Origin of the sequence: Enterococcus sp. DIV0183, from assembly GCF_050541505.1 — a bacterium.
Taxonomy (GTDB): Bacteria; Bacillota; Bacilli; order Lactobacillales; family Enterococcaceae; genus Enterococcus; species Enterococcus faecalis.
The window spans coordinates 1,632,230-1,862,915 of sequence record NZ_CP172932.1; the positions used below are offsets into that span (position 1 = coordinate 1,632,230).

Below are 230,686 nucleotides of genomic sequence, written 5' to 3' on the forward strand. Positions count from 1 at the left end.
TCTCTGCTAATAAGCCTTCTTTAGCAGAAACACCACCTCCGAGTACAATCATTTCAGGATCATAAGAAAACTGTAAGCCGAATAATCCTTGTGTTAAATAATCATAAAAATTATTGACTTCTTCGCGAGCAATCTCATCCCCTCGTTGTGCCAGTTCAAAAACTTCTTCTCCTGTCACCGCCTGTTTTTCGACTCCAATTCGTTCACAATAGCGCTGAGCCATTTTGACAGCTGTGCCAATTTCACTGAATGTTTGGCCATTACTTAAAAAGTTCAGTCCAAACTCGCCTCCATATAAATGAGCGCCTTTGTACAATTCACCATTGCGAAAAATCGCTCCGCCAATTCCTGTCCCAATAACGACAAAAAGCACTTCTTTTTTTCCTTTCGCCGCGCCTTCATATATCTCAGCTAAACCAGCACAATTCGCATCATTTTCGATAGTCACTGGTAAGCCAAACAACGCTTCTAATTCTTCATAAATGTTAAAATGATGAATATATGGAATGGCGGAAATCCCTAAAATCTGTTGACTTTTTTCGTCAACTACTCCAGGTGAACTAAAAGCAACACCACTAATCGACTCATTTCTTTTGTCTGCATAAACCGAATATAAATGCGCTTTCATTTCTTCCCAAGAGCCAGGTGTTGGAAAGCTCCCTTGATTTGTTAATTCTTTGCCTGTCCAAACGCCGTATTTCACGGAAGAACCGCCAAGATCAAATGCTAAAATTGCCATATTTATCCATCCTTTTCTACTTCTGTTTTCTTATTTCTTCGATACGTATACGGTCCATGATAGGTCTCATCAGGATTTTTCGTCAAGCGAAATTTCAACGGAACATAGTCAATGCCGCCTTTAACAAAAGGATGACATCGTAAAATCCGTGCTACCCCCATCGTTGTTCCTTTGACACTTCCATGTGTATGAATTGCATCAATCATATATTGTGAACAGGTTGGGTAATAGCGACAACGTGCAGGCAATCCTGGAGAAATAAATCGTTGATAAAAACGAACACCGCCGATTAACGGATTTTTCATAAAGTGCCTTCTTTCTAACTAATTCTTACTAAAGAATAGCTTGTTTTTTCATGTTTGGCAAGTCTTAGTTACGAGAAATTACACCAGGTGCACCTATGACGAATTCTTACATTTCTGTTGCTATCCAAATGAAAAAAAACGTGCTACACTATAAAAAAAGGAATGGAGGCTTAGTAAATGGGATTAAAATTTGAACGTTCCAATGACTTAGATAAACTCTTCGATTCTTTCGCCGTTGATCCATTAAAGAAAGAAGTACCTCTTGAAGAACTGGCAAAACAACGACAAGAAGCAAAAAAAGAAGAAGCAAAAAAACAAGCAAAAGAGTAATTTTGCTTGTTTTTTTCTATAGAAACTTTTCAATTGCTGTCCAAGCTGCTTCTTTTCCTTCTTTTGTTTCAGAAGAGAAAATAATAAAGTCATCTTGTTTATCAAAATTCAAGGCTTTTTTGATGACACTCTCGTGTTTGTTCCATTTGCCCCGCGGAATTTTGTCTGCCTTAGTTGCCACAATAATAACTGGCAAATCATAGTATTTCAAAAATTCATACATTTGGATATCATCTTGGGTCGGCGGATGACGTAAATCAATTAAAGAAACGACTGCACGTAACTGCTCACGTTGCGTGATATACGTTTCAATCATTTTTCCCCACTTCGCACGTTCTGTTTTAGAAACTTTGGCATAACCATAGCCAGGAACATCCACAAAGTGTAAGGCATCCTCAATTAAATAAAAGTTTAGCGTTTGCGTTTTACCAGGTTTACCTGAAGTTCTTGCTAAATTTTTACGATTAATCAAGGTATTAATAAAAGATGATTTCCCAACGTTCGAACGTCCAGCTAAAGCAATCTCCGGTAATTGAGATTCAGGATATTGTTTAGGGGATACCGCACTAATCACGATTTCTGCATTATGTACGTTCATTGTTTTCCTCCGTTCTTCTATTCAGTCTTTCATTCAAAAGCTTAACAAAAACAGCTCTTTCGGAGATCCGCCGAAAGAGCTGTTTTCAGCTTCAATCTTATACAGCTTCTTTATCTTTTTTGTTATAAATAATTGTTGGTTTACCGGTACCTTCAGCGGCCATTTTAGTAATGATAACTTTTTCAATGCTTTCATCTGAAGGAACATCAAACATTACGTCCATCATAATTTCTTCAATGATTGAACGAAGTCCGCGTGCGCCAGTATTACGTTCAATGGCTTTGGCTGCGATGGCTTTTAATGCTTCTGGTTCAAATTCTAATTTAGTGTCATCAAGAGACAATAATTTTTGATATTGTTTCACCAAGGCATTCTTCGGTTCTGTTAAAATTCGAACCAAATCATCATTCGTTAATTTATCAAGCGCAGCCATTACAGGTAAGCGTCCAATAAATTCTGGAATTAAACCAAATTTCAATAAATCTTCTGGAATAATATGTTGCATGATGCTTTCTTCTTCATTTAAAGCAGAATTGGTTTTACCAAAACCAATAGTTTTTTCGCCTAAGCGGTTTTTAACAATGGTTTCAATTCCATCAAATGCTCCACCAACGATGAAGAGAACATTCGTTGTGTCAATTTGGATAAATTCTTGATGTGGATGTTTGCGGCCCCCTTGTGGTGGTACACTTGCAACTGTTCCTTCAAGAATTTTTAGTAAGGCTTGTTGAACACCCTCACCTGAAACATCTCGAGTAATCGAAACATTTTCACTCTTACGGGCAATTTTATCAATCTCATCAATATAGATAATGCCCTTTTCCGCACGTTCAACATTATAGTCAGCAGATTGTAGTAATTTTAAAAGGATATTTTCAACATCTTCCCCTACATAACCTGCTTCTGTTAAACTGGTCGCATCAGCGATTGCAAAAGGTACATTTAATGTTTTTGCTAACGTTTGAGCCAAGAAAGTTTTACCTGAACCTGTTGGTCCAATTAAACAAATGTTACTTTTTTGCAATTCAACGTCATCTTGAGTTGCAGCTGTTTCTGATTGATTCACACGTTTATAGTGATTGTAAACAGCAACAGAAAGTGTGCGTTTTGCACGTTCTTGTCCAATAACATATTCATTTAAAACATTTAAAATTTCTTGGGGTTTTGGCACATCCGTTAATTCTCGGACTGCTTCATCATAAAATTCTTCATCAATAATCTCTTTACATAGATCAATACATTCATTACAAATATAGACACCCGGACCAGCAACAATTTTTTTTACTTCTTCTTGTGTTTTCCCACAAAATGAACAACGAACGGTCCCGTTATTATCCGTATTGTCGTACATGTTCGTCACCCCTCTAAAAATCAAAAAATGACTGTCATCACAGTCTCTCATCATAATAGCACAAACCACTTTAAAATGCGAACATCTCAGATAGAAAGTTTTATTGTTCTTAGACTTCTTATGGTATACTACATTATATAAAAGCACTTTCATAAAAAGTGATTGTGTTGAAACAAATTGGAGGAATTGTGATGTTAGAACAAATTTTACTAGGTACCTATACTCGAAGAGCCAGCCAAGGCATTTATAAAATTGCATTAGATACGACACAAGGTCGTTTAACAGAAGCGACACTTTTGTTAGAAGAAACGAGTCCTACCTATCTTGCTCTGAGTCAAAAGGGCGAACTTTTTAGCGTCACTAGTGTTGACGGTGAAGGTGGCACTGCCGCTTATCAACCAGAAATGGACCATTTTAACTTATTGAATAAAGTAACTGAGGAAGGTGCGCCGCCATGTTATGTAGCTGTTGACGAAAACCGACAACTTGTCTATGCAGCAAATTATCACCAAGGTATCGTTCACGTGTATCGTATCTTAGAAGATGGTTCTTTGGAAGATGCTGACAAAGTGATTCATACAGAGCCAACTGGTCCTCATGAAAACCAAAACAATGCCCATGTTCATTACACAGATTTGACGCCTGATCAACGCTTAGTCGTCTGTGATCTAGGAACCGATCGTGTGTATACGTATAATGTTAGCTTAGATGGAAAGCTTTCTGAAATCGCTCAATTCGTGACTGAGCCAGGGACTGGTCCACGTCATTTAGTGTTCCATCCAACAAAATCATTGGCTTATTTATTTGGTGAATTAGATAGCACTGTTTCAGTTCTTTCATATGATGAAACAGATGGTTCTTTCACTGAATTACAAAAGGTTTCTACTTTACCTGCTGATTATGATGCGTTTAATGGTGGTGCTGCAATTCGTATTTCTTCTGATGGCCGTTTCCTTTATGCTTCAAACCGTGGCCATAACTCGATTGCTGTCTATGCTGTTTCAGAAAACGGCGAAGCGATTGAACGAATTCAATTAATTTCAACAGAAGGCGATATTCCAAGAGATTTCGATTTAGATCCTTCTGAAGATTTCATCGTTGTCGCTAATCAAGACTCTGATAACTTAACACTTTATCGTCGGAACCAAGAAACTGGCTTATTAGAAATGATTCAAAAAGATGTTGCCGTTCCCGAATGTGTTTGTGTTTTATTTGTATAATTAAGTTGACTATTTCCTTGGAAAATAACAGGAGTCAGATGCTAATTAATGTTTGCATCTGACTCCTGTTTTCTTATTTTAAACGATGGATTAGTTCTCCAATTCTTTAACGTATAAATAAAAAGAGCCAAAGTCTAAGCGATTCATTTGTAAAGATTCATGAATTTTTGTGAACCCTTTACTTTCGAAAAATCGAATCATTCTATGGTTTGTATGATTAGTTTGAGCATACATTTTACGTCTTCCTTCCCAGACTGCTCGTTTCTCCAATTCATGGAACAACAAACTGCCATAACCCTTGGCAATATAATTAGGCGAAGTTGCAAAGCGCTTTAACCAAACAAAGTCTTGTTCCTGCTCCATACAGAACGTTGCCATTGAAAAAATCATTTCTTCGTGCACTAGCAAATACAACCGTTTTTTTGTAATGTCTTCTTGGATATCTTCTTGAGAAGGGTAGTCCTTTGTCCACTGTGTAATGCCCACAACATCCATGTATGCCTTTACTTCTGTTAAAAATTGAAGAATAATCGGTAACTCTTTCTCATCAGCCACTCTAATTTTCATTGTTTATTCTCTTAATAAGGTAACAATAGAATCGACAAGACAATCACACTAATAATGCCAATGATGGTCGGTACACTCGTCCGTTTTAAAATTCTGATGGGACTAACTCCTACTGTTGATGCGACAATCATGACAACTGCTGCTACAGGAGAAATCGTTCTAGTTAAATTCGCAATCATCTGCATTGGCAAGGAAATTAAGATGCCATCAATCCCAGCTTTTTCAGCAATCCCAGGGATTAGTTCGATAACCGCATAAAACATTGCCAGACCACCACCGCTTAAAATTCCAAAAAGGGTCGTTGCACCGCTGAAAATTAAGGTCGTAACGATTCCTGCTGAACTTGACGCTTCGACAGATGCCATAATACTATCAATAATTCCTAACGTTTGAATCGCAGACGTGAACAATGAACCGCCTACGACAAGCATCACAACTTGACTAAACCCTTGCCCCATTCCTTTAAACATCTCGACAGCTGTATCTTGAACTTTTTTAAAAGATTTCAAGCGAAGCGTCTCAACCAATACAGCAATGAAGAAAGAAATAAATGTAAGAACAAAAATATCCATCGTTATTCCTTTAATAAACATTCCTGCGATTCCCACTCCAACAATTAATAATAGCGGTAATATTGGCAATATTGCATAAAATTTAGGAACATCAAATTCTTTTTGTTTGCTTAAGCCCTCTTCATTTAATGAAACATAGGCAGCCTCACCTTCTTTTTTATCGCAGTATTTTTGCCAGAAGTACTGTGCAACCGCAATGATTAATAACGATGGCAGCGAAATTTTGGCATTCCATACAACATAATTTAACACATCATAACCAAGAGTATTTGCGGCGATTACGTTATCCGCGCCTAAAGGTGTTGGCATGATAGTTGCCGTCATTGCAATCACACCTGCAGCAGTTAAGGATGAAATCCCCATGCTGGCTAGCATCGGATATAATATAGACATTAAAATAATCGCTAAGCTTGATGCACTAGGAACTACTAGTGACATTAAATTTCCAATTAAAAAGACCACAGGGACAAATAACGATTTACGTTTAATCTTCATTAATGGTTTCACCAAAAAGTTGACAGCCATCTGATTGGCCCCGATTGCATTCATATAGCCTGAATAACCAAAAAGAATCATAATTACAATTCCTGCTGAACTCACTTGTGCAATAATTGTATCTTTAAACTTCAAGAAAATATCAAATAATCCAAAACCGGTTCCTTCTCCTGCAGGATAAATGGGATGTCCTAACATCCATGCACATGCAAGTAGAACAAGCGCACCAATAATTAAGCTGAGTGCGGGATGATAATTTTTTACAATCAAATAGGCTACAACAATTAAAACGACCAACACCAATAAACTTTCAATCATACTTATCCTCCTTCAGTTAATTAACCGCTTTCATTTTTTCGACAACCCATTTTTGAAAAGCTTCAACATTTACATCTATACAGGCAACGGCATTCGTGTTTTTATGATACTTCATTTTTAAATCCGCAACAGTAGCTCCCGCAGCTGGACCTTCCAAAGCAACTTCAATGAACGTTTCAGTTGTCTCAAATAATTCTGGTGAAGTTAAATAGGCAATCGCACAGACATCATGCATTTTCAAACCTGTAGTTAGACTGCCGCCTCTATAATGACGGAAAAGACCATAAAACATTTCCCCAACTCTACCAAGCGCTCTGATGGCTGTTACTTCATGATTCGTTAACACAGCTTGACTTGTAACATCTAATCCTACCATTGTTAGCGGGACACCTGATTGGAAAACAATTTGTGCAGCGTGTGGATCGACATACGTATTAAATTCGGCACTTGTATTTGTATTTCCCCTTGCTAATGAGCCACCCATCATGACGATTTCTGCAATATTTTCTTTGACTTCTGGATAGAGGGTCAGTAACAAAGCAATATTCGTTAATGCAGCAATTGGAACAATGGTCAAAGGAACATCACTAGACAGAATTTCTTTTCGCATAGCTTCCACTGCATGAATATCTAAACACGTAGAGATAGGTTGCGGAAACTCAAAGCCATCCATGCCAGTCTCCCCATGAATCTCAGCAGAATCTTCCAATTGAATAAGTAACGGACAATTACACCCCTTGGCTACAGGAACCTTTTTCCCAAAAAAATCGACAAGTTTCAAGGCATTATTTGTTGTTTTTTCTACATCTACATTCCCTGCAACCGTCGTTATTAAGCGAACTTCTAGGTTAGGATGATTCAGTGCAATCGCTAAAGCTACAGCATCATCAATTCCTGGGTCCGTATCAATAATGATCGGTCTTTTCTTTGTATCCATTTTTCTTCCTCCATTTACATTTAGGAAAAACATTTCCGGAAACGTTTTCTTAATTTGAGATTAACAGCGCTTTCATTAAAAGTCAAGCAGAATTTCTAAATAATAAATAATTAGGCTTTTTCTTGACTTTCTGCTTTTAGAATGCTTACTATAAAAAAGAGTTAAGTGAAAGGACGAAAATGATGAATATTAAAGATATTGCAAAATTAGCTGGCGTTTCCGCTTCAACTGTATCCAAAATTATAAATAATAAAGATCAAACTATTAGTAAAGAAACCCGTGAGCGTGTCTTAAAAATCGTTCGAGATTACAACTACACACCTTACTCAGCAAATCTCGTCACAAATAGTACTACAAAAACCTTCGTGTTATTATTAAATAGCCATGAAACTTTTGAGGCTTGGGTTACGAGCTTTATTGATAAAGTTCAAGAAAATGGCTATAACTGCTTGATTTTAAATAGTCACGGTAGTTTAGAACAAGAACTGAAAAATATTACCTCGCCAACGTTAAAACAAGCCAGTGGCATTATTTGGGACCCAATCAATGAAAACAGTAAACAATACGCGAAATTTATAGAAGAATTAACGATTCCTTACTATTTCGTCAATCACTCAACTAACGAATTACCTTCTCTAGCGGGGCTTTATGAAGAAGCTAGTTATGTTTTAACCCAAGAATTATTACAGAATAACCATAAAAAAATTAGTTATTTCGTCACTAACCCAAAATATAAAGAAGCAATTATTGCAGGCTATAAAAAAGCCTTGTTTGATGTCAATTTACCCTTTAGTAAAGAAAATATTTTAACCACTATCCCTGCTGATTTCAGTAATCAGCTTATCACAGATGGGATTACGGGTATCCTTACCGATGACTATACCCAGGCTGTTTTTTTGGAACAGCTTTTAAAGCAGAGCGGTTTGCGAACCCCCGATAATTACTCTTTACTCGCAATTAAGCGAAAAATTGATCGTTCATTTTTACCTGATCATATTTCTTCCGTCTTATTAGATACAGAGACGTTTGGTAGCAAGTTAGCCTTATTATTGCTTAACAAACGCAAAGAAAAAACAGCCTTGATTAATGAGGCTGAAAAATTGGTGCTAGATCACAAAAATACATTAGGCATGTCTAGTGTTAATCCACATAGCAAAATGATTGTAGTGGGTAGTTTAAACGTTGATAATTATCTGTATTCAACAAATTTACCACATAACGGCAAAACAAATTTTTTGTCTAGCTATGCTAAATTCCCCGGCGGAAAAGGATTAAATCAAGCTGTTGGCTTAACCAAACTGGGCCATCAGGCCACCTTAATTGGTTGTTTAGGCTCAGACACAGATGCGAATTACTTATATAAAGAATTAGAAAAATACCACGTTACGACAGATGGTATCACACGTATTCAAGATACTGAGACTGGTCAAGCTTATATTTATGTTGAGACAAGCGGCGACTCCATGATTTCAATCTTACCTGGTGCAAACACAGCGCTTACGCCTAAAAAAATCGCACAGCAAAAACACCTATTTATGGATGCCAGTTTTTGTCTCATTCAAACAGAAATTCCTTTGTCTGCTGTAGAGAAAGCTTGTGAAATCGCCCAACATTCAGGGGTACCGATTATTTTAAAACCAGCTGCTATTCATCATATTCCAGTGAATATACTAGAAAAGGTTGATTTTTTCATTCCCAATGAAGATGAATTATTGGAACTTCAACCAGATACTGGTACATTAGAAGAGAAAGCGGCGTACTTCTTAGAAATGGGCGTAAAAAATGTCATTGTTACTTTAGGAAAAAAAGGCGTGTTATTAAAAACACCCCAAGTGTGCCACTATTTCCCTGCAACAGAAAATATAGCTGTGGATAGCACTGGTGCCAGTGACAGCTTTATCAGCGCGCTCGCCTCCTATCTTTCGAAAGGTTATCCGACTGAAGCAGCCATTCAAATAGCAATTCAGGCTGCAGGATTTTCAGTTTCTAAAGAAGGGGTGATTGATTCTTTAGTTGATCACGCCACTTTGGAAAATTATTTGATAAAAAAAGAACCCGCTCTTTTTGCTCATCGTAACACCTGTATCGACTGACACAGGTGTTTTCCTGCTGAATATCTTGTTATTTTCTCATAAACCAATGAGAATTGTTCTTTTTTATTACAATTTATTAGGCGAACTATTATAATAAAAGAGAAGTTATAACTAAGGAGTGAGTCTCATCAAAACACAAGATGCCATAAAAACATTTTTACTTTCAAAGAAAACACAAAAAAAATTGGCTGTCTTTTTATACTTAGCAAAACAAACAAACCTTGATTTATCTAGTGTTGCCCGAAAATTCGATCTTTCTACTAAAAATTTATCAATTTATCTTCGTGAAATTCAAGAAGACTTAGCAACCCTTCCTGAAAATACCTTAGAGATTCAGATCCATCACGGAAAAATTTCATTACATACGACTTCCAATGATTTTCTTTCCCACTATTTTTTATTATTTAATTATTACTGTGTCCATTCTACTGACTTCATTCTTTTTCAAGCAATTATCAAAAAAGAAAACAATTCTGTCTGGAAAGTGAGTCAAGAAACTAATTTTAGCTCATCTTACATTTACAAACGGTTAAATAACATTAATAAACTATTTGGTTTGTATGGAATTTCCGTCCATTTTTCCCCCTCCGCGAGTAAAGTGATTACAGGTTCTGAATTTCAAGTCCTATATGCTTTTCTTGATGTCTACTGGACCATCTTTTTAAATACCTTAGCCTTACCACGTTATACCTCTACTTATTTTGAAGATATACTGACGCAGCATATTAAACCAGAAATTCTTGAACGCTTGGAACACGCTTCTCTACTAAAATTAAATTTACTTTTACACATCGCAAAATATCGCTTTCCATATACTTGTGAAGATGATCTCCAAAAAGAATTTGAAGAACATCCTTATTTAAGGCTTTTCTCAGACTCAAAACAAACTATTTTTTGTTCCCAATCAAATTTTTCAGAAGATCAACAGCGGGTTGTAGATATCATTGCACCCATTGCCATTGATAATTTTGATTCAGCAAAACGAGCCAAAGATTTACTGGCTGCTCTAAATGAAATTTCTTGCCCAGAATATTTCTACGTTGATTCTTTATTAACCAATTTTTGCGAAGTTTTTCAAATTCCAAAAATGCGTGAATTTGATCGTCATTACTTCTTACTTATTTTATTTAAAAATATTATCTATAACCAATTATTTATTTCACAGCAACCAAATACCGCAATTCTAGATTTTTTAGTCAATAAAAATAGTACTTATCAAAAAGATTTACAGAAAAAAATCTATGCTTTTTATCAAAACTTTTCAGCGCATTCCCCTTATCAGTTAAGATTTAAGGATCAGGAGAACCCAATTTGGACATGTGAATTGTTGTTACGAATTTATAAGCACTATAGTCCCCGCAAAAAAATTAAAATTGGTGTTGCATATTCTCGCGATTTTTACATTGCTAGCTTTATTATGATGAAAATCAAGCAAGCATTTAGTGAGGATATTATTTTTGAACGAACCGATTTTTCTGGTTGTGATATTGTGATTACTGACTATCCCTTATTTGATTTACCAAAAGAAATAGACCGAATTTACATTTTAGAAGAAGAATTAACCCGAGAAGATTGGGAACTAATTTTCAGTAAAATAAGTATCGCCATTTTTGATTTGCAATATTAAAACAAACATCAAGCGCCAACCTGTCTCACCAGCCATAATGAAAACAAGCGACCTACAAACCACTTCTGCCAGTTTTAGTCTGACAGAAAATAGTTTGTAGGTCGCTTGTATATTACTGTTCTTTTCTATGTTACCTTCAAAGACAATCTAGTAACGTACTTCAGTCCTTAAAGTGCTACTGTTCCACCGCTGATCAGTTTTTAAGCCTGAGACGAAGATCCAAAGTGTTTTTTGTCTCAGGCTCTTACATTTTTTCAACAAAGGTATTGCTAGGCGCTACTTGAAGCTGAAAACTAGTTTCTCTATCGAGATTCCTCATCAGTAGACTCAAATTTAAAACTTTTTTCTATAAAAGCGACTTCTTTTGCGTATGTTTTTACAAAAGAAGAATAGTCTTTGGGATCTTTGACCTTTTCCAATTGGTCAACAGAGACTTCTAATTCAAATCCTGTCCCATCTTTAAAGAGATAATATTTTGAGATGTCTGTATATCCTTGATTCCGTTTTAAAATATAGCCGGTTTGTACATCAGCAATTTTATCAATTGGGTATGCTTTGATAAACTCTTTACTTGTATCCAAATAATCAGAAAGACTGTTGACAAGATTGCCAGAAAGGTACATACCTGCCGATGTATAATAGTCTCTTTTTTCATAAAAACTGATATTGCCTAGATATTTTGTATCTGGATACTCCTCTGTAGAAGGTAAAATTAAAAAGTTCTTTCCGCCACTGGTTTCAATATCGGCATCGCCGATAATTTCTATTTGGTAGCCTTGATTAAATAAAAGTTTATTTTCTTCTATTGTGACTTTTAGTGGTTTTTCTAAATCAACAGGTCCAGTTGTGGTAAGTCCAGCTTCTTTTAAAGGATAAACATCTTCTGATGAAGCGGAGTAATCCCAATAATCATCTTTCTCCGCAAGATCAATATATACTATAAAGCCAATTGCTACAGCAATGCCTATCCAAATAATTTTTTTGTTCTTTTTTTGTTTTTTCTTTTTTTTCGTCTGTGGTTTTACCACTTTTTTATTGGGGTTAGGAAGTTGCTTTGCTGTATCTGTTCTTGTGACAGGAAAAAACGACCATTTTGGCTTTTGAAAAAGCGCATCATATGTATCATAAAAATTCTTTTGTTTAGCCATTTTTTCTCTCCACTAATTTTTTTGATAAGGCAATTTCCTCAGATGCTTCGGAGACTAATCTTTCATAATCATCTGTGATACTTTCCGACAACACTCGTATGGTACTTAAGATACCATTGGTTGCAAGTGTTATTTCTTCTGTTGACAATTTATCTTCTTTAATGCTTAAAAACCGTTCTGATGCTCGTAAAATCTCTGGTACCTTATGATATAAAAAATCACTAAAATGAGTAATTGCTTCAGGATACTTCACTAAGTGTTTAAAGATGCCTTTAGCGGAAGCAACACCCAGTTTTACTTGTTCAATTTTTTTTAAATTTCGTGACTTATTCGTTAGTTCGTTTAAATAAATAATTTGTTTTTTTAATTCGTCCATAATTCTTTGGTACATCTCTAGGTCACTGTCCGTTAGATGGTGCGTCGTTTGATATTTTTTTAGATTTTTTTTATAACGGAAATACGTACGACCATTTCTATAAGTAACCCAACCAATGTACCCAGTCCCCACTAACAAAACCATTATCCCATTCAAATCATGTACTCCTTTTTAAATTAGTATATATTACTGAATAACACACTGTCCAGCTTAAAATTGACAAATAAGTATGAAATGTTACTCCCCCAATTACTTGTGCACTTTTATTGTATCATATAGGAAAATTGTTCTGTTCCGCATTTGGACAAATTGTCTAAATGTCTAAGGGAATCTTTTTTTGTTTAATATGTAGCAAAAAACACTTGCAAGAATTGATTACTTCTCACAAGCGTTTTTTATTGTCTAAAACAACTATTTACATTTCATTTTATTAAATAGTGAATAAATAAATTACTGCAGCTAATGAAGCACCTAAGATAGGTCCCACAATTGGCACCCAAGAATAAGCCCAATCGGAATCACCTTTTGTTTTCACAGGAATAATTTGGTGCGCTAAACGAGGTCCTAAATCACGTGCAGGGTTAATTGCATAACCTGTAGGTCCGCCTAATGATAGACCTAGTCCTAAGACCAAAATCCCAACAAGCATTGGGTTAATGCCAGCCGCTAAGTCGTTTTGAGAAAAGGCTAGTAAACCAAAAACCAAGACAAATGTGCCGATAATTTCTGTTAAAACATTGGCTGGATAGTTACGGACAGCTGGACCAGTGGCGAAGGTTCCTAAAATAGCACCTTTGTCTTCTGTAATGTTCCAATGGGGTAAATAAGCTAACCAGACAACTAAACCACCAATAAAACCGCCTAGGACTTGAGCTACGATATAAGGTAAAACCATGCCCCATTCAAAGTTTCCAGTAATTGCCATCGCAACTGTTACAGCAGGATTTAAATGCGCTGGACTCATATACCCAGACATGTAAACAGCTAATGTAACAGCAGCGCCCCAACCTAAAGCAATAACGACCCAACCAGAAGCAAAGGCTTTGCTTTTCTTCAAGTTAACTGCGGCACAGACGCCATCCCCTAGTAAAACTAAAATCATCGTTCCGAAAAATTCACCGAATAATTGTGTCATCATCGAAGTTCCCATTTTTTCTTCACCCTACTTTCAAATTTTTTAAATCTGATTCTTCAATTACTTTTTCTAATGTTTCAATGTGTCGTGCTCTTTCTTCCGCTGTCCACTGATAATGCTGTGCCATTTCTTCAATGACTCCCGCTTTCACTTGGTCCAAACGATCACGCATAAATAATAAGTGGTTGGTCCGTCGCAATAAAAAGTCGACGGGTGTTAAAGCCATTTCTTCTTCCATCGCATAGTTTAAAGAGACAGTTTCTGTTAAGGTTAAACCAGGAATTACTTTGGCATCATCAATCATTTCAAAAACAGTTGGTACGTTGGAGCCATATAAATGAGCTAAGTATAGTGCATCCTTTTCACTTAACCCTTTAGACACGCCATGTTTTGCCAACGCTTCTAATTCTTCGTCTACCGTTGCAGGGTTCAATTTTCCGCCTGAAACTGGATAGTTTTTAGAATCAATTAAGGTGAATTCTTTCTGGTATTCTTCTGCTAAGATGGTTTGAATCATTTTCATCGCACCTTCTGCCATTTTACGATAATCTGTTAATTTCCCACCAGCCAAAGTGAGCAAGCCATCCGCTGATCTTTCCAATGAGCTGCCTCGAGAGACAGCTGAAGGATTGACTTTATTTTCCACCAAACTGTCTTCCAGATGGTTTAGGACTTCTTCAATTTCTCGTTTATCTGTTTGATTTTTTTGGTATCTGTCAACGACATCAATGACTTCATCAATACTTTTATCTGAAAGTTTGCCATTGTTTCCCCCATTATAATCTGAGCCACCGTTAACAGAAATTAAAGGTCGTAAGCCAGCCCAGCTGGCTTCAATATCATCAATTGTCAATTGTACCTCTGGATAACGATTATTGACTACTTCCAATAGGTAATCCACATCACTTTGTTCTACTGTTGGATGTTGAAAGTCTCCATGGTAATCTGTATCCGTCGTCCCAAAATATGTTTTTTCTTCTCTTGGAACAACGAAGACCATGCGGCCATCTTGTTTACCTGTATCAAAATACGTTGGTTGAGGAACATTTAAACGGCTTTTGTCGACAACTAAATGAACCCCTTTGGTTGGACGCATTTGTGGTGTAAATGAATCGTTTTTGTCTAAGCCTCTTAATTTATCTGACCAAGGACCAGTAGTATTAATCACAACATCTGCGTGAATCTCAAACTGTTCGTCAGTTAGTAGGTCCTTTGCTTGAATGCCAGTAATTTTCCCTTCATCATTGTATAAAAAGCCCACCGCTTGAACCCGACTCACAGCATGCGCCCCGTCAGCTACTGCTTGTTTAATATTTTCAATAACTAAACGAGCATCATTATTTCGGTAATCTAAATAAACACCGCCACCTTGTAAACCTTCACTTTTTAGTTGTGGCTCACGTGCCAAAACCTCGTCTTTTGTTAACAGATAGTTGGCGTACTTGGTACCTGTTACATCAGCTAACTGATCATATAAATCCATTGCTATTTTGACAGAAAATAGATTAAATGTTGCATTTGGCTCATCATAAATCGGCAATAACATGGGATCCGCTTTAGGGATGTGTGGCGCAATGGATTGAACGACGGCTCGTTCTTTCACTGTATCTGCTACCACCTCCACGTCAAACGTTTTCAAATAGCGGATACCACCATGAACTAATTTGGTTGATCGTGAAGAGGTGCCCTCTGCGAAATCCTGCATTTCAATTAACCCTGTCTTCATTTTAGCGGCACTGGCTTGCAGGGCAACCCCTGCGCCAGTAATGCCACCACCAATAATTAAGACATCTAAGTGTTGTGTTTTTAAAGCGTCGATTGATTGTCGGCGTGTTTCTATTGAGAAAGTCATAGAAAATTCCCCTTTTCCATTTACTTATTTTTACGTTTGAATTGTTGGGTAGCTGCTACTGCTTGTTGCCAACCTTCATATAAATCTTCTCGTTCTTCTTCCGCCATAATTGGTTCAAATTGTTGTCCTTCTTCTTGGAATGCTTTGATTTCTTCTAAGTCTTTCCAGAAGCCAACCGCTAAGCCCGCCAAGAAAGCTGCGCCTAAGGCCGTTGTTTCTAAGTTATGGGCTCTTTGAACAGCAGTGTTTAAAATATCTGCTTGGAATTGCATCAAGAAATCATTGTTTGCTGCTCCACCGTCTACTTTTAAGACGGGAATATCTATGCCTGTATCTTCTTTCATCGTGTCAATAATGTCACGAACTTGATACGCAACTGCTTGAAGTGTCGCTTTGACAAAATCTTCTCTCGTGGTACCGCGTGTTAATCCAAAGACAGCCCCACGCGCTTGTGAATCCCAATATGGTGCGCCCAAACCAGTGAATGCCGGAACCACATAAACTTCATTGTGCCCTGTTGACGCTTTGGCTACTGCTTCAGATTCAGCAGCCGTTTGCAACATTTTTAAGCCATCTCGTAACCATTGAATCGCTGAACCAGCCACGAAGATACTTCCTTCCAAGGCATAATATACTTTGCCGTTAATGCCATAGCCAATAGTGGTAAGCAGATTATTTTTAGAAAGTTGAGGTTCTTCGCCAGTGTTCATGACAATAAATGAGCCTGTTCCATAGGTATTTTTAACCATCCCAGGTTCAAAGGCCATTTGACCAAATAAGGCGGCTTGTTGGTCACCAGCCATCCCAGCGATAGGAACTTCACTTCCGTAAAAATGGTAATTTTTTGTTAATCCATACACTTCAGAGTTCGAAACGACTTTCGGTAACATCACTCGTGGGATATTTAAAAGATCCAAAATTTCTTGATCCCAATCTAAATCATGGATATTAAACAACATCGTCCGGCTTGCATTTGAATAATCAGTGACATGAGTATCTCCCGTTAATTTCCAAACGAGCCAAGTGTCAATTGTTCCAAACATCAATTCTCCATTTTCTGCACGTTCTTGCGCACCTTCTACGTGATCTAAGATCCAACGAACCTTCGTTGCTGAGAAATAAGCATCAATGATTAACCCAGTTTTTTCATGAATCATTTCGCTGTAGCCATCTTCTTTTAGTTGATCAGCAATAGGTGTCGTTTGGCGTGATTGCCAAACAATTGCGTTATAAATGGGTAACCCAGTTGCTTTGTCCCAAACAACGGTTGTTTCCCGTTGGTTTGTAATCCCAATTCCGGCAATATCCGTTGGTTTCACTCCTGACTCAATTAGAGAACCTGCAATAACGGATTGAACAGAATTCCAAATTTCATTGGCATTATGTTCCACCCAGCCTGCATTAGGAAAATATTGAGTAAATTCCTTTTGTGAACTACCAATTTTGTTTCCTTTTTTATCAAAAATAATTGCACGAGAACTAGTCGTTCCTTGATCAATCGCCATAATGTATTTTTCTTCTGCCATGATAATTCCTCCTAAACGTTTTTGAAATCGTTTTCTTTATGTTCCTATCTTACAAACAAAAGAATAACTAAACATGTCAAAAACTTTTTTTATTTTAAAAAAATTGAAAGGATTTCTACTAAAACCAACAAAGACAACGCTTTCAATAATACTTTTATTATCTCTAATTTTTCAATAAAAAGAAACATTTTTGTTTAAAAAAGCCTAATTTTCGACTTTTAGTTGTAAAAAGGCTGGTGCGAGGATCAAACAATTTCCGTCACACCAACCTTTTGTTTATTTCTCCCGCAAGGTGCGTATTTTCTTTTTTAATTGTTGCACATCATAGGTCGAACTTAATTCTGACAAAACATAGACTTCCGGTGTTCCTTGATAGCTCGTTTGCTGATAATTGGTCACAATTAAATCATATGTTTGTTCAGGCTGATACCTCTCCACCAGTGTGCCATTCATATTTTTAAGACTAAGCATTAATACTTGTGTTAACGCCGCTTGATAAAGAGCATCCATTGCTAAATGAATTCCAATTTTTATTTCACCAATCATTTTAAATTCAATTAATGCCAACACGCTTAAATATTTGACCAGAGAAAGTTCATGCAAACTATCTCCTGGTTGATACGTTTCATCAAAACAAGCTAAAGCTTTTTCTAATAACGTTGTTGAAAAAGAAGCTAATTCCCGACTAGATAATTGCTGTTCTTTTTCCCAGATATGGGCCCGATTAAAAACTTCCAATTCTCCTTTAAAAAAATACAGTTTTCCATGAATTTGTGAAAAATAGTAAGCCATGGTTTTCTCAAGAGTAGGTTCAAATTTATGGGGCCGATAATACAAGACCACATTTTCCAAGATAAACGTATCAGCTAAAGAAACAGCGGAACGACGTCCCCGAATTAAGGAATATTCATCAAAAGCTGATTCTGGTAAGACCGACATTGTGATTAGAAAAACAAAATGAATCATGCTTTCTCCTTCGTCTAATTCTAATGAATAGCGACTAGAAAAACGGAAAAACAATTGTCGAACTTGCTTAAATAACGGATCTTCTTTAAAATCAATCATTTTCTTTCTCAATTGTTGATATTTTTTTGAAGTGACCGCTAGGCGCTTTTTCGTAATACTCAACCAAAGGCTAACTTTTAACGCATTATGTTCATTAAAAGTAAAACCTAAGCCAGTCTCAATCCCTTCAATTATCCGTTTATTTAACGGCGACATCGTTTTTTTCTGGTGTATTTCATAGGGAGTAATATACCAATACAACTGAAAGTAAAAGTAACGAATCTGCAATTCTTCTCCCTGTAGTTGTCCATTTTTTATTTGCAAATCAAAGGCGGCTAACAATTGATTGAGTTCCTTAATCTTTCGAAATAAAGAAGACTCACTAATCATAAATTTAGTCGTTAATTGAACAATAGAAAACTCTTTATTACGATATAAATAATCTAAAAGTTGAAATTTAAGAGACTCTTTTACAAATGCTTCAATTAAATGATTCAACGAAAAAAAATCCGATAAGGTGATTGATAGCTGTTGGCCATCATAAGTAAGCTGACAATCCTGTCCAAAAGGTTTCAAAAAATAATGTAAATCCTCTAAGTCTTTTTCAAAGGAGGCTTTTGTGACCGCTAAAAATGCTGTTAAATCAGAGACTGAGCAGGTGCCGCCTGCTAAGATGGTTTGTTGCACCGTTAATAATTGTCGCATCGCTTTCTTTTCCAATAACGTCTCAACTTTCATCGTTCTCTCTCCAATAAGCCGAAGCACCCATCAAATTTGTAATATCATAAATATTGGTTAAGGAAGGTTGATAAAAATAATCTTTTTGTAATAGGTCTGTCAGTGTCTGACCTGTTTGGATACTTAATGCTAACGTATTTATTTTTTCTAAACAATTGTTTTTTGAACAAAGCTGTGCCCCAAGGACCCGTTGCGTCAATTTATCATAGATTAATTTGCCTAAAATTTCTGTCCCATGTTGTAGAGGCGGCGCTGGCTGTCTAACAATTACGGAAGCAAGTGTTTGCGGAAAAAATAAACCTTCCGTTTCGGTTAGACCTGTACTAGCAAGATAATAGTCCCCCACTTTTGTTCCCATTGTTCGTAAAGAACCAATGAATCGGTGTGTTTTTTCTTCTAAATTGTTGGCGACTACTAAGCCAGTTCGTACCGCATTGTTCACTAACGGAGCATAAAAAGTTTCCGCGACTGGTTCATTCATAACTGAAATGCAATCTCCGATGGCAAAAACATTCGGCACTGAAGTTTGTAAATAAGAATCCACCGCGATTGTCTGATCCAGATTCCGTTGAATTTTTTTATCCAAATAGGCTAATTGAGGATGTAAGTTTAAAGCAAAAATCCCACTGTCACAAGAAATTTCCTGCTCGCTTGTTTCAAGAACAATACCATTTGCTGTTTCTTCAATTCCTAGGACCGTTTCTTCAAAATGGAAAATTACTGCTTGTTTTTCCAAAGATTTTTGAACTTCTGCGACCATTTCTTTATCAAAATATTTAGGCAATAGATTTTCCAAGCTTTCAAAGACATGGACCGTTTTCTTCATTTTCACAAGAAAATCAATAGCTTCCATTCCAATGGGTCCTGCACCAATGACAGCTACTGTCTGGCTTTTTTCCAGTAATGGAACAGCCGCTAAAGCACCTGATAAAAATTTATATTTGAGTAGTTTTTCTGTTTGACTACCACGAATTTGCGTGGAAAACTGGCTCGCGCCTGTCGCTAAAATCAATTTATCATAAGAATACCACTGTTGCTCTTCCTTTCGTGTCCAAGCAATCAATTGGTTCTCAACATCCATTGCCACAACTTCTCTATTTAAAAGCAACTGAATCTTTTGACGACGTAATTCCTCTTCCGTTATGTAACGTGCTTCGTGTAATTCATTGATGGTATGATTAAAATACGCACTTAAGCCACCAGATAAATACCCCACTGTTGCTTGTTTATCAATTAAAGAAATTTCTGCTTGGGGATATTTTTTCCTTGAAGCAATTGCTGCGGAAATACCTGCGAATGATGCACCAATAATCACAATTTTCATTTGTTTCCTCCTCTGTCAGGACCTACTATACTTCTCTCAGTTTATCATGATTAAAAAGAATGCTAAAGCAACAACTATAGTTTTCCCTTAAAATAATTATTTTTGCTGAGCGCATTGCTTTTCAAGCACTTTCATTTTCATTTATAATAAATGTTACTACTGTTTGAGGAGGAGTTTTCATGTCTGCAACGAAAGAGCAATTGGAACTATTTTTATTTTATTTATCTGAAACCCATACAAAAAGTTTATCTTTACATGACTTAGTTACAAGTCGACCACGCCCAGAAGAAGCGCGTATTTTATTAAATATTAACGAGGTTTTCACTTACTACCATAGCGCTCGTGTTCTCTACACAAGTGTTCCTGCTCTTGAAAACAACAAGTCTGAGCCTTTTTTCCAAGCCTTCGAAAATTTTTATTTTGAATTAAAACAACATTTTTTCAATGAAGAAGATGAAACCCATCAATTGAATGAACGTCTAGAGGAAATGAAAATTGCCTTTGAACAATTGACGGATGACTACAATGTTCTATAATAGAAGAGAACAATTCGTTGAGAAGGGGTCCTTATGAAGCAAGAAGAAGTGATTGAACGTTTAAAAGAAGAACTAAATTTGCCATTTTTTAATGGTACGCTAGAAGAAAAGAACTATTCTGAAGCAGATTATCAACAAATCAAGAAAGAGTTAATTCAATACTTTGATGATTATGTGCGAAATGTTGAAAATTAACAAGCTAAAACAACCTTTGATTTTAATAAAATCAAAGGTTGTTTTATTATTAAATAAAAAAAATAACAAAAAAAAACCACCGGCAGTTTTGCCGATGGAAAAGGAGTATTTACTCAATAAGAGTAAAATGAAAAATAAAAAGGTTGTTGTTGGTATGAATTAATAATACAATACACTTTCTCTTTTGTCCATAAAAAAGACATGAAAAAAATATTAAATTCGTTAGTTATTTTTATTAGTTTTTTATTTTTTCAAAAGAATGTTGCTCATCCGCGTAATGGCAAAGGTTAATTCATCCGTTGCTTGGTCTTGCTTTTCTTCTGAAGCGTTAAATAATTCTGCATCAATGCCTGTTTCTGGATCTGTTGCTAAAATCATTTCATTGCATCCTGCTACATATTCTGTATAAGCATGTTGAAATTTTTTGTGAATGCCAAGTACTTGTGGCGTCGGTTTTAATGTTCCGACTTTTTTGAGCATTAATTCATATTTTTCAGTACCTTCTTTAAATTTTGCTTGAATTTCTGCAATTCGTTCGGCTGTTAAATCATTCACTTTATTCTTATCGATCGCTTGACGAACTTCTTCGTAATATGGATTCATGACTTCGCCAATGTCTTCTGTTGTTTTAACGATATCATTAATTGTTTGAACGTAAAATCCTAAATTTGGTCTCATAACCATCCCTCTTTTCCCTTTTCTCTTTCACTCCATTTTACACTTTTTCTATTCCATCTGACAAGTGGCACTTTTTCAGTCTTTATTCTTTTGATTTTTAACAGAGAAAACATAGTGAGGCATCGTTTTGCCACGATATGTTTTAATGTATCGATCCCTAACAAGCATCTGGTTTCGAATAGCGACATTCATAGAGGCTAAGTTCGTATCACGAATCGTTGAAATAACTTCTGGAAAATTTAATACATCGAATGCGTACTGTTTTGTCGCTGCGGCAGCTTCAATCGCATACCCTTTGTGCCATTCTTTCCCACATAAATGATAACCAATTTCTGGATAGCTCTTACCTTTTACTAATTGATTGGTGAGACCACACTCGCCGATAACTTCGCCTGTTCGTTTCTTCTCTAACGCCCATAAGCCGTAGCCGTATTCTTGATAGGACTGTAAGTTCCACTTTAGCCAGTTTGCAACCTCTTCATCAGAAAAAGCGTGTTCATAGGCATACATCACATTTTCATCTTGCAAAAATTTTTTCAATTCCACTTCATCTTCCGACTGCCATTCTCTGACAATAAGTCGTTGTGTTTCGAAAATAATTTTCCGTTTCAAGCCCTTTCACTCCTTACATAAAGAAAAATTGACTGGTTTAAGTACCAGCCAATTTTCTTTTCTTATTTATTAAGCACCTTTACCTGCTTTACGTTGGAAGAACTTCACAATTTCCACAATTGGGATGATAGCAAAAGAAGTACCTGCTACAATTGCCCATTGATATGCATCTAAATGTGTGACGCTGAATAAATCATTAAATCCTGGAATAACAATCGTTGCAGCTAATAGCAAGAACGAAACAAGAATCCCATAGTTAAATGATTTGTTGCGGAATAAGCCAACTTTGAAAATTGATTGATAAATCGACTTCACATTAAAGGCATGGAACAATTGAATTAATCCCAAAGTAGCGAAGGCCATGGTTAAAGCATCGCCGTGTTGTAAATCATACAACGCTTGCGCCGATAAGTTTGTGTTAGCTGCGGTATGTGCTGGGAACATAATTGACATTTTGTACACAATCAAAGTCAATGCCCCTTGCGTAATCCCTTGATAAACAACACTGCTTAAAACGCCGCCAGAGAAGAAGTTCGATTTTTTACCACGAGGTTCATGGCTCATCACATCACGTTCTGCGGGTTCCACACCTAACGCAATCGCTGGGAAAGTATCCGTTACTAAGTTAATCCACAATAAGTGAACAGGTAACAAGGTATCCCAATTGAGCATTGTTGCAATAAACAAGGTTAATACTTCCCCTAAGTTAGCTGAAAGTAAATATTGAATCGTTTTTTGGATATTTGAGAAGACTTTACGTCCTTCTTCTACTGCTACAATAATTGTTGAAAAGTTATCATCGGCAAGGACCATATCTGAAGCACCTTTTGATACTTCTGTTCCGGTAATTCCCATACCAATCCCGATGTCAGCAGCTTTTAAGGCTGGGGCATCATTTACGCCATCACCAGTCATCGCAACCACTTTTCCTTCTTGTTGCCACGCTTTAACAATCCGAACCTTGTGTTCTGGTGAAACACGAGCATAGACAGAGTAGTGTCCCACGACTTGTGCGAATTTTTCATCTGACAATTCATTTAATTCAGCGCCTGTGATGACTGCATCGTCGTCGCCTTCTTTGATGATGCCTAAACGTGCCGCAATTGCTTCTGCTGTATCACGGTGGTCACCCGTAATCATAATTGGACGAATACCCGCTTCTTTCGCGACTTTTACAGCATCTGCAGCTTCTTTTCTTTCTGGGTCAATCATACCGACTAAACCAGCAAATGTTAAATCTTTTTCCACAAGTTCAGAACTCATTTCGGCTGGAATCGTCTCAACATATTTATAAGCCATTCCTAAAACACGTAAGGCTTGTTTCGCTAATGAGGTGTTTGTTTTCAAAATTTCTTGACGTTTTGTTTCATCTAATGGACTTGTTTCTCCATTTGATAAGATTTCCGTACAACGTTTCAATAATTCATCTGGTGCACCTTTGACAGAAACTAGGAAGCCACCTGTTTTTAATTCATGAACTGTAGTCATTAATTTACGATCAGAGTCAAAAGGAATCTCTGCCACACGAGGTTCAGCTGCTACTTTTTCGGTTACGTTAAACGCATGATCTAAACCAAATTGTACTAAGGCAGTTTCTGTTGGGTCACCAATTAATGAACCATCTTGAGCGATTTTTGTATCATTCGTAAAGTTCATGATTTTTAAAGCCATATTATCAGCAGGGATTTCTGTGGAAGCAGATAAAACTTGACCATCTGTATACAACGCTTCAACGGTCATTTGATTTAAGGTTAACGTACCTGTTTTATCTGAACAGATAATGTCTGTACTTCCTAATGTTTCAACGGCTGGTAACTTACGGACAATCGCATTTTTCTTGGCCATTTTTTGGGTACCTAAAGCCAAAATAATTGTGACAATCGCTGGTAATCCTTCTGGAATTGCCGCTACAGCTAACGAAATTGACGTTAATAACATGTCAATCCATGAACGACCATTCATCATTCCTACCACAAACATCACCGCTGCAATGACTAAAATGGCAATTGTTAACATTTTACCCAATTGGTTTAAGTTTTGTTTTAAAGGCGTTTCCGTTTCTTGTTCGCTTGCTAGCATGCCAGCAATTTTACCGACTTCTGTATTCATTCCTGTGCCAACCACAACGCCAAGACCACGTCCATACGTCACATTACTATTGGAATAAGCCATATTGATTCGGTCACCGATACCAATATCGGTTCCCTCTAAGATGGTTACTTCTTTTTCAACTGGAACAGATTCACCGGTTAACGCTGCTTCTTCAATTTTTAAGCTATTCGCTTCCAATAAACGTAAATCGGCTGGAACGACATCCCCTGCTTCTAATAAAACAATGTCACCTGGCACTAATTCATCGCTTTTAACAGTAATGACGTGTCCATCACGGCGAACATTAGCATTTGGTGAAGACATTTCTTTTAATGCTTCAATGGCTTGTTCCGCTTTGGCTTCTTGGATGACCCCAAAGATGGCATTCAAGATAACAACCACTAAGATGATAATCGAGTCTACCACATCATGGGAAAAGACGGCTGAAATGACCGCTGCCGCTAATAAAACAATAATCATAAAATCTTTGAATTGCTCAAAGAATTTCACGGCAAGTGATTTTTTCTTCCCTTCATCTAGCACATTTTCCCCGTACGTTTCTAAACGCTTTTGAGCCTCCTGTGCACTTAATCCATCAGTTGTTGTGTTCATTTTCTCCAAAACAACTGTGTCGTCTTGTGCGTAAAACGCTTCAGACAATTGTGTTTTCTTTTCTTCTGACATGTTCTTCCTCCTCTATTTTTTGCAGCATCCTTCAAGTACTATTTTACATTTCATCAAAAATAAATGAAAAAAAATAGACTTGTGTATGCTACTTCGTCGAACATACATAAGTCTCACCGTTTAAGACAACACCAGAAATTGCTTTCGGAGTTGGTGATGTTGTCACAGCATAAATACTGTCAGTTACTCCCTCATGAAAAAACTATTTAACATTGATTGGAGAACCAATGTTATGAATAATTACTTAATTAGTATACCGTTTTCCACTCTTTTTTTCAAATAAAAGTTCTGCTCATTTGAAAAAAACTGAAATCCTTTCATTCGGATTCCAGTTTCTTGATTTGTATTCGTAAAATACGTTGTTGCCCCCGCTTTCGCGACCAACTAATAACCCAAGAAAGTAAGAAAAGACTAATCACGGTTCCCTCACGAACAAAAATCGGCAAATGATAACTAATGGACAATCCTAGTGCTAAACTGACACAAAAAATATCAACTAAATAACGATAAACCTGAAAACTATAGCGCGTTCTTTCAGAAATAAGTGTACAAAATTTTTCAATGGGAAATTGCAAAACACCTAGCGCAACTACCTGTCCTGTCCCCATTCCTGCTATGATTGTCCCTAAAATAAATAGAACAATTTTAACCAAATAATTTTGAAAAACAAGCGAACCAAATAATTGATATAAGAAAAAATTAATGACAAAACCAAAGCCAATTAACGCCACCAAAATAATCAAATAGTCCTGAATTTTACGCTGCTGATCTAACAACCAACACGTGCCTAAAAAAGCGAAATTGATAGCTGTGGTAACAGTTCCGACTTTTAAATGAGTAAGTGTTGCAAAGGTCACATTAAATGCATTAAAACTACTAACTCCAATGCCTGCTTGAATTGTCAAACTGATGCCCAATGCACTAATTAAATAAAAAAGAAACGATAGCACAATTTTTTTCTTCCACATTATAAAAACTCCTCTACTCTTGATACGTCTATTATGTGCTACAATAGAAGAAACAAATAGGAGATATCTCCTATTATAAGGAGAAAAAATGCTTAAAACAACCTACCAACGATCACCGAAACAAGAATTAGCTAAAAATACGCCTTTTTTTAATGAAACTGATTTAAAACACAGTTTTATTATCGATTTTGAAAATCAAGAATTCATTCATCACCAAGCAGAGCCATTAAATTATCTTTTTTATTTAATCAAAGGAAAAGCGAAAATTTTAAAAACAGAACGCAATGGCCGCCAATCCATTGTTCAGTTTTTAACGACAGGTGATTTAATTGGCGATTTAACATTAGTTCAAGCGGAAACGATAACCAAGAACGTTATCGCCTTAGGTGAAACCTGTTGTTTGGCTGTACCTTTAGCTTACGCAGAAACTGTTTTAAAAAACAAGGTACTTTTTATGCAGCAACTCAGCCATTATCTAGGGAAAAAAATGCTCCAACGGGTGGACCACTTTACAACGAATCAGACCTATGAACTAAGTTATCGGCTAGCGGAATTGCTATTGGTTGCCGCTAATCACGAAGATGTTTATAAAGAAAAACATACTGAGATTGCCGAATACTTAGGGGTTAGTTATCGCCATCTTATTTATACCTTCAAACAATTTCGAGAGCGCGGCTTTATTCAAAAACAAGGAACTGCTTATCACATCAACCGCTTAGCGTTACATTCTTTTGTGCAAAAAATGAAGAGTTAAAGTGGTGGATTGTTGACAAATAGTGCGCTTCCCGCTACCCTATTCTTATTAATAAGAAAGAAGGGACAGCAATGGAGCAAGCATCATTTACTGTATCTAGTTGGCAAGAACAACCGATTGACAATCTTAATGAAAATTTCCCAGTGAATCAAGCGAGCGCTACTTATCAATTGTCAGGCGCCTTATCTGGGACAGCTTCTGTGGAATACTTAATGACTTATCAAGGCTCTTCAATGGCAGATGGGCTTGAAGCTGTGGCTCAAGTGGTCGGTTTCCTACATTTCGAAGGAACTTATTTAGGAAAAAAAGGCACCTTTACTGCTTGCGAAAAAGGGACGTTTACACAGGGTCTTTTAGACTGCCCAGGTGAACTATTTCAAGCATCAGGTGAGCTTGCCGGTTTATCCGGTCGCTACACTTATGAATTTAGTCAAGAAGAAGCGCTTCTTCATTTAGACTTTGTATAATAAAAAATTTCAAGGAAAGTTGGTGACATTATTTTACTTATTTTAAATTTGGCGGTTGTAAAAGACAATGGGTGTTTTTGATTAGATTAAACTTTTAAGGAGAAAAATCATGAAAAACACCCGAAACACCGTCCCATCATTACTAATTATTATTTTGCTTGTGGGATTTCCACAAATCAGCGAGTCGATTTTCACACCCATTTTACCAGCGCTTAGTTCTGCTTTTAACATTCACGATAGCGTGGCACAATTAACCATGAGTATTTATTTTGTTGCCTTTGCCGTTGGCGTTTTATTCTGGGGAATTCTATCCGATACGATTGGACGTCGCCCAGCTATGTTATTAGGAATTTTATGCTATTTAATTGGAAATATTGGCCTTTTTTTGAGTCCGACATTTCCTTGGCTGTTATTCTTCCGTTTAATTCAAGCATTTGGTGCAAGCGTTGGTTCTGTTATTACCCAATCGATGATGCGGGAAAGCTTTAACGATCTTCAAAGAGGGAAAATTTTTGCTCAAACAAGCGCTGCCCTATCGCTATCTCCTGCCATCGGACCCTTAGTCGGCGGACTTGTTCAAACCTATTTTGGCTATCAGCATGTCTTTAGCACCTTAATTGTCATGGCTGTTCTATTACTTTTCTATAGTTTTTATCGTTTACCAGAAACCTTTCACTTAGGAAATACCTTAACGAAAGCGCCTTTTTGGTCCGTGGCGAAACGCCTTTCCTTCGACTCGAAAGTTTGGTGCTACGGCTTATTGATTGGGGGCATTAATGGTTTATTGTTTAGCTACTATGCAGAAGCTCCGTTTATTTTCATCAATCACTTTGGCTTTAGCAGTGTCCAATATGGCTTTCTTGGTTTAGTTTTAGCTGTGTCTAGTATTCTTGCTGCGGTTCTTATCAATTGGTTGCTAGGATATTGGTCAGCGGAAAAAATTGCCTTTGCTGGTTTGCTGCTAAGTATCTTTGCGGCTTGCTGTTTATTAATAATGACACAATTTGAAACAATCATTGGTCTTATTTTGTTTATTTTTCTCTTTTTCTTAGGGATTAATATTACTTTGCCCAATGCCTTAAGTATGGCCTTAAAAGGCTATGAATCTGTAATTGGTACTGCCAGTGGAATTTTTAGTTTTGTCTATTACTTGTTTGTTAGTTTCTTTACCTATTTGATTAGTTACTTTCACAATGGTACCATTTGGGTCTTGCCGCTTTACTTTTTAAGTTTTGCCTGCCTGTTAGCTTTCAGCTATTATGTCATTGTTTATCGTAAAACTTTAAAATAAAAATCAAAAAACACACGAATATTTCGTGTGTTTTTTTTAGCTAAAAAATTGATTTTCTAAACTATATTGCTTCCCTGAAACAATGTCATATTGAATCAGTCGGTATTCCTCATATAGTTGTTCTTGCTTTTTATTCATTTCTACTGTTTTTTTCCATTCCCCACCGAGATAGTAATTCCCCTTTTCAAAAGCAGGCAATTGTTCTTGTACCTCATTTAGCATAGCGTAAAATCCCGATTGCGGTAAGCCGCTTTGTTGGAACAGTGAGGGAGCAAAATAAAATGGACTAATAGTTGCTTGATGCTGATTTTTTTCTGTTAACTGGTTCGCCGTATCATACATTAGAAATTCTGTCTGGTGAAGGGCTGCCCCTTCATTCAACGCTTGAATGTTTTCATCATAAATACTTGGTAAGTGATCTCCCCAAAAAACGACTAATGTGCGTTTGGGCATTTTTTCGATTTCTTGTAGGAAATTTTTCAAAGCTTCGCTACTGTAGGCAATATCTTGCAAGTAATTATTGAGCGCGACTTGATTGCCGTTTCCTTGAGAAAAATAATTGGACGTTGTGTATTTATTTTCATAAGGCATATGTGTTTGCATAGTAACTAAATGAATGAATTGCGGTTGCTCTTTTTCTTTAAGCAGTGTCGTCACTTCCTGATACGCTGCTTGATCTGAAATGTAAGGATTATTTTCTAGTTTATCTGTATAGTTCATTGTTTTTTCATTGATAAATTGATCAAAACCTAAAATTTTATATACATCTTTTCGTTTATACATAGATGTATTGTACGGATGAATAGCCGTTGTTTGGTACTTTTGTTCCTTAAGTAATGAAACAATGGAAGGCAATTCCGTCATCTTAGGAATCATCATTGTATAAGGTGTAGTCATTTGGGCATTCATTAATTCCATCGAAAAACTTGTTAAGGCTTCAAATTCAATATTCGCAGTTCCGCCCCCGTAGTTTTGTGAAAGCATCTGGCCACTGTAAGTTTTATCAGCGATTTGCTGATAATCAGCTAAAGGATTACCAATAATGGACAAGCCTTTCAGATGATCTGGATTTGAAAAACTTTCACTCATGACAAACACAATATTTGGTTGCTCATTGCTCGGCACTGGTTTTGCCTCGGCCAACTTTTGATATTTCTGAGTAATTTCTGAAATAGCTTCTTTTGAATAACCCTTTGGTTGGTCCATAGCCTCTACTTTTAAATTATATAGAAAACCACCAATAAATCCTGTATTGTAGTAATTCATTTTTTGGCTGTAAGGAATCCATAACGCGGTTTTATTATAGGCTTTACGTAACAAATTTTGCGGATTGTTAAAATCACCAATATATGAAAATAGACCAATCGAAAGAACAAGACTTAACACACGAATCGTTTGTTTTTTCTTCGATAAAAAGAAACTTTTATAAAAGGCTTTTCCTAAGAAAAAAAGTGCTACACAACCTAACGCAACCACAAAAATAAACGGCCATAAACCAACCATTTCTTTTAATAAACTAACTTCTGTGATCATTTTTAAGTCGTCTGGGTAAATAGGTTCGACACGATAAAACATCTTTTGATAGTCCGCAAATCCTAAAACACCTATTATGACACTATATAAAAGAGCGCCAACTCCTAATGAGCCTGCCAAACTACATAAAAAAAGTAAAAAAACGCTTAGCACAAAACAACCTAAGAAAAACTTTTCCGTATGCCACGAAAAAGCAAACTTGAAGGCTAAATCAACAGACAAGTTATTCTGACACCATTGCAAATATAAATTACTAAAAATAATTAATAAGATGAACCCGATTCCATACAAAAGGTAGCGGTAAGGCCATCGTCTAAATTTCTCAACTCTCTTTTTCACATCGATCTCCTATTCAAAAACTAGTAATGTATTTATTTTATGCTTCTTGAAAAAGAATGTAAAGAAGTAGCTAGCAAAGAAGTCTAAGGAATGGTAAAGAAAAAATGTTATTTGTTGCAAAAATAATTTTCCAGTGGTATAGTAACAATGGAATTTCGTTATCAGTTATCGTCGCCTTTTTAGAGTACTTTATGAAAGGAGAATAACTATGACTTACAAAGTAAAAAACATTCAATACCGTATTCAATTAGACACAGACAAAAATATTTTCATTGTTTTTGATGCAAAAAATGAAAGTAAAACAGCAACTGGTCACACAATTGAAGAAGCAATTGCACACTTAAAACAATTAAACTAAGGAGTGACAAACATTTCCATGCAAGACCCTTTAGGTAGTTATTTAAGCTAAAAGCCGTTTAGTAAAGAAAAAATACTAGACGGTTTTTTTGTATCTTCTTCGCCTTTTATTTTTTACATAGTATACTGAAACAAACGGAGGTGTTTTTATATGACCATCATTGCAAACTATATTCGCCAGCAACCCCAACATCAAACACAGTTAACAGAAATCTACCAAGCAATTTTAGCGGTTGTTCCTCAGGAGACTACTGAAAAAATCGCTTATGGAATGCCGACCTTTTACTTAAATGGCAATTTAGTGCATTTTGCGGCGGCCAAGCAACATTTAGGTTTCTATCCTACGCCATCAGCCATCCAACGTTTCAGCAAAGAATTACGCCCTTTTAAAACCTCGAAAGGTGCCATTCAATTTCCCTACACGCAAGAGTTACCTCTTTCATTAATACAGGAAATAGTTAAATTCCGTGTACAAGAGAACATGAAAACAGGGTCTCATTGAGACCCTGTTTTCATGTTCTTAAAATTTTTTCCATCGCTTTTCCCTTGGCCAACTCGTCGATTAACTTATCTAGGTAACGGATTTTTTGCATTAAAGGATCTTCAATTTCTTCCACGCGATAGCCACAAATTACGCCTTTGATCAATTGGGCATTTTCATTAAAATTGGGTGCTTCTTCAAAAAATGTTTCCATCGTTACTTTTTGAGCCAATTGTTGTTGCAAGCCTTTTTCATCATAACCAGTTAACCAGTAAATAATTTCGTCAACCTCCGCTTGCGTTCGATTTTTACGTTCTGCTTTTTGGATGTATAGCGGGTAAACACTGGCAAAGGTCATTGTATAGATTTTCGGTTTTGTCATTGGTTTTCCTACTTTCTGAAGTATTCTCTCTTCAGTCTACCACAGGCTTGCTGGAAAAAGAGGCTATTTTGTCTTAGTAATCAAATTGACGATAATAACGACGAATCTCTAATGGGTGACAATTTAATTTTTCTACATGCGCATCAATGCGTTGCGTTACCGCATGCATTAGGAGAAATGAAACAACTCGGCCACGATATTTTTCACTAATTCCTGGAAGTTCATACGCTTTCGAATCAATAATTGTATAATTGGCACAGATTTTCGGCAATAATTTTGCTACTCGTTCTGCCAACGGTCGCTGCTCGTCTTCTCCAATAAACAACGTTACTGGCGTAGTTTCATCTACAATTTCTAGCGTTCCATGTAAGAACTCTGCTGCATGAATTGATTTTGAGCGAAGCCAACTTTGCTCTTCCCAATAGCACATTGCATAAGAATAGACCGCTCCCCATTGGTTCCCTGCGCCAATAAAATAGTGAATGCTATCATGACGATGTTTTTCCGCAAAAGCTAAGCCAAACGCATCGGCACTTTTTTCGGCTTCAGCTAAACCTGTAGGCAAATATTCTTCCAATTCTTGGTAATAATTTTCGTAATCTGTAAATTCGTTGTTTTTTTGCATTAAACGATCAGCTACCATAAAGAACTTGATTTGCTCAGTTCCTGGAGCTGGATAAGTCACCACATAATCACATAAATCTGCTAAAAGACTGTCTTTTGCATCGATAAAACCAAATAACGTTGCGCCGACCTTTTTGATTTCTTGAACGGCTTGCACCACTTCTTGTGTTGTCCCAGTAACGGAAGACAAGATGACGAATGATTTTTCTGTTAAACGTTTATTGCCTGTTGTGTAATACTCAGCAGCATGTTGAACATAGATTGGTAAATTACTTTTTCCATTCGCATAAGTAACTGCTTGCATGGCTGAAGCATAAGTACCGCCGATTCCTAAATAATAGACCGCATCAAATCCTTTCGTCCAAACTTGATCAACAACTTTTTCAACATCTGAACGCAAGGCTAAGGCACCTCGTATGTCTTTGATTTGTTGTTCTTCATTAAATTTTAACATGGCTGATTTCCCTCTTTCTTTGCTATTTTACTTTTTAGGACACGATCAAAATCATCAAAAATCCGTTGAGATAAATCAATTCCTTTACTTGTAGCTACTTGATACGCCAAATATTGAAATGGAATAACTAACAATAAAGGACTAATTTTTTCTTCGACATCACTTGCTAAACCTAACGTATTTGATGCTCTCGTTGAACCCGTTGTAATTGTGTAACATTGGCCAACATAACTGGCTAGATAGTTTCTCAAGGCTTGGCTACGTGCTTGAATAGGACTTTGATTCTCAATAAAAAACAAAAGATGTGTAGTATCCGCTTCAAGATAAGGCCCATGCATATAGGCTTCTACTTCAAATCCTTGGGAAGGTAAGCGAACTGTTTCTGTAAACTTCGTCTCAAACTCTTTCGCCGTACCAATATTGGGCCCATAACCAATTGCGATAAATCGTGTCCCCTCTGTTAATTCTTTTTTCGTTTTTTGCCAAAATTGTTCGGTTTTATAAATCACCGAATCGATTTCCTGAATTGCTTTGGCAAGTTTTGCTAATTCTTCTTCAACCTCTACTTTTGTTAATTGATGCTTTTGATAGCCCAGTTTCAAACCAAATAGAAATAAATTTAAAAGTGTTGCCGTATAGCCTTTTGTGACAAAACCAACTGTTTCAAGCCCCATTTTTAAATCCAAGACTTCATCCACAACCTCCGTAATCGGGCTGGTGACATCACTTGTCAAGGCCACTGTTTTTACAGACGTTTGGTTTTTAATTTTTGCAATGGCATCAATTGTTGAAGCACTTTTACCACTTTGTGAAACCGCTACGACCAGATCAAACCGATCATCCACTTTGCCATAATGAGCAAAATTGAACGGCTCTTGGATTTCCACATAAATAGGCGCCACTTCTTCAAGGTAAACTTTAGCCGCCTGACAAGCGTTATGTGACGAGCCAGTTGCTAAAATTAGACAGTGCGTGACCTTTGAAACGTCTGTATCAGTTAATTGAAATTGGTTAAGAATCTGAGTTAGAGCTGCTTGCTCCTCATTTATATAATCCAGCATCGTTTTCATATTTTGCCTCCTAAAATAGACCAATTAATGAGCCAAGAATTCCGACAATTGCCATGCCACCTAAAATCGCTAAAGGTTTTACTTCTTTTTTCAATAAATAAAAAACAAAACCAAAAGATGCAAGCGGTAATAATTTAGGCATGATATCGTCAAAGATACTTTGAACCGTGACTGCATTTTTGCCACTTCCGCTGATTGTAATCGGGATAGTTAAATCAATCATGGAGGCGGTCATAGCACCTACCACCATCAAGCCAATTATTGAAGCGCCTAATGTGAGACTTTCCATCATGCCATTTGCTTGAATCTTTTTGAGAAAACCAGTTCCTAATTTATAGCCCCAACGATTCAGTAAATAACGAACAATCACATGGGGGACGTTAAAAATGAGTAAAAATAGAATTGGCCCTAACACATTCCCTTGTAAAGCTAACGAAGTTCCAACACCTGTTGCAATCAAGCGTAAGGTTCCCCAGAAAAAGGAATCACCTAAACCAGCTAAAGGTCCCATTAACGAGGTTTTAATACTATCGATTGTTCCAACTTCAAAATTTTCGTCCAGAACATTTTCTTCTTCCATTGCAGCATTAATTCCTAAAATAAACGTCACGATATGCGGCGTGGTATTAAAGAAAGCAAGATGCCGTTTTAAAGCTGCCGCCATCTCTTCTTTTTGAGGATATAATTTCTTTAAAATAGGGATCATGGCATAGACATAAGCCATATTCATCTGACGTTCATAATTCCATGAAAATTCCATTTGAAATGAACGCCAAAAGACTTGATTAAGTTCTTTTTTTGTAATTAAGTTTTCTGTCTTAGTTTTAGAAGTCTTCGTCATCATCAATTACCTCCCCACTTGTTGTTTGTATTGTTTCATTCTTTCCTTTGGCATAATTCATGATATTCACAACAATTACTGCTGTAATGGCACCCAAAATTGCTACTCCTGTTACAGGTAACTTAAAGTAGGCCATTAAGACAAAGCCTAAAAAGAAATATGGCGCCACTTGTTTGTTAATCAGTAAGCGTGCAAGCATCGCAAATCCTAGCGCTGGAATAATTCCCGTTGCAACAGACAACCCATGTTGAATAAATTCAGGGATCAGATCAAGTAAGCCTTTAATGGTGTTGCTACCCACGGCAAATGAAATAGTTACAATGAGCGCTAGCATGAACGATAAGCCAAAGCCTGCAAGTAAATGCATGCGCTCCACCCCTTTATATGCTCCTTCTTCAGCATACTGATCAGCTTTTTGACTCATGATTGGGATGAGCAAACCCAAATAAATATTTTTAAGAATCAACGTTAACGTTGCGATTGGCAAGCCTAAGACTAAGGCTGTTTCTGTTCCTGCGCCAGCAGTAATAGCAAACGCTGTACCAAGAATCCCACCAGTCACTACATCAGGTGGGATTGATGCGCCCACTGAAAAAGAACCGATGAAAGCTAACTCTAAGGTCGCGCCCATGATTACGCCCGTTTTAACATCACCTAATACAATTCCGACAAATAAACCGGTTACAATTGGTCTTGAAAGCAACGAGGTTCCTAAAGCATATTCCGACTGCGCAATAAAAGCGATGCAACCTAAAAGAATCGCTTGTCCTATCATTTGTATTTCTCCTTTCTACAAGACATTTAATGCTGCTACTTTTTTGTCATTTGGGACTTGTCGTATTTCAACTTCACAACCATTTGCGACCAATTCTTTAACCATTTTTTCTTCATCCGGCGTAATATTAATTGCTTTAGAAATGTTTCGAGTATTTTCCCTTACTTTCATCCCTCCTAAGTTAATTTCTTTTATTTCTGGATAAGCAGTAGCCAATCGATAAGCATCTTCCACACTCTCAACTACAATAAAAAGTTTGTATTTTTCTGTAACACCACTTTTTAGTGCGGCAATCGCATCTTCAATCGTTTTAATGACCAGTTTTACTCCTGCTGGCTTAGCTAGCTTAATGGTTGTTTTTCGAATATCATTTTTAGGTACGTCATCATTTGCGATTAAAATACAATCGGCGCCTAAGCCTTGGGTCCATGAAAAAGCCACTTGACCATGTAACAAGCGATGATCGACTCTTAACAATTTAATCATTTCATTTCCTCCTAAAATTCTTCTTCTAAAATTTCTTTACTAGATAACTCGTTACAATAACAAAGACTTTCTTGTCCGTTTTCAACGGCGCGTTTTACTAAATCAACTAATGAATCAACAGTATTTATTTGGGTATATATTTCAATTAACGTTGCTAAATTTAATCCTGAAATTAAATGCATTGCTTGTTTCCCCACATAATTAAAGAATTCGTTATTCACGCTTCCGCCAAATAGGTCTGTAATCACAATTAATTCATTTTGTTGATTGTTCTTTAAAATGTCTTTGACCGTCTTGGCTAAATCATAAGGTTGTTCCATATAAGCGCAAAGACATTCCACATTCTTTGTTTCACCACAAATTAAAGCTAATGATGTCTGAATCCCTGCAGCGAAATTACCATGTGTTGCCAGAATAATTTTACGTTCCATTTTCTTCACCTCACTTACTTCTTTATATAGCAAAAAGAGTGCCAAAAAAGTGGCACTCCCTCCTTTTTATTTTAAAAATCGCTTTCTGCGTTGTTAAACTCCGTTTTTCCAAACAACACATCATAGACATAAAAAAGCTCCGATTCAGGTATATTGACACTATAAACTTTTTCAATGACACTAAACGCCTCTTTTAACTCTTGCAAGACCGTTCTTTGACACTGCTTTAATTGTTCGGCGCCATTATAATTTTCAATAGGTTCATTCCGGATTAATCGTTCAATTAAACAACTGACATGGACATATACCGCCAATTTACGATCATTTTGAATCGTTTGTTGCCACCGCTCTTCTAATTGAATTAAAAAGACTTCTACTTGTCGAATAATTTTTTCTGTATCTAAAATCGTCACTGATTGAATGACCCGATCTAATGAAAAGTTACGAATCAACTCATGATTTACATAGGACAGCATATCTTTAGTTAATTCTCTCTTTGTCCATTCTAAAAGGGTCGTAATTCCTTTTCCTGCAATCAACTCTTCTAAAGAGATATACGGGAGGTCATTTGAAGACGGGTTGTTTGTACCGATGATGCCGACAATCTCATATTCTGGGAAACTTTCTTTGATCGACTCTGCATTACGTAATTGATTATATTCACAAGGAATAATCTTTAATTGTGCTTCCGCAGGTAAACTTTTTTCAAGTAAATCTCTAATTTTAACGGCTGTACCAATTCCGGTACTACACGTTGTTAAAATGACACGTTCCGTTTTATTTTCAGGTAATATGATTTCCCATTCATTTGGATGAACCGTTAACGCTTTTTGGGGCAATTCTTCAAAAGAAACTTCGTCTTTAATGGCTTCTCCTATAGACAGAGCCAAGCTTGTTGTCACATTATTCATTAATAAAAAAGGACCTTCTTCTTCTGCCGGAAAATACTGATAAATTTCTTTCAATGAACCCATATCAAAAAGAATTACTAAACCATTCCTCGTTTCTTGACGTTCCATATAGTGAATTAAGTGTTCGGAAATTTTTTTGGGAGTAACATCTAACGGCATGTCAAACGATTGAAAAATTGGCACATTTAACAGCCGATTTGCAACATTCGCAATACTACTTGCTGTGGCATATCCGTGGGCAACAATCACCGCTTTCGGATAGTGACTTTCCTTTACTGAACCCGAATAGTGAAGATAAATGGTGACAATAATTCGATCCATCTGGGATAGTTCAATATCTAATGAACGTTTCACTAAAGTTAACAGTTGTTCAGCGTAGCCATAACTAGTTGCTAATTTAGTTTGAACTTCTGTTAAAAGTTCGTCAATGACTGTTGTAGGTTCTTTTTCTGGAAACCAATCAATACATCTTCGTTGAAACAGATAGGTGCTTAATGCATAGACTAAACTGCCATTAAACCGAATTTGATAAGACGATTCAATCGTTTCCAATAATTGACGGATATTTTGCGTAATAAACAATAGCATTTCGTGATTTTTCTCTCGCTTCTTTTCAAATAATAAATCATCGAATAAGCGTTCAATTTCTTTCGAGATGTCGTTATTGGCAGTGGAAAGATGATGATGGTGAGAGACATAAAGACGAAGGATTCGTTCATAACTCTGGATAATTCTTCTTTGCGCAAGCTCTGTTTCCTCTAACAAACTAACCAGATTTGTTTGCCCATCTAAACGAATAGGCAATTCATTTTCATCAGGAGCTAGTCTGATCGATTGATCCAGAAATTCTTTCGGTAGATCGTGCAAAGTGATTGGAATAACATGTTTGTCAAGATTGACGGCAAAGCTGCGTGCAGTAATAATTTTTATATTATTTCTTAATTCACCTACATTGCCTACATAATGGTGATTTTCTAAAAGTTGGATAACTTGTGGCGTGATAGTAACTGCTTTTTGAATAGCTTGCTGTTCCTCATAAAATGCTCGCATAATTAATTGTTTTCTTTCCGCTTGAGTGCGTTCAGCAAGACTTGGGATTTTAATTTGAATAGGAATTCGTCTTAAAAATGTCGTTAAAAAGGTGCTAGAAATTTCTTCAGTTGTGGCAAAGCACAACCGACACGTAACAGGAATGGGCCGATTGGTTTCACCCATCCGATAAATGATACCCTGATCTAAAAATGTAAACAACTTTTCCTGCCCTTCAGGACTCAAACGATGAACTTCATCTAAAAATAAAACGCCCCCTTCTGCACTTTGAAAGGCTCCAATTTTATCGGAATCTGCTCCCGTAAAAGCGCCTTTAAGATGCCCAAATAATTGACTAGTTAAAAGCTCTGGATTGTTGGCATATTGCGCACAATTAACTGTCACAAAAGGTGCTGAATCGTCAAGTAGTTCTTTTGAAAGACAAAACTGATAATATAAGGATGCTAAAAAACTTTTACCCGTACCACTTTCACCTGTAATTAAGACAGGCAATCCACCGTCAGGATAAAGCGCTGCCATTTTTAATTGTTCGATGGTCTGAGCTAAACTACCGCGATAACCAATGACCGACTGAAAAAAATCACTTTTGCGATCAAAAGCAGGCTGTTCATCGATCATTTCTTGGAAACTTTGATAAACAGTTCTTTTTAAAAGATAGTTTTGTTGTTGAAACGCTTCTTTATGAAAAAAGTAAACTGGTCGTGTATTGATCTTAACTAGAATCCCTTCTTCGTTTAACTGATTTAAATAGTGACTAGCTGTATTTCGTTTGATAGAAAATGTCGTTGCAATATTGCTTGCTGTGAAAATTTCACTGACTAAAGATGGTTCAAAAAAAGCTGTTTGATTGCGTAAATAATCAACAATTTGCATTTTTAACATAAAATCACCTCTCATTTATCATAACGTACCTAAAAAAAACGTCAATATTCAAAATTTCTTTTGTTATTTTTCTTTATATAAGGAGCCCATTTTTTATGTTATTTAATCACAGGAACCTGATTCTATCATTGCAGAATAGGCTTTCATTCAGTATACTGTAAATAGAGGAACAAGAAACGAATTGGATAATTAGGCACTGAAAGAACGCACCACCGTTCTGAATGTTTCGAAACACACAACAGGTTATCGAAATGGCCATTGGAGAAAAATTCCTTTTTCTCCGAGGTTAGCGATTGTGACATGTTGCAATCGTTTTTTGTCCTTAAAATGTTGAGAAAAAGAAAAAAGGCACTTTGCATGTCAGCACCACCTGACAAACAAAGCCCTTCATAGACAGCACAACCTATCTATTCCAGTTGCCTTTTTTGCTAGTTACACTAGCTAATTTTAGTGTACCCGATTTTCAGTGAAATTACTAGCATCTTTAAAATTTTTACTGAAACGATCAGCCTGTGCAATGAACTAGTTTTCTTCAGCGGCGGCAACCGCTGAGAAGCTTTTTCTCAAATTTTAAGTGAATAATGTATCATAAACTTTTTTGGCATATCCATCCGTCATATTACATACAAAGTCCACCGCCATTTTCAAACGATAATAGTCTTTTTCTGCTTCTGTAGCGTTCTTTGCTTCTCTTCTATACAACGCTTTCGCGCTTTCCGAAATATTATTAAAGATTCGCTCCTCATACTTATTCATGGAAACTTTTTCATATTTCAGTACGACTGGAACAAATTCATCTAGTAAACGATTGATGATATTGAAGCCCAATACCTCTTGATCCAAAATTGTTTTTGTTTGAAAAACATAGACTCTAGAAAAGTTTTTTAATGCCTGAAAGCATTTCACTTCATCACAATCTTCAATGATAATTTCATTTTGATAGATACCACTCATAATTAAGTCATAATGATTAGCAAAATTTTTCGCTACGCTTTGACAAACAGCCCTTTGTGTCTTTCTCAAAAATTCTTGTAAGGTAGCTTCTTCTGTTTTATCTTTTTCTAACATTAAAAATTTTTTTGTTCCTGTTTGCGCATCAACAAACTGCTTTAAATCTTGATAGCTGTATAAACCATAATTATAGGCATCTTCGATATCTGAAAAAGTATAGGCGATATCATCTGAAGCTTCTAACAAAAAGACTAATGGGTGTCGCTTATTTTGTGTTCCTGTCGCAAATTTAATGGCGTTAAACACTTGTTTTTCCGAGTAAAAATAGCCAACTTTTTTAGACAAAAGCTGTTGCTTATTTAATTGATCTGAAGATGCCGTATATTTGATAACTGTGTCTAATGTCGTGGCGGTTAGTTTCATTCCTGCTTTAGAAGTCCCATTATCATGATGCAGTTTTGTTAAAAGTCGGATGGTTTGAGCGTTGCCTTCAAAGTTAAGAAAATCATTTTGTTGTTGCTCCGAAAAATCAGACCAACAAGCATACAAAGGACCATTTTTTTCAAACCAAATACGAATGGCTTCTTCTCCAAAATGTCCAAAAGGGGGATTGCCGATATCATGGATTAATGCAGCTGTTTCTAACAACCGATAGCATTCTGATAATTCCATAACCTCAATGTTTCGTTCGTTCAACTGTGAAATAACTAATCTAAGTATATCCCTGCTATGCATTGCCACTTCTAAGCTATGTGTTAAACGTGTTCTTACAAAATCATTACGTTCTAAAGGAAAAACTTGTGTTTTATCTTGTAAGCGTCTAAATGCATCACTTTTAATTACTCTACGATAGTCACTATCAAAAGATTTACGAAGTTCTGTGGCTAAATCAACTTGCTTATTTAACCAGTCATTTTGATATTGTTTACCATTATCAGAAATACGATATGTACCAACCAACTGACGCCAATTCATTTTCATTTATTACCTCCTCCAATTACTCTACCTTCTCTAAATAAGAGACGTAAATATTTTTACATTTACCAATATCACTAAATTCCCGATTGTTATACGCCTTATCCTTTTTCAATTTAAACCGCACTTTTTCGCCTTCTTGAAAAGTTCCCCACGTAAGAAAAAAGAATAGCCAATGGCTTTCATCCTCTGATAGCGTGTCTAAACCTAAACTTTTAGGCTCAATTAAGCTAGGTAATTTAAAACAGTCATAGACCCCTTTTGCTGTGCCATACACAGGACGATGAGTGCTAAGAATCGTTTCAAAATATCCCTTTTCATCAGGTTTTAAATAACTTGCTTGCCGAATCAGTTGTGTCAGTTTATTTTGGAATGGCTGAATATTTTTCTCAACGTTTAGTTCAAAATCTGGCTCAGCTTGTACATCTGTGTCATGAGATAACTTTTTTAATAAGCAGTTGATTTCATTAGTACTTGTCTTGTCATTAAACGCAATCGCCAAACGCTCACTACTGATAACACCTTTCATATCTTTCATAGAAAAATTATTTAATGCAATTGGATAGTGTTTATCTGATAGCATCCAAGAAGCACCCATTTCGTTTAAACATGGAATACTCTTATAATAATGATCAGATAAAAAATACAGCATGACAGGTTGATTGGTTAGCTCCCTTTTAATCGTGTCAAAAATTAATTCTCCTGGCTGTACACCTGTTTCAATAGTGGAACTATAAAAAATATCCTGTGTTCGAAACCCAAACTTTTTCAATAATTGGATAAACGCATCCACATATTCTTGATCCTTTGAACTATGACTAATAAAAATCTTTTTCCCGTTGCTCAATACTCAACATCCTCCAAGTTAAATTTGTGTTTTCATTTTTTTGTGAAATTCTATACTATTTCTTTAAGCGTACAGCGTTATCTGAAACCAGTCAATACTAAAATTATAAAATAACAATTATTTTGTTTTATTAAATTTTTATATAATGTTGTTTTGTTAATGTTTTGTTATTTTTAAACAAGTGATTATAGAGCGATGTACGGTTGAAGTTATTTCTAATCTATTTTTTTCAATATTTTTATAAATATAAAAAAACACGCCTTTCTTTGCAGAAAGGCGTGTTTTTACGTCCGAGTATAAGGAGAATTGGTTCATTAACCAATTGTCCCTTTAAGCGTTATTCATTAAATGAATTATTTGTTTTTTAAGTTGTAGAAAGATTTTAAGCCTTTGTATTCAGCTACATCGCCTAATTGATCTTCAATACGTAATAATTGGTTGTATTTAGCAATACGGTCAGTACGGCTTAATGAACCAGTTTTGATTTGGCCAGCGTTTGTTGCAACAGCGATATCAGAGATTGTTGAATCTTCTGTTTCACCAGAACGGTGAGATACAACTGCAGTGTAGCCAGCTTCTTTAGCCATTTCGATTGCTTCAAATGTTTCAGTTAAAGTACCGATTTGGTTAACTTTGATTAGGATTGAGTTAGCGATACCTTTTTCGATACCTTCAGCTAATTTAGTTGTGTTTGTTACGAATAAATCGTCACCAACTAATTGAACTTTATCGCCTAATACTTCAGTTAATTTTTTGAATCCGTCCCAGTCGTTTTCGTCTAAGCCGTCTTCGATTGAAATGATTGGGTATTTAGAAACTAATTCTTCGTAGAACGCGATCATTTCTTCAGTTGTTTTTTCGCCTTCGCCTGAGTCAGCTAAAACGTAAACGCCTTTTTCTTTATCGTAGAATTCTGAAGAAGCAGCATCCATAGCAAGAACAACGTCTTTACCAGGAACATAGCCAGCTTTTTCGATAGCTTCGATGATTACTTCGAAACCTTCTTCGTTTGAACCTAAGTTAGGAGCGAAACCACCTTCGTCACCTACTGAAGTAGCTAAGCCGCGACCTTTTAAGATTGAAGCTAATGCGTGGAATACTTCTGCACCCATACGTAAAGCTTCTTTGAATGTAGGCGCACCTACAGGCATGATCATGAATTCTTGGAAGTCAATACTGTTGTCAGCATGTGATCCACCATTGATGATGTTCATCATTGGAGTTGGTAATACTTTTGTATTGAATCCGCCTAAGTAATGATATAAAGGCACTTCTAGGTAATCAGCAGCAGCACGAGCTACGGCGATAGACACACCAAGAATAGCGTTAGCACCTAATTTACCTTTGTTAGGAGTTCCATCTAAATCGATCATTGCTTTATCGATAGCCATTTGATCGCGTACATCGTAACCGATGATTGCTTCAGCAATGATGTTGTTTACGTTATCTACAGCTTTAGTAACACCTTTACCTAAGTAACGAGCTTTGTCGCCATCACGTAATTCAACTGCTTCGTATTCACCAGTTGAAGCTCCTGAAGGAACCATTCCACGGCCGAAAGCTCCGCTTTCAGTGTAAACTTCTACTTCGATTGTTGGGTTACCGCGTGAGTCTAAGACTTCGCGTGCGTAAATATCAGTAATAATTGACATGTTTTGTCTCTCCTTTGAGTTTGTATTTATACTAAGGGGATTCCCTCATGTATGATTGTAGTTAATTCTCGCAAACTATGCAAACATTTTTTTGCAAAAGTCATTGAGAAAACGTTACCGTTAGTGATTTCTTATTTTACAGCATCTAATAAAGCTAGGAATGAGTCTGCTTCTAAGCTTGCGCCGCCGACTAAAGCACCGTCAACGTTTTCTTTTGCCATATATTCAGCGATGTTTTCTGGTTTAACAGAACCACCGTATTGAATACGAACAGCTTCAGAAACTTCTTTGCCGTATAATTTTTCAACTGTTGAACGAACAACACCACAGATTTCATCTGCAATATTAGCATCTGCAGATTTACCAGTTCCGATTGCCCAGATTGGTTCGTAAGCGATAACCATTGAAGCAACTTGTTCGTTTGATAAACCAACTAAGCCGTTAGTGATTTGACCTTCGATCCATTCCGCTGTTTTACCAGCTTCATACGTTTCTAAAGTTTCACCACAACAGAAGATTGGTGTCATACCATTTGCAAAGATTGCTTTGGCTTTTTTATTGATATCTTCATCTGTTTCGTGGAAATATTCGCGACGTTCAGAGTGTCCGATAATCACATAGTTTACACCTAAATCTGCAATTGCAGCTGGTGAGTTTTCACCAGTGAAGGCACCAGCGTTTTCCCAGTAGCAGTTTTGTGCAGCTAATTTCACTTCAGAATCTTTTAGGTTCCAAGCTAAAGGAGCTAAGAATAATGCTGGAGATCCAATCACAGCGTCAACAACGTCGTTTGATGGAACAGCATTTTTTACTGCTTCTGCAAAGCTTTGTGCTTCGCTTAAAGTTTTGTTCATTTTCCAGTTACCAGCGATAATTGGTTTGCGCATGAAAAGCACATCCTTTTCTTTTTTTAAAAATATTGTCTTTTAAACTGATTATTTATCGTTAATAGAAGCTAAACCTGGTAAAGTTTTGCCTTCTAATAATTCTAAACTTGCTCCGCCACCTGTTGAGATGTGAGAGAATTTGTTTTCGTATCCTAATTGAATTGCTGCAGCAGCAGAGTCCCCGCCACCGATGATTGTTGTTGCGTCTTCTAAATTAGCAATCGCTTCACAAACACCAATTGTTCCTTTGGCAAAGTTACTCATTTCAAATACGCCCATTGGTCCATTCCAAACAACTGTTTTCGCACCTTGTAATTCGTTAGCGAATAATTCAATTGTTTTTTCACCAATATCCAAGCCTTCTTCATCATCTGGGATTTCAGTTGAAGGAACCGTGTGGAAAGGAGCGTCATTGCTGAACTCTTTAGAGACAACTGTATCAACCGGTAAAACTAATTTGTCGCCAGCTTTTTCCATTAAGCTTTTCGCTAAGTCCACTTTATCTTCTTCAAGTAAAGATAAACCAACACTATAGCCTTGTGCTTTCATGAATGTGTAAGCCATACCGCCACCGATTAAAATTTTGTCGGCTTTTTCAATTAGGTTTTCAATGACAGCGATTTTGTCAGAAACTTTTGCGCCACCCAAGATTGCTACGAATGGACGTTTTGGATTTTCAACAGCTTCGCCGATGAATTTAATTTCTTTTTCCATTAAGAAACCAGCAACTGTTGGGATACCAGTTGAAGCAATTCCAACGTTTGAGGCATGTGCACGGTGTGCAGTACCAAAAGCATCATTGACAAATACATCGCCTAAAGAAGCCCAGTATTTACCCAATTCAGCGTCATTGCCGCTTTCTTTTTTGCCGTCAACATCTTCAAAACGAGTGTTTTCAAATACTAAAACGTCGCCGTCTTTCATATTGTTAACAGCGTCTTCTAATTCTTTACCACGTGTTTCTGGAACAAAAGTAACTGGTTGACCTAGTAATTCGCTTAAACGTTCAGCCACTGGTTTTAATGATTTGCCAGCTTTGTCTTCTTCTGTTTTTACACGACCTAAATGAGAGAAAAGAATTGCTTTTCCGCCATTTTCAATCACGTATTTGATTGTTGGTAAAGCCGCTACGATACGATTATCGTTTGTGATCACGCCATCTTTTAACGGAACGTTAAAGTCAACACGGACAAGGACTTTTTTGTCTTTTAAATCTACATCTTTAATTGTCTTTTTAGCCATGAGTAGACCTCCTGTATTGTCAATTTTAGGATTTTTCTTTTTTAAAAAAAGAAAGCGGAGAAGCGCGTTGCTTCCCCGCTTATTATTTCACAATTGTTCAAATTTCACTAATGATAAGGATGAATCTTATAAGTTAGCGAAGTATTCTAAAGTACGAACTAATTGAGCAGTGTATGACATTTCGTTGTCATACCAAGCAACAGTTTTAACTAATTGTTTGTCGCCAACTGTCATCACTTTTGTTTGAGTTGCATCGAATAATGAACCGTAAGTCATACCTACGATATCAGAAGAAACGATTTCGTCTGTGTTATAACCATAAGATTCGTTAGCAGCTTTTTCCATTACTGCATTTACTTCATCAACAGTAACTTCTTTGTCTAATACAGTAACTAATTCAGTTAATGAACCAGTTGCTACAGGAACACGTTGAGCAGCGCCATCTAATTTACCGTTCAATTCTGGGATTACTAAGCCGATTGCTTTAGCAGCACCAGTTGAGTTAGGTACGATGTTTGCAGCAGCAGCGCGCGCACGACGGAAGTCGCCTTTAGGATGTGGTCCGTCTAATGTCATTTGGTCACCTGTGTAAGCGTGGATAGTTGTCATTAAACCTTCAACAACACCAAAGTTGTCATGTAAAGCTTTAGCCATTGGAGCTAAGCAGTTTGTAGTACAAGAAGCGCCTGAAATTACAGTTTCTTCTCCAGTTAATGTTTCATGGTTTGTGTTGTAAACGATTGTTGGTACATCGTTACCACCAGGAGCTGAAATAACTACACGTTTTGCACCAGCAGTTAAATGTTTTTCAGCAGCTTCTTTAGAAGTAAAGAAACCAGTACATTCTAAAACGATGTCTACGCCTAATTCGCCCCATGGTAATTCTTCAGGGTTACGGTTAGCTAAAACTTTGATTTCTTTGCCGTTAACGTTGAATGAACCTTCGTGAACTTCAACTGTACCGTTGAAACGGCCTTGAGTTGTGTCATATTTTAACAAGTGTGCTAACATTTTAGCATCTGTTAAGTCGTTGATTGCAACTACTTCGATTCCTTCTACATCTTGGATACGACGGAAAGCTAAGCGTCCGATACGTCCAAATCCATTAATACCTACTTTAACTGTCATTAAAGATTTCCTCCTTATGAAAATCAAAAATTTTTTATTTTAAAGGGTTACCCCTTTTAAAATCTCGTTTGCAGCAGCTTCATCTGTGATGAGCCACGTTTGTTTTGGTGCATTTTTCATATATGCGCGAATGGCTTTGGCTTTCGTTTTGCCGCCCGCAATTGCGACGACATAGGAAATTTCTTGTAAGTTTTTTAATTGAAGGCCAATTCGTGGGATTTTATAGACCACTTTTCCTTCTTCATCAAAGAAATAACCAAACGATTCTGCCACGGCATTTTTTTGTTTGAGCATAACCATTTCGTCATCAGACATTTTTCGGCGTGCCGCCATGTGCAACGCTCGACCAATACTGTGCACCACACAGTTGGCATGACTAATTAACGTAAGAACTTCTTGAATCGAGGGTTCTTGTAATAAACTATTATACGTTTCACGACTCAATTGTTCTGGGACATATAACGCCCGGTAGTTACCACCCGTTTTGTTGGCCATTACAGCACTAATTGAATTGGCTTGGACAGAAACTGCTTCACCAATCCCTCCTCTGGCTGGAACAAACAAATTATGACGTTTTTCAGTTTCTAGTGATCCCATATTTTCGGCCACCATGGCCATTGTTGTCCCACCCATAACCGCAATTGTATTCTCACCATTTGGTAAGAGTAAATTCAGCGTATTGGTTAAGACATCTCCAAAGTCCGAAAGAACTTTCTTTTGGATATCACTATCTCCTGCAACAACGATACAACGTTGAATGCCAAAGTACTGTGTCATTTCTTTTTCGATTTGGTGCATGCCAAGCAATTGATTCATGACTAATTCTAAGCCTTGATAGACTTCCAAACCGCGTTCTGTTAATGTCATTCCGCTTTTTGAAGGTTCAATCAGGTTGAGTTGCTTTAAAACATCTGTTTCTGTACGCAAGACTCGCTCTGTAATTCCCATCGTTTCTGATAAACTTCTACGTCCAATAGGTTGCATCCAATAAATATTGCGAAGAATTTGGAATCTTTCTTGTAATACATCGAGCATATCTGGAGCAACTGCTTCAATCATTTTAAATTCTTTTAACATGATGCGCTCCTTTTGTGGGTCGAAATATGTCCAAGTAAGACTGAAAACGACCTATGAACTTTAAAAAAATAGAATTGATGTTCGTTTTTCCTACTATTTATTCATAACAGTATTAAAAGTACTTATCAATTACACACTTAGTGTACCAGTTTTTTTAGGTCTTTTCAATAAAAATGATTCTTTTTTCATCGTTTTCTTTCAAATCCAAACAAAGCATTCGTTTGCGAGAAACAATAGCTACTTATTTCCGAATAATTAGATTTAATTAAACCAAAAGCAAAGGAATTCACGAACGTCTTTCAATTAACTTCTTGTTTAAATGGGAATTTCAGGTCCTCTCACAAAGCATTTTTTACTTATTTTTCAAAAAAAGCAACGAAAGAATAGACACAGCCCTTCTCTCGTTGCTTCATACCCTTTTATTTGTAATCTTCTTCGTAAAAACGTCCTAAAATTTTAACATTATCTGAGATGCTGACAAAGGCATTCGGATCACTTTCTTTCATGGCTGCTTCTAAACTTGGCAACTCAAAGCGTGTCACAATAGTTAGCAAAACAGTTTGGCGGTCGTGGCGATATGCCCCTTCCGCTTCATGAATAATTGTAATACCACGGCGCATTTTCTTTTGAATCTCATCCACGACTCGATCTGGGTTTTTAGTGACAATCATAACTTGCATTTTCTTTTGCTTAGTATAAACGGCATCTGTGACCTTCCCACTTACAAAAATTGATAACGCACTGTAGAACATGTACTGCCAGCCAAATAAATAACCTGCAACGAAGACAATTAGTGCGTTAAAATAAATTGAAATCGAGCCAACGGAACGCCCCGTTTTTTTCCGAATGGTAATGCTTAGAATATCTAAGCCCCCAGAAGAAACCCCGTTTTTTAAGACAAAACCAATTCCTGATCCAGAAATCGCCCCACCAAAAATAGCACAGATAATTGGATCTTGGGTCATCACCGTTTGCGGAACAATATGCATAAATAATGAAGTTAAAGTCACGGTAATGAAAGTAAAAATTGTAAACTTCTTACCTATTTTTTTCCACGCAATAAAGAATAACGGCACATTTAACAGATACAATGTAATGGAGACAGGCACATTAAAACCCACAATTTTTGTTGAGAGGGTTGTTAAAATTTGTGCCAAGCCTGTTAAGCCACTGGAATAAATATTTCCTGGTTGATAGAAAAAGTTCATGGCAATTGATGCAAGAATAGCATAGACAATCGACACGGAAAATTTTGTTGTATAGTCATGAACTGGCAGTCCGTCATAAATTTTTTTCATAAATAATAGCCTCGTTTCAGGTTTTCAATAAATTACATTTCTTTTCATATTATACGTGGTTTACCGAGAGAAAAAAAGAGATTCCTATAATAATTACGGAAGATTCATCAAATGTTTATAGAAATGAAAAAAGAACGAAATCTTAACGATTTCGTTCTTGGGTTGTTTCATAATGGGCTCTTGGTCCACCAATATATTTAGGACGAGAATATAATGCTGTAACATGGGCCGCACCTAACGTTCGAATGCTCAAGCGAAGAGGAACTTGCACATGTTTTACATGCATACCGATAGATGTATCGCCAATGTCAATCCCTGCTTGAGCAACAATATGTTCAACTTCCACAGGTTCATCAAATTTTTCAAAGGCAGCCACTGAACAAGAACCGCCAGCATGTAATTGTGGTACTACCGAGACAATTTCAAAGCCTTTTTCTTCAGCCACACGACGTTCCATCGCTAAAGCGCGATTAATATGTTCGCATCCTTGGACAGCCAAAGAGATGCCTTTTTTATCTAATTGTTCAATTAAGGTTGAGACAATCCATTGTCCTACTTCGGCACTGGAATTTTTACCAATGACGCCACCTACTACCTCGCTGGTGGTACAACCTAAAACAAATAGGTCCCCTTTTTGTAAATTTCCTGCTGTAATGACTTCTTCTGCAATTGTCACTAACTGTTCTTTTAACATTTTTTCATCGATAGTCATTTGTTCATCCTTCTTTCTTCTAAACGACCATTTTTTGGTAACACACGTTTTAATGTTTGACTAAGAGGCAATGCTACAATCACCCCAAATAAGGATTGAATGATATTCCCTGGTAATGAGGCAATCCCCGCACCCACGCCGTAAAGCCAGCTAGTCGCTAAAGCATACCCGCTAATCATGAGGAGACTGGCTAAAAGTAATCCTAGCGTTTGCATCTTTTTATTTTTATTAAAGAAGTGCCCTGCTAACCAACCTTGTCCGCCATGAATCAATAACGAAAAAACGAACCATTGTGGATAGCCTGACAATAAATCAATTAAGCCACCGCTTAAAGCTCCGACTGTCAAGCCACCGATCGGACCAAAAAGTAAACTAGCAATGTAAATCCCTGCATCCGCCAATGTAACAAAGCCATTTGTTGCTGGGACGGGGATAATAAAGACCATTGACACAGCCACTGTTAAAGCGGTAATTACTGCATATAGACTAATTTTTCTTGTCATTATCCGCCACACCTCCTGCTAGTAATCCTTCATGCCACACACTTCCAAAAGCTGCATTTAGCTGGACCCCAGAAACAATGGCTTCATGAACGTATGTTTTTGCTAAATCAACTGCTTCAATTAACGGATATCCTTTAACTAAATTCGCACCAATTGCAGAGGCAAAGGAACAACCAGCGCCATCAATGGTGTGGGCCATTACTTTTTCTTTGACCAATTGAATATGTTGTTGTCCATCATAAAAAAAGTCACGTGCTTCTTGGCCAAGCCAACGATTACCGCCTTTAATCACCACCGTTGCCGCTCCTAAAGAGTTTAACTCTTCCGCCGCTTGTTGAACTTCTTCGACGGTTGTTAATTTTCTGCCAATGAGTAATTCTGCTTCTTTTAAATTAGGCGTTATAATTGTTGCGAATGGAAAAAGTTTTTCAATCAATAACTGCATGTATCTTTTTTCATAAACTGAAGTCGTTTCTTTAAAAGCCAAGACAGGATCCAACACCACCGGCAGACCTGCGTGCTTTTTCAAAAAGGTTGCAATTTGTAACATACTTTCTTCACTGTGAATCAAGCCAATCTTGATGCCGTCTAAACTCCCGGCAGGTATGGAAGCGAGCTGCTCTTTCACCAAAGAAGTCTCCAGGTCATGAATCTGAAAATGATTCTTGGGGGCTGTAGCAAGGCAAGTTAAAGTTGATAAGCCAAAGACTTGATGATTTTCAAACGTTTTTAAATCTGTTTGAATCCCGCCACCTGAAAAAGGATCGGAACCGCCAATTGTTAAAATTATTTTTGTCATTTGTTTCGCTCCTTTATACACTCAGTTATCATACAAAGTTTTCTAAAAAGAAAAAACAGCCAATTGGCAGATTTTTAGCTCAGCCACTTTTTATTTTGTTATCCTTTTCCTTCCCAAAGAAAGAGTGACCTCATCCGTCAATGAAGTCACTCTTTCTTTGGATTTAACATTTATTCGTCAATGGCTGTTACATCAATGTTTAATTCAAACAATTGTAATGGAGAAACTAAACTTGGTGCGTTGTTCATTGGGTCAATTGCTTTCCCGTTTTTAGGGAAGGCAATCACTTCACGAATATTTTCTTCCCCAGCCAATAGCATTGCTAAGCGGTCTAGCCCTAAAGCAATCCCTCCATGTGGCGGGAAGCCGTAATCTAATGCGTCTAGCAAGAAACCAAATTGGTCTTGTGCTTCTTCTTTTGTAAAACCTAACGTTTCAAACATTTTTTCTTGTAATTCTCGTGTATGGATCCGTAATGAGCCACCGCCTAATTCATAGCCGTTTAAGACAACATCGTAAGCTTCAGCATACACAGAGGCTGGGTCTGTTGCTAAGCGGTCCACATCCTCTGCTTTTGGTTGTGTAAATGGATGATGAGCAGAAACATAGCGACCAGCTTCTTCATCATATTCAAACAACGGCCAATCCACAATCCACAAGAAATTGAATTTCGATTCATCAATTAAACCTAATTCTTTACCTAAACGTGTACGTACCGCACCTAAAGCAGCGGCTACGATTTCAGGTCTATCGGCACCAAACATTAAAATATCACCGACTTCTGCATTGGTAGCAGCAATTAATTCATCACTAACTTCTGTTAAGAATTTAGCAATTGGTCCTTTTAAGCCATCTTCTTCAACTTTTAACCAAGCTAAGCCTTTTGCACCAAATTGACTCACATACTTACCTAAGTTATCCATATCTTTACGAGAATACTTATCTGCGGCGCCTTTTGCATTCAAAGCCTTCACATGTCCGCCATTTTCCAACGCTGCTTGGAAAACTTTGAAGTCTACGTCTTTCACTACATCTGCGACATCAATTAATTCCATAGCAAAACGAGTGTCGGGTTTATCGCTACCATAGCGTGCCATTGCTTCGTCATAGCTCATTCGTGGAAACGGAACAGAAATCTCAATTCCTTTTGTCTCTTTCATCACTTCAGCCAACATATTTTCTGTATATGTTTGAATTTCTTCTGGTGTTAAAAAGGTCGTTTCGATATCGATTTGTGTAAATTCTGGCTGACGGTCGCCTCGTAAATCTTCATCACGGAAACAACGAACGATTTGGTAATAGCGATCGAAGCCTGCCCCCATTAATAATTGTTTAAAGAGTTGTGGTGATTGTGGTAAAGCATAAAAATGACCGGCATGGACACGAGAAGGAACCAAATAATCGCGAGCGCCTTCTGGTGTTGATTTGCCTAAATAAGGAGTTTCAATGTCTAAAAAGTCATGATTATCTAAATAGTGACGGATTGTTTTCGTTACTTGGTGACGTAATTTAATGTTGTTTGTCATTGATGGACGACGTAAATCTAAATAACGATATTTCATGCGCAATTCGTCATTAACGTTATTGTCATCTTCAATGGTAAATGGCGTTGTTTTCGCAGTATTTAAAATCGTAATGTCAGTCGCCATCACTTCAAACTCGCCAGTTTTCATTTTGGGATTAATCGCTTCTTTATCACGATAAACGACTTGACCTTTAACTTCGATGACGTATTCACTACGACATTTATCAGCAATTTCCCATGCTTCTTTTGACTTTTCTGGGTTAAAGACCACTTGGACGATTCCTTCACGGTCACGTAAATCAATAAAGATAACCCCTCCTAAGTCACGACGTTTTTGAACCCATCCTTTTAATACAACTTCTTTTTCAATAAATTCGGCAGATACATTGCCGCAATAGGTTGTGCGTTTTGCCATTTCTCAATCTCTCCTTTTTATTCTTCAATCATTTTTGTCATCATTTCGTCATACACTTCATCAAATGAATCATGGATAGCACTTAACGGGAAGGCTTTTTCTTCGCGTGTTGCCATTGATTTTACGTTGACAATGCCTTCATTCAATTCATTTTCACCGATTGTTAAAACTAATTTTGCTTGTAATTTATCGGCCGTTTTAAATTGCGCTTTTGGTTTGCGATTCATGTAATCACGATCAGCTGAGAAACCAAAGTTACGAATGCTTTGAACAAGTTGCAAAGCTGCGATGTTGGTTTCTGAACCAATCCCAACCACATATGCGTCTAATTCAGATAACGCTGGAATCACAACTTCTTCAGCTTCCATTGTTAACAACACTCGCTCAATGCCCATACCAAAACCAAAACCTGGTGTGTCTGGGCCGCCTAATTCTTCAACTAAACCATTGTATCGGCCTCCTGCACAAATAGTTGATTGCGCACCCATTTTAGGCGCTTCACTCATAATTTCAAAAATTGTGTGTGTGTAATAATCCAGGCCGCGAACCATATTACTATCAATTTCATAAGGAATTTCTAGTAAATCTAACATATCAGTTACTGCTTCAAAATGTGCTTTAGATGGTTCATTTAAATAATCTAAAATGGAGGGCGCTTCTGCGACAATCACCTTGTCTTTTTTATCTTTGCTGTCTAACACCCGCAATGGATTTTCGTGTAAGCGACGTTGTGAATCCTCGCTTAATTCTGCCATATGGGGCTCTAAATAATCGATTAATGCTTGACGGTACGTAGCACGTGTTTCTTTATCCCCCAAGGAATTAATAACTAATTTGATTTGTTGGATGCCTAATTGTTTGAAGAAGTCCAAAGCCATAGCCATGATTTCAACATCCAATGCTGGGTTTTCACTACCAAATGCTTCCACACCAATTTGATGGAATTGACGCAAACGACCAGCTTGTGGGCGTTCATAGCGGAACATCGGCCCCATGTAATAGGTTTTATATGGTTTCGTATATTCCGGACCATATAATTTATTTTCAACGAAGGCCCGAACAATTGGCGCTGTCCCCTCAGGACGTAGCGTCACGTGACGGTCTCCTTTATCATAAAAATCATACATTTCTTTTGAAACAATATCTGTAGTATCGCCAACACTGCGAGATATTACTTCATAATGTTCAAAAATCGGGGTTCTGATTTCTTGGTATTGATAATCTTTAAAAATCAAACGAGCTGTTTCTTCCACAAATTGCCATTTTTCAGAAGTTCCTGGCAAAATATCGTTTGTTCCTTTTGGTTTTTGATAACTCATTGTCTTTCTCTCCTTCTATCATTCCACAAAAATGTGTGCGCCATTTTCTTTTTTCTAAAAATGAAAAAAGCCCTTGTATGTTGAACATACAAGGGCGTAAAAGTCTCTTTTACACGGTACCACCTAGTTTTGAAAGATTTTACTCTTTCCTCAACGATTAACGCTCGTAACGGGACGGCTTTTCTTCCGTCCATCTCCAGAATGTCTTTCACTTTCACTGTTGAAGTTGCTCTCAGCCACGGCAACTCTCTCTTCGCAGACAGATGAAACTTACTCGTTCCTTCGTAGATTTTTAATATTATCTATAAACTACTAAAGTTCTCTTAGAAAGTCAAGAGGTTCCGATAGGAAAATCAATTATTTTTCTCGTGTATCGATCACAATGGTCACTGGACCATCATTGGTCAACGACACTTGCATATCCGCGCCAAATTCTCCTGTGGCTACCGCTATTCCTTCTGCTTCTAATTGTTGATTAAATAATTCATACAAAGGAATCGCCACATCTGGACGAGCCGCTTCAATAAAACTGGGACGATTGCCTTTTTTAGTTTTTGCATAGAGGGTAAATTGAGAGATACTTAGAATTGATCCTTCAATCTCTTGAATGCTGCGATTCATTTTTCCTTCGTCATCTTCAAAAACACGCAATTTACTGATTTTGCCAACAACATAAGCCACATCTTCTGGCGTGTCTTCTTGATGAATGCCCACCAGCACCATGAAGCCTTGTTTGATTTGTCCCACTATCTGCTCTTCTATCGCAACTTGTGCTTGACTGACTCTTTGAATAACTACTTTCATCTTTTTTGCCTCACTTTTAACACTTACCCATTGGTTCGACGAACACTATAAACATCTGGTACACTTTTAATTTTGTCAACGATGGTTTTTAAATGAGAAAGGTTTTGAATTTTCACAGTAACATGAATCTGGGCCATCTTATCTTTGGATGGACGAGCTTCAACGCCGACTAAATTTTTTGTCATCGAACTAATGACTTGTAAAACATCACTTAGTAAGCCACTACGATCATAGCCGTAAATCTCCAAATCGGCAGCGTATTCTTTGCGACTGTGCTCGGTATCTTCCCACTCAACTTCAATTAGACGTTGTGCTAGTTCTTCTTGATGTTGTACGTTAGGACAGTCCGCACGATGAATTGAAACGCCACGTCCTTTGGTAATGTAACCAACGATTTCATCACCAGGCACTGGATTACAACAGCGGCTTAAACGAATCAATAGGTTGTCCACCCCTTGAATCACGATGCCGCCTTCATGACGAACTTTCATTTTTTCTGATTCTTTTTTAGCTGGCTGATTTAACAACTCTTCTGCTTCTTGACGTTGGCGTTCCAACTCTTGTTCGCGGCGTTCTTTTTCTGTTAAACGATTGCACACTACTTGCGCACTTAATTCGCCATAACCTACTGCCGCAAATAAATCATCTTCCGTTTGAAATTTGAATTTATCTAGCACTTCCGCCATTTTATTCTTCGTTAAAAATTCTTTTGGTGTAAAGCCGATTTCTGTCATGTATTTAATGACAGCATCATGCCCTTTAATAATGTTATCTTCACGGTCTTGTTCTTTAAAGAAACGTTTGATTTTATTTTTGGCTTTACTTGTTTTAACCATTTTCAGCCAGTCGCGACTAGGTCCGAAAGAATTCGGTGATGTTAAGACTTCAATAATATCCCCATTTTTTAGGACATAGTCTAACTGTACCATTTTGCCGTTGACCTTCGCACCGGTTGTTTTATTCCCAATTTCAGTATGGATACTGTAAGCAAAATCTAGTGGTCCGGAGCCTTTTGGCAGTTCGGTTACATCTCCACTTGGCGTAAAGACATAGACTTTGTCGCTAAAAATGTCTTCTTTCACACCTTGCATAAATTCAGAAGCATCATAGCTTTCATCTTGTAATTCAATAATTTCATGGAACCAATCGACTTGCTTCGTCAGTTCATCTGTTTCAATTTTTTCCGCTTTGCCTTCTTTATAGGCCCAGTGAGCCGCCACCCCAAATTCGGCGATTTGGTGCATCTCATGGGTCCGAATTTGGACCTCTACTGGATTCCCTTTTGGCCCAATAACTGTCGTATGGATAGATTGATACATATTCGCTTTTGGCATAGCAATATAATCTTTAAAGCGACCTGGCATTGGTGTCCAACGTGTATGAATCGCCCCTAACACGGCATAGCAATCTTTAATGGAATCGACAATAACACGAATGGCTAATAAGTCATAGATTTCATTAAACTGTTTCTTTTGGTCCTTCATTTTACGATAGATTGAATAAATATGTTTTGGTCGACCATATATTTCTGCGTAAATTTCTAAATCTTCCGTAGCTAAACGAATATCTTCGACTGCTTCTGCCACATAAGCTTCACGTTCATCGCGTTTGCTTTGCATCAAATTAACAATTCGATAGTATTGGTTGGGGTTAATATAACGTAAGGCAGTATCTTCTAATTCCCATTTAATTCGACTAATCCCTAAGCGATGTGCTAAAGGCGCATAAATTTCTAAAGTTTCTTGTGCAATCCGTCGTTGCTTATCTTCACGTAAATGTTTTAATGTGCGCATATTGTGCAAACGATCGGCTAGTTTCACCATAATAACCCGTAAATCTTGCGCCATTGCCAATAACATTTTCCGATGGTTTTCGGCTAATTGTTCTTCATGAGATTTATATTTAATTTTTCCTAGTTTCGTTACGCCATCGACTAACATCGCGATGTCTTCGCCAAATTCTTCTTTTAAATCGTCCAGTGTTACGTCCGTATCTTCGACAACATCATGTAAAAATCCTGTTGCTACAGTATGGGGATCCATATGTAATTCAGCCAGAATGCCTGCCACTTGAATCGGATGGATGATGTAAGGTTCACCTGATTGTCGGACTTGACCTTCGTGTGCTTTTTCAGCATAAGTTAATGCTTTTTGAACCAACTCAACATGTTCTGGTCCCATATAGGTACTTACAATTTTGATGACCGCTGGGCCTGTCAGTATTTCTTCTTTTGGCATGGTATTCACTCCTCTATGAAGGTGACCTTTGGATAAAGAACACTTCGTTCACGTTTTATCTATTTTAATAAAAAAGAAAAGTACCACTTGAAACAGTAGCACTTTCAACAACTCTATTATACTAAATTTCCCTTAAATTTCAATCACTGTCGCTTTTTTACTCTCTGTTTATTCAAAGAGAATGCCTACAAGAATTTTACAGGCGGGCTTTCGTTTAATTTAAAAGTTCCATTTGGTAGCTAACCGCACTTAAAAGATATAACGGTGCTGTTTCTGCTCGTAAAATTCTCGGACCCAACCCGCAAAGTTTCGCCCCAGCCTGCAGAAATTGTTCAATTTCTTGCGGTGCAAAGCCACCTTCAGGTCCAAAGAGCACACACAAACGTGCGCCTGGCTGGCAAGTGGATAATACTTGTGCTAATTGACTTTTTTCTCCTTGTTTTGCTGATTCTTCATACGCAACCAAGACTGTGTCATATGAGTCAAATTGCGCAATGATTTCTTGTGTTTTTTCCACCAAAGAAACACTTGGTGTCTGTTGCCGATGCGATTGTTCCGCCGCTTCTGTGGCAATTTTTTGTAATCTTTTTTCTTTGGCTGCTCTTTTTTTGTGGTCCCATTTGACAACGGAAGTTTTCGCAGGAAAGCCGATAAACTGATTGCCACCTAGCTCCGTGCCTTTTTGAACAATCCATTCTAACTTGTCCCCTTTTGGTAACCCACACGCAATCGTCACTTCAATTGGCAATTCTTTGTCCATTTCTTCTTTACTAATTTCTTTAAAGTAAACAGATGTTGAATCAATTTCCACAATCTCAGCTAAAATGGCAGTTTTATTTTGAAATACTAAATAACAACGATCATTCGGCGTCATTCGCATAACTCGCACAATATGATGATAGTTTTCATCTGCGACTTTATACAAATCTTTTTCTTGATAATCTTCTTTCATGAAATACCGTTGCATTTTACTCTTCCTCTGGTTTCTTCAAGATAATCGCATACCAATCGCCTTGATTAAAGAGTTGGTCCACCACAAACCCGACTTTCGTTAGTGCTTCTAAAACCATTGCTTTTTTATCTTCAATAATTCCAGAAATAATGAAGGTACCGTCTTGTTTTAGCAAACGCCAAGCATCTTCAATCATTAACACAATAATATCTGCCAAAATATTTGCGACGATTACATCAGCAGAATGGTCAATCCCTTTTAGTAAATCATTGGCTGACACATGAACATCGGCCGCAATGGGATTTAAATCCATATTTTCTTTTGCCGCTGCAACTGCTACTTCATCTAAATCATATGCGTAGACGTCTTTAGCCCCTAAATAGCGACTTGCAATACTCAAAACACCAGAACCCGTTCCTACATCTAGAACTGTTTCGCCACCACGTAAAACAGTTTCTAAAGCTTGCAAGGTTAAACGAGTCGTTGGATGCGTGCCTGTACCGAAAGCCATGCCCGGATCCAATGTGATAATTTTTTCTGCTTCATCTTGTGCGTGATAGGCTTCCCAACTTGGCACAATCGTTAAGAATCGTGTGACACGGACAGGATGATAATATTTTTTCCAAGCAGTTGCCCAGTCGCTTTCTGCTACTTCACTAATTGTCATTTCGTTTTTACCAATGGATAAGCCGTACTCAGGCAAGCGTAAAATATTTTCTTTCATAAATGGTAAAATTTCTGGTAAGAAGGTTGTTTCAGGAAAATAAGCCATCACAATCGCCCCTTCTTTAATGTGGGTGAATTGCTCTTTATCTAAAATTTCCCCATACAGATCACTTTCAAAATTTTCAATGTCCAACGCATCTTCAATGGCCACGCCACTTGCGCCAGCTTCCATCATAATGTTTGAAATTGCTTCAACTGCTTCGCTAGCCGTTTCGACTTTTACTTCTGTCCACTTCATGTTCTCACCTCTAAATTAATAACTTGGATACGCAATCCATTGTTCTTTTTCTGTTTCTGCCACTTTTTTAATCATCGCTTCAAAATCTGCTGGCTCCCAATGCAATTCAAAAACTTCCGCTGTTTCATCTGATAAAAAGTCTAACAAATCACTTTGCCCTTCATCTAAAACCACTTTTAAATAGTGAATGAATCCGTCTAAAACTGCTTTGCGTAGCCCTTTTTTCCCTTCATAAGGAATTGTGACTAAATACTCTTCGTCATCAACGACAGACTTTTGCGGATTGTAAAATAACAAACCATCTTCAAATTCAATGAATTCTTCTTCTGAAAGCGTACCATCAACATCATCAATCGCCACTTGCTCATTGTTTTCTGCATATAAACGAACAATGACTTCGATGGTATGGTTTTTGCGATCCCAATCAAGGCCTACTTCGTAATCTCCTAAGTGTTTTTCAAGTTGTTCCTCTAAGTATGTGAGCATTGTTGCTTTTTTCATTTTCTTCATCCTTCCAGCCAAAATCTATTTGGTCTACTGCTGTTCTTTTTTGTTTAGAAATATATGGATTGCCAGCCACGACGTATCTTAAAGGCAACTCTGTCCAACGACCTTTATTGGGAATCCCAATTCGTGGTAGTGCCTCAATTTTTTTCGGAAATTTTCGTTTTTCTGGCACGAGCCGTAACGAACTAGAAAAAATCGACTGCCCATATAATTGCTTATCAATTCCTAAGGCTGCAACTAATTTACCTGGTCCATTGGTCAATTCCACGCCTTGACGTCCTTGGCGATTTTCAATCATTTTGTCGACACCTTCAACAGGTTCAATCGCGCGGATCATCACCCCTTGTGGTTTGCCTTGTTCTTGTGTCACCATATTTAAAATTAAATGCGTGTGCATAGTATATAAATAAATCGTACCTGGTTTGTCATACATGGCTTGTAAGCGTGGCGTTTTTCTCAAGCCAAAGCTATGGGCCGCCTCATCATCAGGACCTAAATAAGCTTCTGCATCCACAATGTACCCACCTAAAACGCCTGTTGCTGTTTCGTGCTCTAAATACATCCCTAACAAGTATTGTGCCACTTCTTCAGTTGTTTTTGTGTTAAAGATATTTATCGTTTCTTTCATTTCTTTCACCACTCCCTATCATACACGAAACCTTCCGCTATATCCATCTAAAACCCAAAAAACCACCAAAAAGCGAATGTACGTTCTTTATGTTATAATAAGATGATTATGAAAAAGGAGGTCCTTTTATGCAACAACCTTTAGCCTATCGAATGCGACCTCGTCACTTAGACGAAGTAGTTGGTCAACAACATTTAGTCGGCCCTGGTAAAATTATTCGTCGGATGGTCGAAGCCAAAATGCTTTCATCGATGATTCTTTATGGGCCGCCTGGCACTGGAAAAACCAGTATTGCCAGCGCAATCGCTGGTTCAACAAATTATGCCTTTCGCATGTTGAACGCGGCCACAGACACAAAAAAAGATTTACAAATCGTTGCTGAAGAAGCCAAAATGAGTGGCACAGTGATTTTACTGCTTGATGAAATTCACCGATTAGATAAAACAAAACAAGATTTTTTGCTCCCTCATTTAGAAAACGGACGAATTATTATGATTGGAGCCACTACCGAAAATCCATATATCACAATTAATCCTGCGATTCGTAGTCGTACGCAAATCTTTGAAGTAAAGCCCTTAACGGAAACAGACATTCAGCAAGCGATTCAAGAAGCCTTAACCGATAGCACACGTGGCTTAGGCGATTATCCTGTCCACTTAGAAGAAAAAGCATTACAACATTTGACACGCGCAACGAACGGTGACTTACGTAGTGCGCTAAATGGACTAGAATTAGCTGTTAAATCAACACCCAAAAATGAACAAGGCGAAATTAAGATCACCTTACCGATTATTGAAGAGTGCGTGCAACGAAAAGCCTTAACGCATGATAAAGATGGCGATGCCCATTATGACGTGATTTCCGCTTTCCAAAAGTCGATTCGAGGAAGCGATGTAGATGCTGCACTTCATTATTTGGGTCGCTTAGTTGAAGCAGGTGATTTACCGATTATTTGTCGTCGTTTAATGGTCATTGCTTACGAGGATATCGGTCTTGGGAATCCTGCGGCCGCCGCTCGGACGGTAACCGCTGTTCAAGCCGCCGAAAAGCTAGGGTTTCCAGAAGCTAGGATTCCTCTAGCTAGTGTCGTCATTGATTTATGTTTATCGCCAAAATCAAATTCTGCAGTCACAGCGATTGATGCTGCTTTGGCAGATATTCGACAAGGCTCTGTGGGAGATGTTCCTGATCATTTACGTGATGCCCACTATGCTGGAGCCAAAGAATTAAACCGTGGCATTGGTTATCAATACCCACATAATTTTGAAAACGGTTGGGTCAATCAGCAATACTTACCTGACAAATTAAAAGAGGCACGTTATTACGAACCGATTGATATTGGTAAATATGAACAAGCCTTACATCAGCAACTCAAGCGTATCCAAGAATGGAAACAGAAAAAATAACAAAATAATACGCTTTCAAAAAAAGAAACAATCTCGTTGCCGATTTTGAGAGAGTATGCTATTATAAAGATGGTAAATCTGTGATGTACGCGTTGTCCTTTCACTGTGTTGACCGAACATTTTTATTGATATCTAGGGATCCTGCTTGTATCAAAGTTGGTAACATGCCTTTTCTTTTGGTAGTTCAATACTGCGATCGAGGAACCCACCTGCTTATCTTGCGGGTTCAATACTCTAGGACGATTACCGGCATCGACGGATTTTACCATTTTTATGAAGATTTCTAAACAATTTGCTCTGGCAAGTTGTTTTTTTTTGGAGGACAAGATGATTCGTATACTCGTACTATTACTCGCCGTTGTCACAGGCGTAGCCAGTTATTATTTGATGAAGAAAAGTGCAGCTTTTTTACCACTCTTAAAAAAAGAAACTGCAACAGAAAGTCAACAGTTTATCGAACGTTTTGGGCGTTATTACTTGATTATCGCCATTCTAGGTGTTCTAGCGGCTATTTTTAATCGCCCGTTATTGTCAATTGGTTTTATCTTTTTTGTTTTATTACTTTCAACGTTGTTTAGTTTAACTTTTGCAAAAAAAATGTCATAAAAGACGATGAATTTAAAGAGGTCGGGACAGAAGTGTTTAACTCCGAGAAATAAGAAGGAATTTCCGAAAATTGTTCTTTAATTTTTGGAGAATTTCGGCTTATTTCCGAAGGAGTTGCTTCTGTTTCCGCCGTTTATCAATTTTTAAGCCTGGGACAAAAATCCAAAGTGATTTTTGTCCCAGGTTCTTTTTTACAAAAAAATGCCAATATTCAGAAAAAAAGAAGCGGTTTCAGTTTCTTTTTTTCTTTGTTTGTTTTACAATTATTATAGAAACAATTAATGATTTTTTTTACGCTGAAAGGAGCGGTTATTATGTTACAACAATATCAAAAAATTATGATAGCAATCGATGGTTCTGACGAAGCAGACTTAGCCTTTAAAAAAGCGGTCAACGTCGCTAAACGAAACGATGCTGAATTACTATTAGCACATGTTGTTGATACGCGCTCTTTCCAATCAGTGTCCTCTTTTGATGGTGCGCTAGCAGAAGAAGCAATGTCAATGGCAACAGAAACCTTAGACACCTACCAACAACAAGCGGTGGATATGGGACAAACAAAAGTCTCTAGCGTTCTAGCCTATGGTTCTCCTAAGAACATTATTGCCAAAGAATTACCAAAAGAATACAACATTGATTTAATTATGTTAGGAGCAACTGGATTAAATGCCGTTGAGCGTTTATTTATTGGCTCTGTCTCTGAATCAGTTATCCGTAATGCTAGTTGCGATGTTCTCGTTGTACGGACGGATTTAGACAACAAATTACCAAAAAATGAAGAAAAATAAAGAATAAAAAGAAACTGAGCCAACTATCACTTTTGATAGTTGGCTCAGTTTCTTCTTATTTACCTATTAAGCACACCTTGTGAGAGCATCTCACAAGGTGTGTTCGTTTAATTATTTTAGACGTTCTACGTCACGGGCAATCATTAACTCTTCATCAGTTGGTACTAATAGAAGCTTGATTTTTGAATCATCAGTTGAGATAACTGCTTCTTCACCGTGTACATTATTTTTGTCATCATCGATTTCACAACCAAACCAAGTCATGCCATCAATAATATCTTTACGAACGCCAACTGCATTTTCACCGATTCCAGCAGTAAAGACAATCGCATCAACGCCATTCATAACAGTGACATAGCTACCAATGTATTTACGAATACGATCGATAAAAATGTTGTATGCTGTTTGAACTTCAGGTTTATCTAAGTTTGATTGAATATCGCGCATGTCGCTTGATAAACCATTTGTTAAACCTAATAAACCAGATTTTTTGTTTAAAATATCAACCATGTCTTGTACATCAGTCAAGCCAAGTTTTGTCATTAAATAAGGCAATAGTGACGCATCAACATCCCCTGAACGAGTCCCCATTGTAACGCCAGCAAGAGGAGTGAAGCCCATTGATGTATCGACTGATTTACCACCATCAACTGCAGTGATTGAAGCACCATTTCCTAAGTGACAAGTGATAATTTTCAAGTCTTCAATTGGACGACCTAACATTTCTGCAGCACGTTGAGAGACATAACGATGACTTGTTCCATGTGCCCCATATTTACGTGCAGCAAATTTTTCATAGTATTCACGCGGTACACTATATAAATAGTTGTGTTCTGGCATTGTTGTGTGGAACGACGTATCAAAGACTGCCACGCTAATGATTTCTGGTAAGATATGTTTAAATGCTTTAATCCCCATTGCATTCGCTGGATTGTGTAAAGGTGCTAATTCAGATAAAGCTTCAATTTTTTCTAATACTTCGTCTGTAATAACAACAGAATCTTTAAATTCTTCTCCACCAGCAACTACACGGTGACCAACACCAGTAATTTCGTCATAAGAACCTAAAATGTTTAAGTCGATTAATTGGTCTAGTAACATTTTTACTGCCACTTCATGGTTATCAATATCAACAATTACTTCATATTTTTGTCCTTCACCATATTTAATTGTGAAGATAGAATCTTTTAAGCCAATACGTTCAACGATTCCTTTAGCGATCACTTCTTCATTTGGCATTTGGTATAATTGCCATTTTAAACTTGAACTACCTGCATTAATTGCAATTGTTTTAGACATAATTTTCTCCTCTTCGTTACTATTTTATTTTAAATTTGAAGCTTTCCAAGCTTCAAATTGTTTAAAGAACTCCGTTACTTTATTGATATCTTTCAAAGAGGCAAGTTTTGCTAACAAAACTTCCTTCACTTGCTCAGCATCTGCACCCTTGTTTTGAACAAGCAAGATACTTTTACGTGATTGTTCTGACTTAAACAATTCATCAGGTAACTGTATCATTCCTTGTAAATAGACATTTTTTGTCAACCAATTTTTAAAGAATTCACTTTGCTCAGTCTCTAAAATATTGGTCGGGATTAAGAATAAGCCAAACCCTGCTGGCTTCACGTATTTCATGGCTTGTTCCATTAATAAATGATGCGCATAACTATGGCCTTCCTCCGCAGCAGCAGCAAATCCCTTTGCTCGCTCATCATTTGGATAATAGCCAATCGGCAAGTCACTTAATGCTAAATCAACTGGATCCAATAACAAATCTTGCAATCCGTCTTGATGGAACAACTGAATATTGGCTTGTGACCAAGCATTGTTCACAGAAGATACTGCCAAAAGTGTTTCATCGATATCCACACCATAACCAGAAACTTTGTAACCAGCTGTTTCAAGGTTCAGCAGAACCGTTAACAGTAAATTTCCCATTCCTGAAGCAGGATCTAAAATTTTTAATGGCTCTGATTTATTTGTTAATTGTTCTACTAAATAAACAAACAAAAAGCCAATACCGTCTGGCGTCAATTGATGATTTGCTTGAAGCTGCTCTTTTCTCGTTCCTTTTAACAAAAGTAATTGGGACAAGCGTCGCACATCTTCAGGAGCTAAATCAATTTTTTTAATCGTATGATACAGCGTTTCTAATTGTTTCACTGTCTCTGGATTAGGTACTCCGTCAAGTACTCGTACTTGAAAATCATCTAAAATATTTTCACCATTTTCAATATACGCATCTAAAAAAGAAGTATCCAATGACTGTTGCAATAACTGGATTGCTTGTTCCATTGGCTCGAAAGCCTCTTCAATTTTTTCTGGGAACAAATTAGCACCTCTATTCTATTCAAAATGTAACAACTTCCATACCTGTTTTATTTTAACGAAAAAAGAAAGAATAATCAATGCCTTTACTGTCTTTCTTCTAAAATCTAATAATTTGTAGAAAAACAACGCTATTCCAGTATTGTTTCCGCTTTTTTTTGATGAGAAACTCTCTCTTGATATTGGTATTTTCGACCAGATTTGTTTAATAAAACAGTTATTCTTAATTGTTCATTTTTGTATGTATAATCGAGGGTCACTTGCGCGTATACGAACCTTTCTTCTGTTTTTAACTTTCGTCTATTTTGTTTAACATCTGCAAGAAATAAATGAAGGATACTTTTCCCTGCATAGTATTCCTGGGTAGCTTGCGTAAATTTTTGTGTTAACTGACGTTCTTCTAGTAACTGAAGGGCGAGAAAACTCATCAAATAAACAAAGGCCATGGCCGTGAACAATAAGTTTCCTGAATATTTTTGCCTCATTAAAATTCTCCCTTTATCGGAAAAAAACTATCAAATGTTTTTCCAGAAGTAAAAGTAACTTCCAAAGTAAACGATTGTCCTTCATTTTTAAACTGTCCATTTTTGATACCAATTAACAGCGGTTGATAGCCTTTACCATTGACTCGCTTAATAATTTTATCTTCTTTGATTTGAATTGAAATAGTCTTGTTTGTTTCTGAGTCGAGGAAAGAAATCTCTTGAGCAGAGCCTGTTTGGAAAACGAGCTTTTGACATTCTTTTTCTAATTGAATTAAAAAAATATGCCAGGATTTCGAATCATTGTTTTTCAAATATTGATTTCCGATAAAACTTTGTTGAATCATCAACTGAAACAATTGACACATACAACTTAAAACGACTAGTGCCACTAAACACTCTAACATCGTAAAACCCGCATATTTTTTATTGACCAATCAAAATCGCTCCTCTTGAATCTGTGACTTTTAGTATCCTTCTTCCCTCGTTCTCCATCAAAGAAAATCGGTAAGTTTCTCCTTGATATATCCGCTCTTTGAAACGTAAATCACCCGTCTGCTCTAAAAATAAAATTGCTTCGTATCCTAGACGAGTGCGCGTTAATTCTTGCTCCCGTTGATAATTTTGCTGAATTAATTGTGTAATAGTCAGGGAGAATATCCCTGCTATCACACATACAATACTAAAACTAACGAGACTCTCTAATAAAATAAAACCGCTATAAATAGTTAATTTTCTTCGTATATTTGCCACTCCCCATCTGAAATTCCGTAACAATTTAAGGAACAAAAACATCATACAATACGCATTAAATAGCTGTTTTGTCATTTTTGATAATCTAAGATATGTAAATAATACCGCAAATCTGTGGTAAATTTTGTGGTAAAAATACACGTATGAGTATTTGACATTTTATTGAGTTTAGAATACGGCTAACTGAAATAGTTTGCCTACAAGGCGACTACGAAAAAAAGACCTTATTCTTAAAAGAATGGAGGTCTTTTTTGTATTATAATAATAAGCACACCAACTGACTTTTAGGCTTTTGTTTCAATTTTGTAAGTCAATCGTTAGATATATCAATGGATAAGTAGAATATTTCATTCTATTCTCTTTTTGAGGTGAATATAATGAAAAAAATAATTAAACATTTTATGAAACCTGTTGAAATTTTTGAAACATTAGATGATGACATTGGGATGTTTTTAATCATTTCTATTTGCACAGCTCTGATCTTTACTTTCTTTAGTAAATAAAAAATGTGTTAAATAAATTCTCAGATACTTTCCGCAGTATATCAAATTAGGAAGTCAAAAATATCTCAAAAGAATTGACTTTTCATACAACGTATTTTTATGGATCATACAGGACTCGAACTGCAGTGCAAAAAAATCAAGCTTTTTTAAGCGGCTTATTTCCTATGCTGAACTGGAGATAAGCCGTTTCATTTTTGCTTAATTCTACTATATGCTATACCAGTAAATATATTCGTGCAAAACCTGAATAAATTGTTTAATAAATTCAAACTAAAATAAAAAACTGAAACAAATTACTACAAAGAAATAATGTCCTTTACTAATTTTGCAAATTCAATATCCCCATTAAATGGATGAACATATTTGTAGAATTCCCCACCATTTTCTAAAAAATAGTTTCTGTTTTCGTGTTCCAATTCTTCTATTGTTTCTAGACAGTCTACAACAAACCCTGGTGCAACAATTAATATATTTTTAATACCTTTTAATGGTAATTTTTTCAAGGTATCATCAGTTGCTGGTTTTAACCATTCAGATGGCCCAAATTTCGATTGATAGGTTTGATAATAAGGAATATCTCCTAATTTATCCATTATTAATTTTGTTGTTTTAGTACATTCCTCCGGGTAGTTATCCCCATCTTTTACATAAGACATAGGAATTCCGTGGTATGAAAAAACGATAGCATCTATTGGACTTTCATTCAAAGCTTCATTTATTTTTTTTGAAAAGTAACCTATATACTGTGGATTATTGTAAAATGATCGAATAAATTTAATATCCACTATCCTATCACTTTTTATAAAATAATTCATAACGGAATCAAACACTGATCCTACCGTTGTCCCAGAGTATTGCGGATACATTGGTATGACATTGAGTTCTTCAATCTCTTTTGATAATAATGTATCTAGAGCAGTTTCTATACTCGGTTCACTGTATGACATTCCAATTGTAACTTCCACTTCTGGACATATATTTTTCAAATTTTCCATTTGTTTCTCAGTATATTCCAAAAGAGGAAATCCATTTTCAGTACAAATTTTTTGATAGAGTTTTGCTGATTTTTTTGGACGTATATTCAAGATAATACCGTTCAAAATCGGTTTCCAAATTATAGGATGTATTTTTATTACTCTTCTATCTGATAAAAAAGTTTTTAAATACTTCCTTACTTCCGTCTTGGAAGAATCTTTTGGTGTTCCTAAATTCACTAAGAGAATTCCTGTTCTTTTCAAAATAATTCACTACCTGTCTAATTCTATTATCGACCATGATGAATTCGAACCATCGACCGAATAGTCATGAGCCATTTGCTCTAACCAGCTGAGCTAATGGTCCAAGTAATAACTAGCTTATTGGGGATAAAATAGTTCTTACTAGTTATAGCTTAATATATAACAATTTTACTTTACTGATTTTCAATTTTCAACAAAAAAACGACCACCTTATTGAGAAAAGGCGGTCTGCGTGAAAAAATAAGAGTTTAAATATGTATAGATATTTTACAATATCTATTTTTTGAGTTCAATATTTTTATGTAAAAAAAGCCGCCTCATTGGGGTAAGGCGACAAGAGGTAGTAATAAAATGAAAAATAAAATTGTTTGGTAAAGATATTTTACCTCTTTCTTTTTTTAATTTCAAGTTTTCATTTTACAAAACAATTGTATTTTATTTATAATTCAAATATACAACTGTATTAAAAACACCTACTAAACATACACAACTTGGGGAAGTATTGTGCGTCTTAAGTAGGTGTTTTCTATATACACAAGATAATTTCGTTTTAACTACTATGATAAATTCGAACCATCAACCTAATGGTCATGAGCCGTATGCTCTAACTAGCTAAGCTAACAATTTTTAAATAAAAAATAACAGATCCTTTAACATGTAAAGAATCTGTTTAGAAAAAAGAGTATGCCATAAATCCTTGTCTTAAGTTTAACACAAAGACCCTAATCTAAACTAGGGTCTTTTTATTGGTACATCGATAATAGTTTCTCATAACTAATTACTGTTTTTTCTTTTTTGTTTTTTGGCTTAGAACTGTCTATAATATTAATTACTGCTGAATTAATTAATAAAACAGCTATTATACCACTTCTAATTTCTTTTCTGTAAATAAATGATACTTTCTGTCCTTCTTCAAACTGTTTACTTTTATCTGATGGTATAACTTCTTTCCATGTTCCAAATCCCATATGATGATCTCCTTTCGTTTTCAACATTCAGAGCCTATCAATTTAATCTTATAAAAAAAACGTTCCAATTAAATTGGAACGTTTTACCAAAACCTTTATTATGCTTTAAAAATATTAACAGCTTGCATACCGCGCTGTCCTTCTTCAATATCAAAAGTTACTGCTTGTCCTTCTTCTAATGACTTAAAACCATCCGCTTGAATTGCTGAAAAATGAGCAAATACATCATTGCCATCTTCACCTGTAATAAATCCAAAACCTTTGTCTGAGTTAAACCACTTTACTGTACCGTTGTTCATATATGTTTCCTCCTTGTGCATACCCTGTATGCGATTTGTTGCAAAAAATGTTTGATAAGCAAAAGGAGAATTATAGTCTTATGTATAGCGCTCTCGTTACATGTCAAAATTGATTACTTATTTATAATACCATACTATTTCCTATAAAGCAAATGAGTGTATTAAAACATGATGGACCAATACTATAAAAAGGTTATAATCCATCTACTCTAGACATGAAATATAAATATACGATACAAAAACCCCCTTGCACAATTATGATACAAGGGGCCTGTAGTCTTTTACTACAAGTAATTGCTTTATTATTCTAGCAAATTAGTTTTGTTAATTCAACCAATAAAATCATTCACGACTTATTAACAAAATTGTGTTTGGCTTTAAATTAGAACTGGGATATTAAGGAATATCGCTAAAGTAGCTATACTACACTTTTCCACTTATTTAAAAGGAAACTGTTCTCAAGTAATAGTAGCTTAGAAATAGTCTAATTCTATTTTTATTAGGATAAATTCCGTACACATTATCCTTTTCATAAATTCAAGCTTAACCTTGTTATAAAAAAAGAAAATCGGTTATGATTAACAAGTAAAATCTAAAAAAAACACCTACCGCACAGTCAACTGCTTGGGGAAGTACGTGCATCTGTGGTAGGTGTTTTCTTATGTAATACAATAGCTTTAAACTAAGCTACTTATTAGTAAAATTAAAATGCTCCTACCTAAGAACTTGTCATAAGATAGGAGCACCTCTTTTCTAAATCGAAAAGAGTCATAATATGAAAAGGTAACTCTATTGTAAATGAGCTACCTCTAAATTTCAACTGATTTTGCAAAAAATCAATGGCTCAATGTTTGACCAGGATAAATCAAGTTAGGATTTGCTAATCCGTTTAATGCAGCTAAGGTTTGATAAGTCGTACCAAGCTTAGCTGCAATACTTGATAAATTATCACCGTATTGAACTGTGTAAATGTTGCTTACTACTGATCCATTTACTTTCAAAATTTGGCCAGGGTAAATAAGATTTGGATTTGTCAATCCATTTAATGCAGCCAATGTTTGATAGTTTGTTCCGTATTGGTACGCAATGCTCGATAATGTTTCGCCATATTGAACCACGTGTGTTGCTTCTGGTTGCTTATTGGGAACAGTTGTAGCATCTGGCAACAATTCAATATCGCCTTTGCTAATCCATGACAAGATACCTTCTAGCAATACTCTGCTTCCAGTTACTTCTTGCACTTTGTAGCTGTTTCCTTTTACCCAATCTGGAATAGCTTCACCAGTTGCCCAAGCATCGACATTAAATTTTACTTTGACGGTATCACCAACTTTAACATCAGAATTCGGTGTTTTTTCGATTTCTTCACCTGCATCTGTTGCTGGCGTGTCCGTTTCTGGTTTATTGGTATCTGTATAACCACTATCCGTAATTCCTGTTAAATCTACGTTACCATCTAAACCACCTGCAATATAAGCGGATGTGAATTGCCAAATGCCAATACCATCCATGCTTGGGAAATAAGCATACAATGGATTTGGTGACACACCATCAATAGGATACGCAGCAATCCATAAAGAGTTAGGAAACTCTTTGATGATTTGTTGATAGTTTACATGATTTAGTGTAAATGGCTTATAGCTGTAATACATTGGAGTATAGCCAGCCTGTTTGATTCTGCGCATACCGTACAAAATTGTCTCTGTATTTGCTGCTTTTTCGGCATCTGAACTTACATATCCTCCATATCCATCTGGAACACTAGCCAACGCTCCATGTTCAAAGTCTAATGCAACGATGGAATTTTTAGGCGTTTGAATACGCGGCAAGAAGTAATCCATTGTTGTTTTCGCAATATCCATGTTTCCCCAAGTGTCATACCAAATGTAGGTATGCGCACGTTTGCCTTGGGCAATAGCACTTGCTACTTGCGTTTTATAGGTATACTGCTCGTAAATACCACTAGCATTGTAGCCACCAATCTGGGCAATAGCGAATTTATCATGCGCATAGCCAAAACGACCTTGTTCGCCTTGATAAATCGCCCAGTCAACGCCTTGGTCACCTTTTGCAGCAAATACATTTAAAGGAGTAACTGCTACCAACGCTACAATAATCAACGTTACAATTTTTTTCATAAAGACACCTTCCTATTTTTTATTTTTTAAATTTTTTATGAAATCTTCAAATAGCTCCGTAACTACTCCCATCTTCTGATAGTTCTCAAATATCGATTTAATTTCCATCATCAGATAGCCAACATACAGAACATATAATAGCCCCACACCAGCGCCACCAGGTACTAACGGTGCTAAGGGAATGAAAAAAAGCAGCAAGACAATACTTGCTACTTTCCTTAATATTCCGTTGATCCCTATTTTACTTTTAAACTCAATTTCTGGATTTATCTTGGCTGCGATAGTGCCGCTAATAAAATCAATAGTCATTGCAATACAAATCAACATTAAAACATATACTGCTTTATAATCTGGGTCTGCTACAAAACGCTCCAAAAAATCAAATAACGCCAAACCTACTTACCTACTTTCCGACAATTTCTTTCGCTTCTTTTTCTGTAATGCAAAGTGGGACAAACTCCATTACTTGTTCATCTGTAAAACAGCCCCAGTCATACATCATTTTAATGTCATCAAATGTAAACATTTTATTCCACTCCTTCTGCTAATTTTTCGTTAATTTCTTTTACCTGATTGGTTAATTGATTAATCGCAAGCATTGATTTTGCACTAATTTGCGCAAAATTATCTGCTTTTTTCGTTACTTCTGAAAGCTCTTTTTTTAAATTCACGTCATTAACCATGAGTTTTGAATTCAATTGTTTTAATTCCGCATTTTCGGCTTGTAATACCTCAATGTCGGTTGGTGGTGTTGGCTCTGGTTGTGGTGCATTTTCTGGATCATGAATCAATTGTGCGCCATCATAACGCCAATTCATAAAATCAAACGGTTCTTTTTTCACTTCAAGCTCAACATTATCTGGTTGTTCCATTGTAGAATAACCTTCTAAATAGCCAATTCTATTTTCAATCCAAATTTTCATAGCTAACTTTCTCCTTTCTTAAATTGCATACACCCGTGTCAATACAAAAGTTTTTGAAGCAGTATTATTATTTTTATGGCCTAAAATTTGCGTATTGCTTATATAAATATATTTGTTGTATTTTGCTCCATTCAATGTTTCTAAATGATGAACAACCGCACGACCTCCAAATTCCACTATATGCGTTTTTGGAACAAATACATAGTTCAAATCCCAATTGTCTCCTAGGCTTGTACTTGTGTTATATGGTTGATATAAAAATAACCAGCCAGAAAGACATTGATCCAATGGTAAACTCGGATTAATTGATTGATTTTCCCCCATATACCATGCTCCTGACCAAACTTTTTTACCTACATTTAAAATATTTGTTTCAGATAACTTATTTAGTAACTTTTCAAGACTATCAAAATTTTCTTCAATAGCTTCTGCTCCGTTCTCCATCCCTCGATAAATTCTGGTTAATTCCATATTCTCAACATCCTTTCTATATAATTAAATCAAACACTATGGATCGACTATTTTTTTCATCTATAAGTAAATATTTATATTCATTAATTTTTACTGGTAAAAATTCCGTTGTATAATCCAAAGGAATAGATACAATGCACTCTGAAGAATTAACATGTCTTACAGTGCTTTGAATTGATTGAGAAGCACTACCGCCAAATAACCCTGTTGGTTCTGTACCTAAAGGCAGTACACCTATACCATGTGTCCAAGTACGAACATTAACGACTGGTTGAGCTCCTAAATTGTGAACAATAGTTACATCAAAACCAACTGGAATTACAGAAGCAATAATATTTTCAAAATATTCTAGCCGTTCATCCAACGTTTTAAAATTCCCCAAACGTTCACTACTTCGAGCATCGATAACTTCGCTATCTGTTGTAGCATTTGCGATTACATCTTTAAAACGTTCCTCTAAATTGGTTTGACGTTGTTCTACTTTAGATTGGCGTTTTTCTGTATTTTCAGAAATAGCCTTTATTTTATTAAATAAAACACTGGTATACTCCATCATACGAGCTAAAGATTCTCGAACATGTCGTCGATACATCTTTGTTCGAATCCACAAAGCGAACGTTTGAGAAATAGGATCAATCACACCGTTTTTTATTTCATCTTGCACCTCATCGACATCGGTCGGGTCTTGATAATCAACTGTTGTATTTGGTTCATTTGTTGGTCAAGTATCCTTAAATTCTTGTGCCAACCGTCTCACCTCTCTTATTTTTCTAATTTCTCTACGCGCTTAATTAAATCGTCTAACGCCTTTTTCATCTCAGTTTGAGCAGTACCTACAGATTCGACTGTATTTGTTAAATCACTTGCTAATTGTTTAAAGGCTTCCGTCGATTCTGTCACGGTTGTTGATAATTCACTGGTTAAGTCTTCCAAAGAACTAACTTTACTACTTTGAACAGATAAATCATTGTCAAATTCTTCCTGTCTTTTTATCAACTCTGATATGTTTTGAACTCCTGCCGTCGCAAATTTTTTTACGTTTACTAAATTGGATTGAATAGCTTTTATTTCGTTTTGATAATCGGTCAGTTTTTTCTTTTTCGAACCAATAGTCAAAGTAACCTTTTGCGGTTCTAAAATACTAAATTTTTTCTCAATCACTTGTAATCGTTCTACAGCATAAATAAATTGATTATCTACTTTATAACTGTTTCCTAAAGTGATTAATTCATACCGTTTATCCAATAGCCCTAACTCAATGGCTTCAACTGTCCAAGTTACCAGCATCAAGCTTTGGTCTTTTAGCCATTGCAACCCTCGACGTTTTAAAATTGATGGGTCTTTGACATTTGAAAATTCTACAATACCCGTGTTTAATCCAAATTTTTTGATTAACGCTTCATCATCAAGGTAATTCTTACCGCCATTTACTTTTTCGATGGTGTATTTAGGTCGTGAAAAATCTGTTCCCACTTCAATATCAGTATTTGACGTATCTTCAATATCTTGACCGACGGGCACAATCCTTGTAAACAATTCAGAAATATCAATATCTCGAGTAGCACTTTTTAGATTTTTGGTTAACTGTAAAGGAGTTTCACTGTTCACACCATAATTAGATAGATAATCTAAATAATTTATATTTCCAACGCGTCGAAGTGTTAACGTACCGCCCAGCCTATCCAACAATTTTTCTTTAATGGTATCCGCTGTACTTTGATAGCCTAATCCTCTTAGCAAGTCCCCATTATCTACAACATTCACTTCACCAAGCCGAAACTGCTTATGCGCTTCAACTTGTTTATTGTGTGCATCGAGTATTTTTTGTAAATAAGCAGATACAGTCATCCGTGTTGGTTTCATATAGGTTTGAACAGAATCATATAAAAAAGCTTTCTCATCCTCCGCTAAAAGAGTTTGAGAAAAGCTTCCTGATGCTTCCATTTTATTCGTGATTTTAGCAACTCTACCATAAAAAATTTCTTTATTTCTTGTAACATCCAGAATCTGGATAAAGTGAATAATCGGCTCAATCTTTTGATAGTATTTATTGTTAATATTAAAGGTAAATTCAAAAGTAGAAATTCCTAATCCGTTAAGCGATAAATATACTTCACTATCTTTGATTTTCTCACCATAGCTATATGGCTCATGAACAATCTTTGGATTCTTTCTGTTCGGATTATCAAACAATAATACTCGATACATTAGACCATCACCTCACTAGACATAAAGAAAGAGATATGACCTTCGCCATAAATAGTTAAGTGGTTGGTCCCTCTTTTTAATTTAAAGAAATAATCTTGCGATTCGCCTTTCGGAACTTTTATTGTTGTTCCGTCATCAGTAGTTAATTGCATTGTAGACGTTGCCTTTATTGTTGGACTAGAAGCATTCGCTCCCATATTGATAAGAAAAATTTCTCTTTTTCCGTGAATATAGTAGCCTGTCCAATTGTCGGCGCTATCGTCTGTGAAATAGTCCTCGTCAAAGACATCGGAATAAGAAATATTTTCCCTTAAAGCAAAAGGATACACGTCAAATTCTACGGTTAACGTTAATGAATTACTTGACGAGTCATCTTCTGCTTTCACACTTTTGCATTTTCCATACCAGCGAAGCCCTGAACGTAACCAAGAATCATCAATGTAATCAATTCCATCCATCATCAACTCTTCTTTTACTTTCGCCTCTAATGCCTTTCGTTCTTCGTATGGCGTATTAGGTCGCCAAAAAGTAACAGTGACAATGCGATTACTAAAAATTCGTTCTCCTGTAAGCATGGAAAAATCATACTGACCTTGCATGAAAGGGATCTGTTCAATAATTTCCACTTCTTCCGCTGAAGGAGCATCGTGTTCAATAATGTAGAAACCATGTTCTTTGCTATTAAAACGACCTTTGGCCATATATTCTACAATTTCAATCAACTACGATACCTCCCATCTTGCTTTTGTTGTTCTGCTAAATTAAGATTCATTGGGCTACCTAGCGCTCCCACTACTTGGCCAGTATCCATCACGACAGTTAAATGTCGTATTTCTTCTAAAATTTCTACCATTTTTCCCATTGGCGTATTATCTATAGAGTGTTTTACCTCAATTGCATTTGAACGTTTCATCAAACGGCTATCCGTAATAGATTGATGAATACTTGAAATCATATCTTTTGCACTTTGTACGGCAACCGACGTATCTTCTCGAATACCTGCAGCTACACCTTGTGCAAGGAAAACACCAACATCATATTTCAATAGGCGTGATGGTGATTTAATTTTTGCTTTTTTCTGTGCTTCTGCATTAACGGCGGCTACTAAATTTTGCATAGCAGCCACTGCTTCGCCCTGACTTGCACGAATACCAGAAGCAACACCTCTAGCCATATTTGAACCTACAGGGCTCATATCTACAGAACCTGCACCCTGACTTACCGCATTTCCTAAAGACCTTCCAGCATTATTTGCAGGGGGTAACTGAGTTAAATATCCTTGAATTGTTGCCGCACCTAGCTGACTTCCAGAATTCTTCGCATTTCCTTTTTCAGAATTCATTCCAGCATTTGTCTGTTGAGCATTGCTTTTACCAGCATTTTTATGTTCATTACTTTTACTTCTTGTTCCAGAAGCAGCTGCACTACTATTATCAGCGGCAGCTTTCTTAGAATTAGATTTTTGCGAAGATTGACCACTATTCATCGAAGACATCAATTCTTTACCAACATTATTAAGTTGTGTTTTTCCAGAGTTTAATCCATCAATTAACTGGTTTTTCCCGTCTTGACCATTTCTAAATAAGTCAGGAGGCAACGCTTGTAAAGTATTCACAATGTCAGCTCTTGACATATTCGCCCACTTCGTTGGATCATTACTTTGCAATCCCTGAACCAGTCCGTTAGAGCCATCAATCCCTCGTTGACGTAGCATTCCTGCCAATAAAGCCATTTGTTGGTCAATGCTAGCACCATTATTTACATAAGATTGATAAATGCCTAAAAGCTGTTGGTCTGTAACGCCTTTAAGTTGTGCTAAATTATCAGCTGTCACTGCAATTTTATTTGCACCATTTTGTGAAATAATCGATAGAAGTTGAGCTCCTTGCTCTAATTCACTTTGTCGTATTTGAGCATTTTGCGTTTGTAATTGTGTAATTTGATTTTGGAAAGCTGCTTTTTCAGATTCTGTTTTTGCTTGGTTCTTTTGTGTTTCTAGTTGCTGAATTTGGGCGTTATTTTCTTGCACTTGTTGCGCTTGAATTTCCCCAAGCGTTCGCAAGCTTGTCAAAGTTTGTTCTTTTTCTTGCTCGCTTAATGCTTGTTTATTAGCCAACTTATTCATACCAGCCTCAACAAATTGTTGGTTCTGTTGTAATAATTGATCACGAATAATATTCGTTTGATTTTGCAAAGTAGCTCTTTGCTGTTCTGTCAATTCTTGACCCTCTACTGTTTTATTATTCTTCAATTGGTTAGAATAATCAGTATATACCTTCAATAAATCACTATTATTCGTTTGAACAGCTTTCATATACTGGCTTGAAGCATTGGCAAAAATCTTTTGCTTCTCTGCTTCTGATTTTCCTTCTGCCGCTTCAATTTGCTTGTTATAGGTTTCAACAGCCTTTTTCTGTTGTTCCTTTAAATTCGTAACTAAATCAAGTGTATTCTTGAAATAAGTTTCTACGCCAGCCGTACTACCATTTTGCTGTGAGAAAAGTTCAGTCATTGCCTGTTTAGCTTCATCAAGTTTTGAAGAATAATTTTCAACACTTGAAGAGGATTCTTCCATATTTAACGAAATTGCTTTAGTAGTGTCTTTGGACTTTTTACCTAATTCTTCGGTGCTTTTAGCAGCTTTTTTTAAGGCAGAATCAGAAAACATTGTATCCCAATCTTTTTCAATATCAGATAAGCTTTTCTTCATATCTTTAAATGCTTTATCAGCACCTTTAGAATCGCCTTTTAATCGTTTCCAAAGTCCTTTTACACCGTTTGAAATTGCCATTATTGCATTTACTACCGTTTTTCCTACAGTAACGATAGTACGTAAGCCATCTACAAAACCTGCTATTGCAAAAGTGACACCAACAATTGCGCCAGTACCTAACCATTTAAATGTATTTCCTAATCCTTTTATTGTTTTAGTAACACTCGCAGAGCTAGGAAGTACACTTTTAAACGATTTTACTATTCCGCTAAAAGCAGTTTTCACGTAGCCTTGAATGTTCATAAAATTGGATTTCCAAGCTTGCACTACACCAACTATCGTAGCGGTTATTGCTACTAAAATTGCTGTTATGGGATTGCTCAACATAGCTCCTGTTAAACTAGCTATAGATCGTATACCCGTTACCGCAAATGTTCTAAAACCTCCACCTGCTTTTGAGGTGGCTACGCCAAGCCCTGATAAAACCGTTCCCGATTTGCCAGCTGCAGAGGATAGGTTTCTTAGCGACCCTACAGGATTAATAACAACAGAGGCAAATTTCGCTAATTTGCTGTTAGATAATTGTAAAGAAGCAGAAAAAGAACGGAAAAAGTTAGTAACTTTATTCCCTTCCCCTAGCATATTTAGCTGTCTTTGACTTGCTCGTAGATTTGCTCTAAATGTATCTAGCGTAGGAAAAAGACCTGAAATAGTCTCTCCTAACGTGGTAAATCTTGTTAATACATTTACATTAACTCCTGCGCTTTCAAGCCCTGCTAGATTTGATTTATATTTAGAAACAAACCCTTTTACAGCTTGTAATGCACTACCAGAGCCATTAACAATAGGTTTAGTAATAAATTGCTGCCACTTGCTATCAATATTCCCTGCGGTTTCAAACATTGTCGAAATCGTTTTGCCGAAAAATCTTGTCATTTTCCCAAAAACTTTTAACACAGGGCCAGCAGAAGCGGCTAACGCAGCCATTTTCAAAATGAACTCTTGCGTTTTTGGATCAGCTGATGCAAAAGCTTCTGCCATATTTGCTAAAGCTTCAATCATAGGCTTAGCAGCACTTATCGCACTATTTAATGCGGCTACTAATGGACCGCCAAACGTAATTGCTACATCATTTAATTGACCACGTAAAATCTTTAACTGTGATTCTGTAGTTCCGTATCGTTTACCAGCTTCTTCTGCTAGAGCTGTATTTTCGTTAAACGCTTCGTTACCTCGTTTTACAGCCCCTTCAAAGACATCACTTGCATTGGCTGCACGTAATAAACTATCACGTAATCTAACTTCTGTAATTCCCATATCGTCGAGCACTTTAATAGCTGATATTCCGTGTTTTTCCGAGTCTTTTAAGCCCTGGATAAATTCAATTAGTGCTTGAGATGGATTGCTTTTGAATAATTGTGCAAACTCTTCACTAGTTCGACCTGTTACATTTGCAAAATCTTCCAGACTACCTGATGCTTTGCTAGCTTCTTTATACATTTTCTTTAATTCTGAGGTAGGTATTCCCATTTGCTTAGAAACTGCCGTCAGTTCTTTTCCACCCCAGTTTACAGCATGCACAAAAGATTCCCAAGACACGCCTTGCTCTGCTACTGCTTGTTTCAGAGGCGCAAAAGCTTCAACTCCTGTTTCAGTTGCTAATTGCATTTGTACCATTAATCTAGAGAATGCCGATCCGCCCGCTTCGGCTTCTATACCAACAGATGATAACGCCGCCGCAAAACCTACAATGTCTCCTTCGGTCATGCCAATTTGTTTTCCTGCACCTGCTAAACGTAAGCCCATCTCTGTAATCTCTGATTCGGTAGTCGCTAAATTATTACCTAAGTCAACTATCGCTGAACCAAGATTGCTAAATTTATCTTGTGACATTTGCGTAATGTTAGCAAAACGAGCTAGGGATGTAGCCGCTGTATCTGCAGACATATTTGTTGATTCGCCCATATCGATCATTGTTTTAGTAAATCCGACAACTTTATCAGTTTTTATTCCTAACTGTCCAGCTGCTTCTGCTACTTTTGCAATTTCTTCATGACTAGTGGGTAATTCTTTTGCTAAATCTCTAAGGCCTTTTTCTAAATCATCATAAGAATAAATGACTTTACCGTTAGAATCGACCATCTCATCGTTGGTCTTTTTAACTCCAGTAAAGGCACTTTCCCATTTTACCGCTGCGGTTGTTACTGCGCCAACGGCACCCGCAATTGGGAGTGTAATACCTTTAGTCATCGAACCGCCGACTTTTTCAATGCTTTGGCCGATACTTGCGGTTTTATCACCGAAACTTTTCATCGCACCATTCACTGTATTCAAATTACTAGGAATATCAGAAGCATTTGAATTAAGTTTTTTTAGCGAAGACACAGCGCCATTCATCGCACTGGTAAAATTGTTATCACGTGCTGTAAGTATGGCTGTTACCGTTTTACTTTGTGTCACGTTGTTTCCTCCTTTCCTCAACAATTTTTCTTGCTTGTTCTAATCGACGAGCGTTTTCTTCTAGCTCACTTAGCTTTTCCACTTCTCGTTGCGAGATTTCCCCTCGCACATCGCGTTCAAGCTTTTCAAAGTCATAGACATCTTTCACTTCGTTAAAAATATAGCGTTGCCCTTTTTCATCTGGTGTTGTAAAAATACGTGTAGCTAATGCGTTAACGTATAGTTTCCTTTCTTCGTTAATTGCACGTAAATTTACAGCTTTTATCCGTAAATTAAATTCATAAGGAGTCATACGCTCAATTTCTTTTAAAGTGATATTGGGGAAATGTTGAAAACAAGTGACAACTATTTCGTCATAATCTAGGCTGTCGTTTCTTGTTGATTGGCTTGTATCTGTTCCATGTAAGCTATGATTTTTTTGATTGCTTCTAGTGATTTTTTCGTCCGAAGAGCCGTTAACGGTGCTTGCTCCAAGAAAGAGATAAAATTTTCAAACAACGTTAAAGCCTCTTCCGACGTTTCTAAGTAGTCGTCAATTTCTTTCGTTGTTAAGTCATCATAAGTAATTAACGCTGCGTGCATTAATTTTTGAAAGGCAAAAGCGTCGCCATCTTGTAACCCACCAACCAATTGAACGAAGCCGTCTACTTCTTCAACGTCAGGTTTTAATGCGTTAATTTCGTTTAAAAATTTAAAACCGAAAATCAAAGGATATTTTTTTCCGTTAATTGTTGCGACAGGTTTTACGTTTGTTGACATGTAAAATTCCTCCTAAAAAAGCGACAATGCCTTCACATTGCCGCCTACTTCCTGATTTTTAATTATGGTACTAATGCTAATAAATCTGTTTTCGTTGTTTTTCCTGTAAAATCAATACCGTGAGCGGTTAACCATTCTTTGATTTCAGGAATAGTATTTGCTTCTGTTGGTTTATTTTCCAAAGAGCGCCCCGCCAATACGGTAAAAGCTGGAATAGCTACTTTTTCAGATTCTTTTTCATCTTGCACACGTACAATATGGTACGTTCCTGCTGCTACTTTTGCTCCTGCATCAAGTCCTGTAATAGTTAATGGACTTGCTCCTTCAACTACTTTTTCACTACCTTTGTAAATACGATAAATAATTGCCATGATTATTCTTCCTCCTTCACTTTTACAACGGCGCCATCTGATATCGGCGTTACACTTTCAACTTTAGGTACTTCAATTGTTTTTGGTGTGTATTTTTCTACAGGCTCTTCTGGTTCCGCACCAGCCACTGTGTCGTAGAAGAAAGCACGCGCAAGTTCTTCATTTTCGGCGTCAACCGTTGCCCAACCTTCTACTAGGTCACCATTTAAAACTAGAGTTGGTTTAATACTTGAATTAGAATCGGACTCGGCAGAATCTCCGAATGAATCCAACAAGCCTGTGCCAAATTCCGCTTCGTATTTTCCTGTTTTCGGGTCTTTTTTATCAAAATTAATGCGCCATACATCAATTTCTAGCCCGTTACGATACGCATATTTCAACATGTTGTAAGTTTCTGTGCCTGTCCGTAAAAATTCCATTTCTATGGAAGCTGACGGCATTCCTGAGGTAGGAACATTCCCGTCTTTTGTTGATTGTGTATCTGTTTTTGTTTCTGACTTATATTCGTGTGAAATTTCTAAAGCTAATAACTTCGCTGCTGTTGTCGCACGTTCACGTGTTAGTCGAAACATTAACTTAATTTTTTTACCTTGAATTGCTTTTTCCATTTCGAGTTTCCTTCTTTCTTATTCAAATTCTAACGTGATGTCAAGTACACCGTGTGCAAGGCTCGTACCAAAATTGGTTGTATTTTCATAAATTACTTCTGTGCTACTTTCTGTCACTAACCAATTAAAGTTCTTAGTCTGATGCAATTCATGAACGATTTTTCGCACATCGGCTAATACTTGATTTAATTCTCGACGTTTGTCGTCATGATCATAAACATGAATCATAATATTTGTTGAACCTAACGTTCTTGTTTTTGTTTGTCTATCCTTAGACCATTGTTCACCTAAGAAAACAAACGGGTAAGAAGCGTCGTCATCTGGCAAATGCCCATAGGTTTCATAGCCTGTTTGCTCCAAAGTGACAAATAACGCTTCGTAAAGTTCTGAATACGGGTCTTTAAAGGTCATTTTACTAACGCCTCCATATTATCAAGAAATCTTTTAGCTGCTGCTGTTTGCCCTTTTTTCATATAGAAACGTCCGTACATATAACGCGTTCCATATTCTACATATGCTGAATAGTCAGCCATCGCTTCAACTTCGCCAGTCATTCCGTCATCTTTAATAGAAGGTGTCTCACTTCGTTTTAAGTATCCACTTCTGACTGGTGTTTCTTCTGCAATTTGATTTGCCATATAAGCAGTATCATTTTTGACGACCTCTTTTACATCGTCTAGCTTTTTCGCTTCTTCAATCGCTTCGATTAAATCATCCAATCCTGAAATATCTACTCGGTAAGTCATCGATATTCGCTTCCATAAACCGAAGTTCCTTTGCTAACACGCAAATTTTTAACAACGGTAAATTTTCGATTTTTTTGTTCTTCTTCGTCGTAGTATTCAAGAAATCCTGAACGAATAGCTAGGCGGTCTCTAAAACGAAAAATGACCATCTGCTCCTTTATGTTAGGGAAAATGGTCATTTGTTTTTCCGTTCCGACTTCGGTTACATTACCTATCAGTTTTTCCGAAATTAGCTCGTGTTTTTTGTTGTAGTAATCAATACATGTTCTCATAAAAAGGACACCTTCCTTTTACGAATCAAGCCTTGTTCTTCAAGATAATCGTTAATCTCATCTTGAAATTCCCCGAAGTCATCCAAATTATAAGAGATTGTTTCTTCTGATTGAGAGTGTTGTTCCATGCCTTCAAAACCTAAACGGTTATATCGTTTCACTACAATTGACGGAACAATATAGTCCAATTTTTCTGGTATTTTATCAGCTTTCAATTTTACTCGCAGCTGTTTTTCAGTAATGTCCCAGATTTTGATAATTTTTGCCTTATCTTTTTCGTAGGTATCCTCTGAAATATCCAGTAGTACGCGATAATCTGAAAGAGTCATTTTTTCACCTACTCTGCTTCAACAACTGCCCCATCTGCCGTTGGTGTTACCTTTTTAACGGTCGGGGCGCTTACTTTGAATCGTAAGAAACGTAAATGGCAGGACGAGCTTTTTCAGTTACGATAGCATCATAATAGTTTAATCCTTTGATGGTATCTCTGTAGCCGTCACGGTCTTGTGAAGCTGGAATTAGATCAATAGAGTTGTATTTTTCAACTGGCGAACAAACCATCAAAGGCACAAGAATATAATTAATTTTCTTCGTAGAATCTACCTGTAAACGAGATTTTGCAACTTTTTGAATAATAGTATCGGAACCGTCTAACTGCGCAACTTTACGGTTAATACCTGAAATTTGTTGCTCGTTCGTAGTAAATGTTTTTGAAACACCTTTTGCATTTTTTAATGCTGAATAGTAGTCAGTGGATGCAAACATAATAAACGGACCGACAATTTCTGCATCTGTCATATACGCTTCTGCTGCGTCATAAGAAGCTAAAGAGTTTTCTGTAGTAATGGTTTCTTTTACCGTTTTTCCAACGTATTTTCCTTCGCTATCATCATCCGCAGCCTCAGCAAATGCCGCTTCTAATAAGCGTTGTACAGCAGTTCGATCTTTTTCAGGAATCGCAATTAAACGAGTATGCTCTTCCACAAGCGCTTGAACTTCGTAGGAAGCATTTTCTGATTGATCTAATGTGTCTAAGTCATAACCAAACCAACGCTCTTTCTCTAATTTGAACGTTTCTTTTGCCACATCAATTTTAGAACGTTTATTGTCTTCGTTACGTTTATAATCACTAGCAGTAAAACCTTTCATTTTGTTGATGCGGACTTCTTTTGCGCCTACAAAATCCGCTTCAGTTACTGCAGCAGCTCCACCTTTCAATAAATCCCAAACTTGCGAACCTGCGGCAAATTCTTTGTCAATTGCTTTTAAATCTTTGCTATCTAAAATAACTGGCATAATTTTTCATCTCCTATTTCTTTTCTAAATTTTTAGTCAAATTGCTGCGCCAATCGGTCTCTTTTGTTGCTGTAGCAACGTTTACAGTTTGACCTTTCAGCAATTCTTTTTGGATACCATCTCTAGCTTTTGAAATAATTTGTTTTAATTCGTCTACAGCTTTCTTTGTATCCTCGTCTGTATCTTTCACAAGCAATAAATCGGCTTGCGCAGCACTTACGTAGTCGGAAAGGCCATTCTCGGATAAATCATTACGAACAGATTCGGCACGCGTTAAACGGTCAAGACGAGCTTGGGCTTCCTTTTCTCGTTTTTCCGCTAGTGCTTCTTTGTCAGCGGCTTCTTGTTCTTTCGCCTTAACACGTTCTTCCGCAGTCATTTGCTCGTAAGATTTTTGCTTTTCCCAATCAGATTTTGCTTGCTCCACTGCTTTCTTAGTTTCTGCTGCAATCATTTTTGATACATCTTCACGGGTAAAAGTCTTTCCAGTTTCTTTTCCGTCTGGATTTTCATTTTTGGGATTTTGAGAATCCTTTGTCGATGAATTCCCAGATTCGTTTGAATTGTCAGAGTTTGGCTCATCAGAATTTGGCTCATCTGCAAAAAATTGTAAATCCATCGGTAATAATAAGTGTTTTTCTTCGTTCATGTTAAAACCTCCAGCCATTACGTGGCTAATCGAAATTAATAGGTTACGCCTATCAATCGAAACAGCTTTCTCTTTAACGCCTGTAAGCAGTAAGAAGGCAAATAAAAAAAGCCTAACTTTCGCTAGAACTTTTTGTCTTTATAAGCAGGTGCAGTACTACACCGACACCAGTTGTGAATAGGACTTGCATTGATTCCTGGGCTCATTTCAGAAACCTTATGTGGATTTGCACTTGCTATTCCTACACAAATAGGACAAGCGCTTGGTTCTACAATTAGATTGTATTCTTCATACCCATATTTTTCGTAGCTTTGCTTTTGTACTTCGCTTTGTATTCTTGCAGATTCACTAATCATTAGCCGACGTGCGACATAATCAGCCGTTTCCTTTCCTCGCAAGCTGTCAATCACAACTAATCTCCGTAGCTCTCTAGCCAGTACATCTGGATGCTTACCTGCTGCTAGCCCAACTGTTAATAAGCGATCGATACTCGCTTTCAAAACATCTTGGTTTGCCCACAAACGTTGAGAAAATGTCGCGTTATGAAACGACCCCTCAATAATCGCTTTAGTAAACAATCGATAAGTTTCTTCGGAAAGAACAGACTCGCCTAATATCCCCGCTTGTCGTACAAACTCCGCTACAGATTCCTCTGTTAACATTGCTGTAAAATAGGTCTGTAGCTGATTAGTGTTGTCTGTTAAATACAAACCTATTTTCGATTTTAAAAGCTCTAAACGATTAACCTTCATAGTTAAATTGTATAACCTTAATTGCTCGTTAGCTTCTTTTGAAAAATCTCTTGTTTGTACATAACGTTTCGCTTTTTCCGCGAAAATTTGTACGTCATGTTTACTTGCACATCGTTTCGCTTCATCAATGTTAATCTTCTCTTTCCCTGCATAAGCGACGTAAAACTGTTGAATTTCTGCTTCTATCGTTTTCCATAACTGTAAATACCGTCTATGAATTTCTTGTTCGTAATTCACATGTCGTTTCAGCATTTCTTCGATATGTTTTGCTTCTCGTTCCGCCCAATAATTACTCATGTTCTTCGGTCACTTCTTCCGTAGTTCGAGTAAATTTACCGAAATCAACTTGTGGATTTAAACGTTCTTCCGTTTCTTCGTCCTTTATACGTTCCATTTCTTGAGTTACGTCAGGAACAATCGATAATACGCCTAATTGCGTTTCTCTTGAAACAATCCCTTCAAGTTTTTGTGCAGTTTCCGCTTCGTCTTTAATATTGCGCGGAATATTAAAGTCAAAAGTGTATTCTAAATTAAACCATTCCTTAGCTTTATTGGCAGGTACATTCGTAGGCAATGAAAAAATCATTTTGTACATTTGCGCATATGCTTTTTTAAACTTCCTAGCTTTCGCTTGTGCTAAATTCCTAGGATTTTGCATTTTAAATTCTAGCGAAATCCCAGAAGCGTTATTGCTAAAACTTTCATCGTTTGCATTATAAGTCATAGACATTTGATAAATTAACCGCTCTAATCGGTCTAATAGATTTTCTTGTGTTGTATCTGAACTAGGTTTATCTAAAAAATTAATATCTACCGATTCGCCTTCATTTAAAGGCTCAGCACTATTAATCACTCGGTTATCACGTAAATAGGAAGCGACGTTTTCGTCAGCTAAATCTACCCCTATCATTTTTAAGTAGGCATCCGCAAAATAACTCACGTCGTTCGCTTTTTCTGATAGAGCTTCGTTGTAATTATTAATCAGCGACCACACAGACTCAATACGTCCTTGTCGTTCGTCATTTTCCATAAACTCAATCATAGGCACTTCACCGTACGGATTAGCGATTGCCTCTTTTCCACCTAATAAATAAGACAAGGCTTTCTGAAAAACGGTTGGTCCTCTCTTAGTTTCCAATCGTTTAGAAGTCTTGTCTTGTGTAAAAATAAACGTTTCTGTGCTATTTTGTGGATAAACAGTTGCCGTTAACTCGTCCCTTGTCATTTTGTTGTAAAGAACCGCAAACATAGGCGCTTTTAATAAGTCATCTGCGTAAACAATGAATCCTTGTGTAGGTTTTAAATAAGTTACACACGTTTCCGCTTCTTCGTTTTGATATAAAAGCTTATAAGCATGTCCATAAATAGCAGTTAGCTTAGAAAGCTCCGCGTCGTTGTCTTCTTCGTCGTTTCGTTTACGGAAATCTTGAACAAATTCTTTTACCTCACCATCTGGATGAGTAATCTTTGTTGGTTTACCGTTAAAGAAAGCTGCAGAACTGTCTACAACATAACGGGCAAAGTTGACTGCAATTCGATGGTCAGGTTTTCCAATTCCTTTATTTTTTTGATAATAAATATCATGTTGACCGTTGTAGAGCTTTTCTAATTCTTCGTAAAACCCAATTAATTTCCGATGCTTATTAATGTATTTATCCACCAAGCGTTCGTCAATCTTTGCGTTTTTATCACAATAAAAGACACGATTTCCTAAAAGGTCAACGAATTCACGTATTTTACTTTCAGTATTTGGTCTACTTACTTTTTCTGTCATTAAATAACCCCCTTCACGCTCTGTAGCTTAATTCCTCGTGCTTTTTTACTACGATGTTCTACTGCGTATCGTAAAGCATCTATCACGTGATTATAGCTATCAATAGGTTCATTGGTGTACTCCCCTGTTTTCTTGTCTTTAGCCCATGTGTAGTTTTCTAATTCCTCAATCAGTTTTACGCAACGATCGTCTACGATTATCTCATATTGCAATAAAAAAGAAAGCCCCTGTCGTATTGAATCAGGGCCTTTCTTAGCTGCACGTATTCTAGTAATTCCGTTCTTCTTGATTTCTGCAATAGATTTCTTTTCAGCTGAATCTGCAGTGATAACTTCTTTTGCATAGCCTAAATCTTTAATAACCGTTGAGATTTCATCATTCAGCAAGCCTTTTTTGACGTATTCTTCAAGAACATAAATACGTTTGTTCTTCTCGTCTACCTTTGCATGCACAAAAGCGGAAGGGTCGTTTACATACCCAAAGTCTAAGCCAAAATCTGAATCAATCTGTCTTAACAGTTCGTCGTGCTTGTCTAATCGTTTTCTCTGATAGTTTGGAAATACAAGTTTATCTAGCGTAGCAAATTCTCCTAAAGCATATATGCGATAATACGCTGGGTTTCGTTTGGCTAAATCCTCAATCACCTTTTTATTTTCACTATCAAGAAACCGATTGTCTTTATAGGTGCTGTGATAAATACCCGTTCTTCGTTGATCGACTTCTGCTTCCTCATCAAAGAAAGATTTATATACCCAGTTCAGTTTAGAAACTGGGTTAAACATTAAAAAGATTTGACGTTTCACATGCTTACGTTCACGTAAACGCAAAGTAAGCTGTGTATAATCTTCTAGTGTAAATTCTGTTGCTTCTTCCATCACGACGTCAGACAGCCCTTTGATGGATTTTATTTTCTCTGGGTCATCCATTCCCTTGAAAAGAAACTCTGCGCCGTTTGGTAACGTGATTCTAAAATCAGTGTTATTTACTTTACACTTGTCTAGCAGTCCCCAATCAGAAAGACACGCTTTCACATCCTCGAAAATAGAGTCTTTTAAGCTACGCCCTACTTTTCTTGTAAATAAAATCTTTCTTGGTTTCTTCCATCTTTGACATGCTTTAAAAACAACCTTTTGAACGACACCGTGACTTTTGCCAGATGAAGCGCCGCCCCAATAAACCTCGGTGAATTTAGAATAATCCACCAATCGATCATAAAACGATTTGTTAAAAACTCTTGACGGGAAGTTAAACTCTAAAACGATATTACGTTTCTTCGTCTGCATCCCACTCACCAACCTTAATCACAATATCGCCCGTTTGTAAATCGACTTTATCAGTGAACAGCGCATGACGTTTACCAAGAAGCTCGGCTGCTTTTAAACGGTCTTTTGCGCCCACATCGATGTCTACAACGGCTTGTGCGCCTTCGCCTACACCAATTAGCGTGGCTTCTTTGTACTCGCCACGCATAACAGCTGTTAGGTACTCTAGCACCTCTTGGGCATCGGCTGTTCGTTCGTTTTTCAGTTCTGCGAGGCGTTCGTCTATATAAGCTCTGAGGTCAGGTTTAGTCAAGTTTTCCTGTCCTATCTGCTTTGCAGTCTTTTCGCTATATCCCGCTCTGATAGCAGCCTCTTTGGCATTTCCTGTCTCGATGTAAAAGTCACAAAATCGTTTCTGTTTCTCGGTCATTCGCATGTTATTCACCGCCTTTCTGTCTAATAATTTATCACTTCACATACATTTCTATATTCTCTTGTATATGCTTATCTTTCCAACTACCATAACCACAATAAACTAGCTTGCACGCATCAATTTCCTTCGGCGTGGCTTCTCTCGTCATTTCAACAATAGATGCATTCTTTTTTATCTGCACAGACATTACAACACGCATTGAAACAGTTGAGTGCTTCGGCTGTGGATATTCATGTGTTAACGATACATACCAATAGCTTTTCATGTTCTCTCTCCTAATTGTTTTTATGTATATTTGTTTATTGTAAGACAAACGCTTCAATTCCTGTTATACTCACTGCAAGACAGCAACTCCTTTTTGCTTCATGTAACACTTCCAGTTATTTCAAAACATAATCTGCTGTCTGGCCACTAGATATTTTATCTGGTGGTTTTTCATGCGAAAACAATCCAAATATCCGACAAAACTTGACAGCTGTGTTACACTTGTTTTAGGTAGCACTCTTTCATAATAGCTAAAGTTCATAAACTACAAGTGACACGAGATTTTCACTAACGCTACCTAGCCACTAGATCCCATTTCTAGTGGCTTTTTTTGCACAAAAAAAGACCACTCATTTTTATTGAGTAGTCTAAAGATTTATATTAGACTGCCTAGCCAATCTAACACTTATTTAACAATACTAGGTTACTAGCCACTTTATCCTGTTTCCGCAGGCTGGCTAATTCTGAAAGGAGGTGAACCGATCATTAAAGTAAGAAACATTTATTGACGATTTTTATTTAAGCAGCAAAAGTTGCTTATTGACATGACAGGAGTCGAACCTGCATATACTTAATTAAACTCTCATCAATTGAGCTATACAACGATATTAAAAAACAAAAAATTCTTCATTATAAAAAGTCACCGCATAAGCGATGACTAAAAATTCAACTCATATAAATAAAACAATATCGAAATAAATTATTTACTATTAATCTTCCTAATTATATAATGTAATTATTAAATATAATTAGGAGGAATCTTATGCAATCATTAACATTGAAAAGAGTTCAAAAATTTGATATTAGTCAGCCAATATCACTTTCAGATGACAACAACGTACTAGGTACTATCGCTCCTGACAGCCCAAAAACTTTGACTGTAGAATCAAGAATATTTAAAGTATTCAATGCTACATTTATGGAAACTATAAACGAAAGTATCTTTGTACTTAACGATGACGCTGAATTACAAGCTATTAATGAGTATAAGCGTTCAGAAGTTTTTAAAGTTTTTTATGACACCACAGACAAAGTCTTATATTCCACAGCACCATCAGCGATATCTCGTAACTTCTTCAAAACACTAGAAGAGACAGAGCCCTCTAAAGTTAAACTTAGCAATTTTATTTTTGATTTCAAAACAATCCAAACTAAGTTAAATTCAACAAGAGGGATTGCCTTTACCACGGAAGAAGAAGGTGTTCAGAAAAAACGCTTCACTGGCGATAATGTAGAGGCAAATCAAGAAGCTGGGGAAGCATTGACTGATGACACTGCTACTTTCCTAATAGGTAAAATGGATATTTTACAGAAAGAACGAACTATTGGATTTACTAAGGCTGGGGCACTATTAATGTATAGTTCTCTAAATGATATTGATAATGAGAATCCTTTTTTGAACGCAGCACGAGCTATTATCAAAATAATCAGCTGACTTTCCCTAACATAACATAATCCTTTAAAACTGTATCAACTTTTGTTATATCTTTTGTTGTAAGTACAATTTTTTTGTTAGTAGTCTTGAAATTGACTCCATCTATTTTAAAAGATAGATCGAATTTTATATCTTTAGGTTTATCGTAAGTTTTAATTGTTAGTAGGTAAAAAGGATTTTTTTCCATATTTAAAGATACCGTATAGTAGGATTTTTCCTCATACGGTTTTTTATCGTAATTCGATTCTTCCGAAATCACCTTAAGAGTTTCTTCTATTATATTTCTGTAAAAAGACCATTGTTTACGTACATCTCTATGTGAAGTTTGTGATTTAAATATAATAGTCATTGAAAATCTGTCATCTACATATTCATTCCATCTCAAATCAAACTCTGCTTCTATTCCTCTGTCATTCTTAAATTTAATAACTCTAGACTCTTCTTTTTTGTTATCCTTCAAAATTTGAATACTTTTACTTTTTAATATTCGGTATAACTCTTCTTTTAACTTATTAGTATTCTCAATTGAAAGCCCAGGAGTTCTGTAACTCATTTCCCAACGAACGGTTTTAAAGGAAAAATACGTCCTAAATTTATTAACCCAAAAAAACATGGTATTTGAATTATTATAAATATAAAGGATAAAGCCGCTTAGCAAGCTAATCAAAGTAGTAGTTAATTTAAAGATGTTTTCCTTCTGCTCCCTATCAAAAAAGCTTGGAACTAGTGTACACAGAGAAACGACGAAAGCTATCATGACAATTATATTCAATATCAATTTGCCTAAAGAAGTTTTTTTCATGTAAAACACAGCCTTCTAAATGATTTTATGCAATTATATCATACCTTAAGTAAATCTTGAAAGATTTCATTCTATTTCCGTTTATGAAATAATAAACGCCACAGCCGATGAAGATTTGACTATGGCTTGATTTTCTTTACACCCCGTCCACAAGCTGTAAACTAGGTATTTACCGGCGAATGATTATTAAGCTACCTATAGCAATGATCGCTGTGATTTACATGACAGGAGTAGAACCTACACAAGCAATCAAGTACCATTAAAGATCTGTAGAAAAAGAGAGAGGAATTACACCCCATTTCTTTTAGTTTGAGAACGTCTGATTTGTGAGTGATCATTTGCAAACTACATACCGCTATCTTGACAAGTGCTTTCAGCGTACGTCTACGTGTAAGCTTAATGCCAAGTTTATTGCAATATTTGGCTACCTACGACTAAACGAGACCAAAAGAACTGGACTTTCCACATCCTTATTCTTTATTTTTTTGTAGGTAGCCTCAAAAGATAAGCGAAACGGAGCTAAGATAGGTAATGCATGCCTTACCTCGTTTCCTTATCTTTCGACACTACCATAGTAACATCTAAATATTGATAAAAACCGCCAACTTTCCGCAAAAAAACCGCCAAAAATTTTATCTATAGGCGATTATTTTTCCATTTCGATACGCTTCAGCAAATTCAATTAAAGCTTCTGATTTCATACGTTGAATACTTCTTTCAGAATATCCAACTTCTCTAGCAATCTTGTAATTAGAGTAATGATCCTGCACACAAAAACTGTAGTGCAGAATTTGTCTACTAGTCAAACTCAAAGCCATAAGTGCAGATAAAATTGCATCTCTTTCTGCTTCTGCATCAGCTAATTGTACCAGTGCATCTTCTGTTTTGTTTCCGTGTCTTTGGCTTTTAGGCATCTCTGTAATAATTGGTGATTTTAAATCTATCAAAGAACGACCAGCTATTCGCTCTAAACGTCTAAAACTCTTCAACACATTTCTAGCATTCGCTTTTGTTTGTCGAAAATCTACTTCTTTTAACAATAGAATCAAGTGAAATCGCTCCTTTTATGGTATAATAATTTATAATAAACATATCATCATTTAAGAGTTGCTTAGCGGAAACTAAGTAGCTTTTTTTATTTATCCAAACATATATAAGAAATGCTTATTCTTTGCTCATCAGCGACTCTATATGATATAAATTATACTAAGAATACTATTCCAATAGCTATTCACTTCTCAGCCAGTCGGCGGAAACCGACTGGCTATTTATTTATCAAAATATTCATCACTCATACATGTTTGTAGTCAACAAATTATTGGTTGACTATAAAGAAAACAATAATAATTCTACAATATTTTACAATCTTCCATTCGTCATCTTTCACATCATCTTTATTCATTTGATATTTTCCATCTAATAAATATTTTTGGCATAGAAAGTATTTTCAAATCTATTTTTCAATGGTATAATCACTTTAACTTTCTTGGGGATTTTATTTATGAAATAAATTTCCTCCTTTTCTACATTAACTTCTGGTAAACAGTTAATAGTAGTACACGTCTCTACAAGAGATTTATTGTCGATTTTTAATCGGCTATTTAATAGCACTTTATTTGGGGAAAGTGCTAACTCACACCTAAAGAACAACTGGCGGAAAACAGTTGTTTCTACCACATAAGTCAGCTAGTGGTCAGCTGGCTTTTTTTGTTGCCTTAAATTTCATAGTAATGTATTATTAATTGTCTCTATCTGAGATGAAAATGTATCTATAACTAGCTAGCGGAAACTAGTTAGTTTTTTTATACTATTTTTGTTGGTTTTAAAACTACTTAGCCTTTTTATATAAATGTGAACGTCGAATAATTGAATATTAAATTCTTTAAATTTAATCATCTTCTTTACTCGCTTTCTAACCGAATAATTCTCTTTGATCTGTTTACCCGTTTTACCCACTACACTTGTTCCTCCAAACTTGTAATTTCTAGTTCTGTTCGTGGTCGCATACTGTACAACTTTTGGCAAACCATCATAGCAATTTGACCATCGTTTTTATATAAAATACCTTCGGCAGCATCAGTGACTGCTTTGAAATAGTTGTCCAAGTCAGGTTTCTTATCGCAATATTTTCGCTCTAATTCCACTTCTAAGCGTTTCTGTTTATTACTTAAGGCAGATTTAGGCGGATGGATGTAAAACGTCACATGTGCGGAAATTGGCCCTTTTTCAATCAACTTTGCTCTTGATTTACGAAAATAATTCTTTACTTGATTTTTGTATTCTTTCATCGCTCGATCTTCGTAAGTTTTAACATAATTTCCACGCCTTGCAAATCTCGGGCGACTTTGTGGCTTGGGCTCAATCGGTAGAATAATTCGCATCTCTTCCACCTCGAACCTTACAAATCGGCTTCTTTGACGAATACTCCGTTTACCATTTTTCCTTGGCGGTTTTTAATTTCGCTATATGCTTGATTTAAGCATTCGTATAAATCCATGTTATTTTGCATAGCGAGAATAATTAACGTCACAACCATATCCCCGATACCATCTCTTAAGTCGTTTTCGTTGTTTCTTGCCAATGCAGCGCCAACTTCTCCGACTTCCTCAATCACTTTTAGCATTTGCTTTTCAGGTTCCGCTTTATCTAAACGCTTTTCTTTCGCCCATTCTTCCACTAATTTAACTAATTCATTCATCTAAAATTCCTCCCCGAAATCTAATTCACGTTTTAGCTTGCTGTGAATCGATTCTAGCTCTTTTTTGTATTCTTTGACTGTTTGTATTGTTTTACCACTAGAAAGCACATAATCGCGTTCTATTGCGACGAGAGCCTTACTTAAATTGCCATAATAACCAATCAAAGCGAGTGATTCTTTTTGTGTACCGTCTTTATCAGTCAAAATGGTTAACTCTCCGTGTTCGTTTCGTCTCGCTTTATTTACGATTACTTGCTTATCATCACTAGTAATTCGATAATCAAGTACTCTCATTTCAATCATGATTTACTCTCCTCCCAACAATTCTTGCATTTGTCTTTCAAATTCAGCTTGCTCTTCTGGTGATAGCTTTTCTTCTTCACCGTTCGCTTGATTCATCCATTCAGGCACCTTTTCTTGCCGAACAGGTTTATTTTGATATTGCTTATTTTGTGTTTTTTTATCTGCTCGTTCTCTCTCGTTATTTAGATAATCAGCATATGTTTTTACACCATTTGCTCGCCAATTTTTCAAAATACCAGCAAAATAGCTATATCTTCGTTCATTATTTCTAGCACAGATATTAACAGCCTCTTTCAATAACTCGAGGTCTCCGTCAAAATCAGCAAGATCATATTGTAAATCAGTGATATTAACAGGAGTAGCAGGACTTACATTCTGTGAATAATAGCGGATTAACTCCGTTAGTTTTTCTTCACCTAACGGCTCTTCAAAGAATGCTTTCTCAACCGACGTTTCAGGTGACAACGGATTGATGCAACTTTCTGTTTCTTTTTTGTTTACTTTACTTTTATTTACTTTACTTTCCTTTACTTTACTTTGTGTATTAATGTCAGCATTAACTGTTTCATTTTGAGAGTTACTGTTGACATTAACTATATATTTAGTTGGTTTTGGTGTTTTCCGTCTTTTTGTCGCTTCGAAAAATGTCGCTTGGATATTCTCACTCGTAAGCACCTTGACCGAGTCAAACAGTTCTTTATCAAAAAATCCCCATAAGACTAAGCGGTTCACTATTTGATTGAGCATTTCCTTACTTACTCCAGGCAGGCGTTTTAAAAGAGTTGCTTGCGATAAATCATCCCACAAAATGAAATATCCTTTTTTGTATATCGCACAAAGCAGTTTGATTACCGCAAGTTCTCCTTTAATACCAAATTCCCCAGCAATAGCTTCTATTTTTTCGTCTTCAAAAATTCCAACATCAAGAGGAAAATAATCCAAACCTTCTTTTGCAGGTCTTGCCATTACATCTCCTTCTTTACTCTAATGGTGGATTTTTAGTATCAAATAAATCTGTTTGATTCAATGAATCTGAATCAGCTTCATTAATTACTTCTGCTGTTTTCATCGTAGTATTTTCTTCTACTTCCGTTTCGGAAATAATATTTCCATCTTCTTGCATTTGTTGAACTTTTTCATCTGAAGTTGTCGCTTCTTGCATTTCGATGGACAAAATCCCCCATTTTGATAACATATTTCTTAATACTGTTTTACGAGCCATCGCATTATAATCTGTAGCCCAGACACCGCTCAATTTTGTTTTTTCTTTGTCTTTGCTATTTGCAATTCGATGAGCTTCAATTTCTTGTTTGGTCCAATAAACAGTTTTCTTGAATCCATTTAATAGTTCAAAATATCCAACATATCCGATTACATCGTCTGATTGTCTACCATTTGGATCAAATTCAAATTCTTCCGTTAACCTGTTCCAACTCAGTAACTCTCCTTCGTAGACTTCAATAACATTTAATGCTTTATATTTACCTGACCGTTGAGCCAATTGAATATACCCTTTATATCCTAAAATAAATTGGGCTTTCCTCTCCCATTTGCCAGTCTGCTTATTTTTAGTATTAAATGGTACGAGATAGGCATAACCTAGATTTTTATCTAATCCTAAATTTAATGTAGCAGCTGTTAAAGCCCCGCTTAAAATAGACATTGGCTCGCTTTCTGCCAAGTAGCTATCATTAGAAACTAAGGTCATGACATTTGACATAAAAGCATTAGCATTTTCATGAAGAACTTCCTCAAATTTCCGCTTCATAGTAGGAGTATTCATTAATCCTTTTAAACCTAATTGATTCGCAGGAACTTGTTTTTGATTTTGTTGTGATAATTGATTTTTTAAGGTCTCGTTTGTTGCCATTATTACTTAATCTCCTTTTCTATTAATCTTCGTGGCGTAGTAACCATATATATTTCTTCATCTTCTGCAATTTGAGGATATTTTTCAGCAAACTTTTTACTGTTCAATCTTTTAGTAGGTATTTCCTTCCACTCAACAATATGTTTTTTAGTAATACCAATGCTTGCATTTCTTTTTCCCAATTCGCTTTTTATTTCATTTTCAATTTTTCTAATAGCTACATCCAACTCTTTTTTGGTTTTCTTCATTTCATTTTTTTGGTCTAACAATTCATCAAACGAAGCAGGTAAAGTAGTTTGCGTTTCTTCTATGTCGCTATACTTATCCTTTAAAAAGTCAGCTGTTGCCTTACTTCCGTCAATAATAGGTTCAACGCCTTTGATTACGTTATTTTCCCAAAAATCAACTAATTGCTCGGTCAGTACATCGATTAATTCCTGATCACGTTCTACCCGTTTCCAAATAAATTTCTGACCACCAATTAAAACTGCAATATAACAATAGTCTTTATTCAAAACATTCATATAATGCTGAACTTGGCAAAGATAACTCAATGGCACTTCGTCTCCTGCCCATTCTTTCGCTAAAAATTGATTTGCAGTTTTGCATTCTAGAATGGCATTTTCTCTAACCACTTCTCTATCAATATTTGCTCTTAAAAAAGGATGGAGCGAATGTTCGAAGACTTGATTTCTACGACGAACTTTTTTTCCTGTTCTTTCTTGGAACTCTTTCGCAACAACTTCTTCTAAAACATTTCCCCAATAGGCTGGCTCGCTTTCTGTATCTTTCAGCTCAACTTGACCTGTTTTCTCTAGCCATAATTGATAAGCTGATTTATATTGATTCAAGCCTAAAATTGTTGCAACGTCTGATCCTCCAATTCCTTTACGCCTATCCTCAAGCCATTCTTGATGGCTCATGGATAAAGTAGATTGAATCATCTTTCGTCTTCCTCCTCATCGTATTCCCACGTTAGCTCTAACACTTCTTTTTCTTCAGGTGGCTCTTGTCTTGCCCCTAGCGAATCAAATTCAGGCATTACAATCCCTCCCAAAATAGTTTTATTTTTTCATCTTCCAATTCGATATAATCGACACCTTGCATTTGTAATTGATCTAAAAATGGTTTTGTAGCTCCTTTACTGCTTACCACACAACTTGTATTGCCATAAGATGCAGATGTCCGAACAGATTGAATAATGTTATTCTGTGCGTTTGCTAGCATTAATTCGTAAATGTCGTTACCTAAACCTCTTACTTCAATCATTACAACTCACCTCGTAAAAAATCTTTTAACAATATATCTAGTTTTTCCTCATTATTTTGTTTAGTTGAAGATGATTCTGCACCAATAAATGATTCTTTTATTTGTTTACATTGCGGACAATCACAATCATGAGCAAGTGCTTCCTCTTTAAATTTTTCAAATAATTCACTAAATGCAATTGCTTGTTCAGGCAAAGAACCTGCAAGTAAAACACTGGATGCTTCCATCATTTCTGAATCAACAGTTGACAAAACAATCGTAACTTTTCCTTTCCGACATTCTTTAACAAGTTCCATTAATAAATTTTGAATTTTATCGTTCATTTTGATATACTCTCCTTAGTTAATAAATTTTGAATTTTTTTGTTCAATATTTGCCCTGTTCGTTTGCAGACGTTCGGGGCTCTTTTTGTACTATGCTTAATCTCTCTGGATAAACGTTTTTATCAGCTGAAACATACGGATATTCTTCAAACAACTTTCGCATGACTTCCGCTTGTGTTTCTCCAATCACATATGTTTCTCTACTAGCTTCGCCTATAGCTACATACATTTTTTATCGCCTCCTTTTTTAGAGTATTGATACTTTGCTTCATCCCAGTTAAAAAACCAATGGATAAAGAAAGGTGCACTTAGTGTTGCTAGTATTGGCATTGAAAAGTGGCTTTTCAGCAATACTCCTAGTACAATCATCAATAAAAATGCGCCTACTAATCGTGTTTCTCGGATTGCTTTCATGTTGTTAACCTCCTATATTTTGATATAATTCAATTGAAAGTGAGGTGCAAAAATGTTTTTTGTGATTAAACGAGCTTCTGATAAAAAATACTATTTTTTGATTAAAACTGAAGAAAATGAAATAATCGCATCAAGCAAAACTTACTACTACAAATCTTCTGTTTTAGAAATCATTGAATCCATTAAGAATGATATGAATCCAAAAGCAATCATTGTTGATACTACTTTTAACTGAGGATAAGTTAGGCTTATCCTTTTATTTTTATTTACTGATCTAGCTCACTTCTTTAAACATATCTCCGTTTCCATTAGCCATATCAATTCTTGCTTGTAATTCCAAGTTAGGCTTCCATCTAGGAATTAGAGCTAAAGCTTCTTCATATCGAACTTTTGGAATGTCTACATAAGAGGCTACATCGAATAATGCTTTCAATTGTTTATAGCAATTACTAAAGGCTGATTGCTTAATACTTGAATCCTGATAAGCCAATGTTTTTTTGCCACCTAATACTTTGATAACAGTTGATGAAACTAGCCCTTGTATCTTTCGTTGTTGGCTTCTATTAATTGTAGTTTCTGTTTCTAGCTTATCTAAACGTTGATTTACAAGAGTCAATCCACGTTCATGTTTTAACGCAGCTTCTAATAACAATTCTGTGTTATTAATCGGTAAGTTTGATTGAGTTTTAAGCAATTCCTCCATTTGGTTAAAAGCTTCAATGTATTTCAGTTTGAATGAATCTGCTTTTTTTCCAGTGAATCCAAATACAATGAAAGAAAAGCCATCTCGATTCATGTAGTACAATCTTTGTTTTCTACCTCTTGAATCTTTGTATTCTCCTTCAGCAAACATGTTTTGGTAATAAGCCGAATTTTCGGCCGATTGAATTTTAGCCTCTATTGCTTCAATAACATGCTTATGTTGTTTTTCAAATACTTCAGCAACTTGTAAACTAGTTGTTACTGCTTGTTGGTTTTTCATAATTACTAAGTTGTCCATTTTTTCCTCCTTAAATTGTTTCTGTATCGCTCTTTCCTTTAATCCCAATGATTCATGATGTCATTACAAATTTTTATAGCTTCTTTAGCAGGCCAATATCTTTTTCCCTTGCTAGTACCAGGCTTTCTTTTCTCGATCATTTGCATACGTTTATCTTTTACAAAATTTTGTTCAACTTCAGGAACAGACATTGAATACCTTGACGATAATTGTTTGATGTCTAAATACTCGGCACGTTCATTTAAACCTTGGCTAGCTTCATCTATTACTTGCTCAAACATTTTTCTTAGAATCTTTTCTATAATGTTGTATAGAAAGTTTTTTGAAGATGAATCTAGAAAATTTTCCATTCTAATCACTCCTATCTGATATTTAATATTTTTTGAACTTGCTCTTCTGAACGTCTACGAACACAAAGAATATCTGACAAGTAAGGACTTGAAATTCCCAGTAGTTTCGATAACCAAGATTGGGTTTTCCCTGCGCGAATTAGAGCTGCTCTTACACCAATTTCTAGGTCTTGTGACATTTAATCACTTCGCTTTCTTTTTTGATATAATTTCCTTATCAGCACTAGCATGCTGAAATAATTGATAAGGGGGTGAGGTAATGTATAATGTTGTAGAAAAATCTATTCCCTTTTTAGAAAAATATTCTTTTTGGGTGTCGATAGCGTTATTTTTATTTTGGGTTATCCAAAAGAAAAGTAAGCTGTATATTTCTTATTTAACTAATAAAGCCAAGAACAATTATGAACGGAAGTATTTTGAAATTTTTGCATACAATGAAAAAAATAAAAATCATCAAATACAATTAACTAGTAGCTGGCTTGACCTTTACAAAAGTTACTGGAAAAGAACGAACAATACTCTACTTTTGTCATTTATTTTTGCGTATATTTCTTTCAATACAACATCTTATTTTAGAAACGATTCAGATAATTTTTTTAAACTATTAACCATTTCCACAAGTCTGTTCCTAGCTGGATTAACATACATCCAACAACTATACCGAGAATAAAGATGAATATTTGAACAAATAAAGATTCTTTATATCTATTTTTCGCCTTAGTATCTTCTGCCAAAGTACTAAGGCTGTTTGCAATGCTTTCCAAAGCCGTTACTATACGCAGCTTAGATTCCATTTAGAACTCCCCCTATCTGATTTTGTAATAAGCAATAATATCGGTCATTTGCTTAAGATGTTTTTCTGGATTGTTAAGGATTTTACGTAGATATTGTTCTGTAATCCCTAAAGCACTTGCTACATCAGGAATCTCCCATTGATTTTTCTCAAAGTGATTCAAGATTTTTTGACGTGCTTCTTGAATATTTGCCATGCTTTTTCTCCTTTCTCTGAATTAGTAAACAAATTAATCAACTAATTTCTAAATTTCATTGACTTGTTTTAACATTAATGTTAAAATCGGTTCATAGCTAAATAAGACATTAAAAACGTTGATTTTATAGCTTTCTTGGCGGTTAGCATTTATTTATCAATAGTGTTTTTTGTTGTCTTTTTAGTTGATTAACTTGTTTACAAGAATCATATTAACATAAATGTTAAATAAGCGCAAGTATTTTTAACATAAAAGTTTATTTTTCTTGTAACTTTTAAGGAGAATGTTATTATGACAGTGTTTGATAGGATCAAATTATTAGCAAAAGAGAGAGGAAAATCCTTAAATCGAATCGAAGAAGAATTAGGTTTACCAAAAAATGTTCTGTATCGTATGAAAACTTCCGATAATCCTACTAAAGATAGACTAGAAACTTTAGCTAATTACTTTGATGTATCTGTAGATTATCTATTGGGAAGAACTGATAATACTAAAGCAACTGATGAAAAAAAATCTGATGATTTAGATGATGTACTGGATAACGTCATGAGCTTTGACGGTAAACCGCTTGATGATCATGACAGAGAAGTTATCCGTGCATATTTAAAGGGTAGATTCGGGAAATAAGTCAAAGGTTGTGCTTATATGAAAAGTATCAAAGAGTTGGTAGAAGAATATAATGTGGAGTTAGTTTTTACTACTTTGAACAAACGCGCATGTTTCGACCCTACTTACGGTATCATATTTGTAAATCAAAATTTAACACCAACAGAACAAGAAGAAGCAATATATCACGAATTAAAGCATGTAGAAGACCATGTGGATATAATGGCATTGTATAAAATTCCTGTTTTTCGTTCTAAGATGGAATCCGAAGCAGAACAATATATGTTTAGAAGCTTAATCGAAAAATATGAAGGACAATACAATTACTCAAATGTTATAGCTCATTACAACTTAAAAATGGGACAAGAAATTTATTTGAAATAAAAAAGTCCGTGCTGGGAACACGGATTTAAACCTCATTTAGAGAGTGAGAGAACTTCATTGAAAATAAATCAAAAATTCTATAATTACTCTATTGTTGTTTTAGCATTAATCTCAATCGCTTTAGTTATTCTTGATTTTTCAAATGTTATTAATATTAGTAATCCACCATTTAACATTATTGATAATATTATCTTAATCACATTTACAATTGATTACATTGTTAGATTTTTTATTTCAAAAAATAAAATCAAATTTTTTAAAGAAAATATTTTTGATCTGATCGCAATAATTCCTTTTGATGCTATTTTTTCTTTCTTTAGAATCGCTAGGTTGTTTCGAATAGCTAAAATAGCTAGACTTGCAAAGCTAACAAGAGCGATAGGTGTGGTTGGCAAATTAACAAGAAACACTAAATCATTTTTAAATACGAATGGATTTTTAAACGTGATTTATTTAAGCTCAGTTCTTATTGTTATTTCAGCAATGATTTACTCATATGCAGAAAATGTCCCGTATATTGATGCATTTTGGTGGGCTTTAGTGACAACAACTACTGTTGGTTATGGCGATATTTCACCAGCTACGCCATTAGGTAGAGTTGCAGCAATCATTTTAATGATTTTAGGAATTGGATTTATTGGTATGCTTACTTCAACTATTACAGAATATTTTAATAAAAGTAATAATGAAGATGAAGAATCAAATGATAAAATTGAAATACTAATTAATAAAATTGATCAATTAGAAACTACGATTGAACAACTAAAAGAGGAAATAAAAAAATAACGCACCCTCTCCGACCAAGAAGTTAGTGCGTTAAAAATAGAAACAAAATAGGCTTATTTTGTTACGCCTATTTTACCACAAAGAAAAGGACGTGAAAATATGGCGAAACTAAATTGGTCCAAAAAATACAAATATGTTTTTTCTTACTCAAATAAAAAAGGAACTTTTTGGGGATATCGCTATCCTTATTACAACTCTCTAAAACACCGAAAAGAAGCTAGCAAACGTGGATTTGAAAGCGAAAGAGCAGCGAATAAAGCATTGCTAAAAATCCAATATGCTTTAGAAACACAAAACACTTCCTTCATCGAAAATAAACAACTCACCATAGATGAATGGATCGATGTATGGATACCTTACGCCCAAGACAATTGGAGTGTTTCAACTAAACAAAACATTGAATCTGCTATCAAATTTCACATATCACCATTAATTGGAAATCAAAAACTATCTTCTTTAAATAAGATTACCTATAAACGAGAATTTATTGATAAATTAAGACAAAAAAACAAATATACAGAATCTACCATCCAAACTTGGCATAAAATTGTAATGAGGATGATTAACGCTGCAGTACACAATCAAATCATCCCTAGCAACACTCTAACAGGCTTTAAATTTGATTTAAGTAATAATGTTCGTTCGTTCTCTAAAAAGGAATTACAGCGATTTGTGGCGGTTTTAGAAAACGAAGATATTCAAATACAAGTTATATTTTTGACTCTGCTAAAATCTGGAATGAGAAAAGGTGAATTGATGGGGCTTCGTTGGAATGATATTGATTTAAACGAAAAATATTTCGATATCAATTCTACACGTGGTGATTACGGTGAAAACAAACCTAAAACAAAAACCAGTATTCGTAAAGTTTATTTTGACAACTCATTACTCACTTTAATAAAAAAATACAAAAATCACGAGAAAGAACGGCTTCTTAGAGAAGGTATAATTTTAAGAGAAAAGGACTATTTTATTTTAAGTTCTCGAAATTTACCTATCAAACAATCAAGAATTACGTATATATTTCGCCTGTTATGTGAAAAGGCAGAAGTTCAAAACATAACCGTGCACGGGCTAAGACATACACATGCAACGTTTCTAATTGAAGCAGGAGCAAACATTAAATATGTTTCAACCAGGTTGGGACACAAGAATATTAATATAACTTTGGATGTTTATAGCGATGTATTAAAAGAAGAAGAAAAAGAAACAGCTGATATGATGGATAAACTTATTGAGAACTTGTGATTTGTGGTAAAACTGTGGTAAAAACATTCAAAACCATTGATATATAAGCACTCTACCACTCCCCATCTGAAATTGTAAAATAAGTTGTTGTTTCTTTTCAGTCCAAGTAAAAATATATTTCACTAAACGGCCATTGTTCCCTGACGAATGAAGAAAACTGAGTTTACTTGGGCCACTCACTGTCATTTTTTCAGGTACAGCTAGTAAAGTCCTCCGAGCTGATTGGTTCAATTTATCAGGAAATGAAAAGCTTTGTTGTTCTTCAAAAAACCAAACTTCTTGTGTTTCCTCTAAAACAATTGCTTGCTGTTGCGCAAAACGAAGTTGTTTTTCTACCGTAGCAAGAAACTGTTCAATTTTTAACGTTTCTTGCCAGCGGTGAATAGCGAGTGTCGGGAGCATAGTCATAAAGCAAACAATCGTTAAACTAACAAGTGTTTCCATTAATGTGAATCCTGCTGACTTGTTCATTGCTTTTCTGCTGTATATTTATCTAACTGCTCTTTAGTAATGTAGCCTTCGTTGACTAATTCATTTAAGGAAGGCGTCTTATTTTTTTCTAGTGTGTAGAGCTCGATTTGTGATTCTACAATTTTTACGATTGCTTCATTGCCTTTTTTATCAACTGTTTCTTTATGTTTCGCTAAGTTAGGGACAAAAAGTAAAATCAATACGGAAATAATCAATAAGACAATCAACATTTCTAATAATGTAAACCCTGCGTATTTTTGTTTCTTTTTCATTATAAAACTCCTTCCATATTGCCATAAATAGGCAGCAACATTGCCCCATAAACACCGATAATTAAACAAGCAATTATGATAAAAATAAGTGGTTGAACGAGAGTAATGACTCGTTCAATTTTTTTGAAAAAACCTTGGAAACAGACATTACTATAAACCATCAACTCCTTGCCTAATTTTCCTTTTACTTCCCCTTGTTGAATCATTAAACCCAATGCTTTCGTAAAAAAAGGATAAGCAGCTAATTGTCTATGTAAGGTTTCACCAACTAGCAGTCCTTCACTAATTGCTCCAGCTAATTCTTTCATTAAGGGGTAATTGGTTGTATGGCGCATCAAATCGATGACCTCTTTCATTTCTAATCCTTGTGCAAGCAACTTCCCCCATTCTAGTGCAAAAAAAGCACTGACGTATTCCCGATAAAGGCCACGGATAATTGGCAGTTTCAGATATACGAAGGCCCGCTGAATAGCAGACTGATGCTTCAAATAACGGTTTAAAATGAAGAAACTAAATGAGAGGACAAAAACTAAGGTAACCAGAATGTATGGACTGTAAACAATCAGAAGAATCCCAATATTTTTAGAATAACTATTGGCATCATTTTCCATTAATTGGGGCAATAAAAATTGCCGAATACCAACAATGACGAGAATCAAAAAAACAATCAGGAGCAGCGGATAACTAATTATTTTATAGAACTGTTGCCGATATTTTTCCGTTTGAAAAAAATGTTCGGAAATCGCTTGTAGTGTCCCCACCAAATCCCCGTGTGCAGTAGCAAACGACAATTGTGCCGAGACCATTGTTGAAAATCCTAATTCTTCGACTAAAGCTTGTAAGGCAATGCCTGAGGAAAAGCCTTCAACTAAAAAAGTTATACTGTGCTGAGGTAAGGCGTTTGATTTTTTCATGAAGGAAAAACTTTCTTGTATATTAAAACCATTTGCAAGCAAATCCGCTAATAGTTTCAGAAAAAGCTGCTGTTGTTTTTTCGTTAATTTATTCGATGGCTTGAAAATACGTTTTTTCTGTAATAAACCCATACGCCCACGCCTTTCTTAGATTCTTTTGCCAACTACTCTTTATAACGGCTTCCTTAAAGAAGAAATAATCATAAAGAATTCCCGCTACTTGTTCCTTATTAATCGTGGTTGTCAAAATCTGTTGGTAAATGATACCTTGCAAGCATTCAGCCAATTCATGCTCTGGGCCACCTAATTCTATCAAACGCCGTTGCACCCCCAATAAGTTACGGGCGTGAATTGTCGCAAAAATAGTATGACCCGTTAAGGCGGCTCGAATAACTGCTTGAGCCGTCTCGCCATCACGAATTTCACCAATAATCAAAATATCAGGATGATGGCGTAAGCAAACTTTTATCAAGGCTTCGTACGTTAACTGAATTTTTTCATTTGTTTGCAACTGTAAAAACTGCTTTTCCTCAATTTCAACAGGATCCTCAATCGCTATCACTTGTTGTTCGCCACTTCTTTGTTTAGCCACACGATACATGGTTGTTGTTTTCCCAGAACCAACTGGCCCACTGAATAAATAAAGTCCTCGTTTCTGACAAGATGCTTCAATTTCATTCAGCTGGTGGGGAAAGAAAAAATGTTCAGCTTGTTCACCAAATCGGTGCAAAAAACGAATTACCAAGCTCTCTCGATTCTGAAAATCTCCCACAGATGATAAACGCAAGCGTTGCTTCGTCTCGCCAATTAGATAAGTTGTCGCGCCTAATTGTGCTTTTCGTCTTTCTCCGACATCCATGCCGCCTATAAATTTAAAGTGGAAAATTAACTTTTCGCCTATTTCTGCGGAAACTTGTGTGTAAAGTGTCCGTTGCATCCCTGTCCGAAAAGAGATGGCTATTTCGGTATCATTGGGTAAAAAATAAACGTCTTGCGCCCCATGAAGGACGCCCCATTCAATTAATTGATGAGCCAATTTTTTTACATTTTCAGTCATTCATTTCCTCCTCTCACTAATAAACTACGCATTTATTTTATGATTTCAGCAAAAAAAGAACCTCCACCAATAAGATGAAGGTTCTTTTTTTGAAGTTTGCGCTGTCCATCTATCTTCCCCAAAATAGTGGAACTCCTAGACACTTAGTATTATACTAAAAAAATCTTGCGTTTAGTTTTCAAAAATTTCTCTGAATCACAAAATTTTTGAGAAAAACTATGATAATCCGATTGGATCGTTTACGTTTTTGGCTTCGTTTTTTGTTTATTAACTAAATAAACTGGAATTCCTAGAAGCGTAATCCCTATACCAATCAATGCTAGAATAGGCTGTGTAATACTCGTTGTAACCAAGATGAAGATACCACCTAGACTTGCGATAATTGGAATAATTGGATAGCCAGGAACTTTATACGGTCGTTTTAATTCAGGTTCTCGTTTTCTTAAAATAAAAACAGCTAAGAAAATTAATAGATTAAACAGCCACATAACAAAAACTAACATATCCGTCAATAAATCGAAGGTTCCGAAAAACATCATGATAATGGCTACAGCTAACTGGAAAATTCCAGCAACGTAAGGAACAACAAAGCGTTTAGACAACTTTTGAAACTGACGACTAAAAGGCATCAGATTATCTAAGGCTAAGGCATAAGGAATCCGAATCCCTGTCATTGTGTAGCCGTTTAACGCACCATATACAGAGATTAAAATCCCAATAGTTACGATTTTGCCGCCAATTGGTCCAAAAATAGCCACAGAAGCATCCGAAGCTGCATTCAAATTCCCAGCGATTTGCTCAATTGGTAATGTTTTTAGAAACACAAAATTAATTAAGGCATAAATTAAAGTAATCAATAACAAACCAAAAATAATGGCTTTAGGCAAGTCTCTTTCTGGTCGCTTCATTTCACCAGCCACGTTACCCACACCTAGCCAGCCATCATAAGCAAACATGGTGGCGACTAAGGCGCCACTAAAAGCAACTAAAAAGCCAGTATTCGCTGTTGTTTCAACAGGAAAAAGTGAAACAGCTACCTGTCCGGGAGTAAATAATCCTACTAAAGAAATCAAGGCAATTGGAATCAGTTTTACCACCAATGTCGTTGATTGGACCAAAGAAGCAATTTTTGTTCCTAATAAATTAATTATCGTGATACTGGTTCCCGCAAGAATGGCAATTGGAATCAATAAATTTGCCGATAAATGAAACAAATTGATTAGTTGTGTACTAAAAATAATGGATAACGCCGAAATGTTGGCAGGATAATAAATGATACTTTGTGCCCACCCTAAAAGAAAACCAGCTAATTTACCATATGTATATTCAATATACTTCACTGCGCCACCTGTTTCAGGGATTGCTGTAGCAAGTTCGGCACTGGTTAATCCTGCACAAATGGTTAAGGCACCACCTAACACCCAAGCAAAGATAGCTAAACTAGCTGACTGTGCGTGTCCAACGACACTCGCAGCTTTAAAGAAAACACCAGCGCCAATCACCGTACCCATTACCGTGGATAACGCACCAAACGTTGTTATCTCTCTTTTTAATTGCTTTTTCTCCATAGACTCCCTCATTTCATTTAAACTAAAAAAGCGTAACAAAATTTCCACTTTTTTGAAAAGATAACGAAAATAATAGCTGTTTTCATGAAAAATTCTGTGACGATCTCTTTTCAGTATAGCTATTTCTTTTAGAATTTCAAGTTTGAAAACCACAAAAAGAAAATTTGTCATAAAAGTTTTAGAGCATTCATCTTTTGTTTATAAACAAGAATTGAAAAACCGACGATTTTTTATTAAATAAACGAAAAATCGAATCAAAAAGAAACCTTTCTGATCCGATTTTAACTACGTTATTGGTTTTTGACTTTTTCTTTTTTCATTTGTTTGCTGCGTAATTGTCCGCAAGCCGCATCAATATCTGTTCCGTGTTCTTTACGAATAACACAATTGATGCCATTCTTTTTGAGTACATCATAAAATTTTAAAACCGCTTCTTTAGAGCTTCGGCTATATTGATCGTGTTCACTCACTGGGTTATACGGAATCAGATTAACATAAGAAAGTTTTTTCTTATTCCGTAGTAAATCTGCTAATTGTTGAGCATGTTCTGGTCGGTCGTTCACTTGACTCAACATAATATATTCAAATGTAACACGTCGGTTGGTTTTTTCAATGTATTCATCAATTGCTGCCATTAATTTTTCAATTGGAAAACTACGATTAATCCGCATAATTGATGTACGAACTTCGTTGTTAGGAGCATGTAATGAGATTGCTAAGTTTACTTGTAGTCCACTGTCTGCAAATTCACGAATTTTTGGCACTAAACCACTTGTTGAAACTGTAATATGACGGGCACCAATAGCCAAGCCTTTATCATCATTAATCGTTCGTAAAAAGTTCATGACATTGGCATAATTATCAAATGGTTCACCAATTCCCATCACAACGACATGGCTAACACGTTCATCCAACCCACGTTCATCGAAATAATGTTGCACCCACATAATTTGGGCAACAATCTCGCCAGCAGTTAAATCTCTTTGTTTTTTTAATAGCCCACTAGCACAAAATGTACACCCAATATTGCAGCCAACTTGAGTGGTCACACAAACAGATAATCCATATTCTTGACGCATCAAGACTGTTTCAATCATATTTTTATCTGGTAATTCAAATAAATATTTTACGGTACCATCTTGTGCTTCTTGCACAATGACTTGTTTTAATGGATTTAATGAAAAATTTTCTTCTAATAAAGTCATCAATGATTTAGAAATGTTCGACATTTCACTAAATGAAGCAACACGTTTTGTATACAACCATTCCCACACTTGTGTTGCGCGAAATTCCTTCTCGCCATGGGCTAAAAACCAGTCCACAAGCTGTTCTCTCGTCAGTCCATAAATGGATTCTTTCTGCATTTCTTTTCCTCATTTCTGCTATTACATTCGCTTCATAACTATAACGTATTCTCACTTTGAATGCAATATCACGAAGAGCCTCAAAAAAAATCGTTAAGCGTGCATGCTTAACGATTTTTTATAATTAATCTTTCACTAAGTGATAAACTTTTTTGAAGTAGAACGTTCTGGCAATTAAATAGTAAACGACCTGAATCAATAAGAAAACGCCTAAAACTTCCCAGCCAGCTAATTGCATTGGCTGATCTAAGACAGCATACATTGCTTTCAAAGCAACAGCTCCATGAATAAATGAAACAACAATTGGGGTAAAGAATAAAATACCTACTTGTTGGTAAATCATTTTCTTCAATTCTTTTTTCGTCAAGCCAAGTTTGTAAATCATCTTGAATTTTTCAACGTCCGTATTCATATCACTGTATAAACGGAAGTATAAGAAACTACCCGCCGAAACAAAGAACACAATACCGATAAATAGTCCGACAAAAAGAACTGGCGTATAATATTGCGTAATGGCTGCCGACATTGCAGCTGTTCCTACTAACATGGGATACTTGTCACCAATAATATTTTCTGCTTTTATCAATTCTTCACGATTGGTTCCTGCTTTGGGCTGCCAAATTGTTTCTGTTTCCGCTTTGATTCCATCTGTTGAGGTACTATCTGGGATAACAACCACACCGCCAAAAGTCGGTAATACATTGGTTTCTTCTGTTTTATCAATGTTTAAAACTTGATCATTTGCCAATTGAACAGATTTGACATCTACTGATGCAGCAGAAGGAGCATCTTTTTGTGATAAATTAACTACTTTCTCACCTGTTAAAGTTGGTTCATCTATAAATTTTGCGAGTTTATTATATTCAGATGTTTTGATTAATTGGATACCGGCACTTGTTTTGTACATTGTGTAATCAATCTGATCAAACTGAATATTTTTTTCTTGGAATGTTTTTGTCGCAAATTGTTTCATTTCTTGATTTTCTGGGTTGGTCGAATCAGACAATGTCAGTTCGTACGGTACAGAACTTATTCCTTTAAAAATCATCTCGTTCACGCCGTATAACGTTCCAATGGCAGCAAAAGCAACCGTTGATATCACCGAAACCAAGAAGAACGAACGTGCATTATCTTTCATGCGGAATGCTAAATCTGATAAAACGACCATATTGGTTTTTTTCCAAAAGATTTTTGGTTTCCGTTTTAAACGTTCAATGACAGAAACACTCAATTGGTCAAATAAGAATTTTGTCCCTAAAATAACTAAGAAAATTACTGGGAACATCACCATTAAAACTAACTGTCCCTTAGCAACTAAAGCAATTCCGTAACCGACAATTAAAAGTAACACGGCTAAGAAAGATTTAACTTTAGAGCTTTTGATTTCACCTTTACCCATTTCTCCTGCTTTTAATAGCTCTTGAAGTGTCGCTTTTGGCAAGCGGAATTGAATAAAGAAAGAAATTACTAAGAACAAGACCGCAAATGAAATGACAGTAATGATAAACGGCATCACTGGCAAATAAAAACCTAAACCTAGATGCATCAATAAATTGCTAATCCATAAAATAAACTGTGAAAATCCAACACCTAAAATGCTACCAAAAATTGTAGCAAAGAAACCAATCACTAAGTTTTCAATAAAAATCATTTTCTTTAACTGTTTTGGACTCATCCCTTGAATCATCAAGGTTCCAAACTCTTTTTTTCGAGATTGGATAAAGACATCCATCGAGTATAAAACGAATAAGAAAGAGAAACCATAGATTATAATTGCCGCAGCCGTCATTCCCATTTGTGCTTTAGGATTTAAACCATTAGCTAAGGCTGGGTGAAAGACAAAACCAGTGAACGTAAAAAAGATCATCACAGAAAACATTGTACTTAGGAAATAAGCCAAGTATAAATGCTTATTTCGAATCGTGTTTCTTATAACAAACTGATTAAAATTCATTATCGACACCTTCAATCTCAGCCAGTTTCACCATGATTAAATCGTAGAACTCTTTTTGATTGCCATTTTGGACAATTTCATCAATTAATTCACCATCTTTAATAAAGACGATGCGCTTGCAATAACTTGCGGCTAGCGGATCATGGGTCACCATTAAAATAGTCGCCGCTTCTTCTTCATTTAATTGTTGTAACAAGCCCATCACATCCTTAGATGATTTCGTATCTAAGTTTCCTGTTGGTTCATCAGCCAATAATAATTGTGGATGATGAATCATTGCCCGAGCAACGGCGACCCGTTGTGCTTGTCCACCAGAAATTTCTGCAATTCGTTTTTTCAACAGATGATTGATACCTAAACGCTCACTTAATTCTGCTAATTGTCGTTTCATTACAGAGACTTTTTCTCCATCAAGTGTCAATGGCAAAATAATATTTTCTTCAACAGTTAATGTTGGCATTAAATTAAAGCTTTGAAAAACAAATCCTAATTCTGTACGACGGAATTTAGCAATTTGTTCTTGATTCAAATTGTTTGGATTTTTTCCATTTAAAAGTATTTCACCGTCTGTTGGACTATCGATTGTTGCCAATAAATTTAAAAGTGTACTTTTCCCACTTCCAGAAGGTCCCATAATACCAATAAATTCACCATCTTGGACAGTTAAATTAATCCCTTTTAAGGCTTCATATTTAATTTCGTTTCCGTAAACTTTTTTTAAATTTTGTACTTCTAACATATTTTCCACTCCTATTCTTCTCACTCATTTAGTGTATCGAAAACGAAAAAAAACGACAATAGAAAAGAATAACAATGAACTTACATTACTGTAAGTGCACTGTTATTCTTTTAAAAGTTATGCTTCATATTCAATCACATAAGGATGAATCTTCGTATTATAAATAGCTTCTGAATATTCTACGCAACGACCTGTTGGGCTTAACGAACGCCGAATTCTTTTTAAGCCCGTTGTTTCAGTTGTTTGCAACATCTTTTGCTCTGCTTCTGTCAAAGTTGCAACTTCAAAACGGTCTTCAAATTTATAAATTTCAATGGCATGTCGATCCATCAAACGATACAAGGATTCTTCTTTGTATTCAGTCAATGATACGTCTTTCATGGCAGCTGGCAAATAGTAATTAAAATAAATATAGGGTTGTTCATCGATTAGATATAACCGTGAAAGATGAACCACTTCTTCTCCTAAAAATTGATAAGCCGGCATCTCTTTTGACAACGTCAAGTTTTCAACTTGTAAAACTTTTTTAGTTACTTTCTGACCTGATTCATTCAAAAATTCAGTGAATGTCCCTGCTTTTGATAGTTTATTATAGGGACGATTGCTTAACACAGTTGTGCCTCGACCACTTTTTTTCTCAACAAATTCTTCTGTTGCTAACATTTCGATTGCCCGCCGAATCGTAATTTTACTAACGTTAAACAGCTCTTCCAATTCTGTTTCTGTTGGTAAAAACGTTCCTACTGGATACTTGCCACTCAAAATATCTTCTTTAATCTGATCTGCTACTTCTAAATAAAGCACGCTTTTTCTTCTCATGATACGCTCCCTCCCAACCGCACTATTCCTTTCTATTTTACCAGAAAATGATGATTATAACATGATGCTTTGCTGAAATTATAAAAAAAGAACAAAAATAGATAAATTTATCTATTTTTGTTCTTTTTGTTTATTGTTCTGGCGTCTCGGTTGCTGCCTCTTCTGATTCCGCTTGTAGAAAGACTTTTCTTGGTTTGCTACCTTCTGATGGTCCAATAACTCCGTGTGCTTCCAATTCATCTACTAAGCGAGCCGCACGATTATAGCCAATTCTAAAACGTCTTTGTAGCAATGAAATACTAGCTGTTTGCATTTCAACCACCAAGTTTTTCGCTTCTTCAAACAACTCATCTTGAGGAGCTTCGCCACCGCCTGAAGTGGTCGGTTCATCTGTTGGCATCATGCTTTCTTGATATTCAGCTTCTTGTTGATCCGTTACAAACGCAACCACTCGTTCGACTTCTTGATCAGAGATAAAGGCCCCTTGGATACGAATTGGTTTATTTTCTCCCATTGGTAAGAAGAGCATATCGCCTCGACCTAATAGTTTCTCCGCCCCGTTGGTATCAATAATGGTACGCGAGTCTGTCCCACTTGAGACCGCAAAAGCCATTCGAGAAGGGACATTTGCTTTGATGATTCCTGTAATGACATCCACACTTGGCCGTTGTGTCGCTAAAATCATATGAATACCTGCTGCCCGTGCCATTTGGGCTAAACGGATAATCGCATCTTCTACTTCGTTACTTGCCACCATCATTAAATCAGCTAACTCATCAACAATGACAACAATAAATGGTAGAATTGGACGATTTTCGCCATCTTCCGCATTTTTCTGTTGAATTAGTTGATTGTAACCAGTGATATTTCGGACGCCTGTTGCTGCAAATTTTTCATAACGAAATTCCATTTCTTGAACTACTTTTTGCAGGGCTTGGGCCGCTTTTCTCGGATTAGTAACCACTGGCGTTAATAAATGAGGAATCCCGTTATACACATTCAATTCTACCATTTTCGGGTCAATCATCATTAATTTTACTTCATGAGGTTTCGCTTGCATCAAAATACCTGTGATGATGCCATTGATAGCAACCGATTTCCCACTCCCTGTCGATCCCGCAATTAATAAATGCGGCATTTTTGATAGATCTGCAGTTTGAACCATCCCTGAAATATCTCGACCTAAAGGTACTTCTAATAGTTTATCTGGATGACTTGGTTGTGCCTCAACAATATCTCTAAAGGATACTGTACTAATTGCACTATTAGGAACTTCAATCCCGATTAGTGATTTCCCAGGAATCGGAGCCTCCATACGAACGTCTTTGGCCGCAAGCGCTAAAGCAATGTCATCCGTCAAGTTAACAATTTTGCTAACTTTTACCCCAACAGCGGGTTGAACTTCAAATTTTGTGACAGATGGTCCTAAACTAGCTTTGACTACTTTAGCATCAACACCAAAACTCTTGAAGGTTTGTTCTAAGACGCCAATATTTTTTTCGATTTTTTCATATTCACCACTTTGATCCGTTGCTTGAATTGTATCTAACAAATCAGTTGGTGGTAGTTGATAATCACGATCTTCCGCTTCTTCAGAAATTTCAAATTCGAGAACACCAGCTTCATCTGCCGCCTCTTCTTCCTGCTCTCGTTGCGGTTTTGTTGCTGCAATTGGTGGTACAGGCATCGCCTGATTTTGCTGTTGAAACGAATCAATTTGTACAGGCGTTGGTGCGGCCGGTTCTTCCACCATTGGTTGGTGGGTTTCAACAGGTGTTTTTGTTAAGCGCTCGGCTGCCGCTTGTTCCATGCGTTCCCGCTCTTGTAATTTTTGTTGGGCAGCGGCTTCAATTTTTGCTTGGCGTTCTGCAGCTTTGGCTTCTTTCTTCGCTGCTCGCTTCGCCTCTTTTTCTTCTTGTCGCGCCTGTGATTTTGCCGAAACATGACTTAGGCGATCTTGAATACTTTGGAAATGATCAACAATTTGCTGAAAATCCCACATACTCATCAAGAAAATACCCGCTAACAGTAGCAATGTAGCAATTAAATAGCTGCCAAATTGTGCCACCAAAAAGTACGTTCCTTGATAAAGCAGCGCGCCAATCATACCGCCCCCTACGTTTTGCGTCACTTGGTTGGCTTTTAGATCGCTTTGCAAAAACTCCCAAGTGTTACCTAAAATATCTGGTTGACTGCCACTAACATTTCGAAACATAAAGGCATGGAAAAATAACAAAACACTAATATAAATCAGAACAGCCCCAAAAATAGGGCGCCCTCTTTTTAACGGAAAATCTTTCCCATAAATCATGACTAATAAGCCATACAGGATTAGTAAAATCGCTGCAAATGGAAAGGTATTACCTACAACTAAGCGTAAACAATTCGCTAATAACGTGCCTAAAAACCCTAAGCGAAAGAGTCCAAAGACACCGAATAAAATAAAAATCAGGCCAAGAAACATATAATTTAAACGTTCTTGTTGTTGCTGTTGTTTTTTGGTCTTTTTCTTTGTCGTACTTTTTTTCTTATTTGTTGCTCTTTTTTGTGCCATTTAACTTCCCTCTTTCCATCACTTCTCATTATACATAAAAATGGAATCGAACAAAAGTGCCCACCTCATTTTACTTGAAAAATCATGGAAATTTTTTAAAAACTTTCATTTAAGAAAAATGAGCGTGGGACAAAAATCACTTTGGATTTTTGCTCCACGCTCAAAAACTGATAAACGGCGGGAACAGAACCAACTCCTTCGGAAATAATCCGAAATTCTCCAAAAATTAAAGAGCAATTTCCGGAAATTTCTTCTTATTTCTCGGAGCTAAACGGTTCTGTCCCGACCTCATTATTTCTTATTTTGCTGATTCTTAATGGTATAAGTCGAAACGACCTTTAGCCATCATTTCTTTGGTACCACCTGTTTCAAAGAGCGCTTTGTTCATGATAATTTTTTTCATGAATGAAGCTGGGTATCCTTTAATGTCTGTTTTACCAACAATTCCTAAAGCACGTGTATTTCCGACAGAACAAACAGAACCTTGTGATTTAAAGCTGAAAGGTTTAGTTGCTTCCCCTTTCAATTGTGCTTGAATATTTTTAGCAGCATGCGCCCCCATTTTCAAGGCGATTTGTGCTGTTGTTGGGTAAGGTCGATTGGTTTCTGTATCCATAACTGCTGAGCAGTCACCAATAATATAGACGTTGCTATGGTTCGCATCTGTTAAATCTGGTTGAACCATGACACGACCACGACGAGCTTCAAAGCCAGAATCGCCTACAACGTGGCTTCCACTAACACCCGTTGTCCAAATAATTGTTTTAGCAGAAAGTTCTGCCAAGTCGCCTGCTTCGTTATCTTGATAAACAACTGCGCCTGGTTTGATTTCTTTAATCGGTTTACCTAATAATAAATGAATAGCTGAATCTTTTAATAATTGCACACCATAGTTCGCAAGTTTTTCGTTAAACATCGGCAATAGGCGAGTAACTGCTTCGACACAATAAATTTGGATTTGATCTGCTGAGACACCTGCGATTTCAGCAAATTTTGGTTTGTTTTCAACAAGAGAACCTAATAATTCAATCCCTGTAAAGCCTGCTCCGCAGACAACAATTTTTAAGAATTCTTCGTTTTGAGTTGCTTTGTATTGACGCATTTGTTCTTGGATATGTTCATACACGTTTAAAGCCGTTTTCACATCTACCATTTGTAGAGCATGTTCTTGCACACCAGGGATACCAAATGATTCTGATTCAAACCCAAGAGAAACAACTAAGTAATCATAATTGATTGTTTGGCCATCTTCTAAAGCAACTGTTTGTGTTGCAGCATCAATTGTTTTAACTGTTCCTTGGATAAAGGTTGTCATTTTTTCATCGACAACATCCATAATATTGTATGTGATTTTTTCAGCTGGTTGTGTTCCAGCAGCAACTTCATGCAAGTCCGTTGCTTCGTAGTGATAGTTATTACGATCCACTAAAGTAATTTCGACGTCTTTGGCGCCTTTTTGTAATTCGCGTAATGTTTTTAAGCCTGCGTAACCAGCACCTAAAATAACAACATGTTTCTTATTCATTTTGATTCCCTTCCACTCTATAAAAAATTTACAGCCACCACAAACCTATGGCAAAAAATAGCACTTGTGCAGTTGCTCCCACAGCTAAGATCTTCACAGCACAAACAAATGTTTTACTCTTCACTTGTTCCTTCAATAAGGCTTGGGTTTGTTTCCGTACAAAAGGTAAAGTTAAAAGCATGAGTAACATTGTTGGCGGGGTTAATCCTAAACCGACAGCTAACAAAATGGCTAACATTGCTATTGTATTTAATCCGACGAATAATTTCAAAGAACTTGCTTTGCCAAGGTAATGAACTAATGTATATCTCTTGTTATTTTCATCTTCCTCTAAGTCACAGATATTATTTGCTAACATTAAGTTAGCAATGTAACAAGTGTTAGGTAAGGCGACTAAGAAAATCCCCCATAAATTAGCTGCTGACCAATTGAAAACTTCAAACGTATTAATGTAGACACAAATAAGGGTAATCATGAACCCCATTGTAAATCCTGAGAAAACTTCCCCTAATGGTAGACTGGACAAAGGTTTCGGTCCCGATGAATAAAAAATACCAATTAAGTAACAATAAAGACCCATAATTAATAGCGGCCAGCCGACAATGAATGACAACCCAATCCCCATCAAAGCAGAAACGAGAATCATCCAAAAAATCATTTTGCGTATTAATGGCAAAGATAAATTTTCTCGACCGATAATATTCGTTTTTTCCTTATAATCATGAACTTCTGTGGCATGATGGTAATCATTATAATTATCTAAAATATCGACCGCCATATTAAAAATAAACATCGCAATGAAAAAAATTAAAACATAACCAACATGAAGCCGCCCATATTGGTACCAACTAAAACAAATTCCTAACAAAAATGGCAAAACACTCGCTGTTTTTGCTTTTAATTCTACTAATTCAAAAAATATTTCTCGATTCAAACTATCCCTCCGCTACTTTTTTACAAACTTTGTTACTTTTAAAACTTAATTACTGTATTTCTTTCGCCAATTCGTATACAATCAAATAGTATTGAACCACTGAAAGGATCGTAGTATATTTATGAACACATTTTGGAAGTCGTTTCCTGACGTTGAACGTTCTTTAACGGAAACATGTGAATTAATTGAACAAACGTTGCATACACGCAACGAAGACATTGAAGAAGCCTTAGTAACTTTGGCTCGTTCTGGCGGCAAATTATTACGCCCCGCTTTTTTCTTTCTTTTTGCTCAACTGGGTGATGAAGAAAAACAAGAGAAACAACAATTATTAAAAATAGCTGCATCTTTGGAAATCCTACATATGGCTACGTTGATTCACGATGACATTATTGACGATTCTCCATTGCGCCGAGGCGCTGTGACTATTCAATCACAATATGGTAAGGACGTGGCTGTTTACACAGGTGATTTACTATTCACTGAATTCTTTACTTTGATTGCAGATGCCATGAATGGCTCTGAATTTATGAAAATCAATGCACAAGGAATGAAACGGTTATTACTTGGTGAACTCGATCAAATGAGTCATCGATTTGACCGCCGCATGTCGATTCCTGCTTATTTAAGAAGTGTCAACGGTAAAACAGCCGAACTTTTTTCACTAAGCTGTCTTGAAGGGGCCTATTTCGGTCATAGTTCAAAAGAAGTCCAACGTTTAGCTAAACGAATTGGCCGTCATATTGGCATTGCTTTTCAAGTCTATGACGATATTTTAGATTACACTGCCGACACGGAAACTTTGAAAAAGCCCGCTTTAGAAGACTTGTCACAAGGTGTTTATACGTTACCCCTTCTCTTCGCTTATCAAGCAGCACCTGACGTATTCGGCCCTTATTTGGATAAAGGACGCGCCATTACCTTAGAAGAGGCAGCTGAAGTTGCGGCGCTAGTCAATGACTATCATGGCGTTACAGAAGCACAAGCTTTTGCTAAAAAAGTAACCAACAAAGCAATCACTGATATTCAACAATTGCCTGATGGCACAGCAAAAGAAACCTTACTTTCCTTAACTGAGCTCTTATTACATCGTTCATTTTAAACGTTTTATGGAAGAATTGCCATTAATTGAAATAGAAAAACGACTGATTGTTTGCTTTAATCAACAACCAGTCGTTTTTTTATTCCTCGAAAGAACTAATGCCACGATCAATTCGGTAAAGTTTTTGATAATGCGCATTGGTTGCAAGTAATTCTTCTGGCGTACCACTCATCTCTAATTGGCCATCTTCAATAAAGATCGCTTGATCCATCAAAGTTACGCCTTGCAAATGGTGGGTAATCCAGATGACGGTTTTATCTTTTAATGCCTCAAAAAAGGTTTCCAGCAATTGCTGTTCTGTAATTGGATCTAAACCAGTAGTTGGTTCGTCTAATAACACAATCGGTGTATCTTGCAAAAGAATCCGCGCTAGCGCCAAGCGATGTCGTTCTCCACCAGAAAAACGCAAACCTGCTTCATCCACCATTGTTTGTAAACCTTCTGGTAATTGGGTAACCATTTCTTTTAAGCCAACTTTTTCTAAAACCGCCCAAACTTCTGCTTCGCTTGCTTCTTCTCTACCAATCCGAATATTATTTAAAATGGTTGTTCGAAATAGGTACGGTGCTTGGTGCATAACCCCAATATATTCAGTCATCGTCTCACCAAATGCCTCAGTTGGGATATTTCCTAAAAGGATTTCTCCCGAAGTAGGCCGTAAATCACCACGAATGAGCGAAGCCAACGTACTCTTTCCGGAACCACTGCGCCCTAAAATCGCTAATTTTTGTTTTTCAGGAATTGTTAACGATAAGTCATTTAATACCTTTTTCTCTTGATTTTCATATGCAAAAGACAAATGTTCTATCGATAAACTGGTGCCATTTGGCTGAACAGGCGCTTCTGTTGAGTCATCTTCCCCTTCAGGAAGCTCATTAAAACGACGAATGGAATCCTTATAAATCGTTGTTTCCTGTGCAGCAGCAGGTAGCGGAGCAAAAGCATCAATTAACGGAAAAACGGTTAAAACAAAGGCACCAATCCAATTGGCTGCGCCCCCATGATTACCTGGAAACCGCACACTAGTCCAAGCTAAGACAGCAATCGCAATCACACCAAAAAGAAGTTGTAAAACAAAGTCTCGGCCACGGTTAAATTGCTTCATTTTTTCATCTAATGCACGAACGTTTGCTTCATCTGTTTCATAACGAGCAACGAATTCAGAGCCTCGTTGACTAAATACCCAATCAGACACACCTAGAATATTGTCGGTTAGTGTTTGATATAACTCATTTTTGGCATATTTATGTTTTTCTTGACGCGCACCATTCACTAGAACTGAAACAAGTGGCAATAGAAAAACAACCACTCCTAACATCAGTAACATGCATAAAGCAAACCACCAAGAAAAGAAACCTAATGCAATCACTAAAAAGATATACAAAATCCAAGCAATAACGGTTGGGAAAATCGTTCGTAAATACAAGTTTTGGATATGATTAATATCCTCCGAAAGCAAACCTAAGATATCCCCAGTGCGATATTTTATCTTAAAGAAAATCGCATCTTTTTCTAGCACATTATAAAGTTTCAAGCGCAGATCAGAGGTCATTTTTAACACCCAGTTATGACTCGTTAGACGCTCCACATAACGAAAAACAGGACGGCCAATCCCAAATGCTCTTGTTAAAACAATGGGAATATAAATTAATAAAATATTCTCTGGTAAGGAAGCCGCACGACTGATTAAGTAACCAGACGTAAACATTAATGCCCCTGCGCTAAAGAACGTCAAGAAGCCTAAAAGTAAGGCAAAATACAAGGTTTTTTTATAGCGTTTTAAGAAAGGACGAACCCATTGATCGTTTTTCCAAACGTCTTTCGTTGTCGGCTGTTTTTCCATCATTGGCGTCCTCCTCTCATTTGCTTCATTAATTGAACATAGTAGCCATCTTTTTCAATCAACTCTGCTAGCGTTCCTTGTTCCACTAATTGACCTTTTTCCATCACTAAAATGTAATCCATTTCTTCCATCCAATGCAGACGATGTGTCGCAAAGAAGACGAGATGATTGTTCATTAATGGCAACATGCGCTCTTTCATTTCAACTTCTGTTTCAATATCCAAATGCGCTGTCGGCTCATCAAACAGCAAGACGTGGCGTTTTTGATCGACAAAGGCGCGGGCCAACGCTACTCGTTGCGCTTGTCCCCCACTTAACATTCGACCACTTTCCCCAATCAAGGTATGAATTCCTTCGGGAAGATCTTTAACCAGCTCGTCTAAGCCAACTAACTGAATCGCTTGCTGAATCGCCTCATCTGTTGCTTCAGGTGTATAAAAGCGAATATTGTTTGCCAAAGTATCTTGAAAAATATATGGTGCTTGCGGAATATAAAGGATTTGTTTTTGCCAGTCTTTTTGTAAAAAATGTGGAATCGTTTGGCCATTTATCGCCAATTGACTCGTTTCTTCTGTTGCCAATAAAAAGCCACTTAATAAATTAATTAACGTTGACTTACCAGAACCACTCGCCCCGATAATTCCAATCTTTTTGCGACCATCAACAGAGAATTGCAACGATTGAATCGCTTCTTGCGTTGCATCTTCATAGGAAAAATTTAACGCTGTGACTGACAACTGACTTTCTTGATGCCAATCATCTAACGTGAGCACATCGGTCTGTTCTGCTTCTGGCAATGCTAATACCGCTTGGATCGCTTGAAAAGAGTTTTTTCCATCTAAGGTTGCGTGATAATCACTTGAAAAATCACGAATCGGTAAAAAGAACTCAGGTGCTAAAATTAAAGTAACCAAAGCAGGAAATAATAAAATCGTGCCGTTTAATAAACTTAATCCAAGGAAAACTGCCACAACAGCTACCGATAATGTCGTAAAAAAGTCTAACGCAAAGGTTGATAAAATAGCAATTTTCAACGTACTCATGGTCGCTTTTCTGAATCGTTCACTTGTATGGTAAATACTCCCAGCATATTTTTTACTCAACCCAAACAGTTTCAGTGTGTCAATTCCTCGCAAGGAATCAATAAAATGATTGGAAAGCATTTGAAACGCCGCATATTGCTTGTCCGCTTTACTTTGTGCTGCATAACCTAACACAATCATAAAAATAATAATAATCGGAAAAACAATCAACAATGTTACGCCTGAACGAATATCTTGTGTAAAAACAAAGGCCAAAATAATCCAAGGAATAATCATCATATTCATCATTTTTGTCAAAATCAATTGTAAATAATTTTCGGTTTGACTAATGCCTTCTAAAGCCATGGTAACCATATTTCCAGTTCCATTTTTTTGAACAACATTTGGCCCCAAACGGAAAATTTTGGTTAATAATTGTTCGCGTAATTCTTTCGAGCGTTCATAACTAAATGTATCGAGCATTCTCTCACGAAAATACGTAATAACATGTCGACCAAGATAAAAAATAAAAAAGAGTAAAATACTCTGTAGTTGTTGGTTAAGATGCCCGCCACTCCAAAGGCCGACAATGGCTTTTGAAAGAAAAAAAGCTTGCCCAATTATAAAGACTGCTTGCAGGAAAGAAAAACCTGCAAGCAAGACAAGAATTTTTTTGATTTTAGGCATCTGTAAGATGTCTTTATCAATCATAGATTTAATACCCCTCTGGTACGGCTGTCTGTGAAATACGTTTTCTGAAAATATAATAGGACCAAGCAGTATAAGCTAACACGAATGGTAAAATGCTTAAAGAAATCCACGTCATAATTTTTAGTGTATATGGTGTGCTTGTTGCATCTTTAATCAACAAATCAAAACCTTCACTACCAATCATAACACGTGGGAACAAGCCACTGAACAAGAGAGCAACTAGTACAACTAATGTTAAACCACTCGCTAGAAAAGCTAACATCTCTTTGCGTTTAAACACCCCAACATTGGCAATGACCGTTAAGACCACAATTGCTAACGTTAAAATTAAAGTGACCGCAAAGTTCTTTTCATAAAAGTCCGTTTTGAAGTACATCAACACTGCAAAAACAACTAAACCGACATATAAAACGCCGTATAAGATTTCTGCATAATTTCGAGCACGTTCGCGAATTGGGCCTTCTGTTTTTAAAGCAATATAGTTCATGCCGTGTAAGTAGCAAAGTAATGTTAAGGCTACTCCACCAACAATTGAAAACAGATTAAAATAATCCGTAAATTGCGCATGCATATTGCCGTTTGCATCTAAAGGCATTCCTTGGACTAAGCTGATAAACAAAATACCAAAGAAGAACGGTACAAGGAAACTACCAATTGATAGCGTCCAGTTCCACATCCGACGACGTTTACCTTCCGGCATGTTGTGGCGGAATTCAAAGGAAACTCCGCGAATAATTAAGCCAAATAAAATCGTAAATAGAATTAAATAGTAGCCACTAAATAATGAAGCATACCAATATGGGAAAGAGGCAAACATTGCGCCGCCCGCTGTTAATAGCCAAACTTCGTTTCCGTCCCAGACAGGTCCAATTGTTGCAACGACTTGATCTTTTTCGTCGTCATTGTGTGCCAACGTTTGAACGGCCATTCCAACACCAAAGTCAAATCCTTCTAAGAAGAAGAAACCTGAGAACAAGACGCCGATAAGGACAAACCATAATAATTGTAGTGTACTCATTCGCCAAATACCCCCTTATCAAATGGATCCAACGCTGGTTCATTTTCTTTCGCTAATTTTTTCGCTTCATAGTCTGGTCCTTTACGTAATTCTAAAATAACCAAGTAAACCATGACACTACCTAAACCAGCAAATAATAAGAAATAAATGACATTTGACGTAATTAATGAAGCAACCGATACATTTGGTGAAACACTTTGTTCAATCGTAAATAATCCATAGACAGTCCACGGATAACGACCTAATTCAGTGACTAACCAACCTGTTGTATTGGCAAGGAATGGTGCGAATGTACATAAAGCAACAATCCACAGCATCCATTTCTTCTCGTACAGCGATGGTTTTTTCTTCCTTGTAAAGAATAGTCCTAAGGCAGCAACCAATAACATTAAGGCACCAAAACCAGCCATGATACGGAAGCTCCAGAATAAAGTGTTAACTGGTGGATAATAATTTTTATCATCCCCATATTTTTCTACCAAGCGCTTGTTGACTGTATCCATCCCATCAACCGAACCTGATAATTTATTATACGATAAAATACTTAGCATATACGGAATATCGATACCAAAAACTTGTTTATGTTCCCGTTCATCTGCCCAAGCAATCAATGTCCAAGCAGCAGGATCATCAGAGTCTTCATAGGCCCCTTCCATCGCCGCAAATTTCATTGGTTGTCCTTCAATTAGAGCTTTCATTTGCAAGTCGCCAGCTAATAAAACGCCGATTGAACCGAACAAAGTAACCCATAAGCCAATGCGCATAGATGCTTTGTGGAATGAAATATCCCGTTTTTTCAACAATTGGAAAGCAGCCATACCAGCTACTGCCATGCCGCCCAATGTAAAGGCGCCCATGATAACGTGTGAAAATTCATACCAAACTTTTGGATTGCTGATGACAGCTACAAAGTCCACCATTTCAGCACGGCCATTATTGATGACATAACCTACTGGATGTTGCATAAAACTATTGGCAACTAAAATCCAGAAAGCAGACATCATTGAACCGAATACGACTAACCAGATAAAGGTTACGTGAACTTTCGGATTCATTTTATCCCAAGTGAAGATCCATAAACCTAAGAATGTTGACTCTAAGAAGAAAGCTAAGAGCGCTTCTACCGCCAACGGTGCCCCAAAAATATCTCCGACGAATCGAGAATAATCAGACCAGTTCATCCCAAACTGAAATTCTTGAATAATCCCGGTTACAACCCCAACAGCGAAGCTTAATAGGAATATATTTCCCCAAAACTTGGCCATTTTACGATAACGTTCCTCTTTTTTCACAACGTACATTGTTTCCATAATTGCTACAACAAGTGCTAATCCTATTGAAAACGGTACGAAGAAAAAGTGGAAAACTGTTGTCATCGCAAATTGGATTCTCGCCAATGTTACAATATCAAACATATTATTTCCTCCCTGATTTGCCTCCACACAAAGAAACAAGCTTACCTGAATTGTTCATTTCCATTAGCGATGACTCCTTTTATCTACGAAACTAAAAGAAAATTCAAGTGAACTTTTCCAAAAAGTGTGAAAATGCATGTAATATAGAATAATTCCAATCTAAGTATACAACTTTCTGAGGCAGAAACCAAACAATACAGAAGCATTTCTCACAATTTTTTTAGGTGCTACCAAGATTTCTTCCCTTTCTTCTATCAATAAAAAAAGCCCTTCCTAAAAAAAGGAAGAACTAATCTCAATCTATCAACATTTTGACTTATCACTTGATTAGTTTTCGAAAATTGAAACAGCTCGTCTTTGATGATAAAAATTCTAATCTTGTGATGAAAATTACGGATTGCTTGAGGTGATAGTTTGTTTTTTAACAACATGGCTATAAAACAGGGGAGAAAAAGCCAAATCAAAAAAGTTTGTTTTGGTACCATTCCAAACAACATGACTCTAAAACTGCTCGCAGTTTCCGCTCGAACTGCTTTTCGTTTTGGTACCATTCCAAACAACATGACTCTAAAACATTAACGTAGTTGATTCAGAAAAACCAAGCGTTTTGGTACCATTCTAAACAACATGACTCTAAAACCTCGGAGAATTATTTTTTCTCCATGATTCCGTATTCGCATCACTTATCCATAGCTAGATTTCAGTTTAGAAGGTCTGAATTTTTTCTTCACGTTTATTATACCAAACTTTCTCCTTCTTGGCGGAAAAACCCACCATTTTTCAATGGTGGGTTTTCTTTATTTAGTAGCTGTAACAGCGAGCCAGATTTCACTATACTTAGCTTCTGCTGGTCCTTGATATTGCGTAAACGAAATTTCTGGTGCTGCAACGACTTGGTAACCAGATGAAGGCAACCATTCAGAGAATATCCTTGCCCAGGTTTCTTGTAAAGTTTGTGGGAAAGGACCTTCATTTGGAAAAACCGCCCATGTATGAGCAGGTACGCTTAGTTGCTCCAAATCTTCATAGGTATTTTCTTGCGAAGTGGCAAAGCCAATCATGTGTGTCATTTCTCCACCCTCTGTTGTTCGTCCCTCTTGAAAGTCAAAAGAAGCATTTACTACTTGATGAGGATATACATCATCAAATGTATGCATTTCCGCTCGTTGTTGTGGTGTAATGCGCTGTGCTAATTCCATGATTGCTTGATTTTCCCCTTGATACTGCAAGGGAACCTTCTGACTAACTCCGACTATTTGAAACGCTGGTTTTTCAATCAATTTAACATCCATTGATTGTCCTCCTTTAATATCAATATAGAAAGAGAATTTAGGGAACGTTTTTTGGATTTGTGTTTTCATTACTTCAGAAGGGGCTTGTCCTGTCCAATCGCGAAAAGCTCTTGAGAATCCTTCAATACTTTGATAACCATATTTAAAAGCTACATCTGTCACTTTTTCACCAGCAAGTAATGCTAAATTTGCTTCCGCCAAACGTCTCTTTTTAATATATTCAGCCAGACTCATCCCCGCAACAAACGAAAAAGTTCGTTTGAAATGGTAAACAGAAATCCCTGTCTTTTTTGCCAATTCATCGAAGGATACTTCTTCCGTTAAATGTTCTTCAATATAATCCATTGCTTGATTTAAATTTGCGAGCATCCGTGTCCCTCTCTTTCTATTTGAAAGTTTACTAAAGACCAACAAGGATGACTTGATTATTTAGAGCCAACATTCGTCAAGTCGCTACTCTTGATTCATAGCGGCTTTTAAGGCCTGCGCTAAAGCACTTTCTTCTGGTTCGTCTGGTTGTGAATATTTTTTCATCAAACGACGTTCTTCATGTTTAGTCATTTTTTGTTTTCGTTCTTTTTTATCGGGAATTTTTTCAGTAATCGAACAGAATTTACATTTGAAAGAACGACCATTTTTTCCTTCTATGATGACCATTTTTTTATGGCATTGTGGGCAACGGTGATTGGATACTTTAGGATCTTTTCGCCGACGATAAGAACATTCTTGGTTTGTACAAACGTAAATCTTCCCATCTTTCGTATTTTTTTCCCGTAAGTTTGAGCCACAATCTGGACATTTTTTTTGCGTAATGGAAAAATCTTGATATTTTTTCTCGCTTTGTTTAATTTCACGGACTAATTTTTTCGTATCCTCTTCAATATCCTTTAAGAAAAGTTGACTCTTTTGTTGACCCGAAGCGATTGCTTCGAGCGACTTTTCCCATTTTTCCGTTAGTTCAGGTGTCACAAGTGATGGATTCACCAAGTCTAATAGTTGCTTTCCTTTGGCAGAGATACTTAAACCGCTATTGGTTCGTTCCATCAATTCTGATTTAATCAGTTTTTCAATGATTTCAGCTCGCGTTGCCGGTGTGCCTAAACTGTGTTTCTCCATTTTTCCTAACAACGTTCCTTCGGTTAATGGTTTTGGCGGCGACGTTAATTCTTTGTTAATGGTAAAGTTTGGCGCAACGGTCATGCCTTTTTGCCATTGGACAGTGGATAGCGGCTGTTCGGCTGTTGTTTTCCAGCCAGCAACAACTACTTTATTTTGATGAAAGACAAATGTTTCTTTTCCAAAAGCGACTGTAACTTTTGTTTGTTTGGTTTGGTTTGGCTCAGCAAACAAACCTAAGAATCGTTGAACAATCATTTGATAGATTTTTTGTTCATCATTGCTTAGCTTTTCATAACGAGGACGTTGTTCAGTTGGAATCAACCCATGGTGATCCGTGACTTTTGCATTTTGGAAAACTTTTTGTTGTTTAACAACAGCCCCATTTTTAAGGTAGCCTTTCACTTCAGGTGAAAAATCAGCAATGGCTTGAAGTCGTTCTTTCATCGTTCCTTTCATATCCGTTGTTAGATATTTGCTGTCAGTTCGAGGATAGGAAACAATTTTATGGGTTTCGTATAAACTTTGTACAAGAGACAACGTTTTCTTTGCAGAAAATTGGAATCGCTGGTTGGCTTCACGCTGGATTTCGGTTAAATCATATGGTAACGGCGCATTTTCTGTTTTAACTTTTTCTTGGATATCGGTAACTAAGCCCTTTTGTTTTGAGAGTTCTTTGACTAATTGTTCTGCTTCCTGCCATTCTTTTAAAGCGTATGGATTTTTTTGGGTCATCTTTGCTTTTTCTGATTCAACAGATAACGAGATAGTAAAATAAGTTTGAGGCTTAAATTGTTCAATCGTTTTTTCTTGTTGGCGTACCATTGCTAAAGTGGGTGTTTGAACACGACCTGCGGATAAGTTATCTTGATATTTCACTGTCAAGGCCCGTGTGACGTTTAGCCCAACTAACCAGTCAGCTTTTGCGCGCGCCAAGGCAGAGTAATACAAATTATCGTAGTCTTTCGCTGGGCGAATTTTCTTAAACCCGTCTTTAATGGCTTTGTCTGTTTGAGATGAAATCCATAAGCGTTTGACTGGTTTGTTAAAACGGACATATTCTAAAATCCAGCGGGCTACTAATTCACCTTCACGACCAGCATCGGTGGCAATCACGGCTTCAGAAACATCTTTACGATTGGCTAATTGTTTAATCGCTTTTAATTGATGTCCCGTTTTCGGTAACGGTTTAATCCCTAAATTCTTAGGAATCATCGGTAAAGTTTCCATTTGCCACGTTTGCCATTCTTTGTTTAAATCTTCTGGCATTTTTAGTCCTAAGAGATGGCCTAAAGCCCAGGTGACAATCACGTTGGGTCCTTCATAATAATTCTTATTTTTTTGATTTGCTCCTAAAACGCGGCTTAAATCTTTTGCTACGCTAGGTTTTTCAGCAATAATTAATTGTTTTGCAACCACTAGTTTCGCTCCTTTTTGAGTGCTATCTTTTCGTATTATACCAAATATTAGCTCGATTTTCTCTAAATTCCGAGAATAGAAAAAGAGTTTAAAGAAAATTCCCTGAGGTTTTTCTTTAAACTCATGCGTTTCAAATAACTTTCCGTTTGCAGAATTTTGTTTTGCCAAAATGATTGGATATTGTGGTAAACTCAGCTTTATTTTCAAAAGTAACCGCATGATGATTTTCTAGTAATGCTAAACCGAAGTATTGTTGTAAATCTTCATCGCATTCTTCACACCAGCGTTCTTCCCCATCATTCCAGAAAGCCGTTAAATAGTTAGGCTTTGTGTTGACGTATGTATAATTCTGAGAAAGTTTTTGCCAAACTTCCACATAATATGTCTCTGCATCGGTCAAGTTATCGAAGGTTTTTTCTTGAACAATGTCCTCTTGCCAATCATCAAAAAACCACCAAGGTTCATTGTCGCCATACATTGTAATTACTTGATACATTGAACCGCTCCTTTTTTTGCTACTGTAGGTATCATAGTCACTTTCTGAAAAAGTTGCAAGGATTTGGTTTCGGACTGAGAAATTTTTGAAATTTATTTTATCCTGCCACTTCTAAAGAAGCAATAAAATCTTCAATCATGCGACGATAACTTTCTTCCGGCGTGGCTTCTTCGCGTTGAAAATAACCTAAAAAACGTAAGGTAATATAACCATGGATTAAGCTACGTAATTCTCGACTTTTATGCAGTCGTTCTTCATTATTAAATGGATAAAAAGCTAAAAGTTGTAAGATAATTTGATTGGTTTCATGGATGCCTTCAATTAATTGTTGGTTTTGCGTTTTCGGCACACTGATAAGTAACTCATAGACTGCAGAATTTTCAAAAGCAAATTGTTGGTACGTTTCAGCATATATCCGAATTGCTTCTGCGCCACTCTTACCCACTAAGGCTCTTCGCAATGCATCATTTAATTCTTGAATTAACAAGTCCACTAGAGCATTTTTTACTTCAGCAATATTTTTAAAGTGATTATAGAGTGAAGGATACTTGATGCCTAAATCAACGGCTAAATTTTGAAAGGTTAATTGTTGAACGCCCAATTCTTCCGCTAGATTGCGGGCACTTTCAAGGATTTTGGCTTTCGTTAAATTCCGTTTTTTTGCCATCTTTCTGACGCCTCCAATTCTTAAATTTTGGACAAGTATTAGTTTATCATATCTATTGACTCTTTTTAAACTATAAATTATAGTTTATAATAATAATTTGTAAACATTATTTTTGAAAGAAGGCTGTTTGGCATGCATATTACCAACCGTTCTCATTTGGCCGATCGTTATGGCAAACGAACCAGTGCAGAATTTTTATTACACGAACGTCCTATTTTATCTTTTCCTATTTCTTTAGCGGCCATTCCTAAAGAAGCCCGCTATTTATCCTGGGAATTAATTGATTATGACACGATTCCTCTAATCGGTTTCCCTTTTATTCATTGGTTAGCTGCCAATGTTCCTGTAACCAATGAGATTCCTGAAGACTTTAGTCGAACAGCACTCAAGCCTACCATTCAAGGAAAAAATAGTCTTGCTTCTCCTTTGGGGAAACAGATGATTCCTGCGCTTGCTACTGAAACGTTACCTGAGTTAACCGAACGTTATCTGGGGTTAAGCCCTCGCTCTGGTGTGCACACCTATACGTTATATGTGTACGCTACAAAAAATCCACTAAATTTAAAAGAAGGCTTTTTTGCGAATGAATTGCATCAAGCATTGAATGATCAACTACTCGCCAAAGCCAAATTTGAATTTCTTTACTAGAAAGTGAGGAAATAGAATGTATGAATTAATTAAAAGTAAAATTTTCCGTCCAAGACAACCTTGGGAAAAAAATCTGCTTGTTTTATGGTTTGGCACATTTATGGCTGGTATTGGCTTTAGCTTAGTGATGCCATTCATGCCTCTTTATATCAACACATTAGGTACTTTTACCCACCAACAATTGAATTTTTGGAGCGGAATCACGTTCTCCTCCACTTTTTTAGTCACGACCATTGTTTCTCCTTGGTGGGGCCGTTTAGCCGACCGAAAAGGACGCAAGTTAATGTTATTACGTGCTTCATTAGGGATGGCTATCGTCATTAGTTTAATGGGCGCAGTCACAAGTGTTTATCAATTGATTGGCTTGCGCTTATTACAAGGTGTTTTTTCTGGTTATATCAGTAATGCGACTGCGTTAGTTGCTACAGGCACACCTAAGGAAAAAAGCGGTCAAGTGCTTGGTACTTTAGCCACTGGTTCTGTTACCGGCACGTTGCTTGGTCCTCTTTTGGGCGGTGTCACTGCGTCTATTTTCGGTTATCGGCCAACCTTTTTCATTACTGGTACGATTTTATTACTCGTTTTTGTTTTGAGTCTCGTCTTTGTCCATGAAGAGTTTGTGCCAATTGAAAAAAATCAAGCCGCATCTGGGAAACAAATTTTAAAAAAACTAGAACATCCCCACGTGATTCTTGGAATGTTTATTACGACATTAATCATTCAAGCTTCCAATAATTCAATTAGTCCCATCATCAGTTTATATATTCAACAATTGTTGGGTGGTCACGGAAATGTCACCTTAATTAGCGGAGTCATTGCTTCTATTCCAGGGATTGCAACGTTAATAGCCGCCCCTCGTTTCGGCCGGTTAGGCGATCGTATTGGCAGTGAACGCATCTTGACAATTGGCTTAATTTTAGCCATTTTCGTTTACCTACCAATGGCCTTTGTTCAAAATGTCTGGCAGCTTGCCATGCTTCGTTTCTTAGTTGGGATTTCCGATGCCTGTTTACTACCAGCTGTTCAAACGTTGATCACTCGTTATTCCCCAAGTGACGCTGCAGGTCGTATTTTCAGTTACAATCAATCTTTCCAAGCGACAGGAAATGTGATTGGTCCTATGATTGGTTCAAGCGTATCTGCCGCTTTCGGTTATCGTGGGGTCTTTATTTCCACTTCTTGTCTGGTTCTCCTTAACCTTCTATGGGTTCGTCGAAGCACCGCCGAATTAAAAAAAGAGAAAAATGATGACTAAGTTATACACAGAAAAGTTATCCACAATTTGAATTTTTAATTTTTCTCTTTTTCTTATTTTAAAAAAAATAGGCATATAAAACAAAAAAGAAAAGCTGATATTTACTGGTTTTATGACCAGCATATCCGCTTTTCTTTTGGTTAACTATACGCTTTTTGTTTCACAACTCGTGAAACTTTTTAGACGTATTGTAGTTCTTTTTCATCTTGGTAGGCGCGATCAATTAAGCCGCCCCCTAAGCATTCCATTCCATCATAAAAAACAACAGCTTGACCTGGAGTGACTGCGCGGGCTGGTTCCTTAAACGTAACGGTTGCTTTTGTGCCATCTTCAGATAAGGAAACATGCACTGGGATATCTGCTTGACGATAACGGAATTTAGCCGTACAGTCAAACTCTTTTGGCATTGGTGTATCAACAGTAAAATGAACCTCACTAGCTTCTAAATGTGTTGCATATAGTTTTTCATGGTGAAATCCTTGTCCTACATATAATGTATTGGTAGTTAAATCTTTCCCAATCACAAACCATGGTTCTTGTGTTTTACCGCCGCCACCAATTCCTAAGCCTTGGCGTTGACCGATAGTATAATACATAAGACCATCATGTTGTCCTTTGATTTCGCCATCTTCTGTCACCATGTTGCCTTTTTTAGCTGGTAAATAATTACTCAAAAATTCTTTGAAATTCTTTTCACCAATAAAACAAACGCCCGTTGAGTCTTTTTTCTTGGCTGTGGCTAATCCAGCACGTTCAGCAATTGCACGAACTTCTGACTTTTCCATGCCACCCAACGGAAACATTGTTTTTGCCAATTGGGCTTGTGATAATTGGCTTAAAAAATAGGTTTGGTCTTTATTATTGTCAATTCCACGTAACATATGCACTACGCCATTTTCATCCGTTTCTACTTGTGCATAATGGCCAGTTGCAACATAGTCAGCGCCTAGTTGCATAGCATAATCTAGGAATGCTTTAAATTTAATTTCTTTATTACACATGACATCTGGATTTGGTGTCCGTCCTAACCGATATTCTGCTAAAAAATATTCAAACACACGGTCCCAATATTCTTTTTCAAAATTGACCGAATAATACGGAATCCCAATTTGATCCGCTACTTTTGCGACATCTTTATAGTCCTCAGTTGCGGTACAGACACCATTTTCGTCTGTATCGTCCCAATTTTTCATAAAGATCCCAATTACATCATAGCCTTGCTCTTTTAAAAGCAACGCTGTGACAGATGAATCGACACCGCCACTCATGCCTACCACGACACGCGTTTTGCTGTTATCTGCCATTTTATCACCATCATTTCAATTAGATTCTGAAATCATCCACGATTTGAAGGTCGTAACTTTTCAGTGCTTTTCATTATACTATTTTTTTGAAATAAGTAAAGCAAGCCGGGCGTATAATGAGAAAATACTTGGAACAAAGACACAGCCAACAAGCTGTTGCTTTCAAATAAACAGAAAACCTGAAGGAACAAGCTACTTTCACTTGTTTCTTCAGGTTTCTCTAAATTATTCTACTTTCTCTAATACACCACGGCTAATTAAGCCATCCATTAAGAAAAAGTATTTTTCTTTACTCATTTCATGTTGTTCATTCTTGAAAATATTCATTGGTTTTAAACCATTTGCCGTTGTAATGGACATTTTCAACTCTTTTAGATCAGCAGTGATCGTAATTTTCAATTTGAAGCCTTCATTTCTCTGAGGCGTTGGATCTAAGGAACGAATCAATTGAAAGTTCCCTGATTTTGTTTCAGTAAAGCCGTTATCTTTTAATGTATAGCGTTTTGCACTAGGATGTACTTTGTAAAAAACTGTTGAGCCTTCAACAGCAGCCGTTGTTGTAAATGCCATGGGTTCCACCTCATTATTTTCATTGTTATCTTCATTATAGCGAAAACCTGTAGCTGCCGCAATCAGATTATTTTTTCAATTGTTGAATCACTGCAACTAGTACTTCAGAAAAAGTCGCAATTTCTTCTGGTGTGTTCCCGTAGCCAAAACTAATCCGGATTGATTCTTTAATAGCTGAGGAATTTTCTCCATACATCGCTGTCAACACGTGCGAAGGATCCACAGTTCCCGCTGTACAAGCCGAGCCTGTTGAAATCGCAATACCTCTTAAGTCCAAATGCATTAAGAGCAAATCACTGGGAATTCCTTTTAAATGAAGATTTAAGACATGCGCTAAACGATTGGTTGGTTCACCATTAATTGAAAAATCAATATTGGCTTCTTCTAACGCTTTTAAAATAATCATTTGAAAACTTTGATAGGCTGTTTTTCTTGCTTGCTTTTCTGCAGAAGTTAGTAATGAAACGGCAGTACCCATGCCAATAATTCCAGCTAAGTTTTCCGTGCCCGCACGTCGTTTTTCTTCTTGTTCCCCACCATGTAAAAGAGGTGGTAATTGGATTGCATCGCTTTTAAATAAAAAACCTACGCCTTTTGGACCATTGATTTTATGAGCGGAAATACTTAATAAGTCGATCCCTAATTCATGAGGTAAAATGACTTCACTTCCATAAGCTTGGACGGCATCTGTATGAAAAATCGCCGAATGATTTTTAAGAATTGCACCAACTTCAGCAATCGGTAATCGATTTCCAATTTCATTATTGCCATACATCATTGAAACCAAGATCGTTTCTTCGCGTAAAGACTTTTTGAATTGATCCATTGAAATCTGACCATTTTCATTCACAGGCAAGTAAGTCACTTCAAAGCCTAACGTTTCTAAGTATTCCATCGTTCGTAACACAGCGGGATGTTCAATTGCCGTAGTAATAATATGTTCTCCTTCCTTTTGACGAGAAAAAGCAACTGCCAAGATGGCTGTGTTATCCCCTTCTGTACCACCACTATTAAAAATAATTTCGTGGGGTTTGGCTTGTAAGCTCTCGGCAATCGTTTGACGCACTTCTTCCAGAAGACCGTGTGCCTTTCGTCCAAACTGATGAATACTTGATGGATTGCCAAAAGTCGTTTGCATATTTTCAGTCATCGCTTGAATGACCGTTGGATGAAGCGGTGTTGTTGCCGCATGATCTAAATAAATGGGTTCCAAATGACTCGTCCCTTTCCTTATGTTCTGGCGTTATTCTAGCATAAAAAGCTTAAAACACAAAATCAGAATACTTTCTCTTCTATTTATAAAAGAGATAAGAAAAATAGGCCCAACACTATTAAAGTTGTTAGACCTATTTCTAGTTTAAGGAATCACTTATTCTCCTTTTGGTTCTAAACGGAATAATGGACTCATTGGTTTATTTTCATGGATACGAAGTAACGCTTCCCCCATTAACTCAGCGCAAGAAATAATATTCAAGGTTGCTGGTTGGCGGTCTGCTGTCGTATAAACAGAGTCAGTAATACTAATTTCCTTAATTGGCGCATTTTCTAAGGTTGCTTTTGCGCCTTCTGATAACAAACCATGCGAGGCGCAAGCATATACTTCTTGCGCACCATTTTTCATTAAAACTTCCGCCGCTGTGGCTAACGTTTGACCAGTATTCAAAATGTCATCAACAAGAATACATTTTTTCCCAGCGACATTCCCAATAACGTAACCTTCTTGACGCACCCCATCAATCTCTTCATGGTCTACAATTGCTAAGGTCGCATCTAAGTACTCCGATAAACTACGTGCGCGTTGAACGCCACTGTTTTTAGGCGAAACAATCACAATTTCTTCCCCTACTAATGCTTGTTGACGATAATAATGAGCGAACAAAGGCATTGTAAATAAATTATCTACTGGGATATCAAAAAATCCTTGGACTTGAACAGTATGCAAGTCTAATGTTAACAAACGTGTTGCGCCTGCCTCTACCAACATATTAGCAACTAATTTCGCAGTAATGGGCTCTCTTGGTTTCGCTGTGCGGTCTTGGCGAGCATAACCATAGTAAGGCAAAATAACATTAACTGTTTTTGCGCTAGCACGTTTTAATGCATCAATTAAAATAAGCAATTCCATCAAATGATCATTTACAGGAGCATTCGTTGCTTGGATGATGTAGACATGATCGCCACGAATACTTTCTTCAATATTAATTTGAATTTCGCCATCACTAAATTGGCGCACGGTGCTTTTTCCTAATTCTGTTCCTACTGATGCTGCGATTTTTTCAGCAAGTGGTCGATTTGCATTTAAACTGAAGATGCGTAAGGTGTCATCTTGATAGTTTTCGGTCATGATATCCTCCGTCAATATAAAATAATAGTCGTTTTCATTCATATTCTACCATTTTTTGTCATAAAAATCATGGGATCCTCCTTAATTTATTGAAAGAAACGGTTTTCTTTGTGAAAAAAGCGCTTGTATTTAGGTGCGCCTAAAAATTATTTGCATTTTCTTAAACTATCCCTTATACTGATTTTAAGGCAAACCTAAAAAGGAGGAATTTCATGAGAAAAAGCTTTAACTTAGCTGTTCAAGCGTTAACCGTTCAATATCAAGGACGGACCGCTTTAAATAATATCCACGTTACTATTCCCTCCGGTAAAATTACTGGAATTATCGGACCAAATGGTGCTGGAAAGTCAACATTTATTAAAGGGTTATTAGGCTTGATTAAAACAAAGGAACGTGATGTTTTGTTAAATAATCAAGCGATTGACCAACAAAAAACAACCATTGCCTATGTAGAACAACGTAGCGCCTTGGATCTTAGTTTCCCAATTAGCGTTTTTGAAACGGTCTTGCTAGGAACCTATCCAAACTTGGGACTATTAAAACGCCCAGGAAAGAAAGAAAAGCAAGCAGCCATGGCTGCATTAAAAATGGTGCAATTAGAAGACTATGCGCAACGCCAGATTGGCGAACTTTCTGGTGGCCAATTACAACGTGTGTTTATCGCCCGTGTTTTGGCCCAAGGTGCTGAGGTGATTTTTTTAGATGAACCTTTCGTCGGCATTGATATGTCTAGTGAAAAAGTGATTATGGATATTCTTAAATCATTAAAAAATCAAGGTAAAATGATTATCATTGTTCACCATGATTTGCACAAAGTGTCCCACTATTTTGATGAATTAATCGTTTTGAAAAACCGGCTAATTGCTGCGGGTCCTGTTGAACAAACATTTACTGCAGAAACGCTCCAAGAAGCATACGGTGATTTGTTAGGTGATTTATTAATACAGGGGGTTGCAAAATGATTGCTGCATTTATTGATGGTTTATTCCGTTATCAATTTTTACAAAATGCCCTTTTGACGTCTGTAATTGTCGGACTCATTTCAGGGGTAATTGGTTCATTCATTATTTTACGTGGGATGTCTTTGATGGGTGATGCGATTTCCCATGCTGTTTTACCAGGGGTCGCTGTTTCTTATATGTTTGGTTTCAATTATATTTTTGGCGCTTCTATTTTTGGCTTATTAGCTGCATTATCGATCGGCTTTATTACCCAAAAAAGTCCACTAAAAAATGATACTGCCATTGGTGTTGTCTTTAGTTCTTTTTTTGCTTTAGGGATTATTTTTATCTCTTTTGCAAAAAGTTCCACCGATTTATATCATATTCTGTTTGGAAATGTATTAGCGGTCGCAGATACCGATATTTTAATTACTTGTGTCGTCGGCGTGATTGTTTTGATTTTTGTGGCATTGTTTTATAAAGAGTTGCAACTCACTTCTTTTGATCCCACAATGGCTCAGGCTTATGGTTTAAATATTCAATTTTTCCACTATGCATTGATGTTTTTACTAACATTAGTCGCTGTTTCTTCTTTGCAAACCGTCGGAACTATTTTAGTCATTGCCATGCTGATTACACCAGCGGCAACAGCTTATCTATTAACAAATCACTTACCGACAATGATTGGCTTAGCCTCTACTTTTGGGATTTTAAGTTCAGTGATTGGCCTATTCTTCAGTTATTCTTATAACTTAGCTTCTGGTGCGACGATTGTTTTAACCGCCGCCTTATTCTTTTTATTGGCTTTCTTTTTCTCACCAAAGAAAGGCCTAGTATTTGTAAACCGTGAGAAAGAAATGGAGGAATCAACGAATGAAAAAATTTAGTTTATTTTTTTTAACACTTTTAGCAGGGTTAACGTTAGCTGCTTGCGGGAATCAAGCCGCTGAAAAGAAAGAAAAATTAGCAATTGTGACAACGAACTCGATCCTATCTGATTTAGTGAAAAATGTTGGGCAAGACAAAATTGAGCTGCATAGTATTGTGCCAATTGGGACAGACCCTCACGAATATGAACCGTTACCAGAAGACATTGCGAAAGCTTCTGAAGCGGACATTTTATTCTTTAACGGCTTGAACTTAGAAACAGGCGGAAATGGCTGGTTTAACAAATTAATGAAAACGGCCAAAAAAGTTGAGAATAAAGATTACTTTTCTACAAGTAAAAATGTTACGCCACAATATTTAACAAGTGCCGGTCAAGAACAAACAGAAGATCCGCATGCTTGGTTAGACATTGAAAATGGCATCAAATATGTAGAAAACATTCGTGACGTGTTAGTAGAAAAAGATCCAAAAAATAAAGATTTCTATACAGAAAACGCGAAAAATTATACCGAAAAACTTAGCAAACTACATGAGGAAGCCAAAGCTAAATTTGCTGATATTCCTGATGATAAAAAATTATTAGTTACAAGTGAAGGTGCCTTTAAATATTTCTCCAAAGCTTATGATTTAAATGCCGCTTATATTTGGGAAATTAACACAGAAAGTCAAGGAACACCTGAACAAATGACCACGATTATTGATACCATTAAGAAATCAAAAGCACCTGTGTTATTTGTTGAAACCAGTGTCGATAAACGTAGTATGGAACGGGTCTCAAAAGAAGTGAAACGACCAATTTACGATACACTTTTCACAGACTCCCTTGCCAAAGAAGGAACAGAAGGCGATACGTACTACAGCATGATGAACTGGAATTTAACAAAAATCCATGATGGCTTAATGAGTAAATAAATAATAAAGAAGAAAGAACCAAGTTGACTCCCCCTCAACTTGGTTCTTTCTTCTTTATTTAACTAATTCCTCAATATCAATTACTCGATCCACAATTTCTTCATAAAAATCTGCTTCATGGGAAACCAGAAAAACCGTTCCTGGATAAACGTGAATTGCTTCTTGTAAACTTTTTTTGGCCGCTTCATCAATATGATTGGTTGGCTCATCTAAAAATAACAAATTACTTGTTTGCATCATTAGTTCCGCTAGTTTTACTTTTGTTTGCTCACCACCACTTAACAGGGCTAGCGACTGCATTGCTAACTTATCTGGTAAACCTGCTCTAGCCAAATGACTTCTTCGCTCTTTAATCGTTGTATCTGGAAAACGATCTGATAAATAGTCTAGTGGCGTTAACTGCTCATTAGGCCACGCTAAGTCTTGGGTAAAATAAGCAATTTTTGTATTCAGCGGATAATGAAATTCTCCATCTAATGAAGGAATCACTTTCGTCAACGTTTTAATTAATGTTGATTTGCCAATCCCATTAAAGCCTTTCAATGCGACTTTTTCACCGACATGAACCATTAAATCTAACGGTTCTAACAAAGGTTCCCGATAGCCGACAACTAACTTCTGGGTCGTTAGTGCTTGCGTTGCAACTAACCCTTGATAAGGAAATTCAATCGCTGGCTTAGTCAAGGAACCAGGCGGAGTCAATCGTTCCAACCGGTCCAATTGTTTTTGTCGACTTTTAGCCATCGTTGCTCGATTTCCAGCTTTGTATTTACGAATATAGGCTTCCATTTTTTCAATTTTTTCTTGTTGGGCCTGATACTGTTTCAAATAGGTTTGTTTATTCTGCTCTTTTTGTGCAAAAGATTTTTCTACATTTCCAGTATATTTGGTTAACTTGCCAAACTCAATGTCTGCGATGCAATTCGTCACTTCATTTAAAAATTGATAATCATGGGAGACTAATAGAAAGCTTCCTTCAAAATTATTCAGATAGCGAACAAGCCATTGAATATGTGTATCATCTAAATAGTTGGTGGGTTCATCTAAAAGTAACACATCAGGGGCCTCTAACAATAATTTTGCTAAAATCACTTTTGAACGTTGACCACCGCTTAGCTCCCCTAACTTTTTATCCAAACCAATTGCTTGTAGTCCTAACCCATTGGCTAAATCCTGAATAATCGTGTCGATTTGGTAAAAATTACTTTCATCTAAATCTGTTTGTAACTTGCCTGCTTGTTCTAAAAGTTTTTCCGAAGCCGTTTGACTGTATTCTTCATAAAGTTTTGTCAGTTTCGCTTCTTTATCAAAAAGTTCTTGAAAGGCTTGTTTCAAAAAATCAACCATCGTTAGTGATTGTTCTACAGAAACATGCTGATCCAAGTACCCAATCTTGCAATTTTTTTGCCACTGAATCGTTCCTTCGTCTGGCAATACTTCCCCCGTTAAAATTTTAATTAAGGTGGATTTGCCGACACCATTTTGGCCAGTTAAGCCTAAATGATCCCCTTTATTCACTTGCAATGAAGCCTCTTCATACAAGACCTTTTCGCCAAATCGATGCGTTAAATGTTCAATAGTTAAAATACTCATTTTCGTCACTTCTTTCTTGTTAACTGATTATTTTGGGACAACAAAAAAAGAACCACGTCTGCACGTCGTCCATCCTGACAGAAATCCCGACAACCGCTTGTACGTACACTCAAATAAGACTAGCTTTTCTAGTCAAAAAATGTGCTATCAAGCGATGAAGAAATTAATTGCTCGGCTCCACAACAGTGCTTCATCTGTTCTTAAACTATCGGGAGCTACTTTTCTTGTTAATTTATCAGTTAAAACAAAAAACATGTGAATCACCTTTCTTATGCTTGTATTCTACCATAGTATGACAAGAAAGCAAGCCACGTTGGTTTATAACGAAAGGAGCCCACAAACAATCATTTTGTCGGCTCCCTATCCCTATTATTCTGATAAATAGTTTAATGCATAGCGTACGTGGTACTCTGCTGCTAAAAGTAAGGCACGTTCATCAATATCAAATTGTTCATGATGGTGTCCAAAATGAGTAGCAGGATTTTCAGGGTTTCGTGAACCGACCCGTCCATAGATACCAGGAATTACCGCTAAGTAATCAGCAAAATCATCCGCCCCTAAACTTTTAGGATGATCGGTCACAACATTTTCAAAACCAACAATTTCACTGGCTACCTGCTGTGCACGGTTGGTTGCTTGTTCTTCATTAATTAATGGATTCGCTGCTGCATAAACAGAAAAATCAGCAATTTCTGTGCGATGAGACTGGGCAATTTCATGGGCAATTTCTTCGACTCGTTGTAAAACAAATTGGCGCGTTTCCTGACTAAATGTTCGAACAGTACCTTCAATGGTTGCCTGGTTTGCTACAATATTATAGCGTGTTCCTGCTTGTAAAACGCCAATTCCTACTACGACAGAATCTAAAGGATCAATCTCGCGAGCTACAATTTTTTGTAATTCCACAACGATACTGGCCGCTGCTAAAACAGCATCCCGGCCATTCTGTGGTTGGGCGACGTGACTACTTTGACCACTGACTTCAATTTTAAAAATATCACAAGAGGCGTTGGTGGCGCCTTTGGTAGCGACTAATTTTCCGACCGGCACACTAGAATCTAAATGAATCCCAAACACTTGGTCGATTGCTTCTAAATAATTTCCTTCCACAAATTGTCGAGCGCCTGCACCAATTTCTTCAGCTGGCTGGAAGGCCAGTTTAATCGTTCCTGAAAAGGTATCCTGATGTTTTTTGAGCACTTTAGCTGCACCTAGCAATGCTGCCGCATGACCATCGTGTCCACAAGCATGATTGAGTCCTGGATTTTTAGAAGCATAGGCAGCACCTGTTGCATCTGGCAATTCCAACGCATCAATATCTGCACGTAACAAAATCGTTTTGCCAGCGCCAAGACTTCCTTCAATGGTTGCTAAAACACCCGTTTCCCCTACTTCTACAAAAGGAATAGCTAAGGCTAGTAGTTCTTTTTTAATTCGCTTAATCGTTTCATATTCTTTTAAACTTGCTTCAGGGTATTGATGAAAATGACGTCTTAAATGGATTATCCATTCCTTTTCTGTAGCAATAGCTTCTTGGATTGTTTGAATCGTTGTTGTACTCATTATAAATGCCTCCTTTATTTTTTACCAAATGTTTCCCAGGCCGGAACATTGGCGCCTTTTGATGTTTCCGCAATGACCTTTTTCGTTTCTTCTTGTTGATATTCTTCTACAACTTTTTGATAAAGTTTATTCTCTTGATCTTCTTCTCGAGCCACGACAATGTTCACATAAGGTTTCGCTTTTTCGTTTACAGGTTCTAAGAAAATAGCATCTTTATCTGGTGTATACCCAGCATCGACAGCCATGCCGCTATTAATCACTGAAGCATCGACATCTTGTAAAGCACGCGCCGTTTGCGTAGCATCTAATTCAGTTATTTTCAATTGGCGTTTATTTTCAGTAATATCACTGACAGTCGGTAATTGCTGTTTCGCAGGATCAACTTTTATCAGTCCTGCAGTTTGTAATAAAATTAACGCCCGCCCACCATTCGTTGGGTCATTAGGAATAGCAATTTCTCCGCCGTCTTTAATTTTCGTGATATCTTTCAATTTATTAGCGTAAATTCCCAATGGTGCATTGACTGTATTGCCAATTGATACTAATTTCGTCCCATGTTCTTTATTGTAATTGTCTAAAAAGATTTGATGCTGAAAGGCATTTAAATCAATTTCTTTTTCTGCTAATGCTGCATTTGGTTGCGTATAGTCTGTAAATTCTACCAATTGTAGATCAATATTTTTCTTTTTCAAACGGTCTTTGACCGATTCCCATTCATCATTTTTTGTTCCTACAACCCCTAGTTTAACGGTTTCTTCCTTAGTATCCTTCGCAGACCCCGATGCACAACCTGCAATCGTAAAAGCTAATACCCCAATAAGTCCAATTAATTTACTAAATTTTTTCATTTGTCATTTCTCCTTTTTTCTAATGTGATGTTTTTTTGATTAATTGATTACTAATGGCTTGACTGATAAATACCATAATTAAAATAATTAACGTGGCCATAAATGTCACATCGGTTTGAAACCGATTGTATCCTCGAGTAATCGCTAAGTTGCCCAGACCACCGGCTCCAATCGCTCCTGCCATGGCTGTTAATCCAATCAAATTAATAATTGTCACTGCTGAAACACGAATAATACTTGGTAACCCTTCAATTAAATAAACCCGAAAAATAATCCCTAAGGGACTCGTCCCCATTGCTTCTGCCGCTTCAATAACGCCAGGATCCACTTCTAATAACGCATTTTCAATTTGGCGCGCGAAGAACGGAATTACGCCAATAACTAATGGGACTAACGCTGCGGTTGTACCAATTGTCGTTCCTGCCAAAATTCGTGTTAATGGTTGAATCAGTGCGAGCATAATAATGAAAGGAATAGAGCGGCAAACATTAATAATTTTTTCTAAGACACTATACAGGGGTGGATTTTTCAAAACACCACTGGGGCCAGTACTGACAAGCACGACACCCAACAAGACTCCTAACACACCAGCAATCAATGCTGTCCAAAAAACCATGTATAATGTTTCCCATGTACTTTGAAGAAACTCTTGTTTTAATTGGACAACATTCGGAAAATATTTCTCAAATAATTGATACATTCTCAGTTCACTCCTTTTTTAAATCACCTGTAAATTCTGCTTTTGCTTCGTTTGCTGATAGGTTTTCAAAACATTGGTTCGCACGCCTTGTTTCGCTAAATAAGTAAGGGCTTGTTGACGCTGGGCCTCATCACCAGAAAGCACCACAATTAAATGGCCAATAGGAACATTTTGAACAATTTCGACATTGCCGTAAAGGATATTCGTATACACCTGATATTGGCTATACAATTGTGCAATTAATGGCTCATTCGTTTGATCCCCCACATAAGAAAATTCAATTAATTCTTGATTTTTATCTAAATCAGCTAATTTAGGATGTTCAAGAATTGTTGTTAATGCTTGGTCAATATGAGTTGCTGTCCGAATAAAATCTTTTGTTAAAGGTTGTTGGGGTTGACTAAAAATCGAAACAATATCGTTTGATTCGACAACGCAGCCATTTTCCATCACCGCGACTTTATTACAAATTTCTTTAACCACTTGCATTTCATGGGTGATTAAGACAATCGTCAAGTTCAGTTCTTGATTTAACTTTTTTAACAAAGCTAAAATCTGTCCCGTTGTTTTTGGATCTAACGCACTCGTCGCTTCATCACAAAGTAAAATTTCAGGATCATTTGCTAAAGCGCGGGCAATCGCAACCCGCTGTTTTTGCCCTCCTGATAGTTGACTGGGGTAAGCGTCCCGTTTTTCACTTAGTCCAACTAGCTCTAATAAATGGCTGATTTTTTGACGCCGTTCACTTTTACTTAGCCCAGAATATTTTAATGAAAAATCGATATTACTAAATATAGTCCGCTCTTTCATCAAATTAAAATGTTGAAAAATCATTCCAATCTTTTTTCGTTGTTGTCGTAATTCCTTTTTAGAAAAAGTTAAAATATTTTCTTTGTTAATAATAACGGTGCCCGCTGTTGGTCGTTGCAATAAATTAATTACCCGTACTAGCGTACTTTTTCCAGCACCGGAATAACCAACGATTCCGTAGATATCCCCTTTATCAATTGTCAAAGAAACATCTTGGACAGCCTGAATTTCTTGTTTTTTTTGTTGAAATGTCACACTGATATTTTTTAGTTCAATCATTCTTTATCCCCCTTCATTCTTACCAACCTGCATTTTTTCATAAAAAAGAAAAAAGCATCCTCAACGACACAACTCGAGTTGTATCGTTGAGGACGCTTTTTTGCGTGTTACCACCTCATGTTCAGAACTTGCTCACACAAATTCCCTTTTCAAGTACGGAACAATATGTTCGATACCCTAGCTCGATAACGGGAGCCCCCGTCGCCGCCTTGTGTTTAACACTCGGAGCGCTTGCTCAATAGCCATTTTCCAAAACGTCTTTGTCACCTATTCTCAGCTACCTAGGCTCTCTGTTAGACAAATCAAGTCTTGTACTTACTATATCACTGCTTTTTTATTTCTATTCATTTTAAACTGATTTTCGTTTATTTTCAAAATCAAACAGACTAGAGTTACTACCCCTTCAAGCATCGAGTAATCGCAGATAATAGCTACTCTCTCTCTTTGCATCAGTCGTAGTGCTCAACAGGATTTGACTGTGACGAGAATCGTAGGAACACTTTCGTGCAAATGACACAACTTGCCCTTCGGTCACCTTGTACTGTTCATCACTCACAAAGGCCATCCTGCGTCGAGTAATCGCAGACATCATCTGCTCTGTCGCTTCGCGCCAGTCGTAGTGATTCACAGCAAAAAGCCCTTCACTAGCGTTTTGCTAGTAAAGGGCGAATGATTCGCGGTACCACCTTTTTTTGAAATATAACTGATTCTTTATATCTCATCTCTTATCCAAGTCTTTATTAACTTGGTGCACATGGTAACGGGTGCTTAGCCGAAATTGCTTACTTATCAGCAATTTATTCTCAGAGGCCATCTTCAACTTTTCTGAACCTTGTCCCTTTTCACCAATCAGGACTCTCTTTTGAAGGTCATCAAAATTTACTCTTCTCTTCAACGAATGAATAGTTATCTGTGATGTTGATTTACACTTTACTAGAGAAAAAAGAGATTGTCAACAGTTTTTCTTAGAAAAAAATCATTTTTCTTTTTTTACGAAAGAGCAATTGACAAACTTTCGTCTATACGTTATTCTATTTCTTGTGCACGAGATTTGTACGATTTTTCAAAAGGAACTTTGACGATTACTCGTCGCAGTGTAGCCTTTGAAAATGAACTCTATGGGTTTCACTTCGTTGCAATCCTCGAGTTAGTTTAGCCTTTGAAAGTGCCGCCTTAGCTCAGTTGGTAGAGCACCACCATGGTAAGGTGGGGGTCGCCGGTTCAAGCCCGGCAGGTGGCTTTTTGGTAAAATCCCAACTCTTTAATAAAGAGTTGGGATTTTTTTGTTTTGCCTACCCTTAGTGTTCTGTCAAGATGAGAAAATAACAAAAGCAATTTCTTCATTCCACTCGTTATGGTATATTTTAATTGTTAAATAATTATTGGAGTGGAGTACAATGATGAAACAATTACCTACAGAATCAAAAAAATTTGATTTAAAGAATTGGTGTATTGAAAATAAAGCCTATCTTCTATTGATCATTTTAATTTATCAAGTGGCAGTTTTATCCATCGGCATTATCAATTTCCCTTACTTAGATGATAATGCTCGCCAAGTCGCTGGAATGACAGATTTTGGTACGACTTACGCACGTTGGGGCAGTGAATTTCTCTCATGGTTTGTTCAAGGAAGTCGTCATTTGACAGATCTGGGCTTGACCACACCGATTCTAACAGGTCTTATCTTATCTCTCACAAGCATACTGGCAATTTATATCATCAATGACCAAAAAATTAGCTGGGGTTCCTCTTTAGTAGCTACTTTAATTGGCCTCAATCCTTGGTTCCTCCAATGTCTTAGTTTCAGGTTTGATAGTCCCTATATGACATTGAGTATTTTTTGTTCGTTTCTTCCTTTTTATTGGTGGCAGCGTAATTCTTTTACGTTTTTCTTGGTTTCTGTTTTTTCACTGTTTGTTATGTTTAATACTTACCAAGCCTCGTCAGGAATTTATATAGTTATCGTCTTATTCCTTACTTTCAAGCAGTTACTTGCTGGAGAAAATTTCATTGCTCTTTGCAAAAAAGTCGCACTTGCTGCTATCGCTTATCTACTTTCTATAGTCAGCTACCTTATCGAGTTAAAATTTGTACCTTCCGCAACAAACAACATTGGGGGCAGTCAGGCCTTACCAAGTTTGCACGATATTCCCAGTGTGGCTTATCAAAATAGTTACCATTATTTTTCAGAGCTATTGAACCAGAGTAATCGTTTATGGCTTTTATTACTGCTCCTACTGCTTGTTTTATTTTTTATTAGTCATCTATCAAATAGCAAAATCAACTTAGGCTTAAGTTTCCTTTATTGTATCTTGTATTTAGGACTTGCTTCTCTCTTAAGTTTTGGCATTTTTATTGTCTATTCAAGAAATATCGCAGGTGATGCGCCTCGCTATATTTACGGATTTGCTGTTTTCGTTACAATCAGCATGTTAAGTTTATTTAACAATCGACAAGTGAAAGCAATTTATCTAACTTCGTTACTTGTGGCCAGCTTGTTATCTTATTATATTTTATCGTTTGTTTTGGTGTATTCTTCCACATTAAACTATCAAAAAGAAGCATTCAATCGCCAAGCAGCTGTTTTAACAGATGATTTAAAAAATGTTGTAACAAACGAACGAAAAAAAGTTTATTTAAATACGTTTTTCAAAAATTCAACTGTTTATGCTAATACAAGTCGAAACTACCCAATTCTTTCAAAAATTGTGCCACCAAATGACGGTCTATACTTCCCTAATTACGTTTGGTTCAATACTTCATCGAATTTAGGATTAGAGATGGCACCACTGACCGATACGGATATGTCTAAAAATCAAAAAGTAGTAAGTAATCACTTTTATGACATTTATACAAACAACAAAGAAATATTTGTGTTTATGAAATAATTTGTTCCATCCAAAAACACTTCTTTTGCAATAAACGTGACTGTATGGTTTGATTAAGATGGATTAAGTATTCTTTTCGGTAAAGCTAGTACTTCCTGAAACTTGCTTATTTCCCATTTTTCTTATGAAGTAACAAAATTTTTGAGAAAAAACAGCTCGTTTTCTATGTTATGATAGAGAAGTGAAAATCACCAGAAAGGTTGTTGCGGACTATGAGAACTCGTCAGAAAAAATTATTTTTATTTTCAATGATTTTATGGTTAGTTGAATTTTTAATTACACGGATTTCTGATTCTTTTCCAGGAGCAACGCCATTGTTCGTTGTGATTTGCTTGATTCAAGGAATTCTTTTTACTTATTTCTGTCTTGCTTTTTTCTATTATCCGCAATAATCAGTCAAGAAAAGCAATTAGAGCAGATTCAGCAAATTTCTGAAACCGAAAAAATGGCACGTCCTCGCTTTTAGGACGTGCCATTTTTTAAAGCATTATTTGTGTAAATGCCGTTCGTATCGCCTGTTGAACTTTTTGAACAGCATCGATTTGATGGCCTTTTGCTTCAGTCAATTCTTTTTCAATATATTCAGGATAATAGGTTGCCAAATAACCCCAGACCCAGATAGTTGGATCTGAAATAACCGTCTCTGCTAATGGATACAAATAGGCAAGATGCAACCGAATTTCTTCTTCCAAATGCTGCAGCATAATTGGATCATCATTTTCTAAACGATTCCTAAGTTCAGTACAAATTTCGGAATAGATCGGCGTATTTAACGGTCCAGTTTTTCCTTCTAGTAAGACTGTCTGAGGCTGATTGTCATACCAAAGAAAAGTCAGTGGTTCTGAAAATTGCAACAGTGCTAATTCTTCAATGAACCATTCCCGAGCAAAATAACTAAGTGCTTGGTTCATAACTAAATCTTTTGCGACTTCCACAAATACTGGTTTAGGCAAATATAAACTGGTTTTAATGTTCGCTAATTGTTGATAAACGGGCAATTGATCGCTTACTAACAAGTTCCTTTTAATTGCTTGAATTTGCTGCGTTTCTAATTGTTGATACGCCTCTTCCACTTGCATTAATTGCTGTTCTAACGTTTTTTGTTGTGCTAGCGTTATTTTTTTAGTTTGAAGTAATTGCTTCAATAAAATATACCCTTCAATAAAGCGACGACTTTGACTATAAATTTGCATATAAATTGCCGCTGTTTCAAGGTTCTCAAAATAAGTCTCTTGGAACGCTTCTGCCAATGCTAGTGCTTCGTCAGCTTCACCCATTTCCAACAATAATTGGACAATTTTTTGGTTTACTGGCGGCGTTTGTTGTAGCTGATAGGCTTGTTGAAAATTTTCTAAAGCGGCGATCTGATTATGTTCTACAAGTGCTTCTTCTCCTTGTGCAATAAAACGTTCATAGTTTTTTGGAAATTCATGAATGGTACTCATATCTAACCTCCTTTATTTCTTATTTAAAGCAGATGAGCCTGGGACAAAAATCACTTTGGATTTTTGCTCCAGGCTCAAAACCTGATAACCGGCGGGAACAGAACCAACACTACGCGTTGCTCGGAGCTATACACTTCTGTCCCGACCTCGATTTTAACTATTCAAACGGACTTTTTTAGTAAAGATTACGAATAATAATTGCCGTTTCTAGGTCGCCCTCAGCGTTCATTTTCTCCGCCTTTTCTTCTAAACTATAGCCAGCAAAACTTTCGTTTGTTAAAACATCTGCTACTGTAAATTTAGCAACTTTTTCAATACTGACTGCATCTGGGGCTACTTCTTGCACGCTATCCCAGCCTGTATCAATAAAGACTTTTGTATCTTCTGTAATCGCTTCGTTTGCTTCTAACACCTGCATAATTTCTTTTAACTGTGCATACGTCATAACCTCGACTTGATTTTCCATTTAAACGCCTCACTTTGCCATTCCTTTTTAAGGATTGGGTTTTAATTTTAGACTTTTTCTTTAATTGTTTTTAATGCGTGATATAAGGCATATTTCATTGGTTTGGCTTTCCATTGGAAATTGCCCATTAATTCTTCGACATGACCGCCAAAGGATTGTTTGAATTTAAGAACCCCATCACTTCCATCAAAGACACCGTCAACGCCATAAAAATTATATTTGGGAATGTTATTTTCTACTGTGTAAGTTAACATTTTATGTTGAATTAAATACGGTGCATAGTATTGTTTATATTTTTCATACGTACCACTAAACAAGTAAACAACTTCTTGTGGATGAACAATGAATAAGGCACCTGCTAAAATTTCAGGTTCATCTGATGTTTTCATTTCTTTAGCCTCGTCAATCCGTTTGCGCACGGTACGAACTTCATCTTCAAATTCACGTTTCTGGTTATTTTTTTTACGGCTTTTAGGATTGGCAATTAACGCTTCATTGACTTCGTTGAGCGTCTCTTGTAATTTGCGTAATTTCTCATGAAGATTTTCTAAATAAGTAGCAAAGTTTAGTTCCGCCACCATAAATTTTGCTCGTTCGCCAAACTCTTCATAAACAGCTTGGTAATAAGCTAAATCCTTATCTTCAAAATTACGTCGTGCACTTGTTTCTTCCGTTAATTTCTTAAAGAGAGGTAGCTCTTCGTAACGAAGTTCTCGGGTTGTTACTCCATATTCCCATGTTTTCTTGATGTCATATTTAGCATCTTTTCCATAAGATTTCCAGAGCTCTTCTTCTGTTAATCCAGCCATATCTTTAACAAACAGCCAACGTGGCGCGCCATCAAAATTGTGCACATCAAACCCTTGGTGTTCAAAACCAATTGATGTGAAATAGTCAAATGTTTCTTGATTGACCTTTTCAACTTCACCGCCATTAAAATCACGTAAACAAATTTGTTTATTTGGAGTAAAGGTTAAATAAAGGCCATCATTTTTTTTCACATATTTTTTTAAGCCTGTGAAAAAGGCTTCTACACATTTTTTATCTGTATAATCCATCAAAATTCCGCCGTCAATGTCGAAAGCATAACCAATTTTGACTTTTTTCTTGCTTAGGATACACGCAGCAATTAGTTGGCCTTCTCGTTTGACGCCAACGTATTCACAATGCCAGCCACGTCGTTCCAATAAATGTTTCATTTCGGGTGTTTCTAAAAAGTTACCTGCAGGATGTGTCATTGCAAAGGTAGTAAATTCTTGTTCAGTTAATGTACTAAACTGATCCATATCAAACAACTCACAATCTTTTTTTGTTAAATAAATTAGCACTTTTCAGCTTAACCTACTTTTTGCTTTCTTTCAAACAAAGTTACCTCACTGGCTAATTCTTATTTTTCGGTTCTTATTAATTATATCTAATTTTGCTAAAATGCAAACAGTTTTCAACGGAAAAAAAGAATTTCTTTGGAATCTTTCATTTTTGACTGAATATCTTTCTTTTATAAAAAATATCTGAGACAAAAATCTAAAGTGATTTTTGTCTCAGATATTAAAACTCATGAAAACCCGTTAAACATATTTCTCTCAGGTTCTTGATTTACTCAACAGTTACACTTTTGGCTAAGTTCCTTGGTTTATCAACATCGTAGCCTCTTTGTAAGGTTGCATAGTACGCTAATAATTGGCCTGGAACAATGCTAACTAAGGCAGAAAGTAACGGATGAACATCTGGAATAATCAGTTGGTCCTGTGGTTTTGCCAAGGATTCCAAGGCAATCACAATATTTCTTGCTCCACGACTTTCGACTTCCTTTAAATTGCCTCTTGTATGGGCTGCGACTTTGGCATCTGTCACAATCCCAATCACAGGTGTTCCTTCTTCAATTAAGGCAATCGTTCCATGCTTCAATTCACCTGCCGCAAAGCCTTCTGCTTGAATGTAGGAAATTTCTTTCAACTTCAAGGCCGCTTCCATCGACACATAATAGTCGACTCCTCGCCCGATATAGAAGGCATTTCGAGTATACGTCAGATAATCTTCCACTAAGGCTTTCATTTGTTGTTTTTCATCAATCAAGGTTTCCATGACAGCTGCTACCACGCTCAATTCGTGAGCCACATCAAATGAGACGGCTGCTAATGTTTGGCGTTCTTCGCCAATTGCTTTTGCTAAAATAGCTAAGACAGCGATTTGAGCAGTATAAGCTTTGGTGGAAGCGACAGCAATTTCTGGTCCTGCGTATAATAACAAGGTATCGTCCGCTTCACGTGATAATGTTGAGCCAGCAACATTTGTTAATGTAAGTGATGGATGCCCTAATTCATTAACCTGTACCAGTACTTGGCGACTATCCGCCGTTTCACCACTTTGACTTAAGAAAATGAAGAACGGTTTTTCAGATAAAATAGGCATGTTGTAGCCAAATTCGCTTGATAAATGAACTTCCACAGGAATACTGGCAATCGTTTCAATTAAAGATTTTCCGACCCAACCTGCATTATAACTTGTCCCACAAGCAATAATGTAAATTCGGTCACATTGATTAATTTTTTCAAGTAACGCCTCATCTAAAGTCACTTTTTCACCTTGAGTATACGCTTGAACAATTTTGCGCATCACTGCAGGTTGTTCATCAATTTCTTTGAGCATATAAAACGGATATGTTCCTTTTTCAATGTCATTTAAATCTAATTGCGCTTCAAAAGGTTCTCGGTTGATTACTTGTCCTTCTGGCGTTTCGATTACTACTTTGTCCGCTGTAACAGTTACAATTTCACCATCAACAATCTCAACAAATTGATTGGTTTCTTTAATCATCGCCATCGCGTCACTACAAATAACATTAAAGCCTTCACCTAGACCGATAAGTAACGGGCTTTTATTTTTCGCTACGTAGATAGTATTGGGGTCCATTTTATCCATTAATGCAAAAGCGTATGAACCTTTAATTTCGGCTAAAGCCGCTTTAAAAGCATCTTTTGTTGAAAAACCATTTTCAGCAAAATGAGCAATTAATTGAACGACGATTTCAGTATCTGTATCACCAATTAAGTGAGCACCACTTAAAAATTGTTCTTTTAATTCTTCAAAGTTTTCAATGACACCATTATGCACTAATGCAAAGCGTTGATCGCTTGAAACATGGGGATGTGCATTGGCGACAGTTGGTTCGCCATGAGTGGCCCAACGAGTATGACCAATACCAACTGTTCCATCGATTTCTGGCGTTAATTTTGCTGCTAAATCGGCAATGCCCCCAACTGCCTTAACTACATGGGGCTGTTGGCTTTGATCATTCACACAAATCCCAGCAGAATCATAACCTCTATATTCCAATTTTGTTAATCCTTGAATCAAACTTTCCGTGACATTTTCTTTTCCAATCATTCCGACAATTCCACACATAATGCTAATTCCTACTTTCCAATTGAAATTCTGTATTTACTAGGTCCTGTTTAACTAGCAAATCCCATTATATGTTTCTACCTGCGTGATAACCGCTTTGTTCTAACTTCACAATTAGTTTTTCTTTGTTATCTGTAGAGTGCAGTCCCTAGAGCCACCCGCCGAATCTTCGATAAGCTCTCTCCTCGTCACCTGAACGTTCAGGTCTGGCGCTATCCGATATTGGTCTATATACCTCCTTTGTAAATATATTCCGTAGAAACATAAACAATCATACAATTAAAAGTAGGTACTTGTCAACAAAAATCTAAAAACCGAAAATTGGTCTAGTTCTTTAAAGTTGTAAAAAAAAGAATCTAGTACACTCATAGTAAGCGAAAGTACTAGATTCTTAATAATAAAAAAATATCCGTTCTATTTATAGAACCTTATCAATTTGTTATTTATTGGAATGGATTATAAAACCGGCCACCATTCACATGGAACAACCAGAAACTGATTCCTAATAAGCATAAGGCAAGTATCATTACCGAAAAATCACGCAGATGAAAAGGTTGTTGCGCATACCACGTTCGATTTTTCTTTTGACCAAAACGCCTTAATTCCATAGCGGTACTCACAGTTTCAATTCGATCTAAACTAGATAGGATTAAGGGTAAAACGATTTGTGCTACGCCTTTGATTCGTTGGCCTAACCGTCCCTTTTTAGACATCTCATAACCTCGCGCTTGTTGTGCTAAAGAAATATTAAAAAAATCTTCTTGGATATCGGGAATATAACGAATAGCCAGCGCTACTGCATAACTAATCCGATAACTCACACCAATTCGATTCAGGCTGGAGGCAAATTCACTAGGATTTGTTGTTAATAAAAAGATTAATGCCAACGGAATCGTACAGAAATATTTTAAAACTAAATTAAATTCATAAAATAATTCTTCTTGTGTCAAAGTAAACCGTCCGATTCCTTCCCAAATCACGGTACGTGATTGATATAAATCAACCCCATATTCAGGTGCAAAAAGGTAAACCGTTAAGATATTTAACAAAGAAAAAATAGCAATAAATTTAATAACAAAAGATATTTGATGCCATTTAATATTTGATAATTTTAACAAAACAAGCGAAACCACAGACATTCCTAACAGATAACGAGTATCATACGTGGTCATACAAGCCACAGAGACAACGATTAAAAAGACTAATTTGCTTGTGCCGTTTAAGCGATGAATCCAGGTTGAATCAGGATGATAGCCTAACATTTGTCGTTCACTCATCCAAAACGCACCTCACGATCGTAAGCAACAAATTTTTCCGTAAATAGCAAGGGATTTTCCAAGCCTAACGCTTTAGCAAAGGTAAACAAGCTCGTTTCTTTTAAAGAAGCTGCTTGAATTAATTTTTCATCTGTTAAAACAGCAACTGGAGTCGCATCTGCTAGTAAACGTCCATCACAAACTACTAACGCACGTGTTGTATATTCCAACATTAAGTGCATATCGTGAGTGATCATTAAAATAGTCACACCTAAGCGGTTCAATTCTTCTAAAAATGTCATCATTTCTGTATAATGTTTAAAATCTTGTCCAGCTGTTGGTTCATCTAAAATTAATAATTCAGGTTCTAAAACTAAGATTGATGCAATAGTTACCCGTTTTTTCTGCCCAAAACTCAACGCAGAAATCGGCCAGTTCCGGAAGGGATACAGCCCACAAATATGTAAAATATTCGTCACACGTTCCTCAATTTCTGCTTGTGGCACATCTCGTAAAACTAATCCTAAAGCTACTTCTTCAAAAATCATTTTTTTAGAAATCATTTGATTGGGATTTTGCATCACATAACCAATTTTATCTGCACGTTCTTTGATTGAATAATTGGAAAAATCCTGTCCTTCCCATAAAATCTTGCCCGATTGAGGCGTGATGAACCCGCAAATTATTTTAGAAAGTGTAGACTTCCCGGCACCATTTTTTCCTACAATGCTGATCATTTCTCCATGATGAATAGTTACTGAGAAGTCATCTAACACTTTTTCACCGTGACGATCATATTGATAGGACACTTGTTCCAAACGTAATAGTTCAGCTCCTTTGACTGCACTAACTGAACTAGGTTGGACAGACCACTGTGTCATTTTAGGCAAAACCGTTTCGCCTGACACTTCGGCTAATTTGTCTAAATGACTAACTTGTGTTAAATCAATCCCAGCATATTTCATGGCTGTAACGTACAGAGGTTCACGAATCCCTTGTTGGGTCAACGTATCTTGACGTAACAATTCATCTGGCGTTGTATCAGAAATAATTGCGCCCTCATTCATGACAATAATTCGATCAACTGATTCGCAAAGAACGTCCTCTAAGCGATGTTCTATTATTAAAACAGTCGCTTTTGTTTCTTGTTGAATGGTGTCAATCAAAGTCATTGTTTCTTGTCCCGCTCGTGGGTCAAGATTAGCCAAAGGTTCATCAAAAAGTAAAATTTTTGATTGGTTAATTAGAACGCCCGCCATAGATACACGTTGTTTTTGACCACCTGACAAATCTTGTGGACGGTGTTGCAATAACTGATTCAGTTCAACAATCTCGGACCATTTGTGGACCGCTTTTTTCATTTCTGCTTGTTCAACTGCATCGTTTTCTAAAGCAAAAGCAATATCCTCAGCAACCGTTAAACCGATAAACTGCCCATCGGTATCTTGCAAAACAGTTCCTACATCAAAAGACAAATCAAATAGACTTGTTTCTTGGATATTTTTACCAGCAACCGTAGCTGTTCCTTGAATCTCACCTTCATAAATATTGGGAATTAACCCGTTGATACATTGCGCCAATGTTGATTTACCACTACCACTAGGCCCAACGATTAAAACCTTTTCTCCTTCATAGATGGTTAATTGAATCCCCTTTAATGTCGGTTCAGATTGGCTATGATATTGAAAGGAAAAATTATTAAAAGTAATGATTGGTTTTTTCATTCGGCCTCACCTCAGTTTCTCCATAAAAGAAAGGGTCTGAGCATTAGCAAAGTAATTACTAGGGCAGACCCTTAACCATTTAAATTATTTCGACAGTTTCTTAATCTTTTGATAAACTGCCTTTCTTTGTTCTTGTTGATGCATAAGCTTTCATCAACAATGTTCCAATAATCCCCACAGCGACAATATTTGAAACAGTCGCGAATACGCCTTGTGTAAACACTTTACTTGCGGGTTCACTATAAATCAAAATATCCAAGCTAGGCGCGATTAAGCCCCAAACGACGATATTGCCAAAGGCTTGGAAAATATTGAAACGCACCATGTCATTTGTTGTAAATTCACCATGTTGAAGATCCATTTTACGACCAGCGAAGCCAAAAATAATACCAATAATTCCTGAACAAATAATCCAGCTCCACCAAGCGCTACCATACGTGGTAAAATCTTTTAATGTGTGACCGATCAAACCAATTAGCCCTCCAGCTACTGGTCCAAAAACAACTGACATTAAAGCAAGAAATGGATACGACGTTTCTAAGTTCGTATTAGGAATCCCAGTTGGAATTACAACGAATCGACCTAAAATAACAAAAACTGCAGAGCCAATTCCAATTGCTACAATTGTCTTGACGGACATTTTTTCTTTCATTTCGCTCCTCCATTCTATAACTCCATTGATTTACAGCCGCTCCCTTCTTGATTTTATCAAATAAAAAAAGAAGATACGCGGTGCATCTTACTTCTAAAATAGTACCCTTTTAACCGCTCTATGTCAATGATAGACGGAGCTTATTAGCTATTTTCTTTTTTTGATTTCCAACAAAGAAACCAGACACTTAACGCAAGCTAGCATTAAGTGTCTGGTTTCTAATTGGTTCTTATTCAACGCCGATTTCTGCACGTACTACTTCGGCAATTTTATCAACGTAATAATCAACTTTTTCTTGTGTCGGCGCTTCAGCCATCACACGTAACAATGGTTCTGTTCCAGAAGGACGAACCAAAATACGACCTTCGCCATTCATTTCTGCTTCTGCTTGTTCGACAACTGCTTTGATTGCCGGAACTTCCATTGCACCATTTTTATCTGTGACACGAATATTGACTAATTTTTGTGGATAAATCGTCACTTCATCCGCTAATTCAGATAATTTTTTGCCCGTTTGCTTCATAACATTCAACAATTGAATCCCTGAAAGCATGCCATCACCTGTTGTGTTGTAATCTAAAAAGATCATGTGACCAGATTGTTCGCCACCAAAATTGTAATCATTTTTACGCATTTCTTCTACAACATAGCGATCACCCACTTGCGTTACCACATCTTTTAAGCCAATTTCTTCTACAGCTTTATGGAAACCTAGATTACTCATCACCGTTGTAACGATTGTATCTTTTTTCAAACGTTTTTTCTCAGCTAAATATTTAGCACAAATATACATGATTTTATCACCATCGATAATTCGTCCTAATTCATCGACTGCAATAATTCTATCGCCGTCGCCATCGAAAGCCAAACCAGCATCTGCGCCTTTTTCAACAACCATTTCTGCCAAAGCTTCAGGATGAGTGGAACCCACACCATCATTGATATTCAATCCATTAGGACTTGTTCCCATTGTATAGAAATCTGTCTCTAAATCCGCGAAGACACGATTGACTGCTGTTGCAGTTGCTCCGTTGGCCGCATCTAAACAAACAGTCATATCTGCTAAATCGCCAGGAATACTTTGAACTAAAAATTGCGAATATTTTAGTAAGCCTTCTGGAAATTCATCTAATGAGCCTAAGCCTTCTGCAGAAGGTCTTGGTAAGGTGTCTTCTTCTGCATCTAACAATGCTTCAATTTCTGCTTCTTGATCGTCTACTAATTTGAAGCCATCTGCCCCAAAAAACTTAATCCCATTGTCTTCCGCAGGATTATGTGAAGCTGAAATCATTACGCCAGCGGATGCTTTTTGTAAACGAGTTAGATATGCTACACCAGGTGTTGAAATCACCCCTAATTGGAAAACTTCAATCCCGACTGATAATAACCCAGCAATCAATGCTTGTTCCAACATCTCACCTGAAATACGTGTATCGCGGCCCACGAGAACACGAGGTTTTCTTGAACTATCTTCATGTTGACTCAACACATAACCACCGTAACGCCCTAATTTAAAAGCTAATTCAGGTGTTAACTCCTTATTTGCAATTCCTCTTACACCATCTGTTCCAAAATATTTACCCATTTTGATTCTCCTTAGTCACTTGATTCTCTGTATTTTCAGTTGAACCAGCAGTTGTACTTTCTACTGTTGATCCCTCACTTGTTGTTTCAGAAGTATTTGATTCTACTTGACTGGATGTACTTGGTTGTACTGCTTGGCTACCTGAGCCAACCGTTGTTGAACTTGCAGGTTCCTCTGAAGTTTCATTTGTATTTGATGACTGTTGTTGATTGTACACGGGGCTCAAAGAAACGTCAACCTCATCTGGTGTAACTACGTATTCTCCATTAACGGGAATAGTCACTGATTGTTTTGTTTCTTTGCGAATATCAGAAATATCTACCGGTACCTCAATTGATTCTAGCGTATCTAAAATTGATTGCGGACCACTGACCCTAACTTGGTACGTTGATAAACTATAATTGTAATGAGCGATCCCAGCTGGTGGCGTACCTGTCATACTAACATTCAGTGGTACATCTTTTGTTGGCGCAGTTAAGCCTACTGTTACTTTGACTTGTGGTGCTGGATTTTCGATACTTAGGACTTGACCTTTGGCATCTAGCGCTTGAACATTTACCGTTTGTTTAATCGTATCAATTGTTTGTTTGGCACTTGAGACTGGCGCAATCACTTTGTCAATTGCTTTCGCTGTTTCTTCTCCAGTTGTTACTTCTACAGTTTTTGGATCTACAGAAATATTTTTTACTTTGTAGCCTTCTTTTTCAATGTTATCAGAAAGTTGTGCTTCTACATCGAATTTTTTTGTTACTCTCTTTTCAATCGTTACAGTCACTGTTTTCGGTTCAATTTCAGCTGTAACAGCTGAACTTAGTCCCCGAACTGTCAAAGGCACTTCCGAAGTCCCTAATGGCAATTTGGTTAAGTCTGCGACCACTTGGAAATTTCGTGTGTCAGCATTTGATTCCATGTTTAATTGAATGCGGTTCGCACTACGTAAATGAACATTTACACTCTCTTCAAATCCAGAGACATAATATTTGTCTTTATCGTATTGGACTTGGACAGGAATATTATTCAATGTTTCACTATACGTTTGGCTTGAACCTGAATTGGAGGGATTATTGCCTGTTGCATTGGCATTAAAAAATAACAACAATGCAAACAGCAATGAAAGCAAACCATTAAACCAGCTTTTTTGGGAGGCTTTTCTCATTTGCGTTTAACCCCCTTTGTTACATCATCGATAAAATGCTGCAAAGCACTTTTTTTATCTTCCGATGATTCCGAAATTAACTCCTTACGCAAAATTGTTAAATACTCTTCTTGCGTTAGACCAGGAATTAATTCATTGTTCAATGTCAAACTAACGTCACCAGTTTCTTCAGAAACAACAATCGTAATGGCGTCACTGACTTCACTGATACCGACTGCGGCTCTATGGCGCGTTCCAAATTCTTTTGGAATTAAATTGCTTTCTGATAGCGGTAAATACGCACTAGCAACAGCAATTTTTTCATTTTTGATAATCACTGCACCATCATGTAGTGGTGTATTTGGAATGAAAATATTAATCAGTAATTCACCAGTAATATCGGCATCCAAATCAATACCTGTCTCAATGTATTCATCTAAACCGGTATTGCGTTCAATGGTTATCAAAGCACCAATTTTCCGTTTTGACATGTACTGAATGGCTTTGTCAAAGGCCTGAATAATACGCTCATCTTCTTGTTGCACACCTTTATTCGGGCGGAAAAACGAACTTCTCCCTAGATGTTCCAGCCCTCTTCGCACTTCTGGTTGAAAAATAACAACCGCGGCGATTACACCATACATGATGACTTGATTCATTAACCAAGATAATGTATGTAGACCAATTATCTCACTTAGAATGCGGATAATGATAAAAACAGCGACACCTTTTAATAGTTGGACTGCTTTTGTTCCACGAACAAGCATGATTAATTTGTAAACGAGGTACCATACGACTAGGATATCTATGATATTGATAACAAAATCCTTAGATAAGAAATCCGTTGAGATGACTTGCTGCCAATAATTCAAATCTAATAATTGATTCAATTGAAACGACATCATACCCCTCACTTCTCTCTCAAGATTTCCTAACAAGTATACCACATTATTTTCTTTCATCACAGAACGCAAGCGGAAACATCAAAAAAATTTAGGAACTTTTTCAAATAACTTGAAATTTTTCATCAAAAAATCGCATTTCTAACTAAAAAACGTGTCCAAGCAAAAAGCTCAGACACGTTTTTTTGATTTCTATTTAATCTTGCTCACGTTGTTTTCTCTTGGCTGCTCGTTCTGCGCGGCGGGCAGCCCTTCTTGCTTCCGCTTCCGGATCAACTACGCGTTCCTTTTTCACTCGTGGCTTCTCGTTCTCTGGCGCAGTTATTTCTGGTTCACTTTGTTTTTCAAGTTTTGCTCGAATTTTTTCTTCTTGACCAGCTAAACGAGCATAATTATAGAACCGTCTCTTAGCATCATTAATTGTTTTATTAAATAACAATTCCGCTGTATCTGGTTGACTAGATTCTAAGGATGCAAAGCGAACTTGTTGGCGCATAAACTCTTTCATTAATGAAAAATCTGGTTTTTTGAAATCCAATGTCATTGGTTCTTTGCCCTTTTCTCGCAATAATGGATTATAGCGATATAAAGACCAGTAACCTGAATGAACCGCGTCTTTCGCTTCTTTCAACGTTTGACTCATCCCACCTGCTAAACCATGTGTAATACATGGTGTATAAGCAATAATAATCGATGGTCCAGGGAATTTTTCTGCTTCTTCAAAAGCTTTAATCGTCTGCATTTGGTTTGCACCTGAGGCAATTTGAGCGACATAGACATTTTCATAAGTCATTGCCATCATCCCTAAATCTTTTTTAGAGGCATACTTCCCACTGGCAGCAAATTTCGCAATCGCTGATGCCGGAGTTGCTTTGGAAGTTTGGCCACCTGTATTGGAATAGACTTCATTATCTAGAACTAACATATTTACATCCGCGCCACTAGCTAACACGTGGTCAATACCGCCGTAGCCAATATCGTAAGCCCAGCCGTCTCCACCAATCATCCACTGACTTGGTTTAACAAAAAGATCTTGATCGTCATAAATTGCTTCCAATAAAGGTTGATTCGTTTTTTCTTCAAGCAAAGCTGCACGTAATTTAGCTGCACGTTGTTGCGTACCTTCACTTTCGGACAGATGTGCTATCCAATCTTCCATCAATAAACGTAAAGAATCACTGGCTACAGAAAAAGCTTTGGTCATTTTACTAGCTAAACGTTCGCGACGCGCTTGCGTTGCTAACAACATGCCGTAACCAAACTCGGCATTATCCTCTAAAAGAGAATTTGACCAAGCTGGACCTTGTCCTTGTTCATTAGTAGTGTAAGGTGTCACACCCGCTGCAGCACCCCAAATCGATGAGCAACCTGTTGCATTAGCAATCAGCATTCGGTCACCAAACATTTGCGTCAATAATTTAACATAAGGCGTTTCGCCGCAACCAGAACAAGCACCAGAAAACTCTAATAAAGGTTTATTAAATTGCGAACCTAAAACAGTATTCGGTTTTGCTGGGTTTTCCTTTTGACGTAACGTCATAGCAAACGCCCAGTTCATAGCCTGCTCTTTTTCTTCTTCATAAGGTTTCATTACTAAAGCTTTCCCTTTAGCTGGACAGGCTTCAACACAAAGACCACAGCCAGTACAATCTTTGACTGAGACTTGGATACGATACTTCAAGCCGTCGGCACCACGTAAATCACGCACAATGAATCCTTCTGGCGCTTCAGTCATTTCTTCTTCATCGGCTAAGAATGGTCGTATCGCCGCATGGGGACATACAAAGGCACACTCATTACACATAGTACATCGATTGCTAATCCACTCAGGTACTTCTAATGCAACTCCACGTTTTTCAACTGCCGCAGTTCCCAAAGGCATCCGCCCATCTGTCATCCCATTTTTCGCTAGTGTCGCAACAGATAACGCATTCCCTTCTTGACGATTAATCGGTTCAACAATTTCATGAACAAAATCACTAACATTTTCTGAACGTTTTCGCGGTTGAACTTCAAGCGTTCTCCACTCTGCTGGAACAGGTACCTGATGCAACAATTCAACGGTCTTATCGATTGCTTGAATATTTTTTTCGACAACTTTCATGGACTTATGACCATAACTTTTCAGTGCTTCTTCTTTTAAAATTGGCAACACTTGCTCAAAAGGCATAATTTGCGCTAATTTGAAGAAAGCTGTTTCCATTGCGGTATTAATTCGCCCACCTAGTCCGACTTCACTAGCTAATTTCACTGCATTGATTGTATAAAACTGAATCTCATTTTCAGCTAGATACCGTTTTAATTGATTGGGTAAAAATCGTGCTAGTTGTTCATCATTCCAAATGGTATTTAAGAGGAAAGTCCCGCCTTTTTTTAACCCTTGTACTAAATCATAGGTATGCAAATAAGCGGCCGTATGACAGGCCACAAAATCAGAATGTTCAATGAGGTACGTTGAACGAATAGGCGTCTCGCCAAAACGTAAATGAGAAACGGTCAACCCGCCTGATTTTTTTGAATCATAATAGAAAAAGCCTTGCGCATACTTGTCTGTATGATCACCGATAATCTTAATCGCTGACTTGTTCGCTCCTACTGTCCCATCAGAACCAAAGCCCCAAAATTTAGCTTGATAGGTTTTCGGATTCGTCAAATCAAGTGGTTTGCCAACTTCTAATGAAGTATAAGTTAAATCATCATCAATCCCAATTGTAAAGCGCTTCTTCATGGCAGAACGTTCTTTCATTAATTCATCAAAAACCGCAACAATTTGATTTGGCAGTACATCTTTAGAACCTAACCCATAGCGCCCACCAATAATTGTTGGGCGAATGTCCGCTTCATACATCGCACTTTGGACATCCAATAATAACGGTTCACCACCAGCACCGGGCTCTTTCGTCCGATCCAAGACAGCAATTGCTTTAACTGATTGAGGTACTTTTTCGAGAAATGTTTCAACTGGAAATGGTCGATAAAGATGGACATTAAGGAAGCCAACTTTTCTTCCCTGTTCTTGTAAATAATCAACCGTCTGTTCAATTGTTTGCGCAACTGAACCCATTGTAACAATCACTTCTTCTGCATCTTCTGCGCCATAATACGTCACTAAATCATAATTGGTTCCCCGTAACCGGTTAATTTCTGTCATATATTTTTGAACAATACCAGGTAATTTTTCATAATAAGGATTTATTGTTTCTCGTTGTTGAAAGTGAATATCTGGATTTTGGTTCATTCCACTAACGGAAGGGTGATTCGGGTTCATGCTCCGACGACGAAATTCGGCTAATTTCTCTTGATTTACTAAGGGTGCTAATTCTTCATAGTCAAGAACTGCCACTTTTTGAATTTCATGACTTGTTCTAAAGCCATCAAAAAAGTTCATAAATGGAACACTCGCTTCAATCGAAGCTAAGTGAGCCACTGGTGCCAAATCCATCACTTCTTGTACACTGCTTTCTGACAACATAGCAAAGCCTGTTTGGCGTGCGGCCATTACGTCTCCTTGATCACCAAAAATATTTAAAGCATTCGTAGTTAAAGCTCGGCTCGCCACATGAAAAACAGATGGTAATAGTTCTCCAGCTATTTTGTACATATTAGGAATCATTAAAAGTAACCCTTGTGAAGCCGTATAGGTCGTGGTAAGCGCGCCTGTTTTTAAAGAGCCATGGACCACGCCGGCAGCACCAGCTTCCGATTGCATTTCGACTACTTTCACAGGTTGACCAAAGATATTTTTCTTACCTTCGGCCGACCACTGATCAACAAGTTCAGCCATCGTTGAACTTGGTGTTATTGGATAAATGGCTGCTAATTCTGTAAAAGCATAGGAAATATAAGCTGCTGCTGCATTCCCATCCATTGTTTTCATTTTCCGCATGTTTTTCTCATCCTTTATATCTAAAAAATAGAATAGTTGCACGCATATTCTTGTTTATTATAGCGGAATTTCACAAATTTTGAAAGATTTTGTCAATTTTTTTGCTTAAAAATAAAAGAGAAATTGAGAAAAACCCCCTTTTTCCCCTATAAACAAACTATTTCACTGAATTAAAATTACTTTATTTTGTGAAATAGAAATTATCTATTCATTCACAAACTAAAGAACGAAAGAGGAAGATAAGCGTTTCGACTTATCTTCCTCTTTCTAAACATTAAGATTATTAAAAGTAACGGCTTTTAGTACAACTCCAAATATTGTTCTCTTTCCCATTCAGAAACGGTTTGACGGAAGGCTGCCCATTCCATTCGTTTCGCTTCTACAAAATTGGCAAAAATATGACGACCTAATGCATCAATCATTACTTGATCTTTACGTAATTCTTTGATGGCATTGTGTAAGGTTGATGGCAAATCTTCAATTTGTGCATGTTGACGTTCTTCCTCATTCATCACATAAATGTTACGATCAACCGCTGGCGGTGGCGTAAGTTCATTACGAATACCATCCAAACCTGCTTGTAATAAGACAGCCATTGTTAAATACGGATTCGCTGAAGGATCGACAGAACGTAATTCTAAACGAGTCGATAAACCACGAGATTCAGGAACTCGAATGAGTGGTGAACGATTTCTGCCGCTCCAAGCTACATAAACAGGTGCTTCATAACCTGGTACCAAGCGTTTATAAGAGTTCACTGTTGGGTTACATACCGCAGTATAGGCACGGGCATGTTTTAATAAACCACCTAAGAAATGATACGCAGTTTGGCTTAAGCCCATCTCTCCTGACTCGTCATAAAAAACATTACCTTCTTCATTAAATAATGACATATTGCAGTGCATACCAGAACCATTAATTCCAAACAAAGGTTTTGGCATAAATGTTGCATGCAAGCCATGTTTACGCGCAATAGTTTTCACAACTAATTTGAACGTTTGAATATTGTCACAAGCATCAACTACATCAGCATATTTAAAGTCAATTTCATGTTGACCAGGTGCTACTTCATGATGTGAAGCTTCCACTTCAAAGCCTAAACTTTCTAACTCTAAAACAATATCACGGCGACAATTTTCACCTAAATCGGTTGGTGCAAAATCAAAATAGCCACCTTTATCATTCAAGTCAGTGGTAATTTCACCATTCTCATCTAATTTAAATAGGAAAAATTCTGGTTCTGGTCCTAAGTTAAAAGAAGTAAAGCCTAATTCTTTCATATCTGCTAAGGCGCGTTTTAAATTACCGCGGGGATCTCCGGCAAAAGGGGTACCATCAGGATTGTAAATATCACAAATTAAGCGCGCAACTTTTCCATGGTCGCTTTCCCACGGAAAAATCATCCATGTAGATAGGTCAGGGTATAAATACATGTCACTTTCTTCGATACGAACGAATCCTTCAATGGATGACCCATCAAACATCATTTTATTATCTAATACTTTATCTAGCTGACTCACAGGAACTTCAACATTTTTAATTGTTCCCATAATGTCGGTAAACATTAGTCGTAAAAAACGTACGTTTTCCTCTTCTGCAATATGTTTAATCTCTTCTGCCGTTTTGGCTTTTCTTGTCATCGGTCTGATCCCCATCCTTCATTTTTATTGGCTGCTGAAACGTTAAAGCCTTGGTACATTCGATTGGAACGGATTTTGCTGAGTAAGTCCTCCTTGCGAAAGGATTTCGTCGTATAAAATCTGACGAACATCTGCATCGGTTAACGGACGAGTTGCCTCGGCGGTGTTTTTTTGTTCCTCTAATTTCATTTCATACACACGCTTAATCCCTGCCATGTTCAATCCATCAGATAAATAATCTTTAATTTCTAACAAAACATCAATATCATTTAAAGAATACATGCGTCGGTTGCCCTCACTACGTTCTGGATGAATCAATCCCTGTTCTTCATAGTAGCGAATTTGTCGAGCGGTCAAATCCGTTAGTTTCATAACTGTACCAATTGGAAAAACTGACATGGAACGGCGTAACTCTTTTTCTCTCATCTCCATCCTCCTCTCTTAGTTATTTCTTAGAATAACAATAGAATGACAAATTGTCAAGAACTTATGTTAGATTTTCTAACATAAAACAAAAAACCTGATAAATATGGACTTTTCCATCTTTTCACGGCTGATTTTCTCCTACTAATCAAAAAAATAGAAATGATTTGTTTTTACAAATCATTTCTAATCAACTTACCATTTTTTATTCTTTTTCGGATTCAGCCAACCATTTAGACTTTTTTTTCGCAAAGCCTTTCACGATATACCGATTTTCATTTTCAGCATATTCTTCTGAAATCATTAGTGTCATCCGGCGAAGTTCACTTAATAGTTGTCCGTCAGTTGGGCTAATTTCTAATTGATAAGGCTCGAGTAATTCCATCATTTGGGCACGGATAGCTTGAACCAGTCGTTCTTTATCTTCAGAAATTTTAGTTGAGATCAATACATTGGGAAATAAGGTTGGGACAAATTCTTTACTGTCCACTTGATCTCTTTTATTATAAACCGTCAAGCACGGAATATTTTCCAACGCTAATTCTTTCATCAATGTTTGAACTGTGCGTTCATGTTGTAAACGATCTGGCGCACTTGCATCCACCACATGGAGCAGTAAATCCATCGTCCGACTTTCTTCCAATGTCGACTGAAAGGCTTCAATCAGCTGTGTTGGTAAATCTTGAATGAAGCCAACCGTATCGGTCAGCGTAACTTCCATGCCTTGAGGCAATTGCCATTTTTTGGTTAAAGGATCTAACGTTGCAAACAATTGATCCTCTGAATAAGTTCCTGCTGTTGTCAACATGTTGAGAATAGTTGATTTGCCAGCATTGGTATAACCAATCAAGCCAATTTGAAATAGTTCTGAATTTTGTCTTTTCTGGCGGCTTCGTTCACGATGAGCAGTGACTTCTTTTAACTCACGACGGATGCCTAAGATTTTATTCCGAATGTGGCGGCGGTCCGACTCTAATTTCGTTTCACCAGGCCCGCGTGTCCCAATACCTCCTCCAAGTCGGGACAACTGTTTTCCTTGGCCAGCCAAGCGAGGCAATAAATAATCCAATTGTGCTAATTCAACTTGTAACTTTCCTTCTTTGGAGCGCGCACGCAAAGCAAAGATATCCAAAATTAATTGTACACGATCAATTACTCGTACAGCTAACGCTTCAGATAACAGTTGATTTTGACGCGGTGTGAGCTCATGATTAAAAATCACAAGATCCGCTTCATAGGCATCTGTTAATTGAATTAATTCTTCCAATTTCCCCTTACCGATTACGGTTTGTCGATCGACTTGTGGTCGTTTTTGCGTTAAAACAAACACCACTTCTCCATTAGCGGTTTCCGTTAAATTCGCCAGTTCTTCCATTGATGCAGAAAATGTCTGATAATTTTTTTCCGTTTCAACTCCTACTAGAATCACTTTTTCATGAGTGGTCATCGCCTACTCACTCTCCTTCTGTTGTAGCCATTCCGCTACTTCTTTTTCCAACTTGGGCAAATCTGTTGGCTGCTGAACCAAATTCCACCAATGCGCAGCCATTCGATTTCTAAACCAAGTCAATTGACGTTTGGCATATCGCCGCGATTGCTGTTTGACTGTTTCAACCGCCATCTCTAATGATTGTTCACCAGAAAAATACGGGAAAAATTCTTTATAGCCAATACCTTGAGCTGCTTGTGCATGTGGTTGCTGAAACATCTGTTTTGCTTCTTCCAACAGCCCTTCTGTCATCATTTGATCCACCCGCTGATTAATACGCTCATACAATAAAGCGCGATCTGTTTCCAAACCTAACAAATAATAATCATAGAGACGAGCTGGTTTTTCCTTCGGGGTCAAAATACTATAACCGGTTTTATCAAAGACCTCTAACGCACGAATCACTTTTTTGCGATTATTAAAATGGATGCTGTTAGCCGCTAGAGGATCCTTTTGTTGTAATAACAGCCATAAGGCTTGATTCCCTTTTTCTTCCGCAAATAAATTGTACGTTTCTCTAATTTCAGGCGAGTCATCTATCTCACGACTTCCTAGTTGAAAATCATAAAGGAGTGATTGAATATACAAACCTGTTCCTCCAACGATAATTGGTAGTTTCCCTTTTTCAGTAATTTCTTTGATTTTTTGACGACCCTCTTTCTGAAAATCAGCGGCAGAATATGTTTCGCTGACTTCACGGCAATCAATTAAATAGTGAGGAATTCCTTCTTTTTCTGTTTCTGTGACTTTAGCGGTGCCAATGTCTAACGAGCGATAAACTTGCATGGAGTCACCGCTAATAATTTCACCATTAAATTTTTTTGCTAAAGCAATACTTAATGCTGTTTTCCCCACCGCAGTGGGTCCTACAATAACTAATACTTTCTCCAATTATGTTTCTCCTTCTTCTTGCCAATTTTGACGAGCAAATTTTGCTTCCTCAGGAAAATCTGTATGAACGCCTGCCAATTTTAGCTGAAAACAATTTTCCATTTCTTCCATCCGATTAACAGTCCACGGCCGCAGCGGTTTGCCAATTGCGATAAGTTCTTTTTCATGAGCCAACACCCAAGACATTTTTGGATGTAAACTATCGACAAGCGCGAATGCCGGTCCCGCTTGACTTAAATCCTCTGCAGATTCATAAATAAAGGCAATTTCTGTCTTAGGATCAGCTTTTTTTAATTTAACTAAACTTGGAAAATAAAAACTGGAATATAAATAACGAAACGGCCAGTTTTTTTGCTTCATTTGTTGGACGACTTTTTTCTCAATTCCTTCATAATGGATAATATCGGTTTTAAGTTCAATATTCAAAAAACCATTGAATTGTTCTTCTACAAGACAATTTAAAACATCTTCCAATGTTGGAACACATTGAACAGAAGGATTTTTCTGAAACCAGCTTCCAGCATCTAGTTGTTTTAATTCGTTTAATGTTAACTGTTGGATTTCACCATGACCATCTGTCGTACGATCCACTGTTTCATCATGCATAACGATTAAATAACCATCTTTAGATAGGTGAACGTCTAATTCAATTCCTTCAGCACCAACACGAACAGCCTCTCTGAAAGCAATACACGTATTTTCAGGATGGGTGCCTTTACTTCCTCGATGTGCAATAATATCTGTCATGCTCTCACTCCAATCTTGTTTATTGTACCATTGGAGTGAGATGGGTTCAAATAATGTAGAAAAAAGAAGCCTCTCACAAATGAGGGGCTTCTTTTTAAGATATAACAACTAACGCATTCCTGGAGCATTTTTTTCTGTAATATCAAAATTTACCGAATCAATAACTTTGTTAGTATTACTATCAATAATCACAAAGTTCAAACCTTTTTTATTTCTAGACATTTCTGTATCATTTATTTTTACAGAAGCAAATGTTTGATTTTCATAATTAGTATAACTTGAGAATACATCATAATTTAAAGCTTCAATTTTACCAGTTAGTCTCGATAATTCTGCATTTGTTTCAACTGTTTTATTATCTTTTGAAATCACTGCACTTAAAGTCCACGCATTGTTACCTTCGAATTTTACGTCTACCCCTAAGTCTTTTAAAAGCGACTCTTCCGCTTGTGAAAGATAGACTTGATTACCATAACCACTTAATAAAATAGTATATTGCGTATCAATTAATTTTTGTAAATAATCATTAAGATTAAAAATATTCATCAACTCTGGGTTACCATTTCTATATATATTGTCCCAATCTTTTTCTGAAACACTTCGCACAGACTCCAAGCCGTAATATTTTGCAACAGAACGATTAACTTGTGCATCTGAATTAGTTTTTACATGCGATAAATGATTAGAATAAGCTGAATATTTTGTTGTATTACTATATGATATATCTGGAAACACAGGATTGATATTTCCTTTTTTCTCTTGCTCAACTAAATAACTATATTGTTTTGTCAAATCTAATTTTGACAAGAATACATCACTTACACCAACCATTACGTTCATGAAGAATGTACATACCAAAATCACATACAAAACACTGTAAATTGGAGAAAACCTGATATTTACTTTATAATTTGGCAGTGACATAGAAAAAGCGATAATCAAGAATAATACGGCTCCATAATATGAACGTCCGTAATCTAATGCTGCTGGAGAGATGGCTAAAACTAGCATAGTAGCCATTCCAGAAATAAAATATACAACACTTAGGTATACTCTTTTTTTATCTTGACTAATATAAGCATATAAAACAAGCAACAAGATCAGTATCAATAAAAATAATGATAAGTGTTCTTTCATTTGCTCAAATATTGTAATAATTCCTGTCATTAATTTTCTTGGTAAAGACCAAGTACTCCTAGCAAAATAAGTAGCGCGAATCTTATTTCCTGGTGCTAAAGCCATTAACGCTAAACCTATAGTATTACCAGCAACACCCGTAAACATCCATAAAGAAAGTTTTCGTTTTGTATAAAACTGCCAGCCAAGATACCCTAAAACGATAAGCAAAGCTCCTCCAGAGGTATTTTCATTACACCAACCAGCCAAAATTCCTAAAGCAAACATCAAAAAAATCATTAATTTTGTTTTCGTAAAGACGTGTTCTTCAATGATTTCTCTATGATACACATAAAGGAACGAAAGAATAATTAAACTTCCCCAAAGATAATTAGCTGAGCCTGTCTCCCACAAAAACACTTCTCCAAAGGCTGGGGTAAACAACCAAAATAGCACTTGAATAATAATAAATCTAAATGAATTATACTTTTTATCTTGCTTTTGTAAAGTAAGTCTATAAACTAAATATGTTACTATTGTGTATGCCAAAGCATTAAAAACATTAAAAATCCCTTTTGGTAACAATAAAAATATTCTTGCAATTACATGGACCACTGAACGTCCTGTCCATGTCATGTATTGATTGTATTCATCTATAAGTATCGTCATCCAACTTTTCGTTTTATAAAGGTATTCATAGTCATCTGCAAGTAATGGTGTTAAATTATTTAAAGTAAGCATCACCAAAAATGTAATAATAATTGAGCATATAAATATCTTCTTTTTATTCAATTTAACTTTCATCTCTGCTTACCTTCCGCTTTTAGTTCATACTTAACATATTTATCCAAACCAGATTGAATACTATATTTCGGTTCATAACCAATGGCACGTAATTTAGATATATCCGCTAAGGAATCTTTGATGTCCCCAGCTCGCGCTTCTTTGTATTCAACTGGCAAAGTGACTTTCATAATATCATTTAAAGAAGAAATTAACTCATTTAAATCGGTTGCTTTCCCAGTCCCGACATTATACACTTCCCCAAGTGATTGGTCAGAATGAGCGACAAGATTCAATGCTTGAACCACGTCCTCAACAAAGACAAAATCACGAGATTGTTTTCCATCGCCAAAGATATTGAATGTCACTTCTTGATTGGCTAATAAGCGTTTGTAAGAGTCCATCACAATCGAAATAACGCCAGAATAAGGCGAATTAGGGTTTTGGTTTGGCCCATAAACGTTAAAGAAGCGAACAGCGCTTGTTGGAACATCATATAAATGACAATAGTTTAACACATATTTTTCAGAAGCAAATTTATCCACAGCATAAGGCGTTAACGGACGAATTACTGATTCTTCCTGTTTTGGTAAAGTTGGCTCATCGCCGTAAACCGCTGCAGAAGAAGCAAACACCAAACGTTTTAAATCTTTCTGGTATTTCCGAATTAATTCCAGTAATTGTAACACACTCTCAAAATTCACTTGGTGTGTTTCCACTGGACGTGCTACTGAGTCTGCTACACTAGCAATCGCGGCTAAGTGAAAAATGTAATCGAACTGATACTCTTGTAATACTTTTTCCATTAATTGTTGATCAGTCACGCTACCTTCAATGAACGTGATGTTTTCAGATGCGTTTAAATTTTCAGTTTGGCCCATTGATAAATCATCAATGACCACAACTTGATTGTCTTTACTATAATAATTTGCTAAGGTTGAGCCGATAAAGCCGGCGCCGCCTGTGATTAAAAAGTTCCTCAAGTTTCCCACTCCAATTAAAATAATACATTAATTTTACCATTTTTAGGTGTCAAAGACTACAGTTTGTTTTTTCAATAAAAAAGGAGAGAAAATAACTTTCTCAACCTTTTACTAAATATTTTAAATTCTTTGCGTTATTTACAAAGCTCTTATGAATGAATAAGAAATAGATAATATACACAATTGCATAAGAAATGAAACTATAAATACTACCGCCAAACCAAAGATTACTAAAGATAAACAATAATGTAACCAACGTTTCCAATGCAGTGCTATTTCCTATTTTAATATTCATATCTTTGCATAGAAAAATTTCCGCTAAATTACAACGAAATGCTAAACTTACTAATATCAATCCAACAGTTAAATTCAAGTTCCCAACAACGAAAATCACAAACAACGATAAGATTAACGACAAGGCAAGTGTCAATACGTTAACAAATAAAATTGTTTTTTCTTTTCTCAACGTTTTTAAATACGTGTTAATTAGTAAAGACATCCGGCCTTCATAAATAACTATAGGAAATAGAATTCCCATAAATTTCAAACTCTCGCTATATTCGGGTAACCACATACCTAAAACAAATTTGACGGGTACATATAACAGCAGAATTGCATACGTCAACGGAACAAAAACACCTCTTAATGTGACAAATAAAGACGGCAATCGCTCTTTATTTGTCCGTCTTAACAACGGAAACATTACAATTCCAACAGCATTAATAAAAGTTAAAAACATATTTGATAAACTTAAAGTAAAGGACAATTTACCAAAGGTTTCGATTGTCCAACGCTGTTGAACAAAAAAGCGAATGGTTCCCATTATTAGCATACTTGCTATACTACTGAGCATTAGTTTACTACCTATGTTAATATTATCAACTATTTCAGGAGTAACTTCCTTCAAACTCATCATGTTCACACGCAACATGTCTTTAACTCTAAACATTCCCCAAACCGTAATAATCAGTTTAGAAAGTATATCCATAATGATTAGCCAATAAAAATCTCGTCCTCCTAATGCAAAGTAAATTGCAATGAACAGGACATATAAATAGCGATCATTTCTGGATAATTGAGCATATTCCTTAATACGATTTGTTGACTGAAAAACATACAGAATAAACGTTTTTGCAATTGTAATTACTGAAACAATGGCCGTCAATATCAAAATAATCCCTTGATATTCTTTCGGCATGAAAAAGTAAGCCCAAAGAATGACAAAAGCAGAAATACAACATTCAAAAATCGCTAAATACCAGAATTGAGAACCGAGATTTCTTTTATCTAAATTTTCGTATTCTTCTCCCCCAATTTTTAAATAGATACCATCAATCCAGCCTAAGTGGAGAAATCCAACATATGAAGAATAAAAAACATAAAGTTGCCAATAACTGTATTCTGTAACGCCTAACAACTTAGGGACAAATAAATTTAAGAGAACCGAAATACCCAACGTTGCAAAATTTGCAGCCACAGTATAATAAAGGTTTTTAGCCACCATTTTTGCTTTTGAATTCATAGCATTATGCTCACTTTCTAATTTTATATTTCATGATATGGTAGATATCTGTGCTAAAATAAAACTTGTGATGATACTTAAAAAAGGCACATAGAATCGGGATTATTTTTTTTCTTTCTAATAAAGAAACTCGCATATTCAACTCTTTAATCAAATTTGAAAGAACTTTGTCTTTATATTCAAATTCTTCAACATGTGGTTGATTATTTAAATAATTCTTTGCAGCCTCTGTACGCTGTAATCTCCGGCGTAAAGTATTCAATCTTTCCTCAAAGTGATTTTGTTTCTTAGCTAAATCAATTTCTTTTTTAAAGGAACTTTGTCCATGTTTACGCCATCTAATTAATTCTTCCCTAACAATATAGAGCCCATCACTTAATAAAGAACTTCCCCACATCGCCATATCATGTACAGGATTTTCCATTTCAGATGCGTATAGATTAACATTGGCAATGAAGCTCTTTCTAATTGCATATACACATCCCGGGCGACGTAAAAATAAATTGTTCTCATTAAATATAATCTGTTCTGCTTTTTGATTAGGCAATTTAACTGAATCAATTTTTTTTAATTCCTCTGCTAATCCCCCAGGTTCTACTAATTCAGTATAATCACTTACTAAAACTTTAACATCAGTGTTTGCAAAAGCTTCACACATCACTTCAATTTTAGATGCATCCCAAATGTCGTCTTGATCACACGTAAAAACAATTTCTTTAGTAGCAGCATTCAATAGATTAAAGAAATTTTTGCGCCAACCTAAATTTTCCGTGTTGATTTTCAAATGCCACGTTTCACCTAATTTATTTTCAGAAATAAAGTTCTCAATTATTTTAACTGTAGAATCTGTAGAGCAGTCATCCCAAATTAATACTTCATCAATTTTTTTCGACTGATTTTTTAAGGAATCCAACTGTTCTAAGATATTTTTTTCTCCATTATAGGTAGCCATAACAACAGTTGCTGTATATTGCTGCTTCATTTAAGTACGCCTTCTTTCTAAAAAACCTATAAATAATCTTTATTTTTGGTAAAAATCATAGGGATGATGAGTGATTCTTTCTTCTACTGGAGGCATTTCCATATAATCTCCATAACGTAAAGTTAAAAATTGTTTTCGGTTTTTAATGGCCATAAATTTATGTCCTTCAAACTCTACATCCTCATATTCCAAAAACCATTCATTAGGAAATACACCCCAATCTATATGAATCCATTCTAGATAACCACAATGTTTTGTTGCTCCAAATGGGGTTTTTTTTGCCTCTGTTTGATATAAATCACGCCAATATTGATTGTTTCCTACTTTTTTCACTTTAAAATGATTAGGATAACGAGTTATTAATTTTATTAATGCCTTACTAAGATGAAAACTTCGTGCATAGCTTAAACCTAAAGTATCCATTAAGTTTAACCGATACTGTTCCGTTATCTTTCTTAGTTCATTTCTCTCCTTTTGAGTATCAGGGATACCATCAATTGGAAAAATATCTACAAAAACTCCTAAGTCCTTATCTTCTCCACCAAAATATTGTTTGGAATGAGCTACAGTATTAGGATCAACTAACTTTGCAAAAGGATAACGAAAATGTTTCCGTGTTTCAAAAGAAAGTAATTGATAGTTAGAATCGTTTTTAAGGATTTTAATTAACAATTCATAATCTGGCCTTGGCATAACTATATCAATATCATCATCCCAAGGAATAAAACCTTTATGACGTTCTACACCAATCAATGTTCCATAAAACAATGTATAATGCAAGTTGTTAGATCGACAAATATTATCGATATACACTAATATTTCAACAGCCTTCGCCTGAACCTCTTTTAACGTAAGTTTTTGCATGATATTACTCTCCTACTTATATAATAATCAATTGTATAGTAGAAAAAATGAGCATCATTGCTCATTTCCTCTAATCAAATCATTTTCCATGTCAGTGCGATACTGAATTTTACCTAAGTATAACCAAAAGATAACTGTTGCAAAACGTCTTGTTAAAATGACTTCAGTTATCAGTAATCCAGAAATTAAAATGACTAACACAATTTGGTTATCTAACACAAAATCCATATAATTTTTAATTCGAACGCTAAACAGCAATTTAGCAGAGTTAAACATTTTAGATAGCAAGAAAATTAGAAATACAATTGTACCTGAAATCCCTGTAGCTGCTAATAAATAGAAGAAAAAACTATGCGGTGTTTGAGCTGTCTTAGCAATATGAGATTGAGGCAATTTATCTTTAGCTATATCTGCAAAACCTTTTGGAGAAGTGCCAAATATAGGATTTAATTTCATTAAATCTATCGCACTTTGCCAAAGAGCAAATCGACTATTTGAAATATCATCTTTCCCCTCAACATCTGGTCTCTTAGTAGTAATTTTCTTATTTCCTAGAATTTCATTTTCTTTATTATCTAAAACTTTTGGTACTTCAATATTCACTGAATTTGCAGTAGCAATATACCCTTTTTCTATTAACTGTAAGCCCCCGAAAACAATAGCACCACAGAAAAAAGAAACTAATACTGCTTGCACAACTTTTTTTATAACTGCTTTGGATGTATTTTTTTGAAAGAACCAAATTGTAAAGAACATCCCGAAAATTACCATTGAAATCAACTGAATAACTCCTGATCTTGATCCAGACAATGCTACATAACTAAATTGTAGAAAAATCACCATTGCACAAACCACTTTTAACCATTTGCTATTGGTATTAATAAAATTCCGCACGCCAACCAAAATACAAACTAATGAGATGGTACATGCATAGTTAGGCTCCACAAAAACACCATATAATCGATTTTCAAAAAAACCGATTCTCATTCCGTAATACAAAGACTCTACTGGTTTTGAAAAGCTGATTCGCGCAAAAAATAAGTATAACCCAACGATGACTAATGCGGTCCAAACAATTAAAAGTACATACTCAAAAGCTTTAAAAACAGATTTATCATTCGAACGCCCTACTTCGTAAACGGAAAAGAAAAAGATACATTGCCAAATGATCAACTTAATGTTCTCTGAAAAAGCATACGTATGATTAATAAATGTTGTTAAAAATAAAATTCCTATAAAAGCAATTAGCCAGTATTCTATTCTTCTTTGTTTTTTTTCTATAAAAATTGGCAAGAAGTGACATATGAAGTAAACACCTGACAATAGCATAATTATCAAGGTAAATAATGAATCTATTTTTGTTGGTAAAGTCGAATAAATGCTAACCATTCGACAAATTAGAACTAACTCAAAAAAAACAATATATGGTATAGCTATCCTTTTTTCTATTTTTTGCATCTGCTGTGATAAATTAATAATCATCATATCCTCCAATTATTTAAAACAACTTTTAGATTACAACTTGTTAATCTATTGTTTTTTCTATATATTTTCTTTTCAATTTAATTGGTATTTTATAAAAAGGAAGACCAAACATAAGTAAAATCATTGATAGTTTACGACTTTTTGTAAAAACTTTATTTTTCATAATAAAAATAAAGTTTTCCCGAAGATAGCGAACAATTTGTTTCGTTTCTTTTTTCTTCGGAGCATTACTAATCAAAATTTTATCTAATACTAAAAAATTCGCAAAACAAACTCTTTGATGGGCAGCTTCTTCTATAACTGCTCCCTTACCTTTCAATTTAAGTTCATTCTTCTCCCAAGCTTCTATAAACTCAAATTGTTTATCTGAAAATGTTTCTGTATTAATGCTGCCCATTCGATGATAATAGTAATATTTTTGTGTTGAATCAATAGAGACTTTCTGACATTCAGACAACAAATCTACTATAATAAATGAATCTTCATGATACTTTCCTTTAGGATATCTTAGATCCGCAAAGAGTTTTCGTTTATATAACTTATTTACAGCATGTACGGAGATAATATTTCCTTGTAAAATTAACAATAATGCTTCTTCTCTGGAAAAAGTTCCCTGTATTAAACTTTTTACAATTGGCTCTTTCCCCTCATAGACATCATAAATACCACAGATTGATAAATCGGCATCTTCTTTTACGATATTTGTATATAATAGTTCATACATATCATCTGCAATGTAATCATCACTATCTACGAAACCTAAATACTCACCTGTTGCTATTTCAATTCCAGCATTACGAGCATCGCTTAGCCCACCATTTTCTTTATGGATAACTTTTACCCGTTGATCTTGTTCAGCAAACTGATCACACATTGCTCCAGAACTGTCTGGAGAGCCATCGTCCACCAGAATTAATTCAAAGTCAGTAAACGTTTGAGCTAAAATAGAGCGTACACATTTTTCTAAATATTTTTCTACATTGTATACAGGAACAATAATACTAATTTTGGGCATATCAATTTCCGCTACCTTCTAAAATTTTAATTGTATGTTTTAATGGTTCTTCCATACTGTCGTACAGTGGCCGCCAACCTAATGCGTAGATTTTTTGATTGTCTAGTAGTGCTTTTGTTGCTTTAGAAAACCCTTGTTTTTCTTGGGCGGTGGCTTCTCCATGAATCACTTTTGTTCCAGCCACATTGGCTAATGTTTCCGCAAAAGTACGTAACGTAATATCGCAATGTTCGTTTGAAACATTGTAAGCTTCCCCTTTTTGCCCTTTAACTAATAAAAACAGAAGAGCAGATACAATATCTGCAACATATGCATAAGAATATAGTTGGGTCCCTGCACTTTTTAACACAATGTTTTCTTTATGGACTGCATTCATAATAAATTGAGAAGAAGCTTTACTATCCGAAAGTAACATCGTAGGCCCGAAAGTACGACTAATTCTTGGAATAACAACATCAATACCATATTTCTGAATATAGGCTTGACATAATGATTCACTTGCTCTTTTTCCTTCGGGATAACCGGCCCGTAGCGTGTTACAGTCAATATAGCCGCAATAGTCTTCCGTAAATTTATCAAGATCTCCACGATTTTCTCCATAGATTTCAACAGTTGATAAAAATAACACTTTTTCACTATTCGCTTTGACCGCATAATCTAAAATATGCTGCGTACCAGCAATATTGGTCATAATCGTTCCAATTGGATCACTGGCATATGATTTAGGATGTGTATTACTAGCACAATGCAACACATAGTCACAAGCTTCTGCTATCTGAATTTCTTCTGTGACATCTCCGATAACTATATGGAATAACGGATCTTCTAGATAACTAGTAAATCGCTCTTCTAAACGCGACAATGTTCGTCCCATCGCCCAGATCGAAATATTCGCATTTCTCGTTTTATTTTGGTACATAAGCACATCAATTAAAAAGGTCCCAATCATGCCTGAAGCACCAGTTATAAAAACAGATTTATTAGTTACTTTCGTCCAATCTGGTGTCTTCTCTAAAACTCGTTCAACGTCTGATAAATAATTATCGTCTGTAAATAACATGGTATCCCTCCACTACTCTTCTTTCATTTTCAAGAAGCCTTTAAATAACTGTAAGTCATCTTGTGTGGTTAACTTAATGTTTTTATCTGAGCCTAAAGCAAAATGCAGTGTTTCGCCTAAATCCACCATCATAGTATTCGTGTATGACGATTCAGAAATACCAATATTCTCACGGAATGCTTTTTCGTAAGCCCAAGTTAATTTTTCAAATTTATAGGCTTGTGGGGTTGACACGCGACGTAATGTTTCACGATTAATATATTGTCGTGTTGTTTCCTCAGTTTCTTTTACAAAAATTTGTTCATTATATGGCAACGAAGTCACTGCATTTCCGTATTCTTGACACTTAACAATTACATCAGATAAAACTAATTCATCAACTAATGGACGAATCCCGTCATGGATAACAATAGTATCTTCTGGGTTTGAATGTTCTTTTAAGAAATTAACCCCATTGTTAATTGATTCTTGACCAGAATTTCCTCCTGGAATAATCCATTGTAATTTGTCAATATGGTACTCTTTTGCATAGGCATCTAGTGTTTGTTCCCAACCTTTTTTACACACAACTAAGATTCGATCAATGAGTGGATGCTTTTGAAAAGATTCCAATGTGTAGATAATTATCGGTTTTTCCTCTACCATAATAAATTGTTTAGGAATCTCCTGCCCCATTCGTTTACCGACCCCACCGGCAATAATTAAAGCTGTAATCATTTGATACAAAATCCTTTCTCTAACTAGTCAACCACTAGTTTTATTTCAATTTTGTTTAACTTATATATTCATCAACACAGCCAAAACTGCATTCAATCTTTTACATTTTCTCATAACTATCAGTAAGTTTCAATAATTTATCGTAGACCTTAATCGAACTGTAAATATTGGCGGTGTTTTATTTTATATATTTTAATAGTCTTAGGCTTTATCGTATTTCTTTTTTTATTTAGATATTGATTGAATAAAAAGATGATTGTTATGCTTTTCATCAATTTTAACAACACTTTTAGCCCCTTTATAAATAGCGAAAATTTTTGACCAATAAAATCTTTTTCTCTATAAAAAAACACCTTTGTCGAACTCGTATAAAAATAAGTCCAACAAAGATGTCAATATATATATTTAACCTTTCAAATATTCTCTTTACTTTAATAATCAATAAGGTTGTTTATTGGCGGATAGCTTAACCCACTTTTGCTACATACCACTTATTAGCAGTTAAATACCCTTGTTTCGTCTTTAACCTTGGTATACCATTGTTTGTATATTCGATTGCTTCAACTTCAACAATCGTATTCTTCTTAACAGCCTGTCCTTTTTTAGTAAACTCAGTATTATTGTAGAAACAATCATCAATTAAGAGCTTAACTTTTTTTGGATTAGTGATAAAGTAATTGTTATTGGTATTTCCAGCAGCTGTCACATAGTTTTTATTTGCAGTAAGATATCCTCCTTCTGTCTTCAAGCGAGGAACACCTTTAGAGGAATACTCAATGCCCTTAACTGGAACAACAGTCCCAGATGATAAGGTTCTGCTACCATTACGAAACTCTACATCAGTATATAGTTTATCTGACACTCGCATAATAATTTGGTGCGGATTTTCAGTAAAGTAATTATCTGAATTTGATACCAATTTTGTAACATATGATTTGTTAGCAGTTATATAACCTTTGGCAGTCTTTAATCTAGGTAATCCGTTTTCGGTATAATCAACACTTAAAACTTTGATTAATGTATCTTTAGAAACAAACTCACCTTTTTTACTGAAATTTACATCTTGATAATAATAATCATTTGTTTTCATAACTACATACTCTGGATAATCATATAGATAATCTTTGATGTTTGGTACAACTTTTTGGGCATAACTTTTATTCGCTGTTAAATAACCATTTTGGGTAATCAAACGAGGAACTTGATTTTCACGGTATTCGATTCCCACAACAGGAACTAAACTTCCCTTGGAAACAGCCGATCCTTTATATAAGAAGTCTGGATCCCCATAAAAATTATCACTATTTTTCATAATAATTTGCCCTGGATTAACCGTATGATAGTTGGCAATCCAAGATCCAGTAGCTACTACATAGTTCTTGTTAGCCGTGAAATAATACCCATTTGCCGTCTTCAATCTAGGAATTCCTGATTTTGTTTTCTCAATAGCAGTTACTTTTAAAACACCGCCTGCAGTTACTTTATTTGCTTTTGTCTTGAATTCTACATCTTTGTAATAGGTATCTTCATTTCTGGTAATTACTTGCCCAGGATTAGATGTGTAGTAAATATCTTCTAACCCTTTATATTGTTCAACTATATTTTTATTTGCAGTCAAATATCCTTTCGCTGTTTTCAATCGAAATATACCGCTTTGAGTATAAGCTAAATCTTCAACTTCTACTATTGTTCCCTTCGAAACCTTAGACAACCTTTGCTTAAATTCTGGATCAGCATAGAAATAATCATCGCTTTTCAAACGAACTTTTTTAGGATTTGTCGTAAAATACAAATCAATATTGCTTTGTGCCGCTAATACATAATCTTTATTTGCTGTTAAATAACCTTGGTCTGTGACCAATCTAGGAATTCCTGCTGAACTATATTCAATCCCCTTAATGGTAACTAGTGTATTTTTTTTAACTCGCCAACTAGGAGTTCTAAACGCCACATCTTGGTAAAAAGTATCGTCATTTTTCATGATCACTCGACCTGGATTAGTTGTGTAATACTTACTTAAGTCAGGCCCACTACTATTACCCATATTTAAAAAATTACTATAGGTCATGGAAATATCAAACGGACGCCGTTCATAATTAGCTAAACCAGGGAAATACATTTGCGAAGACCATTGCCAAGCACCATGGTCATTATTCCACTGCATGGAACTATCTGGAGTATATGGATATTGCGCTACCCATACTCTGTCTCTTCCGAAGGCGGAGGTGTCGATATAGCCATTTGTTAACCACCATTTGCCAACATACAACGCATCATTTTTATACCCTAGTGCCTTTAATTGCTGGTTAAACGCAACAGAATTAGCATGGGCGTTTCGCCCATTGTTTGTAAGCGTTGGATCTTCCGCATCATTAAACATTATGGTATTTTTATCTAAGCCAGAGTTAGCCGCCGCCTGAGCAAAATATCTTGCTTCATCTTGTGCTGTCGCAGCAGAGACATACATACTATAGTGATATGCTGAAACTTTTAAGCCCGCAGCTTTGGCATTTCTAATTTGGCCCGCAGCATATGGATTAACATACCAAGTTCCTTCTGTCAATTTAACCGAGACACCTGTTACACCATAGCTTTTAATTTTTTGATATTCAGCTACTGAAATGTCTCCATTCCAACTAGAAACGTCAATAAAATTCTTGCCAGGCAAATTAGGATCATTCGCATAGACGTTCGCAACTGTTGCTCGCGCTACCCTAGAAGAAAGGCCGTTTTTCATAGCATATGTTCCTTTTTTATGGTTCGTTCCTTCACGTGCTGCTTCTTGATAATCCGCTTCATCTTGGTCAATGGTCTTTTTTTCTACTTCAGAGCTTTGTGATGCTTCTGTTTTACTATCTGTTGTGTTTGTTTCTGAAACAGAAGAATGTTCTTCCGTTGTACTATTTGTTGAAGAATCAAGAGACTCTTCTTTTGTGCTTGAAGTAGAACTATCTCTTTCAGAGGTATTTTCTTCTGTAACAGAAGATGTATCCTCCGTTGAATTAGTCGTTGTTTCTGACGTAGCTTGAGTGACCAAGCCAGTCTCCCCCGTTGTTTCTGTTTTTACAAGCTCTTCTCCTGATGCAATCACACTAAAACTATTTAATAATACGGTACAAATTAACATACCTGAAATGATTTTTTTCATGAAACTCTCCTTATATATTTAATAATATGTATCTTTCTTAAACACTTGCCATTCGCTCTCGAAAATGTGTATCCTATAACCTTCAACTAATTGTTTTCACATTTTAAAACTAACACCAATTATTATCTCATACCTTTATTTCAAATTCAATTACGCTTTTTTAACATTCCTATATCAATTTTTTACTTTTAAATGGTAAAAAGATGAAAACAGATCTTTAATCGATTGTTTTCATCTTTTATTTATTTTTTAAGATATTCTGTGTACGATTTTTTAGTATCAACAATTAGCGCTTCATGATGGGGTTGGCGATCTTCCTCTGGTGGCAATTGCATATAATCCCCAAAAACCTCTGTTAAGTAGCGCTTGTAGCCCACTGGTATTGGCATTTTTGTATCTTCAAACGGAACAAAAATAGCAGATTTAAAATCTTCCAAATGATAAATATTACCCATGTAGCGTGGTCCGACACATAATTCTGTAACATAAGGAGTGGAGCCGAAGGAATACTTAGTCATCCTTTTTTCAGCAAAGCGCCAAATATGATAGCGAACTTTTTTCGATGGAAAGATATTCAATAATACCCGACTACCCGTTGCTAAAATGCCACCATGTTTTTCTGGTACCACTTGTGAACAGAATAAAGCATAAATTAATGCCCAAATTTTTTGTTTCTTCCTTTGAAAATTTCCTTTTGGCGCACCATCTAAAGGAAAAATATCGATAGGAATACCATGAGGAATCGCTAATCCATCTTGATAGGTTTTAATAAACGTTGTCTGTGCATCCCTAATTGTCATAAATGAATTATGATCATTATAAGTTTTTGAAGCAACTAACAATGGATAACGTTCTGTATCTGCATATTTAGGCCAAAGCACTTTTAATTTTTCATAATCTGGTCTTGGCATAAAGAAATCTAAGTCATCATCCCATGGAATAAAACCTTGACTGCGGATTGCTCCAATACAACCGCCTCCACAAAAATAACAGGTTAGATTATGTTCTTCACAAAAAGCCACAAAATATTTTGACATGCGTAAAACGACTTGTTGAATTTCTACTAATTGCGTCTGTGTTGTTTGTTCCACTTTTCCTTTTCCTCCCTATTCATTCTTTGCATATTTAAATGTTGTATAGAATAAAAAACGCATTAAGTAGAATGAACTTTTAATAACTGAAAACTGTTCATTTTGACGCAAAATTTTCCAAACCCAACTGATTGTATTCCATTTGTTAGAAGATGTAGAGGTGGTTAGCTTACGATAAATGGCTAATTTTTCGTTAATAAAATAGACCGTATTTATTTCTTTCAAAATGTTTAACCAAGTAGCATAGTCTTCATGTTTTAAATCCGGCATTAAATGGCGTTTAAGCAGATTAGATTCGACTACGACTGTTAAGCAGCCGATAGTATTTGTTTTTAAAAGATCTTGATAGGTTTGTGGTCCCTCACTAAAATTACGCTCATGAGTAATGTTGCCATTTTCATTACATACAAAATAAGAACTACATGTAAATAAAAGTTTTTTTTCTTCCATCCACTTGATTTGAACTTCTAATTTATTAGGAAGCCATAAATCATCACTATCTAAAAAGGCAATATATTGTCCCTTTGAAGCTTCAATTCCTTTATTTCTGGTCTTTGCAATGCCCATGTTCTGTTCATTTTTCAGTAAAAAGATTCTTGAATCTTTTTCCATAAAGGCAAGTGCAATATCAATAGAATCATCTTTACTTCCATCATCAATGAGTAATAATTCCCAATTCTGATAGGTTTGTTCCAGAACGCTTTCAATAGATTTTGATAAAAATTTGCCAGCATTGTACATGGGCATAATAATTGAAACAAGTGCTGTTTCCATTTGTTCACTCCTCGTTGCATTTTATGTAAGAATGTAACAGTTTATATTATCGCATAGCTCTTTTATTATTTCAACGTTCCTTGTTTCCAAAAAAAAGTTTGAGACATAAGCTTAAATAACTTATGTCTCAAACTTTTAACGGTAAATTCTAATAGCATTCTCTTTACAATAATCCATCGTCAATTCTTCACGTTCTTCAGACTCATCCAATCCTCTTGATGATACTTTATCAAAGAGAATTTTGATGGTTTGAAGCAGAATTTTCATATCCAATAGCAATGAATAATTCTTGATGTACAGTAAATCAAAGTTCAATTTACTATTGTAGTCAGAAGCATACTTCCCATAAACTTGGGCATAGCCAGTAATCCCCGCACGTACATTGTGACGTAAATAGTAATTCGGGTTTTCCTGATTAAATTGATCAACAAAGAATGGTCGTTCAGGACGTGGTCCGACAATGGACATATCCCCGCGAATAACATTGATTAGTTGTGGCAACTCATCAATACGTAAAGCGCGCAAGTATTTACCAACTGTAGTGACGCGACTGTCGTTACTTGTAGATAAGACTGGACCTGATTTTGCTTCCGCTGTTGCCGACATCGTTCTAAATTTTAAAATCGAGAACTCACGTTGATCTAATGTAATCCGAGTTTGTTTGTAAATCACTGGTCCCGGTGAGGTTGCTTTGACTAAAATCGCTGCAATAAGCATTAAGGGTGAGGTAATCACAAATAGGCAAACAGAGACTAAAATATCGAATAAACGTTTAATAAAATTCTCTTCTGGTTGGATTTCAAAATTTGAGACTTCGATAATACTTTCATCTTCAAAGTTCATCATGTTTGGTTTTAACATAATTAGATTTTCAAAACTTGTATCTAAAAAGATTTTTTTCTTGTGTTTGACAATTAATTGATACAATTTTACTTTTTCGTTCTCATCAACATTACTTGAAATATAAACAATATCGATTTCATCGATAATTTTTTTTAAGTTTTCATAGTAATTGCTGACAACAACGCTCGTTACTTTATGCTTGTTATTTTTATCAGACATAAAGTTTTGAATTGACCGCATAACTTGATTTTCTTTACCTAGTAAAACGACTTTTCGCTCATTGCTGACCTTTAAGTAAAGATAATAAACAAGAATTCGCCAAAGACTTAGAACAATAATTCCGATTATAAAGGAATATCCTAAAACAGAACGCGGGAACGTAAACCAACGTCCGGCAAATGTCACAATCATAATCGTTAAAGTCATTAAAATTTGACCAATCACCGTGACAAAAATGATGTCACTAATTTTGCGATTATAAAAAATATACGCACCTAACAACAAATTCAAAAAGATAAAAAAGATTGAAATGTAAATTGCAGATTTTTCATAAGCCACAAAGTTAAATGAAGGAATTTCTCGGCCAAATTTCACCATAAACCCTAAGATGATTGATAAATTATAGAGCAAAACGTCTGCTAAAATAATTACAATCCGTCTTGCATTACTCCATTCACTTTTTGATGTCATTAAAAACTTCCTCTCTTCACTTCCAGTAATTACATTATTTGTAATAACATGCAACCCCTATATTACCATAATGTCAGCGGACAAGAAAGTTCTATAGGATGAAAATTATCTGCGATGTCTTTGGACACGACTTAATTCTTCAGGTTGGTCCCAGCCCTCTTCGTCAACAGGTGCTATCAGGCGCTCTTCATTGCTAACAGGACTTGTTTGTTTCACTCGTTTTCTTCTTTTAGGTGTCGTTGGACTTTCATGTCTTCCTCGTTTTTTCTCTGGCCGGAAGTAGAAGGCTAGCCCAAGGAAACTATAAACTATCGGCATCCAATGAGGCGCTAATAAAATATCTTCCATAAATGAATGAATCCAGATTAAAAGGAAGCCTAAAAGTAAACTAACTTGCAAACGATCCAATGTTTTTTTGCGGAAACCAATCAATAAAATCATACTGACTAAAAAACCAAATAAAATCAGATAGCCAATGACACCAAAATTACTTAACGTAAATAGAAAAGCATTATGTGTCCCCAGCGGTTTCCATGAGGCCACAAAAGGCTCCATACCGACTTTAATATGTTGAGGATCAGATAACCATTTAGCAAAAAACTCATGCCAAATTCGTTCTCTTCCTGTAAATAAATCAACAGTATCCGATTCCGCACATAAGTAAAATAACAATGGTCCCAATGCAGCTACTCCGACAAAACCAAACAGCCAAACTTTCGAACGTTGCAAGAAACGTTTTGGTAAAAGATTATCCACCAGAATAAAACCAACTAAAATGGCAAAAGAGGTTTTGGATTGACTGACCCATGTACCTAAAACACCACCAATGTATACAGGTAAAAGCAGCAGGTTAAAAACCTTATTTCTATATGCTTTGATCAAACTACTGGCCATCATTGTTGAAAACATCAACGTTGCACCAATCGTATTGGTATTAATCCAAATACTTTCTAGTTTATTTGATTCTTTAAAAATTTCGTCTGCTGGAATCAACTGAGGCAACTCCACGGACATCCGATACAAAGTCGCACTCAAAGCAACTAAAGAGACAATTAATAAAAGCGTTTGATCCAAACGATCAAAGACACAAACTTTAAAACAAAGAACCAACAAAATAATTAAAGGAATCATTGTATCTGTTTGCATTGTGCTATGACGGATTGATTCCGTAAAGTGAAACAAGAGCCAGGTGGCTAGCGCCAACGCTACGGTCAGCCAGTCAATAAATTTTAATTTCGTACAATTTAATAGCAGTACAAGTATTACTGCTATTAATAATAAAATTGAACTATTGGCATACATATATTTTGTGACTGGCGCATCAATTCCTACGACCCACATCGTATACGAGCCGATCATTGTAACTAATAAAATAAGTCGACCGATTCTATTCAATACTTTTCCCATATTCAAACCTCATTCCATGAATGAATCACTAGTCGTTTATTCGATAAATATATGCCCCGTTCTGATCAGGTCCATATAATTTTTCAAAATGAATCGTTGGTGTGTCTAACGGTTCTAATGGTTTATAAACGACCGCATATTTAATCCCATATTCTTTTAATTTTTCTGGAGATAAACGAGCAATAATCGCATCTTTTTGCATCAACTCTAAAACAGGGGTCTGATTTCCTACTTCAACATTGATGTGCGCATAGCGATTATAAATAAATGTGTCTTTTCCTTTTGGATCTAATGGTTTCCAAGCCTCTAAGTCAGGTGTAAAAGCAACACCGTTAAATGTATGCACACCTAACATTGGCAAATAGCCATACATCAAGCGTTCGCCCACCCACAATTGGTTGGGGTCTTTTTTGTTAATTTCTTCCACTTCTACCGCTAATTTTTTACCATAGACAGCAGAAACGCCACGAGAAATTGGATTTACAAAGGCTCCAGAAACCATAATGATTCCTAATAAGACAAGGACAAATAACGTGCGCCAACGTTTAAATAAAGCAACAATTAAAACGGTAGCGACAACTAAGACACCAATGATGTCCATTCGTGTAACGTATAACCGTAAATTGCCCGTATATAAAACAAAGAAATACAGAACAACATTTAATCCTAGCGCCCCTAACCAGGCCATCATTGGAATTTTTGCTTGGCGATTCCATAAATAATCGATGAACCATAAACTCAACAACACAGCGGCAAACCCGAAGGATAACATCGCCCGTTGTTCTGGCACATAAGACCACAATGTCAACTTAGCAAAAATTGTTGGAAATTGCACGCTCATCCAAACTAAGTTAAATAAACAATACACGAATAAGACAAAACCGTAAATGTTTTCTTTGATTTTTTTATAAAAAATAAATGGTGAGAGCGGCAAAATAACAAAAAATAATTGATAAAAACTACTGATTTCCGAATTATTTGAATATGGAACATCTTGAAACGGCATTTTCCAATTTGTTAAAAATAACAAAATATCGCGTTTAGGCATATCGCCACCTAAACTTACCCGTTTTCCTGGATAAGCGGTATCCATTACTGCTTTTAAGGAATCCAATGAGCCATATAACGATCCGCCAACAATAATCGCCGTCATCAAGAGTGCCCCACCTATCAGGACCCCATCCCACTTATCCAACTTAATTTTTTTACGAAATTCTAAAAAGAATAAAATTAAAAATAATAAAATCAAATAACCAAGTGGTACTTGTAACGCAGGATAAATAACTAAAACAAATCCTGAAGCCATAATAACAGCCGTTATCGCACAAATGACACGACGTCGAACACTACTATGATAATAGAAATAATTATAAATTCCCACTAAAAAACCTAAGCCAAAAAATACTAAATCTCCAACTGGCGAGACAAACCACCATTGAAGGGCCGAAGAAAACGGAATCCAAACACTTGCTAACAAAGCTAAATATTTATTCCGCCGTGTGACGATCAAACCAATTTCAAAAGAAAATAAAATTAAGCCAATTAATTTAAGATTCCAATACCATGATAAGCCATATTCTTTGCCTAATAGTACATAGCCCCACGTAAAAGGTTTCGCTAACGTGGCCAGATTCCACGCTGGTGAATTATAGCCTACCACCATGTCTTGCCCATTTAACGTAATCACATCATTATGTGTTTTCAAACCTGTTTGTGTTTGTGAGAGGCTAAATGGGGTTTGAACGAGCCATTCATCCGAGCGAACACCTCTTGGTTCACCAGCAATTAATGAACTTTTTTGACCATCCGCATATTCAGAAACATACGCATCCCACATGTTTAATGAACTACCATGGACTTTAAAGGCTACCAGTAAAATAAAAATGACTGCCGCTAGCAGATAGCGCCAGCGTAACAAATGATCAACCAAGCGAGCGCTCTGCTCAGCTTGGTTGCGTAATGGTTGTTTTTCTTTTCTTGTAGTTAGTTGTTGTTCCATCTTTTCGCTCCATTTCGTCATCCGCAATTGCATCTAGTCAATTCGTAATGAAAAGTTGGGAATATCCCTTGTCAGATTAGGATTATAAAATGGATCATTTTCAATTAAAGGTCCCCATTTTTCTTCCATCATCACTTTTTCTTGTTCAAAACGTTTTTTCTTTTTGCCTTTATCATCATATCCACGAGTTTGAGATTCAAAATGATAAAGCTCTGCTTCATGAAGCCAGACATTGTCACGTCCTAAAGCTTGGACTTTCAAGCATAAATCAACATCATTGAAAGCTACGGTAAACGCTTCTTCAAAACCACCGACTGCATCAAAATCTGCTTTTTTCATAAGTAAGCATGCGGCAGTTACTGCTGAATAATTAACATTAATAGCTAACCGACCAAAATAGCCTAAGTCACCATGGGGATAACCATAATGACCATGTCCAGCGACACCACCTAATCCTAAAATAACGCCTGCGTGTTGGACCGTATTATTTGGATACAATAATTTCGCACCTACACAGCCAATCCGTTCTTGCTGAGCAAATGAAACCATCAAAGTTAACCAATTCTCTGTAATCACTTCGGTATCATTATTTAAAAATAATAAATACTCTCCGTGCGCTTTTTTCGCTGCACGATTGTTAATAGTTGAGAAATTGAATGGAATATCGATTGATTCAACGAAAAAGCGACCAGGTAATTGTTGTTCAAATTCTGCATATAATTCGTGCATTTTTGGATCTGTACTTCCATTGTCAGCCATAATAATCTCGTAATTTTGGTAGGTTGTTTTTTCAATAATCGATGAAACACAACGTTGTACGTCTTTATAGCCATTTTTAGTTGGAATAATAATTGAGACTAACTTTTCAGATTCAATGTCATAATAAACATCGTATAAGCCATTCGCCGCCCCATGCGTTGCATGACCATTAATTCCTCGACGAACGAGCGCATCTTGCACGGCTCTTAGCCCCGCTTCAAAAGCATAACCTTTGGAGCCCTGATCCACTGCTGTTGAGGTTGGCAGCATCCGCCAATAGTAAAGAACTTTTGGAATATGTTTGATGCGTTCTTTTGTCGTTTTTTCAGTAAATCTTAAGACTAAATCGTAGTCTTGAGAACCTTCGTAACCTTTTCGAAAGCCGCCAATTTCTTCTAGAATACTCCGACGATACACGCCTAAATGCGAAATGTAATTGGTTCCTAAAAGTAAATCAGGTGACCAATCTGGTTTAAAGGCTGGATCAGAACGATTTCCATCCATGTCAATCTTATCTTCATCACTATAAATTAAATCCAGTTCTGGGTTTTCATTCAGCACTTTAGCCACTTCATAAAAAGCATTGATTGCTAATTCATCATCGTTGTCTAGTAAGGCGACAAATTCTCCGGTAGCAATCGCTAAAGCAGAGTTGGTCGCTTCGGAAATATGACCATTTTGTTCACGAAAGACGACCCGGATTCGCTCATCCAATTGTTGGTACTCAGTTAAAATCTTTTTGACATTAGGATCTGTTGAGGCATCATCGGCCATACATAATTCCCAGTTAGTATAGACTTGATTCAAAATAGAATCAATGCACAACCGAAGCCATTTTTCTTCAACATTATACACTGGCATCGCAATGGAAATTTTAGGCTGATAATGAAATGTTGCGATTTCTTGCGTCATCGCTTCTATGTCTAGTACTTCATTTCTAGCTAACCAGTTAGGATACGAAGCTTGATTTCTTAGTTTCTCAATTTTCGCTCGTTGAATGGTATGAGAAATACCATTTTTAGCCATATACTTAAATCCTTTTTTGGCTTTTATCCAGAGACGAGTCACTTTATCTTCTGTCCCTGGAATCACTGGATATTTTTTATTCAAGGGAAAATCCACCGTTACAACATGTGCTGATGATTGAAAATGAAAAGGGAGTACTTTTTTTTGTTTAATTCCTTCAAGTGTAACAACAAAGCCAGCTTCAATCGCAGGCTCTGTTTGATAAATTTGATTAACATCTTCACGTAAAACGCGCTGAATGTTATAAGCGGACACTTGGTTTTCATTATTAATTGTGAAAGTTGGGCTTTCTTTAGTGATTGTATCTAACGCCCAACCTGTAATGGTTAAATTATTTGTTGTTTTGTCGCGATAGATACTATCAAAGATCACCTTAATGTCTTCATTCATGTGCATTCTCCTTATAGATGTTTCGGATTTCGGTAGGGATCAACTAAAGCTTCCGCGGTCCATTTTTCCGCAAGTTCTTTATAAGATCCTTTTTTATCATGGTTTTGCATTTTTTCGTCTGCTTTCAAAATTGCATAGGACACATATACATTTCGTTTACCAGCGCTAGCAAATTGTAACGATAAATCGACACCCATCCACTCTTTTCCTAAGTTTTCGTTAATTCCTTCTAAATTTAGGTAAAGTTGTTTATTGAATAGTAAGCAGTCTTCAGTTGCTGCTTGAATATTTCTTGGTAAAGCAATTCTGTAATAGTAACCTAAGCTTTTACCAGGGGTGCCTTTTTCAGGATAAAGTAATCGACCTTTGTCTGTATCAACTGATACTCCCACTGTTTCCACGCGATAGCGTGCGTCAACTACGCGGCCAGTCACTAAACCAGAGGTCTCTTGTTGACCAATGTTCATTAACTCTTTTAACCAATCATTTTTCGTTGGTACCAATCCAGCATTTAATAAAGCCACATATTCTCCCTTAGCAGCTTGAATCATGCCATGACGAGTTTCTGTTGAAACATAACGAAGACGGTCATTTTGGATATTTATTTGATTCTCGAAGCGTGCAGGCAATAGAATTTCATAATTTGTATAGGCAGTTTTTTCTAATAATTGACGTAAGTAACTACTCATATTCTCTGTATCATTCGTAATAATCAATGATACCATCGGCACATGATCATAAAGATAGTTAATTTTATAGGAACCATAAAATTCGGCAATCTCTACTTGTGCTTTTAAGCCACGGCGTTCCGTTGCCGCTTGGACCGCTTTTTGACCAGCTACATAGGCGTAACCTTTGCTTTCAGGGTTTAGAGCAGTCGATGATTCAATGGCACGCCAATGATACATCATACCAGGAATATGCTTGATTTTCGTTGCTTGTTCCGTTGCTCGCAATACGAAATCATAGTCTTGAGCGCCGTTATATGCTGAATTCAATCCGCCTACTTTTTCTAATAAATCACGTTTCACAACAACAAAGTGTGTAATGTAATTATGGTTTAAAATCAGTTCTGGATTCCAGTCTGATTTGTAAAACGCGTTGAAGCGACGACCATTTTCTGTAATTTTATCTTCATCAGTATAAAGAAAATCAATCGTTGGGTCTGTGTTTAAAGCTTTGACCACTTCATATAATGCTTGTGGCGCTAATTCATCATCGTTATCCATGAAACCAACAAAATCGCCAGTAGCAATCGACAAAGCTGAGTTAGTTGCTTCTGAAATATGTCCGTTTTCTTCGCGATAAATAACTTTGATTCGTTGATCTAGTTCTTTATATTTTTCTAGCATGGGCTTAATATGTTCGCTTGGCGATGCATCATCTGCTAAACATAACTCCCAATTTTCATAGTACTGATTTTGTAAAGAAGAAACGCACGCTGCAAGCCATTTTTCTTCGACATTATAAACAGGTACAGCGACAGAAATTTTAGGCTGAAATTGGAACGTTTTAATTTCCGCTAAAACTGCCTCCACGTCAACAGGGGCTTCTGCTTTTTCTTGTCGTTTAAAGTACCACTTCACTGAGCCCATGAAACCACGTGTCTGAATCGAACGCCATGCTCGATCAAATTTCGTACCTGGTTGAACCATGTTTGGACGCTCCACCACGTATTGAACCTTCTGGCCTGATTTGGTGTCAATGTTTAACGTGTAGGCTGGTAAATCTTCTGGATCTTTAATCGTAATTACAAAACCATAATCTTGATCGCCTTCTAATTCAAACATATCAATAACATCACGACGGTATTCTGTTTCCACCGTATAAGTGACTGATTCACTAGCTTCTGCAATGCTGAATCTTAGCGGATAATTTGTTTGTTTGTCATACGCCCACCCTCTGATAACAGAAACGTTATTTTCTACATCGCGAGCAATATCATCGATGGTTAAATTAATCATTTTATCAAATTTAGTTAACGTGATTCGTTTATATTTTCCAGTAGGCATAGGGGCAGTCTCCGTCTGTTTATTCATTTCTTCTAAAAATTGATTTCTTTCATCTAACAGTGCATGAATAAAGGTATTTTCACGTTCTGAATAGTTGCCTTCAAAGAAATAATCAATGTCTACTGTCAGGTCTTTGCCTGCCATTTGTGCATCGGTTACTTCGATTACAGGTACTTGCGTATCTAAGAAATAATAGATATTCTCTTGTACCAGAAAAGCATTCGTGGCTGCGACTGGGACTGTCTCGCCGTCTATCGTCATGGATAATTTGATAATTGTCCCCGTTAAACTTGGGAATAATTTTATCAGTTGGACATCTTCTGGTATCTTCAGTTGGAACCGTTTTGTTTCAGGTTTTTGTAAATCAACTGGTTGATCCAACTCAGTCTCTTTTTCTTCGCCGCAATTAATTAAAATATGAACGTTTTTTTCATTGTATGAATTTACTGGTGTCACTCGCTCTGGCTGTTCTACTGGTTCAGCAGTCAAGGCAAAAAAGTACTGATACACTTCGCCAAAGGGACGCGCTTTAAAAGCTGCTTGTACTTCTACAGGTAACGCTTCATACGTCGTAGGAATTTCGTTGTAGCCAACTTGATTAAATGTAAAATCTTCTTTGGCAATGTATAAACCAACTTCTGCAAAAACTTTTTCAAATCCTTCTTGTAAATAGAATGATTTATGCGTAGCATCCAATAGCCCAGTTTCATTCCACGTTAAACGATTATTAAATAAATCAATTAACACCGAATTATGCGCCAAATTAGGGAAAGTGATTAAGATTTGACCACCTGGTTTTAAAAACGGTTTGACTTTTGCTAAGGCGCTTTGAGGATTCATTAAATGTTCCAACACATCTGCAAAAACGATATAATCAAACGTCTTACCAGCAAAGTATTCGACCCAATCATTTTCATCAATATTGCCATAAAAGGCATCTGTTGAAAATTGACTGACATGATCATAAAGTTCTTTGTCTAATTCAACAATTGAGACCTGGCACTTTTTTTCTTCCATCAAATAGCTAGTCATTCGCCCATTACCTGGACCAAATTCCAAGACATCACTATTTTCTTTGATTTGTGCTACGATTTTCCCAACACTGGTACTCTCGTCTGTTTCCATTTCAAAATCATACTTCATCTTTTGTCGTATCCTTCCATTTATGATCTAAGATGACAATTCCTTCTCCGGCATAACGACCGGTAATAAACATCGTCACGTATTTTGTTTTGTAGACTAATGGGACTGTTGCATGTTCCTCAAAGAAAGCAATATCAAAATAATATTCACCTGTTAATAATGACATTTTTTCATATTCTAAATAAAAAACATTCCGTCCTTTTTTCCAAGGAATTTGCACGCCATCTAATAACGTATTTAAGCCACAGACATAATGGTTGTCCACTGTTCGAATAGCGACCCCGCAAACAGGCTTCTTAATTTGGTCATTTTTGACAGTATATTCAATTTTTACAATCACTTTTTCATCTTGCGTTACCATTTCTAATGGTTCATAATCCGCATTTAAAAGTTCCGCATGATCCACTTCAATAATATCTGGTGTTGGGGTTTCATCTTTCATGGTCGCTTCGCGGTCAACCGTTTTAATTGATTTCTTTTTCAAAAAGTTTTCGTAGTTGGTCGTCACGTCCATCGTATCTCCATATTCAACGACTTTCCCGTGTTGCAACCAAAAAGTTCTGTCACAAAAACGACGAATGGAGTTTACATCGTGAGAAACAAATAAAATTGTTTTACCAGAATTTTTAATTTCCGTAAATTTTTCCATACATTTTAATTGAAACTCTAAATCCCCGACAGCCAACGCTTCATCGACAATTAAAATATCGGGATCCACGTTAATGGCTACCGCAAAAGCCAAGCGGACAAACATACCACTAGAGTACGTTTTAACTGGTTGATACAAATGATCGCCGATGTCAGCAAAATCAATGACATCTTGGACACGCTCTTCCATCTCTTCTCGTGAAAAACCCAAGACCATTCCATTTAAGAAAATATTTTCATATCCTGAATATTCAGGGTTAAAACCTGAACCTAATTCAAGCAACGCTGAAATTTTCCCATTAATCACCATGGACCCGGAGGTTGGCGTTAATACTCCTGTAATAATTTTTAACATGGTTGATTTCCCAGAGCCATTTTCGCCGACAAAACCAATCATCTCGCCTTTTTTAATTTGCATCGTGACATCGTCTAACGCATAAAACAAATCGTGGTAGGATTTTTTGGTTGGACTAAGCGCCTCTTTAAACCGATCGGACGGCTTTTTATACATGTTGTATGTTTTGGTAATATGTTGGATATCGATTGCATATTCTGACATGTCGTTCTCTCCTTATAATACATCTGAAAAATGTGGTTTTAAGCGTCTAAACACGGTTGAGCCAATTAATAGTAAAACAATAGTAACTCCCCAGAAATATAAGCTATATTGCCAATGTTCCCAGAACCATGCACCGCCTAAATAAGATTCGCGGTATCCTTGAACAATATAATATAATGGATTGATTTTTAAGATTGTCGCAATCATTCCAGTTGGTTGCCATAAAATTGGTAATGTCCACATAACTGTTTGCATAATGATATTGATAAATTGCATAATATCAGGTAAAAATGGTTGTGTTGAAGCAGTAATCCACGTAATTGCTGTTAAAAAGACTAATAAACAAGCTAAGTAGTAAATTAATTGCAAACTGTACAGACTTGGGTAATAACCGTTAGCTGTAGTAATTACAAAACCAATTAGAATGAAAAACAAGTGGGTGTACAAGTTCGATAAAATTTTAGATGTTGGTAAAATTTGTACATTAAACACGACTTTTTTAACTAAATAACTATATTCACGAAACACATTCGTGGCTGATAATAACGAATCTGAAAAGAAGAACCAAGGTACCATCCCTGTTACTAAATAGACAATGAATGGCATATTGTCGCCAGCTCTAGAACGAAGGCCTACAGAAAAGACAAACCAATACGTCAAAACAGTTACTAATGGCGTTAAAAATGCCCAGACAATTCCTAGTGCTGAACCAGCATACTTGGCCTTAAAATCATTAAATGAAAATTGTAATAACAATTTTTTGTTCTGAAAAATATTCTTGAAAATTGAAAATGTTTCTTTAAACATATACTTATTCCTTCCGTAATAAACTATTTTTATCTAAAATTTTTGGATACAAAAATGCCATTTTAAACAACATTTCTATTTTATCGATAAACGCCTAGCTTTTCAATAGTAGACCCCTTTTTATAAAGAAAAATTTAACTGATTTCGCTATATTAAAAAATCTTGTCCAATTTTTAGGAGATTATGCTACAATAATGGAGGTCTTGCATTTTTTTGCACGGAAACTATTTTTGAGAGAAGGGAAATTATGGTTCTTTTTATTATTTACGTATTTCTGTCTTCTGCTGGTCTGGTCTTATTTAAACTAGGTTCTAGCAGTTTGAACATCCAACTCCAACAAACAATCTTTTCAATGAATATCTCACTTATATCTTTATTGGGTTTATTTTGTTATTTAATTAGTTTTATTTTATGGATGTTAATTATTAGTCGTTCCGATGTTTCTTACATTGTTCCTTTAGGCGTTGCCTGTACAAACATCGCTATTTTAATTGCTTCAAATCTTATTCTAAAAGAGACAATCACAACGAATGCCCTTATTGGTGCTGTGGTTATTATTGTCGGCATTGTGATTATGAATCTTAAATAAAACAACAAAGACCTTAAACTCCAACTTAAGGTCTTTGTTGTTTTATTTAATATAGATTTTTAAGCCAATAAAACTGTCTCAGTTCACTTAATTTAATGATAATATAACTAAAAACAATTAACAAAAAAACTTGTACAACATATGTTTTAAAGTTATCGTACGTTAACTTTTGAATCCCTAATTGACTAGCTGCATAAAATAGTAAATATTTTATCGGATTTTGCGCTAAATAAATAATAATACTAGATTTTCTTAAAAAGTCACTTCCAGGAATACGTATATTTTCTAAATTAAAACTTAAAATAACCACTAACACAGCAACTATTGGTAACGTAAAATAATTTTGTGCATCATAAAAAACACCTAATTGTTGCGCAAATTTCACTTCCTTTAGTCCTACATAAGAAAAAATAACAATACCTAAAACTAAGAATAAATTATTTAAAGGTTTTTCAAATACATAGTTTGCTAAAAAATAGCCTATAATCACATAACAAATCGTAGAAATCATCGAAAAAGATATAGAACCATAAAAAGGCACTTGTTTAATCCATTCAATGTCAAAGTACCACTTACCATAAGTAGAAGTAAATACTCCTATCAGAAAGCTAACAATTCCAATTGTTAATAATACTTTCTCACCAAAATAACTTCGGATGTAATAAATAATAAATACACTCATTACTAATGCGATTAAATACCAAGAAACACCTATTCTGGGGACATAGCCTAATAATATGCTCAGTATAAATGATATTTTTCCTCTTAAATCCATTTCCCCTTTAACAAAATTCATAATAGATACGATAAAGAAGGGAATGTAAAAGATCAACCACGAAAGATATACTTTTAAGATTCTTTTTATATAATTGAATAGTATTTTTTTATCTTTTTCTTTTTCTCTAAAAGAAATTTTTTTAAACAAAAAATATCCAGATACTATGAAAAAAAACGGAACAGAAAAGCGGGCTAATATTTTCAAATCACTACCCAAAATAGATTTAGAGGGAAAGGTATGAATTCCAACTACACTTAATGCAGCAATAAATTTGAAGGCATCCAATACATCATTGTTTTTAGTCATTTTTCCCCTCTCTATTCTCCCATTTTTCTTCAGATTTCATGATAGATAATTCTTGCAATAATGTTTTAATACGATTTTCGTGTTTTGAAATCAACACAGAATTTTTAATTTCCATGATTAAAAGGACAATCACCGCAGCTGATAATAAGAAGTTTGATGTTGTTTCAAACCCAAAGGCCATTGCTAACCATTCTGCCACATGCGGGAAAATAGCAAAAATAATTAAGACAATTGAGATTAATAACCAAATCAAAGCATTTTTTAGGAGAAAAATATTTTTATTAATCCCTCGAATAATGTATAAGAAAAAGCCAATTGCAAATAAAAATAAAGCTAGCCATAACACGGTTGGTAGCATTAATCTCCCTCCTTCATAAAGGCAGCAATCAGAATTGCTGAGCCGACTTCCAGCATATACTTCACAGAAGCCAAGGCACGAATCGAAGAAACACCACCAAGCCGTTCCATCATATTGACAGGTCTTTCAACAATCACAAAACGTTTTTTAATTAAGTGAACAATCGATTCTGGCTCAGGATAATTTGTCGGATAACGCTTTGCAAAAAAAGCAATCACTTTCCGATTTCCTGCTCGATACCCTGAAGTCACATCATAAATTGTTTTACCAGAAGCCATTCGAATGCAAAAAGATAACAAACGAATACCAAAACGGCGCATTTTCGTACTTTGAAAAGCCGCTTCGTTTCCAGGAATGAAACGAGAGCCAATCGAAAAATCACATTTACCCTCTGCTAATGGTTCCAGTAAAACAGGTAAACTATTGATATCATGTTGACCATCACCATCAAACTGAACCGCAACATCATACTCATTTTCTAAGGCATATTTATAGCCGGTCTGTACCGCCCCGCCAATACCTAAATTCAACACTAAATGAATGGCATTAATTTGGTTGGCTTCTAAAATTTGTTTGGTTCCATCTGTCGAGCCATCATTAATTACCACATAATCCAATTCATGTTGAAAATGCGTAACTTCCTGTTTAAATGTTTCAATGGAAGCAATCGTCCGCAAAATGTTTTCTTCCTCATTGTAAGCAGGAATGATTAAAAGTACCTTCATAAAGAGAAACACCTTTCCACTTTTTCTCTAACAAAACCCCTCACTTACACAAAACAATTTATTGTTGAACACTTTCTAACATTTGTGCTAAGGCTTCTTGCCAAGTAGGAATTTTAAAGCCTAACGCTTCTGTTTTACTTAAATCCATGACAGAATATTGTGGTCTTTGCGCCTTTTGTGGAAATTGAGTTGAATCCACTGGCAGTACTTCCACTTCAGTATCTTTTAAAATTTCTTTAGCAAACTGATACCAGCTACAGCTGTTTTCATTAGACAAATGATAAACACCAAATGGCGCTTTTTCTGCAATAACAAATGCCATAAATTCGGCTAACGTTCTTGTCCAAGTTGGGCGGCCAAACTGATCGTCCACTACCGTTAGTTGGTCTCTTGTTTCCGCTAATTTTTGCATGGTAAAGACAAAGTTATGACCGTATTGACCAAATACCCATGATGTTCGAATAATATAATAGTCGTCCAGGATTTCTTGTACCGCTTGTTCACCTAATAACTTCGTCCGACCATACTCATTTAAAGGATTCGGTTGATCATCAATCGCATAGACGCCTTCTTTTTTAGTTCCATCAAAAATATAATCTGTACTTACATAAACAAGTGTCGCCCCCACTGCTTTAGCAGCTTCTGCAACATGACGTGTGCCATCTACATTCACTTTTTCATCTAATTCCTTGCCTTCGTCTTCTGCTTTATCAACAGCTGTATAAGCAGCACAATGATAAATGACGTTTGGTTGAATTTCTTTCACTTTTGCCAACGTACTATCCGCATCAGTAATATCTAATTCTGTGGAATCCGTTGAAACATACTCAATTCCTTGTTCGTCTAATAGGTGACGTAATTCTGTGCCCAATTGGCCATTTCCACCAGTAATTAAAATCATTATTTTCGCTCCTTCTTGAAAAAAAGGCAGGGCAAAGTAGCTTTTGTACTTTGCCATCGCCTTTCGACTGTTATCTCACATGTCAGAAAAAATTACTGACCATTTTGTGCATATTTTGCTTCAACAGCTTCTTTATCTGCACGCCACCAGTCTTCATTTTCTGTATACCACTTGATTGTTTCTGCCAAGCCTTCACGGAAATTCGTGAATTCTGGTTCCCAACCTAATTCTTCGCGTAATCTGGTTGAATCAATCGCATAACGTAAGTCATGTCCTGCACGATCGTTGACATGCTCATAGGCATCAACAGGTTGTCCCATTAATTCTAAAATTAATTCCATCACTGTTTTATTGTCTTCTTCACCATCGGCTCCGATTAAATATGTTTCGCCAATTTGCCCTTTTGTTAAAATTGCCCAAACAGCCGAAGAATGGTCGTTTGTATGAATCCAGTCACGAACATTTTTACCAGCACCATAAAGTTTTGGTGTAATGCCACTTAAGACATTGGTAATTTGACGAGGAATAAATTTTTCAATATGTTGATATGGACCATAGTTATTTGAACAGTTTGAAATTGTTGCTTGTAAGTTAAAAGAACGGACCCACGCTTTGACTAACAAGTCAGATCCTGCTTTTGTTGAAGAATAAGGGCTTGAAGGATTGTAAGGCGTTTCGGCAGTGAATTTTTCCCCTTCGCCTTCTCCATGTCCTGGTAAATCTTCTCTTAAAGGTAAATCGCCATAAACTTCATCAGTCGATACATGGTGGTAACGAACATTGTTTTTACGGCAAGCTTCGATCAATGTATACGTCCCAATCAGATTGGTTTGTACAAATGGAAATGGGTCGTTTAATGAGTTGTCGTTATGCGATTCAGCAGCATAGTGAACGACCGCATCTGTTTCAGCGACTAAACGATTAACTAATTCAGCATCAGCGATATCTCCTACGACTAATTCCACACGATCACTTGGTAGACCTTCAAGATTTTTTTCATTTCCTGCATACGTTAATTTATCTAATACAGTTACATGAACTTCTGGATGATTCTTTACAACATAATGAACAAAATTTGAGCCGATAAAACCAGCTCCACCTGTTACGATGATTTTTTTCATAATTGAAACTCTCCTACTTTTTTCTTAAATTTCGCCATAGATAAACGGATTTTCCGCTTCAAATTCTTTTAAGGTTGGATGTTTTTGATCCTTTTCTGACGTAATCGCTTTTTCTGGCGCAATTGGCCAATCAATAGCTAACGCTGGATCGTTAAAAGCAATACCGCCGTCTGCTGCCGCATTGTAGTAATTGTCACACTTGTACATAAAATTCACGTTCGGTGTCAAGGTGACAAAACCATGAGCAAAACCTTTTGGTACTAAAAGCTGACGGTGATTATGTTCTGATAAAATGTAGCCTTCCCATTGACCATAGGTTGGACTCCCTTTACGAATATCAATAATCACATCTAATACCGCACCTGTTACAACGCGAATTAGTTTTGTTTGCGCAGCTTCGCCTTTTTGAAAATGCAATCCACGCAAGACACCTGCTTCTGTTGATAATGAATGATTATCTTGGACAAAATCAAAGTCTAATCCATGTTCTGCAAATTTAGCTTTGGAATAACTTTCTGTAAAAAAGCCACGATGATCACCGAAAACATCCATTTCGATAATTTTGACATCTTGTAATTTTGTATCAATAACTTTCACGTTTCTTCGCTCCTATTCTGCTGCTAAACGTAGCAAGTATTGGCCGTAGCCATTTTTCTTCAATGGTTGTGCCAATTCTACCAATTGTTCTTTTGTAATATAGCCCATTCGATAAGCAATTTCTTCCAAACAAGCGACTTTTAAATTTTGACGTTTTTCAATTGTTTCAATAAATGTTGACGCTTCTAATAAAGATTCGTGTGTGCCTGTATCTAACCAAGCAAAGCCACGGCCCATTACCTCAACAGAAAGTTTATTTTTTTCAAGGTAGACTTTATTAACGTCTGTTATTTCTAATTCCCCACGTTCTGACGGTTTGATCCCTTTCGCAATTTCAACCACTTCATTGTCGTAAAAATACAAACCTGTCACTGCGTAATTTGACTTCGGTTGTGCTGGTTTTTCTTCAATAGAAAGCGCCCGCATCTCTTCATCAAATTCTACCACGCCGAAACGCTCTGGATCATTTACATGGTAACCAAAGACTGTTGCCCCTGACTCTTTAGAAGCCGCTCGTTGCAACATTTTTGATAAGCCGCCACCATAATAAATATTGTCCCCTAAAACTAAGCAGACACTGTCATCACCAATAAATTCTTCACCAATAATAAATGCTTGCGCCAAACCATCTGGGCTTTCTTGTACCGCGTATTCGATATGAATGCCTAAATCATGGCCATCGCCGAATAAGCTTTCAAAACGTGGTGTATCTTCTGGTGTAGAGATAATCAAAATTTCATTAATTCCCGCCAACATTAACGTTGACATTGGGTAATAAATCATTGGTTTGTCGTAAATTGGCATTAATTGTTTTGATGTTGCTTTTGTTAACGGATATAAGCGTGTCCCGCTTCCGCCTGCTAAAATAATTCCTTTCATGAACAATCTCCTTAAATACTTCTATTTTTAGTTTCTATAAAACCAAATATCCTTCCCTATTATCGCATTAAGCATAGGGTTTGTCATGTTTTTTACGTAAATTTTACAAATCTGTAAAAGTTTAGCGCTGTTCCTTTAAACGCTGATGTAAAGCTTTTAATAAATTCACACGCCAATTTAATTTTTGTTGGAAACTTGTTTTGGTAATAATGGGGCTGACATTCGCTCCATGTCTTCGGTAAAGCACTAATGGTTCTTTAATGAGACCCGTTTGCTTCTTCCGTGCAGCTAATAAACCAATCCACATATCATGCATAGGAACTTCCGGCGGAATGGGTAAAATGACGTTTTTCATCTCTTGACGAAAGGCCATACCTGCCCCAATATAGCCACTTTTTATCGCATTTCGCCAAAATCCTGGTTTGACTTTTCGAAACTTAAAATAAGAGGGATTGGTAACTTGTAAATCCGCATCAACAATTTTCAAGTCACTAATAACCACTTGGATGTCAGGGTGCGTTTCAAAATATTCTGTCACCGTCGTTACTTTATTTGGTAACCAAACGTCATCTTGATCTGCTAAAAATATTACTTCGCCTTTCGTATGCGTAAGCGCAAATGCAAAATTAGCAATCACTCCTTGCCCTGGACCTTGTAACAATTGAATTTGGGGATAATTCGCTGCATACGTTCTCAAAATTTCCAACGTATGATCAGTAGAACCATCATCTGAAATAATTAGTTCATCTTCTTCACTGACTTGTAAAAGAATACTATCTAATTGTTCCGCGAGATATTTTTCTCCATTATATGTCGCAATACAAACTGAGATCATAGATTATCCTTTCATTAACTTGAGAAATTCTGCCAATGTTTGCCGCCAAATTTGGCGATTTTTGACAGTTAAAAATTGCTTACTACTGCGTAAAAATAAATGGCGTCGATGATGGGAAAACTTTTCTTGATCATATCGACGATAAAATAACGTTTCTGCTTCAATAATAGAGCGATAACGTTGAGGACTCATTGTACGATAATCTAAAACAGACAATTCTTGTTTTAGGTGGATTGGTAAGACTTCAATCTTTTTATTGGCTTGATTCAATTGATAAAAGAACCAATGATCTAAATAGTCCAAAGGAAATTCTTCCGAAAATCCTTCCAACCAGCGCAGTGTTTCTGCCGTAATGACTGTACCAGAATTGATAGCCATCAACGGTTGGTTGGCTATCCCTGCTGTTGGCTTTGCTCCTTTAAGTCCAACATATTGATCACTATAAACTGGCGAAATTTGTTGTCCATTTGCTTCTACAATTGGAACATAGACTGCCACAGTCGGATCTAACGGCATGATGATCAACGTATCAAAATAAGAAGCTGGCACTTCTGTGTCTTGGTCAAGGAGCAACAATAATTCACATTGATTCGTTTGACTAAAAGCAATCGCTTCATTATAAGCGGTCGCTAGGCCTGGATTATCAGGATTATGTCGATAAGTAACATTTTGTTGTAAAAATAATGCATCTTCTTGAGGAAGTGGGCTGTTGTCATAAATAAATAAGTGCAATTCGGGGTGATCTACCACTTCTTTTAATAACAAATAATTCGGCGTATCAGCCATTTTCATTTGATATAAGACGATGACTACCGCTAATCTTTGACTCATTAAAAGAACCTCCAGCCCCATTTGTTAAAAAATTTTCCCATTGATTGCATAAAGATTTTAAACAATTTTCGACTTTTATGGGCGCCCTTTTCATACATGTGAACAACCGTTTCAAAAGGCGTATAGAGAATCCGATAGCCTGCTTTGCCAAAACGTAAACATAAATCGTTGTCTTCAAAGTACATGAAGAAACGTTCATCGAACCCACCAATTTCAACGAATTTTTCACGATCAATCAACATAAAACAGCCTGAGCCCATTTTAATATCCGTTGTTTCTGTATCCGACAAATCGCGACATTCATAAATACTCAAACGTTTATCAAAAATTTTCTTTACAAATTGAAAGGGAATAAAACGTAACATATAATCGAAAACATCTAATTTTTGACGAACTAAATATTGCGTCGTGCCATCTTCATTTAGCACTTTAGGGCTAACGACTGCAATGTTCTTATCTATTTTGATACGGTCTAATAGACGATCAAGCACGTCTTTAGTAACCAAAACATCGGGATTAAAAATAATTGCATACTTTGTCGAAGCATTGAATAACACTTGATTATGACCATGACCAAACCCTTGATTTTCTTCAGCGCGATGGATAGTAATAAATGGTTCATATGTTGTTAATTTTTCAAGATACGCTGTTTCAGAATGATTGTCATAGATATGAATATCATAGATACTATCAGTACCCAGTTCGGCTTTTAATTGGTCTAGTACATTAAAAATGTAACGACTATTATAAGTGACAATCGAGATTGTTACCATTTCTTGCATGCTCATTTCTCCTTACTACTGAAACATCGTCTTAAAAAAAAAGCATATGTTTCACACATATACTTTTTTAAGTTTAATGGAATTATATCATAGGTTTACGCTCTCGCAAAGCAACCTAAAGATTTCTTTACTTTCTCTTAGAATGCTTGCCAAGTCGCTTTTTCATTTGCTCCTGACGATATTCACGATTCCCTAAAATCCGTAACAAATACATCAACGGTTGATGTCCTTCGCCAACTAGACCGATTAGTTCAATGAATAGTTCTAAGCCAATTAAACAAAAGACAATTAATAAAATTGATGCTACTGTACTTGAATAGCTGAACAATAAAGAGACAAAGGAAAAAACTAACGCTAATGCATAAATAGTCATGACCGCCCCTTTATGGGTAAAACCTAAAGATAACAAGCGGTGATGCAAATGCATTTTATCTGCTGAGGAAATGGGCTTCTTGTTTAATAGCCGTCGAATAATTGCATAAACCGTATCCGTAATTGGCACACCTAAAATCACCATTGGCGTAATTACCGTGATAAACGTAGCATTTTTTAAGCCCTGTAACGACATTACTGCAATCATAAACCCGAGGAATAACGCCCCGGTATCTCCTAGAAATATTTTAGCCGGATAAAAATTGTATGGGAAAAATCCCGCAATGCTCGCAACTAAAATAAAAATAACAATTGGAATATAGACCGTTTTAGCATGTAGGAAAAAATACCCTGTAATACCAATCGTGGTTAATCCAATAATGGATACGCCTGATGCTAAACCATCCAAACCATCAATTAAATTTACTGCATTCGTAATCGCTAAAATCCACAATAAAGTTAGTGGTAAACTAAACCAGCGCAAATCAATCATTCCAACAACTGGCAACGTCACAAAATCTATCCGAATTCCAGCAACAAAATAAATAACTAATGCTGCTAACAAAATACCGATTGTTTTTTTCATTGGAGTAATCTCTTTAATATCATCAATGAGGCCTGTCAAAACAACCATTCCACCAGCCAAAATAATCGGCCAAATATAATCTTGTGGGATAATCGAACGAAAAATCAATAAACATGAACTAGCAAAAGCAATGTAGATTGCAAGTCCTCCTGCTGTAGGCATATTTTTGGTATTGATTCGTCGCTCTCCTGGTGCATCATAGGCGCCAATCCGAAACGCTAGAAGCTTAACAAGTGGTGTTAATAGCAAAGATAAGATAAATGTCATAAATAAACGTATCAAAACTTCATAAATAAATAGTGACATAGTCGAACCCACTTTCTTCTCGTTCAGGATATATTATACCGTAAACTGAAGCATTTACAAGCTGAAACATGTGTTCTGGCAACGGTTTAGACTTTTTTAAAGAAATCCATTTATTTTTTCTTTTTAAACCATCTAAACAAGCGTTGTTCAAAACTTGGTTGTTTTTTTTCTTTATCTCCAGATAAGTATTCATCGACGACAGCGTTGACAATTGCTCCTAAAATAATAATCGTGGCAGCAAAATTCAGCCATAACATCAAGATGATAAAACTCCCGATGATTTGATAACTTGCGATTCTAGAACTAAAATATTTTACGTACAAACCAAAAATTTGTGATAATAGCATCCAACCGACTGTCGAAAAAATAGCCCCTGGCAAAATAGAACGTAACGATAATTTCCGATTAGGAACGACCGCATAAATCAAACACATAATCACTAATAAAACAACGGTCGTTAACGGCCATTTTAACGCTTGGAAAGTATCGATCACAGACGTTGAGTAATGGAAAATTGGTTGTAGTAATTCAATAATGTACTGACCCAGACCTAAAATTACTACTACACCAACAATCGCTACCATAAATAACAAAATAACTAAAAATGAGACCACTCTTACGAGAATAAAATTTTTCCTTTGTTCGACACCAAAAGCTTTATTCATCGCATTTTGTAGTGCATTAATACTTTGACTGGCACTCCAAAATGCTGCTAAAGCGGAAACAGAAAGCAACCCGCCTGAACGTTGAGTTAGTAGTGAACGAATCGCTGGTTCTAAGTTCTTATAAACATCTTTCGGAATCGCCTCTGCAATATAAGGCAACACAGAATTAGGGTCGATTCTTAAATAAGGTAAGACATTACCTACCGCAATCAGTAATGGAAACAGCGAGAGTAATAAATAATAGGCAACAACCACTGAGCTGTTGCCTATTTCGGCTGTGACCATGTGACTTTGCGTTGTCTCAATAAAACGCATCAAAGATTGATTCTTTTTGATGTTGTCGAGAAACTTCATCACACACTCTCCTTATTAATAAGTCAATTCTTCGCCTTGTGACGTTAAGATTCTTGGACCTTCTTTCGTAATCGCTAATGAATGTTCATATTGACAACTTAGACCGCCATCTTCAGTATAAGCAGTCCAACCATTTGGGTCCATTTTCATGCGCCAAGTTCCTGTGTTAACCATTGGCTCAATGGTAATAACCATTCCCTCTTTTAAACGTAGTCCTTTACCTGCTTCACCATAATGAGGGATCATTGGACTTTCATGAATAGTTGGGCCAATGCCATGACCTACAAAGTCGCGAACTACCCCGTAGCCTTCTCCTTCTACATACGTTTGAATTGCATGACCAATATCGCCAATTCTATTTCCTACTTGTGCTTGTTCAATCCCAAGATATAGCGCTTTTTTGGTTACTTCCATCAAGCGATCAATTTCAGGTGTTGATTCACCCACGACATAAGACCAGCATGAATCAGAGATTGCGCCCTTTAAGTCGACACACATATCTACTTTGATTAGGTCGCCATCTTTTAATACTTTTTTACGAGGAAATCCGTGGCAAATTTCGTCGTTGATACTACAACAGGTAGCATATTTGTAACCTTCATAGCCAATTTGAGCCGCCACGCCACCATGACTTTCAATAAAGTCTCTCACAAATACTTCAATATCCCAGCTTGTAATGCCAGGTTTAATAAACGTCCGTAAATGACGGTGAACATCCGCTAATAATTCCCCTGATTCATCCATCATTTCAATTTCTCGTGGTGATTTTAATGTAATCATACTATCTCTCCTAAACTTGTTTCATTCAAATTATTTTATCACATTTTTTGCAAAAAAGATTGTTCAAACACCAATTTTCAAAAAGTCCCTTAATAAAAGCACTCGCTAGTCTTTTATAAGAAATGCGCATCTGCTATAATAAGTGACAGAATTGTATGAGGGGGAAGAAAGTTTATGACGTTAGCTAAAATTGTGTATGCAAGCATGACTGGGAATACAGAAGAAATTGCCGACATTGTTGCAGAAGCATTTGAAGATTTAGAATTAGAGGTCGAAATTGATGAGTGTACGCAAGTCGATGCCGCTGATTTTGAAGAGGCCGATATCTGTGTAGTAGCTACATATACGTATGGCGATGGCGATTTACCTGATGAAATTGTCGACTTTTATGAAGACTTACAAGAGATTGATTTATCAGGAAAAATCTTCGGCGTTTGTGGTTCAGGAGACACGTTTTATGATGATTTTTGTAAATCGGTGGACGACTTCGAAGCAGTCTTTACTGAAATTGGGGCAAAAAAAGGCGCCGACAGCGTTAAAGTTGATTTAGCCGCTGAAGAAGACGACATCCAACGTTTAGAAGAATTTGCGAAAAAATTAGCAACTGCCGCAGAATAACTACGTTGAAATAAATAAAATAAACACCAGAAAAAAATGGCTAGTTCCCATTTTTCTCTGGTGTTTTGATATTCCTAATTTAAAAATAAAATACTGTAATTTAATGCTGCCGCAAAAGTAACCCAAAGAATATAAGGAATCATCAACCAGCCACGCGTTATTAATTTATAACGCAAGTAGTCCCACTGTTGAACTATTAATAATAGCCATAACAATGAGATATCAATCACAGATAATAAATTATTTTGTAAAGAAAAAAAGAAAAATGTCCAGAAAAAATTCGCAATAAATTGTAAAATAAATAGCGTAATCATCCGTTTTTTCTGTTGTTTATTTGGATGAACTAAGATGAAATAAAAAGTAATGCCCATAAAAATATACAACACCAACCACACTGGTCCAAATAACCAGCCTGGCGGAGCAAAACTTGGTAATCTCAACGCTTGATAATATTCTCTCGCATTTACTGAAAATAAGCCCGACAAGAGCCCTAGTCCGGTAATTCCTACAATACTTAGCCATAAACGCTTATCTTTCACTCGGTTCATGTTTTTTGCCCCTTTCTATTTCTCTTCTTTACTGTAGCATGGTTGCGAATAATCTACCATTAATACACTTAACAAAAAAAGACCGTTCTTTTAAGAAACAGTCTTTTGCTGTAACCTCACAGAAGTTATCAGCATGAGGTTACACTTTTTTTAATTTTTATAGGTCAATATCAATTGGTTCATCTCGTTCAAGAATTGCTTCAATACTATCTTTCATTAAATGAATGATTTGTTCTTCTGAAGGATGGATAATTCCAGAAGTCATCAATGCAGCCACACCAGTAGCGACCACCCATGTTCCCATGTGTAATGAGTCAATTTGAACATCGTTTAAATTAGCATACTCAGGATCAGCTTTTACCGCTTCAGTAAAATAGTGATAAGAGAATTCTTGCATTTTTTTGCCGCCACCATATTCTTCTAAATAAAGCGCACGGTATAACTTACTTTCACTTGTCGCAAAATGAATATAGTTTAAAGCCAAATCAACAATTGTATTCCCAGTATGTTTTACTGGAAAGACTTCTTTCGCTAAGTATTTATGAATTTTTTGGAATAAAGCATCGCGTAAATCATCCATGTTTTTAAATTCCAAATAAATCGGTTGGGTGGAACATTTCATTTTATTAGCAATATTACGTGCAGTGAACTTCGAAAATCCTTCAGTGGCGACTACTTCATAGGCAGCTGTTAAAATCTGCTCTTTCGTAATGGTTTTTTTTCTTGCCATAATTCCCTATCCCCTTTATTCATTCATATACAACGCTTCCAAATAAATGCTTATGGTTATTGTAACACGATTTTTCTATTATGCAAAATTAGAACAACTCTTTGTACAAAAGTTCACTGAGCGGGAGCACGACAACTTTTACCCCAACTTAAAATAACAGTTGATAAAGGCTTTATTTCGTTGAGTTCCCTGCTCTTCCGTGTTATGATATGAGCAGTCATTACCCATGAAAATGAAGGAGGAATCACGAATGACCTTAGAGAATTTTAATGAAAATCTAAAGAAATATGCACGTTTAATTGCTGAAACGGGTGTCAATGTTCAGGACAATCACACGGTTGTTTTACAAATCAGTGTCGATCAAGCGCCCCTTGCCCGCTTAATTACGGAAGAAGCTTATCGCTTAGGTGCGGCCGAAGTAATTGTTCAATGGAGCGACGAAACCATTCAACGTGAATTTTTAGCTCATGCTGCAACTGATCGTATTGAAAATGTTCCTCAATATAAAATTGATCAAACCGATGATTGGATTGCCAAAGGCGCAAGCCGAATTAGCGTGGTTTCTTCTAATCCTGATGCATTAGCTGGCGTGGATGCACAACGTGTAGCAGCTTTCCAAGCGGCTAATGGGAAAGCATTGGTCAACCTACGAAAAGCAACACAAGCCAACAAAGTAAGTTGGACTGTTGTAGCTGCTGCTAGTGAAGGCTGGGCAGCTAAAGTCTTTCCAGAATTAGCAACAAGTGAAGAACAAGTTGATGCACTTTGGAATGAAATTTTCAAAACAACACGAATTTATGAAGAAAACCCAGTCATTGCTTGGGATATCCATGATAAAAAATTACAAGAAAAAGCGGCTGAATTAAACGAACAACAATTTACTGCTTTACACTACACAGCTCCTGGGACAGATTTAACGATTGGTTTGCCTAAAAACCATTTATGGGAAGGCGCTGGTAGTTATAACGCTCGTGGGGAAGAATTCATGGCTAATATGCCAACAGAAGAAGTTTTCACCGCCCCAGATAGTCGCCGCGTTGATGGTTATGTTTCTAGTACAAAACCACTAAGTTATGCTGGCACAATCATTTCGGGAATGAAATTTACATTTAAAGATGGAAAAGTTGTTGACTTCTCAGCTGAACAAGGCGAAGAAGCATTGAAAAATCTCTTAGCTATTGATGAAGGTGCCAAACACCTAGGGGAAGTTGCTTTAGTACCTGACCCTTCACCAATTTCACAATCCGGTTTGATTTTTTATAATACATTGTTTGATGAAAATGCCTCTAATCATTTAGCCTTTGGTTCGGCCTATGCCTTCAACTTACAAGGTGGCACGGAGATGAGCGAAGAAGAATTAGCTGAAGCTGGTTTAAATCGTAGCCAAACACATGTGGACTTTATGGTAGGATCTGACAAAATGAATATTGACGGCATTAAGGAAGACGGGACGATTGTTCCAGTTTTTAGAAATGGCGATTGGGCATAGTCCTATCAAATGTTGAAACCAAAGTTTTTAGCTCCAAGAAATAAGAAGAAACTGCTTTTATTCAGTAGGTTCTTTTAAAATTTAGAAAGTGAGGCCTAAGTTGCAGCGATTTAGGCCTCACTTTCTTATGCTAAAAAATCAATTGCATTCGAAGGACCTTTAACGTTATAATTAAATTGAAAGCGGATTCTTTTACACGATATAAGTTTACTTTTAAATAAAAGAATTTTTTCAAAAAAGTAGAATTGGAGAATTAACATGGGATTATTTGATGGATTATTAGGGAATGCAACACAAAATAACAATGAAACAGCTGAAAAAGAATTACGGGATGTTTTAATCCCTAACGAAAAAGTAGATATGGCCTTCACTTTAGTAAGAGATTTAATTGTCTTTACAGATAAACGCTTAATTTTAGTCGATAAACAAGGAATCACAGGTAAAAAAGTTGATTATAAATCGATTCCCTACAAATCTATTTCACGCTTTTCTGTTGAAACTAGTGGACATTTCGACCTAGATGCAGAACTAAAGATATGGATTTCAAGTGCTGAGTTACCTTCAGTAAGTCTTCAATTTAGAAAAGATAAAGATATTGTTGCTATTCAACAAGCCTTAGCAGCTGCTGTATTATCTTGAATCCACAAAAAAAGACAGGAAAGCGACCAACTTTCCTGTCTTTTTAATTTTAGATAAAATAAAAAAGGCTTCTCAGCCTTGATGCGTTCCTTATTCAATCAGACACATGGCGGCACTTGCTTAGTGCTGCTTCCTTCCGGATCTGACACAATTCACTAGCCCGCCATTGTCCTAGCCTTTCGGCAAAACCTAGTATAACGTATTTTTATTCTTTTGACTAGTCTTTCTTTTGATTTTTTAAAAGTTTCTCTTCTTTTTTCTTTGCCCGTAACTTTTTAAAGAACTGAACTAGCAATAAGCGACACTCTTCTTCTAAAACGCCTGCTTCGACATAGGCCACATGATTGAAGCGTTCATCTTCTAATAAATTCATCAATGTGCCAGCAGTGCCTGCTTTAGGATCGGTTGCGCCATAATAAACTTCTGGAATTCGTGCTAAAAGCATCGCCCCACTACACATTGGACAAGGCTCTAAAGTTACAAATAATTGGGTTTCTTCTAGACGCCAATTTTCTATCCCGCGACACGCTTCTTGGATTGCATACATTTCTGCATGCGCCGTTGCTTCTTGCCGTGCTTCTCTCAGATTATGCCCGCGGCCAATAATTTCCCCTTGCCGAACAATTACAGCTCCAATAGGCACCTCAGCCAAACCTTCTGCTTTTTTCGCTTCTGCAATGGCTTCTCGCATAAAAAATTCTTTTTCTTCTTGTGTTAACGTTGTTTCTTTTTTTCCCAATTAATTTCCACCTTTCGGCTTTTTCCCACTAAACTTCTGTCTTGCTTCATGGTACAATAAATCAGTGAGGTGTGTCTATGATTATTGAAAATTTATCTCAGCTTTATCCCAAAGGCTATTTATCAAAAACAATTGGTTCCGAAGCCACCTATTCAATTCCTGTTGACGACCAATTTTTCATTGTGAATAAAGCTTTCTTAAGTATTAAAGAACAGCATTTGTTGGAAGCGCTTTTCCCGATTTCTGAAAACCCAACAATTACTGGTAACCATCCTTGGTTCAGTTACTTATTTCAACAGGCAAAATTACCTGCCGAAGGGACCTTTCGTATGTTGCAAATTCAAACGAATGTCACAAAAGAATTACAAGCTGAATGGCAATTTAATTTAACAAAGATGTTTCCAGATACAGTTGATTGCTTCAGTCCAAGTAATAATATGTATATTTTAGTTGAAGAACAGTCAAAAAATACCTTTCAACAAGAAGAAATTCAAGGAATCTTTTTAACATTAGATACAGACTTTGATTGCACTAGTGCTGTATTTGTTGGCAATTTTTATTCCTCTGAAGACATTCTCCGGCGTTGTTTCCATGAAGAACAACGTATTTTTTCAGAAGAACTTAATTCCTCTAGTCGGACGACTGTTTTTAGTTTAACTGATGTTGCCCTCCACTATTTTACCAAAGAAGCCATGAGCCAAAATGTACTTGTTGAGTATTATCGTCGTTTATTAAATAAAGACACCGATATTCAGCCAATCATCAGCGCTTTGTGGAAAAATCAAGGCAATATCAGCTCCACTGCAAAAGATTTATTTATGCATCGAAATACTTTACACTATCGGTTGGAAAAGTTTTTTGAACAAACTGGCTTATCTTTAAAAAAAATGGATGATTTAATCTTTTGTTATTTGTTATTAAGAAAGTAGTACGTCCATTTTTTACTCGTATGTTTTTTATTCCCAATTAGAAAGTAGGCGTTCCAATGAAAATTACCGCATATGTCGCTAGTGCATTTAGTAAAAACCACGAAGGTGGCAACAAAGCAGGCGTTGTTTTTATGACACAGCCCTTAACGAGAACCAAAAAAATGGCCATCGCCAAAGAACTAGGATTTGCAGAAACTGCTTTTATTTCAGACTCAAAGATTGCTGATTTCCGCCTTGAATATTTTACACCAAAAGAAGAAGTCGACTTATGTGGCCACGCGACAATTGGCGCTTTCACCATCATGAAGCACTTAAATAAATTATTGCAAACAGAATATACAATCGAAACGAACAGCGGTTTGCTCGCAATCACGGCGAACGGTGAACAACTATTTATGGAACAAACTGTCCCAACTTTTTATGATACGCTCACTTTAGAAGAATTGAGCGGCTGCTTTGATTTAAACGCAGTGGCAACTGCTTTTCCTATCCAGATTGTGTCAACGGGCCTAAAAGATATTTTGGTTCCCATTAAAAATGCGCAATTATTACAGGATTTACAACCAAACTTTGAAAAAATTAAGTTACTTAGTCAAAAGTATGGAGTTATTGGGATGCATCTTTTTGCTTTGTCTGAAGAAAATATCATTTGTAGGAATTTTGCACCCCTTTATGACATCGATGAAGAAGCCGCTACTGGTACATCAAATGGTGCGTTAGCTTGTTATCTGTACCATCACCAAATTTTACAAAAAACCAATTACACCTTTGCCCAAGGTTATACCTTAAACGCTCCTTCAGAAGTCTTAGTGCGTTTGAACACTACATCCCAAAAGACAATTGATCAAGTTCTAGTTGGTGGCAGAGGCTATTATGTTGAAACAAAAGAATTATTTTTATAAAAAAAAGATGGCCTAGGCCATCTTTTTTACTTCATTGCATCTTCAATAAATGTGAAAAAACGTTCTTTTAAAGAATCTGTATTGTCTTTAACTTTTTCGCCATATTCAGCTAATTTTGAACCGCCATCTTTCACACGATCCACAACATTTAAAACAGAATCTAATTCATCATCGGATAAATCATCGACAATCGATAATAATTTTTGGTTTCCATCAAATTTATCGTCTACAAACTTTTTAACTTTATAACGATTGGAAACATGAGATACCTTCTTAATAATTTTTTCAGAAGCGATGACTGCAACAGAGACACTTGCAACTGCAGCAATGCTTAAACCGATACCAATTTTTGTTGATGCTTTCATTTCCTTCAGCTCCTCTGTTATTTTCTACTTTAATCATAACATATTATTACTTTTATGCGTAATAGAAAGACCTTTACTAGCACTTAGTCTCGTCGGTTATTGCCACCAAATAAAATAACCAAACGTAAAAGTTGTAAAAAGGTCGAAAGCGCCGCTGCTACGTAGGTAAGTGCAGCTGCAAAAAGAACTTTTCTGGCCATTGGGACTTCTTCTTCTGTTAATAACCCACCTTCAGAAAGAATACTTAATGCACGTCTAGACGCATTAAACTCCACCGGTAAAGTCACCAATTGAAAAATCAAGGCTAATGAAAAAGCCAAAATTCCAATGTTGATTAATGTTTGATTCCAACTAAATAAAACACCAAGCAAAATTAGTGGAAAGGAAATGGTTGAACCGATGTTGGCAACTGGAACAATAGCTGCACGAAGACGTAAAGGCACATAGTTCGTATGATCTTGTACCGCATGTCCGCATTCATGAGCCGCCACGCCAATAGCCGCGACCGATGTCGATTGAGCAGTGGCTTCGGATAAGCTCAACATTTTGTTTCCAGAATTATAATTGTCGGTTAAATCACCAGCGATTTGCTGAACTCCGACATCATTAATTTGTTCTTTTTGTAAAATATATTGTGCTGCCTGCGTGCCTGTAACATGTTTACTGCTTCGTACTTGATCATATTTACGAAAGGTACTGTTAACATATGCGGAGGCCGCACCAGAAATCGCAATTCCGATAATTACCAATATATAGGTTGGATCGATTCCAAAATAAAAGGGCATCATTGTCCTCTACCTCCATCTTTTTTTCTTTATTGTAGCATGATAGTGAAAAAAAGGGAGCGACAAACGTTGTCTTTTGTTTAAAAAAATGATGAATTTTTCAAGAAAGTGCCGAAACTAACAAAATTGTCACTCAATTAACGGAAAAAAATATGGCAAATTTCCTAAAAAAAAGGCATACTATTCCTTGAGGTGAGGAAAATGAAAACATTACTAAAAATATTAATTCCCATAGTCATTTTAGCCGGTGGTAGCTGGGGCGTTTATAATTACTATTACGGTGGAGAAGCCTATTATACACAAATCACAACATCTGGTGAAAAGAAAGATGAAAAAACAAATTCTGGTGAAGCAATGACCATTTATTACTATCAACAACCTGCGTTTAATAAAAACGGTGAAGAAAAAACCGTGGAATTAAACGAATCCCGTGATCAACCTTTGCGTATGAAAGCCTATCTAAAATTGAAAGTTAATCCCCGTAAAGGCGTGATCAGCTGGAATGAAGTGACAGAAAAAGAAGTCCCTGAAAAAGCTTTAGAAAAATTAAAATAAAGAAAAAACCGTTGGCAAGCGACCAACGGTTTTTTCTTTATAATTGATTACTAATTTTTTCGATATTTTTTAGCATGATGGACACTGTGCCATCTGGATTATTAACAAATTCAATTAAATCGCCATTGCGGTAAACATCTAACGGAACAATTAATTCAATACCGTTATCCATTTTTAACTTTTGTTTGCCAAATTTCTTTTCAGAAATTTCGCGAGATTCTCTGACTGGCGGTGTTTTGTCGACAAACTTCGACTCATTCACTTCTTCTTGGTAAGCTAATTTAGCTGATACATTTTCTTTAAACACTTGCTCAGCAATTTGCTCATTGTCAATCGTTCCCGTTTCCTCAATGCTATCATATACCGCTTCTTTTACCGAAGCCATTAGTTCAAACTCATCTTCGTTAAATTTCTTTCCAATGCGTTTGACTGCCTTTTTAATTTCTTTGATATTTTCTTCCATGGAAGGTGCCGCTTGCGTCTCAATCACTTTTTCAGAGAAATACCAGATTTTTTCTCCTGAAAATTCATATCTTTTCTCTAGTAATTCAAACGCTAATGTATCTAAGTCAACCGTAATCCCTTCATCTGGTTTTTGTGATTTTGAAGACAAAATTGCTCGGTTGATAATCAGTTTGTTATAAACGGATTCTTCCTCATAGTCGACGTAATGCGTGTAACTTTCTTTATAGTTTAATTTAATCATTGCGACATGTAACACCGTATCTAATTCATATAAAATGAACAAAATATCAGCACTAGGCGCATCTTCGCTTCCTGAATAAACATCATACCAATGTTGGGTAACTTCTTGGCTTTTCTTCACAAAATCACTAGGAATCCCACGTAACGTGTCAACAAAGGAACTATTTTCCGCCAATGTTCCAGTCTTTGTTTGTGCAGTCGAAAGTTTTGAAATTTTTGCAGTTAAATACGTTCGAATATACTCAGTGGTTAAATCTAGTTCCTTTTCAGAAAAAACCGGGGTCCCAGTTTCTCGATCAATAATGTGTAAAATTGCTTTTTTTAAATAAATATCCATTTTTACGCTCTCCTTTTCTCAACCTTTTTAGTCTAACTGAAAGAGAGAAAAAAGCCAATAGTTTCTATAAAAAGAAGAAGAATTCGTAGACAAATATCTACAAATTCTTCTTTACTTAAAAAAGCGATTACCCTTCTTCGCTGTATAACATCCCTGTTTCTTCATCAACTGGATCGACTTTATTAAAAATGCCTTTCTTTCTGAAAATATAAGTTAAGCCCATTGGTACGATAATAGCAATCACCATTGCGCCTAAAAACGGCAAGTAATATTGTGGCACAATAGATAAAATTCCTGGCAAGCCACCGACGCCGATACTGGTCGCACGAACGCCCATTAAAGTGGCAAACATTCCGGCCATTGCCGAACCAATCATGCCCGCAACAAATGGATAAACATATTTTAAGTTGATCCCAAACATCGCTGGTTCAGTCACACCTAAGTAACAAGAAATCATCGCTGGAATCGAAACTTGTTCTTCTTTTTTGTTTCCACGATGCATAAAGATAACTGCTAAAACCGCTGAACCTTGTGCAATATTTGATAGAGCAATCATTGGCCATAAGTTGGTTGACTGAAAGTCAGCAATCAACTGTAAATCAATCGCATTACTCATATGATGCAACCCAGTGATGACTAATGGTGCGTACATAAAGCCAAAGACGGCGCCAAATAACCAATTAAATGTTGACGTTAATCCTGCATTTACGATATCAGAAACCCAACTACCAATCGTCCAACCGATTGGTCCTAAAATGACATGTGCAGCCAATACTGTTGGTACTAAAGCAAACAATGGGACAAAAATCATTGAAATTGCTTGAGGAATCACTTTTCTAAAGAAAATTTCAAGATAGGCAAGCAAGAAGCCGGCTAACATAGCTGGGATAACTTGCGCTTGATAACCAATCATGTTAACTTGAGCAAACCCAAAATCCCAGAAAGGAATTTCTGCTGCTTTAGTCGTCGCAACTGAATAAGCATTCAGAAGTTGTGGTGAGACTAATGTAATCCCTAGGACAATCCCCAAGATTTGTGTGGTTCCCATTTTCTTCGTAATACTCCACGTAATCCCAACTGGCAAGAAGTGGAAAATTGCTTCGCCGATTAACCATAAGAATGAATTGACTCCATTCCAAAATTGAGAAACTTCCACGATTGTTTGACCATCAAGAAAGCCAAATGGAACCCCTTCCAAAATATTGCGGAACCCTAAAATCAATCCCCCGATAACAAGTGCAGGAATCAATGGTGTAAAAATCTCAGCTAAAACAGAAACAACTCGTTGAACAGGACTCAAATTACTTTTGGCAGCTGCTTTCCCTTCTTCTTTTGAAACCCCTTCTAAACCGGAAATTGCAGAAAAATCATTATAAAATTGTGGGACTTCATTCCCAATAATTACTTGAAACTGTCCAGCATTTGTAAAGGTTCCTTTTACAGAAGGAATATCTTCAATCACAGGTACATCCGCTTTTTTTGGATCTTTTAATACAAAACGCATTCGAGTTGCACAATGAGAAACAGCTGAAATATTTTCTTTGCCTCCTACTGCTTTCAACAACTGTTGTGCATCGCTTTGAAACTTACCCATTTTACATTCTCCTCTCAAACTTGTATATACAATTAAGTTGTATATACATCATACTCGATTATTCTTTTTTTGGCAAGCGCTTTCTTTCGAAAAAATAATTTTATTTTTTTACAAATCCCTTGTCTTTTCTTAAAGAGTCAAACAGAACGCTTTTTTAGCTGCTTCTTTATTGCTATACTACAGAGGGAAAAAACGAAAAGGAGTATGAAAAATGTTTTTTAAAGAAATTCATCATGTGGCAATCAATGCCTCAAATTATCAAGCAACTAAAAATTTTTATGTCGAAAAGTTGGGCTTTGAAGTTCTTCGCGAAAATCATCGTCCCGAAAAAAACGATATTAAATTAGATTTAAAATTAGGCAGCCAAGAATTGGAAATTTTTATTTCTGATCAATTTCCCGCTCGCCCCTCTTATCCTGAAGCTTTAGGATTACGTCATTTAGCTTTTAAAGTTGAACATATTGAAGAAGTGATTGCTTTTTTAAATGAGCAAGGAATTGAAACAGAACCGCTACGAGTAGATGATTTTACGGGTGAAAAAATGACCTTCTTTTTTGATCCAGATGGACTACCTTTAGAACTTCATGAATAATAAATAAAGGAGAGAAACAAAATGAAAGATACCTTTCGCTTAGAAAACCAGACGATTTATTTTGGTACAGAACGGGCAATTTCAGCCAGCCCTCAAACGATTTGGCGCTACCTGACTGAGACAGACAAGCTAAAACAATGGTTTCCAGAATTAGAAATTGGTGAATTAGGTGTTAACGGGTTTTGGCGGTTTATTCTGCCCGATTTTGAAGAAACAATGCCTTTCACTGATTATGCAGAGGAAAAATATCTGGTCGTGACTTGGGATACTGGTATCATCTATTTTGACTTAAAAGAACAAGCACCTCATCAGACCCTGTTAGTCTTTTCAGAATCTCTCCCAGAAAATTTTACAACACCTCGCCATAAAGATATCGCTGGTTGGTCAATTGTTCTCAATCGCTTGAAGCAAGTAGTTGAAACTCCTGATGCAGCACCAGAAAAAATAGATTTTCCGCAAATAGAAAATCATTACTTGGAAAAATTAACGAATTTAGAAAATTAAAAAGTGTGGCACAACGGGTAAATCACCCTCTGTGCCACACTTTTTAAAAACGTAAAATACGCTGATAAACAAATAAACCTAAATCAATTAAGCAAACAACAAAAATTGCCAATAATACAAAAGAGACCCGCAACTCTGCGGCGTACATCCCTCGTAAACTAATTGTTGCCAAACATAACCCAAAAATCGTTGCCATTGTCACTTGTAACACGGTTCCTGGTTTTAGGGCATAAACAAAAATGCCAATCAAACTAGAAACAATGAGGTGTGTCAGTGGCAATTGAAGCCAATTGACAACAAACAGACTAAGGAAACATCCTAAAAGAGTCCCCCAAAAACGTGTCTTAATACGCGTGTTCATTTCTGCTTTCACTGGATGCAAGAGTAGAAAAACATTCATCGGAATCCAAATTATTTTAATGCCTCCTACACTCCACATTAAAATAAAACTCAGCGTGATGGTGAAACTCATACGAATAGCTAAACGAAATCGTTGCACCCTTTCGTCAGGACTTTCTAAAAATTGTTTGAAACTTGTAATCCCAAAAAAAGTCTGTTGTAAGTCGTGCCAGAAATTAATAACTGCCAATTTTTGTTGCTTCATATTTAATTGAATGCTTTTAAAAAAACGAACATGGCCCCTACTCTTTAAGCTAGTTAGCTGACGTAATCCTGTTTGCCACCAAGCGTTTAATGTTAAAGCCAATAAAAAAAGACCAATTAAAAAGGCCACAACTTGAGATTGCATCAAAAATGTATTTCCTTTAACCTGGATTAACTGACAAAACGTAAACATCATCAAATAACTATGATACCGCATCGGTGTCGCAGATGAATAAAATAAATAAACAATTAAAAATGTCACACTACTATTTAAAATAATAGACCAGCTAAAGGAACTACTAGCTATAAATGCTAAAAAACTGATCACAAATTGCCTGATACTCATTTTGAGCAGCGCTACAAACGAATAATCTTTTTTATAGTTAATTTTAAACATAATAGTAAATACAGGCACCATAATTAAATAGCTTGGGGAAAATAAAAAATCCAATGTATAAAAACTAACCAAAAAAAAGGCGATGACTGGTAAAATGGCCCAAACATACGCAAAAAATTGCTGACTTTTTGTACTAAAAAAATAAATAACAATCACTCCAATATCGATTCCTTATCCATTGTAACATGCTTGTCAATTCCCTCTTCAAATTGAATATACCAATTCGTTAAAAATAAATAAAAAAGCGAATAAATACGCTTTCATTTCTTGTTTTTTGTGCTATAATCAGCCTATATGATATATCATTTAAAACAAAGGAGCTACTTTCATGAATATTCAAGCGATTGATACGCGACACGGAACTGCCAACCAACATAGTTTTTCAAATGGAAATTGTCTACCCTATACTGGCGTGCCATTTGGGATGAACTTTTACGCCCCGCAAACAACTGACCAAAAAGGCAGCTGGTGGTTTCATCCAGAAGATCGAACATTTCAAGGCTATCGAGTAACGCATCAACCAAGTCCTTGGATGGGTGATTTTAGCCATTTATTAATGACCCCTGTCAGTGGTTCATTGTCGGAACTTTCTTTATTCCATGCCCAAAGTTCTTATCGTCCAGAAGAAAGCCTTTTTTCTCCTGTCGAAATTAACTTAACTCAATTACGCTATCAAATAACTTCTCAATTAATCCCAAGCATGTATGGTGGTATCTTAACCATTGATTATCAACAAAAAGATAATCACTTACTACTAACTCTGCCTGGACGTTATCAAGTAAAACAATTAGATGACCATCAAGTGGCTGTAAAAGTCATCAACTATTCTGGTTGTGAAGATCCAGATTTTAGTTTTTATTTTGTTCTTCATTTTGAACAGCCTTTAACCAAATGGTTTGCCCCTTCTTCAGGTGAAGATGGCAAAATCCTTCTTTCTTTTGGAAATATTGCTCAACAAGTTGTTCATTTTAGTAGTTCATTTATTTCTGAAAAACAAGCGCAGTTAAATTTAGCGCGAGAAATCTCTTTGCGTTCTACTGAGATGCTGCAACAAGGAATCGCAGATTGGCATAATTATTTTGATCGTCTTAAAGTAACGCATGAAAACCCTGAACATACTAAAACGTTTTATCATACACTGTATCGAACATTCCTATTTCCGCAAACCTTTTATGAATTGGACGAAAATCAGCAGCCGATTCATTATGATACGTTCTCGCAAACGGTTCGTCCTGGTGTACTATATACCAATAATGGCTTTTGGGATACTTTTAAAACGGTCTACCCATTGTTCTCACTAATTGCTCAAGAAAAATACGAAGAGATGCTAGAAGGCTTTTTAAATAGTTACAACGAAACAGGTTTCTTGCCAAAATGGTTATCTCCAGATGAGCGTGGTTTAATGCCCGGCACCTTGATTGACGCTGTCATTGCTGATGCCGCCGTGAAAAAGATTCGTCCTGACTTGATGCCTCAGTTCCTAGAAGCGATGAAAAAAGGTGCCACACAACAAAGCGAACGAGAAAATTATGGACGTCAAGGAACTCTGGATTATCTAAAATATGGCTATGTTCCTTCAACCTATCATGAATCTGTCAATCATACCTTAGACTATGCGTACAGCGATTTCTGTATTTCGCAAGTTGCAAAAACACTGAATGATTCAGAGACCGCAACATTTTATCGTCAACAAGCCTTGAATTATCAACAACTTTTTAATCCTGAAACTGGCTTTATGCAAGCAAAGGATACTGAAGGCCATTTCCGTCCTGACTTTTTAGATATTCGTTGGGGCAAAGATTACGCCGAAGGAAGTGCTTGGCAATCAAGTTTTGCGGTTTATCAAGATTTTGCAGGTTTGATTAAGCTATATGGTAGCGAGTTAGCTTTCGAAAAAAAATTAATTCAGCTATGCAATCAAGCGCCTAACTTTAACGTTGAAGGCTATGGTTTTGAAATTCATGAAATGAGCGAAATGGCGGCAATTGATTTTGGTCAATTAGCCATCTCAAATCAACCAAGTTTCCATTATCCGTTTCTATTCAGCTACATCGGCAAACCAGAGATGGCTCAACCACTTTTAAAACAACTAATGCAAACATTTAATGCTTCACCAACTGGCTATCCAGGTGATGAAGACAATGGTAGCATGTCTGCTTGGTATATTTTTAATAGCTTAGGCTTTTATCCCGTCACACCAGGAACTGGTGAATATGTAATCGGGATGCCTTTAGTCCAGACGGCGGAAGTAAAACTGTCAAATGGTAAACAATTAACCATTCAGACATCACCAAACAAAGTCCAACAACAATTTATTCATGAAATTCAGTTAAACCAAGAAAAACATACTGCGCCTTACTTTACTCATCAAGAACTATTAAACGGCGGGACTTTAGATTATCAATTAGGGATCGTCCCGAATCCACAAACCACAGCAGAACGACCGTTTTCATTAAGTACGGAAAAATAATAAAAAGAAAGATGTTCATAAAAATTGAACATCTTTCTTTTTATTCTTCGACACCTGCGTAATTTGATTGGTATTGCTCTCGAAATTCTTTTGGCGTAATTCCATTTAATTTTTTAAACATTTTTGAAAAATAGTTGGTATTGTTAAATCCTACTTTTTCTGAAATTTCGTTGATTGTATCATCCGTGTACAATAATAATTTCTGGGCATGTTTGGTACGCACTTGATTCAAATATTGAGAAAAACTTCGCTTGGTTTCTTTTTTGAAAATTTGGCCTAAATAACTAGGGTTCAAATGAAGCTCATCCGCCACCGTTTTTAAGTTTAATTCTTCTAAATAGCCTTGTTCAATTCTTTCTACAGCTTGGCTAACACTTTCTGAATATTTTTTTATTTTAGGTTTATTTTTCACTTCTGCCAAGACTTGCTGCATTAACGCATACAGTGTATTAAGATTGTTGCTAGCTCGAATTTCTTCCACGATTTTTTCATAGTTTTCTTCTAACACAGTTGGATACTGACGGGAGATATCTGAAAAAAGTAAGAAGACTACATAGCGTACATATTCTGGCGTAGCGTGTTGTTGACTTAACTGATTGAAAATGGCATCTAATTCCCGTTGAATGGTCTGCATATCCCCAATCATCAAGGCTTGGTTAAACGCTAGGAAAGTAAAATCTTCTGCCGAACGATTCATTTGTTCTTTTTGATTATTTGGCAGAAATTCTTGATAGAACGTTTCAATTGCTTGCAACTGTTTTACTTTCTCATAACTTTCATAAACCGTTTCCCATTCATTCACAGATTCCCCTACAAAAATCTGACCTTGACCAGCTAGAATCGCTTCAATTTCACGAATAAATAAGAACGCTTCTTGTCTGGCCCCTTTATAGATAAGTAACAATTGGTGGTACGTACTCATCCAACTTTCAATGAATAACAGTTGGCCTTTTTTCATAAATAGTTCCTTGATTGTTTCTAAAAATGGCATCTCAGCTTCAACCAATAAAACGGTAAAATCACCTGGTTTTATAGTCGCAAATTGCTGCATTAACTCTTCGTATTCCCCTTCGCTGATTTCATCATTAAGCCAACGCATCAAGCCATTTTCTAGATATAGACGCACGCGGGCATGGGATTTTTTTTGTTGGTCCAATTCTGTTTTAATTCTCTGGATATTGGCTAATAGTTCTTGCTTATTGACTGGTTTCAAAAGATAATCTTGGACCTGCAAAGCCATGCCTTTTTTGACGTAATCAAACTCTTGATAACCTGATAAAATTAAACTAATAAATTGATGTCCTTTTTTCTTTGCTTGCTCAATTAATTCGATCCCACTCATTTCCGGCATCGTAATATCTGTTAATAAAACATCAATAGATTCTGTTTCTAAAAAAGCCAATGCTTCTTGCGCACTACGCGCTGTTTTAACAATTTCAAAGCCTAACTCTTGCCAAGGAATAATCCATTTTAAGCCTTCTAAAATCATATATTCATCATCAACAAACATCACTCGATACATCTTTTCACCCCTTATGCTACAAACGAAAGACGAATTGTCGTCCCTTCTCCTTCTTTCCCTTCAATGGTTAAACCATAACTCTCCCCAAAAAAGCGTTGTAAACGTTCATGAACATTTCTTAACCCAATGGATTGTTCCGTTTCTATTTCTGTTTGATTTAAACGTTCGCGAATTTCCTCTAACCGATTGGCGGTAATTCCTTTTCCATTATCCACAACAGCCACAATAATTTTTTCGCCTTCTCGGTAGGCGTGGACCTTGATAGCATTGTCTTGTCGTTGATAGTCAATACCATGCACAAAATAATTCTCGACAAGCGGCTGAATAATGAACTTAGGAATTTCAACATCAGCAATTGTTTCTTCTATTTCGAACTTATAGGCAAATTGGTCGGGATAACGCATTTGATACAAATACACATATTTTTCGCAAAATGAGATTTCCTCTGCCAAGGTCGTGGTTTTTTCTTGGTTAATATTATTCCTAAGTAACGTTGAAAAAGCATAGACAACATCAGCTAGTTCTTCTTGTTGCCGACTCAAGGCATACATGCGAATATATTCCAACGTATTATAAAGAAAATGAGGATTAATTTGCGACTGTAATGCTCTCATGTGGGCATCGCGTTGCTTAATTTCTAAAGTATAAATATCGTGAATGTATTGATCTAAACTGTCTACCATAAAATTAATCGCAGAAGCAATATCATTCAATTCTTCCTGAACTTGATTCGTGTCAATTCGTTCTTTTAAATTGCCATCGCCAATGGCTCGTGTTGCTTCTAAAATTAATTGGACTTGTTGAGAGTAGCGTTTAAACAGGCGGTTTAAGCCCACTAATAAAATAACAATCAAAAGTAACCCAATCCCTAAAATGGCCGCATAATTCATAAACAATTGTTGAAATAAGACTCGGCGGCTTGTTAATAAGAGAATGGTACTCCGGCCACTGCTTTCTATTTCCGTAATATCGTAGCGATTATGAAAAACCTGTTGAATGTCACTATCGGTGTGCATTCTTTTATCTAGTTGCCGCTCTTCTTCTTTGGTAAATTGTGCTTTTTCAGAAAAAATTTGATTCCCAGCACTATCATAGATAAACGCATTAATACCTGATTTTTTCAATAAGTCTGCTTGGTTGCCTAGCAACTCTTGACTTGAAAACACAGTGTACAACTCTCCCAGCGGTTGTCCTGTATAAGGATCGGAGATAATTCGCATTAGTTGAAAGCCATGTTTTTTAATTGATGACATATCCATTTTTTTCCCATTTGTAGCTGTGCGATTGGCGAACAAAACCTGATCAAATTCATCTAAGCGAATAATCACTTCTTCTAAGTCAGGAAAGGTGCTAAATAATGTACTTAAATTATTTCCAAAGTGGGTACTGACCCGATCTTCCGACCATTGACTGTAAGTATAGTCAAAATACTCAGGAGGAGAAAGTTCCATATATTTTCGCATGTTTTCAATTTTACTTGCAGAGCCAGCTAATTCATTAATCATATTCGTCGCTGCATTATTTTTATTCGTTACATAGCTGTCAATTTGGGAAACGGCGTTATTTTTTTGTGAATCAATTGATAAGTTAATTGTATAAGTAACATAAACGCACAAAGCAGCCACCGTTAACAAAATAATACTTGTTAACAGTAGACTGTATTTTTGTACTAATCGATTTAATAAATATTTTTTTTTAAACAGTTTTTTGAAGATTCGCTTCATTTTGTTCCAACTTTCCATCAATAAACTGGCGATTTTTGCGCGTGACATAGGCACACCACATCATAATTAAGGCAAACGAAGCAAATAGTAGCAGTCCTTTCATTTTCCAAGTTAAAGCAACGATACTAATTACACCGAATAAGACTTTAAAAAATACACCGAGGTTTAAAAAGATACTGATAAATGAAAGCTTCATTAAATCAATAGTTGAGATAAAATAGCTTCCTTCATATAGTAGCATATAAATGTAAAAAATAACGAGTATTAGGGAAACAAAAAATAAAATAAATGTAATAATTAACCACATTATTCCGGTAAATTGAACGGCTAAATAAATATTATAAAAAACAAATCCTAAAGTGAAGAGAAAAAGTAAAAAATAACAGTTACTTCTTTTAAAATGTGCTTTCCATGATTCAAATGCTCGTTTAACGGTGATTGCTTGATAATTCATGCCCTCTTCCAAAATGAAATCAGTCATCATTTGGAGTGCTGGGCCAACACCAAAAATAATCCCTCCAGCTAAACTAAATAAAACAAACAGTAAATTTAGTTTGATTACTGTCCAGGAAAGGTAAAACAACCGTTGAATCCCTGTACTTTCCATCTTCCTCTTCCTTTCTATTATGTAAAAGGCTGAGCCAAAAGCGCTCAGCTAATGCCTCAGCCTCCTGTGATTATTTTTGAGATTGGATATATTCGTCTAATTGTGTTTGCATTTCTTTTTGAACTTTATCCCAGCCAGCTGTTTTTAGGTCATCCATTAATTTTGGAAGTGTTTCTTCTGGATCAACAGTTCCTGTATTTAAGCTTGCTGCGTAACGGTTCATAACTGTAGCAACGTTAGTGATTTCAGTTTTCACTTTATCATTTACAAAAGTAAAACCAAGAATTGGTGAATCTTTTGCTTCTTCGATGCTCTTATCACGTTCTTTAACCATTTCTTCAGTGACAGATTCTTCTGGCCAAATGATTAAGTTGTTTCCTGTGTTCCAAGCACTCAAGTGAGTTGTTGGTGTGTAATCTTTCAATAATTTCACACGATCATCGCCAACTTTTTCATATTGTTTGCCTTCTTCACCATAAACAAGTCCGTTTAACAATTCTGGATTGCTGTTTAATAAACCTAACAATTCAACAGATTTTTCTTTGTTTTTAGACGTGTTTGCAACAACATAGTTAGCCATTTGCGCTTGTGATGTTGTTTTTAATGGTTCTGTTAGTGGACGAGAAACAAGTGGTTTGCCAGCAGCTTGTGTTAAGATTGTATCACCATAATCCATAGGTCCTTGTGTTTCTTGACGCATGAACCAAGTATTGGTATTTAAGTCATATGGTGTTGTACTTGTAGCAGCATCTGTTGGAATCAAGCCATCTTTATACCATTGATGTAAGACTTTTAAGTTATTAATCATGTCTTTGTCGGCATATTGGTTAATAATTTTTGGTGAGCCAGTATCAGTTGTTTTCACTGCAAATGGATATTGGTTACCAATAGGGAAGTCATAATTACCTGTTGCAAAGAATGTTTGGCCGATAGCAAAAGCAGCAATATTTGGTTCTTTTTTATGGAATTCTTTTAGAACTTCGGTTGCACTTTCATAACTACCATCAACTTTACTAATATCTAAATTGTATTTATCGACATATTCTTTATTAAAAGTTAAAACTTGTTGACCGTAAGAGTTACCTAAAATTGGGAACGCATACAGTTTTCCATTGATCGTATTTCCTTTAATATAGTTATCTGGTAATTGATCATAGGCTTCTTTGGCATATTTAGGTGCTAAATCAGTTAAATCAGCATAGGCGCCTTTTTGTGCATTCGTTGCATAATTTTGTGCTAATGAAATATCATAGCTTTCACCAGAAGCAACGATTGTTGACATTTTTTGGTCCCAATCGCCCCAACCAACAAATTCCATTTTTAATTTTGCCCCAATTTTTTTCTCGATAATTTTATTCGCATTATCGATTAATTGGTCATAATTATCTGGTTTGTCCCCAACACGATACATTAATAACGTTGGTGTACTATCATCACCTTTTGACGCTGCATCTTTTGAAGATTTACCGCACGCGCTTAGTCCTACAGCTAAAGCTGCTGCGCCAACTACGGCTAATCCTTTTTGCCATTTTTTCATTCCTTATTTCCTCCTGTACAATTTTATTCTTTCACGCCGCCGATTGTTAAACCACCCACGAAATATTTTTGGAAAAATGGGTAAGTTAACGCAATTGGTAACGTAGATAAGACAACAATCGCCATTCGAGCCGATTCACTTGGTAGAACGCCTAACCCTTCTTGTGCTGCTGCACCCATATCCGTACTTCTTGATAAGAACTCTAAGTTGTTTTGAATTTTCATCAATA

General features: G+C 36.3%; 225 protein-coding genes, 2 tRNA genes, 2 other RNA genes and 2 other annotated features (2 of these 231 cut by a window edge). Of the genes, 40 read left to right on the plus strand and 189 right to left on the minus strand.

The features are described 5' to 3' along the window. Together IGK72_RS08040 and yidD are read right to left on the minus strand one after the other, a co-directional pair. A protein-coding gene (locus IGK72_RS08040; protein WP_002360061.1) for an ROK family protein crosses the window boundary here: on the minus strand, positions 1-739 show its 5' portion. It extends 143 nt beyond the left edge of the window; 739 of the gene's 882 nt are visible here — the first part of the coding sequence; the start codon lies at positions 737-739; the stop codon falls past the left edge of the window. A gap of 2 nt (positions 740-741) precedes the next feature. Next, entirely contained in the window at positions 742-1,044 is a 303-nt protein-coding gene (gene yidD, locus IGK72_RS08045) for a membrane protein insertion efficiency factor YidD (protein WP_002357157.1), read from the minus strand. A 177-nt stretch (positions 1,045-1,221) separates the two neighbouring features. On the opposite strand from yidD, the gene IGK72_RS08050 reads away from it, so the two are divergent. Continuing rightward, the gene (locus IGK72_RS08050) at positions 1,222-1,374 is read left to right on the plus strand and encodes an SPJ_0845 family protein (RefSeq protein WP_002362024.1); all 153 of its coding nucleotides are present in this window, start codon (positions 1,222-1,224) and stop codon (positions 1,372-1,374) included. Between the two features lie 16 nt (positions 1,375-1,390). Here the strand turns inward: IGK72_RS08050 and yihA are convergent, their stop codons facing one another. Next, positions 1,391-1,972 carry a ribosome biogenesis GTP-binding protein YihA/YsxC gene (gene yihA / locus IGK72_RS08055; protein ID WP_002357155.1) on the minus strand — a complete coding sequence of 194 codons (582 nt, stop codon included), beginning with the start codon at positions 1,970-1,972 and terminating at the stop codon, positions 1,391-1,393. A 97-nt stretch (positions 1,973-2,069) separates the two neighbouring features. Continuing rightward, a complete protein-coding gene (gene clpX / locus IGK72_RS08060) occupies positions 2,070-3,323 on the minus strand; it encodes an ATP-dependent Clp protease ATP-binding subunit ClpX (RefSeq protein ID WP_002357154.1) in 1,254 nt (417 codons plus the stop codon). Between the two features lie 191 nt (positions 3,324-3,514). Here clpX and IGK72_RS08065 point away from each other — a divergent pair, with 191 nt between their 5' ends. Further along, positions 3,515-4,543 (plus strand): lactonase family protein, encoded by a 1,029-nt coding sequence (locus IGK72_RS08065; protein WP_002357153.1) that lies wholly within the window; start codon positions 3,515-3,517, stop codon positions 4,541-4,543. 90 nt (positions 4,544-4,633) lie between these two features. Here the strand turns inward: IGK72_RS08065 and IGK72_RS08070 are convergent, their stop codons facing one another. From IGK72_RS08070 to rihC, 3 genes are read right to left on the minus strand one after another with little or no spacing between them, the layout of a single operon-like run. After that, on the minus strand, positions 4,634-5,110 hold the full coding sequence (locus IGK72_RS08070; RefSeq protein WP_002370992.1) for a GNAT family N-acetyltransferase: 477 nt from the start codon (positions 5,108-5,110) through the stop codon (positions 4,634-4,636). Positions 5,111-5,121: 11 nt separating this feature from the next. Then, positions 5,122-6,495, minus strand: a complete 1,374-nt coding sequence (dcuC, locus tag IGK72_RS08075; protein ID WP_002380409.1) for a C4-dicarboxylate transporter DcuC — start codon at positions 6,493-6,495, stop codon at positions 5,122-5,124. A 16-nt stretch (positions 6,496-6,511) separates the two neighbouring features. Next, positions 6,512-7,465 carry a ribonucleoside hydrolase RihC gene (rihC, locus tag IGK72_RS08080; protein ID WP_002383111.1) on the minus strand — a complete coding sequence of 318 codons (954 nt, stop codon included), beginning with the start codon at positions 7,463-7,465 and terminating at the stop codon, positions 6,512-6,514. A 146-nt stretch (positions 7,466-7,611) separates the two neighbouring features. Here rihC and IGK72_RS08085 point away from each other — a divergent pair, with 146 nt between their 5' ends. Together IGK72_RS08085 and IGK72_RS08090 are read left to right on the plus strand one after the other, a co-directional pair. Next, positions 7,612-9,525: a PfkB family carbohydrate kinase gene (locus IGK72_RS08085; protein ID WP_165548516.1), complete on the plus strand. Its 1,914-nt coding sequence runs from the start codon at positions 7,612-7,614 to the stop codon at positions 9,523-9,525. 118 nt (positions 9,526-9,643) lie between these two features. Next, positions 9,644-11,152, plus strand: coding sequence for a helix-turn-helix domain-containing protein (locus tag IGK72_RS08090; RefSeq protein ID WP_031323786.1), 1,509 nt, complete (start codon positions 9,644-9,646; stop codon positions 11,150-11,152). 302 nt (positions 11,153-11,454) lie between these two features. Here IGK72_RS08090 and IGK72_RS08095 read toward each other — a convergent pair whose 3' ends face one another. The 7 genes from IGK72_RS08095 to IGK72_RS08125 form a co-directional block, all read right to left on the minus strand. After that, entirely contained in the window at positions 11,455-12,300 is an 846-nt protein-coding gene (locus IGK72_RS08095; protein ID WP_002362031.1) for a hypothetical protein, read from the minus strand. Continuing rightward, a complete protein-coding gene (locus tag IGK72_RS08100) occupies positions 12,293-12,820 on the minus strand; it encodes a 5-bromo-4-chloroindolyl phosphate hydrolysis family protein (protein WP_002387303.1) in 528 nt (175 codons plus the stop codon). Before IGK72_RS08100 ends, IGK72_RS08095 begins: the two co-directional genes overlap by 8 nt. A gap of 286 nt (positions 12,821-13,106) precedes the next feature. Further along, positions 13,107-13,826, minus strand: a complete 720-nt coding sequence (locus IGK72_RS08105; protein WP_002357140.1) for an MIP/aquaporin family protein — start codon at positions 13,824-13,826, stop codon at positions 13,107-13,109. A gap of 7 nt (positions 13,827-13,833) precedes the next feature. Further along, positions 13,834-15,663, minus strand: a complete 1,830-nt coding sequence (gene glpO, locus IGK72_RS08110; protein WP_165548518.1) for a type 1 glycerol-3-phosphate oxidase — start codon at positions 15,661-15,663, stop codon at positions 13,834-13,836. Between the two features lie 20 nt (positions 15,664-15,683). Then, positions 15,684-17,189, minus strand: a complete 1,506-nt coding sequence (gene glpK, locus IGK72_RS08115) for a glycerol kinase GlpK (protein WP_002357138.1) — start codon at positions 17,187-17,189, stop codon at positions 15,684-15,686. Between the two features lie 276 nt (positions 17,190-17,465). After that, entirely contained in the window at positions 17,466-18,932 is a 1,467-nt protein-coding gene (locus tag IGK72_RS08120; RefSeq protein ID WP_156209172.1) for a helix-turn-helix domain-containing protein, read from the minus strand. After that, entirely contained in the window at positions 18,922-20,256 is a 1,335-nt protein-coding gene (locus IGK72_RS08125) for an FAD-dependent oxidoreductase (RefSeq protein WP_010717646.1), read from the minus strand. The genes IGK72_RS08120 and IGK72_RS08125 overlap by 11 nt, the downstream gene beginning before the upstream one ends. 179 nt (positions 20,257-20,435) lie before the next feature. Here IGK72_RS08125 and IGK72_RS08130 point away from each other — a divergent pair, with 179 nt between their 5' ends. Together IGK72_RS08130 and IGK72_RS08135 are read left to right on the plus strand one after the other, a co-directional pair. Continuing rightward, positions 20,436-20,792 (plus strand): hypothetical protein, encoded by a 357-nt coding sequence (locus IGK72_RS08130; protein ID WP_002365807.1) that lies wholly within the window; start codon positions 20,436-20,438, stop codon positions 20,790-20,792. Between the two features lie 33 nt (positions 20,793-20,825). Further along, positions 20,826-20,987: a hypothetical protein gene (locus tag IGK72_RS08135; protein ID WP_002357133.1), complete on the plus strand. Its 162-nt coding sequence runs from the start codon at positions 20,826-20,828 to the stop codon at positions 20,985-20,987. A 243-nt stretch (positions 20,988-21,230) separates the two neighbouring features. On the opposite strand, the gene IGK72_RS08140 is transcribed toward IGK72_RS08135, so the two are convergent. From IGK72_RS08140 to IGK72_RS08155, 4 genes are all read right to left on the minus strand, one after another. Then, a complete protein-coding gene (locus IGK72_RS08140; protein ID WP_002384384.1) occupies positions 21,231-21,671 on the minus strand; it encodes a hypothetical protein in 441 nt (146 codons plus the stop codon). A gap of 69 nt (positions 21,672-21,740) precedes the next feature. Beyond that, complete coding sequence (locus IGK72_RS08145) at positions 21,741-22,277, minus strand: GNAT family N-acetyltransferase (RefSeq protein WP_002370982.1); 537 nt, start codon at positions 22,275-22,277, stop codon at positions 21,741-21,743. Between the two features lie 69 nt (positions 22,278-22,346). Beyond that, positions 22,347-25,052, minus strand: coding sequence for a cation-translocating P-type ATPase (locus tag IGK72_RS08150; protein WP_002377094.1), 2,706 nt, complete (start codon positions 25,050-25,052; stop codon positions 22,347-22,349). Between the two features lie 317 nt (positions 25,053-25,369). Beyond that, positions 25,370-26,020 carry a YczE/YyaS/YitT family protein gene (locus tag IGK72_RS08155; protein ID WP_002403129.1) on the minus strand — a complete coding sequence of 217 codons (651 nt, stop codon included), beginning with the start codon at positions 26,018-26,020 and terminating at the stop codon, positions 25,370-25,372. Between the two features lie 88 nt (positions 26,021-26,108). On the opposite strand from IGK72_RS08155, the gene yeiL reads away from it, so the two are divergent. The 3 genes from yeiL to IGK72_RS08170 all read left to right on the plus strand — a co-directional run bounded on the left by yeiL (position 26,109) and on the right by IGK72_RS08170 (position 28,532). Continuing rightward, positions 26,109-26,774, plus strand: a complete 666-nt coding sequence (gene yeiL, locus IGK72_RS08160; protein WP_165548520.1) for a transcriptional regulator YeiL — start codon at positions 26,109-26,111, stop codon at positions 26,772-26,774. Positions 26,775-26,845: 71 nt separating this feature from the next. Next, positions 26,846-27,241, plus strand: a complete 396-nt coding sequence (locus tag IGK72_RS08165) for a DUF3224 domain-containing protein (protein WP_002362038.1) — start codon at positions 26,846-26,848, stop codon at positions 27,239-27,241. 109 nt (positions 27,242-27,350) lie between these two features. After that, on the plus strand, positions 27,351-28,532 hold the full coding sequence (locus IGK72_RS08170) for a multidrug effflux MFS transporter (protein ID WP_002365813.1): 1,182 nt from the start codon (positions 27,351-27,353) through the stop codon (positions 28,530-28,532). Positions 28,533-28,568: 36 nt separating this feature from the next. On the opposite strand, the gene IGK72_RS08175 is transcribed toward IGK72_RS08170, so the two are convergent. Next, positions 28,569-30,404: an LTA synthase family protein gene (locus tag IGK72_RS08175; RefSeq protein ID WP_002370980.1), complete on the minus strand. Its 1,836-nt coding sequence runs from the start codon at positions 30,402-30,404 to the stop codon at positions 28,569-28,571. A gap of 208 nt (positions 30,405-30,612) precedes the next feature. Between IGK72_RS08175 and IGK72_RS08180 the strand changes: the two genes are divergently transcribed. Together IGK72_RS08180 and IGK72_RS08185 are read left to right on the plus strand one after the other, a co-directional pair. Further along, a complete protein-coding gene (locus IGK72_RS08180) occupies positions 30,613-30,762 on the plus strand; it encodes a hypothetical protein (RefSeq protein WP_002357118.1) in 150 nt (49 codons plus the stop codon). Between the two features lie 150 nt (positions 30,763-30,912). Next, positions 30,913-31,263: an iron chaperone gene (locus IGK72_RS08185; RefSeq protein ID WP_002357112.1), complete on the plus strand. Its 351-nt coding sequence runs from the start codon at positions 30,913-30,915 to the stop codon at positions 31,261-31,263. Between the two features lie 10 nt (positions 31,264-31,273). Here IGK72_RS08185 and IGK72_RS08190 read toward each other — a convergent pair whose 3' ends face one another. The 29 genes from IGK72_RS08190 to IGK72_RS08330 all read right to left on the minus strand — a co-directional run bounded on the left by IGK72_RS08190 (position 31,274) and on the right by IGK72_RS08330 (position 60,570). Continuing rightward, entirely contained in the window at positions 31,274-31,624 is a 351-nt protein-coding gene (locus tag IGK72_RS08190) for a DUF2200 domain-containing protein (protein WP_002360043.1), read from the minus strand. Between the two features lie 73 nt (positions 31,625-31,697). Beyond that, positions 31,698-32,702: an SIS domain-containing protein gene (locus tag IGK72_RS08195; RefSeq protein ID WP_002369188.1), complete on the minus strand. Its 1,005-nt coding sequence runs from the start codon at positions 32,700-32,702 to the stop codon at positions 31,698-31,700. Continuing rightward, positions 32,696-33,772, minus strand: coding sequence for an SIS domain-containing protein (locus IGK72_RS08200; protein WP_023894449.1), 1,077 nt, complete (start codon positions 33,770-33,772; stop codon positions 32,696-32,698). Before IGK72_RS08200 ends, IGK72_RS08195 begins: the two co-directional genes overlap by 7 nt. Positions 33,773-33,782: 10 nt before the next feature. After that, a complete protein-coding gene (locus tag IGK72_RS08205) occupies positions 33,783-34,616 on the minus strand; it encodes a PTS system mannose/fructose/sorbose family transporter subunit IID (protein WP_002384383.1) in 834 nt (277 codons plus the stop codon). Further along, positions 34,597-35,388 carry a PTS mannose/fructose/sorbose/N-acetylgalactosamine transporter subunit IIC gene (locus tag IGK72_RS08210; RefSeq protein WP_002357107.1) on the minus strand — a complete coding sequence of 264 codons (792 nt, stop codon included), beginning with the start codon at positions 35,386-35,388 and terminating at the stop codon, positions 34,597-34,599. The genes IGK72_RS08205 and IGK72_RS08210 overlap by 20 nt, the downstream gene beginning before the upstream one ends. 15 nt (positions 35,389-35,403) lie before the next feature. Then, complete coding sequence (locus IGK72_RS08215) at positions 35,404-35,874, minus strand: PTS sugar transporter subunit IIB (protein ID WP_002357106.1); 471 nt, start codon at positions 35,872-35,874, stop codon at positions 35,404-35,406. Between the two features lie 11 nt (positions 35,875-35,885). Continuing rightward, entirely contained in the window at positions 35,886-36,305 is a 420-nt protein-coding gene (locus IGK72_RS08220) for a PTS sugar transporter subunit IIA (RefSeq protein WP_002389037.1), read from the minus strand. A 71-nt stretch (positions 36,306-36,376) separates the two neighbouring features. Continuing rightward, a complete protein-coding gene (locus IGK72_RS08225) occupies positions 36,377-39,148 on the minus strand; it encodes a sigma 54-interacting transcriptional regulator (protein WP_002381753.1) in 2,772 nt (923 codons plus the stop codon). Between the two features lie 143 nt (positions 39,149-39,291). Continuing rightward, positions 39,292-39,507, minus strand: coding sequence for a hypothetical protein (locus IGK72_RS08230; RefSeq protein WP_002357102.1), 216 nt, complete (start codon positions 39,505-39,507; stop codon positions 39,292-39,294). Positions 39,508-39,718: 211 nt separating this feature from the next. Next, the gene (locus IGK72_RS08235; protein ID WP_002381752.1) at positions 39,719-41,080 is read right to left on the minus strand and encodes a deoxyguanosinetriphosphate triphosphohydrolase; all 1,362 of its coding nucleotides are present in this window, start codon (positions 41,078-41,080) and stop codon (positions 39,719-39,721) included. Between the two features lie 16 nt (positions 41,081-41,096). Continuing rightward, positions 41,097-41,921: a toll/interleukin-1 receptor domain-containing protein gene (locus IGK72_RS08240; protein WP_002407499.1), complete on the minus strand. Its 825-nt coding sequence runs from the start codon at positions 41,919-41,921 to the stop codon at positions 41,097-41,099. Between the two features lie 353 nt (positions 41,922-42,274). Beyond that, positions 42,275-43,573, minus strand: coding sequence for a phosphopyruvate hydratase (gene eno / locus IGK72_RS08245; protein ID WP_002357098.1), 1,299 nt, complete (start codon positions 43,571-43,573; stop codon positions 42,275-42,277). Between the two features lie 131 nt (positions 43,574-43,704). Further along, positions 43,705-44,460 carry a triose-phosphate isomerase gene (tpiA, locus tag IGK72_RS08250; protein ID WP_002362045.1) on the minus strand — a complete coding sequence of 252 codons (756 nt, stop codon included), beginning with the start codon at positions 44,458-44,460 and terminating at the stop codon, positions 43,705-43,707. Positions 44,461-44,508: 48 nt separating this feature from the next. Further along, positions 44,509-45,702, minus strand: a complete 1,194-nt coding sequence (locus IGK72_RS08255) for a phosphoglycerate kinase (RefSeq protein WP_002357094.1) — start codon at positions 45,700-45,702, stop codon at positions 44,509-44,511. 126 nt (positions 45,703-45,828) lie between these two features. Next, positions 45,829-46,830, minus strand: coding sequence for a type I glyceraldehyde-3-phosphate dehydrogenase (gene gap, locus IGK72_RS08260; RefSeq protein WP_002357093.1), 1,002 nt, complete (start codon positions 46,828-46,830; stop codon positions 45,829-45,831). A 39-nt stretch (positions 46,831-46,869) separates the two neighbouring features. After that, positions 46,870-47,907, minus strand: coding sequence for a sugar-binding transcriptional regulator (locus IGK72_RS08265; protein WP_023894450.1), 1,038 nt, complete (start codon positions 47,905-47,907; stop codon positions 46,870-46,872). A gap of 419 nt (positions 47,908-48,326) precedes the next feature. Beyond that, entirely contained in the window at positions 48,327-49,205 is an 879-nt protein-coding gene (locus IGK72_RS08270; protein ID WP_002357090.1) for a YitT family protein, read from the minus strand. Positions 49,206-49,347: 142 nt separating this feature from the next. Continuing rightward, positions 49,348-49,917: a TIGR01440 family protein gene (locus IGK72_RS08275; protein ID WP_002371998.1), complete on the minus strand. Its 570-nt coding sequence runs from the start codon at positions 49,915-49,917 to the stop codon at positions 49,348-49,350. Continuing rightward, positions 49,914-50,420: an ECF transporter S component gene (locus IGK72_RS08280; RefSeq protein WP_002357086.1), complete on the minus strand. Its 507-nt coding sequence runs from the start codon at positions 50,418-50,420 to the stop codon at positions 49,914-49,916. The genes IGK72_RS08275 and IGK72_RS08280 overlap by 4 nt, the downstream gene beginning before the upstream one ends. Then, positions 50,404-51,240, minus strand: a complete 837-nt coding sequence (locus tag IGK72_RS08285; RefSeq protein ID WP_002385835.1) for a bifunctional hydroxymethylpyrimidine kinase/phosphomethylpyrimidine kinase — start codon at positions 51,238-51,240, stop codon at positions 50,404-50,406. The genes IGK72_RS08280 and IGK72_RS08285 overlap by 17 nt, the downstream gene beginning before the upstream one ends. A 149-nt stretch (positions 51,241-51,389) precedes the next feature. Beyond that, entirely contained in the window at positions 51,390-53,159 is a 1,770-nt protein-coding gene (aspS, locus tag IGK72_RS08290) for an aspartate--tRNA ligase (protein WP_430608772.1), read from the minus strand. Between the two features lie 17 nt (positions 53,160-53,176). Then, on the minus strand, positions 53,177-54,478 hold the full coding sequence (gene hisS, locus IGK72_RS08295) for a histidine--tRNA ligase (protein ID WP_002360033.1): 1,302 nt from the start codon (positions 54,476-54,478) through the stop codon (positions 53,177-53,179). After that, positions 54,475-54,696: a hypothetical protein gene (locus IGK72_RS08300; RefSeq protein ID WP_002383130.1), complete on the minus strand. Its 222-nt coding sequence runs from the start codon at positions 54,694-54,696 to the stop codon at positions 54,475-54,477. Before IGK72_RS08300 ends, hisS begins: the two co-directional genes overlap by 4 nt. Before the next feature lie 139 nt (positions 54,697-54,835). Beyond that, a complete protein-coding gene (dtd, locus tag IGK72_RS08305) occupies positions 54,836-55,282 on the minus strand; it encodes a D-aminoacyl-tRNA deacylase (protein WP_002357080.1) in 447 nt (148 codons plus the stop codon). 23 nt (positions 55,283-55,305) lie between these two features. Then, positions 55,306-57,519 (minus strand): RelA/SpoT family protein, encoded by a 2,214-nt coding sequence (locus IGK72_RS08310; protein ID WP_002380422.1) that lies wholly within the window; start codon positions 57,517-57,519, stop codon positions 55,306-55,308. 214 nt (positions 57,520-57,733) lie between these two features. Then, positions 57,734-58,486: a 16S rRNA (uracil(1498)-N(3))-methyltransferase gene (locus IGK72_RS08315; protein ID WP_002357078.1), complete on the minus strand. Its 753-nt coding sequence runs from the start codon at positions 58,484-58,486 to the stop codon at positions 57,734-57,736. A gap of 1 nt (position 58,487) precedes the next feature. Next, a complete protein-coding gene (gene prmA, locus IGK72_RS08320) occupies positions 58,488-59,435 on the minus strand; it encodes a 50S ribosomal protein L11 methyltransferase (RefSeq protein ID WP_002357075.1) in 948 nt (315 codons plus the stop codon). A 15-nt stretch (positions 59,436-59,450) separates the two neighbouring features. Continuing rightward, the gene (locus IGK72_RS08325; protein WP_002388170.1) at positions 59,451-59,936 is read right to left on the minus strand and encodes a DUF3013 family protein; all 486 of its coding nucleotides are present in this window, start codon (positions 59,934-59,936) and stop codon (positions 59,451-59,453) included. After that, complete coding sequence (locus tag IGK72_RS08330; protein ID WP_002364174.1) at positions 59,893-60,570, minus strand: DNA-3-methyladenine glycosylase; 678 nt, start codon at positions 60,568-60,570, stop codon at positions 59,893-59,895. Before IGK72_RS08330 ends, IGK72_RS08325 begins: the two co-directional genes overlap by 44 nt. A 128-nt stretch (positions 60,571-60,698) precedes the next feature. On the opposite strand from IGK72_RS08330, the gene IGK72_RS08335 reads away from it, so the two are divergent. The 4 genes from IGK72_RS08335 to IGK72_RS08350 all read left to right on the plus strand — a co-directional run bounded on the left by IGK72_RS08335 (position 60,699) and on the right by IGK72_RS08350 (position 63,370). Beyond that, the gene (locus IGK72_RS08335) at positions 60,699-61,976 is read left to right on the plus strand and encodes a replication-associated recombination protein A (protein WP_002360030.1); all 1,278 of its coding nucleotides are present in this window, start codon (positions 60,699-60,701) and stop codon (positions 61,974-61,976) included. A 72-nt stretch (positions 61,977-62,048) separates the two neighbouring features. Next, a non-coding RNA gene (ssrS, locus tag IGK72_RS08340) (6S RNA) lies at positions 62,049-62,242 on the plus strand. 7 nt (positions 62,243-62,249) lie between these two features. Then, positions 62,250-62,582, plus strand: coding sequence for a hypothetical protein (locus IGK72_RS08345; RefSeq protein WP_002357068.1), 333 nt, complete (start codon positions 62,250-62,252; stop codon positions 62,580-62,582). 314 nt (positions 62,583-62,896) lie between these two features. Next, on the plus strand, positions 62,897-63,370 hold the full coding sequence (locus IGK72_RS08350) for a universal stress protein (protein ID WP_315986275.1): 474 nt from the start codon (positions 62,897-62,899) through the stop codon (positions 63,368-63,370). Positions 63,371-63,481: 111 nt separating this feature from the next. Here the strand turns inward: IGK72_RS08350 and IGK72_RS08355 are convergent, their stop codons facing one another. The 33 genes from IGK72_RS08355 to IGK72_RS08515 all read right to left on the minus strand — a co-directional run bounded on the left by IGK72_RS08355 (position 63,482) and on the right by IGK72_RS08515 (position 90,041). Then, on the minus strand, positions 63,482-64,669 hold the full coding sequence (locus IGK72_RS08355; protein WP_002357064.1) for an acetate/propionate family kinase: 1,188 nt from the start codon (positions 64,667-64,669) through the stop codon (positions 63,482-63,484). 24 nt (positions 64,670-64,693) lie between these two features. Beyond that, positions 64,694-65,701 (minus strand): class I SAM-dependent methyltransferase, encoded by a 1,008-nt coding sequence (locus tag IGK72_RS08360; RefSeq protein ID WP_002357063.1) that lies wholly within the window; start codon positions 65,699-65,701, stop codon positions 64,694-64,696. A 128-nt stretch (positions 65,702-65,829) separates the two neighbouring features. Continuing rightward, entirely contained in the window at positions 65,830-66,183 is a 354-nt protein-coding gene (gene comGG, locus IGK72_RS08365; protein ID WP_010825349.1) for a competence type IV pilus minor pilin ComGG, read from the minus strand. Further along, positions 66,183-66,617: a competence type IV pilus minor pilin ComGF gene (gene comGF / locus IGK72_RS08370; RefSeq protein WP_002357060.1), complete on the minus strand. Its 435-nt coding sequence runs from the start codon at positions 66,615-66,617 to the stop codon at positions 66,183-66,185. The genes comGG and comGF overlap by 1 nt, the downstream gene beginning before the upstream one ends. Then, positions 66,607-66,978: a type II secretion system protein gene (locus tag IGK72_RS08375; RefSeq protein WP_174094738.1), complete on the minus strand. Its 372-nt coding sequence runs from the start codon at positions 66,976-66,978 to the stop codon at positions 66,607-66,609. Before IGK72_RS08375 ends, comGF begins: the two co-directional genes overlap by 11 nt. 754 nt (positions 66,979-67,732) lie before the next feature. Beyond that, a complete protein-coding gene (hemH, locus tag IGK72_RS08380) occupies positions 67,733-68,674 on the minus strand; it encodes a ferrochelatase (RefSeq protein ID WP_033624657.1) in 942 nt (313 codons plus the stop codon). A gap of 29 nt (positions 68,675-68,703) precedes the next feature. Next, positions 68,704-68,777: transfer RNA gene (locus IGK72_RS08385), tRNA-Ile, on the minus strand. A 640-nt stretch (positions 68,778-69,417) separates the two neighbouring features. Continuing rightward, positions 69,418-69,669, minus strand: coding sequence for a hypothetical protein (locus tag IGK72_RS08390; protein WP_002364188.1), 252 nt, complete (start codon positions 69,667-69,669; stop codon positions 69,418-69,420). A gap of 71 nt (positions 69,670-69,740) precedes the next feature. Continuing rightward, positions 69,741-69,941 carry a cold-shock protein gene (locus tag IGK72_RS08395; RefSeq protein WP_002357053.1) on the minus strand — a complete coding sequence of 67 codons (201 nt, stop codon included), beginning with the start codon at positions 69,939-69,941 and terminating at the stop codon, positions 69,741-69,743. 836 nt (positions 69,942-70,777) lie between these two features. After that, positions 70,778-72,079 (minus strand): LysM peptidoglycan-binding domain-containing protein, encoded by a 1,302-nt coding sequence (locus IGK72_RS08400; RefSeq protein WP_002388176.1) that lies wholly within the window; start codon positions 72,077-72,079, stop codon positions 70,778-70,780. Between the two features lie 12 nt (positions 72,080-72,091). Beyond that, positions 72,092-72,472, minus strand: coding sequence for a phage holin family protein (locus IGK72_RS08405; RefSeq protein WP_002378446.1), 381 nt, complete (start codon positions 72,470-72,472; stop codon positions 72,092-72,094). 10 nt (positions 72,473-72,482) lie between these two features. Continuing rightward, entirely contained in the window at positions 72,483-72,605 is a 123-nt protein-coding gene (locus IGK72_RS08410; protein ID WP_002368228.1) for an XkdX family protein, read from the minus strand. Position 72,606: 1 nt separating this feature from the next. Then, the gene (locus IGK72_RS08415; RefSeq protein WP_002363385.1) at positions 72,607-73,002 is read right to left on the minus strand and encodes a hypothetical protein; all 396 of its coding nucleotides are present in this window, start codon (positions 73,000-73,002) and stop codon (positions 72,607-72,609) included. 18 nt (positions 73,003-73,020) lie between these two features. Continuing rightward, positions 73,021-73,473 carry a hypothetical protein gene (locus IGK72_RS08420; protein ID WP_002363384.1) on the minus strand — a complete coding sequence of 151 codons (453 nt, stop codon included), beginning with the start codon at positions 73,471-73,473 and terminating at the stop codon, positions 73,021-73,023. 16 nt (positions 73,474-73,489) lie between these two features. Then, positions 73,490-74,137 (minus strand): hypothetical protein, encoded by a 648-nt coding sequence (locus IGK72_RS08425; RefSeq protein ID WP_430619600.1) that lies wholly within the window; start codon positions 74,135-74,137, stop codon positions 73,490-73,492. Between the two features lie 98 nt (positions 74,138-74,235). Then, complete coding sequence (locus IGK72_RS08430) at positions 74,236-75,681, minus strand: phage tail spike protein (protein ID WP_002378447.1); 1,446 nt, start codon at positions 75,679-75,681, stop codon at positions 74,236-74,238. Then, positions 75,681-76,403, minus strand: coding sequence for a hypothetical protein (locus tag IGK72_RS08435; protein ID WP_002363380.1), 723 nt, complete (start codon positions 76,401-76,403; stop codon positions 75,681-75,683). The genes IGK72_RS08430 and IGK72_RS08435 overlap by 1 nt, the downstream gene beginning before the upstream one ends. Then, entirely contained in the window at positions 76,400-80,854 is a 4,455-nt protein-coding gene (locus IGK72_RS08440; protein WP_002398616.1) for a phage tail tape measure protein, read from the minus strand. The genes IGK72_RS08435 and IGK72_RS08440 overlap by 4 nt, the downstream gene beginning before the upstream one ends. Continuing rightward, on the minus strand, positions 80,841-81,146 hold the full coding sequence (locus IGK72_RS08445) for a hypothetical protein (RefSeq protein WP_002364305.1): 306 nt from the start codon (positions 81,144-81,146) through the stop codon (positions 80,841-80,843). Before IGK72_RS08445 ends, IGK72_RS08440 begins: the two co-directional genes overlap by 14 nt. Before the next feature lie 68 nt (positions 81,147-81,214). Then, positions 81,215-81,613, minus strand: a complete 399-nt coding sequence (locus IGK72_RS08450) for a tail assembly chaperone (RefSeq protein ID WP_002388187.1) — start codon at positions 81,611-81,613, stop codon at positions 81,215-81,217. Between the two features lie 62 nt (positions 81,614-81,675). Further along, positions 81,676-81,984 carry a hypothetical protein gene (locus tag IGK72_RS08455; protein WP_002388188.1) on the minus strand — a complete coding sequence of 103 codons (309 nt, stop codon included), beginning with the start codon at positions 81,982-81,984 and terminating at the stop codon, positions 81,676-81,678. 2 nt (positions 81,985-81,986) lie between these two features. Continuing rightward, positions 81,987-82,592, minus strand: a complete 606-nt coding sequence (locus IGK72_RS08460; protein ID WP_002388189.1) for a phage major tail protein, TP901-1 family — start codon at positions 82,590-82,592, stop codon at positions 81,987-81,989. Between the two features lie 18 nt (positions 82,593-82,610). Next, on the minus strand, positions 82,611-83,003 hold the full coding sequence (gene gp17, locus IGK72_RS08465) for a tail completion protein gp17 (RefSeq protein ID WP_002363373.1): 393 nt from the start codon (positions 83,001-83,003) through the stop codon (positions 82,611-82,613). Further along, on the minus strand, positions 83,000-83,338 hold the full coding sequence (locus IGK72_RS08470; RefSeq protein WP_002388190.1) for an HK97-gp10 family putative phage morphogenesis protein: 339 nt from the start codon (positions 83,336-83,338) through the stop codon (positions 83,000-83,002). Before IGK72_RS08470 ends, gp17 begins: the two co-directional genes overlap by 4 nt. Next, positions 83,335-83,610: a hypothetical protein gene (locus IGK72_RS08475; protein WP_002378454.1), complete on the minus strand. Its 276-nt coding sequence runs from the start codon at positions 83,608-83,610 to the stop codon at positions 83,335-83,337. The genes IGK72_RS08470 and IGK72_RS08475 overlap by 4 nt, the downstream gene beginning before the upstream one ends. Continuing rightward, a complete protein-coding gene (locus IGK72_RS08480) occupies positions 83,607-83,939 on the minus strand; it encodes a phage head-tail connector protein (protein ID WP_002363369.1) in 333 nt (110 codons plus the stop codon). The genes IGK72_RS08475 and IGK72_RS08480 overlap by 4 nt, the downstream gene beginning before the upstream one ends. Positions 83,940-84,009: 70 nt before the next feature. After that, positions 84,010-84,906, minus strand: coding sequence for a hypothetical protein (locus tag IGK72_RS08485; RefSeq protein WP_002363368.1), 897 nt, complete (start codon positions 84,904-84,906; stop codon positions 84,010-84,012). A 13-nt stretch (positions 84,907-84,919) separates the two neighbouring features. Next, positions 84,920-85,555: a DUF4355 domain-containing protein gene (locus IGK72_RS08490; protein WP_010710204.1), complete on the minus strand. Its 636-nt coding sequence runs from the start codon at positions 85,553-85,555 to the stop codon at positions 84,920-84,922. 122 nt (positions 85,556-85,677) lie between these two features. Continuing rightward, positions 85,678-86,604, minus strand: a complete 927-nt coding sequence (locus tag IGK72_RS08495) for a minor capsid protein (protein ID WP_002388191.1) — start codon at positions 86,602-86,604, stop codon at positions 85,678-85,680. Beyond that, positions 86,597-88,081: a phage portal protein gene (locus IGK72_RS08500; RefSeq protein WP_002388192.1), complete on the minus strand. Its 1,485-nt coding sequence runs from the start codon at positions 88,079-88,081 to the stop codon at positions 86,597-86,599. Before IGK72_RS08500 ends, IGK72_RS08495 begins: the two co-directional genes overlap by 8 nt. After that, positions 88,081-89,364, minus strand: a complete 1,284-nt coding sequence (locus IGK72_RS08505; protein ID WP_002398613.1) for a PBSX family phage terminase large subunit — start codon at positions 89,362-89,364, stop codon at positions 88,081-88,083. Before IGK72_RS08505 ends, IGK72_RS08500 begins: the two co-directional genes overlap by 1 nt. Further along, a complete protein-coding gene (locus IGK72_RS08510; protein WP_002364295.1) occupies positions 89,345-89,779 on the minus strand; it encodes a terminase small subunit in 435 nt (144 codons plus the stop codon). Before IGK72_RS08510 ends, IGK72_RS08505 begins: the two co-directional genes overlap by 20 nt. Positions 89,780-89,810: 31 nt before the next feature. After that, entirely contained in the window at positions 89,811-90,041 is a 231-nt protein-coding gene (locus IGK72_RS08515; protein WP_002364294.1) for a hypothetical protein, read from the minus strand. A 762-nt stretch (positions 90,042-90,803) separates the two neighbouring features. Between IGK72_RS08515 and IGK72_RS08520 the strand changes: the two genes are divergently transcribed. Further along, complete coding sequence (locus IGK72_RS08520; protein ID WP_002398611.1) at positions 90,804-91,475, plus strand: hypothetical protein; 672 nt, start codon at positions 90,804-90,806, stop codon at positions 91,473-91,475. Here IGK72_RS08520 and IGK72_RS08525 read toward each other — a convergent pair. The 12 genes from IGK72_RS08525 to IGK72_RS08580 all read right to left on the minus strand — a co-directional run bounded on the left by IGK72_RS08525 (position 91,468) and on the right by IGK72_RS08580 (position 99,154). After that, a complete protein-coding gene (locus tag IGK72_RS08525; RefSeq protein WP_002388196.1) occupies positions 91,468-92,277 on the minus strand; it encodes a hypothetical protein in 810 nt (269 codons plus the stop codon). The two genes, IGK72_RS08520 and IGK72_RS08525, sit on opposite strands and share 8 nt — an antisense overlap. Positions 92,278-92,909: 632 nt before the next feature. Next, the gene (locus tag IGK72_RS08530) at positions 92,910-93,326 is read right to left on the minus strand and encodes an ArpU family phage packaging/lysis transcriptional regulator (protein WP_002388198.1); all 417 of its coding nucleotides are present in this window, start codon (positions 93,324-93,326) and stop codon (positions 92,910-92,912) included. Positions 93,327-94,232: 906 nt separating this feature from the next. Further along, a complete protein-coding gene (locus IGK72_RS08535; RefSeq protein ID WP_250856954.1) occupies positions 94,233-94,667 on the minus strand; it encodes a RusA family crossover junction endodeoxyribonuclease in 435 nt (144 codons plus the stop codon). 8 nt (positions 94,668-94,675) lie between these two features. Then, the gene (locus IGK72_RS08540; RefSeq protein WP_002372047.1) at positions 94,676-94,975 is read right to left on the minus strand and encodes a MazG-like family protein; all 300 of its coding nucleotides are present in this window, start codon (positions 94,973-94,975) and stop codon (positions 94,676-94,678) included. Continuing rightward, positions 94,976-95,278, minus strand: a complete 303-nt coding sequence (locus IGK72_RS08545; protein WP_002368214.1) for a hypothetical protein — start codon at positions 95,276-95,278, stop codon at positions 94,976-94,978. A gap of 3 nt (positions 95,279-95,281) precedes the next feature. Further along, complete coding sequence (locus IGK72_RS08550; RefSeq protein WP_002372048.1) at positions 95,282-96,244, minus strand: Lin1244/Lin1753 domain-containing protein; 963 nt, start codon at positions 96,242-96,244, stop codon at positions 95,282-95,284. A 13-nt stretch (positions 96,245-96,257) separates the two neighbouring features. Continuing rightward, positions 96,258-97,148, minus strand: a complete 891-nt coding sequence (locus IGK72_RS08555; protein WP_002364218.1) for a recombinase RecT — start codon at positions 97,146-97,148, stop codon at positions 96,258-96,260. A 2-nt stretch (positions 97,149-97,150) separates the two neighbouring features. After that, a complete protein-coding gene (locus tag IGK72_RS08560; RefSeq protein ID WP_002364219.1) occupies positions 97,151-98,092 on the minus strand; it encodes a YqaJ viral recombinase family protein in 942 nt (313 codons plus the stop codon). 97 nt (positions 98,093-98,189) lie between these two features. Beyond that, positions 98,190-98,417, minus strand: coding sequence for a hypothetical protein (locus IGK72_RS08565; protein ID WP_002364220.1), 228 nt, complete (start codon positions 98,415-98,417; stop codon positions 98,190-98,192). Beyond that, entirely contained in the window at positions 98,417-98,740 is a 324-nt protein-coding gene (locus tag IGK72_RS08570) for a hypothetical protein (RefSeq protein WP_002380444.1), read from the minus strand. The genes IGK72_RS08565 and IGK72_RS08570 overlap by 1 nt, the downstream gene beginning before the upstream one ends. A gap of 43 nt (positions 98,741-98,783) precedes the next feature. Continuing rightward, the gene (locus tag IGK72_RS08575) at positions 98,784-98,969 is read right to left on the minus strand and encodes a hypothetical protein (RefSeq protein WP_002364222.1); all 186 of its coding nucleotides are present in this window, start codon (positions 98,967-98,969) and stop codon (positions 98,784-98,786) included. Beyond that, the gene (locus IGK72_RS08580; protein WP_002364223.1) at positions 98,960-99,154 is read right to left on the minus strand and encodes a hypothetical protein; all 195 of its coding nucleotides are present in this window, start codon (positions 99,152-99,154) and stop codon (positions 98,960-98,962) included. The genes IGK72_RS08575 and IGK72_RS08580 overlap by 10 nt, the downstream gene beginning before the upstream one ends. Before the next feature lie 52 nt (positions 99,155-99,206). Between IGK72_RS08580 and IGK72_RS08585 the strand changes: the two genes are divergently transcribed. Then, complete coding sequence (locus IGK72_RS08585) at positions 99,207-99,389, plus strand: YegP family protein (RefSeq protein WP_002364224.1); 183 nt, start codon at positions 99,207-99,209, stop codon at positions 99,387-99,389. 39 nt (positions 99,390-99,428) lie between these two features. On the opposite strand, the gene IGK72_RS08590 is transcribed toward IGK72_RS08585, so the two are convergent. The 5 genes from IGK72_RS08590 to IGK72_RS08610 form a co-directional block, all read right to left on the minus strand. Then, positions 99,429-100,154 carry a Rha family transcriptional regulator gene (locus IGK72_RS08590; RefSeq protein ID WP_025187960.1) on the minus strand — a complete coding sequence of 242 codons (726 nt, stop codon included), beginning with the start codon at positions 100,152-100,154 and terminating at the stop codon, positions 99,429-99,431. Positions 100,155-100,192: 38 nt separating this feature from the next. Continuing rightward, positions 100,193-100,504, minus strand: a complete 312-nt coding sequence (locus IGK72_RS08595) for a hypothetical protein (RefSeq protein ID WP_002381719.1) — start codon at positions 100,502-100,504, stop codon at positions 100,193-100,195. 11 nt (positions 100,505-100,515) lie between these two features. Then, positions 100,516-100,683: a hypothetical protein gene (locus IGK72_RS08600; RefSeq protein WP_002388204.1), complete on the minus strand. Its 168-nt coding sequence runs from the start codon at positions 100,681-100,683 to the stop codon at positions 100,516-100,518. A gap of 417 nt (positions 100,684-101,100) precedes the next feature. Beyond that, positions 101,101-101,298 (minus strand): hypothetical protein, encoded by a 198-nt coding sequence (locus IGK72_RS08605; protein WP_010712611.1) that lies wholly within the window; start codon positions 101,296-101,298, stop codon positions 101,101-101,103. Positions 101,299-101,310: 12 nt separating this feature from the next. Next, the gene (locus IGK72_RS08610; RefSeq protein ID WP_002388205.1) at positions 101,311-101,493 is read right to left on the minus strand and encodes a hypothetical protein; all 183 of its coding nucleotides are present in this window, start codon (positions 101,491-101,493) and stop codon (positions 101,311-101,313) included. Positions 101,494-101,784: 291 nt separating this feature from the next. Here IGK72_RS08610 and IGK72_RS08615 point away from each other — a divergent pair, with 291 nt between their 5' ends. From IGK72_RS08615 to IGK72_RS08630, 4 genes are all read left to right on the plus strand, one after another. Next, entirely contained in the window at positions 101,785-102,120 is a 336-nt protein-coding gene (locus tag IGK72_RS08615; RefSeq protein ID WP_002388206.1) for a helix-turn-helix domain-containing protein, read from the plus strand. Between the two features lie 18 nt (positions 102,121-102,138). After that, entirely contained in the window at positions 102,139-102,483 is a 345-nt protein-coding gene (locus IGK72_RS08620; RefSeq protein ID WP_002388207.1) for an ImmA/IrrE family metallo-endopeptidase, read from the plus strand. Positions 102,484-102,540: 57 nt separating this feature from the next. After that, positions 102,541-103,269, plus strand: coding sequence for an ion transporter (locus IGK72_RS08625; RefSeq protein WP_002388208.1), 729 nt, complete (start codon positions 102,541-102,543; stop codon positions 103,267-103,269). A 99-nt stretch (positions 103,270-103,368) separates the two neighbouring features. Continuing rightward, on the plus strand, positions 103,369-104,517 hold the full coding sequence (locus IGK72_RS08630; protein ID WP_002388210.1) for a tyrosine-type recombinase/integrase: 1,149 nt from the start codon (positions 103,369-103,371) through the stop codon (positions 104,515-104,517). Between the two features lie 27 nt (positions 104,518-104,544). Here the strand turns inward: IGK72_RS08630 and comGD are convergent, their stop codons facing one another. The 12 genes from comGD to IGK72_RS08690 form a co-directional block, all read right to left on the minus strand. Continuing rightward, positions 104,545-104,988: a competence type IV pilus minor pilin ComGD gene (gene comGD, locus IGK72_RS08635; RefSeq protein ID WP_002381715.1), complete on the minus strand. Its 444-nt coding sequence runs from the start codon at positions 104,986-104,988 to the stop codon at positions 104,545-104,547. After that, positions 104,985-105,260, minus strand: a complete 276-nt coding sequence (comGC, locus tag IGK72_RS08640; RefSeq protein WP_002356991.1) for a competence type IV pilus major pilin ComGC — start codon at positions 105,258-105,260, stop codon at positions 104,985-104,987. The genes comGD and comGC overlap by 4 nt, the downstream gene beginning before the upstream one ends. Beyond that, on the minus strand, positions 105,260-106,306 hold the full coding sequence (comGB, locus tag IGK72_RS08645; RefSeq protein ID WP_002356990.1) for a competence type IV pilus assembly protein ComGB: 1,047 nt from the start codon (positions 106,304-106,306) through the stop codon (positions 105,260-105,262). Before comGB ends, comGC begins: the two co-directional genes overlap by 1 nt. Continuing rightward, the gene (comGA, locus tag IGK72_RS08650; RefSeq protein ID WP_002364362.1) at positions 106,263-107,231 is read right to left on the minus strand and encodes a competence type IV pilus ATPase ComGA; all 969 of its coding nucleotides are present in this window, start codon (positions 107,229-107,231) and stop codon (positions 106,263-106,265) included. Before comGA ends, comGB begins: the two co-directional genes overlap by 44 nt. A 239-nt stretch (positions 107,232-107,470) precedes the next feature. Then, positions 107,471-108,799: an APC family permease gene (locus IGK72_RS08655; protein WP_002362058.1), complete on the minus strand. Its 1,329-nt coding sequence runs from the start codon at positions 108,797-108,799 to the stop codon at positions 107,471-107,473. A gap of 290 nt (positions 108,800-109,089) precedes the next feature. Next, positions 109,090-110,163, minus strand: coding sequence for a 23S rRNA (adenine(2503)-C(2))-methyltransferase RlmN (gene rlmN, locus IGK72_RS08660; protein WP_165548544.1), 1,074 nt, complete (start codon positions 110,161-110,163; stop codon positions 109,090-109,092). A 124-nt stretch (positions 110,164-110,287) separates the two neighbouring features. Further along, the gene (locus IGK72_RS08665) at positions 110,288-112,117 is read right to left on the minus strand and encodes an ABC transporter permease (RefSeq protein WP_002383725.1); all 1,830 of its coding nucleotides are present in this window, start codon (positions 112,115-112,117) and stop codon (positions 110,288-110,290) included. After that, positions 112,107-112,856, minus strand: a complete 750-nt coding sequence (locus IGK72_RS08670; protein WP_002381711.1) for an ABC transporter ATP-binding protein — start codon at positions 112,854-112,856, stop codon at positions 112,107-112,109. Before IGK72_RS08670 ends, IGK72_RS08665 begins: the two co-directional genes overlap by 11 nt. A 117-nt stretch (positions 112,857-112,973) precedes the next feature. Further along, positions 112,974-113,675: a GntR family transcriptional regulator gene (locus tag IGK72_RS08675; protein WP_002364244.1), complete on the minus strand. Its 702-nt coding sequence runs from the start codon at positions 113,673-113,675 to the stop codon at positions 112,974-112,976. A gap of 130 nt (positions 113,676-113,805) precedes the next feature. Beyond that, a complete protein-coding gene (locus tag IGK72_RS08680; protein ID WP_002364367.1) occupies positions 113,806-116,229 on the minus strand; it encodes a DNA translocase FtsK in 2,424 nt (807 codons plus the stop codon). Positions 116,230-116,542: 313 nt separating this feature from the next. Then, entirely contained in the window at positions 116,543-117,754 is a 1,212-nt protein-coding gene (locus IGK72_RS08685; RefSeq protein WP_002360017.1) for an NAD(P)/FAD-dependent oxidoreductase, read from the minus strand. A gap of 28 nt (positions 117,755-117,782) precedes the next feature. Continuing rightward, positions 117,783-118,688 carry a prenyltransferase gene (locus tag IGK72_RS08690; protein WP_002360016.1) on the minus strand — a complete coding sequence of 302 codons (906 nt, stop codon included), beginning with the start codon at positions 118,686-118,688 and terminating at the stop codon, positions 117,783-117,785. Between the two features lie 121 nt (positions 118,689-118,809). On the opposite strand from IGK72_RS08690, the gene IGK72_RS08695 reads away from it, so the two are divergent. Then, the gene (locus IGK72_RS08695) at positions 118,810-119,790 is read left to right on the plus strand and encodes a polyprenyl synthetase family protein (protein WP_002378476.1); all 981 of its coding nucleotides are present in this window, start codon (positions 118,810-118,812) and stop codon (positions 119,788-119,790) included. A gap of 79 nt (positions 119,791-119,869) precedes the next feature. Here IGK72_RS08695 and cydC read toward each other — a convergent pair whose 3' ends face one another. The 8 genes from cydC to IGK72_RS08735 all read right to left on the minus strand — a co-directional run bounded on the left by cydC (position 119,870) and on the right by IGK72_RS08735 (position 130,789). After that, entirely contained in the window at positions 119,870-121,636 is a 1,767-nt protein-coding gene (cydC, locus tag IGK72_RS08700; RefSeq protein WP_430608779.1) for a thiol reductant ABC exporter subunit CydC, read from the minus strand. Then, a complete protein-coding gene (gene cydD / locus IGK72_RS08705; RefSeq protein WP_023894458.1) occupies positions 121,633-123,366 on the minus strand; it encodes a thiol reductant ABC exporter subunit CydD in 1,734 nt (577 codons plus the stop codon). Before cydD ends, cydC begins: the two co-directional genes overlap by 4 nt. A gap of 4 nt (positions 123,367-123,370) precedes the next feature. Next, positions 123,371-124,384 carry a cytochrome d ubiquinol oxidase subunit II gene (gene cydB / locus IGK72_RS08710; protein ID WP_002356976.1) on the minus strand — a complete coding sequence of 338 codons (1,014 nt, stop codon included), beginning with the start codon at positions 124,382-124,384 and terminating at the stop codon, positions 123,371-123,373. Continuing rightward, the gene (locus tag IGK72_RS08715) at positions 124,381-125,799 is read right to left on the minus strand and encodes a cytochrome ubiquinol oxidase subunit I (RefSeq protein WP_002356974.1); all 1,419 of its coding nucleotides are present in this window, start codon (positions 125,797-125,799) and stop codon (positions 124,381-124,383) included. Before IGK72_RS08715 ends, cydB begins: the two co-directional genes overlap by 4 nt. A 797-nt stretch (positions 125,800-126,596) precedes the next feature. After that, positions 126,597-127,460, minus strand: coding sequence for an AraC family transcriptional regulator (locus tag IGK72_RS08720; RefSeq protein ID WP_002388223.1), 864 nt, complete (start codon positions 127,458-127,460; stop codon positions 126,597-126,599). 84 nt (positions 127,461-127,544) lie between these two features. Next, positions 127,545-129,626: a DNA topoisomerase III gene (locus IGK72_RS08725; protein WP_430619601.1), complete on the minus strand. Its 2,082-nt coding sequence runs from the start codon at positions 129,624-129,626 to the stop codon at positions 127,545-127,547. A gap of 130 nt (positions 129,627-129,756) precedes the next feature. Continuing rightward, positions 129,757-130,122 carry a DUF1033 family protein gene (locus IGK72_RS08730; RefSeq protein ID WP_002356966.1) on the minus strand — a complete coding sequence of 122 codons (366 nt, stop codon included), beginning with the start codon at positions 130,120-130,122 and terminating at the stop codon, positions 129,757-129,759. A gap of 97 nt (positions 130,123-130,219) precedes the next feature. Further along, positions 130,220-130,789 carry a TetR/AcrR family transcriptional regulator gene (locus IGK72_RS08735; protein WP_002356965.1) on the minus strand — a complete coding sequence of 190 codons (570 nt, stop codon included), beginning with the start codon at positions 130,787-130,789 and terminating at the stop codon, positions 130,220-130,222. 132 nt (positions 130,790-130,921) lie between these two features. Between IGK72_RS08735 and IGK72_RS08740 the strand changes: the two genes are divergently transcribed. Both IGK72_RS08740 and IGK72_RS08745 read left to right on the plus strand, forming a co-directional pair. After that, positions 130,922-131,437: a YbhB/YbcL family Raf kinase inhibitor-like protein gene (locus IGK72_RS08740; RefSeq protein ID WP_002356963.1), complete on the plus strand. Its 516-nt coding sequence runs from the start codon at positions 130,922-130,924 to the stop codon at positions 131,435-131,437. Between the two features lie 16 nt (positions 131,438-131,453). Next, positions 131,454-132,692: a multidrug efflux MFS transporter gene (locus IGK72_RS08745; RefSeq protein WP_002362074.1), complete on the plus strand. Its 1,239-nt coding sequence runs from the start codon at positions 131,454-131,456 to the stop codon at positions 132,690-132,692. A gap of 179 nt (positions 132,693-132,871) precedes the next feature. Here IGK72_RS08745 and mnmA read toward each other — a convergent pair whose 3' ends face one another. The 4 genes from mnmA to IGK72_RS08765 all read right to left on the minus strand — a co-directional run bounded on the left by mnmA (position 132,872) and on the right by IGK72_RS08765 (position 136,910). Next, a complete protein-coding gene (gene mnmA / locus IGK72_RS08750; RefSeq protein WP_002362075.1) occupies positions 132,872-133,996 on the minus strand; it encodes a tRNA 2-thiouridine(34) synthase MnmA in 1,125 nt (374 codons plus the stop codon). 225 nt (positions 133,997-134,221) lie between these two features. Then, positions 134,222-134,566 (minus strand): DUF1831 domain-containing protein, encoded by a 345-nt coding sequence (locus tag IGK72_RS08755; RefSeq protein ID WP_002356959.1) that lies wholly within the window; start codon positions 134,564-134,566, stop codon positions 134,222-134,224. A 67-nt stretch (positions 134,567-134,633) separates the two neighbouring features. Further along, complete coding sequence (locus IGK72_RS08760) at positions 134,634-135,779, minus strand: cysteine desulfurase family protein (RefSeq protein ID WP_023894461.1); 1,146 nt, start codon at positions 135,777-135,779, stop codon at positions 134,634-134,636. Positions 135,780-135,935: 156 nt separating this feature from the next. After that, positions 135,936-136,910, minus strand: a complete 975-nt coding sequence (locus IGK72_RS08765) for a ribose-phosphate diphosphokinase (protein WP_002379587.1) — start codon at positions 136,908-136,910, stop codon at positions 135,936-135,938. A gap of 212 nt (positions 136,911-137,122) precedes the next feature. Between IGK72_RS08765 and IGK72_RS08770 the strand changes: the two genes are divergently transcribed. From IGK72_RS08770 to IGK72_RS08780, 3 genes are read left to right on the plus strand one after another with little or no spacing between them, the layout of a single operon-like run. Beyond that, positions 137,123-137,872 carry a metal ABC transporter ATP-binding protein gene (locus IGK72_RS08770; protein WP_002360005.1) on the plus strand — a complete coding sequence of 250 codons (750 nt, stop codon included), beginning with the start codon at positions 137,123-137,125 and terminating at the stop codon, positions 137,870-137,872. After that, positions 137,869-138,738, plus strand: coding sequence for a metal ABC transporter permease (locus IGK72_RS08775; RefSeq protein WP_002369145.1), 870 nt, complete (start codon positions 137,869-137,871; stop codon positions 138,736-138,738). The genes IGK72_RS08770 and IGK72_RS08775 overlap by 4 nt, the downstream gene beginning before the upstream one ends. After that, positions 138,725-139,651 carry a metal ABC transporter substrate-binding protein gene (locus tag IGK72_RS08780; RefSeq protein ID WP_002356954.1) on the plus strand — a complete coding sequence of 309 codons (927 nt, stop codon included), beginning with the start codon at positions 138,725-138,727 and terminating at the stop codon, positions 139,649-139,651. Before IGK72_RS08775 ends, IGK72_RS08780 begins: the two co-directional genes overlap by 14 nt. A gap of 54 nt (positions 139,652-139,705) precedes the next feature. Here the strand turns inward: IGK72_RS08780 and IGK72_RS08785 are convergent, their stop codons facing one another. The 5 genes from IGK72_RS08785 to IGK72_RS08805 form a co-directional block, all read right to left on the minus strand. Continuing rightward, positions 139,706-141,244 carry an ABC-F family ATP-binding cassette domain-containing protein gene (locus IGK72_RS08785; protein ID WP_002362078.1) on the minus strand — a complete coding sequence of 513 codons (1,539 nt, stop codon included), beginning with the start codon at positions 141,242-141,244 and terminating at the stop codon, positions 139,706-139,708. A 369-nt stretch (positions 141,245-141,613) separates the two neighbouring features. Continuing rightward, on the minus strand, positions 141,614-142,807 hold the full coding sequence (locus IGK72_RS08790; RefSeq protein ID WP_016627598.1) for an amidohydrolase: 1,194 nt from the start codon (positions 142,805-142,807) through the stop codon (positions 141,614-141,616). 14 nt (positions 142,808-142,821) lie between these two features. After that, positions 142,822-143,655: a MetQ/NlpA family ABC transporter substrate-binding protein gene (locus IGK72_RS08795; protein ID WP_002356950.1), complete on the minus strand. Its 834-nt coding sequence runs from the start codon at positions 143,653-143,655 to the stop codon at positions 142,822-142,824. Between the two features lie 19 nt (positions 143,656-143,674). Next, positions 143,675-144,355: a methionine ABC transporter permease gene (locus IGK72_RS08800; RefSeq protein ID WP_002359998.1), complete on the minus strand. Its 681-nt coding sequence runs from the start codon at positions 144,353-144,355 to the stop codon at positions 143,675-143,677. Positions 144,356-144,373: 18 nt separating this feature from the next. Beyond that, the gene (locus tag IGK72_RS08805; RefSeq protein WP_002356948.1) at positions 144,374-145,444 is read right to left on the minus strand and encodes a methionine ABC transporter ATP-binding protein; all 1,071 of its coding nucleotides are present in this window, start codon (positions 145,442-145,444) and stop codon (positions 144,374-144,376) included. Positions 145,445-145,529: 85 nt separating this feature from the next. Further along, positions 145,530-145,780: a binding site (T-box leader), on the minus strand. 322 nt (positions 145,781-146,102) lie between these two features. Beyond that, positions 146,103-146,348: a binding site (T-box leader), on the minus strand. Between the two features lie 263 nt (positions 146,349-146,611). On the opposite strand from IGK72_RS08805, the gene IGK72_RS08810 reads away from it, so the two are divergent. From IGK72_RS08810 to IGK72_RS08820, 3 genes are all read left to right on the plus strand, one after another. After that, positions 146,612-146,684 (plus strand) — tRNA-Thr (locus tag IGK72_RS08810). A 157-nt stretch (positions 146,685-146,841) separates the two neighbouring features. After that, on the plus strand, positions 146,842-148,332 hold the full coding sequence (locus IGK72_RS08815; protein WP_430608780.1) for a glucosyltransferase domain-containing protein: 1,491 nt from the start codon (positions 146,842-146,844) through the stop codon (positions 148,330-148,332). A 212-nt stretch (positions 148,333-148,544) separates the two neighbouring features. Next, the gene (locus IGK72_RS08820) at positions 148,545-148,724 is read left to right on the plus strand and encodes a hypothetical protein (RefSeq protein WP_002383739.1); all 180 of its coding nucleotides are present in this window, start codon (positions 148,545-148,547) and stop codon (positions 148,722-148,724) included. Positions 148,725-148,811: 87 nt separating this feature from the next. Here the strand turns inward: IGK72_RS08820 and IGK72_RS08825 are convergent, their stop codons facing one another. The 35 genes from IGK72_RS08825 to IGK72_RS08995 all read right to left on the minus strand — a co-directional run bounded on the left by IGK72_RS08825 (position 148,812) and on the right by IGK72_RS08995 (position 197,801). After that, the gene (locus tag IGK72_RS08825) at positions 148,812-149,777 is read right to left on the minus strand and encodes a hypothetical protein (RefSeq protein WP_002378492.1); all 966 of its coding nucleotides are present in this window, start codon (positions 149,775-149,777) and stop codon (positions 148,812-148,814) included. A 175-nt stretch (positions 149,778-149,952) separates the two neighbouring features. Further along, positions 149,953-150,243, minus strand: a complete 291-nt coding sequence (locus IGK72_RS08830; protein WP_002356942.1) for a hypothetical protein — start codon at positions 150,241-150,243, stop codon at positions 149,953-149,955. A 47-nt stretch (positions 150,244-150,290) separates the two neighbouring features. Next, a complete protein-coding gene (locus IGK72_RS08835; protein WP_002362084.1) occupies positions 150,291-151,529 on the minus strand; it encodes an aminoacyltransferase in 1,239 nt (412 codons plus the stop codon). Positions 151,530-151,839: 310 nt separating this feature from the next. Beyond that, complete coding sequence (gene glmS / locus IGK72_RS08840) at positions 151,840-153,648, minus strand: glutamine--fructose-6-phosphate transaminase (isomerizing) (protein WP_002381698.1); 1,809 nt, start codon at positions 153,646-153,648, stop codon at positions 151,840-151,842. A gap of 443 nt (positions 153,649-154,091) precedes the next feature. Continuing rightward, positions 154,092-154,925: an energy-coupling factor transporter transmembrane component T family protein gene (locus IGK72_RS08845; protein ID WP_002356939.1), complete on the minus strand. Its 834-nt coding sequence runs from the start codon at positions 154,923-154,925 to the stop codon at positions 154,092-154,094. Next, positions 154,922-156,628 carry an ABC transporter ATP-binding protein gene (locus tag IGK72_RS08850; RefSeq protein WP_002356938.1) on the minus strand — a complete coding sequence of 569 codons (1,707 nt, stop codon included), beginning with the start codon at positions 156,626-156,628 and terminating at the stop codon, positions 154,922-154,924. Before IGK72_RS08850 ends, IGK72_RS08845 begins: the two co-directional genes overlap by 4 nt. A 100-nt stretch (positions 156,629-156,728) precedes the next feature. Then, on the minus strand, positions 156,729-157,280 hold the full coding sequence (locus tag IGK72_RS08855) for an ECF-type riboflavin transporter substrate-binding protein (RefSeq protein ID WP_002356937.1): 552 nt from the start codon (positions 157,278-157,280) through the stop codon (positions 156,729-156,731). A gap of 229 nt (positions 157,281-157,509) precedes the next feature. Beyond that, entirely contained in the window at positions 157,510-158,865 is a 1,356-nt protein-coding gene (gene glmM / locus IGK72_RS08860) for a phosphoglucosamine mutase (RefSeq protein ID WP_002356936.1), read from the minus strand. Next, entirely contained in the window at positions 158,858-160,021 is a 1,164-nt protein-coding gene (locus IGK72_RS08865) for a CdaR family protein (RefSeq protein ID WP_002356934.1), read from the minus strand. Before IGK72_RS08865 ends, glmM begins: the two co-directional genes overlap by 8 nt. Beyond that, a complete protein-coding gene (gene cdaA, locus IGK72_RS08870) occupies positions 160,018-160,902 on the minus strand; it encodes a diadenylate cyclase CdaA (protein WP_430608922.1) in 885 nt (294 codons plus the stop codon). The genes IGK72_RS08865 and cdaA overlap by 4 nt, the downstream gene beginning before the upstream one ends. Positions 160,903-161,098: 196 nt before the next feature. After that, positions 161,099-164,830 (minus strand): pyruvate:ferredoxin (flavodoxin) oxidoreductase, encoded by a 3,732-nt coding sequence (gene nifJ / locus IGK72_RS08875; protein ID WP_031323852.1) that lies wholly within the window; start codon positions 164,828-164,830, stop codon positions 161,099-161,101. A 257-nt stretch (positions 164,831-165,087) separates the two neighbouring features. Continuing rightward, positions 165,088-166,428, minus strand: coding sequence for a type I glutamate--ammonia ligase (glnA, locus tag IGK72_RS08880; RefSeq protein ID WP_002356929.1), 1,341 nt, complete (start codon positions 166,426-166,428; stop codon positions 165,088-165,090). Between the two features lie 42 nt (positions 166,429-166,470). After that, positions 166,471-166,854: a MerR family transcriptional regulator gene (locus IGK72_RS08885; RefSeq protein WP_002388239.1), complete on the minus strand. Its 384-nt coding sequence runs from the start codon at positions 166,852-166,854 to the stop codon at positions 166,471-166,473. 202 nt (positions 166,855-167,056) lie between these two features. After that, the gene (gene hflX / locus IGK72_RS08890) at positions 167,057-168,298 is read right to left on the minus strand and encodes a GTPase HflX (protein ID WP_002379600.1); all 1,242 of its coding nucleotides are present in this window, start codon (positions 168,296-168,298) and stop codon (positions 167,057-167,059) included. Positions 168,299-168,301: 3 nt separating this feature from the next. Next, positions 168,302-169,231, minus strand: coding sequence for a tRNA (adenosine(37)-N6)-dimethylallyltransferase MiaA (gene miaA / locus IGK72_RS08895; protein WP_002366931.1), 930 nt, complete (start codon positions 169,229-169,231; stop codon positions 168,302-168,304). Continuing rightward, on the minus strand, positions 169,232-169,978 hold the full coding sequence (locus tag IGK72_RS08900; protein WP_002362094.1) for a glycerophosphodiester phosphodiesterase: 747 nt from the start codon (positions 169,976-169,978) through the stop codon (positions 169,232-169,234). Between the two features lie 108 nt (positions 169,979-170,086). Continuing rightward, on the minus strand, positions 170,087-171,898 hold the full coding sequence (locus IGK72_RS08905; protein WP_023894495.1) for a DUF3329 domain-containing protein: 1,812 nt from the start codon (positions 171,896-171,898) through the stop codon (positions 170,087-170,089). Beyond that, positions 171,895-172,869, minus strand: a complete 975-nt coding sequence (locus tag IGK72_RS08910; protein WP_002383748.1) for a GDP-mannose 4,6-dehydratase — start codon at positions 172,867-172,869, stop codon at positions 171,895-171,897. Before IGK72_RS08910 ends, IGK72_RS08905 begins: the two co-directional genes overlap by 4 nt. Positions 172,870-172,960: 91 nt before the next feature. Beyond that, positions 172,961-174,382 (minus strand): lipopolysaccharide biosynthesis protein, encoded by a 1,422-nt coding sequence (locus IGK72_RS08915; RefSeq protein WP_002380514.1) that lies wholly within the window; start codon positions 174,380-174,382, stop codon positions 172,961-172,963. A 10-nt stretch (positions 174,383-174,392) separates the two neighbouring features. After that, positions 174,393-175,364, minus strand: a complete 972-nt coding sequence (locus IGK72_RS08920) for a glycosyltransferase family 2 protein (RefSeq protein WP_010820950.1) — start codon at positions 175,362-175,364, stop codon at positions 174,393-174,395. Between the two features lie 39 nt (positions 175,365-175,403). Then, complete coding sequence (locus IGK72_RS08925; RefSeq protein ID WP_002379605.1) at positions 175,404-176,228, minus strand: LicD family protein; 825 nt, start codon at positions 176,226-176,228, stop codon at positions 175,404-175,406. 54 nt (positions 176,229-176,282) lie between these two features. Beyond that, positions 176,283-177,713, minus strand: a complete 1,431-nt coding sequence (locus IGK72_RS08930; RefSeq protein WP_002379606.1) for an O-antigen ligase family protein — start codon at positions 177,711-177,713, stop codon at positions 176,283-176,285. Positions 177,714-177,753: 40 nt separating this feature from the next. Next, a complete protein-coding gene (locus tag IGK72_RS08935) occupies positions 177,754-178,728 on the minus strand; it encodes a glycosyltransferase family 2 protein (protein WP_002383750.1) in 975 nt (324 codons plus the stop codon). 1 nt (position 178,729) lies between these two features. After that, the gene (locus tag IGK72_RS08940; RefSeq protein ID WP_002378507.1) at positions 178,730-179,788 is read right to left on the minus strand and encodes an NAD-dependent epimerase/dehydratase family protein; all 1,059 of its coding nucleotides are present in this window, start codon (positions 179,786-179,788) and stop codon (positions 178,730-178,732) included. A gap of 12 nt (positions 179,789-179,800) precedes the next feature. Beyond that, positions 179,801-180,505, minus strand: a complete 705-nt coding sequence (locus IGK72_RS08945) for an IspD/TarI family cytidylyltransferase (protein WP_002380521.1) — start codon at positions 180,503-180,505, stop codon at positions 179,801-179,803. Positions 180,506-180,971: 466 nt separating this feature from the next. After that, positions 180,972-183,653 (minus strand): DUF5776 domain-containing protein, encoded by a 2,682-nt coding sequence (locus IGK72_RS08950; protein ID WP_430619602.1) that lies wholly within the window; start codon positions 183,651-183,653, stop codon positions 180,972-180,974. Between the two features lie 242 nt (positions 183,654-183,895). Next, positions 183,896-184,744, minus strand: a complete 849-nt coding sequence (locus IGK72_RS08955; protein WP_002366946.1) for a LicD family protein — start codon at positions 184,742-184,744, stop codon at positions 183,896-183,898. Positions 184,745-184,759: 15 nt separating this feature from the next. Next, positions 184,760-185,518, minus strand: a complete 759-nt coding sequence (locus IGK72_RS08960) for a glycosyltransferase family 2 protein (RefSeq protein WP_002356910.1) — start codon at positions 185,516-185,518, stop codon at positions 184,760-184,762. 135 nt (positions 185,519-185,653) lie between these two features. Beyond that, the gene (locus IGK72_RS08965; RefSeq protein WP_002356909.1) at positions 185,654-187,051 is read right to left on the minus strand and encodes a sugar transferase; all 1,398 of its coding nucleotides are present in this window, start codon (positions 187,049-187,051) and stop codon (positions 185,654-185,656) included. Positions 187,052-187,156: 105 nt separating this feature from the next. After that, positions 187,157-188,458, minus strand: coding sequence for an EpaQ family protein (locus tag IGK72_RS08970; protein ID WP_165548558.1), 1,302 nt, complete (start codon positions 188,456-188,458; stop codon positions 187,157-187,159). 28 nt (positions 188,459-188,486) lie between these two features. Further along, positions 188,487-190,490 (minus strand): DUF7657 domain-containing protein, encoded by a 2,004-nt coding sequence (locus IGK72_RS08975; RefSeq protein WP_002383759.1) that lies wholly within the window; start codon positions 190,488-190,490, stop codon positions 188,487-188,489. Then, entirely contained in the window at positions 190,491-192,632 is a 2,142-nt protein-coding gene (locus IGK72_RS08980; RefSeq protein WP_023894505.1) for a glycosyltransferase family 2 protein, read from the minus strand. 11 nt (positions 192,633-192,643) lie between these two features. Continuing rightward, positions 192,644-195,787 (minus strand): glycosyltransferase, encoded by a 3,144-nt coding sequence (locus tag IGK72_RS08985; RefSeq protein WP_430608781.1) that lies wholly within the window; start codon positions 195,785-195,787, stop codon positions 192,644-192,646. Next, positions 195,777-196,994, minus strand: coding sequence for an ABC transporter ATP-binding protein (locus tag IGK72_RS08990; RefSeq protein WP_002356901.1), 1,218 nt, complete (start codon positions 196,992-196,994; stop codon positions 195,777-195,779). The genes IGK72_RS08985 and IGK72_RS08990 overlap by 11 nt, the downstream gene beginning before the upstream one ends. 12 nt (positions 196,995-197,006) lie before the next feature. Then, positions 197,007-197,801 (minus strand): ABC transporter permease, encoded by a 795-nt coding sequence (locus tag IGK72_RS08995; protein ID WP_002356900.1) that lies wholly within the window; start codon positions 197,799-197,801, stop codon positions 197,007-197,009. A 247-nt stretch (positions 197,802-198,048) separates the two neighbouring features. Between IGK72_RS08995 and IGK72_RS09000 the strand changes: the two genes are divergently transcribed. After that, positions 198,049-198,390 carry an EamA family transporter gene (locus tag IGK72_RS09000; RefSeq protein WP_002356899.1) on the plus strand — a complete coding sequence of 114 codons (342 nt, stop codon included), beginning with the start codon at positions 198,049-198,051 and terminating at the stop codon, positions 198,388-198,390. Between the two features lie 46 nt (positions 198,391-198,436). On the opposite strand, the gene IGK72_RS09005 is transcribed toward IGK72_RS09000, so the two are convergent. From IGK72_RS09005 to map, 13 genes are all read right to left on the minus strand, one after another. Continuing rightward, the gene (locus tag IGK72_RS09005; protein ID WP_002379613.1) at positions 198,437-199,474 is read right to left on the minus strand and encodes an acyltransferase family protein; all 1,038 of its coding nucleotides are present in this window, start codon (positions 199,472-199,474) and stop codon (positions 198,437-198,439) included. Beyond that, positions 199,467-199,832: a DUF2304 domain-containing protein gene (locus IGK72_RS09010; RefSeq protein WP_002359899.1), complete on the minus strand. Its 366-nt coding sequence runs from the start codon at positions 199,830-199,832 to the stop codon at positions 199,467-199,469. The genes IGK72_RS09005 and IGK72_RS09010 overlap by 8 nt, the downstream gene beginning before the upstream one ends. Beyond that, the gene (locus IGK72_RS09015; RefSeq protein WP_023894509.1) at positions 199,832-200,557 is read right to left on the minus strand and encodes a glycosyltransferase family 2 protein; all 726 of its coding nucleotides are present in this window, start codon (positions 200,555-200,557) and stop codon (positions 199,832-199,834) included. The genes IGK72_RS09010 and IGK72_RS09015 overlap by 1 nt, the downstream gene beginning before the upstream one ends. Positions 200,558-200,615: 58 nt before the next feature. Next, positions 200,616-201,458, minus strand: a complete 843-nt coding sequence (gene rfbD / locus IGK72_RS09020) for a dTDP-4-dehydrorhamnose reductase (RefSeq protein ID WP_023894510.1) — start codon at positions 201,456-201,458, stop codon at positions 200,616-200,618. 92 nt (positions 201,459-201,550) lie between these two features. Then, positions 201,551-202,579, minus strand: coding sequence for a dTDP-glucose 4,6-dehydratase (rfbB, locus tag IGK72_RS09025; RefSeq protein ID WP_002359895.1), 1,029 nt, complete (start codon positions 202,577-202,579; stop codon positions 201,551-201,553). A gap of 24 nt (positions 202,580-202,603) precedes the next feature. Then, positions 202,604-203,176 carry a dTDP-4-dehydrorhamnose 3,5-epimerase gene (rfbC, locus tag IGK72_RS09030; protein ID WP_002410819.1) on the minus strand — a complete coding sequence of 191 codons (573 nt, stop codon included), beginning with the start codon at positions 203,174-203,176 and terminating at the stop codon, positions 202,604-202,606. Between the two features lie 12 nt (positions 203,177-203,188). Then, entirely contained in the window at positions 203,189-204,055 is an 867-nt protein-coding gene (rfbA, locus tag IGK72_RS09035) for a glucose-1-phosphate thymidylyltransferase RfbA (protein WP_002364387.1), read from the minus strand. Between the two features lie 121 nt (positions 204,056-204,176). Next, positions 204,177-204,890, minus strand: coding sequence for a glycosyltransferase family 2 protein (locus IGK72_RS09040; protein ID WP_002362119.1), 714 nt, complete (start codon positions 204,888-204,890; stop codon positions 204,177-204,179). Between the two features lie 3 nt (positions 204,891-204,893). Further along, complete coding sequence (locus tag IGK72_RS09045; RefSeq protein ID WP_002370382.1) at positions 204,894-205,721, minus strand: glycosyltransferase; 828 nt, start codon at positions 205,719-205,721, stop codon at positions 204,894-204,896. After that, positions 205,721-206,509: a glycosyltransferase family 2 protein gene (locus tag IGK72_RS09050; protein WP_002359892.1), complete on the minus strand. Its 789-nt coding sequence runs from the start codon at positions 206,507-206,509 to the stop codon at positions 205,721-205,723. Before IGK72_RS09050 ends, IGK72_RS09045 begins: the two co-directional genes overlap by 1 nt. 121 nt (positions 206,510-206,630) lie before the next feature. Further along, positions 206,631-207,767 (minus strand): MraY family glycosyltransferase, encoded by a 1,137-nt coding sequence (locus IGK72_RS09055; RefSeq protein ID WP_002366956.1) that lies wholly within the window; start codon positions 207,765-207,767, stop codon positions 206,631-206,633. Positions 207,768-207,877: 110 nt separating this feature from the next. Then, positions 207,878-208,786 (minus strand): YihY/virulence factor BrkB family protein, encoded by a 909-nt coding sequence (locus IGK72_RS09060; RefSeq protein WP_002383768.1) that lies wholly within the window; start codon positions 208,784-208,786, stop codon positions 207,878-207,880. A 15-nt stretch (positions 208,787-208,801) separates the two neighbouring features. Further along, positions 208,802-209,566: a type I methionyl aminopeptidase gene (map, locus tag IGK72_RS09065; protein ID WP_002356886.1), complete on the minus strand. Its 765-nt coding sequence runs from the start codon at positions 209,564-209,566 to the stop codon at positions 208,802-208,804. Positions 209,567-209,740: 174 nt separating this feature from the next. On the opposite strand from map, the gene IGK72_RS09070 reads away from it, so the two are divergent. Then, a complete protein-coding gene (locus tag IGK72_RS09070) occupies positions 209,741-210,184 on the plus strand; it encodes a flavodoxin (RefSeq protein WP_002407656.1) in 444 nt (147 codons plus the stop codon). Positions 210,185-210,258: 74 nt separating this feature from the next. Here the strand turns inward: IGK72_RS09070 and IGK72_RS09075 are convergent, their stop codons facing one another. Both IGK72_RS09075 and IGK72_RS09080 read right to left on the minus strand, forming a co-directional pair. Continuing rightward, positions 210,259-210,732 (minus strand): TspO/MBR family protein, encoded by a 474-nt coding sequence (locus IGK72_RS09075; protein ID WP_002356884.1) that lies wholly within the window; start codon positions 210,730-210,732, stop codon positions 210,259-210,261. A 157-nt stretch (positions 210,733-210,889) separates the two neighbouring features. Next, a complete protein-coding gene (locus IGK72_RS09080) occupies positions 210,890-211,462 on the minus strand; it encodes a TetR/AcrR family transcriptional regulator (protein WP_002356883.1) in 573 nt (190 codons plus the stop codon). A gap of 250 nt (positions 211,463-211,712) precedes the next feature. Here IGK72_RS09080 and IGK72_RS09085 point away from each other — a divergent pair, with 250 nt between their 5' ends. Beyond that, a complete protein-coding gene (locus IGK72_RS09085) occupies positions 211,713-212,951 on the plus strand; it encodes an aminopeptidase (RefSeq protein ID WP_002362125.1) in 1,239 nt (412 codons plus the stop codon). Between the two features lie 258 nt (positions 212,952-213,209). Then, positions 213,210-213,590 (plus strand): PH domain-containing protein, encoded by a 381-nt coding sequence (locus tag IGK72_RS09090; RefSeq protein WP_002356881.1) that lies wholly within the window; start codon positions 213,210-213,212, stop codon positions 213,588-213,590. Between the two features lie 91 nt (positions 213,591-213,681). Here IGK72_RS09090 and ffs read toward each other — a convergent pair. Beyond that, an RNA gene (gene ffs / locus IGK72_RS09095) (signal recognition particle sRNA small type) lies at positions 213,682-213,768 on the minus strand. 39 nt (positions 213,769-213,807) lie between these two features. Next, a complete protein-coding gene (gene tadA, locus IGK72_RS09100; protein WP_002362126.1) occupies positions 213,808-214,329 on the minus strand; it encodes a tRNA adenosine(34) deaminase TadA in 522 nt (173 codons plus the stop codon). 77 nt (positions 214,330-214,406) lie between these two features. Between tadA and IGK72_RS09105 the strand changes: the two genes are divergently transcribed. Both IGK72_RS09105 and IGK72_RS09110 read left to right on the plus strand, forming a co-directional pair. Further along, a complete protein-coding gene (locus IGK72_RS09105) occupies positions 214,407-215,258 on the plus strand; it encodes a PucR family transcriptional regulator (RefSeq protein ID WP_002383772.1) in 852 nt (283 codons plus the stop codon). A 56-nt stretch (positions 215,259-215,314) separates the two neighbouring features. After that, positions 215,315-216,160, plus strand: a complete 846-nt coding sequence (locus tag IGK72_RS09110) for a PhzF family phenazine biosynthesis protein (protein WP_033593133.1) — start codon at positions 215,315-215,317, stop codon at positions 216,158-216,160. A 26-nt stretch (positions 216,161-216,186) separates the two neighbouring features. On the opposite strand, the gene IGK72_RS09115 is transcribed toward IGK72_RS09110, so the two are convergent. Together IGK72_RS09115 and IGK72_RS09120 are read right to left on the minus strand one after the other, a co-directional pair. Next, complete coding sequence (locus tag IGK72_RS09115; protein ID WP_002356871.1) at positions 216,187-216,525, minus strand: hypothetical protein; 339 nt, start codon at positions 216,523-216,525, stop codon at positions 216,187-216,189. An 83-nt stretch (positions 216,526-216,608) separates the two neighbouring features. Beyond that, the gene (locus IGK72_RS09120) at positions 216,609-217,313 is read right to left on the minus strand and encodes a zinc metallopeptidase (protein ID WP_002383773.1); all 705 of its coding nucleotides are present in this window, start codon (positions 217,311-217,313) and stop codon (positions 216,609-216,611) included. A gap of 198 nt (positions 217,314-217,511) precedes the next feature. Between IGK72_RS09120 and IGK72_RS09125 the strand changes: the two genes are divergently transcribed. Continuing rightward, a complete protein-coding gene (locus IGK72_RS09125; RefSeq protein ID WP_002387247.1) occupies positions 217,512-217,865 on the plus strand; it encodes a YxeA family protein in 354 nt (117 codons plus the stop codon). A gap of 37 nt (positions 217,866-217,902) precedes the next feature. Here the strand turns inward: IGK72_RS09125 and IGK72_RS09130 are convergent, their stop codons facing one another. Together IGK72_RS09130 and treP are read right to left on the minus strand one after the other, a co-directional pair. Next, positions 217,903-218,907 (minus strand): nucleoid-associated protein, encoded by a 1,005-nt coding sequence (locus IGK72_RS09130; protein ID WP_002356866.1) that lies wholly within the window; start codon positions 218,905-218,907, stop codon positions 217,903-217,905. A 127-nt stretch (positions 218,908-219,034) separates the two neighbouring features. Beyond that, entirely contained in the window at positions 219,035-220,501 is a 1,467-nt protein-coding gene (gene treP, locus IGK72_RS09135; RefSeq protein ID WP_023894520.1) for a PTS system trehalose-specific EIIBC component, read from the minus strand. Positions 220,502-220,712: 211 nt separating this feature from the next. Between treP and gloA2 the strand changes: the two genes are divergently transcribed. Further along, a complete protein-coding gene (gene gloA2 / locus IGK72_RS09140) occupies positions 220,713-221,093 on the plus strand; it encodes an SMU1112c/YaeR family gloxylase I-like metalloprotein (RefSeq protein WP_002356864.1) in 381 nt (126 codons plus the stop codon). A gap of 21 nt (positions 221,094-221,114) precedes the next feature. Then, positions 221,115-221,597, plus strand: coding sequence for an SRPBCC family protein (locus IGK72_RS09145; RefSeq protein WP_165548564.1), 483 nt, complete (start codon positions 221,115-221,117; stop codon positions 221,595-221,597). A gap of 43 nt (positions 221,598-221,640) precedes the next feature. Here the strand turns inward: IGK72_RS09145 and IGK72_RS09150 are convergent, their stop codons facing one another. After that, positions 221,641-222,753: an FUSC family protein gene (locus tag IGK72_RS09150; protein ID WP_165548566.1), complete on the minus strand. Its 1,113-nt coding sequence runs from the start codon at positions 222,751-222,753 to the stop codon at positions 221,641-221,643. Positions 222,754-222,925: 172 nt separating this feature from the next. Between IGK72_RS09150 and IGK72_RS09155 the strand changes: the two genes are divergently transcribed. Beyond that, positions 222,926-225,067: a GH92 family glycosyl hydrolase gene (locus IGK72_RS09155; protein ID WP_165548568.1), complete on the plus strand. Its 2,142-nt coding sequence runs from the start codon at positions 222,926-222,928 to the stop codon at positions 225,065-225,067. A 40-nt stretch (positions 225,068-225,107) separates the two neighbouring features. Here IGK72_RS09155 and IGK72_RS09160 read toward each other — a convergent pair whose 3' ends face one another. The 5 genes from IGK72_RS09160 to IGK72_RS09180 all read right to left on the minus strand — a co-directional run. Then, positions 225,108-226,589, minus strand: a complete 1,482-nt coding sequence (locus IGK72_RS09160; protein WP_002359882.1) for a response regulator transcription factor — start codon at positions 226,587-226,589, stop codon at positions 225,108-225,110. Between the two features lie 11 nt (positions 226,590-226,600). Further along, the gene (locus tag IGK72_RS09165) at positions 226,601-228,331 is read right to left on the minus strand and encodes a sensor histidine kinase (protein WP_002356857.1); all 1,731 of its coding nucleotides are present in this window, start codon (positions 228,329-228,331) and stop codon (positions 226,601-226,603) included. Next, entirely contained in the window at positions 228,285-228,920 is a 636-nt protein-coding gene (locus IGK72_RS09170) for a YesL family protein (protein WP_002362905.1), read from the minus strand. The genes IGK72_RS09165 and IGK72_RS09170 overlap by 47 nt, the downstream gene beginning before the upstream one ends. A gap of 70 nt (positions 228,921-228,990) precedes the next feature. Further along, entirely contained in the window at positions 228,991-230,457 is a 1,467-nt protein-coding gene (locus IGK72_RS09175) for an ABC transporter substrate-binding protein (RefSeq protein WP_023894523.1), read from the minus strand. A 23-nt stretch (positions 230,458-230,480) separates the two neighbouring features. Then, positions 230,481-230,686 carry the final stretch of a carbohydrate ABC transporter permease gene (locus IGK72_RS09180; protein WP_002359877.1) on the minus strand. It continues 718 nt past the right edge of the window, so only the last 206 of its 924 coding nucleotides appear in the window; the start codon falls outside the window, past its right edge; it ends in the stop codon at positions 230,481-230,483.

What these genes read in the sequence shown, in the direction of transcription:
- yidD (WP_002357157.1), bottom strand. Translation starts at nt 1,044, where the DNA reads ATGAAAAATCCGTTAATCGGCGGTGTTCGTTTTTATCAACGATTTATT.
- IGK72_RS08050 (WP_002362024.1), top strand. Translation starts at nt 1,222, where the DNA reads ATGGGATTAAAATTTGAACGTTCCAATGACTTAGATAAACTCTTCGAT.
- yihA (WP_002357155.1), bottom strand. Translation starts at nt 1,972, where the DNA reads ATGAACGTACATAATGCAGAAATCGTGATTAGTGCGGTATCCCCTAAA.
- clpX (WP_002357154.1), bottom strand. Translation starts at nt 3,323, where the DNA reads ATGTACGACAATACGGATAATAACGGGACCGTTCGTTGTTCATTTTGT.
- IGK72_RS08065 (WP_002357153.1), top strand. Translation starts at nt 3,515, where the DNA reads ATGTTAGAACAAATTTTACTAGGTACCTATACTCGAAGAGCCAGCCAA.
- IGK72_RS08070 (WP_002370992.1), bottom strand. Translation starts at nt 5,110, where the DNA reads ATGAAAATTAGAGTGGCTGATGAGAAAGAGTTACCGATTATTCTTCAA.
- dcuC (WP_002380409.1), bottom strand. Translation starts at nt 6,495, where the DNA reads ATGATTGAAAGTTTATTGGTGTTGGTCGTTTTAATTGTTGTAGCCTAT.
- rihC (WP_002383111.1), bottom strand. Translation starts at nt 7,465, where the DNA reads ATGTTTTTCCTAAATGTAAATGGAGGAAGAAAAATGGATACAAAGAAA.
- IGK72_RS08085 (WP_165548516.1), top strand. Translation starts at nt 7,612, where the DNA reads ATGATGAATATTAAAGATATTGCAAAATTAGCTGGCGTTTCCGCTTCA.
- IGK72_RS08095 (WP_002362031.1), bottom strand. Translation starts at nt 12,300, where the DNA reads ATGGCTAAACAAAAGAATTTTTATGATACATATGATGCGCTTTTTCAA.
- IGK72_RS08100 (WP_002387303.1), bottom strand. Translation starts at nt 12,820, where the DNA reads ATGGTTTTGTTAGTGGGGACTGGGTACATTGGTTGGGTTACTTATAGA.
- IGK72_RS08105 (WP_002357140.1), bottom strand. Translation starts at nt 13,826, where the DNA reads ATGGGAACTTCGATGATGACACAATTATTCGGTGAATTTTTCGGAACG.
- glpO (WP_165548518.1), bottom strand. Translation starts at nt 15,663, where the DNA reads ATGACTTTCTCAATAGAAACACGCCGACAATCAATCGACGCTTTAAAA.
- glpK (WP_002357138.1), bottom strand. Translation starts at nt 17,189, where the DNA reads ATGGCAGAAGAAAAATACATTATGGCGATTGATCAAGGAACGACTAGT.
- IGK72_RS08120 (WP_156209172.1), bottom strand. Translation starts at nt 18,932, where the DNA reads ATGAAAGTTGAGACGTTATTGGAAAAGAAAGCGATGCGACAATTATTA.
- IGK72_RS08125 (WP_010717646.1), bottom strand. Translation starts at nt 20,256, where the DNA reads ATGAAAATTGTGATTATTGGTGCATCATTCGCAGGTATTTCCGCAGCA.
- IGK72_RS08130 (WP_002365807.1), top strand. Translation starts at nt 20,436, where the DNA reads ATGTCTGCAACGAAAGAGCAATTGGAACTATTTTTATTTTATTTATCT.
- IGK72_RS08135 (WP_002357133.1), top strand. Translation starts at nt 20,826, where the DNA reads ATGAAGCAAGAAGAAGTGATTGAACGTTTAAAAGAAGAACTAAATTTG.
- IGK72_RS08140 (WP_002384384.1), bottom strand. Translation starts at nt 21,671, where the DNA reads ATGGTTATGAGACCAAATTTAGGATTTTACGTTCAAACAATTAATGAT.
- IGK72_RS08150 (WP_002377094.1), bottom strand. Translation starts at nt 25,052, where the DNA reads ATGTCAGAAGAAAAGAAAACACAATTGTCTGAAGCGTTTTACGCACAA.
- IGK72_RS08155 (WP_002403129.1), bottom strand. Translation starts at nt 26,020, where the DNA reads ATGTGGAAGAAAAAAATTGTGCTATCGTTTCTTTTTTATTTAATTAGT.
- yeiL (WP_165548520.1), top strand. Translation starts at nt 26,109, where the DNA reads ATGCTTAAAACAACCTACCAACGATCACCGAAACAAGAATTAGCTAAA.
- IGK72_RS08165 (WP_002362038.1), top strand. Translation starts at nt 26,846, where the DNA reads ATGGAGCAAGCATCATTTACTGTATCTAGTTGGCAAGAACAACCGATT.
- IGK72_RS08170 (WP_002365813.1), top strand. Translation starts at nt 27,351, where the DNA reads ATGAAAAACACCCGAAACACCGTCCCATCATTACTAATTATTATTTTG.
- IGK72_RS08180 (WP_002357118.1), top strand. Translation starts at nt 30,613, where the DNA reads ATGACTTACAAAGTAAAAAACATTCAATACCGTATTCAATTAGACACA.
- IGK72_RS08185 (WP_002357112.1), top strand. Translation starts at nt 30,913, where the DNA reads ATGACCATCATTGCAAACTATATTCGCCAGCAACCCCAACATCAAACA.
- IGK72_RS08190 (WP_002360043.1), bottom strand. Translation starts at nt 31,624, where the DNA reads ATGACAAAACCGAAAATCTATACAATGACCTTTGCCAGTGTTTACCCG.
- IGK72_RS08195 (WP_002369188.1), bottom strand. Translation starts at nt 32,702, where the DNA reads ATGTTAAAATTTAATGAAGAACAACAAATCAAAGACATACGAGGTGCC.
- IGK72_RS08200 (WP_023894449.1), bottom strand. Translation starts at nt 33,772, where the DNA reads ATGAAAACGATGCTGGATTATATAAATGAGGAGCAAGCAGCTCTAACT.
- IGK72_RS08205 (WP_002384383.1), bottom strand. Translation starts at nt 34,616, where the DNA reads ATGATGACGAAGACTTCTAAAACTAAGACAGAAAACTTAATTACAAAA.
- IGK72_RS08210 (WP_002357107.1), bottom strand. Translation starts at nt 35,388, where the DNA reads ATGATAGGACAAGCGATTCTTTTAGGTTGCATCGCTTTTATTGCGCAG.
- IGK72_RS08215 (WP_002357106.1), bottom strand. Translation starts at nt 35,874, where the DNA reads ATGATTAAATTGTTAAGAGTCGATCATCGCTTGTTACATGGTCAAGTG.
- IGK72_RS08220 (WP_002389037.1), bottom strand. Translation starts at nt 36,305, where the DNA reads ATGGAACGTAAAATTATTCTGGCAACACATGGTAATTTCGCTGCAGGG.
- IGK72_RS08225 (WP_002381753.1), bottom strand. Translation starts at nt 39,148, where the DNA reads ATGTTAAAAATGCAAATTGTTGATTATTTACGCAATCAAACAGCTTTT.
- IGK72_RS08230 (WP_002357102.1), bottom strand. Translation starts at nt 39,507, where the DNA reads ATGCAAAGTGCCTTTTTTCTTTTTCTCAACATTTTAAGGACAAAAAAC.
- IGK72_RS08235 (WP_002381752.1), bottom strand. Translation starts at nt 41,080, where the DNA reads ATGAAAATGAATTGGCGTCAGTTGGTTGGTACATATCGTATTTCTGAT.
- eno (WP_002357098.1), bottom strand. Translation starts at nt 43,573, where the DNA reads ATGTCAATTATTACTGATATTTACGCACGCGAAGTCTTAGACTCACGC.
- tpiA (WP_002362045.1), bottom strand. Translation starts at nt 44,460, where the DNA reads ATGCGCAAACCAATTATCGCTGGTAACTGGAAAATGAACAAAACTTTA.
- IGK72_RS08255 (WP_002357094.1), bottom strand. Translation starts at nt 45,702, where the DNA reads ATGGCTAAAAAGACAATTAAAGATGTAGATTTAAAAGACAAAAAAGTC.
- gap (WP_002357093.1), bottom strand. Translation starts at nt 46,830, where the DNA reads ATGACAGTTAAAGTAGGTATTAATGGATTTGGACGTATCGGACGCTTA.
- IGK72_RS08265 (WP_023894450.1), bottom strand. Translation starts at nt 47,907, where the DNA reads ATGTTAAAAGAATTTAAAATGATTGAAGCAGTTGCTCCAGATATGCTC.
- IGK72_RS08270 (WP_002357090.1), bottom strand. Translation starts at nt 49,205, where the DNA reads ATGAAAAAAATTTATGACGGACTGCCAGTTCATGACTATACAACAAAA.
- IGK72_RS08275 (WP_002371998.1), bottom strand. Translation starts at nt 49,917, where the DNA reads ATGACTATCGATGAAAAAATGTTAAAAGAACAGTTAGTGACAATTGCA.
- IGK72_RS08280 (WP_002357086.1), bottom strand. Translation starts at nt 50,420, where the DNA reads ATGACAAGAAAAATTAGTCTATATGCAGTAATTACCGCTTTAACAGTG.
- aspS (WP_430608772.1), bottom strand. Translation starts at nt 53,159, where the DNA reads ATGGCAAAACGCACAACCTATTGCGGCAATGTATCTGCCGAATTTATT.
- hisS (WP_002360033.1), bottom strand. Translation starts at nt 54,478, where the DNA reads ATGAGTTATCAAAAACCAAAAGGAACAAACGATATTTTGCCAGGAACT.
- dtd (WP_002357080.1), bottom strand. Translation starts at nt 55,282, where the DNA reads ATGAAAGTAGTTATTCAAAGAGTCAGTCAAGCACAAGTTGCGATAGAA.
- IGK72_RS08310 (WP_002380422.1), bottom strand. Translation starts at nt 57,519, where the DNA reads ATGCCAAAAGAAGAAATACTGACAGGCCCAGCGGTCATCAAAATTGTA.
- IGK72_RS08315 (WP_002357078.1), bottom strand. Translation starts at nt 58,486, where the DNA reads ATGCAACGGTATTTCATGAAAGAAGATTATCAAGAAAAAGATTTGTAT.
- prmA (WP_002357075.1), bottom strand. Translation starts at nt 59,435, where the DNA reads ATGAAGTGGACAGAAGTAAAAGTCGAAACGGCTAGCGAAGCAGTTGAA.
- IGK72_RS08325 (WP_002388170.1), bottom strand. Translation starts at nt 59,936, where the DNA reads ATGAAAAAAGCAACAATGCTCACATACTTAGAGGAACAACTTGAAAAA.
- IGK72_RS08330 (WP_002364174.1), bottom strand. Translation starts at nt 60,570, where the DNA reads ATGAAAGAAACGATAAATATCTTTAACACAAAAACAACTGAAGAAGTG.
- IGK72_RS08335 (WP_002360030.1), top strand. Translation starts at nt 60,699, where the DNA reads ATGCAACAACCTTTAGCCTATCGAATGCGACCTCGTCACTTAGACGAA.
- IGK72_RS08345 (WP_002357068.1), top strand. Translation starts at nt 62,250, where the DNA reads ATGAAGATTTCTAAACAATTTGCTCTGGCAAGTTGTTTTTTTTTGGAG.
- IGK72_RS08350 (WP_315986275.1), top strand. Translation starts at nt 62,897, where the DNA reads ATGTTACAACAATATCAAAAAATTATGATAGCAATCGATGGTTCTGAC.
- IGK72_RS08355 (WP_002357064.1), bottom strand. Translation starts at nt 64,669, where the DNA reads ATGTCTAAAACAATTGCAATTAATGCAGGTAGTTCAAGTTTAAAATGG.
- comGG (WP_010825349.1), bottom strand. Translation starts at nt 66,183, where the DNA reads ATGAGGCAAAAATATTCAGGAAACTTATTGTTCACGGCCATGGCCTTT.
- IGK72_RS08375 (WP_174094738.1), bottom strand. Translation starts at nt 66,978, where the DNA reads ATGATGTTTTTGTTCCTTAAATTGTTACGGAATTTCAGATGGGGAGTG.
- IGK72_RS08390 (WP_002364188.1), bottom strand. Translation starts at nt 69,669, where the DNA reads ATGTTGAAAACGAAAGGAGATCATCATATGGGATTTGGAACATGGAAA.
- IGK72_RS08395 (WP_002357053.1), bottom strand. Translation starts at nt 69,941, where the DNA reads ATGAACAACGGTACAGTAAAGTGGTTTAACTCAGACAAAGGTTTTGGA.
- IGK72_RS08400 (WP_002388176.1), bottom strand. Translation starts at nt 72,079, where the DNA reads ATGAAAAAAATTGTAACGTTGATTATTGTAGCGTTGGTAGCAGTTACT.
- IGK72_RS08410 (WP_002368228.1), bottom strand. Translation starts at nt 72,605, where the DNA reads ATGTTTACATTTGATGACATTAAAATGATGTATGACTGGGGCTGTTTT.
- IGK72_RS08415 (WP_002363385.1), bottom strand. Translation starts at nt 73,002, where the DNA reads ATGAAAATTTGGATTGAAAATAGAATTGGCTATTTAGAAGGTTATTCT.
- IGK72_RS08420 (WP_002363384.1), bottom strand. Translation starts at nt 73,473, where the DNA reads ATGGAATTAACCAGAATTTATCGAGGGATGGAGAACGGAGCAGAAGCT.
- IGK72_RS08430 (WP_002378447.1), bottom strand. Translation starts at nt 75,681, where the DNA reads ATGTATCGAGTATTATTGTTTGATAATCCGAACAGAAAGAATCCAAAG.
- IGK72_RS08445 (WP_002364305.1), bottom strand. Translation starts at nt 81,146, where the DNA reads ATGACTCCTTATGAATTTAATTTACGGATAAAAGCTGTAAATTTACGT.
- IGK72_RS08450 (WP_002388187.1), bottom strand. Translation starts at nt 81,613, where the DNA reads ATGTCAACAAACGTAAAACCTGTCGCAACAATTAACGGAAAAAAATAT.
- IGK72_RS08455 (WP_002388188.1), bottom strand. Translation starts at nt 81,984, where the DNA reads ATGGCAATTATTTATCGTATTTACAAAGGTAGTGAAAAAGTAGTTGAA.
- IGK72_RS08460 (WP_002388189.1), bottom strand. Translation starts at nt 82,592, where the DNA reads ATGGAAAAAGCAATTCAAGGTAAAAAAATTAAGTTAATGTTTCGACTA.
- gp17 (WP_002363373.1), bottom strand. Translation starts at nt 83,003, where the DNA reads ATGACCTTTAAAGACCCGTATTCAGAACTTTACGAAGCGTTATTTGTC.
- IGK72_RS08470 (WP_002388190.1), bottom strand. Translation starts at nt 83,338, where the DNA reads ATGACTTACCGAGTAGATATTTCAGGATTGGATGATTTAATCGAAGCG.
- IGK72_RS08475 (WP_002378454.1), bottom strand. Translation starts at nt 83,610, where the DNA reads ATGAGAACATGTATTGATTACTACAACAAAAAACACGAGCTAATTTCG.
- IGK72_RS08480 (WP_002363369.1), bottom strand. Translation starts at nt 83,939, where the DNA reads ATGACTCTTTCAGATTATCGCGTACTACTGGATATTTCAGAGGATACC.
- IGK72_RS08485 (WP_002363368.1), bottom strand. Translation starts at nt 84,906, where the DNA reads ATGCCAGTTATTTTAGATAGCAAAGATTTAAAAGCAATTGACAAAGAA.
- IGK72_RS08490 (WP_010710204.1), bottom strand. Translation starts at nt 85,555, where the DNA reads ATGAACGAAGAAAAACACTTATTATTACCGATGGATTTACAATTTTTT.
- IGK72_RS08495 (WP_002388191.1), bottom strand. Translation starts at nt 86,604, where the DNA reads ATGAGTAATTATTGGGCGGAACGAGAAGCAAAACATATCGAAGAAATG.
- IGK72_RS08500 (WP_002388192.1), bottom strand. Translation starts at nt 88,081, where the DNA reads ATGACAGAAAAAGTAAGTAGACCAAATACTGAAAGTAAAATACGTGAA.
- IGK72_RS08505 (WP_002398613.1), bottom strand. Translation starts at nt 89,364, where the DNA reads ATGCAGACGAAGAAACGTAATATCGTTTTAGAGTTTAACTTCCCGTCA.
- IGK72_RS08510 (WP_002364295.1), bottom strand. Translation starts at nt 89,779, where the DNA reads ATGCGAATGACCGAGAAACAGAAACGATTTTGTGACTTTTACATCGAG.
- IGK72_RS08515 (WP_002364294.1), bottom strand. Translation starts at nt 90,041, where the DNA reads ATGAAAAGCTATTGGTATGTATCGTTAACACATGAATATCCACAGCCG.
- IGK72_RS08520 (WP_002398611.1), top strand. Translation starts at nt 90,804, where the DNA reads ATGCAATCATTAACATTGAAAAGAGTTCAAAAATTTGATATTAGTCAG.
- IGK72_RS08525 (WP_002388196.1), bottom strand. Translation starts at nt 92,277, where the DNA reads ATGAAAAAAACTTCTTTAGGCAAATTGATATTGAATATAATTGTCATG.
- IGK72_RS08540 (WP_002372047.1), bottom strand. Translation starts at nt 94,975, where the DNA reads ATGAATGAATTAGTTAAATTAGTGGAAGAATGGGCGAAAGAAAAGCGT.
- IGK72_RS08545 (WP_002368214.1), bottom strand. Translation starts at nt 95,278, where the DNA reads ATGATTGAAATGAGAGTACTTGATTATCGAATTACTAGTGATGATAAG.
- IGK72_RS08550 (WP_002372048.1), bottom strand. Translation starts at nt 96,244, where the DNA reads ATGGCAAGACCTGCAAAAGAAGGTTTGGATTATTTTCCTCTTGATGTT.
- IGK72_RS08555 (WP_002364218.1), bottom strand. Translation starts at nt 97,148, where the DNA reads ATGGCAACAAACGAGACCTTAAAAAATCAATTATCACAACAAAATCAA.
- IGK72_RS08560 (WP_002364219.1), bottom strand. Translation starts at nt 98,092, where the DNA reads ATGATTCAATCTACTTTATCCATGAGCCATCAAGAATGGCTTGAGGAT.
- IGK72_RS08565 (WP_002364220.1), bottom strand. Translation starts at nt 98,417, where the DNA reads ATGATTGAAGTAAGAGGTTTAGGTAACGACATTTACGAATTAATGCTA.
- IGK72_RS08570 (WP_002380444.1), bottom strand. Translation starts at nt 98,740, where the DNA reads ATGAACGATAAAATTCAAAATTTATTAATGGAACTTGTTAAAGAATGT.
- IGK72_RS08575 (WP_002364222.1), bottom strand. Translation starts at nt 98,969, where the DNA reads ATGTATGTAGCTATAGGCGAAGCTAGTAGAGAAACATATGTGATTGGA.
- IGK72_RS08580 (WP_002364223.1), bottom strand. Translation starts at nt 99,154, where the DNA reads ATGAAAGCAATCCGAGAAACACGATTAGTAGGCGCATTTTTATTGATG.
- IGK72_RS08585 (WP_002364224.1), top strand. Translation starts at nt 99,207, where the DNA reads ATGTTTTTTGTGATTAAACGAGCTTCTGATAAAAAATACTATTTTTTG.
- IGK72_RS08590 (WP_025187960.1), bottom strand. Translation starts at nt 100,154, where the DNA reads ATGGACAACTTAGTAATTATGAAAAACCAACAAGCAGTAACAACTAGT.
- IGK72_RS08595 (WP_002381719.1), bottom strand. Translation starts at nt 100,504, where the DNA reads ATGGAAAATTTTCTAGATTCATCTTCAAAAAACTTTCTATACAACATT.
- IGK72_RS08600 (WP_002388204.1), bottom strand. Translation starts at nt 100,683, where the DNA reads ATGTCACAAGACCTAGAAATTGGTGTAAGAGCAGCTCTAATTCGCGCA.
- IGK72_RS08605 (WP_010712611.1), bottom strand. Translation starts at nt 101,298, where the DNA reads ATGGAATCTAAGCTGCGTATAGTAACGGCTTTGGAAAGCATTGCAAAC.
- IGK72_RS08610 (WP_002388205.1), bottom strand. Translation starts at nt 101,493, where the DNA reads ATGGCAAATATTCAAGAAGCACGTCAAAAAATCTTGAATCACTTTGAG.
- IGK72_RS08615 (WP_002388206.1), top strand. Translation starts at nt 101,785, where the DNA reads ATGACAGTGTTTGATAGGATCAAATTATTAGCAAAAGAGAGAGGAAAA.
- IGK72_RS08620 (WP_002388207.1), top strand. Translation starts at nt 102,139, where the DNA reads ATGAAAAGTATCAAAGAGTTGGTAGAAGAATATAATGTGGAGTTAGTT.
- IGK72_RS08630 (WP_002388210.1), top strand. Translation starts at nt 103,369, where the DNA reads ATGGCGAAACTAAATTGGTCCAAAAAATACAAATATGTTTTTTCTTAC.
- comGD (WP_002381715.1), bottom strand. Translation starts at nt 104,988, where the DNA reads ATGAACAAGTCAGCAGGATTCACATTAATGGAAACACTTGTTAGTTTA.
- comGC (WP_002356991.1), bottom strand. Translation starts at nt 105,260, where the DNA reads ATGAAAAAGAAACAAAAATACGCAGGGTTTACATTATTAGAAATGTTG.
- comGB (WP_002356990.1), bottom strand. Translation starts at nt 106,306, where the DNA reads ATGGGTTTATTACAGAAAAAACGTATTTTCAAGCCATCGAATAAATTA.
- comGA (WP_002364362.1), bottom strand. Translation starts at nt 107,231, where the DNA reads ATGACTGAAAATGTAAAAAAATTGGCTCATCAATTAATTGAATGGGGC.
- IGK72_RS08655 (WP_002362058.1), bottom strand. Translation starts at nt 108,799, where the DNA reads ATGGAGAAAAAGCAATTAAAAAGAGAGATAACAACGTTTGGTGCGTTA.
- rlmN (WP_165548544.1), bottom strand. Translation starts at nt 110,163, where the DNA reads ATGCAGAAAGAATCCATTTATGGACTGACGAGAGAACAGCTTGTGGAC.
- IGK72_RS08665 (WP_002383725.1), bottom strand. Translation starts at nt 112,117, where the DNA reads ATGAATTTTAATCAGTTTGTTATAAGAAACACGATTCGAAATAAGCAT.
- IGK72_RS08670 (WP_002381711.1), bottom strand. Translation starts at nt 112,856, where the DNA reads ATGTTAGAAGTACAAAATTTAAAAAAAGTTTACGGAAACGAAATTAAA.
- IGK72_RS08675 (WP_002364244.1), bottom strand. Translation starts at nt 113,675, where the DNA reads ATGAGAAGAAAAAGCGTGCTTTATTTAGAAGTAGCAGATCAGATTAAA.
- IGK72_RS08680 (WP_002364367.1), bottom strand. Translation starts at nt 116,229, where the DNA reads ATGGCACAAAAAAGAGCAACAAATAAGAAAAAAAGTACGACAAAGAAA.
- IGK72_RS08685 (WP_002360017.1), bottom strand. Translation starts at nt 117,754, where the DNA reads ATGAATAAGAAACATGTTGTTATTTTAGGTGCTGGTTACGCAGGCTTA.
- IGK72_RS08695 (WP_002378476.1), top strand. Translation starts at nt 118,810, where the DNA reads ATGAACACATTTTGGAAGTCGTTTCCTGACGTTGAACGTTCTTTAACG.
- cydC (WP_430608779.1), bottom strand. Translation starts at nt 121,636, where the DNA reads ATGATGGAAAAACAGCCGACAACGAAAGACGTTTGGAAAAACGATCAA.
- cydD (WP_023894458.1), bottom strand. Translation starts at nt 123,366, where the DNA reads ATGATTGATAAAGACATCTTACAGATGCCTAAAATCAAAAAAATTCTT.
- cydB (WP_002356976.1), bottom strand. Translation starts at nt 124,384, where the DNA reads ATGAGTACACTACAATTATTATGGTTTGTCCTTATCGGCGTCTTGTTC.
- IGK72_RS08715 (WP_002356974.1), bottom strand. Translation starts at nt 125,799, where the DNA reads ATGTTTGATATTGTAACATTGGCGAGAATCCAATTTGCGATGACAACA.
- IGK72_RS08720 (WP_002388223.1), bottom strand. Translation starts at nt 127,460, where the DNA reads ATGCTCGCAAATTTAAATCAAGCAATGGATTATATTGAAGAACATTTA.
- IGK72_RS08730 (WP_002356966.1), bottom strand. Translation starts at nt 130,122, where the DNA reads ATGTATCAAGTAATTACAATGTATGGCGACAATGAACCTTGGTGGTTT.
- IGK72_RS08735 (WP_002356965.1), bottom strand. Translation starts at nt 130,789, where the DNA reads ATGGCAAAAAAACGGAATTTAACGAAAGCCAAAATCCTTGAAAGTGCC.
- IGK72_RS08740 (WP_002356963.1), top strand. Translation starts at nt 130,922, where the DNA reads ATGCATATTACCAACCGTTCTCATTTGGCCGATCGTTATGGCAAACGA.
- IGK72_RS08745 (WP_002362074.1), top strand. Translation starts at nt 131,454, where the DNA reads ATGTATGAATTAATTAAAAGTAAAATTTTCCGTCCAAGACAACCTTGG.
- mnmA (WP_002362075.1), bottom strand. Translation starts at nt 133,996, where the DNA reads ATGGCAGATAACAGCAAAACGCGTGTCGTGGTAGGCATGAGTGGCGGT.
- IGK72_RS08755 (WP_002356959.1), bottom strand. Translation starts at nt 134,566, where the DNA reads ATGGCATTTACAACAACGGCTGCTGTTGAAGGCTCAACAGTTTTTTAC.
- IGK72_RS08765 (WP_002379587.1), bottom strand. Translation starts at nt 136,910, where the DNA reads ATGACCGAAAACTATCAAGATGACACCTTACGCATCTTCAGTTTAAAT.
- IGK72_RS08770 (WP_002360005.1), top strand. Translation starts at nt 137,123, where the DNA reads ATGAGAAAAAGCTTTAACTTAGCTGTTCAAGCGTTAACCGTTCAATAT.
- IGK72_RS08775 (WP_002369145.1), top strand. Translation starts at nt 137,869, where the DNA reads ATGATTGCTGCATTTATTGATGGTTTATTCCGTTATCAATTTTTACAA.
- IGK72_RS08780 (WP_002356954.1), top strand. Translation starts at nt 138,725, where the DNA reads ATGAAAAAATTTAGTTTATTTTTTTTAACACTTTTAGCAGGGTTAACG.
- IGK72_RS08785 (WP_002362078.1), bottom strand. Translation starts at nt 141,244, where the DNA reads ATGAGTATTTTAACTATTGAACATTTAACGCATCGATTTGGCGAAAAG.
- IGK72_RS08790 (WP_016627598.1), bottom strand. Translation starts at nt 142,807, where the DNA reads ATGAGTACAACAACGATTCAAACAATCCAAGAAGCTATTGCTACAGAA.
- IGK72_RS08795 (WP_002356950.1), bottom strand. Translation starts at nt 143,655, where the DNA reads ATGAAAAAATTTAGTAAATTAATTGGACTTATTGGGGTATTAGCTTTT.
- IGK72_RS08800 (WP_002359998.1), bottom strand. Translation starts at nt 144,355, where the DNA reads ATGTATCAATTATTTGAGAAATATTTTCCGAATGTTGTCCAATTAAAA.
- IGK72_RS08805 (WP_002356948.1), bottom strand. Translation starts at nt 145,444, where the DNA reads ATGATTGAACTAAAAAATATCAGTGTGACATTTCAACAAAAAAAACAA.
- IGK72_RS08815 (WP_430608780.1), top strand. Translation starts at nt 146,842, where the DNA reads ATGATGAAACAATTACCTACAGAATCAAAAAAATTTGATTTAAAGAAT.
- IGK72_RS08820 (WP_002383739.1), top strand. Translation starts at nt 148,545, where the DNA reads ATGAGAACTCGTCAGAAAAAATTATTTTTATTTTCAATGATTTTATGG.
- IGK72_RS08825 (WP_002378492.1), bottom strand. Translation starts at nt 149,777, where the DNA reads ATGAGTACCATTCATGAATTTCCAAAAAACTATGAACGTTTTATTGCA.
- IGK72_RS08830 (WP_002356942.1), bottom strand. Translation starts at nt 150,243, where the DNA reads ATGGAAAATCAAGTCGAGGTTATGACGTATGCACAGTTAAAAGAAATT.
- IGK72_RS08835 (WP_002362084.1), bottom strand. Translation starts at nt 151,529, where the DNA reads ATGGATCAGTTTAGTACATTAACTGAACAAGAATTTACTACCTTTGCA.
- glmS (WP_002381698.1), bottom strand. Translation starts at nt 153,648, where the DNA reads ATGTGTGGAATTGTCGGAATGATTGGAAAAGAAAATGTCACGGAAAGT.
- IGK72_RS08845 (WP_002356939.1), bottom strand. Translation starts at nt 154,925, where the DNA reads ATGAGTGAACGACAAATGTTAGGCTATCATCCTGATTCAACCTGGATT.
- IGK72_RS08850 (WP_002356938.1), bottom strand. Translation starts at nt 156,628, where the DNA reads ATGAAAAAACCAATCATTACTTTTAATAATTTTTCCTTTCAATATCAT.
- IGK72_RS08855 (WP_002356937.1), bottom strand. Translation starts at nt 157,280, where the DNA reads ATGAAAGAAAAAATGTCCGTCAAGACAATTGTAGCAATTGGAATTGGC.
- glmM (WP_002356936.1), bottom strand. Translation starts at nt 158,865, where the DNA reads ATGGGTAAATATTTTGGAACAGATGGTGTAAGAGGAATTGCAAATAAG.
- IGK72_RS08865 (WP_002356934.1), bottom strand. Translation starts at nt 160,021, where the DNA reads ATGAGAAAAGCCTCCCAAAAAAGCTGGTTTAATGGTTTGCTTTCATTG.
- cdaA (WP_430608922.1), bottom strand. Translation starts at nt 160,902, where the DNA reads ATGTCGTTTCAATTGAATCAATTATTAGATTTGAATTATTGGCAGCAA.
- glnA (WP_002356929.1), bottom strand. Translation starts at nt 166,428, where the DNA reads ATGACAAGAAAAGCCAAAACGGCAGAAGAGATTAAACATATTGCAGAA.
- IGK72_RS08885 (WP_002388239.1), bottom strand. Translation starts at nt 166,854, where the DNA reads ATGAGAGAAAAAGAGTTACGCCGTTCCATGTCAGTTTTTCCAATTGGT.
- hflX (WP_002379600.1), bottom strand. Translation starts at nt 168,298, where the DNA reads ATGACCACTCATGAAAAAGTGATTCTAGTAGGAGTTGAAACGGAAAAA.
- IGK72_RS08900 (WP_002362094.1), bottom strand. Translation starts at nt 169,978, where the DNA reads ATGACAGATATTATTGCACATCGAGGAAGTAAAGGCACCCATCCTGAA.
- IGK72_RS08905 (WP_023894495.1), bottom strand. Translation starts at nt 171,898, where the DNA reads ATGAAAGTTAAATTGAATAAAAAGAAGATATTTATATGCTCAATTATT.
- IGK72_RS08915 (WP_002380514.1), bottom strand. Translation starts at nt 174,382, where the DNA reads ATGAATTCAAAAGCAAAAATGGTGGCTAAAAACCTTTATTATACTGTG.
- IGK72_RS08920 (WP_010820950.1), bottom strand. Translation starts at nt 175,364, where the DNA reads ATGAAGCAGCAATATACAGCAACTGTTGTTATGGCTACCTATAATGGA.
- IGK72_RS08925 (WP_002379605.1), bottom strand. Translation starts at nt 176,228, where the DNA reads ATGCAAAAACTTACGTTAAAAGAGGTTCAGGCGAAGGCTGTTGAAATA.
- IGK72_RS08930 (WP_002379606.1), bottom strand. Translation starts at nt 177,713, where the DNA reads ATGATGATTATTAATTTATCACAGCAGATGCAAAAAATAGAAAAAAGG.
- IGK72_RS08935 (WP_002383750.1), bottom strand. Translation starts at nt 178,728, where the DNA reads ATGCCCAAAATTAGTATTATTGTTCCTGTATACAATGTAGAAAAATAT.
- IGK72_RS08940 (WP_002378507.1), bottom strand. Translation starts at nt 179,788, where the DNA reads ATGTTATTTACAGACGATAATTATTTATCAGACGTTGAACGAGTTTTA.
- IGK72_RS08945 (WP_002380521.1), bottom strand. Translation starts at nt 180,505, where the DNA reads ATGATTACAGCTTTAATTATTGCCGGTGGGGTCGGTAAACGAATGGGG.
- IGK72_RS08950 (WP_430619602.1), bottom strand. Translation starts at nt 183,653, where the DNA reads ATGAAAAAAATCATTTCAGGTATGTTAATTTGTACCGTATTATTAAAT.
- IGK72_RS08960 (WP_002356910.1), bottom strand. Translation starts at nt 185,518, where the DNA reads ATGGAAACAGCACTTGTTTCAATTATTATGCCCATGTACAATGCTGGC.
- IGK72_RS08965 (WP_002356909.1), bottom strand. Translation starts at nt 187,051, where the DNA reads ATGACATCAAAAAGTGAATGGAGTAATGCAAGACGGATTGTAATTATT.
- IGK72_RS08970 (WP_165548558.1), bottom strand. Translation starts at nt 188,458, where the DNA reads ATGGGAAAAGTATTGAATAGAATCGGTCGACTTATTTTATTAGTTACA.
- IGK72_RS08975 (WP_002383759.1), bottom strand. Translation starts at nt 190,490, where the DNA reads ATGCAATTGCGGATGACGAAATGGAGCGAAAAGATGGAACAACAACTA.
- IGK72_RS08980 (WP_023894505.1), bottom strand. Translation starts at nt 192,632, where the DNA reads ATGAATGAAGACATTAAGGTGATCTTTGATAGTATCTATCGCGACAAA.
- IGK72_RS08985 (WP_430608781.1), bottom strand. Translation starts at nt 195,787, where the DNA reads ATGAAGTATGATTTTGAAATGGAAACAGACGAGAGTACCAGTGTTGGG.
- IGK72_RS08990 (WP_002356901.1), bottom strand. Translation starts at nt 196,994, where the DNA reads ATGTCAGAATATGCAATCGATATCCAACATATTACCAAAACATACAAC.
- IGK72_RS08995 (WP_002356900.1), bottom strand. Translation starts at nt 197,801, where the DNA reads ATGTTTAAAGAAACATTTTCAATTTTCAAGAATATTTTTCAGAACAAA.
- IGK72_RS09000 (WP_002356899.1), top strand. Translation starts at nt 198,049, where the DNA reads ATGGTTCTTTTTATTATTTACGTATTTCTGTCTTCTGCTGGTCTGGTC.
- IGK72_RS09005 (WP_002379613.1), bottom strand. Translation starts at nt 199,474, where the DNA reads ATGACTAAAAACAATGATGTATTGGATGCCTTCAAATTTATTGCTGCA.
- IGK72_RS09010 (WP_002359899.1), bottom strand. Translation starts at nt 199,832, where the DNA reads ATGCTACCAACCGTGTTATGGCTAGCTTTATTTTTATTTGCAATTGGC.
- IGK72_RS09015 (WP_023894509.1), bottom strand. Translation starts at nt 200,557, where the DNA reads ATGAAGGTACTTTTAATCATTCCTGCTTACAATGAGGAAGAAAACATT.
- rfbD (WP_023894510.1), bottom strand. Translation starts at nt 201,458, where the DNA reads ATGATTTTAATTACTGGTGGAAATGGCCAATTGGGCACAGAATTACGT.
- rfbB (WP_002359895.1), bottom strand. Translation starts at nt 202,579, where the DNA reads ATGAAAAAAATCATCGTAACAGGTGGAGCTGGTTTTATCGGCTCAAAT.
- rfbA (WP_002364387.1), bottom strand. Translation starts at nt 204,055, where the DNA reads ATGAAAGGAATTATTTTAGCAGGCGGAAGCGGGACACGCTTATATCCG.
- IGK72_RS09040 (WP_002362119.1), bottom strand. Translation starts at nt 204,890, where the DNA reads ATGATCTCAGTTTGTATTGCGACATATAATGGAGAAAAATATCTCGCG.
- IGK72_RS09045 (WP_002370382.1), bottom strand. Translation starts at nt 205,721, where the DNA reads ATGAGTCAAAGATTAGCGGTAGTCATCGTCTTATATCAAATGAAAATG.
- IGK72_RS09050 (WP_002359892.1), bottom strand. Translation starts at nt 206,509, where the DNA reads ATGAGCATGCAAGAAATGGTAACAATCTCGATTGTCACTTATAATAGT.
- IGK72_RS09055 (WP_002366956.1), bottom strand. Translation starts at nt 207,767, where the DNA reads ATGTCACTATTTATTTATGAAGTTTTGATACGTTTATTTATGACATTT.
- IGK72_RS09060 (WP_002383768.1), bottom strand. Translation starts at nt 208,786, where the DNA reads ATGAAGTTTCTCGACAACATCAAAAAGAATCAATCTTTGATGCGTTTT.
- map (WP_002356886.1), bottom strand. Translation starts at nt 209,566, where the DNA reads ATGATTACATTAAAATCACCACGAGAAATTGAAATGATGGATGAATCA.
- IGK72_RS09070 (WP_002407656.1), top strand. Translation starts at nt 209,741, where the DNA reads ATGACGTTAGCTAAAATTGTGTATGCAAGCATGACTGGGAATACAGAA.
- IGK72_RS09075 (WP_002356884.1), bottom strand. Translation starts at nt 210,732, where the DNA reads ATGAACCGAGTGAAAGATAAGCGTTTATGGCTAAGTATTGTAGGAATT.
- IGK72_RS09080 (WP_002356883.1), bottom strand. Translation starts at nt 211,462, where the DNA reads ATGGCAAGAAAAAAAACCATTACGAAAGAGCAGATTTTAACAGCTGCC.
- IGK72_RS09085 (WP_002362125.1), top strand. Translation starts at nt 211,713, where the DNA reads ATGACCTTAGAGAATTTTAATGAAAATCTAAAGAAATATGCACGTTTA.
- IGK72_RS09090 (WP_002356881.1), top strand. Translation starts at nt 213,210, where the DNA reads ATGGGATTATTTGATGGATTATTAGGGAATGCAACACAAAATAACAAT.
- IGK72_RS09105 (WP_002383772.1), top strand. Translation starts at nt 214,407, where the DNA reads ATGATTATTGAAAATTTATCTCAGCTTTATCCCAAAGGCTATTTATCA.
- IGK72_RS09110 (WP_033593133.1), top strand. Translation starts at nt 215,315, where the DNA reads ATGAAAATTACCGCATATGTCGCTAGTGCATTTAGTAAAAACCACGAA.
- IGK72_RS09115 (WP_002356871.1), bottom strand. Translation starts at nt 216,525, where the DNA reads ATGAAAGCATCAACAAAAATTGGTATCGGTTTAAGCATTGCTGCAGTT.
- IGK72_RS09120 (WP_002383773.1), bottom strand. Translation starts at nt 217,313, where the DNA reads ATGATGCCCTTTTATTTTGGAATCGATCCAACCTATATATTGGTAATT.
- IGK72_RS09125 (WP_002387247.1), top strand. Translation starts at nt 217,512, where the DNA reads ATGAAAACATTACTAAAAATATTAATTCCCATAGTCATTTTAGCCGGT.
- IGK72_RS09130 (WP_002356866.1), bottom strand. Translation starts at nt 218,907, where the DNA reads ATGGATATTTATTTAAAAAAAGCAATTTTACACATTATTGATCGAGAA.
- treP (WP_023894520.1), bottom strand. Translation starts at nt 220,501, where the DNA reads ATGGGTAAGTTTCAAAGCGATGCACAACAGTTGTTGAAAGCAGTAGGA.
- gloA2 (WP_002356864.1), top strand. Translation starts at nt 220,713, where the DNA reads ATGTTTTTTAAAGAAATTCATCATGTGGCAATCAATGCCTCAAATTAT.
- IGK72_RS09145 (WP_165548564.1), top strand. Translation starts at nt 221,115, where the DNA reads ATGAAAGATACCTTTCGCTTAGAAAACCAGACGATTTATTTTGGTACA.
- IGK72_RS09155 (WP_165548568.1), top strand. Translation starts at nt 222,926, where the DNA reads ATGAATATTCAAGCGATTGATACGCGACACGGAACTGCCAACCAACAT.
- IGK72_RS09160 (WP_002359882.1), bottom strand. Translation starts at nt 226,589, where the DNA reads ATGTATCGAGTGATGTTTGTTGATGATGAATATATGATTTTAGAAGGC.
- IGK72_RS09165 (WP_002356857.1), bottom strand. Translation starts at nt 228,331, where the DNA reads ATGGAAAGTTGGAACAAAATGAAGCGAATCTTCAAAAAACTGTTTAAA.
- IGK72_RS09170 (WP_002362905.1), bottom strand. Translation starts at nt 228,920, where the DNA reads ATGGAAAGTACAGGGATTCAACGGTTGTTTTACCTTTCCTGGACAGTA.
- IGK72_RS09175 (WP_023894523.1), bottom strand. Translation starts at nt 230,457, where the DNA reads ATGAAAAAATGGCAAAAAGGATTAGCCGTAGTTGGCGCAGCAGCTTTA.